This window comes from Streptomyces cyaneofuscatus (genome assembly GCF_033109485.1).
GTDB classification, from domain to species: Bacteria; Actinomycetota; Actinomycetes; order Streptomycetales; family Streptomycetaceae; genus Streptomyces; species Streptomyces cyaneofuscatus.
On the sequence record NZ_CP137002.1, the window covers coordinates 7,320,715 to 7,550,273 of the forward strand.

The 229,559-nt window shown below is 71.4% G+C and carries 200 protein-coding genes and 4 pseudogenes (2 of these 204 only partly in view); 115 read left to right on the plus strand and 89 right to left on the minus strand.

What is annotated here, in order from left to right; translation table 11 throughout:
- A protein-coding gene (def, locus tag R2B67_RS32415; RefSeq protein WP_317823093.1) for a peptide deformylase crosses the window boundary here: on the plus strand, positions 1–506 show its 3' portion. 46 nt of this gene lie to the left of the window's left edge; the window shows 506 of its 552 coding nt (coding positions 47–552); the start codon falls outside the window, past its left edge; it ends in the stop codon at positions 504–506.
- Here def and R2B67_RS32420 read toward each other — a convergent pair.
- Entirely contained in the window at positions 503–1,177 is a 675-nt protein-coding gene (locus R2B67_RS32420; protein ID WP_109976828.1) for a TetR/AcrR family transcriptional regulator, read from the minus strand. The two genes, def and R2B67_RS32420, sit on opposite strands and share 4 nt — an antisense overlap.
- A gap of 186 nt (positions 1,178–1,363) precedes the next feature.
- Here R2B67_RS32420 and R2B67_RS32425 point away from each other — a divergent pair, with 186 nt between their 5' ends.
- Positions 1,364–2,590: an acyl-CoA dehydrogenase family protein gene (locus R2B67_RS32425; RefSeq protein WP_030567493.1), complete on the plus strand. Its 1,227-nt coding sequence runs from the start codon at positions 1,364–1,366 to the stop codon at positions 2,588–2,590.
- A 54-nt stretch (positions 2,591–2,644) separates the two neighbouring features.
- Here R2B67_RS32425 and R2B67_RS32430 read toward each other — a convergent pair whose 3' ends face one another.
- The 3 genes from R2B67_RS32430 to R2B67_RS32440 form a co-directional block, all read right to left on the minus strand.
- On the minus strand, positions 2,645–3,133 hold the full coding sequence (locus R2B67_RS32430; protein ID WP_317823095.1) for a glutathione peroxidase: 489 nt from the start codon (positions 3,131–3,133) through the stop codon (positions 2,645–2,647).
- 51 nt (positions 3,134–3,184) lie between these two features.
- Complete coding sequence (locus R2B67_RS32435; protein ID WP_317823097.1) at positions 3,185–3,709, minus strand: GNAT family N-acetyltransferase; 525 nt, start codon at positions 3,707–3,709, stop codon at positions 3,185–3,187.
- A gap of 145 nt (positions 3,710–3,854) precedes the next feature.
- Entirely contained in the window at positions 3,855–4,820 is a 966-nt protein-coding gene (locus tag R2B67_RS32440) for a DUF389 domain-containing protein (RefSeq protein WP_317823099.1), read from the minus strand.
- A gap of 201 nt (positions 4,821–5,021) precedes the next feature.
- Between R2B67_RS32440 and R2B67_RS32445 the strand changes: the two genes are divergently transcribed.
- Positions 5,022–5,270: a DUF6011 domain-containing protein gene (locus R2B67_RS32445; protein WP_018516047.1), complete on the plus strand. Its 249-nt coding sequence runs from the start codon at positions 5,022–5,024 to the stop codon at positions 5,268–5,270.
- Between the two features lie 11 nt (positions 5,271–5,281).
- Here R2B67_RS32445 and R2B67_RS32450 read toward each other — a convergent pair whose 3' ends face one another.
- Both R2B67_RS32450 and R2B67_RS32455 read right to left on the minus strand, forming a co-directional pair.
- Entirely contained in the window at positions 5,282–6,148 is an 867-nt protein-coding gene (locus R2B67_RS32450) for an acyl-CoA thioesterase (protein ID WP_317823101.1), read from the minus strand.
- 46 nt (positions 6,149–6,194) lie between these two features.
- Entirely contained in the window at positions 6,195–8,768 is a 2,574-nt protein-coding gene (locus R2B67_RS32455; protein WP_317823102.1) for a DEAD/DEAH box helicase, read from the minus strand.
- A 77-nt stretch (positions 8,769–8,845) separates the two neighbouring features.
- On the opposite strand from R2B67_RS32455, the gene R2B67_RS32460 reads away from it, so the two are divergent.
- Positions 8,846–9,637, plus strand: coding sequence for a metal-dependent hydrolase (locus R2B67_RS32460; protein ID WP_317823106.1), 792 nt, complete (start codon positions 8,846–8,848; stop codon positions 9,635–9,637).
- 56 nt (positions 9,638–9,693) lie between these two features.
- Positions 9,694–11,229 carry an ATP-dependent DNA ligase gene (locus R2B67_RS32465; protein ID WP_317823117.1) on the plus strand — a complete coding sequence of 512 codons (1,536 nt, stop codon included), beginning with the start codon at positions 9,694–9,696 and terminating at the stop codon, positions 11,227–11,229.
- A 43-nt stretch (positions 11,230–11,272) separates the two neighbouring features.
- On the opposite strand, the gene R2B67_RS32470 is transcribed toward R2B67_RS32465, so the two are convergent.
- Positions 11,273–12,634, minus strand: coding sequence for an NAD(P)/FAD-dependent oxidoreductase (locus tag R2B67_RS32470; protein WP_317823118.1), 1,362 nt, complete (start codon positions 12,632–12,634; stop codon positions 11,273–11,275).
- A gap of 219 nt (positions 12,635–12,853) precedes the next feature.
- Here R2B67_RS32470 and R2B67_RS32475 point away from each other — a divergent pair, with 219 nt between their 5' ends.
- The 4 genes from R2B67_RS32475 (at position 12,854) to R2B67_RS32490 (ending at position 15,678) form a co-directional block, all read left to right on the plus strand.
- On the plus strand, positions 12,854–13,558 hold the full coding sequence (locus tag R2B67_RS32475; RefSeq protein WP_317823122.1) for a hypothetical protein: 705 nt from the start codon (positions 12,854–12,856) through the stop codon (positions 13,556–13,558).
- An 81-nt stretch (positions 13,559–13,639) separates the two neighbouring features.
- Complete coding sequence (locus R2B67_RS32480; RefSeq protein ID WP_317823123.1) at positions 13,640–14,302, plus strand: DsbA family protein; 663 nt, start codon at positions 13,640–13,642, stop codon at positions 14,300–14,302.
- Between the two features lie 108 nt (positions 14,303–14,410).
- Complete coding sequence (locus R2B67_RS32485) at positions 14,411–14,779, plus strand: BlaI/MecI/CopY family transcriptional regulator (RefSeq protein WP_109976820.1); 369 nt, start codon at positions 14,411–14,413, stop codon at positions 14,777–14,779.
- Positions 14,776–15,678 carry a M56 family metallopeptidase gene (locus R2B67_RS32490; protein ID WP_317823124.1) on the plus strand — a complete coding sequence of 301 codons (903 nt, stop codon included), beginning with the start codon at positions 14,776–14,778 and terminating at the stop codon, positions 15,676–15,678. Before R2B67_RS32485 ends, R2B67_RS32490 begins: the two co-directional genes overlap by 4 nt.
- 12 nt (positions 15,679–15,690) lie before the next feature.
- On the opposite strand, the gene R2B67_RS32495 is transcribed toward R2B67_RS32490, so the two are convergent.
- Complete coding sequence (locus R2B67_RS32495) at positions 15,691–16,728, minus strand: C40 family peptidase (protein WP_317823126.1); 1,038 nt, start codon at positions 16,726–16,728, stop codon at positions 15,691–15,693.
- Positions 16,729–16,868: 140 nt separating this feature from the next.
- Between R2B67_RS32495 and R2B67_RS32500 the strand changes: the two genes are divergently transcribed.
- Positions 16,869–18,407 carry a fused MFS/spermidine synthase gene (locus tag R2B67_RS32500; RefSeq protein ID WP_317823127.1) on the plus strand — a complete coding sequence of 513 codons (1,539 nt, stop codon included), beginning with the start codon at positions 16,869–16,871 and terminating at the stop codon, positions 18,405–18,407.
- A gap of 16 nt (positions 18,408–18,423) precedes the next feature.
- On the opposite strand, the gene R2B67_RS32505 is transcribed toward R2B67_RS32500, so the two are convergent.
- The 5 genes from R2B67_RS32505 to R2B67_RS32525 form a co-directional block, all read right to left on the minus strand.
- Entirely contained in the window at positions 18,424–20,205 is a 1,782-nt protein-coding gene (locus tag R2B67_RS32505) for an ABC transporter ATP-binding protein (protein ID WP_317823129.1), read from the minus strand.
- Positions 20,202–22,058, minus strand: coding sequence for an ABC transporter transmembrane domain-containing protein (locus tag R2B67_RS32510; RefSeq protein WP_317823130.1), 1,857 nt, complete (start codon positions 22,056–22,058; stop codon positions 20,202–20,204). Before R2B67_RS32510 ends, R2B67_RS32505 begins: the two co-directional genes overlap by 4 nt.
- Positions 22,059–22,224: 166 nt before the next feature.
- Positions 22,225–23,724, minus strand: coding sequence for a Gfo/Idh/MocA family protein (locus R2B67_RS32515; RefSeq protein WP_317823132.1), 1,500 nt, complete (start codon positions 23,722–23,724; stop codon positions 22,225–22,227).
- A 245-nt stretch (positions 23,725–23,969) separates the two neighbouring features.
- A complete protein-coding gene (locus tag R2B67_RS32520; RefSeq protein WP_317823136.1) occupies positions 23,970–26,930 on the minus strand; it encodes an FAD-binding and (Fe-S)-binding domain-containing protein in 2,961 nt (986 codons plus the stop codon).
- A 12-nt stretch (positions 26,931–26,942) separates the two neighbouring features.
- Positions 26,943–27,470, minus strand: a complete 528-nt coding sequence (locus R2B67_RS32525; protein WP_317823141.1) for a MarR family winged helix-turn-helix transcriptional regulator — start codon at positions 27,468–27,470, stop codon at positions 26,943–26,945.
- A 105-nt stretch (positions 27,471–27,575) separates the two neighbouring features.
- Here R2B67_RS32525 and R2B67_RS32530 point away from each other — a divergent pair, with 105 nt between their 5' ends.
- The 3 genes from R2B67_RS32530 to mltG all read left to right on the plus strand — a co-directional run bounded on the left by R2B67_RS32530 (position 27,576) and on the right by mltG (position 31,347).
- Positions 27,576–29,399: an ABC transporter ATP-binding protein gene (locus R2B67_RS32530; protein WP_317823148.1), complete on the plus strand. Its 1,824-nt coding sequence runs from the start codon at positions 27,576–27,578 to the stop codon at positions 29,397–29,399.
- 68 nt (positions 29,400–29,467) lie between these two features.
- The gene (locus R2B67_RS32535) at positions 29,468–30,079 is read left to right on the plus strand and encodes a hypothetical protein (RefSeq protein WP_317823150.1); all 612 of its coding nucleotides are present in this window, start codon (positions 29,468–29,470) and stop codon (positions 30,077–30,079) included.
- A 410-nt stretch (positions 30,080–30,489) separates the two neighbouring features.
- Positions 30,490–31,347 (plus strand): endolytic transglycosylase MltG, encoded by an 858-nt coding sequence (gene mltG, locus R2B67_RS32540; protein ID WP_317823153.1) that lies wholly within the window; start codon positions 30,490–30,492, stop codon positions 31,345–31,347.
- A 12-nt stretch (positions 31,348–31,359) separates the two neighbouring features.
- Here mltG and R2B67_RS32545 read toward each other — a convergent pair whose 3' ends face one another.
- The 6 genes from R2B67_RS32545 to R2B67_RS36095 form a co-directional block, all read right to left on the minus strand.
- On the minus strand, positions 31,360–32,454 hold the full coding sequence (locus tag R2B67_RS32545) for an NAD(P)-binding domain-containing protein (RefSeq protein WP_381075292.1): 1,095 nt from the start codon (positions 32,452–32,454) through the stop codon (positions 31,360–31,362).
- A gap of 67 nt (positions 32,455–32,521) precedes the next feature.
- On the minus strand, positions 32,522–33,733 hold the full coding sequence (locus R2B67_RS32550) for an LLM class flavin-dependent oxidoreductase (protein ID WP_317823157.1): 1,212 nt from the start codon (positions 33,731–33,733) through the stop codon (positions 32,522–32,524).
- On the minus strand, positions 33,730–34,764 hold the full coding sequence (locus tag R2B67_RS32555; protein ID WP_317823159.1) for an ABC transporter substrate-binding protein: 1,035 nt from the start codon (positions 34,762–34,764) through the stop codon (positions 33,730–33,732). The genes R2B67_RS32550 and R2B67_RS32555 overlap by 4 nt, the downstream gene beginning before the upstream one ends.
- Before the next feature lie 95 nt (positions 34,765–34,859).
- Positions 34,860–35,681, minus strand: a complete 822-nt coding sequence (locus tag R2B67_RS32560) for an ABC transporter ATP-binding protein (RefSeq protein WP_317823161.1) — start codon at positions 35,679–35,681, stop codon at positions 34,860–34,862.
- Positions 35,654–36,541 carry an ABC transporter permease gene (locus R2B67_RS32565; protein WP_317823162.1) on the minus strand — a complete coding sequence of 296 codons (888 nt, stop codon included), beginning with the start codon at positions 36,539–36,541 and terminating at the stop codon, positions 35,654–35,656. Before R2B67_RS32565 ends, R2B67_RS32560 begins: the two co-directional genes overlap by 28 nt.
- A gap of 283 nt (positions 36,542–36,824) precedes the next feature.
- Positions 36,825–36,926: a putative leader peptide gene (locus tag R2B67_RS36095; RefSeq protein ID WP_350676471.1), complete on the minus strand. Its 102-nt coding sequence runs from the start codon at positions 36,924–36,926 to the stop codon at positions 36,825–36,827.
- A gap of 74 nt (positions 36,927–37,000) precedes the next feature.
- Here R2B67_RS36095 and R2B67_RS32570 point away from each other — a divergent pair, with 74 nt between their 5' ends.
- The 3 genes and pseudogenes from R2B67_RS32570 (at position 37,001) to R2B67_RS32580 (ending at position 38,606) form a co-directional block, all read left to right on the plus strand.
- The gene (locus R2B67_RS32570) at positions 37,001–37,423 is read left to right on the plus strand and encodes a secondary thiamine-phosphate synthase enzyme YjbQ (RefSeq protein WP_317823164.1); all 423 of its coding nucleotides are present in this window, start codon (positions 37,001–37,003) and stop codon (positions 37,421–37,423) included.
- 98 nt (positions 37,424–37,521) lie between these two features.
- A pseudogene (locus R2B67_RS32575) lies at positions 37,522–37,830 on the plus strand (transposase); the annotation flags it as partial.
- 209 nt (positions 37,831–38,039) lie between these two features.
- Positions 38,040–38,606 carry a hypothetical protein gene (locus R2B67_RS32580; RefSeq protein ID WP_317823166.1) on the plus strand — a complete coding sequence of 189 codons (567 nt, stop codon included), beginning with the start codon at positions 38,040–38,042 and terminating at the stop codon, positions 38,604–38,606.
- 714 nt (positions 38,607–39,320) lie between these two features.
- Here R2B67_RS32580 and R2B67_RS32585 read toward each other — a convergent pair.
- Positions 39,321–39,905, minus strand: coding sequence for a sigma-70 family RNA polymerase sigma factor (locus tag R2B67_RS32585; protein ID WP_317823168.1), 585 nt, complete (start codon positions 39,903–39,905; stop codon positions 39,321–39,323).
- Between the two features lie 140 nt (positions 39,906–40,045).
- Positions 40,046–40,753, minus strand: coding sequence for a hypothetical protein (locus R2B67_RS32590; RefSeq protein WP_317823169.1), 708 nt, complete (start codon positions 40,751–40,753; stop codon positions 40,046–40,048).
- A gap of 383 nt (positions 40,754–41,136) precedes the next feature.
- Between R2B67_RS32590 and R2B67_RS32595 the strand changes: the two genes are divergently transcribed.
- A complete protein-coding gene (locus R2B67_RS32595) occupies positions 41,137–41,346 on the plus strand; it encodes a hypothetical protein (RefSeq protein WP_084990543.1) in 210 nt (69 codons plus the stop codon).
- A gap of 98 nt (positions 41,347–41,444) precedes the next feature.
- Here the strand turns inward: R2B67_RS32595 and R2B67_RS32600 are convergent, their stop codons facing one another.
- Complete coding sequence (locus R2B67_RS32600; protein WP_317823171.1) at positions 41,445–41,660, minus strand: heavy-metal-associated domain-containing protein; 216 nt, start codon at positions 41,658–41,660, stop codon at positions 41,445–41,447.
- Between the two features lie 260 nt (positions 41,661–41,920).
- On the opposite strand from R2B67_RS32600, the gene R2B67_RS32605 reads away from it, so the two are divergent.
- The 9 genes from R2B67_RS32605 to R2B67_RS32650 all read left to right on the plus strand — a co-directional run bounded on the left by R2B67_RS32605 (position 41,921) and on the right by R2B67_RS32650 (position 52,960).
- Entirely contained in the window at positions 41,921–42,145 is a 225-nt protein-coding gene (locus R2B67_RS32605; RefSeq protein ID WP_317823172.1) for a hypothetical protein, read from the plus strand.
- On the plus strand, positions 42,145–44,439 hold the full coding sequence (locus R2B67_RS32610) for a heavy metal translocating P-type ATPase (RefSeq protein ID WP_317823173.1): 2,295 nt from the start codon (positions 42,145–42,147) through the stop codon (positions 44,437–44,439). The genes R2B67_RS32605 and R2B67_RS32610 overlap by 1 nt, the downstream gene beginning before the upstream one ends.
- Before the next feature lie 70 nt (positions 44,440–44,509).
- Complete coding sequence (locus tag R2B67_RS32615) at positions 44,510–45,031, plus strand: copper chaperone PCu(A)C (protein ID WP_317823174.1); 522 nt, start codon at positions 44,510–44,512, stop codon at positions 45,029–45,031.
- 264 nt (positions 45,032–45,295) lie between these two features.
- The gene (locus R2B67_RS32620) at positions 45,296–45,943 is read left to right on the plus strand and encodes a DJ-1/PfpI family protein (protein WP_317823175.1); all 648 of its coding nucleotides are present in this window, start codon (positions 45,296–45,298) and stop codon (positions 45,941–45,943) included.
- 297 nt (positions 45,944–46,240) lie between these two features.
- On the plus strand, positions 46,241–47,800 hold the full coding sequence (locus R2B67_RS32630; RefSeq protein ID WP_317823176.1) for an ABC transporter substrate-binding protein: 1,560 nt from the start codon (positions 46,241–46,243) through the stop codon (positions 47,798–47,800).
- Entirely contained in the window at positions 47,797–48,873 is a 1,077-nt protein-coding gene (locus R2B67_RS32635) for an ABC transporter permease (RefSeq protein WP_317823186.1), read from the plus strand. The genes R2B67_RS32630 and R2B67_RS32635 overlap by 4 nt, the downstream gene beginning before the upstream one ends.
- On the plus strand, positions 48,870–50,855 hold the full coding sequence (locus R2B67_RS32640) for a dipeptide/oligopeptide/nickel ABC transporter permease/ATP-binding protein (RefSeq protein ID WP_317823188.1): 1,986 nt from the start codon (positions 48,870–48,872) through the stop codon (positions 50,853–50,855). Before R2B67_RS32635 ends, R2B67_RS32640 begins: the two co-directional genes overlap by 4 nt.
- Positions 50,849–51,637, plus strand: coding sequence for an ABC transporter ATP-binding protein (locus tag R2B67_RS32645; protein ID WP_317823191.1), 789 nt, complete (start codon positions 50,849–50,851; stop codon positions 51,635–51,637). The genes R2B67_RS32640 and R2B67_RS32645 overlap by 7 nt, the downstream gene beginning before the upstream one ends.
- 99 nt (positions 51,638–51,736) lie before the next feature.
- Positions 51,737–52,960: an ATP-grasp domain-containing protein gene (locus tag R2B67_RS32650; protein ID WP_317823192.1), complete on the plus strand. Its 1,224-nt coding sequence runs from the start codon at positions 51,737–51,739 to the stop codon at positions 52,958–52,960.
- Here R2B67_RS32650 and R2B67_RS32655 read toward each other — a convergent pair.
- Positions 52,957–53,706, minus strand: coding sequence for a class I SAM-dependent methyltransferase (locus tag R2B67_RS32655; protein WP_317823193.1), 750 nt, complete (start codon positions 53,704–53,706; stop codon positions 52,957–52,959). The genes R2B67_RS32650 and R2B67_RS32655 overlap by 4 nt on opposite strands.
- 100 nt (positions 53,707–53,806) lie before the next feature.
- Between R2B67_RS32655 and R2B67_RS32660 the strand changes: the two genes are divergently transcribed.
- The 6 genes from R2B67_RS32660 (at position 53,807) to R2B67_RS32685 (ending at position 59,919) form a co-directional block, all read left to right on the plus strand.
- The gene (locus R2B67_RS32660) at positions 53,807–54,841 is read left to right on the plus strand and encodes an enolase C-terminal domain-like protein (protein ID WP_317823194.1); all 1,035 of its coding nucleotides are present in this window, start codon (positions 53,807–53,809) and stop codon (positions 54,839–54,841) included.
- 87 nt (positions 54,842–54,928) lie between these two features.
- Positions 54,929–55,675, plus strand: a complete 747-nt coding sequence (locus R2B67_RS32665; protein WP_317823197.1) for a class I SAM-dependent methyltransferase — start codon at positions 54,929–54,931, stop codon at positions 55,673–55,675.
- A complete protein-coding gene (locus R2B67_RS32670; RefSeq protein WP_317823203.1) occupies positions 55,672–56,889 on the plus strand; it encodes an MFS transporter in 1,218 nt (405 codons plus the stop codon). Before R2B67_RS32665 ends, R2B67_RS32670 begins: the two co-directional genes overlap by 4 nt.
- Positions 56,889–58,046, plus strand: coding sequence for an acyl-CoA dehydrogenase family protein (locus R2B67_RS32675; protein ID WP_317823209.1), 1,158 nt, complete (start codon positions 56,889–56,891; stop codon positions 58,044–58,046). Before R2B67_RS32670 ends, R2B67_RS32675 begins: the two co-directional genes overlap by 1 nt.
- Before the next feature lie 399 nt (positions 58,047–58,445).
- Positions 58,446–59,138: a hypothetical protein gene (locus R2B67_RS32680; protein ID WP_317823216.1), complete on the plus strand. Its 693-nt coding sequence runs from the start codon at positions 58,446–58,448 to the stop codon at positions 59,136–59,138.
- Positions 59,139–59,241: 103 nt separating this feature from the next.
- Entirely contained in the window at positions 59,242–59,919 is a 678-nt protein-coding gene (locus tag R2B67_RS32685) for a transposase family protein (RefSeq protein ID WP_317823219.1), read from the plus strand.
- A 197-nt stretch (positions 59,920–60,116) separates the two neighbouring features.
- Here R2B67_RS32685 and R2B67_RS32690 read toward each other — a convergent pair whose 3' ends face one another.
- Positions 60,117–61,997, minus strand: coding sequence for an APC family permease (locus R2B67_RS32690; RefSeq protein ID WP_317823222.1), 1,881 nt, complete (start codon positions 61,995–61,997; stop codon positions 60,117–60,119).
- 251 nt (positions 61,998–62,248) lie between these two features.
- On the opposite strand from R2B67_RS32690, the gene kdpF (R2B67_RS32695) reads away from it, so the two are divergent.
- The 12 genes from kdpF (R2B67_RS32695) (at position 62,249) to R2B67_RS32750 (ending at position 73,954) form a co-directional block, all read left to right on the plus strand.
- Positions 62,249–62,338, plus strand: a complete 90-nt coding sequence (gene kdpF, locus R2B67_RS32695; RefSeq protein ID WP_010056767.1) for a K(+)-transporting ATPase subunit F — start codon at positions 62,249–62,251, stop codon at positions 62,336–62,338.
- A 182-nt stretch (positions 62,339–62,520) separates the two neighbouring features.
- Entirely contained in the window at positions 62,521–62,661 is a 141-nt protein-coding gene (locus R2B67_RS32700; RefSeq protein WP_317823231.1) for a hypothetical protein, read from the plus strand.
- Positions 62,658–62,747 (plus strand): K(+)-transporting ATPase subunit F, encoded by a 90-nt coding sequence (kdpF, locus tag R2B67_RS32705; RefSeq protein ID WP_317823237.1) that lies wholly within the window; start codon positions 62,658–62,660, stop codon positions 62,745–62,747. The genes R2B67_RS32700 and kdpF (R2B67_RS32705) overlap by 4 nt, the downstream gene beginning before the upstream one ends.
- An 8-nt stretch (positions 62,748–62,755) precedes the next feature.
- Complete coding sequence (gene kdpA / locus R2B67_RS32710) at positions 62,756–64,420, plus strand: potassium-transporting ATPase subunit KdpA (protein ID WP_317823239.1); 1,665 nt, start codon at positions 62,756–62,758, stop codon at positions 64,418–64,420.
- Positions 64,417–66,516 (plus strand): potassium-transporting ATPase subunit KdpB, encoded by a 2,100-nt coding sequence (kdpB, locus tag R2B67_RS32715; protein WP_317823245.1) that lies wholly within the window; start codon positions 64,417–64,419, stop codon positions 66,514–66,516. Before kdpA ends, kdpB begins: the two co-directional genes overlap by 4 nt.
- A 6-nt stretch (positions 66,517–66,522) precedes the next feature.
- The gene (locus R2B67_RS32720) at positions 66,523–67,194 is read left to right on the plus strand and encodes a potassium-transporting ATPase subunit C (protein ID WP_317823247.1); all 672 of its coding nucleotides are present in this window, start codon (positions 66,523–66,525) and stop codon (positions 67,192–67,194) included.
- Between the two features lie 98 nt (positions 67,195–67,292).
- Positions 67,293–67,976, plus strand: a complete 684-nt coding sequence (locus R2B67_RS32725) for a response regulator (RefSeq protein ID WP_317823248.1) — start codon at positions 67,293–67,295, stop codon at positions 67,974–67,976.
- Between the two features lie 34 nt (positions 67,977–68,010).
- Complete coding sequence (locus tag R2B67_RS32730; RefSeq protein ID WP_317823252.1) at positions 68,011–70,548, plus strand: DUF4118 domain-containing protein; 2,538 nt, start codon at positions 68,011–68,013, stop codon at positions 70,546–70,548.
- A gap of 292 nt (positions 70,549–70,840) precedes the next feature.
- On the plus strand, positions 70,841–71,647 hold the full coding sequence (locus R2B67_RS32735; protein WP_317823255.1) for an SDR family NAD(P)-dependent oxidoreductase: 807 nt from the start codon (positions 70,841–70,843) through the stop codon (positions 71,645–71,647).
- A 155-nt stretch (positions 71,648–71,802) separates the two neighbouring features.
- Complete coding sequence (locus tag R2B67_RS32740) at positions 71,803–72,579, plus strand: GNAT family N-acetyltransferase (RefSeq protein ID WP_317823258.1); 777 nt, start codon at positions 71,803–71,805, stop codon at positions 72,577–72,579.
- Positions 72,580–72,640: 61 nt separating this feature from the next.
- A complete protein-coding gene (locus R2B67_RS32745; RefSeq protein ID WP_317823265.1) occupies positions 72,641–73,171 on the plus strand; it encodes a hypothetical protein in 531 nt (176 codons plus the stop codon).
- 609 nt (positions 73,172–73,780) lie between these two features.
- Complete coding sequence (locus tag R2B67_RS32750) at positions 73,781–73,954, plus strand: hypothetical protein (RefSeq protein ID WP_317823268.1); 174 nt, start codon at positions 73,781–73,783, stop codon at positions 73,952–73,954.
- 399 nt (positions 73,955–74,353) lie between these two features.
- On the opposite strand, the gene R2B67_RS32755 is transcribed toward R2B67_RS32750, so the two are convergent.
- A complete protein-coding gene (locus tag R2B67_RS32755; protein WP_317823271.1) occupies positions 74,354–74,866 on the minus strand; it encodes a universal stress protein in 513 nt (170 codons plus the stop codon).
- 199 nt (positions 74,867–75,065) lie between these two features.
- Between R2B67_RS32755 and R2B67_RS32760 the strand changes: the two genes are divergently transcribed.
- A complete protein-coding gene (locus R2B67_RS32760) occupies positions 75,066–75,401 on the plus strand; it encodes an SAV_915 family protein (protein ID WP_317823285.1) in 336 nt (111 codons plus the stop codon).
- 38 nt (positions 75,402–75,439) lie between these two features.
- Positions 75,440–76,774 carry a diaminopimelate decarboxylase gene (lysA, locus tag R2B67_RS32765; protein WP_317823287.1) on the plus strand — a complete coding sequence of 445 codons (1,335 nt, stop codon included), beginning with the start codon at positions 75,440–75,442 and terminating at the stop codon, positions 76,772–76,774.
- Between the two features lie 68 nt (positions 76,775–76,842).
- Here the strand turns inward: lysA and R2B67_RS36100 are convergent, their stop codons facing one another.
- Positions 76,843–76,986 (minus strand): hypothetical protein, encoded by a 144-nt coding sequence (locus tag R2B67_RS36100; protein WP_381074857.1) that lies wholly within the window; start codon positions 76,984–76,986, stop codon positions 76,843–76,845.
- Between R2B67_RS36100 and R2B67_RS36105 the strand changes: the two genes are divergently transcribed.
- The gene (locus R2B67_RS36105; RefSeq protein WP_381074859.1) at positions 76,985–77,422 is read left to right on the plus strand and encodes a hypothetical protein; all 438 of its coding nucleotides are present in this window, start codon (positions 76,985–76,987) and stop codon (positions 77,420–77,422) included. The genes R2B67_RS36100 and R2B67_RS36105 overlap by 2 nt on opposite strands.
- Before the next feature lie 34 nt (positions 77,423–77,456).
- On the opposite strand, the gene R2B67_RS32775 is transcribed toward R2B67_RS36105, so the two are convergent.
- Positions 77,457–78,191 (minus strand): MerR family transcriptional regulator, encoded by a 735-nt coding sequence (locus tag R2B67_RS32775; RefSeq protein WP_317823306.1) that lies wholly within the window; start codon positions 78,189–78,191, stop codon positions 77,457–77,459.
- Between the two features lie 54 nt (positions 78,192–78,245).
- Between R2B67_RS32775 and R2B67_RS32780 the strand changes: the two genes are divergently transcribed.
- Positions 78,246–78,533, plus strand: a complete 288-nt coding sequence (locus R2B67_RS32780; protein ID WP_317823310.1) for a hypothetical protein — start codon at positions 78,246–78,248, stop codon at positions 78,531–78,533.
- A gap of 21 nt (positions 78,534–78,554) precedes the next feature.
- Here R2B67_RS32780 and R2B67_RS32785 read toward each other — a convergent pair whose 3' ends face one another.
- The gene (locus R2B67_RS32785; RefSeq protein ID WP_317823313.1) at positions 78,555–79,238 is read right to left on the minus strand and encodes a hypothetical protein; all 684 of its coding nucleotides are present in this window, start codon (positions 79,236–79,238) and stop codon (positions 78,555–78,557) included.
- Positions 79,239–79,394: 156 nt separating this feature from the next.
- On the opposite strand from R2B67_RS32785, the gene R2B67_RS32790 reads away from it, so the two are divergent.
- The 5 genes from R2B67_RS32790 to R2B67_RS32810 all read left to right on the plus strand — a co-directional run bounded on the left by R2B67_RS32790 (position 79,395) and on the right by R2B67_RS32810 (position 82,343).
- Positions 79,395–79,721 (plus strand): PadR family transcriptional regulator, encoded by a 327-nt coding sequence (locus tag R2B67_RS32790; RefSeq protein ID WP_215101287.1) that lies wholly within the window; start codon positions 79,395–79,397, stop codon positions 79,719–79,721.
- On the plus strand, positions 79,718–80,074 hold the full coding sequence (locus R2B67_RS32795; protein ID WP_317823316.1) for a DUF1048 domain-containing protein: 357 nt from the start codon (positions 79,718–79,720) through the stop codon (positions 80,072–80,074). Before R2B67_RS32790 ends, R2B67_RS32795 begins: the two co-directional genes overlap by 4 nt.
- A 1-nt stretch (position 80,075) precedes the next feature.
- A complete protein-coding gene (locus R2B67_RS32800; protein WP_317823318.1) occupies positions 80,076–80,402 on the plus strand; it encodes a DUF1048 domain-containing protein in 327 nt (108 codons plus the stop codon).
- Positions 80,403–80,562: 160 nt separating this feature from the next.
- Positions 80,563–81,555 (plus strand): ATP-binding cassette domain-containing protein, encoded by a 993-nt coding sequence (locus R2B67_RS32805; protein WP_317823319.1) that lies wholly within the window; start codon positions 80,563–80,565, stop codon positions 81,553–81,555.
- Positions 81,552–82,343: an ABC transporter permease gene (locus R2B67_RS32810; protein WP_317823321.1), complete on the plus strand. Its 792-nt coding sequence runs from the start codon at positions 81,552–81,554 to the stop codon at positions 82,341–82,343. The genes R2B67_RS32805 and R2B67_RS32810 overlap by 4 nt, the downstream gene beginning before the upstream one ends.
- Positions 82,344–82,419: 76 nt before the next feature.
- Here R2B67_RS32810 and R2B67_RS32815 read toward each other — a convergent pair whose 3' ends face one another.
- Positions 82,420–83,283, minus strand: coding sequence for a helix-turn-helix transcriptional regulator (locus R2B67_RS32815; protein WP_317823323.1), 864 nt, complete (start codon positions 83,281–83,283; stop codon positions 82,420–82,422).
- Between the two features lie 253 nt (positions 83,284–83,536).
- On the opposite strand from R2B67_RS32815, the gene R2B67_RS32820 reads away from it, so the two are divergent.
- Both R2B67_RS32820 and R2B67_RS32825 read left to right on the plus strand, forming a co-directional pair.
- On the plus strand, positions 83,537–84,052 hold the full coding sequence (locus tag R2B67_RS32820) for a hypothetical protein (RefSeq protein WP_317823326.1): 516 nt from the start codon (positions 83,537–83,539) through the stop codon (positions 84,050–84,052).
- A gap of 56 nt (positions 84,053–84,108) precedes the next feature.
- The gene (locus R2B67_RS32825) at positions 84,109–85,362 is read left to right on the plus strand and encodes a serine hydrolase domain-containing protein (RefSeq protein WP_381074863.1); all 1,254 of its coding nucleotides are present in this window, start codon (positions 84,109–84,111) and stop codon (positions 85,360–85,362) included.
- 107 nt (positions 85,363–85,469) lie between these two features.
- Here R2B67_RS32825 and R2B67_RS32830 read toward each other — a convergent pair whose 3' ends face one another.
- Together R2B67_RS32830 and R2B67_RS32835 are read right to left on the minus strand one after the other, a co-directional pair.
- Positions 85,470–86,624: an agmatine deiminase family protein gene (locus R2B67_RS32830; RefSeq protein ID WP_317823339.1), complete on the minus strand. Its 1,155-nt coding sequence runs from the start codon at positions 86,622–86,624 to the stop codon at positions 85,470–85,472.
- Between the two features lie 131 nt (positions 86,625–86,755).
- Entirely contained in the window at positions 86,756–87,460 is a 705-nt protein-coding gene (locus R2B67_RS32835) for a TetR/AcrR family transcriptional regulator (RefSeq protein WP_317823343.1), read from the minus strand.
- A 198-nt stretch (positions 87,461–87,658) separates the two neighbouring features.
- Between R2B67_RS32835 and R2B67_RS32840 the strand changes: the two genes are divergently transcribed.
- From R2B67_RS32840 to R2B67_RS32905, 14 genes are all read left to right on the plus strand, one after another.
- Positions 87,659–89,374 (plus strand): serine/threonine-protein kinase, encoded by a 1,716-nt coding sequence (locus tag R2B67_RS32840; RefSeq protein ID WP_317823346.1) that lies wholly within the window; start codon positions 87,659–87,661, stop codon positions 89,372–89,374.
- A 144-nt stretch (positions 89,375–89,518) separates the two neighbouring features.
- Positions 89,519–90,100: a TetR/AcrR family transcriptional regulator gene (locus tag R2B67_RS32845; protein ID WP_317823349.1), complete on the plus strand. Its 582-nt coding sequence runs from the start codon at positions 89,519–89,521 to the stop codon at positions 90,098–90,100.
- 206 nt (positions 90,101–90,306) lie between these two features.
- A complete protein-coding gene (gene ureA, locus R2B67_RS32850; protein WP_317823351.1) occupies positions 90,307–91,017 on the plus strand; it encodes an urease subunit gamma in 711 nt (236 codons plus the stop codon).
- Positions 91,014–92,762 (plus strand): urease subunit alpha, encoded by a 1,749-nt coding sequence (locus R2B67_RS32855; protein ID WP_317823353.1) that lies wholly within the window; start codon positions 91,014–91,016, stop codon positions 92,760–92,762. Before ureA ends, R2B67_RS32855 begins: the two co-directional genes overlap by 4 nt.
- A 111-nt stretch (positions 92,763–92,873) precedes the next feature.
- Entirely contained in the window at positions 92,874–93,890 is a 1,017-nt protein-coding gene (locus tag R2B67_RS32860) for an agmatine deiminase family protein (protein ID WP_317823355.1), read from the plus strand.
- Between the two features lie 70 nt (positions 93,891–93,960).
- The gene (locus tag R2B67_RS32865) at positions 93,961–95,628 is read left to right on the plus strand and encodes an ABC transporter substrate-binding protein (protein ID WP_317823357.1); all 1,668 of its coding nucleotides are present in this window, start codon (positions 93,961–93,963) and stop codon (positions 95,626–95,628) included.
- The gene (locus tag R2B67_RS32870; protein ID WP_317823359.1) at positions 95,625–96,584 is read left to right on the plus strand and encodes an ABC transporter permease; all 960 of its coding nucleotides are present in this window, start codon (positions 95,625–95,627) and stop codon (positions 96,582–96,584) included. Before R2B67_RS32865 ends, R2B67_RS32870 begins: the two co-directional genes overlap by 4 nt.
- A complete protein-coding gene (locus R2B67_RS32875; protein WP_317823361.1) occupies positions 96,581–97,441 on the plus strand; it encodes an ABC transporter permease in 861 nt (286 codons plus the stop codon). The genes R2B67_RS32870 and R2B67_RS32875 overlap by 4 nt, the downstream gene beginning before the upstream one ends.
- Positions 97,438–98,424, plus strand: coding sequence for an ABC transporter ATP-binding protein (locus tag R2B67_RS32880; RefSeq protein WP_317823362.1), 987 nt, complete (start codon positions 97,438–97,440; stop codon positions 98,422–98,424). Before R2B67_RS32875 ends, R2B67_RS32880 begins: the two co-directional genes overlap by 4 nt.
- A complete protein-coding gene (locus tag R2B67_RS32885; RefSeq protein ID WP_317823363.1) occupies positions 98,417–99,214 on the plus strand; it encodes an ABC transporter ATP-binding protein in 798 nt (265 codons plus the stop codon). Before R2B67_RS32880 ends, R2B67_RS32885 begins: the two co-directional genes overlap by 8 nt.
- Positions 99,215–99,281: 67 nt before the next feature.
- The gene (locus R2B67_RS32890) at positions 99,282–100,439 is read left to right on the plus strand and encodes an agmatine deiminase family protein (protein WP_317823365.1); all 1,158 of its coding nucleotides are present in this window, start codon (positions 99,282–99,284) and stop codon (positions 100,437–100,439) included.
- A 122-nt stretch (positions 100,440–100,561) separates the two neighbouring features.
- Positions 100,562–100,966 carry an FKBP-type peptidyl-prolyl cis-trans isomerase gene (locus tag R2B67_RS32895; RefSeq protein WP_018515985.1) on the plus strand — a complete coding sequence of 135 codons (405 nt, stop codon included), beginning with the start codon at positions 100,562–100,564 and terminating at the stop codon, positions 100,964–100,966.
- A 107-nt stretch (positions 100,967–101,073) separates the two neighbouring features.
- On the plus strand, positions 101,074–101,475 hold the full coding sequence (locus R2B67_RS32900; protein WP_018515984.1) for a hypothetical protein: 402 nt from the start codon (positions 101,074–101,076) through the stop codon (positions 101,473–101,475).
- A 139-nt stretch (positions 101,476–101,614) separates the two neighbouring features.
- Entirely contained in the window at positions 101,615–102,880 is a 1,266-nt protein-coding gene (locus R2B67_RS32905; protein WP_317823367.1) for a hypothetical protein, read from the plus strand.
- 70 nt (positions 102,881–102,950) lie between these two features.
- On the opposite strand, the gene katG is transcribed toward R2B67_RS32905, so the two are convergent.
- Entirely contained in the window at positions 102,951–105,206 is a 2,256-nt protein-coding gene (gene katG, locus R2B67_RS32910; RefSeq protein WP_317823368.1) for a catalase/peroxidase HPI, read from the minus strand.
- A gap of 383 nt (positions 105,207–105,589) precedes the next feature.
- Here katG and R2B67_RS32915 point away from each other — a divergent pair, with 383 nt between their 5' ends.
- On the plus strand, positions 105,590–106,000 hold the full coding sequence (locus tag R2B67_RS32915) for a Fur family transcriptional regulator (RefSeq protein ID WP_237324689.1): 411 nt from the start codon (positions 105,590–105,592) through the stop codon (positions 105,998–106,000).
- Positions 106,001–106,113: 113 nt separating this feature from the next.
- A complete protein-coding gene (locus tag R2B67_RS32920; RefSeq protein ID WP_317823370.1) occupies positions 106,114–106,740 on the plus strand; it encodes a TetR/AcrR family transcriptional regulator in 627 nt (208 codons plus the stop codon).
- A 101-nt stretch (positions 106,741–106,841) separates the two neighbouring features.
- Here R2B67_RS32920 and R2B67_RS32925 read toward each other — a convergent pair whose 3' ends face one another.
- Both R2B67_RS32925 and R2B67_RS32930 read right to left on the minus strand, forming a co-directional pair.
- Complete coding sequence (locus R2B67_RS32925; RefSeq protein ID WP_317823371.1) at positions 106,842–108,587, minus strand: ABC transporter ATP-binding protein; 1,746 nt, start codon at positions 108,585–108,587, stop codon at positions 106,842–106,844.
- A complete protein-coding gene (locus R2B67_RS32930; RefSeq protein ID WP_317823373.1) occupies positions 108,584–110,287 on the minus strand; it encodes an ABC transporter ATP-binding protein in 1,704 nt (567 codons plus the stop codon). Before R2B67_RS32930 ends, R2B67_RS32925 begins: the two co-directional genes overlap by 4 nt.
- A 152-nt stretch (positions 110,288–110,439) precedes the next feature.
- Between R2B67_RS32930 and R2B67_RS32935 the strand changes: the two genes are divergently transcribed.
- From R2B67_RS32935 to R2B67_RS32965, 7 genes are all read left to right on the plus strand, one after another.
- Positions 110,440–111,495, plus strand: coding sequence for an ABC transporter substrate-binding protein (locus R2B67_RS32935; RefSeq protein WP_317823381.1), 1,056 nt, complete (start codon positions 110,440–110,442; stop codon positions 111,493–111,495).
- Positions 111,496–111,503: 8 nt separating this feature from the next.
- Positions 111,504–112,607: a FecCD family ABC transporter permease gene (locus R2B67_RS32940; protein ID WP_317823390.1), complete on the plus strand. Its 1,104-nt coding sequence runs from the start codon at positions 111,504–111,506 to the stop codon at positions 112,605–112,607.
- Positions 112,604–113,410, plus strand: coding sequence for an ABC transporter ATP-binding protein (locus R2B67_RS32945; RefSeq protein WP_317823399.1), 807 nt, complete (start codon positions 112,604–112,606; stop codon positions 113,408–113,410). Before R2B67_RS32940 ends, R2B67_RS32945 begins: the two co-directional genes overlap by 4 nt.
- A gap of 116 nt (positions 113,411–113,526) precedes the next feature.
- Positions 113,527–114,795, plus strand: a complete 1,269-nt coding sequence (locus tag R2B67_RS32950; RefSeq protein WP_317823402.1) for a pyroglutamyl-peptidase I — start codon at positions 113,527–113,529, stop codon at positions 114,793–114,795.
- Between the two features lie 137 nt (positions 114,796–114,932).
- The gene (locus R2B67_RS32955; protein ID WP_317823407.1) at positions 114,933–115,559 is read left to right on the plus strand and encodes a class I SAM-dependent methyltransferase; all 627 of its coding nucleotides are present in this window, start codon (positions 114,933–114,935) and stop codon (positions 115,557–115,559) included.
- A gap of 30 nt (positions 115,560–115,589) precedes the next feature.
- Positions 115,590–116,462 (plus strand): alpha/beta fold hydrolase, encoded by an 873-nt coding sequence (locus R2B67_RS32960; RefSeq protein ID WP_317823413.1) that lies wholly within the window; start codon positions 115,590–115,592, stop codon positions 116,460–116,462.
- A gap of 40 nt (positions 116,463–116,502) precedes the next feature.
- The gene (locus R2B67_RS32965) at positions 116,503–118,464 is read left to right on the plus strand and encodes an acyl-CoA dehydrogenase family protein (protein WP_317823418.1); all 1,962 of its coding nucleotides are present in this window, start codon (positions 116,503–116,505) and stop codon (positions 118,462–118,464) included.
- A gap of 47 nt (positions 118,465–118,511) precedes the next feature.
- On the opposite strand, the gene R2B67_RS32970 is transcribed toward R2B67_RS32965, so the two are convergent.
- The 3 genes from R2B67_RS32970 to R2B67_RS32980 form a co-directional block, all read right to left on the minus strand.
- Positions 118,512–118,655: an MFS transporter small subunit gene (locus R2B67_RS32970; RefSeq protein ID WP_317823422.1), complete on the minus strand. Its 144-nt coding sequence runs from the start codon at positions 118,653–118,655 to the stop codon at positions 118,512–118,514.
- Positions 118,624–119,970 (minus strand): OFA family MFS transporter, encoded by a 1,347-nt coding sequence (locus tag R2B67_RS32975; protein WP_317823430.1) that lies wholly within the window; start codon positions 119,968–119,970, stop codon positions 118,624–118,626. The genes R2B67_RS32970 and R2B67_RS32975 overlap by 32 nt, the downstream gene beginning before the upstream one ends.
- 90 nt (positions 119,971–120,060) lie before the next feature.
- Complete coding sequence (locus R2B67_RS32980) at positions 120,061–120,675, minus strand: TetR/AcrR family transcriptional regulator (protein WP_164236560.1); 615 nt, start codon at positions 120,673–120,675, stop codon at positions 120,061–120,063.
- A 92-nt stretch (positions 120,676–120,767) separates the two neighbouring features.
- Between R2B67_RS32980 and R2B67_RS32985 the strand changes: the two genes are divergently transcribed.
- On the plus strand, positions 120,768–121,778 hold the full coding sequence (locus R2B67_RS32985) for an oxygenase MpaB family protein (protein ID WP_317825006.1): 1,011 nt from the start codon (positions 120,768–120,770) through the stop codon (positions 121,776–121,778).
- A 42-nt stretch (positions 121,779–121,820) separates the two neighbouring features.
- Here the strand turns inward: R2B67_RS32985 and R2B67_RS32990 are convergent, their stop codons facing one another.
- Both R2B67_RS32990 and R2B67_RS32995 read right to left on the minus strand, forming a co-directional pair.
- Complete coding sequence (locus tag R2B67_RS32990) at positions 121,821–123,620, minus strand: siderophore-interacting protein (RefSeq protein ID WP_317823434.1); 1,800 nt, start codon at positions 123,618–123,620, stop codon at positions 121,821–121,823.
- Complete coding sequence (locus tag R2B67_RS32995; protein ID WP_317823436.1) at positions 123,620–124,609, minus strand: ABC transporter substrate-binding protein; 990 nt, start codon at positions 124,607–124,609, stop codon at positions 123,620–123,622. The genes R2B67_RS32990 and R2B67_RS32995 overlap by 1 nt, the downstream gene beginning before the upstream one ends.
- A 139-nt stretch (positions 124,610–124,748) precedes the next feature.
- Here R2B67_RS32995 and R2B67_RS33000 point away from each other — a divergent pair, with 139 nt between their 5' ends.
- The 3 genes from R2B67_RS33000 (at position 124,749) to R2B67_RS33010 (ending at position 127,705) form a co-directional block, all read left to right on the plus strand.
- Positions 124,749–125,489, plus strand: a complete 741-nt coding sequence (locus R2B67_RS33000; protein WP_317823437.1) for a helix-turn-helix domain-containing protein — start codon at positions 124,749–124,751, stop codon at positions 125,487–125,489.
- Positions 125,490–125,600: 111 nt separating this feature from the next.
- Positions 125,601–126,674, plus strand: a complete 1,074-nt coding sequence (locus tag R2B67_RS33005) for an iron chelate uptake ABC transporter family permease subunit (RefSeq protein ID WP_317823439.1) — start codon at positions 125,601–125,603, stop codon at positions 126,672–126,674.
- Positions 126,671–127,705 (plus strand): FecCD family ABC transporter permease, encoded by a 1,035-nt coding sequence (locus tag R2B67_RS33010; RefSeq protein WP_317823441.1) that lies wholly within the window; start codon positions 126,671–126,673, stop codon positions 127,703–127,705. Before R2B67_RS33005 ends, R2B67_RS33010 begins: the two co-directional genes overlap by 4 nt.
- 19 nt (positions 127,706–127,724) lie before the next feature.
- On the opposite strand, the gene R2B67_RS33015 is transcribed toward R2B67_RS33010, so the two are convergent.
- On the minus strand, positions 127,725–128,075 hold the full coding sequence (locus tag R2B67_RS33015) for a hypothetical protein (RefSeq protein ID WP_317823443.1): 351 nt from the start codon (positions 128,073–128,075) through the stop codon (positions 127,725–127,727).
- Positions 128,076–128,481: 406 nt separating this feature from the next.
- On the opposite strand from R2B67_RS33015, the gene R2B67_RS33020 reads away from it, so the two are divergent.
- A complete protein-coding gene (locus tag R2B67_RS33020) occupies positions 128,482–130,971 on the plus strand; it encodes an ATP-dependent Clp protease ATP-binding subunit (protein WP_317823444.1) in 2,490 nt (829 codons plus the stop codon).
- 3 nt (positions 130,972–130,974) lie between these two features.
- On the plus strand, positions 130,975–131,142 hold the full coding sequence (locus R2B67_RS33025; protein WP_018515962.1) for a hypothetical protein: 168 nt from the start codon (positions 130,975–130,977) through the stop codon (positions 131,140–131,142).
- An 18-nt stretch (positions 131,143–131,160) separates the two neighbouring features.
- Here R2B67_RS33025 and R2B67_RS33030 read toward each other — a convergent pair whose 3' ends face one another.
- On the minus strand, positions 131,161–132,273 hold the full coding sequence (locus R2B67_RS33030; RefSeq protein ID WP_317823445.1) for an FAD-dependent oxidoreductase: 1,113 nt from the start codon (positions 132,271–132,273) through the stop codon (positions 131,161–131,163).
- Between the two features lie 38 nt (positions 132,274–132,311).
- Positions 132,312–135,821 carry a DNRLRE domain-containing protein gene (locus tag R2B67_RS33035; protein ID WP_317823447.1) on the minus strand — a complete coding sequence of 1,170 codons (3,510 nt, stop codon included), beginning with the start codon at positions 135,819–135,821 and terminating at the stop codon, positions 132,312–132,314.
- A 419-nt stretch (positions 135,822–136,240) separates the two neighbouring features.
- Between R2B67_RS33035 and R2B67_RS33040 the strand changes: the two genes are divergently transcribed.
- Positions 136,241–143,122 carry an RHS repeat domain-containing protein gene (locus R2B67_RS33040; RefSeq protein ID WP_381074875.1) on the plus strand — a complete coding sequence of 2,294 codons (6,882 nt, stop codon included), beginning with the start codon at positions 136,241–136,243 and terminating at the stop codon, positions 143,120–143,122.
- Positions 143,123–143,191: 69 nt separating this feature from the next.
- Here R2B67_RS33040 and R2B67_RS33045 read toward each other — a convergent pair whose 3' ends face one another.
- From R2B67_RS33045 to R2B67_RS33065, 5 genes and pseudogenes are all read right to left on the minus strand, one after another.
- Complete coding sequence (locus R2B67_RS33045) at positions 143,192–143,758, minus strand: hypothetical protein (RefSeq protein ID WP_317823462.1); 567 nt, start codon at positions 143,756–143,758, stop codon at positions 143,192–143,194.
- Positions 143,759–143,827: 69 nt separating this feature from the next.
- The gene (locus R2B67_RS33050; protein ID WP_317823466.1) at positions 143,828–144,094 is read right to left on the minus strand and encodes a DUF4235 domain-containing protein; all 267 of its coding nucleotides are present in this window, start codon (positions 144,092–144,094) and stop codon (positions 143,828–143,830) included.
- Positions 144,091–144,624: a DUF3618 domain-containing protein gene (locus R2B67_RS33055; RefSeq protein ID WP_317823470.1), complete on the minus strand. Its 534-nt coding sequence runs from the start codon at positions 144,622–144,624 to the stop codon at positions 144,091–144,093. Before R2B67_RS33055 ends, R2B67_RS33050 begins: the two co-directional genes overlap by 4 nt.
- On the minus strand, positions 144,621–145,034 hold the full coding sequence (locus tag R2B67_RS33060; protein WP_317823473.1) for a phage holin family protein: 414 nt from the start codon (positions 145,032–145,034) through the stop codon (positions 144,621–144,623). Before R2B67_RS33060 ends, R2B67_RS33055 begins: the two co-directional genes overlap by 4 nt.
- Positions 145,035–145,185: 151 nt before the next feature.
- Positions 145,186–146,032: pseudogene (locus tag R2B67_RS33065) on the minus strand (YihY/virulence factor BrkB family protein).
- A 165-nt stretch (positions 146,033–146,197) separates the two neighbouring features.
- Here R2B67_RS33065 and R2B67_RS33070 point away from each other — a divergent pair.
- On the plus strand, positions 146,198–147,073 hold the full coding sequence (locus R2B67_RS33070; RefSeq protein ID WP_381049925.1) for an RNA polymerase sigma factor SigF: 876 nt from the start codon (positions 146,198–146,200) through the stop codon (positions 147,071–147,073).
- Positions 147,074–147,176: 103 nt separating this feature from the next.
- Here the strand turns inward: R2B67_RS33070 and R2B67_RS33075 are convergent, their stop codons facing one another.
- Complete coding sequence (locus tag R2B67_RS33075; protein WP_317823475.1) at positions 147,177–147,656, minus strand: ATP-binding protein; 480 nt, start codon at positions 147,654–147,656, stop codon at positions 147,177–147,179.
- Between the two features lie 279 nt (positions 147,657–147,935).
- Between R2B67_RS33075 and R2B67_RS33080 the strand changes: the two genes are divergently transcribed.
- The 3 genes from R2B67_RS33080 to R2B67_RS33090 all read left to right on the plus strand — a co-directional run bounded on the left by R2B67_RS33080 (position 147,936) and on the right by R2B67_RS33090 (position 151,579).
- A complete protein-coding gene (locus R2B67_RS33080; RefSeq protein WP_317823477.1) occupies positions 147,936–148,805 on the plus strand; it encodes a universal stress protein in 870 nt (289 codons plus the stop codon).
- Positions 148,806–149,056: 251 nt separating this feature from the next.
- Positions 149,057–150,790, plus strand: a complete 1,734-nt coding sequence (locus R2B67_RS33085) for a sensor histidine kinase (protein WP_381074878.1) — start codon at positions 149,057–149,059, stop codon at positions 150,788–150,790.
- A gap of 108 nt (positions 150,791–150,898) precedes the next feature.
- Positions 150,899–151,579 carry a response regulator gene (locus R2B67_RS33090; protein WP_317825009.1) on the plus strand — a complete coding sequence of 227 codons (681 nt, stop codon included), beginning with the start codon at positions 150,899–150,901 and terminating at the stop codon, positions 151,577–151,579.
- A 20-nt stretch (positions 151,580–151,599) separates the two neighbouring features.
- On the opposite strand, the gene R2B67_RS33095 is transcribed toward R2B67_RS33090, so the two are convergent.
- Both R2B67_RS33095 and R2B67_RS33100 read right to left on the minus strand, forming a co-directional pair.
- Positions 151,600–153,222, minus strand: coding sequence for a phytoene desaturase family protein (locus R2B67_RS33095; RefSeq protein ID WP_317823478.1), 1,623 nt, complete (start codon positions 153,220–153,222; stop codon positions 151,600–151,602).
- Between the two features lie 48 nt (positions 153,223–153,270).
- A complete protein-coding gene (locus tag R2B67_RS33100; protein WP_317823479.1) occupies positions 153,271–153,750 on the minus strand; it encodes an SRPBCC family protein in 480 nt (159 codons plus the stop codon).
- 331 nt (positions 153,751–154,081) lie between these two features.
- On the opposite strand from R2B67_RS33100, the gene R2B67_RS33105 reads away from it, so the two are divergent.
- A complete protein-coding gene (locus tag R2B67_RS33105; protein ID WP_317823481.1) occupies positions 154,082–154,873 on the plus strand; it encodes a SigB/SigF/SigG family RNA polymerase sigma factor in 792 nt (263 codons plus the stop codon).
- A gap of 62 nt (positions 154,874–154,935) precedes the next feature.
- On the opposite strand, the gene R2B67_RS33110 is transcribed toward R2B67_RS33105, so the two are convergent.
- Positions 154,936–155,472 (minus strand): cysteine hydrolase family protein, encoded by a 537-nt coding sequence (locus R2B67_RS33110; protein WP_317823482.1) that lies wholly within the window; start codon positions 155,470–155,472, stop codon positions 154,936–154,938.
- A gap of 130 nt (positions 155,473–155,602) precedes the next feature.
- Between R2B67_RS33110 and R2B67_RS33115 the strand changes: the two genes are divergently transcribed.
- On the plus strand, positions 155,603–156,793 hold the full coding sequence (locus R2B67_RS33115) for a zinc-dependent alcohol dehydrogenase (protein WP_317823483.1): 1,191 nt from the start codon (positions 155,603–155,605) through the stop codon (positions 156,791–156,793).
- 66 nt (positions 156,794–156,859) lie between these two features.
- Complete coding sequence (locus R2B67_RS33120; protein WP_317823485.1) at positions 156,860–157,906, plus strand: SDR family oxidoreductase; 1,047 nt, start codon at positions 156,860–156,862, stop codon at positions 157,904–157,906.
- Positions 157,907–157,925: 19 nt separating this feature from the next.
- On the opposite strand, the gene R2B67_RS33125 is transcribed toward R2B67_RS33120, so the two are convergent.
- On the minus strand, positions 157,926–158,723 hold the full coding sequence (locus R2B67_RS33125) for an RNA polymerase sigma factor SigF (protein WP_237324658.1): 798 nt from the start codon (positions 158,721–158,723) through the stop codon (positions 157,926–157,928).
- A 236-nt stretch (positions 158,724–158,959) separates the two neighbouring features.
- On the opposite strand from R2B67_RS33125, the gene R2B67_RS33130 reads away from it, so the two are divergent.
- On the plus strand, positions 158,960–159,769 hold the full coding sequence (locus R2B67_RS33130; RefSeq protein WP_317823488.1) for a VOC family protein: 810 nt from the start codon (positions 158,960–158,962) through the stop codon (positions 159,767–159,769).
- A gap of 22 nt (positions 159,770–159,791) precedes the next feature.
- Here the strand turns inward: R2B67_RS33130 and R2B67_RS33135 are convergent, their stop codons facing one another.
- From R2B67_RS33135 to R2B67_RS33145, 3 genes are all read right to left on the minus strand, one after another.
- Complete coding sequence (locus R2B67_RS33135) at positions 159,792–160,463, minus strand: HAD family hydrolase (protein WP_317823489.1); 672 nt, start codon at positions 160,461–160,463, stop codon at positions 159,792–159,794.
- Between the two features lie 72 nt (positions 160,464–160,535).
- Positions 160,536–161,009 (minus strand): DUF5709 domain-containing protein, encoded by a 474-nt coding sequence (locus tag R2B67_RS33140; RefSeq protein WP_317823491.1) that lies wholly within the window; start codon positions 161,007–161,009, stop codon positions 160,536–160,538.
- 40 nt (positions 161,010–161,049) lie between these two features.
- Positions 161,050–161,376: a hypothetical protein gene (locus tag R2B67_RS33145; RefSeq protein WP_026242204.1), complete on the minus strand. Its 327-nt coding sequence runs from the start codon at positions 161,374–161,376 to the stop codon at positions 161,050–161,052.
- A gap of 576 nt (positions 161,377–161,952) precedes the next feature.
- Between R2B67_RS33145 and R2B67_RS33150 the strand changes: the two genes are divergently transcribed.
- Positions 161,953–162,192 (plus strand): DUF5133 domain-containing protein, encoded by a 240-nt coding sequence (locus R2B67_RS33150; RefSeq protein WP_317823493.1) that lies wholly within the window; start codon positions 161,953–161,955, stop codon positions 162,190–162,192.
- Positions 162,193–162,233: 41 nt separating this feature from the next.
- On the opposite strand, the gene R2B67_RS33155 is transcribed toward R2B67_RS33150, so the two are convergent.
- Positions 162,234–162,965: a GAF and ANTAR domain-containing protein gene (locus R2B67_RS33155; protein ID WP_317823495.1), complete on the minus strand. Its 732-nt coding sequence runs from the start codon at positions 162,963–162,965 to the stop codon at positions 162,234–162,236.
- Positions 162,966–163,167: 202 nt separating this feature from the next.
- Here R2B67_RS33155 and R2B67_RS33160 point away from each other — a divergent pair, with 202 nt between their 5' ends.
- Entirely contained in the window at positions 163,168–163,656 is a 489-nt protein-coding gene (locus tag R2B67_RS33160) for an STAS domain-containing protein (protein WP_317823497.1), read from the plus strand.
- A 513-nt stretch (positions 163,657–164,169) separates the two neighbouring features.
- A complete protein-coding gene (locus R2B67_RS33165; protein ID WP_381074883.1) occupies positions 164,170–164,898 on the plus strand; it encodes a GAF and ANTAR domain-containing protein in 729 nt (242 codons plus the stop codon).
- A gap of 42 nt (positions 164,899–164,940) precedes the next feature.
- Here R2B67_RS33165 and R2B67_RS33170 read toward each other — a convergent pair whose 3' ends face one another.
- A complete protein-coding gene (locus R2B67_RS33170) occupies positions 164,941–165,540 on the minus strand; it encodes a flavodoxin family protein (protein ID WP_317823500.1) in 600 nt (199 codons plus the stop codon).
- Positions 165,541–165,756: 216 nt separating this feature from the next.
- On the opposite strand from R2B67_RS33170, the gene R2B67_RS33175 reads away from it, so the two are divergent.
- The 3 genes from R2B67_RS33175 (at position 165,757) to R2B67_RS33185 (ending at position 170,546) form a co-directional block, all read left to right on the plus strand.
- The gene (locus tag R2B67_RS33175) at positions 165,757–167,073 is read left to right on the plus strand and encodes an ATP-grasp domain-containing protein (protein ID WP_317823505.1); all 1,317 of its coding nucleotides are present in this window, start codon (positions 165,757–165,759) and stop codon (positions 167,071–167,073) included.
- 56 nt (positions 167,074–167,129) lie between these two features.
- On the plus strand, positions 167,130–169,163 hold the full coding sequence (locus R2B67_RS33180) for a CocE/NonD family hydrolase (RefSeq protein WP_317823509.1): 2,034 nt from the start codon (positions 167,130–167,132) through the stop codon (positions 169,161–169,163).
- A 96-nt stretch (positions 169,164–169,259) separates the two neighbouring features.
- Positions 169,260–170,546 (plus strand): cation:proton antiporter, encoded by a 1,287-nt coding sequence (locus R2B67_RS33185; RefSeq protein WP_317823514.1) that lies wholly within the window; start codon positions 169,260–169,262, stop codon positions 170,544–170,546.
- Here the strand turns inward: R2B67_RS33185 and R2B67_RS33190 are convergent.
- The gene (locus R2B67_RS33190) at positions 170,543–171,430 is read right to left on the minus strand and encodes an SDR family oxidoreductase (RefSeq protein WP_317823518.1); all 888 of its coding nucleotides are present in this window, start codon (positions 171,428–171,430) and stop codon (positions 170,543–170,545) included. The genes R2B67_RS33185 and R2B67_RS33190 overlap by 4 nt on opposite strands.
- Positions 171,431–171,501: 71 nt before the next feature.
- Positions 171,502–172,338 (minus strand): pentapeptide repeat-containing protein, encoded by an 837-nt coding sequence (locus tag R2B67_RS33195; RefSeq protein ID WP_317823522.1) that lies wholly within the window; start codon positions 172,336–172,338, stop codon positions 171,502–171,504.
- 157 nt (positions 172,339–172,495) lie between these two features.
- Between R2B67_RS33195 and R2B67_RS33200 the strand changes: the two genes are divergently transcribed.
- A complete protein-coding gene (locus R2B67_RS33200) occupies positions 172,496–173,068 on the plus strand; it encodes a PadR family transcriptional regulator (protein ID WP_317823524.1) in 573 nt (190 codons plus the stop codon).
- 78 nt (positions 173,069–173,146) lie between these two features.
- Entirely contained in the window at positions 173,147–174,871 is a 1,725-nt protein-coding gene (locus tag R2B67_RS33205) for an acyl-CoA dehydrogenase family protein (protein WP_317823526.1), read from the plus strand.
- 13 nt (positions 174,872–174,884) lie between these two features.
- Here the strand turns inward: R2B67_RS33205 and R2B67_RS33210 are convergent, their stop codons facing one another.
- The 3 genes and pseudogenes from R2B67_RS33210 to R2B67_RS33220 form a co-directional block, all read right to left on the minus strand.
- Positions 174,885–175,643, minus strand: coding sequence for an IclR family transcriptional regulator (locus R2B67_RS33210; protein ID WP_317823527.1), 759 nt, complete (start codon positions 175,641–175,643; stop codon positions 174,885–174,887).
- 137 nt (positions 175,644–175,780) lie between these two features.
- Positions 175,781–177,844, minus strand: a complete 2,064-nt coding sequence (locus R2B67_RS33215; protein ID WP_317823528.1) for a neutral/alkaline ceramidase — start codon at positions 177,842–177,844, stop codon at positions 175,781–175,783.
- 204 nt (positions 177,845–178,048) lie between these two features.
- A pseudogene (locus tag R2B67_RS33220) lies at positions 178,049–180,444 on the minus strand (FdhF/YdeP family oxidoreductase).
- Between the two features lie 153 nt (positions 180,445–180,597).
- On the opposite strand from R2B67_RS33220, the gene R2B67_RS33225 reads away from it, so the two are divergent.
- Entirely contained in the window at positions 180,598–181,242 is a 645-nt protein-coding gene (locus R2B67_RS33225; protein WP_317823530.1) for a DUF1345 domain-containing protein, read from the plus strand.
- Positions 181,243–181,284: 42 nt separating this feature from the next.
- Here R2B67_RS33225 and R2B67_RS33230 read toward each other — a convergent pair whose 3' ends face one another.
- The 4 genes from R2B67_RS33230 to R2B67_RS33245 form a co-directional block, all read right to left on the minus strand.
- Positions 181,285–183,000 carry an alpha/beta hydrolase gene (locus tag R2B67_RS33230; protein WP_317823531.1) on the minus strand — a complete coding sequence of 572 codons (1,716 nt, stop codon included), beginning with the start codon at positions 182,998–183,000 and terminating at the stop codon, positions 181,285–181,287.
- A gap of 84 nt (positions 183,001–183,084) precedes the next feature.
- Entirely contained in the window at positions 183,085–184,446 is a 1,362-nt protein-coding gene (locus R2B67_RS33235) for a sensor histidine kinase (protein WP_317823533.1), read from the minus strand.
- Positions 184,443–185,108, minus strand: a complete 666-nt coding sequence (locus R2B67_RS33240) for a winged helix-turn-helix domain-containing protein (protein WP_237329360.1) — start codon at positions 185,106–185,108, stop codon at positions 184,443–184,445. The genes R2B67_RS33235 and R2B67_RS33240 overlap by 4 nt, the downstream gene beginning before the upstream one ends.
- Before the next feature lie 49 nt (positions 185,109–185,157).
- On the minus strand, positions 185,158–185,304 hold the full coding sequence (locus tag R2B67_RS33245) for a hypothetical protein (protein ID WP_317823535.1): 147 nt from the start codon (positions 185,302–185,304) through the stop codon (positions 185,158–185,160).
- Between the two features lie 347 nt (positions 185,305–185,651).
- Here R2B67_RS33245 and rph point away from each other — a divergent pair, with 347 nt between their 5' ends.
- Positions 185,652–188,273, plus strand: a complete 2,622-nt coding sequence (gene rph, locus R2B67_RS33250) for a rifamycin-inactivating phosphotransferase (RefSeq protein WP_317823537.1) — start codon at positions 185,652–185,654, stop codon at positions 188,271–188,273.
- Positions 188,274–188,313: 40 nt separating this feature from the next.
- Here the strand turns inward: rph and R2B67_RS33255 are convergent, their stop codons facing one another.
- The 10 genes and pseudogenes from R2B67_RS33255 to R2B67_RS33300 form a co-directional block, all read right to left on the minus strand.
- Positions 188,314–188,670, minus strand: a complete 357-nt coding sequence (locus tag R2B67_RS33255; RefSeq protein WP_317823538.1) for a PRC-barrel domain-containing protein — start codon at positions 188,668–188,670, stop codon at positions 188,314–188,316.
- A gap of 147 nt (positions 188,671–188,817) precedes the next feature.
- On the minus strand, positions 188,818–189,597 hold the full coding sequence (locus R2B67_RS33260; RefSeq protein WP_317823540.1) for an FkbM family methyltransferase: 780 nt from the start codon (positions 189,595–189,597) through the stop codon (positions 188,818–188,820).
- Positions 189,594–189,812 (minus strand): Trm112 family protein, encoded by a 219-nt coding sequence (locus tag R2B67_RS33265; RefSeq protein ID WP_026242196.1) that lies wholly within the window; start codon positions 189,810–189,812, stop codon positions 189,594–189,596. The genes R2B67_RS33260 and R2B67_RS33265 overlap by 4 nt, the downstream gene beginning before the upstream one ends.
- Before the next feature lie 89 nt (positions 189,813–189,901).
- Positions 189,902–190,798, minus strand: a pseudogene (locus tag R2B67_RS33270) (hypothetical protein).
- Between the two features lie 4 nt (positions 190,799–190,802).
- Entirely contained in the window at positions 190,803–191,564 is a 762-nt protein-coding gene (locus R2B67_RS33275) for a class I SAM-dependent methyltransferase (RefSeq protein WP_317823542.1), read from the minus strand.
- On the minus strand, positions 191,561–192,862 hold the full coding sequence (locus tag R2B67_RS33280) for a condensation protein (protein WP_317823544.1): 1,302 nt from the start codon (positions 192,860–192,862) through the stop codon (positions 191,561–191,563). Before R2B67_RS33280 ends, R2B67_RS33275 begins: the two co-directional genes overlap by 4 nt.
- On the minus strand, positions 192,859–197,211 hold the full coding sequence (locus tag R2B67_RS33285) for an alpha-(1->3)-arabinofuranosyltransferase (protein ID WP_317823545.1): 4,353 nt from the start codon (positions 197,209–197,211) through the stop codon (positions 192,859–192,861). The genes R2B67_RS33280 and R2B67_RS33285 overlap by 4 nt, the downstream gene beginning before the upstream one ends.
- On the minus strand, positions 197,208–197,936 hold the full coding sequence (locus R2B67_RS33290) for a class I SAM-dependent methyltransferase (RefSeq protein WP_317823546.1): 729 nt from the start codon (positions 197,934–197,936) through the stop codon (positions 197,208–197,210). The genes R2B67_RS33285 and R2B67_RS33290 overlap by 4 nt, the downstream gene beginning before the upstream one ends.
- Entirely contained in the window at positions 197,933–199,102 is a 1,170-nt protein-coding gene (locus tag R2B67_RS33295) for a glycosyltransferase family 4 protein (RefSeq protein WP_317823548.1), read from the minus strand. The genes R2B67_RS33290 and R2B67_RS33295 overlap by 4 nt, the downstream gene beginning before the upstream one ends.
- Before the next feature lie 289 nt (positions 199,103–199,391).
- Entirely contained in the window at positions 199,392–200,375 is a 984-nt protein-coding gene (locus tag R2B67_RS33300; protein WP_018515909.1) for a cell envelope lipid trafficking protein PgfA, read from the minus strand.
- Between the two features lie 187 nt (positions 200,376–200,562).
- Here R2B67_RS33300 and R2B67_RS33305 point away from each other — a divergent pair, with 187 nt between their 5' ends.
- Both R2B67_RS33305 and R2B67_RS33310 read left to right on the plus strand, forming a co-directional pair.
- Positions 200,563–200,715, plus strand: coding sequence for a hypothetical protein (locus R2B67_RS33305; protein WP_204164077.1), 153 nt, complete (start codon positions 200,563–200,565; stop codon positions 200,713–200,715).
- Entirely contained in the window at positions 200,712–201,920 is a 1,209-nt protein-coding gene (locus R2B67_RS33310; protein WP_317823552.1) for a PucR family transcriptional regulator, read from the plus strand. The genes R2B67_RS33305 and R2B67_RS33310 overlap by 4 nt, the downstream gene beginning before the upstream one ends.
- Positions 201,921–201,942: 22 nt before the next feature.
- On the opposite strand, the gene R2B67_RS33315 is transcribed toward R2B67_RS33310, so the two are convergent.
- From R2B67_RS33315 to R2B67_RS33325, 3 genes are read right to left on the minus strand one after another with little or no spacing between them, the layout of a single operon-like run.
- Entirely contained in the window at positions 201,943–202,728 is a 786-nt protein-coding gene (locus tag R2B67_RS33315) for a 3-oxoacyl-ACP reductase (protein ID WP_317823554.1), read from the minus strand.
- Between the two features lie 5 nt (positions 202,729–202,733).
- Positions 202,734–204,128, minus strand: coding sequence for an aldehyde dehydrogenase family protein (locus R2B67_RS33320; protein ID WP_317823556.1), 1,395 nt, complete (start codon positions 204,126–204,128; stop codon positions 202,734–202,736).
- Between the two features lie 48 nt (positions 204,129–204,176).
- Complete coding sequence (locus R2B67_RS33325; protein ID WP_317823558.1) at positions 204,177–205,541, minus strand: glutamine synthetase family protein; 1,365 nt, start codon at positions 205,539–205,541, stop codon at positions 204,177–204,179.
- 73 nt (positions 205,542–205,614) lie between these two features.
- On the opposite strand from R2B67_RS33325, the gene R2B67_RS33330 reads away from it, so the two are divergent.
- The 3 genes from R2B67_RS33330 (at position 205,615) to R2B67_RS33340 (ending at position 208,847) form a co-directional block, all read left to right on the plus strand.
- On the plus strand, positions 205,615–206,427 hold the full coding sequence (locus tag R2B67_RS33330) for a FadR/GntR family transcriptional regulator (RefSeq protein ID WP_381074889.1): 813 nt from the start codon (positions 205,615–205,617) through the stop codon (positions 206,425–206,427).
- Between the two features lie 166 nt (positions 206,428–206,593).
- Positions 206,594–208,063 (plus strand): ethanolamine permease, encoded by a 1,470-nt coding sequence (gene eat, locus R2B67_RS33335; RefSeq protein ID WP_317823560.1) that lies wholly within the window; start codon positions 206,594–206,596, stop codon positions 208,061–208,063.
- 58 nt (positions 208,064–208,121) lie between these two features.
- Complete coding sequence (locus tag R2B67_RS33340; RefSeq protein WP_317823562.1) at positions 208,122–208,847, plus strand: gamma-glutamyl-gamma-aminobutyrate hydrolase family protein; 726 nt, start codon at positions 208,122–208,124, stop codon at positions 208,845–208,847.
- On the opposite strand, the gene R2B67_RS33345 is transcribed toward R2B67_RS33340, so the two are convergent.
- The 3 genes from R2B67_RS33345 to R2B67_RS33355 form a co-directional block, all read right to left on the minus strand.
- Positions 208,818–209,645 (minus strand): hypothetical protein, encoded by an 828-nt coding sequence (locus R2B67_RS33345; RefSeq protein ID WP_317823564.1) that lies wholly within the window; start codon positions 209,643–209,645, stop codon positions 208,818–208,820. The two genes, R2B67_RS33340 and R2B67_RS33345, sit on opposite strands and share 30 nt — an antisense overlap.
- Positions 209,646–209,729: 84 nt before the next feature.
- Positions 209,730–210,311 carry a TerD family protein gene (locus R2B67_RS33350; protein WP_026242192.1) on the minus strand — a complete coding sequence of 194 codons (582 nt, stop codon included), beginning with the start codon at positions 210,309–210,311 and terminating at the stop codon, positions 209,730–209,732.
- A gap of 70 nt (positions 210,312–210,381) precedes the next feature.
- A complete protein-coding gene (locus R2B67_RS33355; protein WP_043186628.1) occupies positions 210,382–210,957 on the minus strand; it encodes a TerD family protein in 576 nt (191 codons plus the stop codon).
- Between the two features lie 205 nt (positions 210,958–211,162).
- On the opposite strand from R2B67_RS33355, the gene R2B67_RS33360 reads away from it, so the two are divergent.
- Together R2B67_RS33360 and R2B67_RS33365 are read left to right on the plus strand one after the other, a co-directional pair.
- Positions 211,163–211,648 carry a BlaI/MecI/CopY family transcriptional regulator gene (locus tag R2B67_RS33360; protein WP_317823567.1) on the plus strand — a complete coding sequence of 162 codons (486 nt, stop codon included), beginning with the start codon at positions 211,163–211,165 and terminating at the stop codon, positions 211,646–211,648.
- Positions 211,649–211,650: 2 nt separating this feature from the next.
- A complete protein-coding gene (locus R2B67_RS33365) occupies positions 211,651–212,589 on the plus strand; it encodes a M56 family metallopeptidase (RefSeq protein ID WP_109976730.1) in 939 nt (312 codons plus the stop codon).
- Between the two features lie 19 nt (positions 212,590–212,608).
- Here R2B67_RS33365 and R2B67_RS33370 read toward each other — a convergent pair whose 3' ends face one another.
- The 3 genes from R2B67_RS33370 to R2B67_RS33380 form a co-directional block, all read right to left on the minus strand.
- Positions 212,609–212,839: a twin-arginine translocase TatA/TatE family subunit gene (locus R2B67_RS33370; protein WP_317823569.1), complete on the minus strand. Its 231-nt coding sequence runs from the start codon at positions 212,837–212,839 to the stop codon at positions 212,609–212,611.
- Between the two features lie 139 nt (positions 212,840–212,978).
- Positions 212,979–214,133, minus strand: coding sequence for a winged helix DNA-binding domain-containing protein (locus R2B67_RS33375; protein WP_317823571.1), 1,155 nt, complete (start codon positions 214,131–214,133; stop codon positions 212,979–212,981).
- The gene (locus tag R2B67_RS33380) at positions 214,130–215,482 is read right to left on the minus strand and encodes a geranylgeranyl reductase family protein (RefSeq protein ID WP_317823573.1); all 1,353 of its coding nucleotides are present in this window, start codon (positions 215,480–215,482) and stop codon (positions 214,130–214,132) included. The genes R2B67_RS33375 and R2B67_RS33380 overlap by 4 nt, the downstream gene beginning before the upstream one ends.
- Positions 215,483–215,660: 178 nt before the next feature.
- Here R2B67_RS33380 and R2B67_RS33385 point away from each other — a divergent pair, with 178 nt between their 5' ends.
- Positions 215,661–220,493 (plus strand): HEAT repeat domain-containing protein, encoded by a 4,833-nt coding sequence (locus R2B67_RS33385; RefSeq protein ID WP_317823574.1) that lies wholly within the window; start codon positions 215,661–215,663, stop codon positions 220,491–220,493.
- Positions 220,494–220,675: 182 nt separating this feature from the next.
- Here the strand turns inward: R2B67_RS33385 and R2B67_RS33390 are convergent, their stop codons facing one another.
- Positions 220,676–221,263, minus strand: a complete 588-nt coding sequence (locus tag R2B67_RS33390; RefSeq protein ID WP_109976726.1) for a DNA polymerase ligase N-terminal domain-containing protein — start codon at positions 221,261–221,263, stop codon at positions 220,676–220,678.
- Between the two features lie 305 nt (positions 221,264–221,568).
- On the opposite strand from R2B67_RS33390, the gene R2B67_RS33395 reads away from it, so the two are divergent.
- The 3 genes from R2B67_RS33395 (at position 221,569) to R2B67_RS33405 (ending at position 225,167) form a co-directional block, all read left to right on the plus strand.
- Positions 221,569–222,468 (plus strand): glycoside hydrolase family 16 protein, encoded by a 900-nt coding sequence (locus tag R2B67_RS33395; RefSeq protein ID WP_317823581.1) that lies wholly within the window; start codon positions 221,569–221,571, stop codon positions 222,466–222,468.
- A 168-nt stretch (positions 222,469–222,636) separates the two neighbouring features.
- On the plus strand, positions 222,637–224,064 hold the full coding sequence (locus R2B67_RS33400; RefSeq protein ID WP_317823585.1) for a ricin-type beta-trefoil lectin domain protein: 1,428 nt from the start codon (positions 222,637–222,639) through the stop codon (positions 224,062–224,064).
- A gap of 110 nt (positions 224,065–224,174) precedes the next feature.
- Complete coding sequence (locus R2B67_RS33405; protein WP_317823589.1) at positions 224,175–225,167, plus strand: aldo/keto reductase; 993 nt, start codon at positions 224,175–224,177, stop codon at positions 225,165–225,167.
- Positions 225,168–225,189: 22 nt separating this feature from the next.
- On the opposite strand, the gene R2B67_RS33410 is transcribed toward R2B67_RS33405, so the two are convergent.
- The 3 genes from R2B67_RS33410 to R2B67_RS33420 form a co-directional block, all read right to left on the minus strand.
- The gene (locus tag R2B67_RS33410) at positions 225,190–226,380 is read right to left on the minus strand and encodes a serine/threonine-protein kinase (RefSeq protein WP_317825011.1); all 1,191 of its coding nucleotides are present in this window, start codon (positions 226,378–226,380) and stop codon (positions 225,190–225,192) included.
- 224 nt (positions 226,381–226,604) lie between these two features.
- Positions 226,605–227,321, minus strand: a complete 717-nt coding sequence (locus tag R2B67_RS33415) for an HAD family hydrolase (protein WP_317823591.1) — start codon at positions 227,319–227,321, stop codon at positions 226,605–226,607.
- 67 nt (positions 227,322–227,388) lie between these two features.
- Positions 227,389–227,874, minus strand: a complete 486-nt coding sequence (locus tag R2B67_RS33420; protein WP_018515885.1) for an Lrp/AsnC family transcriptional regulator — start codon at positions 227,872–227,874, stop codon at positions 227,389–227,391.
- Between the two features lie 217 nt (positions 227,875–228,091).
- On the opposite strand from R2B67_RS33420, the gene R2B67_RS33425 reads away from it, so the two are divergent.
- Positions 228,092–229,559, plus strand: partial view of an FUSC family protein gene (locus R2B67_RS33425; RefSeq protein ID WP_317823603.1) — the 5' portion only. It continues 41 nt past the right edge of the window; 1,468 of the gene's 1,509 nt are visible here — the first part of the coding sequence; it begins with the start codon at positions 228,092–228,094; the stop codon falls past the right edge of the window.

Consider the following 229,559-nt stretch of genomic DNA (forward strand, 5'->3'; position numbering starts at 1 on the left):
TGAGTCTGCTCGGCGACCCGTTGCTCCACCGTGCCTGTGAGGACGTGACGGAGTTCGGACCTTCGCTCGCGAGGCTGGTCGAGGACATGTTCGCCACGATGTACGCCGCGCAGGGTGTCGGGCTCGCCGCCAACCAGATCGGCGTCCCGCTCAAAGTGTTCGTCTACGACTGCCCGGACGACGACGACGTCCGTCATCTGGGACACGTCGTCAACCCCGAACTGGTCGAGGCGGACGGACTCACCGTACGCGGACCGGAGGGCTGTCTGTCACTTCCGGGTCTGGAAGCGGGCACGGAACGCTTCGACCACGCGGTGGTCGAGGGCTTCACGATGACGGGTGAGCCGGTGCGGATCGTGGGGACGGGGTGGTTCGCCCGGTGCCTCCAGCACGAGTGCGACCACCTGGAGGGCCGGGTCTACACCGACCGGCTGACCGGGCTGCGGAGGTCCCGGGCGCTGCGGGCGGCGCGCCGGGCGCCGTGGGCCCGTAAAAACGCCCTCTAGAACCCCGGGCCGCCCTTCACGTCGCGGTCGCCCGCCTCCGCCAGTCGCCCCCACAGCAGGTCCGCGAGGCTGCGCACCAGCCGCTCGCGGGAGCAGGGCCGGTCGGCGAGCCACCAGTCGCCCGCCGCGTGCATCATGCCGACGATGCCGTGGCCCCAGATGCGCGCCATCTGCTCGCCGTCCGGGCCCAGGTCCACCCGCTCGACGATCACCTGGCCCAGCTCCTCGCCGAGGCGGCGCAGCAGCGGGGCGGAGTGGCGGCCGACGTCGAAGCCCTGCTCGGGGGAGAGGGCGGCCTCCGCGGAGGTGGCGGAGTCATCGGAGGGGTGCATCAGGAAGCGGTAGACCTGCGGGCGGGCCTCGATCGCGGCGAGATAGGTGTCGAGGGTGGCCTCGACCCGGGCGCGGCGCTCAGCGGGGGCGTCCAGGGCCGCGCGCAGGGCGCTGAGGAGGGCGTCGGTGTGGCGTTTGGCCAGCGCGCGGTAGAGGCCGCCCTTGTCCCCGAAGTGGCGGTAGAGGATGGGTTTGGTGATCCCGGCCTCGGCGGCGATCGCGTTCATCGACGCCTGCGGGCCGTCCCTGAGCACCACCCGGTCCGCTGCTTCGAGCAGTTCGCGGCGGCGGGCCTCGGCCGCGGTCCGCTGTCGCTCGGCGCCGCGTGTGGTCTCCATGTCGTCTCTCCCACCCCTGGCCCTGCAATTTCTTCACGTCTGCTTCTTCGCGCCTGCGCAACGTAACACCACGCCCGGCGCCCTTGTCGATCAGCTCCGGGACGGTTGACATTGCCTACTGTCCGGTAACAGACTGCGGTTACCGCAAGTAACGCATGCTTTTCACGGCAGTGCATGGAGGGGAACATGGCCGAGTTCACACTCGATCTCAACGACGACCAGAAGCAGGTCCGTGACTGGCTTCACGGCTTCGCGGCGGATGTGATCCGCCCCGCGGCCTCGGAGTGGGACGAGCGTGAGGAAACGCCCTGGCCCGTCATCCAGGAGGCGGCCAAGGTCGGCATCTACTCCCTCGACTTCTACGCCCAGCAGTTCTTCGACCCTACGGGGCTCGGCATCCCCATGGCCATGGAAGAGCTGTTCTGGGGCGACGCGGGTATCGCCCTCTCCATCGTCGGTACGGGCCTGGCGGCCGTCGGCGTCCTCGCCAACGGCACCGAGGAGCAGATCGGCACCTGGATCCCGCAGATGTACGGCGACGCGAACGACGTGAAGGTCGCCGCCTTCTGCTCCTCCGAACCCGACGCCGGATCCGACGTCGCCGCGATGCGCACGCGTGCCGTCTACGACGAGGCCAAGGACGAGTGGGTCCTCAACGGGACCAAGACCTGGGCGACCAACGGCGGCATAGCCAACGTCCACGTGGTGGTCGCCGTCGTCGACGCGGACCTCGGCTCCAAGGGCCACGCCTCCTTCATCGTGCCGCCCGCCACCCCCGGCCTCTCCCAGGGCCAGAAGTTCAAGAAGCACGGCATCCGGGCCTCGCACACCGCCGAGGTGGTCCTGGAGGACGTCCGCGTCCCCGGCCACTGCCTGCTCGGCGGCAAGGAGAAGCTCGACGAGCGCCTCGCCCGCGCCCGGGAGCGCGCCAAGTCCGGCGGCGAGCGGGTCAAGAACGCGGCGATGGCCACCTTCGAGGCCTCCCGCCCGGCCGTCGGCGCCATGGCCGTGGGCACCGCCCGAGCGGCGTACGAGGTGGCCCTGGACTACGCCAAGACGCGCAGCCAGTTCGGCCGCCCGATCATCGACAACCAGGGCATCGCCTTCCAGCTCGCCGACATGCGCACCCAGATCGACGCGGCCCGGCTGCTGGTCTGGCGCGCCTCCTGGATGGCGACCACCGGCAAGCCGTTCACCTCGGCGGAGGGCTCCATGTCGAAGCTCTACGCCAGCGAGACCGCCAAGAAGGTCACCGCGCAGGCCATCCAGATCCTCGGCGGCAACGGCTTCACCCGCGAGTACCCGGTGGAGCGGATGCACCGGGACGCCGCGATCTACACCATCTTCGAGGGCACCAGCGAGATCCAGCGCCTGGTGATCGCCCGCACGCTGTCGGGCATGCCGATCCGCTGACGGACACGCGAAAAAGGGGGGCCGTCCGAGGACGGCCCCCCTTCACACCATCACTCAGCCGGGCAGCTGCGCCTCGATCGCCGCCACGACCTCCGTCGACTCCGGCTCGCTGCGCGGGCGGATCCGGGCCACCGGCTCACCGGTCGGCGAGATCACGAACTTCTCGAAGTTCCACTGGACGTCCCCGGCCTCGCCGTCCGCGTCCGCCAGCTTCGTCAGCTCCGCGTACAGCGGGTGCCGGCCGGCCCCGTTGACCTCGATCTTCTCCAGGAGCGGGAAGGTGACGCCGTACGTCGTCGAGCAGAAGGTCTCGATCTCCTCGGCGCTCCCCGGCTCCTGCCCGGCGAACTGGTTGCACGGCACACCGAGCACGGTCAGCCCCCGGTCCCCGTACGCCTGCTGCAGCCGCTCCAGGCCCTCGTACTGCGGGGTGAGCCCGCACTTGGACGCCACGTTCACCAGCAGGACGGTCCGGCCGCTCCAGGCGCCCAGGGTGGTCGGCTCACCGGCGAGGGTGTGCAGCGGAATGTCGTGCAGCGTCATGAAGCTCTCCCTGATCATCGCGTGCGTGGTGCCCATTGTGCCGCCCGCCGCTCATCGGGCGGCGAGCTCCTTGTAGTAGAAGGTGGTCGGCTTCAGGCTGCCCGCCGGGTCGGCCGCGTATCCCGGCACGGACCCCACTTCCGTCCAGCCCGCCTTGCAGTAGACCTGCTCGGCCAGGCTGCCGCTCTCGGTGTCCAGGATCAGCAGGGTGATGCCCTCGACCTGCGCGTACGTCTCCACGGCGTCCAGCAGCGCCCGCCCGATTCCCTGGCCGCGCGCGGCGGGGCGGACCATCAGCTTGGCGACCTCGGCGCGGTGCCGGGCGTTCGGCAGCGGCGCCCGGACCAGGGCGATGGTCCCGGCGACCCGGCAGCCCTCCCGGGCGATCCAGATGGAGACCTCCCCGGACTCCACGGCGCCCGCGCGCTCCCGCCACCAGACGGCGGCCTTCTCCCGGTCCAGCGGAGCCAGGAAGCCCACCGAGGAGCCCTCCTCGACGGTCTCCACGAGCAGCTCGGCCATCTCATCGGCGTACGTGACCAGCTCGGGGCCGGACACGTGGACGATCTCGGTCATGCGCAAGAGTCCTTTCACAGCGGAACAGTCGGGAGGGGTACGGGACTCGGGGCCGGACGCCGACGTGATCCGGCTCCTCCGCCGTATCCCTCCTATCCGCATGGTGTCCCCGATATGCGGGAGGCGTCGACAGGGGAGAGCGCGTTCAGGCCTCCCTCTCGCCGCCGGTGCCGTGGGCGCGCCGGAGGCCCACCCGCCGCCAGACCGCCCGCTGGATCTTGAGCACGGCGGCGCCCACCACGATCAGCACCACGATGTTCACCACGAGCTGGACGAGCGAACCCCAGGCGTCGGGCCAGCTGGTGAACGCGGTGGAGACCGCGATGTCCGCGGCGGCGGGGATCGTCGTGACGGAGATGAACACGCCGAGCAGCGCGCTCGTCCTGGCCTCGGTCAGCGACACGATCCCGACGATCCCGGCCAGGGTGGCGACGGCGATGGAGAAGAAGTTGGGTGTGTTGATCAGGTTGGAGACGGGGCGCAGCCCCCGGTCGAACGCGTCCGACTCCAGGCCGAAGCCACGGATGAGGAGACTGAAGAGGAAGGTGACGACGATCGTCAGAAGGAAACCCGTCCCCAGCGCGAAGAGGCCGCGCCGCACCATGGCCCCGTGTTTCTGGTCGATCCCGAGCGCCACGGCGACGATCGCCCCGTACTCGGGCCCGACGACCATGGCCGCCACGATCAGGATCTGTGAATTGGTGACAATGCCGACCGAACCGATCATTCCCGCGATGACGAGATAGAGGTAGAAGCTCGGCCGGTACCGGCCCTCCGCCCGGATGCGTGCCTCGACCTGCTCCCAGACCGGCGCCCCTCGCAGCGGTCCGAGCGCCCGCCGCCCGTCTTCCGCGGCCGCGCTGGCGAAGGCCATGTCCACCGGTTCGATGACCAGCGAGCCCCGCTGGTCGACCCGCAGGGTCCGCAGCCGGTGCAGGACCTCGTTGGCCGCCCCGGTCAGGACGTCGCAGGCGATGGAGTCGCCGTCGGGATGGCGGGCGGCGTCCCGCCGCACGATCAGGTTGAGCACACACGGATCGTCCGCGAGCAGGCCGACGGCCTCGTCGGTGAGGTCGGGCGGGCTCACCGCGCGGATGTGGATCATGTCCATACCGCTACCTCCGCGGCTCCGGCTGCGGCTTCAGCTCCGGCTCCGGATCCGGCTCCGTGGGACGGAACTCCGCCCGGCCGGCGGCACGGGGGTCACTCCAGTAACGCGGCCCCGGCCCCGTTCGGCAAACCGGTACCGGCCGACCGTGGAGCCCGCCGCCCCCTCGGGCGGCCACGCGGCCGTGCTGGGAGGATCGGGGGCGTGGACACTCCCGATGCCTTCCCCGAACCGCTGCCCGGGGCCGACGGGGCCGTAGCACCGGACCCGGCGGCCGAGGACGCCCCGCCGCGCCGCCTGATCCGCTGCCGCCTCTGCGGCCGCCCCCTCACCGGCGCGGACTCCCGCCGCACCGGCCTCGGCCCGTCCTGCGACGCCAAACTGCACCCCGCGCCGCCGGACATCCGCACCCGCCGCCACGAGGTCGAGCAGGACCCGCTGCCGGGCACGTGAGACGGGCCGAACTACAGCCGCCGGAACAGCCCCTCCTGCACCACCGACACGAGCAGCTGCCCCGACCGGTCGTAGATCCGGCCCCGGGCCAGACCGCGCCCGCCCGTCGCGATCGGCGACTCCTGGTCGTACAGGAACCACTCGTCCGCCCGGAACGGCCGGTGGAACCACATCGCGTGGTCCAGCGACGCCATGTCGAAGCCGCGCGGACCCCACAGCGGCTCCACCGGGATGCGCACCGCGTCCAGCAGGGTCATATCGCTCGCGTACGTCAGCGCGCAGGTGTGCACCAGCGGGTCGTCACCCAGCGGGCCGACCGCCCGCATCCACACCGCGCTGCGCGGATCGGCGTCCTTGATCTCGTCCTGCGTCCAGCGCAGCCGGTCGACGTACCGGATGTCGAAGGGCTGGCGCCGGGCCATCCGCTCGAACGCCTCCGGCAGTCCGCCCAAGTGCTCGCGCACCTCGTCCGCGACCGTCGGCAGCTCCTCCGGGTCCGGGACGATCCGGGCCGGCGGCAGCTGGTGCTCGAAGCCCGCCTCCTCGGGGCGGTGGAAGGAGGCCGTCAGGTTGAAGATCGTCCGGCCCTCCTGGACGGCCGTGACCCGCCGGGTGGTGAAGGACCTGCCGTCCCGGACCCGCTCCACCTGGTAGACGATCGGCACGCCGGGGCGGCCCGGCCGCAGGAAGTAGGCGTGCAGCGAGTGCACCGGCCGCTCCCCGTCGGTCGTGCGGCCCGCCGCCACCAGTGCCTGGCCCGCGACCTGCCCGCCGAAGACCCGTTGCAGGGACTCCTCGGGGCTGCGGCCGCGGAAGATGTTGACCTCGATCCGCTCCAGGTCGAGAAGGTCGACCAGGCGCTCGGCCGGATTCGTCATGCCGTACCTCTCCGCTTCCGCGTCCACTCACTCACCAGGGGGTCTCTCACAGCTGGCCGACCTTCGTGACCCGGACGACCGCCCGGCCCTCCTCGTCCGACGCGGCCAGGTCCACCTCGGCCTGGATGCCCCAGTCGTGGTCGCCCGCCGGGTCCGCGAACGCCTGCCAGACCCGCCACAGCCCGTGCGCCGGGTCCTCCTCGATCTTCAGCAGCTTCGGGCCGCGCGCGTCCGGACCGGTGCCGATCTCCTCGTGCGCGTCCCAGTACGCGTCCAGCGCCTCGCCCCACGCGTCCTCGTCCCACCCGGAGTCGCCGTCCAGCTCGCCCAGGTCCCGCGCCCGGTCCAGCGCGGCCAGCTCCACCCGCCGGAACATCGCGTTGCGCACCAGCACCCGGAAGGCGCGCGGGTTCGCCGTGACCGGCTTGACCTCGTCCGCCTTCTCCTGCGCCTGCTCGGCCGTCTCCACCTCGGGGTTGGCCAGCTGCTCCCACTCGTCCAGCAGGCTGGAGTCCACCTGGCGCACCATCTCGCCGAGCCAGGAGATCAGGTCCTGGAGGTCCTCGGACTTCACGTCGTCCGGGATCGTGTGCTCCAGCGCCTTGTACGCGCTCGCCAGATACCGCAGCACGATGCCCTCGGTCCGGGCCAGCTCGTAGTGCGAGGTGAACTCGGTGAAGGTCATGGCCCGCTCGAACATGTCCCGGATCACCGACTTCGGCGACACCGGGTGGTCGTTCACCCACGGGTGGCTCGTGCGGTACACGTCGTAGGCGTGCCACAGCAGCTCGCTCAGCGGCTTGGGGTACGTGACCTCCTGGAGCAGCTCCATCCGCTCCTCGTACTCGATCCCGTCGGCCTTCATCTGCCCCACGGCCTCGCCGCGCGCCTTGTTCTGCTGCGCCGCGAGGATCTGCCGGGGATCGTCCAGCGTCGACTCGACGACCGAGACCATGTCCAGGGCGTACGACGGGGATTCGGCGTCCAGCAGGTCGAACGCGGCCAGCGCGAACGTGGAGAGCGGCTGGTTCAGCGCGAAGTCCTGCTGGAGGTCGACCGTGAGGCGCACGATCCGCCCCTCGGCGTCCGGCGTCTCCAACTGCTCCACCACCCCGCCGTCCAGCAGCGAGCGGTAGATGGCGATGGCCCGCCGGATGTGCCGCAGCTGCGCCCGGCGCGGCTCGTGGTTGTCCTCCAGCAGATGCCGCATCGCCTCGAAGGCGTTGCCGGGACGGGCGATGACCGCGAGCAGCATCGTGTGCGTGACCCGGAAGCGGGAGCTCAGCGGCTCCGGCTCGGACTGGATCAGCTTGTCGAACGTGGTCTCCGACCAGGCGACGAACCCCTCGGGCGCCTTCTTGCGGACCACCTTGCGCTTCTTCTTCGGGTCGTCGCCCGCCTTCTTGACGGCCTTCTCGTTCTCGATGACGTGCTCGGGGGCCTGCGCCACCACGAACCCGGCCGTGTCGAACCCGGCCCGCCCGGCGCGCCCCGCGATCTGGTGGAACTCCCGCGCGCGCAGCGTCCGCACCCGGGTCCCGTCGTACTTGGTGAGCGCCGTGAACAGCACCGTACGAATGGGTACGTTGACGCCGACGCCGAGCGTGTCCGTACCGCAGATCACCTTCAGCAGACCGGCCTGGGCCAGCTTCTCCACCAGGCGGCGGTACTTGGGCAGCATGCCCGCGTGGTGCACGCCGATGCCGTGGCGCACGTAACGGGAGAGGTTCTGGCCGAACTTGGTGGTGAAGCGGAAGCTGCCGATCAGATCGGCGATCTTCTCCTTCTCCTCCTTCGTGCACATGTTGATGCTCATCAGCGACTGCGCCCGCTCCACCGCCGCGGCCTGGGTGAAGTGCACGATGTAGACCGGCGACTGCCGGGTGTCCAGCAGCTCGGTCAGCGTCTCGGTGATCGGCGTGAAGCGGTACTCGTAGCTCAGCGGCACCGGACGGGTCGCCGAGCGCACCACGGAGGTGGGCCGGCCGGTGCGCCGGGTCAGGTCCTTCTCGAACATCGAGACGTCGCCGAGCGTCGCCGACATCAGGATGAACTGCGCCTGCGGCAGCTCCAGCAGCGGGATCTGCCAGGCCCAGCCCCGGTCCGGCTCGGCGTAGAAGTGGAACTCGTCCATCACGACCTGGCCGATGTCGGCGTACTTCCCGTCGCGCAGCGCGATGGAGGCCAGCACCTCGGCCGTACAGCAGATCACCGGGGCGTCCGCGTTGACCGAGGCGTCACCGGTCAGCATCCCGACGTTCTCGGTGCCGAAGAGCTTGCACAGGTCGAAGAACTTCTCCGAGACCAGCGCCTTGATCGGCGCGGTGTAGAAGGTGACCTTGTCCTGGGCCAGCGCGGTGAAGTGCGCGGCCGCCGCCACCAGGCTCTTGCCCGAGCCGGTCGGGGTGGAAAGGATCACGTTCGCCCCGGACACCACCTCGATCAGCGCCTCCTCCTGAGCCGGATACAGCGTGATGCCCTGGCTCTCGGTCCATGACGAGAAGGCCTCGAAGAGGGCGTCGGGGTCGGCGGTCTGGGGAAGCTGGTCGATGAGGGTCACGCCCCCATCTTGCCTGTCTTCGGACCGGATGAGGGAACCGGCGGGCACCACCAAGATCATGGGCGATACGCTGCGCACTCAACCAGCCCGCGCCGTACCGGTGATGGGCACACCACGCTCTGGGGGCGGAACAAGCCATGATGGGACCGGCGCACTCTCTGTCAGGGGCAGCGGCCTGGCTGGGGGTGGGCGCGGCGGCCGCCGCCACGGGCCACACGATGCCCTGGCCCGTCCTGGTCGTCGGGGCGCTGATCTGCGCGGGAGCCGCGCTCGCCCCCGACCTCGACCACAAGTCCGCGACCATCTCGCGCGCCTTCGGCCCACTGTCGAAGGGGCTCTGCGAGGTCACCGACAAGATCTCCTACGCCGTCTACAAGGTCACCAAGAGCAAGGCCGACCCCCGCCGCACCGGCGGCCACCGGACCCTGACCCACACCTGGTTCTTCGCCGTCCTGATGGGCGCCGGCTGTTCCTTCGCCGCCATCACCGGCGGGCGCTGGGCGGTCCTCGCGATCCTCTTCGTCCACCTGGTGCTCGCCGTCGAGGGCCTGCTCTGGCGGGCCGCCCGGGTCTCCAGCGACGTCCTCGTCTGGCTGCTCGGCGCCACCAGCGCCTGGATCCTCGCCGGGGTCCTGGACCAGCCCGGCAACGGCGCCGGCTGGCTCTTCGACGCCCCCGGACAGGAGTACATGTGGCTCGGCCTGCCCATCGTGCTGGGCGCCCTGGTCCACGACATCGGAGACGCGCTGACCGTCTCGGGCTGCCCGATCCTGTGGCCGCTGCCGATCGGCGGCAAGCGCTGGTACCCGCTCGGCCCTCCGAAGTTCATGCGGTTCCGGGCCGGCAGCTGGGTGGAGATCAAGGTGCTGATGCCCGCGTTCATGGTGCTCGGGGGAGTGGGCGCGGCCGCCGCCCTCAACTTCATATGACCCGGCGGCCGTGTTGCGGGCGGGCGGTCCGCCCGGCCCCGTAGCACCATGGCCGCATGCTGCTCGCCGAGCTCGCCCAGGTCTCCCTGGAGGTCGCCGCCACCTCCGCCCGGTCCAGGAAGGTGGCGCTCCTCGCCACGCTCTTCCGGGACGCCGGACCCGAGGACGTCCCCGTCGTCATCCCGTACCTCGCCGGACGGCTGCCCCAGGGCCGGATCGGCGTCGGCTGGCGCTCCCTCGGCGACCCCGTCGAACCCGCCGCCGAGCCCACGCTCACCGTCACCGGGGTCGACGCCGAGCTGACCGCCCTGGCCGCGATCTCCGGCACCGGCTCCCAGGCGCTGCGCCGGGAGCGGCTGCGCGCCCTGTTCGCCGCCGCCACCGCCGATGAGCAGCACTTCCTGCGGGCCCTGCTCACCGGGGAGGTCCGCCAGGGCGCCCTGGACGCCGTCGCCGCCGACGCGCTGGCCAAGGCCGCCGAGGCCCCGCCCGCCGACGTCCGCCGGGCCGTGATGCTCGCCGGGTCGCTCCAGGAGGTGGCCCGCGCGCTCCTCGCGGACGGCCCCGGCGCGCTCGCGGGCTTCCGCCTCACCGTGGGGCGGCCCGTCCAGCCGATGCTGGCCCACACCGCCGCCTCCGTCACCGAGGCCGTGGACAAGCTGGGCCCCTGCGCCGTGGAGGAGAAGCTCGACGGCATCCGCGTGCAGGTGCACCGGGACGGCGACCGGGTCCGTGCCTACACCCGGACCCTGGACGACATCACCGACCGGCTCCCCGAACTCGTCACCGCCGTGGCCGCGCTGGAGACCGGGCGCTTCATCCTGGACGGCGAGGTGATCGCGCTGGGGGATGACGGCAGGCCGCGCCCCTTCCAGGAGACCGCCGCCCGGGTGGGCTCGCGGCGTGACGTGGCCGCCGCTGCCGCCGGCGTACCTGTCGTGCCCGTCTTCTTCGACGCCCTGTCGGCCGACGGCGTGGACCTGCTCGACCTGCCCTTCGCCGAGCGCCACGCGGCCCTGGCGCGGCTGGTCCCCGAGGCTCTGCGGGTGCGGCGCGCGCTGGTTCCGGACCCTGAGGACGCGGAGGCGCGCCGGGCCGCCGAGGCGTTCCTCGCCGAGACCCTGGAGCGCGGCCACGAGGGGGTCGTCGTCAAGGACCTGGCCGCCGCCTACAGCGCGGGCCGCCGGGGCGCCTCCTGGCTCAAGGTCAAGCCGGTGCACACCCTGGACCTGGTGGTGCTGGCCGCCGAATGGGGGAGCGGACGGCGTACGGGGAAGCTCTCCAACCTCCATCTGGGCGCCCGCCGCCCCGACGGCACGTTCGCGATGCTCGGCAAGACCTTCAAGGGGCTCACCGACGCCCTGCTGGAGTGGCAGACGGAGAAGCTGCGCGAACTGGCGACCGGCGAGGACGGACACATCGTGACCGTACGTCCGGAACTCGTCGTGGAGATCGCCTACGACGGGCTCCAGCGCTCCACCCGCTACCCGGCGGGCGTCACCCTCCGGTTCGCCCGGGTCCTGCGCTACCGCGAGGACAAGACGGCGCAGGAGGCGGACACGGTGGAGACGGTCCTCTCACGGCAGCGCTGAGCCGCGCCCCGGGACAGCGGAGGCGCGGCTCGGACGCCGGTGCTCAGTGCTTGATGACCGACGACTGCGTGTGCTCCTTGATCTGCTCGGGCGTCAGATAGGCGCCCGTGTACTCGAAGTCCCGCAGCGTCGCCGGTTTGCGCGCCTGGAACCCCGTCCGTACGAAGTCGTCACCGGCGACCGCGTTGAGCAGCCAGTTCGTCATGACCCGGGTCTTGGCGACGTTCGTCCGCAGCGCCGACCAGTGGTAGCCGCGCGCCACGGCCTGTGCGGGCAGCCCGTGCAGCTCGATGCCCAGCGGCTTGGACACCGCGTCCTTGCCGCCGAGGTCCACGACGAGCCCCAGGTCCTTGTGGACGTAGTCCTTGAGCGGCTGGTTGCGCAGCGAGGCGATCAGGTTGTCCGCCATCACCTTGCCCTGGCGCATCGCGTGCTGCGCGGTCGGCGGGCAGACCGCCCCGTCGCCCTTGGCCAGGTCGGGCACGGCCGCCGCGTCGCCGAGCGAGAACACCCCGTCCGAGCCCGGCAGCTTCAGCTGCGGTGTCACGGCCAGCCGGCCGCGTACGGTCTCCGCGCCCAGGGTGGCGATCAGCGGACTGGCGGCCACCCCGGCGGTCCAGATCAGCGTCCGGCAGGGCAGCACCCGGCCGTCGGTGAACGTCACCTCCTCGGCGGTGGCCTTGGCGATGGAGACCCCGAGCGACACCTCGATGTTCCGCTTGCGGAGGATCTCCAGGGCGGCCTTCCCCAGCTTGTCGCCCAGCTCCGGCATCAGCTTGGGCGCGATGTCGATCAGATGCCACTTGATCAGCTTCGGATCGAGCCGGGGGTAGTGCCGGATCGCGTTCGTGGTGAGCCGTTGCAGGCAGGCGGCCGTCTCCGTGCCCGCGTAACCGCCGCCGACCACCACGAACTGGAGCCGCGAGGCCCGCTCGGCCTCGTCCTGGCTGGCGTCGGCCAGGTCGAGCTGGGCGATGACGTGGTCGCGTACGTATGCCGCCTCCGCCAGCGTCTTCATCCCGCGGGCGTGGTCCAGCAGTCCGGGGATGTCGAACGTCCGGGTCACACTCCCGGCGGCCAGCACGATGTAGTCGTACGGCTCGTTGACGACCTCGTCCGTGATCTTCCGGATGACGCAGACCTTGGCCTCGGTGTCCACGCCGATCGCCCCGCCGGGGATGATCCGGGTGCGGTGGCGTCGGCTGCGGCGCAGGGAGACCGCGACCGACTGGGGGGTGAGCACGCCGGAGGCCACCTGGGGCAGCAGCGGCAGGTAGAGCTGGTAGGAGAACGGCGTGACGAGCGCGATCTCGGCCTCGCCCGGAGCGAGCCTGCGCTCCAGCCGTTGTACACATTCGACACCTGCGAAGCCGGCGCCGACGACGAGAATCCTGGGTGGTGCCACGGTCTGCGTCCCTTCTCGGGCTTGCGTGGTTCTGCGCTCGCCTGCCCCGTATACCGGCCGATGCACTCCTCATCCTCACCGGATGCACCCCGGACCGCCTCCCGGCGGGGGTGAACGGGCCGCCGCACGGTGGACCGGCGGGGTGCCGCGGTCCCACCGGCTCGGTCGCCCTCATCCCGTCGAAGGGCGCCCGGGGCGCGGCGAGTACGCTGCGGGTGCGTGCGCGGCCGTGCGGCGCAGGCCCTCCGCAGCCGCCCCGACTCCTCGAAAGCCCCCGGTATGCCGTCGCTCCGCGCCTCGCGCCCCGCCTCCCCGGCGGCCGGGATGGTGCGCGGGCTGCGGGCGGGGTCGCTCGCCGTGCTGTGCGTGTCGCTGCCGCTCGCCGCTCATCTCCTCGCCCGCTGCCAGGCACCGGTCTGGGCCGTCGTCGCCGCGGTCGCGGTGGTCGTGGTCCCGGCGGCGGTGGCGCTGACACGGCGGCGCCTCTCGGACAACCAGGTCGTCGGTGTCCTCGCCGTCTCGCAGCTGGCGTACCAGCTGGCGTACGCGCTGCCCGGCGTCTGCCGCGCGGTGGGCGCGGACGGCGTGCCGCTCTGGACCGAGCACGCGGCGAGCACGCATGTGCCCTCAGGCGTGCTGCTCTCCGGTCAGCTGGTCGCTCTGCTCGTCGCGGCCCGCGCACTGGGCCTCACGGAGCTGCTGCTCGGGCGCGGTCGGCCCTTGCTGGCGGCGGTCGGCCGCCTCCTGTCCTTCGTACGGCCGTCGGCCTGCGAACCTCGCGCCCACGGGCCGCGGCGCGGGCACCGGGAGCGTACGCGGCGGCTCAGGTCCGCCGTCCTCGCGCGGCTGCGGTCGGGGCGGGCCCCTCCGTTCGGGCCGCCGCTCGTCCGGCCGAGGCCGGCCGGCGGCCCCTGCCTGCCCTGACGGGCCCCGCCACGCCCGTCCTGCCCCGCCGGGCACACGGCCATCGGCGTGTCCGGCCACATCCATGAGGACGCACGACCCATGAAGAAGCATCTGATCGTCGCCGCAGTGATCCTGGCGGCCTTCGCCGCCGGCCTCGGCTCCTTCCTGCTGCTGGCACCCGAGGACCGCGACCGGGGGATGACGGACATCGAAGCCGCCGCCCAGGCTCAGCCCGTACGGGAGTCCAGCCACCGGCTCACCTCACCGGAGCGGAGCGAGCTGACGGTGGTGGAGTTCCTGGACTTCGAGTGCGAGGCGTGCGGAGCGGTGTACCCGGCCGTGGAGAAGCTGCGCGAGGAGTACGGGGACCGGGTCACCTTCATCGCCCGCTACTTCCCGATGCCGGGACACAAGAACGCCCAGCTCGCCGCCCGTACGGTGGAGGCCGCCGCACAGCAGGGCAAGTTCGAGGAGATGTACGGCAAGCTCTTCACCACCCAGGCGCAGTGGGGCGAGGCCGACGAGTCCAAGGAAGCCCTCTTCCGCACGTACGCCGGGGAACTCGGCCTCGACATGGCGAAGTTCACCGCCGCGCTGAACGACCCGGCGACCACCGAGCGGATCGAGGCCGACCAGCGCGACGGCCTCGGCCTCGGCGTCCAGGGCACACCGACGTTCTTCGTCGACGGGCTCAGGATTCCCAACCCCGGCTCGTACGAGGAGTTCCGCGCGCTCATCGAGAAGCGGCTCGCGCGCAAGTGAAGCAGCGGCTTCGGGAGCACGTACGGTCCGTGCTCCTGAAGCCGCCGCGCGACCTAGTATGGGAACGCGGGCGCATGAAGAGGGCGCGGGACGGAAGAGGGACGGGGCATGCGACGGCTCGGAGAGCTTGAGGCCGAGATCATGGACCGTCTGTGGACCTGGGACAGACCGGCGACGGTCCGCGAGATCGTGGACGACATCAACCTCCGCCGCCCCGCCGCCTACACGACGGTGATGACCGTGGCCACGATCCTCTACGACAAGGGCTGGCTCACCCGGCGGAAGCAGGGGCAGGCGTGGCTCTACACACCGGTCCGCAGCCGTGAGGCGTACTCCGCCGCTCTCATGGAGGACGCCCTGGGGGCGAGCCGGGACCGCTCGGCCGCCCTCGTCCACTTCGTCGAGCGGATGACCGACGAGGAGGTCGCCGCGTTGCGCGAGGCGCTGCGGGCGACGGGCCGGGGCGGCGAGTTGTGAACGCCGCCCCCGCCTTCCTCGGCTACGCGGCCGCCGTCGGCGTGGTGACCCCGCGCCTGCTGCTCCGCAGCAGTTGGCCGCAGCGCGCGCCGCTGCTGGCGGTCGCCGTCTGGTTCGCCCTCGCGGCATCCTTCTCGGTCTGCGTCCAGCTCGCCGCCGCGCACCTCGCCACGCCGGGGGCGCATCTCCACGGCATCCTGTACTCCTGCCGCGCGGCCCTGGGGCTCGGCGGCGAACCCGACGCAGCCACCGGCCCGTCCTGGGGCCTCGTGGCGCTCACCGTGCTGCTCGCCGTGCATCTGTCCGGCTTCGCCTTCCACGCCGTACGGGCGTACGCCGCACGCGCCCGGCACCGCGATGTCCTGGACAAGGTGGGCCGGCCCTCGGCGCTCCTGCGGGCCACGGTGGTGGAGCACGCCGAGCCCGCCGCGTACTGCCTGCCGGGCCGCCGACCGCGGGTGGTCGTCAGCAGCGGCGCGGTCGACGCCCTCTCGCACGACGAACTGGGCGCCGTCGTCGAACACGAGCGGGCCCACATCCACGGCCGCCACCACCTCGTCCTCGCGGCCGCCCACGCCTTCGCCTGGATCTTCCCCGGGCTGCCTCTGGCCCGGCACCTGCGGGAGCAGATCCCGCTGCTGCTGGAGATGGCCGCCGACGACCGCGCCCTGCGCCGCAGTCCGCAGAACGCACTGGCCACAGCGATGTTCACGCTGGCCTCCGGCCGGGCGCCGCGCGGGGCGCTGGCGGTCGGCGGCGAGACGGTGCTGATCCGCCTGAAGCGCGTTCTGGTGCCGCCGCGCAGCGCGCATCCCGCGCTGCGCTGCACGGTCGGCACCGGCGCCCTCATGGCCCCGCTGCTCCCCGTCCTGCTGACCTGCCACGCCGGACTCGGCTGACAGGCGCCCGCGTCAGATCCGTACGCCCCACATGAACGGCATCCCGCTGCGGGCCATCGACTCGTAGCGCACCTGGGCCCCCGGCTTCGGCGAGTGGAGGATCTGGCCGTTCCCGGCGTAGAAGCCGACATGGCTCAGGTCGGTGCGCATGATGACGAGGTCGCCGGGCTTGAGCGCGCTCAGGGAGCTGATCCGGGTCCCGGCGTTGGCCTGCGCCTGGGAGGTGCGCGGCAGGTTCACCCCCGCCTGGCGGAACGCCCAGGAGGTCAGACCGGAGCAGTCGAACGACCCCGGACCGGTTGCGCCCCACACGTACGGCATGCCGACCCGGGTCTTGGCCGCCGCGAAGGCCGCGGCGGTGATGCCCGAGGCACTGGCCTCGTTGCCGAGCTCGACCCGCGCGCTGGAGCGGTTGGCGCGCTCCTCCTTGGCGGCGATCGCGGCCCGCTCCTTGGCCGTCAGCGTGTTGAGGAGCCGCTGCGCCTCGGCCAGCTTGCCCTGGATCTCCTTCTTCCGGCTCCCCAGCTCCTTCCGGGTGTCCTGGAGGTCGGTGAGCTTGGCGCCGGCCTGGGTGCGCTGCTGCTGGAGGGCGCGCTGCTCGGAAAGGAAGCGGTCGAGCGCCTGCGACTGCCGTGCGCCCAGCCGGTCCAGGACCGCCGCCTCGTCCAGATAGGCGTCCGGGTCGGAGGAGAGCAGCAGCCGCACCGACGGGTCGATCCCGCCGCTGCGGTACTGGGCGGCGGCCGCCGAACCGAGCCCGCGGCGCAGCTCGTTGAGGTCTTCCTGCTTGCGGGCCACGGCCTCCTGGAGGTTGTCCGCCTCCTTGCGGAGCTTCTCCGCGTTCTCCTTCGCCCCGTTGTACTTCTCCGTGGCCTGGGTCGCCTCCTCGTGGAGGCGGTCTATCTGCGCCTGCACGCCCTTCTTGTTCGGATCGGGCAGCGGGTCGGCGGAGGCCGGAGAGGCGGAGAGCGCCACGCTCACCGCGGCGGTCGCCGTGAGCACGGACGCGTACCCGCTGGTGGGCTGCTTGGGACGACGGTGGGAGGCCACGGGAACGGGCTCCTTCTTCCTCGGCCGCCGACCGAGGGGCCGTGCGGAGGCTGAGCCCGCATACTAATCAACTTAGTGGCTGGGTTCCAAGCGCCTCCCGGTCGGCCGGAGTTCCCCCGCCCGCATGCGAGGATGCTGCGGTGACCACACCGACCTCCCCGCCCGTGGCCGACGACCCGCCCCTCGACCAGGGGCTCGGGCAACGCGCCGCAGCGGTTCTCGTGTTCGGATCCTCGGCCGCGGTCCTGGTCGTCGAGATCGTCGCCCTGCGGCTGCTGGCCCCCTACCTCGGCCTCACCCTCGAAACCAGCACCCTGGTGATCGGCATCGCCCTCACCGCGATCGCGCTGGGCTCCTGGCTGGGCGGGCGCGTCGCCGACCAGGTCGACCCGCACCGGCTCATCGGGCCCGCGCTCGGGGTTTCGGGCGTCGTCGTCGCGCTCACCCCGCTCCTCCTGCGCACCACCGCGGAGTGGGCGGCTCCGGCGCTCCTGCTGGTCGCGGCGGGGACCCTCCTCGTCCCCGGCGCGCTGCTCTCCGCGGTGACCCCGCTCGTGACGAAGCTGCGGCTCACCAGCCTCGCCGAGACCGGGACGGTCGTGGGGCGGCTCTCCGGCGTCGGCACCTTCGGCGCCATCGTCGGGACCGTCCTCACCGGCTTCGTCCTCATCTCGCGGCTGCCTGTCAGCTCCATCCTGATCGGCCTGGGCGCCCTGCTGGTGATCGGCTCCGTGCTGGTCGGCTGGCGGGCACGCCGCTGGCGCCGGGCCTCGGCCGTGGCGCTGGCCGCCGTCGTCGCGGGCTCGCTGGCCACCGCGTTCGCCCCGGGCGGCTGTGACGCGGAGACCCGCTACCACTGCGCCCGGATCGTCGCGGACCCCGAGCGGGCCACCGGCCGCACCCTGGTCCTGGACGGCCTGCGCCACTCGTACGTGGACGTCGAGGACCCGACGTACCTCCGGTTCGGTTACGTACGCGCCTTCGCGGCCGTCGTCGACACCGCGTTCCCCGCAGGCGACCCCCTCGCCGCCCACCACATCGGGGGCGGCGGCCTCACCTTCCCGCGCTACCTCGCCGCCGCACGCCCCGGAACCCGCAGCCTCGTCTCCGAGATCGACGGCGGCGTCGTCCGCATCGACCGCGAACAGCTCAACCTGGGGGCCTCCAGCGGCATCGACGTCCGCGTGGAGGACGCCCGGCTCGGCCTGAAGCGGCTGGAGACCGACAGCCGGGACCTCGTCGTCGGCGACGCGTTCGGGGGTGTCAGCGTGCCGTGGCACCTCACGACCACCGAGGCGCTGCGGGACGTCCACCGCGCGCTCAAGAAGGACGGGCTGTACGCGGCCAACGTCATCGACCACGGCCGCCTCGCCTTCGCCCGCGCCCAGGTCGCCACGCTCGCCGAGGTCTTCGAGCATGTCGCCGTCATCGGCGCGCCCGTGGACATCGGCCTCGACCCGGACGCGACCCCACTGGGCGGCAACATGGTGGTGCTCGCCTCCGACCGGCCGTTCGACGCGCCCGCGATCCAGGAGGCCCTGGACACGCGGGAGACCGACTGGAGGATCGCCACCGGGGACGCGGTCACCGCCTGGACCGGCGACGTCCCGGTCCTCACCGACGACCACGCACCCGTCGACCAGCTCCTCCAGCCGCACCCCGTCCGAACGGCCCGCTGAAAACCCTGAGAGCCCCTCACCCGTGCCAGGACCGCCACAGCGCTGCGTACGCCCCGTCCGCCGCCACCAGCTCGTCGTGGCTGCCCAGTTCGCTGATCCGGCCGTCCTCCACCACCGCGATGACGTCCGCGTCGTGCGCGGTGTGCAGGCGGTGCGCGATCGCCACCACCGTACGGCCCTCCAGCACCCGGGCCAGTGAACGCTCCAGATGGCGGGCCGCCCGCGGGTCCAGCAGCGACGTCGCCTCGTCCAGCACCAGCGTGTGCGGGTCGGCCAGCACGAGACGGGCCAGCGCGATCTGCTGCGCCTGCGCCGGGGTCAGCGCGAACCCGCCCGAACCGACCTCGGTGTCCAGCCCCTTGTCCAGGCCCTTCGCCCAGCCCTCCGCGTCGACCGCGGCCAGCGAGGCCCACAGCTCGGCATCCTGCGCACCGTCCCGGGCCAGCAGCAGGTTGTCCCGCAGCGAGCCGACGAAGACATGGTGCTCCTGGTTGACCAGGGCCACATGCTCCCGGACCCGCTCCGCCGTCATCCGCGACAGCTCGGCCCCGCCGAGGGTCACCTCGCCGGTGCGCGGGGCGTAGATCCCGGCCAGCAGGCGGCCCAGCGTCGACTTGCCCGCGCCCGAGGGCCCGACCAGGGCGAGCCGGGTGCCCGGAGCCACGTCCAGCGACACCTGGTGCAGGACGTCGACGCCCTCCCGGTACCCGAACCGCACCTCGTCCGCCCGTACGTCCCGGCCCTCAGGCCCGACCTCGGCGTCACCGGCGTCCGGCTCGATCTCCCGTACGCCGACCAGCCGCGCCAACGACACCTGGGCGACCTGGAGTTCGTCGTACCAGCGCAGGATGAGGCCGATCGGGTCGACCATCATCTGCGCCAGCAGCGCACCCGTGGTCAGCTGTCCGACCGTCAGCCACCCCTCCAGCACGAACCAGCCGCCGAGCAGCAGGACCGCGCCGAGGATGGTCACGTACGTCGCGTTGATGACGGGGAAGAGGACCGAGCGCAGGAACAGCGTGTACCGCTCCCACGCCGTCCACTCGGTGATCCGCCGGTCCGACAGCGCGACGCGGCGGACGCCGAGGCGGTGCGCCTCCACGGTCCGCCCGGCGTCCACGGTCTCGGCGAGCATGGCGGCGACGGCCGCGTAACCGGCGGCCTCCGAGCGGTACGCCGAGGGCGCGCGCCGGAAGTACCAGCGGCAGCCGATGATCAGCACCGGCAGCGCGATGAGCACGGCCAGCGCCAGCGGGGGAGCGGTCACGGTGAGCGCGCCGAGCAGCAGCCCGGCCCAGACGACGCCGATCGCCAGCTGCGGCACGGCCTCGCGCATCGCGTTGGCCAGCCGGTCGATGTCCGTGGTGATCCGGGAGAGCAGATCGCCGGTCCCGGCCCGCTCCAGGACTCCGGGCGGCAGCCCCACCGACCGTACGAGGAAGTCCTCGCGCAGATCGGCGAGCATCTCCTCGCCCAGCATCGCCCCGCGAAGCCGCATGGACCGGGTGAACACCGTCTGGATCACCAGCGCGAGCGCGAAGATGGCCGCCGTGCGCTCCAGATGGAGGTCGGCGACCCCGTTCGAGAGGTCCTCGACCAGACCGCCGAGCAGATACGGTCCGGCGATCGACGCGATGACCGCCACCGCGTTGGCGCCGATCAGGAGGGCGAAGGCCTTGCGGTGACGCCGCAGCAGATCCCGTACGTAACTCCGTACGGTCGTGGGGGTGCCCACGGGCAGGGTGGTGGCCGACTCCGGGGCGGCCGGGTCGTACGCCGGTGGTGCGACGCCGATCATGCCCTCTCCTCGATTTCCTGAGTGCTGTTGTCCATGGCGGGGACGGTCACGTTGCTCGCCGCCGCCTCGTCGTCGGTCTCGCGGGTGACGACGGCCCGGTAGCGCGGTTCGGAGCGCAGCAGCTCGCGGTGAGTGCCCGCGGCGACCACGCTGCCCTCGTGGACCAGAACGACCCGGTCGGCGACGTCCAGCAGCAGCGGGGAGGAAGCGAACGCGACCGTCGTACGGCCCCGGCGCAGCCCCGCGACTCCGGCGGCGACGCGCGCCTCGGTGTGCGAGTCGACGGCGGAGGTCGGCTCGTCCAGAACCAGCGCCTCCGGGTCGGTGATCAGCGACCGGGCCAGCGCGAGCCGCTGGCGCTGACCGCCGGAGAGCGACCTGCCCCGCTCGGTGATCCGGGTCCGCATCGGGTCCCCGTCGTTGTCCGGGGAGGCCTGGGCCAGGGCCGCGAGCACATCGCCGCACTGCGCCGCCTCCAGCGCCTCCTCGGCGGTGACCAGCCCCGAGGACGGGACGTCCAGCAGCTCCTGGAGCGTGCCGGAGAGCAGTACCGGGTCCTTGTCCTGGACCAGGACGGCGGTCCGGGCGGTGTCCAGCGGGAGTTCGTCCAGCGCGACGGCGCCGAGCAGGACGGAGGGGGCCTCCTTCGCCTCCTCCCTCTCCTCCCTCTCCTTCTTCTCCTCCTCGGTGTCCTGGTCGCCGGTCTGCGCATGGCCGCCCAGCCGTTCGGCCAGCCGTCCCGCCTCGTCCGGGTCGCCGCAGACGACCGCGGTGAACTGGCCCCGGTGGGCCATCAGCCCGGTGGCGGGGTCGTACAGGTCGCCCGACGGAACGCCCGCCTCCGTGGCCGTCCGGTCGCTGCGACGCAGCGACAGCACGCGTACGGCGCGCTGTGCGGACGGCCGCGAGAAGGAGTAGGCCATCGCGATCTCTTCGAAGTGACGCAAGGGGAACAGCATCAGGGTGGCCGCGCTGTAGACCGTGACCAGCTGGCCCACGTCGATGCGGCCCTCCCGTGCCAGCGTCGCTCCGTACCAGACCAGGGAGATCAGCAGGATGCCCGGCAGGAGGACCTGCACCGCCGAGATCAGCGCCCACATCCTCGCGGAGCGCACGGCGGCCTTGCGGACCTCCTGGGAGGCGCGGCGGTAGCGGCCGAGGAACAGCTCCTCGCCGCCGATGCCGCGCAGCACCCGCAGTCCGGCCACGGTGTCCGAGGCCAGCTCGGTCGCCTTGCCCGCCTTCTCGCGCTGCTCGTCGGCGCGCCGGGTGGCGCGGGGGAGCAGCGGCAGCACGGCCAGGGCCAGCACCGGCATGGCGACGGCCACCAGGACGCCGAGGGTCGGCAGGTAGATGACCAGCCCCACGCAGACCACGACGAGCGCGATTGCGGCGGCCAGGAAGCGCGAGAGCGCCTCGACGAACCAGCCGATCTTCTCCACGTCGCCCGTGGAGACGGCGACGACCTCACCGGCGGCGACCCGCCGGGTCAGGGCGGCGCCCAGCTCGGCGGTCTTGCGCGCCAGGAGCTGCTGCACCCGGGCGGCGGCGGTGATCCAGTTGGTCACGGCGGTCCGGTGGAGCATGGTGTCGCCCACCGCGATCAGGACGCCCAGGGCCACGATCAGACCGCCGGCCAGCGCCAGGCGGGTGCCGGAGCGTTCGATGACGGCCTGGACGGCGACGCCGACGGTGACCGGGAGCCCGGCGATGCTCAGCTGGTGGAGGAGTCCCCAGCCGAGCGACTTGAGCTGTCCGCCGAGCTGATTGCGCCCGAGCCAGTACAGGAAGCGTGGGCCCGACCGTACATCGGGGTCGCCGGGATCCGAATACGGAAGATCGCGAATCTGCATGACGTCCCAGGGCTCGGTATGCGCGGGGCCCGTGCGGGCCTCGGAGTTACGGGGTGACCAAACCGTGCAAGGTTCGCTTCCCGCCCCCCTCCGGGGCAACCGGTTTTCTCCGCGCCGGCGGCCGCCCCCGGGGTCCCGTGCCGAGCCGCACGGGACCCCGCCGCCGTCACGCGGCCGGCTTCTCCGAGTCCATCCCGGACCTGGCCTTCTTCCACGCTCCCCGGGTGAAGTCCGGTATGGGGAGCGGGGCGCCCTTGGCCTTGATCGAGAGGTGGCTCAGCGGCACGGGGGCCGTCCAGACGGCCGCGTCGTACACGTCGAAGTCCGGGACGAGGCCGAGCCGCATGCACTGCATCAGCCGGAAGATCATGATGTAGTCCATCCCGCCATGGCCGCCCGGCGGATTGGCGTGTTCCTTCCAGAGCCAGTGGTCCCACTCGGCGTACTTCTTGAAGTCGTCCCACTGGTGGTTGGTGTTCGTGGGCTCCAGGTAGATCCGCTCCGGGTAGTCCTCGAAGACGCCCCGGGTGCCGCCGAGGCTGTTGATACGGGAGTACGGGTGCGGCGACGACACATCGTGCTCCAGCCGGATCACCCGGCCCTTGGCCGTCTGGATCAGGCTGATCGTCCGGTCGGCGCCGATGTACGACTCCTTCCAGCTGGGGTCGCCCGCCGGCATGTGCTCCTTGCGGTACGCGGCGAGGCCGAGGGCGGGGGTGCCGATGCTGGTGATGGAGACGGCCCGGTCACCCCGGTTGACGTCCATGTAGTTGGCGACCGGACCGAACCCGTGGTTGGGGTAGAGGTCGCCGCGCAGCCTGGTGTGCCAGAGCCGCCGCCAGGGACCCTCGTAGTAGTCGGGGTCGAACATCAGCTCGCGCAGGTCGTGGTTGTACGCCCCCGCGCCGTGCAGCAGATCCCCGAAGAGGCCCGCGTGCGCCATCCGGAGGACCCGCATCTCGTTCTTGCCGTAACAACAGTTCTCCAGCTGCATGCAGTGGCGCCGGGTGCGCTCGGAGAGGTCGACGAGCTGCCAGAGCTCCTCCAGGCGCATCGCGATCGGACACTCCACGCCGACGTGCTTCCCGTTCAGCATCGCCGCCTTGGCCATCGGGAAGTGCGTCTCCCAGGGGGTGGCCACGTAGACGAAGTCGATGTCCCCGCGCCGGCAGAGGTTGACGTAGTCGTCCTCGCCCTTGGCATAGACGGCGGGGGCGGGCTGCCCGGCGGCCGTCACCTTGGCGGCGGCCTTCTCCGTCTTGTCCCGGACCGGGTCGCAGACCGCCACGACCCGGACGCCGGGGACGGCGAGGAAGAGGTCGATCATGCTGTCGCCCCGGTTGCCGAGGCCCACGATGCCGACCCGGACGGTCGAGCGCCGCTCGAAGGGGACGTCGGCCATGGTGCGGCCCTGGCGGGCGGGGACGGCTGTCGCGGCCGCCACCGCGTCTGCTGCTCCCGCTGCTTCCGGCGTGGCGGCTGCGGCGGCCGACGCGGTGCCTCCCGTGAGGGCGCTCAGGCCGAGTCCGGCGCCGGCCACGCCCGCCGTGGTCCACAGGACCGAACGGCGGCTGGGATCCTGCCGGTCCGGCCGGCCGGTGTCGTCGCCGGAGTGGTGCGGGGGGAGATCCTGCGGTGCCTGTCCGGGCCGGGCGTCGTCGTTCATCGAGCCTCCAGGTGGGGTGTGGGGGTTCTGGACGTGCGCGAGCGGGGCCCGGGTCCCGTACGGGTGTGAACGGACCCCGGGACCGGGCCTCGGTAGGACCCTGGACGGTGAGGCTGATGGTGCGCAAGAGAGCCAATTGGACTCTCGTCCTCAAACCATGGACTTTTCTTCACGGCATGCGAAGGCCCCAACTGGTTCAACCAGTTGGGGCCTCTGACCTGGGCTCGGACGGGTCCTGCGGAGGCTCAGCGGCCCGGCGGCCGGGTGGCGCGCTCCAGCTCGATCAGGGCCGAGCGGTAGGGGTGTCCGGTGGCCCGCTCCATGCCGATCTCGCACATGCGGTTGGCCGACAGATAGGCGTCATACGTACGGGAGTTGACCTCGGCCGCCTCCTTCGCCGTGGCCGTATCGGTCAACTCCTTGTGCAGCATGCCCCGGTCGCCCGCGAACGCGCAGCATCCGGCGTCGTCCGGCACGGTCACCTCGTCGGCGCAGGCCTCGGCAAGCACCCGCAACTGCTCGGTGTCGCCCAGGTGTTCCATGGAGCACGTCGGATGGACGACGGCCGATCCGGTCCTCCGGGACACCGTCAGCTCCGGGAGCAGCTCGTCGGCCGCCCACACCAGCGAGTCCACGACGGTGAGTTCGCGGTGCAGGGCCCTGTTGTCCTCGGTGAGGTAGGGCACGACCTCTTCGGCGATGCCGAGCGTGCAGGAGGACGCGTCGACGACCAGCGGCAGGGTCCCGCCCGCCGTCCAGCCCCAGGCCGCCTCCACGATGCGGTTCGCCATGATCCTGTTGCCCGCGTCGTACCCCTTGGAGTGCCAGATCGTCGCGCAGCACGTCCCGGCGACGTCCTCGGGGATCCACACCGGCTTTCCGGCCCGCTCGGAGACGGCTACGAGGGCCTCGGCCAGAGAGGTTCCGGGCGGGCCTGCCGCAGGTCCCGCCTCCGGGCCGGCGAAGATGCGGTTCACGCAGGCCGGGTAGTACACCGCGCTCGCCCCCACCCGTGCGGTACGGGGCAGCTCGCGGGCGGCGCGACCGGGGAGCTGGGGCAGCCACTCCGGTACGAGATCGGGGCGTACGGCCCTGCGGGCGAGCCGGGTCACCGACTCCAGCAGCCGGTCGCCGCCCCGCTCCCCGATGGCGTTCCCCGCCGCCACGGCGAGCCGCGCCGAGGCCTCCACCACCCGGAAGTTCTTCGCGGTGAGCGCGGCGATCCGCTCCTCGCGCGGGGTGTGCCGCAGGTGCCGGAACCCCTTCATCATCGCCCCGGTGTCGATGCCGACCGGGCAGGCGAGCTTGCAGGTGGAGTCCCCGGCGCAGGTGTCCACCGCGTCGTACCCGTAGGCGTCGAGGAGTCCGGCCTCCACCGGGGAGCCGTCCGCCTGGCGCATCATCTCGCGGCGCAGCACGATCCGCTGGCGCGGCGTGGTCGTCAGATCCTCGCTGGGGCAGGTGGGTTCGCAGAAGCCGCACTCGATGCACGGGTCGGCGACCGCCTCCACCTTCGGAATGGTCTTCAGTCCGCGCAGATGGGCCCGCGGATCCCGGTCGAGGACGATGCGCGGAGCGAGCACCCCCTCGGGGTCGATGACCTGCTTCGTCCGCCACATCAGCTCAGTCGCCCGAGGACCCCACTCGCGCTCCAGGAATGGCGCGATATTGCGGCCGGTGGCGTGCTCGGCCTTGAGGGACCCGTCGAAACGGTCCACGACCAGCGCGCAGAACTCCTGCATGAACGCGTCGTACCGCTCGACGTCGTCGGGGCGCGCCGCGTCGAAGGCGAGCAGGAAGTGCAGGTTGCCGTGGGCCGCGTGACCGGCGACCGCCGCGTCGAAGCCGTGGCGGGACTGGAGCTCCAGCAGCGCCTCGCAGGCATCGGCCAGCCGGTCCGGCGGGACGGCGAAGTCCTCGGTGATCAGCGTCGTACCCGAGGGGCGGGAGCCGCCGACCGCCGTCACGAACGCCTTGCGGGCCTTCCAGTACCCGGCGATCGTCCCCGCGTCCCGGGTAAACGTGTTGGTGACGGAGGCGGCGGGAACCACCAGATCCAGTCCCCGCATCACCTCGGTGGCGGCCTCCTCGAACGCCTCCTGCCCGGCCTCGTCCGGTGCGCGGAACTCGACCAGCAGCGCGGCCGTCTCCCGGGGCAGCGCCGCCCAGTCCGCCGGGACGCCCTTCACACTGACCGAAGCACGCAGGGTGTTGCCGTCCATCAGCTCCACCGCGATGGCCCCGGCTTCGTTGAACCGGGGGACGGCGGCCGCGGCGGCGGTGAGGGAGGGGAAGAAGAGGAGGGCGCTGGTGATCCGCCGGTCCAGCGGCAGGGTGTCGAAGACGGTCTCGGCGATGAAGCCGAACGTCCCCTCGGAGCCCACCATGAGACCGCGCAGGATCTGTACGGGCGTCGCGCCGTCGAGGAAGGCGTCGAGGCGGTAGCCGTTGGTGTTCTTGATCGCGTACTTGGTTCGGATGCGGGCCGTCAGCTCCTCGTCCGCCTCGATCTCCGCCTTGAGCTCCAGCAGCCCGGCGCACAGCTGCGGCTCCGCGTGGGCCAGCTCCTCGTCGGCGGCGGGGTCGGCGGTGTCGACGACGGTGCCGCTCGGCAGGACGAAGGTGAGGGAGGCCAGCGTGCGGTAGGAGTTGCGGGTGGTGCCCGCCGTCATCCCCGAGGCGTTGTTGGCGACGACCCCGCCGATGGTGCAGGCGATGGCGCTCGCCGGGTCGGGGCCCAGCAGCCTGCCGTACCGGGCGAGCGTGGCGTTGGCCCGCAGGATGGTGGTGCCGGGCCGGATGCGGGCACGCGCCCCGTCGTCCAGCACCTCGACACCGGTCCAGTGACGGCGGACGTCGACGAGGATGTCCTCGCCCTGCGCCTGGCCGTTGAGGCTGGTGCCCGCCGCCCGGAAGACGACCTCGCGGCCCTTGCCGTGGGCGTACGACAGGATCGCGGAGACGTCGTCGAGATCCTCGGGGACCAGCACGACCCGGGGGAGGAAGCGGTACGGGCTGGCGTCGGAGGCGTACCGCACGAGGTCGGAGATCTTCCAGAGCACCTTGTCCGCGCCGAGCAGGGCGGTCAGCTCGGAGCGCAGGGGCTCCGGGGTCCCGGCCGCGCTCCCGTCGGTGACCCGGTCGGGGGCGGGTGCGCGTGCCGTACCGGGGCGGAGGGCTTCCGGGTCGGGCTCCAGCAGCGGCATGTCGGCGTCCTCTCAGCAGCGGCGCTCCGGCATCCCGTCGACCAGAGCGGAGAGCAGCTCACCCAGCACCTCGCGCTGGCCGGCGGTCAGTGGGGCCAGGATCTCCTCCGCGGCCGCCCGGCGCGCGTTGCGCAGGGAGCGCAGCGTGGCGCGCCCCTCGTCGGTGATCTCGATGCGGACCACCCGGCGGCTGTCCGGATCCGGGGCGCGGCGGACCCGCCCGCTCGCCTCCAGGGCGTCGACCAGCGTCGTCACGGCGCGCGGGACTACATCCAGGCGATGGGCGAGATCGGCCATCCGGGGGGCCGCGTCGTAACTCGCGACGGTCCGCAGCAGCCGGAACTGGGCCGGGGTGATGCCGATCGGCTCCAGCTGACGGCTCTGGATGCGGTGCAGCCGGCGGGTCAGCCGCAGCAGTTGCTCGGCGAGCATGCCGTCGGAGTCGCGGTCATGATCCCGGTCCCGGTGATGGTCGGGGGAGCGCTGGGGGGCGGCTGCCGCATCCGTGGCATCGGCGTCGGAGGAATCTGAGGCGTCCATACGGGAACAATATCAGGACCCCGTTCATTGTGAGTATAGGTAACAATGAGCTAAGCTCTGAACGTCGGACACGTCCGGCGTTCCTCACGCCCCACGAAGGAGCCCATGAAACCCGACGCACTCACGTGGACGCCCCCTCCCGATGCCCGCGCCGCCTCCGACCGGCCGCCCGGCGAGGTGCGGCGCATCCTCCGTCTCTTCCATCCCTACCGCGGCCGGCTCGCCGTGGTCGGCCTGCTGGTCGGCGCCTCCTCCCTGGTGTCGGTCGCCTCCCCGTTCCTGCTGCGCGAGATCCTGGACACCGCGATCCCCCAGGGACGCACCGGACTGCTGACGCTGCTCGCCCTCGGCATGATCCTCACCGCCGTGATGAACAGCGTCTTCGGCGTCCTGCAGACCCTGATCTCGACGACCGTCGGCCAGCGCGTCATGCACGACCTGCGCACCGCCGTGTACACCCAGCTCCAGCGGATGCCGCTCGCCTTCTTCACCCGGACCCGCACGGGCGAGGTGCAGTCCCGCATCGCCAACGACATCGGAGGGATGCAGGCGACGGTCACCTCCACCGCCACCTCGCTCGTCTCCAACCTCACGGCCGTCATCGCCACCGTCGTCGCCATGCTCGCGCTCGACTGGCGCCTCACCGTCGTCTCGCTGCTCCTGCTGCCGGTGTTCGTCGCGATCAGCCGCCGCGTCGGCCGGGAGCGGAAGAGGATCACCACCCAGCGCCAGAAGCAGATGGCCGCCATGGCCGCCACGGTGACCGAGTCCCTCTCGGTCAGCGGCATCCTCCTCGGCCGCACGATGGGCCGCTCCGACTCCCTCACCCAGGGGTTCACCGAGGAGTCCGAGCGCCTGGTCGACCTGGAAGTGCGCTCCAGCATGGCGGGCCGCTGGCGGATGTCCATCATCGGCATCGTGATGGCCGCCATGCCCGCCGTCATCTACTGGGTGGCCGGCCTCACCGTCCAGCCCGGGGGCACCGCCGTCTCCATCGGCACGCTCGTCGCCTTCGTCACCCTCCAGCAGGGCCTCTTCCGCCCGGCGGTCAGTCTGCTCTCCACCGGCGTGCAGATGCAGACCTCCCTCGCCCTCTTCCAGCGGATCTTCGAGTACCTCGACCTCACGGTGGACATCACCGAGCCGGAGAAGCCCGTCCGGCTGGAGAAGATCCGCGGCGAGATCGCCTTCGAGAACGTCGACTTCAGTTACGACGCCGACGGCGCCCCCACACTGTGCGCCATCGACGTGACCGTCCCCGCGGGCACCAGCCTGGCGGTCGTCGGCTCCACCGGCTCCGGCAAGTCCACGCTCAGCTATCTCGTGCCCCGGCTCTACGACGTCACCGGCGGCCGGGTCACGCTCGACGGGACCGACGTCCGCGACCTGGACTTCGACACCCTGGCCCGGGCGGTCGGCGTGGTCTCCCAGGAGACCTACCTCTTCCATGCCTCCGTCGCCGACAACCTGCGCTTCGCCAAGCCGGAGGCCACCGACGAGGAGATCGAGGCCGCGGCCCGCGCCGCCCAGATCCACGACCACATCGCCTCCCTGCCCGACGGGTACGACACCCTCGTCGGCGAGCGCGGCTACCGCTTCTCGGGCGGCGAGAAGCAGCGCCTGGCCATCGCCCGCACCATCCTCCGCGACCCGCCGGTGCTGATCCTCGACGAGGCGACCAGCGCCCTCGACACCCGTACGGAACACGCCGTGCAGGAAGCGATCGACGCACTTTCCGCCGGCCGCACCACCGTCACCATCGCGCACCGCCTCTCCACCGTCCGCGACGCGGACCAGATCGTCGTCCTGGACGGCGGCCGCATAGCCGAGCGCGGTACGCACCAGGAGCTGCTCGACCGGGACGGCCGGTACGCCGCCCTGATCCGCCGCGACTCCAACCCGGCCCCCGCCCCGGTCCCGGCCCCCTGACCGCGCACCGCGTGCGGCCGGGACCCCGGCACCACCCGCACACGGCCCGTACGGCATGATCGCCGCGCATGAAAGCTCTCCTCGGGGTCGAACTCCCCGGCTACCGGCCCGTCGACACCGACGCCTGGCTGAACGACCACGGCGATGTGCTGTCGCTGCACTTCTTCGACCTGGTGCCGGATCTGCCGGCCGCCCTGGACGACGGCCCGGCCCTGCGCCACGGCCTGACCCACTTCACGGCGCGAGCGGGCGGCGGCCTCATCGAGGCGTCGGTGAAGCGGCTCGGCGAGCTGCCCGCCCTGCGCCAGATACTCAAACTGCCGCTCCCCGGGCAGCCCAGCGGCCAGGCGTTCATCGGCAGCTTCACCGTGCCGCGCGCCACGTGCAGCACCGTGGTGAAGATCCAGGCGGCCGAGCGCGGCATGACCGGCATGCGGGAGGCCGTGGTGATGGCCAAGCTCGGCCCCGAGAGCTACTTCCGGCCGCATCCTTACGCCCCCGAGGTCCAGGGCGGGCTGCCCTTCCACGCGGCGGACCACGACCGGTGGGACGCGGAGTTCCCGGACCACCCGCTCACCCGGGTCCGCCGGACGCTCGACGTGCTCGCGGAGGCGGTGACGGTCGACCCCGCCTTCACCGCACTCCCGCCCTTCGCCGGACCGGGCGCGGCACGGGGCTGACGCCGTACGCGGGCGGTACGGCGCCCCCGCTCCGTACACGCAGCGGCGCCGCCGCTCCCGTGGGACGGGGAGCGACGGCGCCGGGCGGAGCGATGGTCAGACGAGCCAACCCACGAAGTGGACGATGCCGGCCAGCAGGTTGGTCAGGAAGTTCATCTGGTCTTTCTCCTTGTGCGTGATGCATGTGTGGGACGTGCGCGGTAGCGGTCTGCAGCCCGTTGACTGCGCTCTGCAATCATCACGTCCGGCGGAGGAGATCAGCAACGAATCCCCATACGATCACGCGTTCCAGCGAACACCCGATCCCTTGTTCGTGTGTTCTGGTCGTGCGGTACGGCGTTCGTGTCGCCGGAGCCGACGCCGCCGCCGGGCTACCGGCCCGGGGGAGCGGACCGGGTTAACGTGCCCGCATGGTGAACGAGTCCCCGGACGCCCGTCCCCGTCGCAGACTCCGCCCGACCCGCCGCGGAAAGATCGTCCTGGTCGTCGCCGCGCTGCTCGTCGTGTCGGCCGCCGTACTGATCCCGCTCTCCGTGTTCGGATCGGACGAGCAGAAGGAGAAGAAGCAGCGCCCGCAGAGCACGCTGGTGATCCCGGAGGGCTGGCGCGCCTCGCAGGTGTACACCGCCGTCGACCGGGCGCTCGGCCTGAAGTCCGGCACCACGCAGAAGACCGCGGGGACGGTCGATCTGGAGCTGCCCGAACAGGCCGAGGGCAACCCCGAGGGGTACTTCTTCCCGGCCACCTATCCGATCGACTCCGCGACCAAGCCGGCCGGCCTGCTGCGCTACATGGCGGACACCGCCCGCAAACGGTTCGGGGCGGACCACATCACCGCCGGGGCGCAGCGCAACAACGTCACGGTCTACGAGACGGCCACGATCGCCAGCATCGTCCAGGCCGAGGCGGACACCGCCTCCGACATGGGCAAGGTCGCCCGGGTCGTCTACAACCGGCTGCTCAAGGACATGCCGTTGCAGATGGACTCCACCATCAACTACGCCCTCAAGCGCTCCACCCTGGACACCACGACCACCGACACCCAGCTGGACAGCCCGTACAACAGCTATGTACGCAAGGGCCTGCCGCCGACGCCCATCGGCAACCCGGGGGAGGAGGCGCTGCGCGCCGCGATCAGCCCGACGCCCGGCCCCTGGCTGTACTTCGTCACGGTCGCGCCCGGGGACACCCGGTTCACCGACAGCTACGACGAACAGCAAAAAAATGTCGAGGAGTTCAACAGCAACCGCCGTGCGGCCACGGGCTGACCGGAGCAGCCGTCACACGGCCGCTGCCGCCTCTGGCGTACGGTCCGGGCCACCGGTCTCCTCCAGCAGCCGCAGCACCGACCGCACGGCGGTGCGCCCCGCCCGGTTGGCGCCGATGGTGCTGGCGGACGGGCCGTACCCGACGAGGTGGACGCGCCGGTCCCGTACCGCACGGGTGTTCTCCGCCCGGATGCCGCCGCCCGGCTCGCGCAGCTTCAGCGGCGCCAGGTGGTCCACGGCGGGCCGGAAGCCGGTCGCCCAGAGGATCACGTCCGCCTCGGCGCTCCGGCCGTCGTCCCAGGCCACCCCGGTCGGGGTGATCCGGTCGAACATCGGCAGCCGGTCCAGCACCCCCTGCTCCCGGGCGCGCCGCACCGCGTCGGTGACGGGCAGCCCGGTCACGGACACCACGCTCTGCGGCGGCAGCCCGTTGCGTACCCGCTCCTCCACCATCGCCACCGCCGCCCGCCCCCACTCCTCGGTGAACGGCTCGTCGCGGAAGACCGGCTCGCTCCGGGTCACCCAGAAGGTCTCGGCGGCGTACGGGGCGATCTCCATCAGGTGCTGCGTACCGGAGGCGCCGCCCCCGACCACGATGACGCGCCGTCCCGCGAACTCCTCGGGCCCCGGGTAGTTCGCCGTGTGCAGCTGCCGCCCCCGGAACGTCTCCTGCCCGGGGTAGCGCGGCCAGAACGGCCGGTCCCAGGTGCCGGTCGCGTTGATCAGCGCCCGCGCGGCGTACGTCCCCTCGGACGTCTCCACGAGCAGCCGCCCGCCGCTTCCCTCACGTACGGCGCTCACCTCGACGGGCCGGTGGACCCGCAGCTCGAAGCGCTCCTCGTACGCCGTGAAGTACGCGCCGATCACCTCGGACGAGGGCCGGTCGGGGTCGGCGCCGGTCAGTTCCATGCCCGGCAGCGCGTGCATCCCGTGGACCTTGCCGTACGTGAGCGAGGGCCAGCGGAACTGCCAGGCGCCGCCCGGCCGGGGCGCGTGGTCCAGGACCACGAAATCGCGGTCCGGCTCCAGACCGACGCGGCGCAGGTGGTGGGCGGCGGACAGCCCCGCCTGCCCGGCGCCGATCACGACCACGTCCAGCTCGCGCACCCCAGTAATGTTCACGCTTCTACTAACTCGTGGGGCGCCCGGGATCTTCCCGGGCGCCCCACAGGGTTCAGCGCCCTCCGGCGACCAGCAGCGGCGCCGCACCATGCACCGGCGCCGCACCCCGGGTCTCGGCTCCGGGCGTGCCCAGCAGCGGAGACGCGGGAACGGTCGAGAGCAGCCCGCGTCGGGCCAGCTCGGGCGTCACGCCCTCACCGAACCAGTACGCCTCCTCCAGATGCGGATAGCCCGAGAGCACGAAGTGCTCCACACCCAGCGCGTGGTACTCCTCGATCCGGTCGGCGACCTCCGCGTGGCTGCCCACCAGCGCGGTCCCGGCCCCACCGCGCACCAGGCCGACACCGGCCCACAGGTTCGGCGCGATCTCCAGCTTGTCCCGCGAGCCGCCGTGCAGCGCCAGCATCCGCTGCTGCCCGACCGACTCGCTCTTCCCGAGCGCCTGCTGCGCCGCCGCGATCGTGTCCGCGTCCAGATCGTCCAGCAGCCGGTCGGCCGTCGCCCACGCCTCGCGCGACGAGTCACGCGAAATGGTGTGCAGCCGGATCCCGAACCGGACCGTACGCCCCTGCTCCTCGGCCAGCCCGCGAATCCAGTCGATCTTCTCCTTCACCTGGGCCGGCGGCTCACCCCAGGTCAGATAGACATCGGCATGGGCGGCGGCCACCGGACCGGCGGCCGCCGAGGACCCGCCGAAGAAGATCTCCGGCAGCGGGTCCGGCGGCAGCGCGGTCAGCCCGCCCTCCACCTGGTAGTGCTCGCCGTCGAAGTCGTACGGCTGCCCGCTCCAGGCACCCCGTACCACCGACAGGAACTCCGCCGTCCGCGCGTAACGCCGGTCGTGGTCCAAGTGGTCCCCGAACCGCCGCTGTTCGGTCGAGTCGCCACCGGTCACCACGTTGAGCAGCAGCCGCCCCCGGGTGATCCGCTGGTAGGTCGCGGCCATCTGGGCGGCGAGCACGGGCGAGATGACGCCCGGGCGGAAGGCGACCAGGAACTTCAGCCGCTCGGTGTGCTGCGCGAGCGCCACCGTGGTCAGCCAGGCGTCCTCGCACCACGTACCTGTCGGCGTCAACACCGCCTCGAAGCCCAGCTGTTCGGCCGCCTTGGCGATCTGCGCCAGATACTCGATGTCCGGCGCGCGGACCCCGCTCACCGGGGTGATCCGGTCGCGCTTGATCCCGCCGTCGGTGTACGCGTGCCGGTCCACGAGCGTCCGGCCGTCACCTCCGGTGGGCAGGAACCAGTGCAGATGTACGTTCACGAGGAGGCCTTTCCGTACGAGCGGGGTGCGGTGGAGGAGGCGGGGAGGTTCCGGTTGAAGCGGGTGTCGACGTAGTCCTTGAAGTCGAACCGCCGCGGAATCAGCTTGAGTTCGGCGAAGGTGTCGGCGATCTCCTGCTCGGAGGCGATGGCGGCCTCGTCGATCGCCACGGGCACGCGGGTGCCGTAGGTGAGCTTCACGGCGTCCAGCGCCACCTCGTAGGGCAGCCCGGTCTCCTTCGCCCACACCTTCGCCCACTCCTCCGGGTGCTCGAAGACCCAGTTCTGCGCCCGCTCCAGCCGGACCAGCAGATCACCGAGGGCCTTCGACTTCTGCTTGTCCTTGAGCGAGGCGGGCGAAGCCACCTGGAAACCGAGGCCGTTGACGACGCCCTCACCGGTCGTCAGTACCCGGGCGTTCCCGGCCCGCAGGATCTGCGAGGTGTACGGGTCCCAGATCGCCCAGGCGTCGACCTTCCCCCGGCTGAACGCGGCGAGCGCGTCAGCGGGCTGGAGGTAGTTGAGCTTCACATCCTTGATGGAGAGGCCCGCCTTCTTGAGCGAGGCGACCAGCTGGAAGTGGGCCGAACTGCCCTGCGCCACGGCGACGGACTTCCCCTTGAGCTGCTCGGGCTTCTTGAGCGGCGAGTCCTTCGGGACGACGATGGCCTCACCTGCCGACGATCCGTGGCTGGCACCCACGACGACGATGTTCGAGTCGGACCCGGCGGCGAAGACGGGCGGGGTGTTGCCGACCCCGCCGATGTCCACGGCCCCGGCGCTCACGGCCTCCAGCAGGGGTGGACCGGAGGTGAAGGTGGACCATTTGATGCGGTAGTCGAGATCGTCGAGCTCTCCGGAGGCCCGCAGGATGGCTTCGTAACCACCCTTCTGGTCACCGACGTTGAGCGTCACGCTGCCCTTGCCGTCGGTGCTGCCTCCCCCCGACCCCGTGGACGAAGCGCCGCCACCGCAGGCGGCGAGGAGCAGGGCGAGGGGAAGGAGCAGGGCGGGCAGGGCGCGGCGTTTCATGGTGGTTCTCCGTGTTGCTCGGGAAGGGGAAGGGGAGGGGGGAAGAGGCGGGGTGAAGAGGTGGGGGGGTAAGAGGTGGGTGGTGGTCCGGGAGGTCATACGTCGGAGTGCGCGGCGGCAGCCACTTCCTGCTGCTGGTGGTCGGCCCCGGCGTCCGCCCCGCCGCCGTCCTCGACGCCGAGCTCGCTCAGCAGCCGCGAACGCAGGCCCGCGAAACCGGGGGCGCCGACACCGCGCGGGCGGTCCAGCCCGACGGCGGTGTCGTACGCGATGCCGCCCTCCCGCATCACCAGCACCCGGTCGGCCAGCAGCAGGGCCTCGTCCACGTCGTGGGTGACCAGCAGGACCGCGCAGCCACGCCGCTGCCAGAGCTCCGCCACGAGCTGCTGTGCCTTGATCCGGGTCAGGGCGTCCAGCGCGCCGAACGGCTCGTCGAGCAGGAGCAGATCGGGCTCGCGCACCAACGCGCGTGCCAGGGAGGCACGTTGGGCCTCGCCGCCGGACAGCGTCTTGGGCCAGGCACCGGACCGGTCGGTCAGCCCGACCTCTGCCAACGCCTTTTCAGCCAGGGCCCGTTCGGGCTTGCCCGGCAGCCCCAGCAGCACATTGCGCCAGACCCGTTTCCAGGGCATGAGGCGCGGCGCCTGAAAGGCCACGGCACGGCGGCGCGGCACCAGAACCGTCCCCGCTATCTCGCGGTCGAGCCCGGCCAGCACCCGTAGCAGGGTCGACTTGCCGCATCCGCTGCGCCCCAGCAGGGCGGTGAACTCCCCTGCTTTCAGGGTGAGATCGAGACCGTCGATGACAGCACGCCCGTCGAAGGAACGGGTGAGCCCTTCGACCCGAACGGCGGCCTCGGGCTCCCCGGTGGGGGAGGGGGCCGGGGTGGTCACTGGCCGGTGAAGGTCGGTCGCCATTGCAGCAGCAGCCTTTCGAGGGTCCGGACGATGACATCGGCGGTGAGGCCGAGGAAGGCGTAGACGACGAGGCAGACGACGATCACGTCCGTCCGGAAGAACTCCCGGGCCTGGTTCATCAGGAACCCGATCCCGGCATCGGCGTTGATGGACTCGCCGAAGACGAGCGCGAGCCAGGCGGTGGCCAGCGAGTACCGCAGCCCGGTCATAGCCCCGGGCAACGCCCCCGGCAACACCACATGGCGCACGAGCCCCCACCGGTTCAGCCCCAACGACTCACCGGCCTCGATGAGTTGGGCGTCCACGCCACGGATCCCCGCATACACGTTCAGGTACAGATGAAAGGCGACCCCGAGCGCGATGAGCGCCACTTTCGGCGCCTCGCCGATACCGAGCCAGATGATGAACAGCGGGATCAGCCCCACCCAGGGCACGGTGCGCAGCATCTGTACGGTCGCGTCGACGAGGTCCTCGCCGAGCCGCGAGAGCCCCGAGACCAGCGCGAGCACCGTCCCGACGACCCCGCCGAGCACGAGCCCCACCGCCACCCGCTGGAGCGACACGCCCATAGCGGCCGGCAGGGTCCCGTCGGCGATCAGATCGCCGCCCGCCCGGGCGATGGTCCCCGGCGAGGCGAGCACGTCCGGGTGCAGAACCCCCGTGGCGCTGAACACCTGCCAGAGCGCGAGCAGCAGCAACGGCCCCACGGTCCGCCGCAACCACCGGGGCACGGACCGCAGCCGCGCCCGGCGCACGGACGCCGGGACGATCGGCTCCAGATCGGGTGACGTACGACTGCCGGGGGCCGGGGTCTTCTCCAGGCCGGCGGCCAGATCGGGCGGTGCGTGGCTGATGGTCATGGGGGCTCCACGGGAGGTCGTACGGAGGGGGATCGGGAACGGAGACACGCTGACGCGCCCCCGGGCCAGGGCACTGCGGCTGACCCGAACACGTCAGGAAGGCCGCAAGGCCGGAGGGCGCGTCAAGAAGGCCGCAGGGCCGGAGGATCAGGGGCGGCGAGCCCGGCCGGCGGCAGATCGAAGCAGCCCGCACGGGTACGTCGAGGGGGAGGGGCAGCAACCGGGGCGGAACGGGCGCGAAGGAGGCCCGGTCAGAAGCGGCCGGAAAGGCGCTGAGAGAACGTCAGCAGCCGCGACAACACGCGGCGGATGCCACCCGCAGCAGGTCGATGTGACCGCGCGAGGTGAGCAGAGCTGATCGGAACATGGCGATGAACGTAGCCATCCGGTCAGGAGGCGGTCAATGGTGTCTCGGAGCGTGGACGTGTGATCTCGCCCTCCGGAAGGGAAGATGGGGGCATGTCCGATTCCTTCACCACCACGGTTCTGCACATCACCACGGGTACGGCCGAACGCGTCATGGACCTGACCCGGGAGTGCGAGGAGTTCCTCGCCCGGTCGGCGTCCGGCCGGGACGGCCTCCTGAACATCTTCGTCCCCCACGCCACGGCGGGCATCGCGATCCTGGAGACGGGCGCGGGCAGCGACGACGACCTCCTGACCGCCCTCCACCACCTGCTCCCGGCGGACGACCGCTGGCAACACCGCCACGGCAGCCCGGGCCACGGCCGCGACCACGTACTCCCCGCCCTCGTCCCGCCCCACGCCACGCTGCCGGTGATCGGGGGGTCGCTGGAGCTGGGGACGTGGCAGTCGGTGTGCCTGGTCGATACCAATGTGGATAATCCCAACCGTGAAGTGAGGTTGAGCTTCATGGGCTGATCGCAAGGCCCGTGAGGCGGTGCCGTGAAATCTCCGCACCATGCGCGGTCCAACGGAGAGGCACTGCGCGGTACGGACGATCGAGCGGCGCTCAGCGGATCAGGGGTCTGCGGGGGCGTCCCCCCGCCGCAAACCCCGGCGGCTGTATGCCGACCGGGGCTACGACTTCGACAAGTACCGCCGCCTGCTGTGGAAACGCGGCATCAGGCCGATGGTCGCCCGACGCGGCGTCGCTCACGGCTCCGGACTGGGCAAGGTGCGCCGGGCCGTCGAGCGGGCCCTTCGCCTGGCTGCACCAGTTCGAACGGCCCGGTACCCGCTACGAGCGACGCGCCGATGTCCACCAGGGCCTGCTCGAACTGGCCTGCAGCCTCACATGCCTGCGCCGCCTGTGCACCTCGTCCTGAAGCGGTCAGCTGGCGACACTGAACCACCTCGGTCAGAAGCGGTTGAAGGGACCGCACCGCGGTCCGCAGGTCCCGATCCGCGATGTCAAGAGGCTCAGCCCGTACCAGCGCAGCCGCCCGCCCGCGCCGCACGGCCCGTCCCTGTGTCACGGACCGCCGTGCGATCATCACGCGTAGAGGGCGCGGTCGCCCGGAAGAGGGGGAACAGGGTGAGCGTGGACGGCCCGAAGAGCTGGTCCGGCTGGGCAGGCCGGACAATAGAGATTCCCGCCGACAGCGCGGGCAAGCCGACCCTGCTGGAGGTGCGGGGCGGCCTCACGTCGAGCTTCCGTTTCCACCGCGCGGTCGGCGGTCGTTCCACCGGCGAAAACCTTGTGACCACCTCCCGCGGACGGCGGATGCGTATCGTCCTTCCCGCCGATTCATCGGGCTTCACCGTGGACCGGATCACGGTGAGCGACGGAGCGAGCGGCTTTCACCGCTGGCACGCCCGGATCGTCGGCGCCGAGGCACTGCCTCCGCTCACCAAGGAGGAGCGTGAGGGGAAGTACACCGAAACGTTCGGCTACTTCCAGCCCAAGCGCTACTACGAGGAAAGACACGTCCTTCGCTGGGAGTTCAAGAGTCACGGCAGCGTGACCTACCACCTCGCGACCGGCGGCAGGCGGGTGGAGATCCCCGACTTTCCGTCCCGGTCCAAGGGAACATTCCCCCTGACTCACCACGGATACGTCACCATCTCCAGTCCGGACAAGTGGCGAGTTTCCTTGACCTGAACGAGAAGAGGTTCCACAGCGCGACCGTGGCAGACCTGGTGACGTATCAGGGACGCCCCGGGAACCATCGGGCACCAGGGCATGGGACCGGTGAGGTGGCATGTCCCTACGGCCGGGCACCCTGTTCGGCTGGAAGGCGAAACTCCGCTCCGATCCGGCCGTTGAGACGTGCAAAAGGTGTTCGGGGACGGAACGTGCTGCCGGAAGTGAGGAAGGAGCTCGATCGGCTGCTCGCCTTTGCCCCCGCCACCCGATCCGCGACCACGCTGACTTACCGTCAGATGGCGGGTGCCGACGGCCGGAGCAACGATGTGGCCAAACCCGCCCCGCCTCGTTGTGCGACCCCGCCGGCGACAGCACCGGCTGTCGCGTCGCCGCTCGTCATCGACGGATCCAACCGTGCGAGGAACGGGCGGCTTCCGCGCACAGCGGGCGGCAAGCCGAGTTTCGTGGCACTGCAAGCCGCCATGCGGTCGCTGCGGCGGCCACCCTCGTGGTTGCCTTGACGGAGTTCGGTGGATACGAACCGGGACAACCCGGACCGTCAGGTGCGGCTGAGCTTCCTCGGCTGACCAGGATTGTTCAGCGGGTACGTACCGCCGGACGCCACCATTTCCCAAGCTGTGACGGGTCATTGGGGGACAACCCGTAGTCTCGCGGTTGTTCGGGACGGGCTCGCCCCGAACAACCGCGATGACGGATTCTTCCCCTAGCTCAGCAGGCCAGAGCCGGCGTCCTGTCGTCGAGCATCGCGCAGAGCGTTGTGCGTGCTCGCGACACCCGGGATCTGATGGTGCCCACGGGGCACGCGCTGGTGCGGGCCGCATCGTCGTAGGGCATGTCCAGGAGCTGGGTCAGGACGAACGCCTCGCGGCGGTCGTCCGGCAGAGCCTCGACGAGGGACATCAGGGCGATGCCTTCGTCGAAGCCGGGCAGGTCGCGCGGCTGGCTGCACTCCGCGACGAACTGCCAGTCCGGGGTGTCGGCCAGGCGGGGGCGGGCAGCGGCGCGTCGCAGGCTGTCGACGACCGCTCGTCGGGCGATGGTCAGCAGCCAGGCACGTGCCGAGCCGCGCCCCTGGAAGAGGTGGACGGTGGACACGGCACGCAGGAACGTCTCCTGTACCAGGTCCTCGGCCACCTGTGAGTCGTCGGCCAGGGCCGTGACGTAGCGGCGGACGTCGTGGTGGAGGGCTCGGAAGACATGCTCGAAGGCGTCGGCGTCGCCCGCTGCGGCGCCGAGAGCCCAGGCAGTTACTTCGTCCTCCGTCGCCCCGGTGTGTCTTTGGGCAGGAAGCATGGGATTGCGGTTCCTTCCGGGTGTCCGGACAGGGCGCGGCCTGTTGGCGTGTCCCGGTCCGGAGAATGAGAGATCGCACCCGCGCAGGAGAAACGCGGGTGCACGTCGGCGGCGTTCGAGCGGCCGACGTGAGCCGGCTGTCAGTGGACAGCGATCCCTCGGGGCGGTCCCCGGGTGACGAGGGTGTCGGAGAGCAGGCGCGACTGCGGGCGCGTGATGGAGCGGTCGTAGGCGGAGGCCGGTGGCGCGGACGGCAGAGGGCGGAGCGCGTCGAGCAGGAAGAAGGGAAGGGCGACGCGTTCCGCGAGGGCGCTGAGGATTCGGAAGGCGGCACGCTCGCCGCGCGCCAGCCACAGTCCGCACAGCAGTGCCGCCACGACGTGTCCCAGGAGCATGCCCCAGGAGGCGGTCCCGGTCATCGCGGTCATGTCGTGTGCGGACTGGGCTGCGTGGGCTCCGTGGCCGGCATGGGCTCCGTGGGAGGCGTGCCCCATGGCCGCTATGGCGGAGGAGCCGCCCTCCAGATTGGGCAGCGGCATGCTTTCCGTCAGCCCGGCCTGGGCGGCGACGTCGTAGGCGCGGGCCGCGGCGGCGGTGTTGCTGTGGGGGCCGCACAGCAAGGCGTCCGCCCATCTGGCTGCGAGGGCGGACTCGCCGTCGGCCCCCACGGCTGTCTGCTGCATGGTCTGGGCGAGCGTGAAGGCCGCGTGCAGGGCCGCCTGCACCGCGACGGTGAACGCGATGACGCCGGCCTGGCCTCGCTCCCTTCCCGCGACGAGCCAGGTCAGCGTGCCCACTCCGGCGAGGCTCAGCCCCAGAGACCACCACGGGAGCGGGGCGTCGGACATGAGGGCGTGACCGAGGGCAGCCAGCGAAACGCACACGACCGCGAAGAGCGCGGACCGTGTGGCGCGAAACCGCCATCCCACCGACATGTTTCCCGATCCTGGCACTGCCCCGCCCACACCTCCATACCGGGTCCGCTTCGGCGTGTTCCGTGCTTTGCCCTGCTGCCCGAAAGCCCACCTCGCCGACATCCGAATGGTCGTACGGCACCGTCTTCCAGTTCCCGGCCTTCTGAGAGTTCCGGATGTATCGGGGGCATGCGACCGATGCACTGTGCCTCCACGCTCGGCATCGACCGAGCTTGTTGCCCGGAGGTGCTGGGCATCACCTCGGTACTCGGGCTCCTGGCTCTGCCCGGGGTCCGATGGATGTGGAGGAGTCGATGATGACCGGATCACCCGAACCGCTGGCCACCTTCTGCGGCAACTGCAACTGCGGCTGTCCGGAACTGTTCGTCGACGAGACCGCTGCGCCCGAGCGCCGGATCGTGATCACCGACGACTTCGGGCAGCGGGTGCAGATGAGCGCGGACCAGTTCGGGTCCCTGATCGAGGAGGCCAAGGCCGGCCGCCTCGACGCAGCCGTCAGCGCATGACGGCCACGCGGGTCCGGGGAGTGGGGCTTCCCGGACCCGCGCCCAACCTCGGTCCGGGGCGGTGCGGAGATCGCCGCTCCGCACCGCGAACCGTGGTGTCAGACCGCTACCGGCTCGGTGACGGTGTATCCGGCCTCGGTGATGGCCAGGCGGATCCGGTTGTCGTCGAGGTCTTGGCCGCGGACCAGGACCGTCCCGTCGGGAAGGTCGACCTCGACCGCGTCGACGCCCGGTACCTCGGCGACTTCCTCGGTGACACTTGCCACGCAGTGGCCGCACGTCATTCCGGCGACGCGGTAGCGGTTCTCGTTCATGCTCTGCTCCTTGTGTGGTTCCCCCTGCCTATACGGACAGGGGAGGGGCGGCGTTCACCGGCCACTCGGGCGGAAGCCTCGGTGAGCCGGTCACCACAGGGGTCGTTCGCAGACCCGGGCCTGCTCCCTCCTTCACCCCTACGGGTGCTGTGACGCTCTTCACCTGTATGCCCAGGAACTTTCGCCGGTCCCTCTTCGACTTCTGGAATACCGCGAGCCGTTGTGTGTCGGTTCGTGTCCCGATCGGCGAGGAGCGACCTGTGGAGCAGAAGGCAGACTCCGGGCCTGGGGCGAAGGCCGCCCGGTGGTTCCCGCCACCGGCGCTGTGGGCGTTCCTCCTGCTGCTGGGTGTGGTGTTCGCGGGGGCCTACGCGGTGGGCCGGGCCGTGGGGCCGGTCGCGCCGGGGATGCACGGCCCCGGGGTGACGAGCGACGCGCCCTCACGGGACGCGGATATGCCGATGGAGCACGGGGGCGGTCACTGATGGCCGCTGACGTGGTGCCTGTCGTCGTCGCCACGGACCTCACGGTCGGGGGGATGACGTGTGCGGCCTGTGTCCGGAGAGTCGAGCGCAAGCTGGGCAAGCTGGACGGTGTCACGGCGGAGGTGAACCTCGCCACCGGTCGCGCCCGGGTCAGCCATCCGCCGGAGGTGACGACCGAGGAACTGATCTCCGCCGTTGTCGCGGCCGGTTACACCGTTGAGTTGGTGAAGCCGCGAGAGGAGGAACGGCCCGCCGAGACCGATGAGGCGTCCGGCGAAGAGGCGCGGCGGGAGAGGGAGCGTCTGCTCGTCACCACCGTTCTGTCGGTCCCCGTGCTCGTGCTGTCGATGGTTCCGGCCCTGCAGTTCGACAACTGGCAGTGGCTGTGTTTCGTCCTCACCGCCCCTGTTGCGACGGCCAGCGCCTGGCCCTTCCACCGTCGGGCGCTGAGCGGGCTGCGGCACGCGACGGCGACCATGGACACGCTGGTCTCGCTCGGCGTCGTCGCGTCGTTCGGCTGGTCCGCGTACGCGCTGTTCCTGGGCGGTGCCGGTATGCCCGACATGCGCATGGGGCTCAGCCTGGTCCCCTCGGCCTCCGACGGCATGGCGCACGTCTACCTGGAGGCGGCGGTGGGCGTACCGCTGTTCGTCCTGCTTGGCCGGTTCCTTGAAGGTCGGGCCCGGCGGGGGACCGGGGCGGCGTTGCGGTCGCTCGCCCGCCTCGCGGCGAAGGAGGTCACCGTACGCCGGGGCGGCACGGACGCACTCCTGCCGATCGAGCGGCTGCGGACCGGCGACACCTTCGTAGTACGTCCGGGGGAGCGGGTCGCCACCGACGGCCAGGTGACGGAGGGCAGTTCGGCCGTCGACCTGTCCCTGGTCACCGGGGAGTCCGAACCCGTCGAGGTGGGGCCGGGGGCCTCGGTCACCGGCGGTTCCGTGAACATGGGCGGCCTGCTGCTGGTGCGGGCGACCGCCGTCGGCGCGGACACCCAACTGGCCCGCATCACCCAGCTGGTCACCGACGCCCAGGTCGGCAAGGCCCGCGCCCAGCGGCTCGCCGACACCGTCGCCGGAGTCTTCGTCCCCGTCGTCCTCGCGCTCGCGGCCACGACGCTCGGCTTCTGGCTCGGCGCCGGCGCCGACCCCCAGGCCGCGATCACCGCCGCCGTCGCGGTTCTCGTCGTCGCCTGCCCGTGCGCGCTGGGGCTCGCGACCCCGACGGCACTCATGGCAGCCACCGGACGCGGGGCGAGGCTGGGCGTTCTGGTGAGCGGACCGCAGGCACTCGAAGGGCTCCAGCACGTCGACACCGTCGTGCTCGACAAGACGGGAACCCTGACCTCCGGACACATGAGCGTCGGCCGGGTCACCGCCGCGCCCGACGGCCCGGGCACGGACGCGACCGTACGGCTGGCGGGTGCGCTGGAGCAGGGCTCGGAGCACCCGCTGGGCCACGCGATCACCGCCTTCGCCCGGCGCGCCGCCGGAGACGACGACCTGCCCGCGGTGACCGGCTTCCGCGCCACCGCGGGCCGGGGGGTGAGCGGAACGGTGGAGGGGCGCGAGATCGAGGTGCTGACACCGGACGGCACCGAGCTGCCCGCCCCACTGGCCGCCGCATGTGAGCAGGCCGATGAGTCCGCCCGTACGGCGGTGCTGGTACGCGTGGACGGTGCCCCCGCAGCGATCGTGGAGGTCACCGATCTCGTACGACCCGGCAGCTATCGCGCCGTGGACCGGCTGCGCAGGCTCGGTGTCCGGCCGGTGCTCGCCACGGGTGATCGGGCCCCCGTCGCACGGGCGGTCGCCGAGGAACTCGGCATCGCGGAAGTCCACGCCAGGTGCACTCCCCAGGAGAAGGCCGAACTGGTGCGCCGACTGCGGGCCGAGGGGCGCCGGGTCGCTGTTGTCGGTGACGGAGTGAACGACGCCGCCGCACTCGCCGGGGCCGACCTGGGCATCGCCATGGGCACTGGAACGGATGTAGCCATCGGCGCCGCCGATGTCACCCTCGTACGCGGCGACATCGAGGCACTCGCGGACGCCGTCCGGCTCGCTCGGCACACCCTGGGCACCATCCGCACCAATCTGGTGTGGGCCTTCGGCTACAACGCCGTGACCATGCCCCTGGCCATGGTCGGCCTGCTCAACCCCATGGTCGCGGCCGTCGCGATGTCCCTCAGCTCGGTCCTCGTCGTGGCCAACAGCCTGCGGCTGCGCACCTGGCAGCCCTCACCGGCCGGTAAATCCCGTCCCCGCCCCCGTACCGCCGCACGGAGCACGGTGTGACGCGCACTGATCCCACCCACGACGCTCCACCGCAGCTCATATCCGTCTCTCGCCGAGGAACCGCGCGTACATGAACTCCTCACCTTCCTCTTCCTCCCGTCTGCGCCGTGCACGCGAGGCGACCGGCACCGGCCTGGTCGTAGCCCTGGTCTCGCTCGCCGCCATCGGCTGCCTCTCCGCCTGGGCAGGCGCCGGCCATGCGGGCAGCCCCGCGAAGATCGAGGTCAGGGAAGCCCGGGTCCTGCTGCCGGTGATACCGGGCCGGAACACCAACGCCTACTTCCGCATCGTCAACACCGGCGGTGCCCCTGACCGGCTCCTCTCGGTCACCTCTTCGAGGGCCTCGGCCGCCGAGCTGACCGTGCACCGCATGAACGAGGAGAACGGGGCCTACCGTGAGAGCTCCGGGAGCATGGAGATCCCCGCGGAGGGGGAGGTGGAGATGTCCCCGCACGGCTCGGCGGTGACCGTCCGCTCCGACCCTTCGTGGCGGACGGGGGAGCGCGTTGCGTTCACTCTCGCATTCCATCGGTCCGGGACGATCACGGTGGAAGCCGACGTCCGGCCGGTCACCCTGGGGTCCGCATCCTGAAGGCGAGGCGAGTGAACGTCCTTCGTGGCCTTTCGCGATCCCGGCGAAGAATTCCGTCGAGCCCGGGAACCCTGAAGCTCTTGCGCCCGACTCATTGGACAGCGCGGTAGCTGATCCGACGGGACGTCGTCGCTTTCCCTCGAGTCCGCTTCCGGGCGGTGAGGGCGAGCAGGCCAAGCGAAGATCACGACGGTCTTTTCCGTCGGCTTAATTGCCACGCGTTTCCACGCATGTGCCATGGCCGATTCACCAGAGGGGATTTCCGTGCAGGTCGTGATCGTTTTCTACCCCGCATTCACCGCGCTGGACGTCATCGGCCCCTATGAAGTCCTGGGGCGCCTGCCAGGGGTCCGGACCGTCTTCGTCGCCGAGAACCCCGGGCTCGTGACCAACGACCTGGGCAGTCTGTCGATCGACGTAGTGAAGCGCTTGGACGAGGTGCCTGCCCCTGATGTGGTGCTGATCGGCGGTGGTCCCGGGCAGGCCGAGCAGATGACGGACGGCGCCCTGCACGCCTGGCTGCGTGATGCCGACCGTTCGGCGACCTGGATGACCTCGGTCTGCACGGGCTCGCTGGTGCTGGCTGCCGCCGGGGTCCTGGCCGGTCGGCGTGCCACGACCCACTGGGGAGCACTGAACCAGCTCACCGAATTCGGCGTGACGCCCACGCCCGAACGCGTCGTCATCGACGGTCACTACGCGACCGGTGCCGGCGTGTCGGCCGGTATCGACATGGCCCTGACGCTGACCGGTCAGATCTCCGGCGACGACGTGGCCCAGGCCGTGCAACTTCTCATCGAGTACGCGCCGCAGCCGCCGTACAACGCGGGAAGCAGGGAGACGGCCTCGGACGAGGTCGTCCAGACTCTTTTCACCGTCTTCGGCTCCGACGCGCCGGAAGAGAGCGGCTGAGACACGCTGTTCCTTCTCCGGTCGCCGCCGGCCCGGTGCTCGACGTCCTCACCCCCGGTGTGATGCGCGAGGTGTTCGGTGTCGAAGCCATCACCACGCGGCACGACGACGGGATCGTGCGGATCGCGTACGGAGCGCATCCGCTGGCAGAGAAGAGGGAGGCCGGTCAGGCACGGACGTCACTATGACCACGCAAGCATCTGGTGTTCGGCGGGAACTATCCGCACCGGCCCACCGACTACTCCCGCGGTGGGCGATCACCCACCGTGCCATGGCTACCGTCCGCCAGGAGTGTCCGTGCTACGACCCCGCGCCACCCTCGTCGTCCTCGCCGCCTCGACCGTGCTGATCGGCGGGTGCTCCGCCGGCCCCGGCACATCGGGCTCCACCAGCACGGTGCTGCGCGTCGGCCTGAGCGAGGAGTCCGGCGCCCTGGACCCCCATGCGTTCACCGGCAACTTCGTCCTGCTCGACGCGGTTTACGAGCCCCTCGTCACCTACGCGGAGGGTGGGAAGCTGAAGCCGGGACTCGCGGAGTCGTGGAGCGTCGCCGAGGACGGCAGAAGCGTCAGCTTCGACCTGCGGGACGGCGTCACCTTCACCGACGGGACCCCACTCGACTCCGCCGCCGTGAAGTGGAACTTCGACCGCTGGGTGGGCAACAAGAAGTTCACCTTCTTCCGGGCCTCCCAGGTCATCTCGGCTGTGGAGACCCCGGACAAGGACACCGTCAGGCTGACTCTCTCGGAGCCGTACGAGCCGCTGCTGCAGGAACTGTCGATCATCCGGCCGGTACGACTGCTCAGTCCGAAGGCGGCGAAAGCCGACGGCACGTTCCAGAAGGCTGTCGGAACCGGGGCGTGGAAGCTGGAGTCCAACTCCGCGACAGGGGCCAAGCTGGTACGCAACGACGACTACTGGGGAACCCGGCCGAAGCTGGAGCGGGTCGAGTTCAAGGTCATACCGGACTCCCAGGCCCGGCTCGACGCACTGAGCAACCGGGAGATCGACCTCATCGGCGGCGCCTACCAGGCCCCGATCACACCGGTCGAGGCCAAGACACTGAGCGGGCGCGGAGACATCACGTCGCTCGTCGGCGATCCGGACGTCTCGATCATGCTCGGGTTCAACGCCGACGGCCCGGCCGGAGACCGAGCGGTGCGCGAGGCGGTACGCCAGGCCATCGACACCACTGCCCTCACCAAGGCCCTGTTCCAGGGCTACGGCAAGCCCGCACGGCGGGTGTTCCCCCCGAACGTGCCCGACTCGGGCACCGACCTGCCGGACTACTTCGACCAGGCAGCGGCCCGCAGCACACTGGACGCCGCCGGGTACACCCTCGACGGCGGAAACCGGGTCAAGGACGGAAAGCGCCTCTCCCTCAAACTGCTCATCCCCGCCACCCCCGCCCAGGGACAGCTCGACCCCCGCTCCATGGCCGAGGCCATCGCCGGATCCCTCAAGGAGGTCGGCATCGCCGTCGACATCTCCCCGGTCGACGCCGCCGCGTACTACGACGAGCGGGCGGAAGGAACCTACGACATCACCTTCTTCGAGGGACTCGGCGCGCCCTACGACCCCTCGGGTTCGATCGTCTCCATGTTCACCTCCGGAGCCCGCGGCCCGCTCTGGGTGACCAAGGCCACCGAGGACCTGGTCGACAAGGCGGTGTTCGCGGACGATCCCACCGCACGCGCCGCCGCGTACCAGAAGCTCTACGACGAGGTCGCAGCCGACGCCGGATTCGTCCCCCTGGTCTACCGGCCGCGAATCTACGCGACCCGGGACACGGTGAAGGGATTCGCCGTCCCGCCCACGGACGTGGACCTGGAGCTCACCGGGGTGACGGTCGGGTGAGACCCTTGGGCCGGCTGGCGACCGCCGGCGGTCACATCGCGCGATGGACCGTGGACACCGTCGGCGTGCTGCTGGCGATGTCGGTGGGGACCTTCGCCCTCGTCCTGCTCGCGCGGGGCGACCCCGCGGCGGTGCTGGCGGCGACCCGGGCCGGCCGCCCCGCCACGCCGGAGCAGATCGAGGCCGTCCGCGGGGAACTCGGGCTCGACGACCCGGCACCCGTGCGCTACGTACGGTGGCTCGCCGACGCCTGCACCGGCGATTTCGGGCGCTCGTTGCGTACGGACGCCGCGATCGGCCCCGAAGTCGCGGACCGGCTGGGTGTCACGCTGGCCCTGGTGGGCGGATCCGCCCTGATCGCCGTTGTGTTCGGGGTGGGCGTCGGCGTCGCCGGTGCGGTACTCCGACGCGGAGTGCTGCGCGGGGCGCTGCGCACCGGCGCGCTGCTGGTCAGCTCGATCCCTTCGTTCTGGCTGAGCTACCTCCTCGTCCTGTATCTGGCGATCCGCCTCGGGCTGCTCCCGACATCAGGGATGGCGGGCCCCTCGACGTGGCTGATGCCCATGGCAGTACTGGGCCTGCCCGTTGCCGGTGCCCTCAGCCGGGTGGTCGCCGTCACGCTGCGCGATGCCCTCGACCGGCCTTACGTACGCGCGGCACAGGCACGGGGCAGCGGAACGCTGTCGATCGTGGTCCGGGACGGACTGCCCAACGCCGCCGGACCGATCCTCTCCGTCGCCGCGTTCGGCATCGGCAGCCTTCTCGTGGCCACCGTCGTGGTGGAACAGATCTTCGGCTGGCCCGGCATGGGCGCCTACTTCGTCCAGGCAGCCGGTTCCCGGGACGTCCCGGCGCTCCAGGCGGCCACCCTCGTCATGGGAGGCGGCTTCATCCTCGCCAACCGCTGTGCCGATGTGCTCCAGGGGCTCATAGATCCCCGCTCCCGGCGGGGCGGAGACGCCCGTTCCCGCCGTCGTCCCACGCTCCCGTGGAGCAAGACCGCGGGCACGGACGCGGCGCTCCGCGAACCGGTCGGAGTTCCGGGCGCCCGAACCCGGAAGGGGATGCCATGACCGGTGAGGTACGGAGTCCGGGGCGCCGCGCGTGGATCGGCACGGTGCTGCTGGCACTGCCCCTGATCCTCTTCGCGGTCGTCGGGGTACTGGCCCCGGTCCTCTCCCCGGCCGATCCGACCGCCAACGACCTCACGGCCGGGCTGCTGCCGCCGTCCTCGGAGTACCCGCTCGGTACCGATCAGCTCGGCCGGGACCAGCTCAGCCGGATCCTGCACGGTGCTCGGATCTCCCTTTCGGTCACCGCCGCCGTGCTGGCGGTCGCCCTGGCGGCCGGTACCGTCATCGGGGCCGCCGCAGGCTACCTCGGCGGACGGGTCGACCGCGCCGTCTCCCGGGTGATCGACGTGGTGGTCTCGCTGCCCGGCATGCTGGTGACCCTCGCGGTCATCGGCGTACGGGGTCCCGGCGTGGAGAACCTGATCCTGGCGCTGTCCCTCTGGTCGTGGGCGCCGTACGCGCGGATCGCGCGCGCCCGCGTCGCCGACCTGCGCAAGAGCCCCCATCTGGACGCACTGCGCCTGCTGGGTGCGGGCCGTGCGCGCATCCTCGGCCGGCACCTGCTTCCGCCGGCACTGGCGCCTTGCCTCGTCTACGCCAGTACCGATGTCGGCACCATCGTCCTCGGCGTGGCCACGCTGAGCTTCCTCGGCCTGGGTGTCGCGCCGCCGAACGCCGAGTGGGGACAGATGCTCGTCGAGGGCAGGGCGTTCATGGACTCCGCGTGGTGGCTCGCCTATCCGCCCGGCGTCGCCATCACGGCAGTGGTGTTCGCCAGCAACCTGCTCGGTGAGCGGCTGGCGGCCGGCGAGGAACGGCCCTCCGTCCTCCGCCTGGTCCGCCCGACACGAACCGGGCGGGCGTGGCCGGCCCGCCGGAAGGCTGCACCGTCCGCGCCCCGCGCCTTCGAACGCACGACATCCTCCCCGCCGGAGACGGTGCCAGGACGCTCCGGAGAGACCCCGGTCCTCCGTGTGCGGGGCCTCACCGTCACCTACCCGCGGGACGGCGAGCGCCGCCGCGTCGTCGCGGAGATGTCGTACGAGGTCCGCCGGGGCGAAGTCCTCGCCCTTGTCGGCGAGACCGGCAGCGGCAAGACCACGGCCGCACTGGCCCCGTTCGGCCTGCTGGACCCGTACGCGGTGGTCACCGGCTCCGCCGCGCTCGCGGACGGCGCCGGAACGTGCGAGATGGTCGGGCTCACCCCGGCGGAGCGCCGCCGGATCAACGGCCACAGAGTAGGGGTGGTCTTCCAGGACAGCGGCGCCGTTCTCAACCCGCTCAGGACGATCGGCGCGCACGTCGACGAGGCCGTCCGCAACGCGGGCCGCGGAGGGCGGCGCCCCGCGACCCGCCGGGTCACCGAGGAACTTCTGCGCCTGGCCGGCCTACCTGACCCCACCACGGTCGCACGCGAATTCCCCCACCAGCTGTCCGGCGGAATGCGTCAGCGGGCGCAGATCGCCATGGCTCTGGCCTGTGAGCCGGAGCTGCTGATCGCCGACGAGCCCACATCCGCCCTCGACGTCACCGTGCAGGCCCAACTGCTCGACCTGCTGGCGCGCCTGCGCCAGGAGCTGGCGATGTCCATGGTCGTCGTCAGCCACGACCTCGGAGTGGTGACCCGGCTGGCCGACAGAGTCGCCGTCGTGTACTCCGGCCGGATCGTGGAGACGGGGCCCCTCGCCGCCGTGCTCACCCGGCCCGACCACCCGTACACGCGGGGGCTGCTGGACGCGGTCCCGCGCCCGGGTACGGCACCCGGTACCCGATTCCGTACCATGCCGGGCCAGGGAGGCACCGGCCCGGACGACACCATCGGTTGCGGGTTTGCCCCTCGCTGCCCGCTTGCCGTGGCCTCCTGCGTGGACGCGGCACCTCCTCTGGAAGCACTGGCAGGAGCGGCCACGCACCGGTCGGCCTGCCTTCGGCACCCCGGTGGGCCGACGGTCGCCGTGGGGAAGGGAGACGCCACGTGCTAGAGATCGTGGAAGTGAGCGCTCGGCACGGCGGCCCGAACGCCGCGGCGGTGGTCAAGGACGTCACGATGAGTGTCGCGGCCGGTGAGATCGTGGGGCTGGTGGGCGAGTCGGGCTGCGGCAAGACGACCCTGGCGCGTGTCGTGACCGGGCTGCACCGCCCCGACACAGGAGTGGTGCGCGTGGGAGAGGTGGACGTGCACCGGATCCGGGGGCGGCGCGCTCTTCGCACGCACCGGAGGCAGGTCCAGATGGTGTTCCAGGACCCTTCCCTGACGCTCAGCCCGCGCCAGACGGTACGGCAGGCCATCGAAGAACCCCTGCGCATCCACCGGCTGGGCGACGCACGGTTCCGGTCGGCGCGCGTCGGTGAACTCCTCGACCTCGTCGGGCTGAACCCGGAAGTGGGGGACCGCCGCCCCCGGCAGTTGTCCGGAGGACAGCAGCAACGTGTGGCGATCGCCCGGGCGCTGGCTCTGGAGCCACGGCTGCTCATCTGCGACGAACCGGTCACGGCACTGGACGTATCTGTCCAGGCGAAGGTCCTCAACCTCCTGTGCGATCTGCGGGAGCGACTCGACCTCGGTTGCCTGTTCATCACCCATGACCTGGCCGTCGTTTCGCAGTTGGCGGACCGGATCGCCGTCATGCAGGACGGCCGTATCGTCGAGCAGGGCCGTACCGAGGACCTCACCACGCGCCCCCGCCACGACTACACCCGCAGTCTCCTCGCGGCCATCCCCACCCTGGAGATACGAGCGGCCGAGGACGCCGTCCGGAGCTGATCACGGACGATTCCGGGCAGCCCGGTTCACACGGGCGGGAACTGCCTTCGGATCCGCTTATAGCGGGAACTTTCCGGGACATGGGACCGACATGTAGGTATGACCATCGCCTGTCTTGAGATGCTCTCCTTCGGCCTCGCCCACCTCGCCCGCGCCGCACACGAGTCGGGCGAGCGACTGGTGCTGCTGACCGGTGTGGAGCCGCTGTACCTGCACGAACTCGCCACCCTGCCCGCTGGATCCGTCGAAGTCGTCGCGGTCGACACCAGTGACCGAAAGGCGGTTGCCAAGGCTCTCGCATCGATCGAGGACCTTCGCGGGCTCATCAGCTCGACGGATACCTGGGGCGTGGCCGGCGCCGAACTCGCCGCCGAATTCGGCCTGCCCGGCATCGACCCGGCCGTTATCCGGCTGGCACGCGACAAGGCCCGCGTCCGCGACCTCCTGCACGGCAAGGGACTCAGCCCGTTCGGAGCCATGCCGGTGGAGGAGTCGGCCGCGGTGGATCTGGAACGGCTTGCCGCGACCGTCGGGCTGCCCGCCATCGTCAAGGACACGGCAGGCACCAGCAGCCAGAACGTGTGGCTCGTCCGCGACGCCCAGGACCTCTCGCGCTTCCACCGGGAGGCCGAGGGCGCCTCCCTTTTCGGAGGACTGTTCGCCGAGCCGTTCCTCGCCGGACCGGTCTACAGCGCGGAGACGGTGACCTGGGCGGGGGAGACGAGGCTGCTGGGCCTTTCCAGCCGCCTCATGTCCGCGCAGCCCTTCTTCCGGGAGGACGTGACGGCGTTTCCCGTGGCGCTGCCGCCGACGGAGCTGGGGGAGATCGAAGCGTGGCTCGGAGAGGTTCTCGCGGCTCTCGGATACACCGACCGTTTCGCCCATATCGAACTGTCGATGACGGCCGACGGGCCACGGCTGATCGAGGTGAATCCCCGCATCGGCGGGGCGCTGGTCGGGGAATCCATGTGCCGCGCGCTCGACGTGAACGTGTACGGCGGCCTGGTCGATCTCGCACTCGGCGTCCGGCCACGGCTGCTCGACGCCCCTTTGTCCGGAGGCCCGGCTGTCGCGTTCGTCCTCGCCTACCCGACACAGGCGGGCGAACTCGTCGCCGTGCACGGCCTTCAAGACATCGCCCGCTACCCGGGGAAGCCCACGTGGTATCCCACGAAGGCGATCGGGACGAACATCGACCAACTGACCGACGGGCGGGGCTATGTGGGCATCGTGCTCGCCGAGGGCCCCACCGCGGAGATCGCCACGCACCGTGCGGTCACCGCGGCGGGAGCCGTGCACGCCGAGACGCGCCTGCGGTGCTAGGCGGCTTCCGACCCGCGACTGCCTCGCACGATCAGCCGTCGGGCGTGGTTGTCGAAGGGCTCGGCATCGAAGCCACCGAAGCACTCGACGTCGGTGAACCCCGCCTCGACGAGCATCGTCTTCAGCTCGAACGCGCTGTAGAGGGTGTGCTCGACGAACGCCGTCCGGGCCCGCTCGCCCTGGACCAGGATGAAGTCGTCCCGGAACCGTTCCCAGTCACCGATGATCGTGCCACGGACGATCATCGTGCCGCCCTCGACATCCAAGATGTGCGGCAGACCGCCGTCACGAGCCAGGATTTCCTTCCCGTACAGGTCGATCAGGAAGTGACCTCCCGGCTTGAGACTCGCCCGCACGTTCCGCAGGACCCGCATGTTCTCGTCGTGATCGGCGAAGAGGCCGAAAGAGGTGTACATGCTGATGGCCAGGTCGAACCGGTCAGGCTCGATGAACTCGCGCATGTCCGCCCGGACGAGCCGCAGTTCCACGCCGGCTTCCGACGCCCTCGCCTTCGCGCGTTGGAGCAGTGCCGCACTGAGGTCCACACCGGTGACCGCGGCCCCGCTCCCGGCCAGCGGAATCGCGTACGCCCCCGGCCCGCAACCGAGATCGAGCACCGCGGCACCGGCAGGCAGCCGCAGCAGCGGGGACGAGCCGACCCGGGCCCGAGCCTCCTCGGCACGTCCGGCGGAGAACAACACATCCGAGAAATCGACCCACAACGTCTCGTCCTCGAACCATTCCATGGCCGTCTCCTTCACTCGTCACGCGTATCCCTTGTGAAACAAGTCGGCACAGAGACCCGCCAAGTTCCAGAAGACCTGAACGACCGAGAGAGGCTCACTCATGGATCATGATTCCAGCAGAATCGCACTCGCTGTGCGCCGCCAGTCCTTGCGGCTCATCGAGACGGTGAAGAGCTCCCGTGGCGAGATCAACTCCGTCGACACCTGCATGGTCGCCCTCACGTACGACGGGATAACCGCCTTCGGCGAGGGCACACCGACCGAGTACAGCGGAGTGACCGCCGACGACGTCGTGGACGCGGTGGAAGCCGAGGGCTTGCAGATCCTCGGGCCGAACCTGAACAACCCGCAGCTCGCCCTCGATCGCATCGAGAAGTGGGACGCGCCGGCCGGCGCACGGATGGCTCTGGACGGCGCGGTGCACGACTGGATCGGCAAGGCCGCGGGCCGGCCGACCTGGGAGCTGTTCAAGATGTCCAGAACCCTGGGCCCGACGGTTTACACCATCAGCATGGCGAGCCCGGACGAAGCCGTGAGCGCGGTCCGCAAAGCACCGGATGTGGGTGCGCTCAAGGTGAAGGTCGGCGGGCCGGACGACCTGGAAGCGCTGGAGGCGATTCGGGCAGTGACGGCGCTGCCCGTCCGTATCGACGCGAACGAGGCGTGGGACCTCGACACCGCACGCGCCCTCACACCGCGCCTGCGCCAACTGGGCATCCAGCTCATCGAGCAGCCGTTCCCCACCACGGCCGTCGACGACTACCACCGCTACCGGGAGCTCCCGGACAGGCTGCCGGTCTTCCTCGACGAAGGGTGCACCGACGTCGCCAGTGTCCTCGCCGCACGCTCGTACGCCGACGGCATTGTCGTCAAGCTGTGCAAGGCCGGCGGAATCCGGGGGGCCCGTAGGGTGATGGAGGCCGGTAGGGAAGCCGGGCTCCGGACCATGCTCAGCTGCATGTGCGAGTCCGAGCTCGCCATCAGCCAGGCCGCGCAGCTCGCTCCGCTCGCCGACCACATCGATATGGACGGACACCTCTACCTCAGCGACCCCCCGTTCCGAGGACTCCGCCTCCATGACCGCAGTATCGTCCTGGGCGATGAACCGGGCCTGGGCGTCCGCCCGTCACGCTGACCGCCGCACGGGCAGCGGGAACTTCTCCCGCTCCCGGCACGACATGTAGAAGGGACGCGCGTTGCGTCGCACGACGGGAGGGGAACGATGGACTGGTACGAGGACCTGAACCTGTGGTCCGGCTTCTCTGCGGTGCTCTTCTCGCCCGAGAGGGAGCGGCAGGCCGCCGAGGTGGTGACCACGTCCCCGCTACTGGCTTTTACGGCGGGCAGTCGCGTGCTCGACCAGTGCTGCGGCGTCGGGGTGTACACCGTGCCCCTGGCCGCTCAGGGCTACCGGACCACTGGTGTGGATCTCCACAGCGAACTGCTCGAACGAGCTGCCGCCGTCTGCGCGGACGCCAAGGTCGAAGCCGCACTCGTTGAGGCGGACGTGCGCGAGTACGTGGCACCGGGCGCATTCGACGTCGTGCTGAACATGTACACCTCCTTCGGCTACTTCGAGGACCCTGAGGAGAACCTCCAAGTCCTGCGCAACGCCTACGAGTCACTGGCACCGGACGGACAGCTGATCGTGGACCTGCTCAGCAAGGAGACGTACGCGTCCTGGGTCGGCCCTCCGAAGATCGTCGACATACCAGGCGGCATGGTCGTCATGCGCGACACCATCCTGGACGACTGGACCCGGTACCGGACCGACTGGACGATGGTGCGGGGCAACACGGCCGAGCACTCCTCCCTCACCTGCTACGTCTACAGCGCCAGGGAACTGCGGGATATGTTCCACCAGGCCGGCTTCGAGGAGATCGAGTGCTTCGGTGACTGGGATGGCCGACCGTACGACGGCGGAGCCACGCGCCTGATCATGCGAGGGAAGAAGGCACGGACGGCGTGACGTTCACTCGACGTGAGACGCCGGGCGGTTCCGTACTGTCCGGCGTCCGCTCGTTCACCGGCACGCAGCGAGCGCTGCTCGGCAGCGGCTTCCTCGTCAACCTGATCAGCTTCTCCGTCTACCCGTATCTGGCCATCCTCCTGCGTGACCGCATGTCACTCAGCATGGGCCAGGTGGGAGTCGTCCTCGGACTGGCCACCTTCGTGCAGTTCGCCGGCGGTGTGCCGGGCGCTGCCCTCGCCGAGCGCATCGGGTTCCAGCGCTGCCTTCTGATCTCGATGGCCCTGCAGACATTGGGATCGCTCGGATTCGTCGTCGGCGGCGCATGGCCGGCGGTGACCATCGCCGCGCTGTTCCTGCGATCGGCTGCCACGGCTCTCTACTCGCCGAGCGTCAGAGGCTATACCGTCCACGGCGCCAGCGAGACCGAACGGCCACGCCTGGTGGCCGCGAGCTACGCCACGGGCAACGTCGGCGTCGCGCTCGGCCCGGTGATCGGTTCCCTGTTCATCCACGAACCCGGCGGGATGTTCGTCGTCGCCACCCTGCTGCACGCGCTCATGATGGTCGGCCACGTGTTCCTGCCCCGGGAGAGCAGGGACGAGCACGAAGTGGTCGAGCCGCTGCGCCGGGCCCTCCGGGGGCTCGCCGTCCTGCCCTTTGCCGTAACGGCTCTGACGCTCTACCTGCACATGCACTTCTACCAGTACCTGTCGTCCTACGCCGAGGACCGGGTCCCTACCGTGTTCTACGGCGCGGCCATGATGGGCTACTCGCTGGTGCTGGCCGTGCTGCAGCCCCTGATCGCCGACCGTGTCGAGCAGATGCGCTACACCAGAGCGATGGCGCTCGGCTTCGGGGGCCTGGCAGTCGGAATGATCGCGTTCACCGGTGGCAACGGGGTGGCGTTCGCCGTCGGCATCCTCGCCATCGGCGCCGGAAACTCCGTACTGCTTCTGAAGAACGTCCTCGAAGCACTCGCCCGCTCGAAACGCTCCCCAGCCGTGGTCTTCAGCCACCAGCGGCTGGCCGAAGGCGTTGGCGCCTTCCTCAGCGGGCTGGTCGGCGGCGGGCTCTACTACCAGTTCGAGACCGCCGGACAACTGCCCGGATTCTGGGTGGTCGTCGCCGCCCAGTGCGTGCTGATCCCCCCGGCCCTGCTTCTCATGTACCGCCGGTTCCGGCGCCCCCAGCGTGAAAGGACAGGCTCGTGATGAACCCCGCAGACGCCGTCACCACCGCCCGCGCCGTCGCCGAGCGGCTGCGAAAGGACGCGGTCGAGAGGCAGCACGCCAACCAGACGCCGCTGGCCGAGATCCAGATGCTGCGCGAAAGCGGGCTGCTCGCCGTCGACCCCGACGACCACCGCACGACGCACGCCGTCACCCGGCTCGTGTCCGCCGGCGACGCCTCGATCGGACACCTCCTCGGCTATCACTACCTGCACCTGTGGCGTGCCTCGCTCTACGACAACGGCGAACTGGCCCGCTCACTGCGGCAGGATGTCGCGGCCGACCAGTTGTTCGTGGCCGCCGTGAGCAACCCGCGCGACACGATCGTCGCCACCGAGACCGGCGACGCGCTCTCGATCTCCGGCCGAGGCGCGTTCGCCACCGGCTGCGCCGTCGCCGACCGCCTCTTCGTCAGCACGACCCGCGCCGATCGCGCGGCGCGGCTCGTGGTCGTAGCCCGACGCGGAGCAGGCGGCATCTCACACCCGTCGGACTGGGACAACCTGGGCCAGCGTCTGACCGCGAGCGGGAGCATCGCCTTCGAGGACGTCCGGGCCGACCCCGGTGACGTGCTGGGCACGTTCCCGGCCGACGAGGACGATTCGAGTCCGCGCTGGCTTCGCCTGTCACTCGTCTCCCTGGCCTTCCAGGCGGTGCTCACGCAGGTCCTCGTCGGCATCAGCGAGGGCGCCCTCGCCGAAGCCGCCCAGTACACGCGCGAGTTGTCACGTCCTTGGCCGGCAAGTGGCCTGGAAAGTGCCATTGAGGACCCACACATCCTTGCCGCTTACGGTGACCTGGACGCCAACCTCCGTGCGGCACGCCTCCTGGCCGACGAGGCGACCCACGCCTTCGCGCAGGCAGACACAGCCGGTTTCGCCTTGACCCCGGCCGAACGCGGCCAGGCCGCACTGGCGGTCTCCGCTGCCAAGGTTGTGTCCTCCCGCACGGCGACGGAGGCGACCAGCCGCATCTTCGAACTCACCGGAGCTCGGGCGACGGCACGCTCATCGGGCCTCGACCGGTTCTGGCGCGACGCCCGAACGCTCACCCTGCACGATCCCCTCGTGTACAAGGCTCAGGAACTTGGTACGTCCTTTCTCACCGGCAAGGTCCCGCCGATTACGGCGTACAGCTGAGGACACTCGGTTCGCCCGTGATGAAGTCCGCCCCGCTCCCGGACAGTCCTCGTCCTCGCTGCGTTGGCCAACCCGCCGCCCTGCGCTTACCTCACGGCCAGATGGCTAGCGGCGCCGGACAGCACCCGTCAGGCAGGCCGACCCGACATCACTCGTCCGGAATCAGTAGTGCGTCTCACGGGTGGACAGTGAGCCCTTCTCGGTAACGTCTCGTGACGGTTCGTGATCTTCGGCCAGGTGGTGCGGCCGTGCTCCGTCTGGAGCAGGACGAGGGCGGGCTTGTTGAACGTCTGCTGTTCGGGGGCGAGTTGGCTGCCTTGCGGCGCGAGTCGACTCTTCCGCTTCGAGATGAGTACGTGTACTCATGGCGGTGCCAGCGCGCGACTCTAAGTTGACGTCATGTCCCGAATAGCACACACCGCAACCGCCCTCGCTCTGGGCGCGTTCGCCCTCACCGCCTGCTCCAGCACTCCCTCGGCCGCAACCATTGAGACGGACAAGGTCGTCTCCGTACCCGAGGGCGGGGACGCCGGCGATCCGCAGCTTGACTTCATGAAGCTGTCCCTCGAGATCATCGACGGCTGCCCGCCGCTGGACGGCACCAAGACCGGCAAGCCCCTCGGCCCCAGCGACATTCCCACCGTCGCCCAAGACCCCTCCGTCAAGCCCGCCGGCAAGCCCGGCGACCGCCTTCCCCTGCCTGCCGATCCGCCCCCCACCGATGAACCCGTACCGGCCGTGCCCGACGGGAACCTCCTGGATCCGGTTCCGCTCACCAAGCCCGAGGTCTGCTACGCGGACAAGTTCGCCGCGCACATCACCACGGCCCTCAAGGGCACGGGCGAGAGCGCCGCCGAAGTGCGAGCCGCACTCAAGCGGGCCGGATACTTCGACGAGCAGATCGTGGATATGAAGCCCGAAAGCGGGTCCCCCCGCGTGCGGATCGACCTGCGCGAATGGGACACCCGCGTCGCCCTCCAGGTCGTGCACGTCGGCACCAGCGGCACCGTCGTGGAAAAGTTCGGCGCACAGCCCACAGCGCCTCTCAAGGACGTCCGGTACATCCCGGAGCCAACCGAACCCCTGAGCTGAGCCCCCGTGAACGAACTGATCGTCGGAGACGGATCGGAATCGGCGAAGTGACGTGCACAGCCAGGACCTAGATCATGTTCAGGACACCAACAGGCTCCACACGTTGACCATCACCTACACCGCTGTGCTCGATGTCCGCCGGGGGACCGCTGAGACCCTGGCCCGACTCCTGCGAGCACATCGCAACCGGCTCGGCACCCGCAAGAACACCCGCGCCCTGGGCGCCTTCAAGCAGGCGGTGCTGGTGCTGCGGTGGTTCGTCGACGGGACCCAGCTGGCCCAACTCGCCCGCGACAACGGTATCTCGGTCCCCACCGCCTACCGCTACCTGCACGAAGGGCAGACCGCCGGAAAGCACAAGCACCACGGCAGGAACGTACACGTCGTCCCCGCCCCCGACGGTTGGCCGTTGTGGGTCTCTCCGGCCCGCCCTGGCCGTGAGCACGACACCACCTGCGCCCGCACCCACGGCCTGAACGCCACCCTCGATCGACTCTCGACCACCTTGGGCGTGCCCACCCTGACGGACCTGGGCTATGAAGACGCCGGGGGGGGGCTTCCGTCACCCGGTCAAGAAGCCGCACGGCGGCCAGCTCTCCACCGAGCAGAGACGTTCAACAAGGTGATCCGTGGCATCCACGGTGTCTCCGAGCGGGCCAACGCCCTGCTCAAGGTCACCTTCAAGGCCCTGCGCCGGGTCAGCCTCGACCCCGGCAGCATCACCCGGATCGCCCGAGCCGCCCTCGTCCTGCTCCAGCTGGAGCACGGCCGCACCACTTAACCCAAGATCACGAACCGTCACGAAACGTTACCGAAAGGGCTCAGTGGGCGAAGTGCCCTTCGCGGAGAATGCTCCGGGTCACCGGCGGCCGAAGAAAACCTATCGCCTCCGCCCAGGCAATTGCATGGCCGCGACGGGGAATTGGCGCTCCTCTGACGGCTGGACGGGAATGACGTAAGGATGCCGTCAGGAATACGTCAGGGCGATTCGGTGGTGACCCGGAAACGCAATCGGCAGATGACCGCCGCCGTGTCCCGGCGAACGGCGTGGGCGATGACGGATCCTCGCTGATTCTGCAGCAGCCGCTGCCAGACGTGGGCCGGTTCTGTTTCCGGAATGAGCACGGTGACGTGGAATCCCGGATGCGAATCGCCCAGCGTTCGTATGTACGCGGAGAAGGGGCTGCCCAGCTCCCGGCGTTCGGAGTGGACTTCGACCAGTTCCACCCCGGGTTTCCACAGTTCCCAGTCGCGCCGCAGGGTCTCCGCCGACCGACGGTCCTCGTCGCCCGGGTGGGTGACGGTGACCGCGAGGACGCTGTCGCCCAAGGACCGGGCAGCGGTGAGCGCCTGGCAGGTGAGCTTCGACAGGCCGGAGACGGGGACCACGACCAGTGACGGGGACCGGTGCGGAGGCTCGGGTATCCGGCCCAGTTCCAGACGGGCGCCGATCCGTTCGTAGGCGCGGTGGATCCTGCCGAAGGTGAGCACCAGCAGAGGCAGAGCCAGGACGATCAGCCAGGCGCCCTCGGTGAACTTCACGGCGGTGACCACGACGGCGGAGACACCGGTGAGCGATGCCCCGAAGGCGTTGAGGGCGGCCTTGACCCGCCAGCCGCCGGGCCGCAGCACGTACCAGTGGCGCACCATGCCGGCCTGGCAGATGGTGAAGCCGACGAACACCCCGATGGCGAAGAGCGGAACAAGGGTGTTCGTGTCCCCTCCGGAGAGGACCAGCAGAACACCGGAGACGGCGGCGAGCCACATCACGCCGTGCCGGTGCACCTGCCGATCGGCCTTCAGCGCGAAGACGTGCGGCAGGTAGTTGTCGCGGGCGAGCAGGCTCATGAGCACCGGCAGTCCGCCGAACGAGGTGTTCGCGGCCAGCGCCAGCAACACCATGGTGGCGAACTGGACCACGTAGAAGGCCGCGTTGTGCCCGAAGGAGGCGTCCGCCAGCTGGGCCAGCACGGTGACGCCCTCGACCGGCTGGAGGTGGAAGCGGCCGATCAGCACGGACAGCCCGATGAGCATCACCCCGAGCAGAGCGCCGAGCGCGACCTCGGTGTGCTGGGCCCGTCGTGCCGCCGGGGCGCGGAACGAGGGGACGGCGTTGGCCACGGCCTCGACGCCGGTGAGGGCCGAGCAGCCGGCCGCGAAGGCCTTGAGCAGCAGCAGGGCACCGACCGTGGTGGCGCCCTCCCCGAGTGCCGAGGCGTGACCCGCGGCGGATGCGGTGCTCGCCGGACCGTCCCGGAAGAGACCGACCGCGATCATCACCAGGATCGAGCCGACGAAAACGGCGGTCGGCACGATGAACGCCCTCGCGGAGCTCACCACCCCGAACAGATTGACCGCCGTGACGAGCACCAGGACACCGAGGCAGATCCACGTCCGCTCCCCGTACAGCTGAGGGAACGCCGACGTCAGAGCGGCCACACCGGCCGTGACGGAAACGGCCACGTTCAGCACGTAGTCCAGGATCAGCGAGGCCGCCGCCACCAGACCGGTCCGGCGGCCCAGGTGCCTTTTGGCGACCGCGTAGGAGCCGCCACCGTCCGGGAACGCGGCGATCACCTGCCGGTAGGAGGCGACGAGCACGGCGAGCAGGACCGCGATCGCGAGGGTGACGGGAAGGGTGAAGCCCAGTCCGTACGCGCCGGCCGCGGCCAGGACGAGCACGATCGACTCGGGGCCGTAGGCGACCGACGCCATCGCGTCCAGCGACAGGGCGGACAGCCCTTGGAGAGCCGTCAGCCGGTGACGTTCGCCGGCTGCCCCGTGGCGGGTGTCGGGCGGCTTGTTCGAGCTGGGCGTCGGCCGGACGGCCGCTATCGGGTCACTTGGATGTACGGACATGGCAGTGCCTTCTGACGAGAGACGGGTGAGGATGAGGAAAGCGTCGGACCTCTCCGCGCCACCGTCGACGGGGCTTGGCGCGATCCGTACGCGCGGCCCGGCTGCTTTTCACGCTTTCGATACGCCGCTCCTGCGCGACCGGCGCTAGGGCTGCGCCAATGAGCCGGTACGCGGAGCGCGCACGGCCCGGTGGCGGGTAACGATGGGCCTGTGGATCCCGCCGGGCCCATACATGACGAAAGGGAACGCTCATGGATGCGGAGAACGTGGTCGGGCTGATCGTCGCCCTGTGCCTGCTCGGGTATCTCGTCGTGGCGCTGGTGAAGCCGGACAGGTTCTGAGCCGGAGAGGCTCCTATCGCGGGGAGCGGCCCCGTCGCACGCTGCTGCAGGGCGCCCCTCTGTCACCGATGGGCACGCTCCGTAACCGGTCTCTGCTCAAGGTTGTCAGATTGGCGTCAAAGGATGACCGGTGTTCGTATGAAGCCCGTAAAAATGGCGCATCGATGAGCTGAAGTCGAGGTTTGCTCGTATCCGGCCAGACGGCCGGTTTCCATTCCCACGTCAATCAGGAGCTCGCGATGGCCGATCTGGCCTTCGTCGTCACCATAGTCGCGGTGTTCGCGCTGGTGGCTTTCGTCGCCCGGGGGGTGACCAAGCTGTGAGTATCGAGAATGTCGTCGGCCTCGTCGTGGCCGTCTCCCTGGTCGGGTACTTGGTGCTGGCTCTCCTTTACCCGGAGAGGTTCTGAGTTCTGATATGAGTTCCCAGATCGCTGGTGTGCTCCAGCTCACCGTTCTTATCGCTGCCCTTGGACTGGCCTACCGTCCGCTGGGCGACTACATGGCCAAGGTCTACTCCTCCGAGAAGCACTACAAGCCGGAGAAGTGGATATACAAGGCCATCGGCGCCAATCCGGCCGCCGAAATGCGCTGGCCCGCCTATCTGCGCGGGGTGCTCGCGTTCTCGGCGGTGAGCGTCCTGTTCCTGTACCTGATGCAACGGGTGCAGGGATCGCTGCCCGGTTCGCTCGGCTTTTCCTCGATCGACCCGGACCAGGCGTTCAACACCGCCGCTTCCTTCGTCGCCAATACCAACTGGCAGTCGTACTACGGCGAGCAGGCCATGGGCCACGTCGTGCAGACCGGTGGCCTGGCGGTGCAGAACTTCGTGTCCGCCGCGGTCGGCATGGCCGTGGCGGTGGCGCTCGTGCGGGGTTTCGCCCGGTCCCGTTCCGGCGAGCTCGGCAACTTCTGGGCCGACCTGGTGCGCGGCACGGTCCGCATCCTGCTTCCGATCTCCGTGATCGGTGCGATCGTCCTGGTCGCCTGCGGGGCGATCCAGAACTTCTCGGGCATCCACCAGGTCGGCCAGTTCATGGGCGGTACGCAGGAGTGGAACGGCGGGGCGGTCGCCTCGCAGGAGGCCATCAAGGAGCTGGGTACGAACGGTGGCGGTTACTTCAACGCCAACTCCGCCCACCCCTTCGAGAACCCGAACCCCCTCTCCAACCTGTTCGAGATCTTCCTCATCCTGCTGATCCCGTTCGCGCTGACGCGGACCTTCGGCCGGATGGTCGGTTCGCTGAAGCAGGGGTACGCCATCCTCGGCACGATGGCGGTGATCTGGGTCGGTTTCGTCGCGCTGATGATGTGGACGGAGTTCGCGCACCGCGGGCCCGCCTTCGAGATCGCGGGCGGGGCCATGGAGGGCAAGGAGACCCGCTTCGGGATCGCCGGCTCGTCGTTGTTCGCGGTGAGTACGACGCTGACGTCGACGGGTGCCGTGAACTCGTTCCACTCGTCGTACACCGGGTTCGGCGGCGGCATCACGATGCTGGGCATGCAGCTCGGCGAGATCGCTCCCGGCGGCGTCGGCTCCGGCCTCTACGGCATGCTGATCATGGCGATCATCGCCGTGTTCATCGCCGGTCTCATGGTCGGACGCACACCCGAATACCTCGGCAAGAAGATCGGCACCCGGCAGATCAAGTTCGCCGCCTGCTACATCCTCGTCACCCCGGCGCTCGTACTCGGCTTCACCGCCGTCGCGATGGCCCTGCCCACGCCCGGCAACTCGATGACCAACACGGGCGCGCACGGCTTCTCCGAGATCCTGTACGCCTACACCTCCGGCGCCAACAACAACGGCTCCGCCTTCGCCGGGCTCAACGCCGACACCCAGTGGTTCAACACGACCATCGGCATCGCGATGCTGCTCGGCCGGTTCCTGCCGATCGTGTTCGTCCTGGCCCTGGCCGGTTCGCTCGCCGAGCAGAAGCCGGTGCCCGAGACCGCGGGCACCTTGCGCACCGACAAGCCGCTCTACGTGGGGCTGTTGGTCGGCACGATCCTCATCATCACCGGACTCACCTACTTCCCCGCCCTCGCGCTGGGCCCGCTCGCCGAAGGGCTCGCCTCATGAGCACCGTCACTCCCACTCCCACCCGAGCTCCGCACGGAGACCTGTCGCCTTCCGGGGGCGGTGTCGGCGGGGGACTGTTCGACCCGAAGCAGTTGCTGAAGTCGTTCCCGGACGCGCTGCGCAAGCTCGACCCACGCGTGATGATCAAGTCGCCGGTGATGTTCGTCGTACTGGTCGGCTCGGTCGTCACCACCGTGCTCGCGCTCACCGATCCGACCGACTGGTTCGGCTGGGCGATCACCGCCTGGCTCTGGCTGACCACGATCTTCGCCAACCTCGCCGAGGCGGTCGCCGAGGGCCGGGGCAAGGCGCAGGCCGACACGTTGCGCAAGGCCAAGACCGACACCGTCGCCCGCCGGCTGGCCGGTGCGGACGAGGAGCAGGTCCCGGGGGCCGATCTGCGGATCGGGGACCTGGTGGTCTGCGAGGCCGGAGACGTCATCCCCGGCGACGGGGACGTGGTCGAGGGGGTCGCCTCCGTCGACGAGTCCGCGATCACCGGTGAGTCGGCGCCGGTCATCCGGGAGTCCGGCGGTGACCGCAGTGCGGTGACCGGCGGTACGAAGGTGCTGTCCGACCGCGTCGTCATCAGGATCACCACCAAGCCGGGCGAGACCTTCATCGACCGGATGATCAACCTGGTCGAGGGCGCCGCCCGGCAGAAGACGCCCAACGAGATCGCCCTGAACATCCTGCTGGCGTCCCTCACGATCGTCTTTCTGCTCGCCGTGGTCACCCTGAAGCCGTTCGCGATCTACGCGGGCGCCGACGACCAGACCTCACTCATCGTGCTCGCGGCGCTGCTCGTCTGCCTGATCCCCACCACCATCGGGGCCCTGCTGTCCGCGATCGGCATCGCCGGCATGGACCGCCTCGTCCAGCGCAACGTCCTGGCCATGTCCGGGCGCGCGGTCGAAGCAGCCGGCGACGTGTCGACCCTGCTCCTCGACAAGACCGGCACCATCACCCTGGGCAACCGTCAGGCGGCCGAGTTCGTCCCGGTCCAGGGCGTGGAGGAGACGGAACTCGCGGATGCCGCGCAGCTCTCCTCCCTGGCCGACGAGACGCCCGAAGGCCGGTCGATCGTCGTGCTGGCCAAGGAGAAGCACGGGCTGCGCGGGCGGGACCAGGGGGAACTGACCGACGCCGAGTGGATCGCGTTCACTGCGCAGACCCGGATGTCGGGCGTCGACCTGGCCGAGGTCAAGGTCCGCAAGGGCGCGACCGGCTCGGTCGCGGCCTGGGTCAAGGAGCGGGGAGGGAGCGAATCCGAGGACGCGCAGGCCATCACCGAACAGATCTCCCAGGCCGGTGGCACGCCGCTGCTGGTGGCGACGGAGGACGCCCGCGGGGCACGCGTGCTCGGGGTGATCCATCTCAAGGACGTGGTGAAGGAGGGCATGCGGGAGCGGTTCGACGAGCTGCGTCGGATGGGGATCAAGACGGTCATGATCACGGGTGACAACCCGCTGACCGCGAAGGCGATCGCCGAGGAGGCGGGGGTCGACGACTTCCTGGCCGAGGCCACGCCTGAGGACAAGATGGCCCTCATCAAGCGCGAGCAGGCCGGCGGCAAGCTCGTCGCGATGACCGGCGACGGTACCAACGACGCCCCCGCCCTGGCCCAGGCCGACGTCGGCGTCGCGATGAACACCGGAACCTCGGCCGCCAAGGAGGCCGGGAACATGGTGGACCTCGACTCCAACCCCACCAAACTCATCGAGATCGTCGAGATCGGCAAACAACTCCTCATCACCCGAGGAGCCCTCACCACCTTCTCGATCGCCAACGATGTCGCGAAGTACTTCGCGATCATCCCGGCCATGTTCGCCGTGGCGTACCCGTCGCTGGACAAGCTCAACATCATGGGACTCGCCTCGCCGGAGTCCGCGATCCTGTCCGCGGTCATCTTCAACGCCCTGGTCATCGTCGCGCTGGTGCCGCTCGCCCTCAAGGGTGTCCGTTACCGGCCCGCCAGTGCGGACAAGATGCTGCGCCGCAACCTCGCCCTGTACGGACTCGGCGGCCTGATCGCCCCGTTCATCGGCATCAAGATCATCGACCTGCTCCTCTCCCTCATCCCCGGAATCGGCTGATCCGCCATGACCAACAACGCCGTCAGCAGCACCGCGCGCGTACTCGGTGCGGGGCTCCGCGCCCTGCTCGTCCTGACCCTCGTCTGCGGGGTGATCTACCCGCTCGCCGTGACCGGCGTGGCCCAGGCCCTGTTCAACGACAAGGCCAACGGTTCCGAGATCAAGGACAAGGAAGGGCAGGTCGTCGGCTCGTCCCTCATCGGCCAGCGCTACGACCTCCCGCTGAAGGAGGGGGAGGAGTCACCCGCCCCGGACCTGAAGTGGTTCCAGCCCCGCCCGTCCAACGGCCTCGGCACCAACAGCGTCAACACCCAGTACTCCCTGATCCTCTCCGGCGCCACCAACCGCGCCGGAGACAACGAGGAGCTCATCCAGTGGGTGAAGGACGCCAAGGCAGCCGTGGTGAAGGACAACTCCACCCCCACCTACAAGGTGAAGCCCGCCGATGTCCCGGCCGACGCCGTCACGTCCTCCGGCTCTGGCCTGGACCCGGACATCTCACCGGCGTACGCGAAGCTCCAGGTCCACCGGGTCGCCGAGAAGAACGGCCTCGACGTCAAGAAGGTCGAGGACCTCGTCCAGGACCACACGACCGGCCGGCTCCTCGGCTTCATGGGCGAGCCCCGGGTGAACGTCCTTGAGCTGAACACCGCGCTCCGAGATCTCGCCCAGGACTGATGGAACCGAGCCGACAGAACGTGAGCCGGTGGGATACGGAGAGTCCGCATCCCACCGGCTCCTTAGCTGTCCACAACCAAGGGGAAAGTGCACAGCCCATGTCCCGGGTGCTCGTGGTGGAGGACGACGTACAACTGGTGCGCGCCCTCAGGATCAACCTCCAGGCACGTGCGTACGAGGTCGAGGAGGCCCTCGACGGCGATGCGGCGCTGCGGCTGACCGCATCCCTCATGCCCGACGCCATCCTGATGGACCTCGGGCTGCCGGACATGGACGGTGTCGAGGTCATCAAGGCCATCCGGGTGTGGAGCCAGGTACCCATCCTGGTCCTGTCCGCCCGGCATCTGTCCGAGGACAAGGTCCGTGCGCTGGACGCGGGCGCCGACGACTACGTGACCAAGCCGTTCAGCATGGACGAGCTGCTGGCGCGGCTGCGAGCGGCCACCCGGCGACGCCGGACGGGAACCGGGACGGAAACCTCGCCCGTCGTCACGACGGACGGCTTCACCATCGACCTGGTGTCGAAGAAGGTCTACCGGGACGGCGTCAACGTCCGGCTGACTCCGACCGAGTGGCACATCCTCGAAATGCTGGTCGTCAGTCCTGGCCGTCTGGTCTCCCAGCGCGCCCTCCTGCGGGAGGTCTGGGGACCCGCTCATGCGGAGAACACCAACTATCTGCGGGTCTACATGGCCCAGCTGCGACGCAAGCTCGAAGCAGACCCGGCCCATCCCCGCTATCTGATCACCGAACCCGGTATGGGCTACCGGTTCGAGCTCTGACGGCCCATCCACCACGGAAGAACGAGAAGTCATCATGGGACGCGGAAAGCTGCGCATCTACCTCGGGGCCGCACCGGGTGTCGGCAAGACGTACGCGATGCTGTCCGAGGCGCACCGCAGGGTCGAGCGCGGGACCGACGCGGTCATCGCCTTTGTGGAGCACCACAGCAGGCCGCGCACCGAGGTGATGCTCCACGGACTGGAACTCCTCCCGCGCCAGGAGCTGGAGTACCGGGGCAGCACGTTCACCGAGATGGACGTCGACGCGGTCCTTCAGCGGGCCCCGGCCGTGGCGCTGGTGGACGAGCTGGCCCACACCAATGTCCCGGGTTCCCGCAACGCCAAGCGCTGGCAGGACGTCGAGGAGCTGCTCAAGGCCGGGATCGACGTCATATCCACGGTCAACATCCAGCACCTGGAGTCCCTCGGCGACGTCGTCGAGTCCATCACCGGAGTCCGGCAGCGCGAGACCGTCCCCGACGAGGTGGTGCGCCGGGCCGACCAGATCGAGCTGGTCGACATGTCGCCCCAGGCGCTGCGCCGCCGGATGGCGCACGGCAACATCTACCAGCCCGACAAGATGGACGCCGCCCTCTCGAACTACTTCCGCCCCGGCAACCTCACCGCCCTGCGCGAGCTGGCCCTGCTCTGGGTCGCCGACCGGGTCGACGAGTACCTCCAGCAGTACCGGGGCGAGCACAACATCCGCACCACCTGGCAGGCCCGCGAACGCATCGTCGTCGGGCTGACCGGCGGGCCCGAGGGCCGCACCCTCATCCGCCGGGCGGCCCGCCTCGCCGAAAAGGGCGCCGGCGGCGAGGTGCTGGCCGTCTACATCGCGGCCAGCGACGGACTCAAGGCGGTTTCCCCCAAGGAGCTGGCCCTTCAGCGGACCCTGGTCGAGGACCTCGGCGGCACCTTCCACCATGTCATCGGCGACGACGTGTCCGCAGCCCTGCTGGAGTTCGCCCGGGGCGTCAACGCCACCCAGATCGTCCTCGGCGTCAGCCGTCGCAGGACCTGGCAGTACATGCTCGGCCCCGGCGTCAGCGCCACCGTGGCCCGGGAGTCCGGCCCCGACCTCGACGTACACATCGTCACGCACGACTCCGTCGCCAAGGGCCGCGGTCTGCCCATCGCCCGAGGCGCCAGGCTGGGGAAGGCCCGGATCATCTGGGGCTGGCTGGCCGGGGTCGCCGGTCCCGCCCTCCTCACCCTGCTGCTCAGCACCGTCGTGCCCGACATCGGGCTCGCCAACGACATGCTGCTGTTCCTCACCGCCACCGTCGCGGCCGCCCTCCTCGGCGGAATGCTCCCGGCCCTCGCGTCAGCCGCGTTCGGGTCTCTGCTGCTGAACTACTTCTTCACCACCCCGCTGCACCGGTTCACCGTCTCCGACCCCAAGAACATCGTCGCCATCGTCATCTTCGTCGCGGTGGCCGTCTCCGTCGCCTCGGTCGTCGACCTCGCGGCCCGCCGTACCCACCAGGCCGCCCGGCTGCGCGCCGAGTCGGAGATCCTCTCCTTCCTCGCCGGCAGCATCCTGCGGGGTGAGAACTCCCTCGACGCCTTGCTGGAACGACTCCGGGAAACCTTCGCCATGGACTCCGTCGCCCTCCTGGAACGGACCAGCGAGGTCGAGCCGTGGACGTGCACGGCGGCTGTCGGCGCGCCTCCGGTCGACCGCCCGGAGGCCGCCGACGTCGACATACCGGTGGGGGAGAACCTGGCCCTGGTCCTGAGCGGCCGGGCTCTTCCGGCCGAGGACCGCAGGGTCCTGGGTGCCTTCGCCGCCCAGGCAGCGGTGGCACTGGACCGCCAACGACTGGTCGGACAGGCCGAGGAGGCGCGCAAACTCGCCGAGAGCGACCGCTTCCGCACCGCACTGCTCGCGGCCGTCAGCCACGATCTCCGCACCCCCCTCGCCGGCATCAAGGCCTCGGTCACCTCACTGCGCTCCGACGACGTCGACTGGTCGGAGACCGATCGCGAGGCGCTCCTCGAAGGCATCGAGGACGGAGCCGACCGCCTCTCGGCGCTCATCGGCAACCTCCTGGACATGTCCCGCCTCAACACCGGCACCGTCGTCCCGCTGATCCGGGAGACGGACCTCGACGAGGTCGTACCCATGGCGCTGCGCGGCGTCCCCGACGGCAGTGTGGAACTGGACATCCCGGAAACCCTCCCGATGGTCGCCGTCGACCGCGGCCTGCTGGAACGCATCGTCGCCAACATCGTCGAGAACGCCGTCAAGTACAGCCCGGAAGACCGGCGCGTACTCGTCTCCGCCAGCAGTCTGCGCGACCGCGTCGAACTCCGCGTCGTCGACCGCGGGCCCGGCGTCCCCGACACGGCCAAGGAGCACATCTTCGAACCCTTCCAGCGACTCGGCGACGCCCCGCGGGGTGCGGGCGTCGGGCTCGGCCTGGCCGTCGCACGAGGCTTCACCGAAGCCATCCAGGCCACCCTCACTGCCGAAGACACCCCGGGCGGCGGGCTGACCATGGTCCTGACGCTGCCCCGCGGAAACACCTCGAGGCCGGGCGACGACCGTCACGCCGGTCACTCCTGAGAGCGTGGTGAGCCGGCCGCGGTCCGCGCTCCCGGCCCACACCGTCAGAGGGGCGTAAGAGGAGTGCTGCCGTGCTTGTCTCCGGCAGCGGCAAGGGATTCCATGGAGGGGTGAACAGCACCTGGCTCCTGCTCGACCGGCCGCCTCATCAGGCGCCGTCCGGCCGCGCGGCCTGCTGTTCGGAAAGTGAGCGTGTCGAGGGCTGACGCCCCGCCACCCGACCTTCCGGCCCCGCGAGCATCGTGCCGCGGGGCCTCTTCGTTCTCATCGTTCCCAGAACCTTGGATGACGCATGTCTTCTTCACTGTCCGGACGCACCGTCCTCGTCACCGGAGCCACGACCGGTATCGGCCATCAGACCGCTCGGCTGCTCGCCGAACGCGGAGCGACGGTGCTCCTGCACGGGCGGACCGCCGAGGAGGCGCACGCCGCCGCCGACCGGCTGATCACCCTCTCCGACGTGCCCGCCGAGCGACTCTGCGCCCATGGGGCCGACTTCGCCCGACTGGAAGAGGTCGAGCAGCTGGCTCAGCAGATCCTCGCGAAGCACCCGCGCCTGGACGTGCTCGTCAACAATGCCGGAATGGCCGCCCCCGAGCGGCACACGACCACCGGGGACGGGCACGAGATCGCGTTCCAGGTGAACTTCCTCGCCCACTACCTCCTGACACACCTCCTGGAACCGGCCCTCACGGCCGACCCCGGGGGCCGCGTCGTGAACGTGTCCTCCTCGCTCCACCGCACGGGTTCCATCCAGTGGAACGACGTCAACAGGACCAAGCGCTACTCCCGGCTCGCGGCCTACGCCCAGTCCCAGCTGGCACTGACCGTCTTCGCCGCGGACCCCCGGGTCACCGCGGTCTCCGTACACCCCGGGGTCTGCGTCACCAGCCTGCTGCCGCTCTACGCCCACGAGGGCGGAGCGCCGGCCGAAGGAGCGGCCCATGTCGTCCGGCTCTGCGACCCGGCGGTGGAGATCGTCAACGGTGCCTACTACGACCGCGATCAGCGTGTCCCCCCGGCCGCCGTCGCCGAGGAGCCCCGCTCGGTCAAGCGCCTCACCAAACTCGCCGACTCACTGGTCGGCCAGACCGTCTGAAAGGCGGCCCCACCATGTCCCGACGCGCCCGTAAGAAAGAGGGCGCGCAGGAAGAAGGAGGCGAACCACGGCCGGAAGGCCGGTCAGCGCTGACACCAGGTGCGGCCCCCTCCCCGGGGCCGCACCTGCTTCACCCGCACATCCCCGGAGTTCGCATGACCTCGCGCACAGTCCCGCTCGCCCCAGCCCGTCAACCGCTGCTCCTGCCCGGCGCCCCAGGGCCCGCCACGCTGGTGGAGCACGTCTTCGCCGCACGAACCGGGTGGTCGTGGGGCGACCACCCGACCCGGCCTCGTGCCATCGCCGCCGCCTGCGGCGGGCGTGCCACCCTGGCGGGTGACCCCGGGGCACTTCCCCCTGCGGAACTGGCCCCACTCGCGAACCACCGCGTCGAAGCCCCGGAACGCTTTCTGCCTTTGCTGGCCGAGGCGTTCGACGACGTGTGCGCCGACGAGAGAATGCTCTACCTCCAGGCCGCGCCGCAGGCCGGAGCTCCCCACGTACCGCACGGAATCGAGGTCCGGCGCCTCACCGCCGCCGATGCCTCCCAGCTCGACGCATGCGGGCCGGACGGCGCGACCGCTGACGGACCGTGGGAGGGCGCGCACGCCCTCGCCGCATCCGGGCTCGGCTGGGGCGCGTTCCGGCACGGACGCGTCCAGGCTCTCGTCGGCACCGGCTTCCTCGGACGCCGCTACGAGGACCTGATCGTCACGCCCCTCCGCGACGAGCGGCTCTGGCGTCTGACCCTCGCGTGTCTCATCGCCCACACGGCTGATGTCAGCGCCCGCGGGCACCGAGCCATCCTGTCCTGTGCGTCGCACGACCGCCCAGGACGCCTGCTGGCATGGAACGCGGGACTCCGCCTGGAGCGTGAATTCGTCGAGTACGGCGTGGGCCGGCCATCAGGCATGCGTCAGAACCCGGCGTGAGCGCGTATGACTTGCGTATGGGGGTGCCGCGCCCATCCCGGTGCCCCCTAACGTGACCGGGATGCACGATCCAACTCCCGCGCCCGCAGGGGCCGACGGGCACGAGGACGTTCTGTGGCGTCCGGAAGCGCGCGCGGCCGTCGTCATCGGGACGGCGTTCTTCGTGGCCGCGCTGCTCGTCGACGCGGTCGGCCCCGGTGTGACCATGGCCCGTACGGCGGGCTGGGGCTGTCTGGCGGCGGTGCTGCTCCTGGTTCTCCTCCCGCCGAGGATCAGTCTGACTCCCGGACGACTGGTCGTCCGGGACCTGTTCACCACGAGAGTCGTCCTCACGGACCAGCTGTCCGCTCTCCAATGGCCTGCCGACGTGTCCGAGCGCGTGGTCCTGACCGATGTCCGCGGCACCCGGGCCCAACTGGACTTCTGCCTGCTGCGCGCCAACCCGTCCCTCTGGCTCCATCTGGAGGCCGATGCCCGCGAGTCACGCCGGTGTGGCAGCCTCGTGCGGGGTACGGCCTGTCTGGACCGGCTCGCACGCCGGATGGACGAGGAAGCGGCGCGGTCGGTCTTCCGGTCGTCCGGGATCGACTAGGGGGCTCACAGTGGCTGTACGAGGCGACGGCACGGCTGCGGATTTTCCGACGGAAGTCATCAGGACCGCATCGGGTTCCTTGGGATACCGGTGGGAGCCGCGCGATGGTCCGGTGATCGTCGTGCTGGCCGGTGGCCATATGCGGGCCGGGCTGTCACTGGGGGAGAGGTCTACCGTGCGGCGGGATACTCGCTGCTGGTTCCCTTGCGGCCCGGCTACGGCGCCACGGACCTGTCGGTCGGGGCGGCTTCCGAGGGCTTCGCCGACGCCTCGGCCGTCCTCTGCGGGCTTCTGGGGATCGACCAGGTCGAGGCCTGCGCCGGGGTGTCGGCGGGGGGTCCGACCGCCGTGGCCCTGGCTGCCCGGCATCCCGACCTGGTCCGCCGGCTGGTGCTGGAATCGCTGTCGGACCGCTCTCCTGGCCGGGAGCGGGAACGAGAAGGCTCGGACGTGTCGTGTTCTCGCCCCGGTCCGAAGGCGCGGTCTGGCGGCTGACCCGGTGGTTGCTCGAACGGCGCCCGGAGGCAGCGCTGCGCATGCTGCTCGCGGAGCTGACCGTGATGCGCGTGCTCCGTGGCATTTGCCGGGGGCGCCCGACAAGCTGGTCACATGAGGGATACCTGGGGTCCGGATCGCGGCGTTCTTGCAGCCGTACGGGTGTCGGGTCTCGTCGGCCTGGCAGCCATCACAGCCGGTGCGCTGTCGAGCACCATGTGGATTGTCGGTGTCGGGGTCTGGGCCATGATCGTCGCGTTCCTGACCGAGCTCGTCTACCGGCCTTGAGGCCTGGACCGCGGCTCCGGTTCGCTCGGCGAAGGAGAATCAGCGCCAGCCTGGGGGGCGTGCGACCTCGTTTCCGGCACAGGCCGGGATTTCTGTGTCCGGAGGGCTGAGTCACGGTCTCGATACGAGCGGATGGGCCGCGTTCGGTCGAGTGATGACTCGTCGGCCAGGTGTGGGGCGATCGCTTCCCGCGTTCTGTCGCTCAGCCAGGACCCCAGAGCGGGGGCGAATGCAGCAGGATCAGACCCAGTGCGGTCCAGAGCAGTACTCGGGCAAGCTCGCTTGGCCTGCGGCGGCGTCGATTCCCACCAAGAGCATCGAGAACGGTGTGGTGATGCCCCTGCAGAGCGGACTTCGCTCGGTCACTCCCCGCCTCGGCGCCCCGATGCCGTGCGATGCTCACCGCTTGCGTGCCCTGGGCAGGTGCGACAAGGACCAGGGGGTGTTGTGCAGTGCGGCGAGTTCGGCTTCGAGGGGGTTCGGGGGGACCGCGAGGACGGGGCAGCGGGCGTGGGCCAGGCAGTAGCGGGTCACCGAAGGCCTCAGCCGGGGGAGCCGTCTGCCCCGCGGGCCCGAGCCGACGACCAGGAGGTCGTCGGCCGAGCCGGCCGCCTCGACCAGCACCGCCCCGGGTTCGCCGCGCACGGTCAGCCCGGACAGGGGGACGCCCGGCCGCTCCACGGCGAACGCGCAGTCGAGGATGGCGCGGAGGTCGTCGGCGGCGGCCTCCCGGCACTCCCGGAGCACGGCGGGACCGTAGGTGGTCCGGCCGCCCAGTCCGCCGCCGGGCAGCTGCCAGGCCAGCACGACGTGCAGGTCCGCATGGCGTTCCCGCGCCTCGGCGGCGGCCCGGTGCAGAGCTGCCAGGCTCCCCGGGGAGCCGTCCACGCCGACCACGATTCTCTGCCGCACTCTCCCCGCCCCCGTCTCATCGTGTTCCACAGTTCCATTGAAGGGCGAGCCGGGGGCCGGGAGCATCAGCGATCCGTATGAATCGGCCGGTGTCCGTCAGGGTCGCGTCAGGCGGCAGGGCTGGGCGGTCCGGGGCGGGCATAGCTTCGACGTCACGCGGCCCGGCGAGGGCCGGCCGCGACCGACCCGGAGGAATCCCATGTGCCTCTTCTCGTACGCCGAGGACCCCGACCCCGATGAACAGGCCCCGGCCGGGCTGCTGTTCGTGCCCGTCCGGACCCAAGCGGCGGGCCCCGTGCTGCGGGTGTTCCGTACGCCGCTGGGGGAGCGCACCGCCGTCGGCTTCAGCCGCCGGGACCTGGTGACCGCGACGCTGGGCGCCGGTCAGCCCGCGATCCCGCTCGCCGAACCGGCTCTGCGCGCGCTCACCGAACCCCTCGGCATCGACCGGCTCGTCGTCGACCCGGTCCTGACGGCCCCGGCCGTCGCCACCGGGCCGGTGAACGCGGCCGACGCGCCCGCCCGCGCGCTGTGACCGCGCTCCTTGCCCACGCCTCCCGAGGAGACACCCCCATGCCCGCATCCCTGCTCACCGCCCTGTCCGCCGGCCCGGACGACCTGACAGTCTGGCCGGCTTCCACCGCCCGTCTGCCGCAGGGGCATCTGAGCGTCGGCGGGGTCTCCCTCGCCGAGCTGGCCGACCGCTTCGGCACCCCCGCCTACGTCCTGGACGAGGACGAGATACGCGCCCGGTGCCGGACGTACCGGGCGGCCTTCCCGCAGGCCGACGTGGTCTACGCGGCCAAGGCGTTCCTGTCCCGGGCGATGGTGCGGTGGATCGAGGAGGAGGGGCTCGGGCTGGACGTCTGCTCCGCCGGGGAACTCGAACTCGCCCACGCCGCCGGGTTCCCGCCGGAGCGCATGGTGCTGCACGGCAACGCGAAGTCCCCGCGCGACATCGAACTGGCCCTGCTGGTCGGGGTCGGGCGGATCGTCGTCGACAGCCCCTCGGAGATCGCCCGGATCGCCGCGCTCACCGGCCCCGCCGGGCGGCAGAAGGTCATGGTGCGGGTCGTGCCCGGGGTGTCGGCCGGGGGCCACGCGAAGATCCGTACCGGTACGGACGGCCAGAAGTTCGGCCTGTCCCTCACCGACGGGTCCGCCCAGCACGCCATCGCGCGGGTGCTCGGCCAGCCGCAGCTCGAACTGACCGGGCTGCACTGCCACATCGGCTCCCAGATCACCGACGTCAAGCCGTACCTGGTGGCGGTGCGCCGCATGGTCGGACTGATGGCCCGGATCAAGGAGAGCCACGGCGTCACCCTCCCCGAACTCGACCTCGGCGGTGGGCACGCGGTCGCCTACCGGCCGGGAGAACGCGCACTCGACCCGACGGCCCTCGCCCGCCGCCTGTACGCGGAACTCGCCGCGAGCTGTGCGGCGGCGGGTCTGCCCGTCCCGAGGCTGCTCATCGAACCGGGCCGGGCGATCGCGGCCCCGGCCGGAGTGGCGCTGTACCGCGTGCTTGCCGTCAAGCACACCGGCCCGACGCTGTTCGTCGCCGTCGACGGCGGCATGAGCGACAATCCCCGGCCCGCCCTGTACGGCGCCCGCTACGCGCCCCGCCCAATCGGCCGCGCCACCACGGCCGGACCGGTCCCGGCCACGGTGGTGGGCCGGCACTGCGAGGCCGGAGACGTCATCGCGAGCGATGTCCCGCTGCCCGCCGACGTACGCCCCGGCGACCTCATCGCGGTGCCGGTGGCGGGCGCCTACCAGGCGTCCATGGCCTCCGCCTACAACCTCGTCGGCAGGCCGCCGGTCGTCGCGGTGCACCGCGGCACGGCACGGCTGCTGATCCGGCGCGAGACGCATGAGGACCTCAGCCGGCGGGACGTGGGCGCGTAGGGGGCTCCGGGGCCCCAGGGCCCCAGGGCCCCAGGGCCCCGGAGCCCCGGGCCCGGGGCCGGACCGCGTCACGCGACCCTGGGTCCGCAGCGCATACCGATGTAGACGCACCCCGTGCCTTCCTCCAGGCGGGAGAAGACCACCGGCATGTAGTCTTCGCTGAACGCCGCGCCGACTCCCGTACCGGCGAAGACCGCGGACCTGCGCGCCATGGTCCCGCGCCACCCCTGGATCTCCCCCGAGCTGAGCCAGGTCGGCCTCGTCCACATCGGGCCGAACGCCCTGCGGATGGCGTCGGGGCTGCTCGCCCGGTTCGAGGCCGCGGGCTTCCCGGCGGACGAGACGGAACGGGCTCTGGGGACACTCATGGCTTACGTCGTCGGGCGACCTCCGAGGCCGCGTACCTCTCACTCATCGCCCGCAGCGGCAGAACCGAGCAGGAGTGGGTGGCGGAGGTGCGCCCGGCTTTCGACGAGGCCGCGCGGACTCACCCCCCCCCGCTGCGGGAAGCGAGCTCCTCCCGACAGGACTCGCACCCGCGGCAGATCCGCGACGCCGACTTCGCGTACGGGGTCAAACGGGTCCTCGACGGACTGGCGGCCCGGCTCGAAGCCTGACCGGATCTCGACGCCGTCCGGGCGTCGTTAGGTGTCCCGTACTCCGTCCGCGGCCCCGAGCCGAGTCATCGGCCCAGCCTTGCCCGGATGAGCGAGTCGAGCCGCCGCCATGCCGGGGACGAAGCGTTGACCGTGCCCTGGATGAGGGCGGGGATCTCGGAGGTCCCGTCGTCCAGCTCGGGCAGCCGGCCGGGCCCGTAGCGTTCCAGGGTCGCCTCGATGATGCGGTCGGCGAGGTCGTCGACGCGGGGGTTGTCGGCGTCGAGGTCGCGCACCTGGTCGTAGGCGAGGAAGAGCTGCCGCAGCGCGGGGAACGCCAGCATCTCGGCCTGGTCGCGGAACAGTGTGATCGCATGGTCCGGGTGGGTGGCGAACGCGAGAATCCACAAGTCGCGTTGCAGCTCCACCCAGTCCGGGGTGAACCCCCACCGGGCCAATCGCTCCAGGTATCCGCCGACATCCTCCGGCAGCGGTGCCAGACGTCCGTCGGCGAGCCGGCGCAGACGGTCCTGCGTGGCCCGCAGGTCACGGATGCGGTCGGTGAGCTCGTCGTCGATCTGCCCGAGAGCCTGCTGGAAGGACGCGTCGTCCGCTGCTCGCAGGTCCCGGATGCGGGCCAGTGGGACACCTGCCTCGGCGAGCGTACGGATCTTGATCAGGTCGATGGCGTCGTCCGCGCCGTACCGCCTGTAGCCGGACGCGTCGCGCTCCGGCTCGGGGAGCAGTCCCTTGTCGTGATAGACGCGGACGGTCTTCACCGACACCCCGACGGACCTGGCCAGCTGTCCAATGGTGATCACCAGGCCATCGTCCCACTTGACCCTTCCCCTGGGGCAGGGGTGCAGCATGGCGTCATGCCGAACACGAACTTCGACCGGGACACCCTGCGCGAGCTGGCCGACGAGGGCAACGAAACCGCCCTGGACCGTCTGGCCGACCTCGCCGACGCAGCCGACGAGCTCGATGAGCTGAGCGAACTCCTGGACGAGGGGTCCCCGCGCGCCGGTCTCCTGCTCACCCGACGCGCGGTGGCCGGCGGTGATCTGCGCGAACTGCAGCGGATCTCGGACGCCGGTTACGACGGGGCCGGGCAGGAGCTGGACCGGCTGCTGAAGGCGCCCGCGGACCTCCCGGACCTCTAGGATCTGCCGTCGCAGCGTTTCTCATTCCGCCCGCTCGCATGCGAAGGGCCTGCCTTGTCCCTCGCTGTTCGCGACGGGGGACTCCTCGGCGGGGAAAGGGGCCGGGCTGATCAGATAGCGGCTGCGCTCGGGCGAGGGCTCGTTGGTGATCCGGCGCACCAAGACGTCACGCATCTCGCCGATCAACGACGTGAGTTCGTCCCGGCTGAGCCACATCGGGTGCCGGCGACAGCCCACCAGACCGGCGTCCGGATCGGCACCAGGTCGGTCGAGGTGGGCAATGAACTCGGCCAGCAGGGTCGCCATCGCCACGGCGAACACCTGCCGGTGCCCTTCGGCCGGAACCGGGGCAGCTGTGGCGGCGCCGGTCACGGCCCGCTCGCGCCGCAGCCGACAGAGCCGCTCAACAGCCTCCCGGCACCCGCTGCTCGCCTTCGACCTCCAGCGCGCTGCCGTCGGCCAGTAGCCCCATGTACCGGTACACGGTGGCCTTTGACACGTCGGGTCCAATCGAACTGGATGTTTGGGCGCTGCTGCCGGATTCGTCGGCGACGAACCGGATGGTGCGGTTGGCGGTGTCACGGAGGAACCGTCGCGCAATTTCTCCACTTCGGTATCGGTGACGCGATGTTCGAAGTCCCGGGCGAGGCGGGGCAGCGGCGACAGGCCCATGACGCCCGCGATGAAGCAGGCGTCGATCTTCACGGCGTCGGCCCGGTCCTGCCCGCGCGCCGTCCCCGCCCGATTGGCCCCCGGGAGTACCCCTGATGCAGACGAGTCCTTCGTGTCACCGGTACTCGGTGATACTGTGTAGTGGTACTCGGTACTACGGAGTACCGGGCGAGTGAGGAGGGCTCCGCCATGGACGGCCTGACGGAGATGCTGAAGGGCACGCTCGAAGGATGCGTGCTCGAAATCATCGACCGCGAGGAAACCTACGGGTACGCCATCACTCGCCAGCTGAACGACCTCGGCTTCGGTGACGTCATCGAGGGGACGGTGTACACCATCCTGCTGCGGCTGGAGAGGAACAAGCTCGTCCAGGTGACGAAACGGCCGTCCGGGGTCGGTCCGCCGCGCAAGTTCTACGCGCTCAACGACGCCGGTCGCGAGGAACTCGCGACGTTCTGGGCGAAGTGGCAGTACGTCTCAACACGCATCGACAAGCTCAAGGAGGGCGGGAGATGAACTTCTGGGAGACCATCACCGGCAGCGATCTCACGAGGGAGTGGAAGTCGTTCGAAGTCAGGGCTGCGGCTCTGCCGGACGACCACCGGGAGGCGTGGGGGCAGATCAAGGTCCACCTCTTGCCCCACGGTAACTTCACCGGCCGCAATGTCATGCCGATCCTGGATTCCGCGCTGGGGCTTCTCGAAGAAGCAGCGGCGGACGGGCAGGGCGCCAAGGAAGTGCTCGGCGACGATATCCAGAGCTTCTGCGCGGCGCTGGCCGGCGGTGAAGGCGCGCGAACCTACCGCGACCGGTGGCGTGAGCAGTTGAACCGGAACGTCGCAAGGAAACTGAACCGGCTGGGAGGCTGACGTGGGCATCCAGGACATCATCGAAGGCAAGAAGCAGTGGCGCGCGCACACGGCTCGCGTCAAGGCGCTCCCGCCCGACTACCGGATCGTCTACCAGGAAATGCAGAAGTACTTCTTCAAAGTCGGACCGGTCGACCTGCCCGACGGACCCCTGCTCCCCGGGATCGTCGATTTCTTCGAGGAGGGCGTCGCCGCGGGCAAGGGGGTCCTGGAACTGATCGGCACGGATGTCGCCGCCTTCTGTGACGGCCTGATCAAGGACTCGCGTACCTACGCGGACATCTATCAGGAGTCCGCCAGTAGGGCATCCGGCACCACTGAGAAGTAGGCCCCGCCTCGCTCCGGCGGGCCTGCCCCGCACGTGATTCCTCAGCCTCGGAACAACGCGATCAGACACGGTCCGAGCCCCACCACGTGGTGCCGCAATCCTGCGCGCCGACGTAGCCGATTCTCCTGACCGATCAGGAAACCACATGCCTTCATCTGTCATGCCCACATCCAGAAAGGGCGACGGTCACCCGTCGCCGGCCGCCCTCTCCGCCGTCGGGCTCCGGAAGTCCTACGGCGACAAGGCCGTCCTGGACGGTATCGACCTGACCGTCCCGGCAGGCACGGTCTTCGCGCTGCTGGGCCCGAACGGCGCGGGCAAGACCACCGCCGTCAAGATCCTCTCCACCCTCATCACCGCCGACGCCGGTGAACTGAGCGTCGGCGGCCACGATCTGGCCGCCGATCCGCAGGCCGTGCGCGCGGCGATCGGTGTCACCGGGCAGTTCTCCGCCGTCGACGGGCTGATCACCGGCGAGGAGAACATGCTCCTCATGGCCGACCTGCACCACCTGCCGAAGCGTGAGGGGCGACGCGTCACCGCCGAACTGCTGGAGCGTTTCGACCTGGTGGACGCCGCCAAGAAGCCCGCCGCGGGCTACTCCGGTGGCATGAAACGCCGCCTCGACATCGCCATGACCCTGGTCGGCGGGCCCCGCATCATCTTCCTCGACGAGCCGACCACCGGACTCGACCCCCGCTCCCGCCACACCATGTGGGGCATCATCCGCGAGCTGGTCGCCGACGGTGTGACGGTCTTCCTCACGACCCAGTACCTGGAAGAGGCCGACGAACTCGCCGACCGTATCGCCGTCCTCAACAACGGGAAGATCGCCGCCGAGGGCACCGCCGAAGAACTCAAGCGGATCGTCCCCGGCGGACACGTCAAGCTCCGCTTCACCGACCCGGACGCCTACCGCTCCGCCGCCTCCGCCCTGCGCGAGGCCGTCCGCGACGACGAGGCGCTGGCGCTGCAGATCCCCAGCGACGGCAGCCAGCGCGAACTGCGCTCCGTCCTCGACTGGCTGGACTCGGCCGGTGTCGAAGCCGACGAACTCACCGTCCACACCCCCGACCTCGACGACGTGTTCTTCGCCCTCACCGCCTCCACCGTCCCGGCCCAGCACAACCAGCCCAAGGAGAACGCCCGATGAGCAGCCTCTACCTTGCTGCACGCGACTCGAGAACGATGCTGCGCCGCAATCTCCTGCACGCCTGGCGCTACCCGTCCGGGACCCTGAACCTGCTGCTCACGCCCATCATGATGCTGCTGCTCTTCGTCTACATCTTCGGCGACGTGATGAGCGCGGGCATCGGTGGCGGTGGCGCGGACCGCTCCGACTACATTGCTTATATCGTCCCCGGTCTGCTGTTGATGACCGTGGGCAGCACCGTGATCGGAGCAGCGGTGTCCGTCTGCTCGGACATGACCGAGGGCCTCACCGCCCGCTTCCGTACGATGTCGATCTATCGGGGCTCTCTGCTGGTGGGGCATGTCGTCGGCGGCGTGTTGCAGTGCGTGATGAGCGTGGTCCTGGTCGGCGCGGTCGGGGTGGCGATCGGTTTCCGCACCACGGACGCCACCGCACTGGAGTGGGCCGCGGCACTCGGGCTGGTAACGCTGTTCGCCCTGGCACTGACCTGGATCGCGGTCGGGATGGGCGCGGCGAGCCCCAACCCCGAGGCGGCCGGAAACATGGCCATGCCCCTGATCCTCCTGCCCCTCATCTCCAGCGCCTTCATCCCCGCGGCGACCATGCCGGGATGGTTCCAGCCGATCGCCGAGTACCAGCCGTTCACGCCCGCCATCGAAACCCTCCGCGGTCTCCTCCTCGGCACCGAGATCGGCAACAACGGCTGGCTCACGATCGCCTGGTGCGCCGGCCTGACCGCACTCGGGTACCGCTGGTCGACAGCACAGTTCAACCGCGACCCGAAGTAGCCGGGCCCGGTGACTGGATCTATCCTCGGGTTGCCTAACGGAGTTTCGCGGACACGAATGTCGACAACGCGGAACGTCAGGTGCGGCTGAGCTTCCTGGGCTGAGGGGGATGCGGCAGGTTCCCGCCCGCCGGAGAAGGGTGCGCGCCGGTCGGCTCGGCCGACCCGGGAAGCAGGCCCGCGCCCTGGGCGCGCAGCACCGCGCTCAGCCGGTCCGCGGCCCCGAGCTTTCGGTACAGCGCGTTCAGGTGCTTGTGGACGGTGCGCGGCGAAATGCCCAGCCTGCGTCCGATCCCCTCGGCGGTCAGCCCCGTCGCCAGCAGGTGCAGTACGTTCGTCTCGCGCGGGGTCAGCGGCGCCGCCAAGGCCTGGTTGGCCTGCCGCCTGCGCGCGCTGCCGGATGACGCGCGCAGCGCCATCAGGAGGGACCGGTGGGCCGTCGCGGCCTTGAGCAGTGGCTGCACGCGTGCCGCGTAGCGCTCGTCGTGCCGGGAGAAGTCGCCCCCGGACCGGTGCACCAGGAACCCGCTGACGTGCGGTCCCCTCTCCGGCAGCGGCAGGCCGAACACGTGCCGTGTCCCGAACGCCTGACGGAGTGCGTCGGCGGTCGGACTGTTCCGCCAGGTCCGCGCCCCCACCACCTGTGCGGCGCTCTGCGGCGTCCAGTCGGATGTGGCCCCGTAGCGGTCGATGAAGGGGTACCCCGAACGGATGTAGGCCTGCACCGATCCGTCACCGCCGCCGACTTCCGGCAGGGGTTCCGGGGACCGGATCACCACGCTGCCCTGATCACGGGTCCAGGGCACCTCCTTGACCACGATCAGCTCCCCGTCGAGCGCCGTGAGCAGCTCCGCGGTGAGCAGGGGCCAGACCAACTCAGGGGCCTCGGCGCCCATCACCTCGACCGCCAGGTCCAGCATGCGTGCGTACCGATCCGGCATGACGACTTCCCCCGAGGTCCCCGTGACTGTGCCTCTTCACCGTAACCCGCCGCTGTCCATACGCACTTCTCCCCATAGCCCGGCACAGCGTGCTCCCGCCACGATCGGTTCCGGGCGGACCACGGGGCCCGTCCGCACCCACGGGGTGACCACACATGTACGCAAAACGTCCGCGGCAACGGCTCGTTGACGTACATGAAGGTCCGGCGAGGCTGACGTCGCGACCCCCAGCCACCGAAAGGACATCTGCGACATGAGTTCACCGCGTTCCGTGCTCACCTCCCTCACTGCGGTGTGCGCCCTCGCGGCCGGCCTGGCCGTCACGGGGCCGGTCGCCCCGGCGCAGGCCGCCGCCTCGGACTGTACGGGCGGCGCCCGGGGCTTCCGCGACCACCCGGACAACGCCTCCGGCGACACCGACAAGCCTCGGCGCCTGGACCTCGGCGGAGGCGTCGTCATCACCCTGGAGAAGGGGGTGTACGGGGGCCAGCAGATCGGTTTCGGGAAGATCAGCGGCCCCACCCGTCCGGGCGACAAGGTGTGGATGGACTGGCGGGCCAACGGGTGGGACGACGGAGGCAGGCCCGAATGGCCGATCCGCCCCTGGCTCCAGTGCGGACCGTTCACCGTGCAGAGCCATGGCCAGAGCCTGACCACTCCCTTCAAGCGCACCAGCACCGACCCCGACTACCAGTTCCGGGTCTGCGGTTCGCTCGCCACCAACGGCGTGGTCCGCTGTGCCACCAAGAACGGCGTCGACTGGTGGTGACCTGCCGGTACCCCTGGGACCCTGCCCTCTCCGAGAAGAAGAACCGAGGACTACCGTTGCCCCTGTTTTCACACCGGCGTCTGGCCGTGAGCACAGCCCTGATCGCCGCTCTCGCCGGTGCTCTCGCTCCCGCCACCAGCGCGTCCGCAGCCCCCGCCACCATCCGAACCCAGACACCCGCACCCGACATGGCCGGCATCGTCGCCGCACTCGAATCCGCGTTGGCCAACGGGGCGCCGGGAGCGATGGCCCGCTACTCCGGCCCGGACGGGGTCAGGACAAGAGCCGTCGGCGTACGAGACCGGGAAACGGGCGCGGCCATGGACACCCGGGCACGGTTCCGGGTCGGCAGCGTCAGCAAGACGTTCTCCGGTGTCGTGCTGCTCCAACTGGTGGAGGAGCGCAGGCTGAAGCTGGACGCGCCCGTCAACACGTATCTCGAAGGGCTGTTGCCCGACGACCGGATCACGGTCCGGCATCTCCTCAGCCATCGCAGCGGCCTGGCCGACTACACCGACGCCATGTTCAACGAGACCGTGCCGGGCTTCGAGGCCGTGCGCAACCGGGTGTTCAGCTACCGAGAGCTGCTCGACCTCTCCCTTGCCGAACCCCGGACCACCGAGCCCGGTGGAGCGTACGCGTACTCGAACACCAACTTCGTCGTCGTCGGCATGCTCATCGAGAAGCTGACGGGACGCCCGGTGGCCGACGCCTACCAGCGGCGCATCATCAAGCCGCTGGGGCTGCGCCAGACCGCGTACGTCCACCCCGACACACGCATCAAGGGCACGCATGTACGCGGCTATCTGCACTCTGACGAGGCCGGGGCGCCGCTCGTCGACTCCACCGAGCAGACCGTGTCCTGGGCGCAGTCCGCGGGCGCCGTCATCTCCAGCCCCGCCGACCTCAACACCTTCACCAGCGCCCTGATGCGCGGCCGGCTGCTCTCCCCGGCGACGCTGGAGGCGATGACCACGCTCACGCCGACGGACGGCACCAACACCCGGTTCTACGGGCTCGGTCTGCGCCGCTACGACCTGTCCTGCGGCACCCGGGTGTACGGGCACACAGGCACCGTCCAGGGCTACTACACCTACGCCTTCTCCACCCGCGACGGCCGCCGCAGCCTTTCGGCCCTGGCCAACACCTCCAACCGCGGCGCCGCGAACACCGCGCTGGGCGGCACTCTGGAGGCGGCCTTCTGCGGGAAGCCGTCGGTACCTGCCCCGACCGCGCGCTCCACGACACCCTCCGGCCTCTCCGCCCACGCACCACGGCCCGCCGAGCGCGACCTGCCGGAGCGCTACTGAGGTCCGACCCGACGGGGTGACCGGCCGGCCCGCCGAAGCGGGTCGGCCGCGCGCGGGGGACAGGCGTGCCCGTCGTGGTCACGACCGTTCCGTGCGGTGGACGGGGATCAGCTGACCGGCTTGCCGGGCTGGTCGTGCGTGGCGCAGTGGATGCCGCCGCCTCCGGAGGCGACGGTGTCGATCACGACCGGCACGATGTCGCGGTCCGGGAACTGTTCCTGGAGGATTCCCCGGGCCCGGTCGTCGGCCTTGCGGTCGCCGAACCGGGGCATGAAGACCGAGTCGTTGGCCACGTAGAAGTTGGCGTAGGTCGACACGAAGTCGTCGCCCTCGCCGGTGATCCTGTCGAGGTCGGGCTGCGGGAGGTCGATCACCTCGAAGCGCCGGCCCCGGGCATCGGTCGCCTTGCTCAGCACCTCTCTGGCCTGGTCGGCGGCGCGCGACCAGGAGTCCGGGGGCGTACCGGGGAACGCCTGGTCGAGCAGGACCACGCCCGGCGCCGTGAAGCGGACGAGGCTGTCCACGTGGGCGTCGGTGATGTCCTGGCCGCGCACCCCCTTCAGCCACACCACCTTGTCGACCCCCAGGGTCTCGATGAGGTCGGCCTCGATGTCGTCCCGGCTCAGGCCCGGGTTGCGGTTCTCGTTGACGATCGAGCTCTCGGTGATCAGCAGGGTGCCCTCGCCGTCGGTCTCGAAGGAGCCGCCTTCGGCGACGAGGGGGGCTTCGACACGCGGGATCCCGTACTTGGTGAGCAGCGTGCGGCCGACGCGGGCGTCGTTCGTGTGCTCCTGCTTGTCGCCCCAGCCGTTGAAGTTGAAGTCGACCCCGATGACCTCGCCCCCCTCTTCGACGAAGACCGGGACCGTGTCGCGGGCCCACATGTCGTCCACGGCGAGAGGGATGACCTCGACCTGTGATCCGCAGGCGCGCTGGGCGGCCTTCTGCTGGTCGGGCCTGGCCATCATGACGACGTACTCGTACTCCGCGATGGCGCGGGCGATGCGGGCGATGTCCTCGCGGACGTACGGGAGGTCCTCCGCCCAGACCGACTCCAGCGCGGGCCAGGACATGAAGGTGCGTGCGTGGCTGTCCCACTCCGCGCCGAACCGCCGTTCCCCCTCGGGCGCGCGGTCCGAGCCGGTGCCGACGGCGCCGGATGCGTAGTCGTCCGGACCGCAGGCCGCGGCCCCGAAGGCGAGTGCGCCGAGTCCGCCGAGGGTGCGGAGGACCGTACGACGCGTGGGGGGACGGTAGGACACGATGTGCTCCGATCGTGGTCGTTCACAGGCTATCCGGGGGCGCGGGGCACGGCGCGGTGGACCGCGTTGGTCCGCAGCCCCGGCGCGAGCGCCGGGTCGGCACTGACGGCACTGTGGCATTGACTGAAATTTCAGTCAAGTTTGTTCGAGCTCGTCGGCGTGCCGTCGGCCGACCGGTCGGCCGTGTGCCCGGCCAGGTGGGCCACCTCCACCCCGATCGCCTCGCGCATCCGGGTGCGGGCGTCCGTCAGGGGCAGAATGCCGCTGAGCCACCGGGCGCTGAGGCCCTCGAGCAGGGCGGTCAGGCGTTCGGCGGAGGCGACGAGTGCGGATTCCGGCGCCGTCGGCCGGACCTCGCCCAGCTGGTCGGCCACCTCCCGGACCCAGATCACGCTTGCGAGGGCCAGCTCGCCCCGCAGCTCGGGGTCGAACACGGCGCTCGCGCGGAGCTCGCCCCAGGCGGTGCTGTTCTCCCGTACGTGGGGGAGGTCCTGGAGCTCCAGCAGGAGCGCCTGCTCCAGCCGGCGGAGCGGCCCGGAGGCCGGGGCGGCACCGGTCGCCGCGTCGGGGCCGTCTGCGGCGTCGGGCCAGGCCGTGGCGTCGGGGCCGGTCGCCGCGTCGACGGCCGACTGCTCGGCGGTGTACCGCTCGGCGCGGTTGTTGACGAAGGCCAGCGTCCTCCGGAGCAGGCCGGTGCGGTCCTCGAAGTGGTAGTAGATCAGGGCCTTGGAGACGCCGGCCTCGACCGCCAGCTCCTCCACCCGCAGTCCCCGTACGCCGCGCCGTGCGATGACGGTGGCCGCTGCTTCCAGGATGGCCGTTCTGCGGTCGCTCATCGCGTGCTCCTCCTCATGGGGTGTCCTCCCGGGACACCTGGTCGATGCCGATGGCTATGCCGATGGCGTGTTGACTGAAACTTTAGTCAAGTGCACGATCATCCGACCGGCCAGGTGTGCTCAGGTTCCCGACGGACGCCTCCGGCCCGCCCCGCCGTCCGCCCCCCGCCCGTTCCGCATCGCCGAAAGAGCCAGCGCATGTCCACTCCGTCCCCCGGGACACCCCCCGTCCGCCCGGCACTGTCAGCCGATGATCCCCAGGAGATCGGGGGCTACCGCCTCCACGCCCGGCTGGGCTCCGGGGGCATGGGCGTGGTGTACCTCGCCCACACCCGGGGCGGGCGGCCCATCGCCCTCAAGGTGGTGAGGGAGGACTTGGCGGCGGACCCCGGATTCCGTCTGCGGTTCGCCGACGAGGTCGCCAGCGCTCGGCGTATCCACGGTCTGTTCACCGCCCAGGTGATCGATTCCGGGGTGGACGATCCGGTTCCCTGGCTCGCCACCGCCTACGTTCCCGGCCCCTCCCTCGCCCAGGCGGTCCAGCGCCACGGTCCGCTGCCACCGCGCACGGTGCTGCTGCTCGTCGCCGGAATCGCCGAGGCGCTGCAGGCCATCCACGGCGCGGGGGTCGTCCACCGGGACCTCAAGCCCGCCAACGTCCTGATCGCCGGGGACGGCCCGCGCGTCATCGACTTCGGCATCGCCCGCGCGGCCGACGCCACCGGCCTCACCGGTACCGGTCTGCGTATCGGCACCGCCGCGTACATGGCACCCGAGCAGGCCATGGGTCTGCCTGTGACCCCCGCCGCCGACGTCTTCGCGCTCGGCGCGCTCGCCGTGTACGTGGCCGGTGGTACGCCGCCCTTCGGGCCCGGGCCCGAGTCGGCCACCTTGTACCGGGTGGTGCACGAGCCGCCCGCCCTGTCGCGGGTGCCCTACGACCTGCGCGATCTGTTCGGGAGCTGCCTGGCCAAGGAGCCGGGGCTCCGCCCGGCGCCCGACGAGATCATCGCGGCCGTGCACGCTCACGCGCGCGTCGCCCCCTCGCTCGAATTCACCCACGGCTGGCTTCCGCCCGGCCTGCGCGGCGAGATCGGACCGGGTGGCGAGATCGGGCCGGGCGGCGAGATCGGGCCCGGTGGTGAGCACGGTCCGCCCTCCCCGCTGCACATGGCGCCCACGCAGGACGGGCCGACGCCCACCCGGGCGCAGCCCGGCCCGGAGGCGGACAGGGGGCGGACCCCGGGCTTCCCGGACTTCCCGGGCGGCACCGGAGGCGCCGCCGGACCGGGGGAGCGGGACCAGGGTGCCGGCGCCTCCAGAAACCGGCGGCGTCCTGGCGGGAGGCGGTGGACGCGGGGTGTCCTCGTAGGGGCGGCTGTCGCCGTCGTCCTGGTGGCGGCCGCCGGCGCACTGCACCTCTCGGACCGTCCGGGCCGGGCCGGGGCGCACACCCCGGACGCTCCACGGCGACCGGCCCCGCAGACCCCCGTACCGGATCCGCCCACGTCCTCCGCCGCACCGCCGCCGCCCTCCGCCCGCTATGCGCCGGCCTACGCGGACGCCGAGCTGACCGCACCGGACGAGAGTTACGAGTTCGATCTCCAGGCCGGGGAAGTGGTCCCCGCCGAGACCTCGTCCTGGTATCTGGCGCGGAGCGGGGACGAGTTCGTGCCGCCGGAGGACACCGACGCCTTCGTCGCGGCCGGGTACGTCCTCAGCCCGGCGGACTGCGAGAAGGGCCTCGCGACGGAGCCGGTGACCGGCCTGTGGTTCGACGATCTCGCCGACGAGCGCCCGTTCTGCGTCCGCCGCTCCGACGGGAGGGAGATCGTGATCGTCCGGCTCGTCCACGCGGAGGCGGAGGACGGGCCGGTCACGGTGGTCCTGAGCCGCTACACGAAGGCGGGATGACCCGGCTGTCCGGCTCTCCTTCCGCCCGTAGGGACCCGTGTCCGTACGGTGGTGGCCCGGGCCGGCCGCCCGGGGCCGGACCCCCCCTCGGGGCGGCGGCGGCCGGGTGCCGGCGGCGGGGGCCGGACCGGTAGGTTGGTCGCCATGGCGTCCCGTAATACCCGGATTCTCGAAGCGGCCGCACGGGTGATCGCCCGGCGCGGTGTCCGCGGCCTGCGCGTGGAGGAACTCGCCGCAGAGGCGGGTGTGTCCACCGGATTGATCTACTACCACTTCAAGGACCGCACCGGGATCCTCCGCCACACGCTGGAGTTCATCAACGACCGGGCGGAGCGCTACACAACGGTCCGCGACCCGGACGCACCGCCTCTCGGCCCGCGCGAGGAACTCGAACAGATTCTTCTGCTGGAACTGCAGGACACCGCGGAGGTCCGGGAGAACAGCGCGGCGTGGGGGGAGCTGCGGGCGAGTGCCGTCTTCGACCCGGCTCTCCGTGAGGATCTCGCCCGGGCGACCCTGGTGTGGGTGCAGGAGGTGGCGGCCCTGCTGGGCCAGGTGCGGCCCATGGCGCCTGCCGCGAAGCTCGCAGCCGCGGCCGAAAGGCTCACGGCGTTGCTGGAGGGGCTGAGCATGCGCTGGCTCAGTGGCGGGCTCGGTATCGACCATGCCAGGACCCTCCTGCGGGGCGGTATCGAGGCGGAGCTGTCCGGCCTGGAACCGGGGTAGCGGACCTGTTCTTCCTCAGCCGTTCACCGGCACATTGTTTGCGCGCCATCACTATTGACTGAATTTTCAGGCAGTGCCACAGTGATGCCCCTGAGGGTCCGACGGGTCTCCTCCCCTCAGCCACCTCGAACGACGTTTCGGAGGAAGAGCGTGCTTCTCATAGCTGTGATCCGGGTGCGGGCCCACGCCGCCCGTCAGGGGCTGTCATGCCGCTGACACCCACCGAGCGGGACCGGTTGCTGATGTTCACCGCGGCGGAACTGGCCCGCGCCCGCCGGGCGCGAGGGCTCCGCCTCAATGTCCCCGAGGCGACCGCGCTGATCGCCGACACGGTGTGCGAGGCAGCCCGTGACGGGCACCGGCTGGCCGTGGCGGTCGAGTCCGGCCGGTCCGTCCTGACCCCCGACGACCTGCTGCCCGGGGTCGCGGACGTGGTCACCGAGATCCATGTCGAAGCCGTCTTCGAGGACGGCTCCCGGCTGGCCGTCGTCAGCGATCCGTTCGGCGGGGGCCATCTGGGGGACCTGGCCCCGGGAGCCCTGCTGCCCGGTCCGGCCGAGGCCGCCTGCGAGCCGGGCCTGCTGCTCACCGTACGGAACACCGCGCCGGTGCCGATCAGCGTCACGTCCCACTTCCACTTCTTCGAGGCGAACCCGCGGCTCAGCTTCGACCGGGCCGCCGCCTACGGCATGCGGCTGGCCGCTCCGGCCGGCGCCTCGACCCGGTTCGACCCGGGGTGCGCCGCCGAGGTCGGCCTCGTCCCGATCGGCGGCGCGCGGACGGCCATCGGCTTCGCCGGCCTGGTCGACGGGCTCCTCGACGCCCCCGGCGCCAAGGAGGAGGCCCTGCGCCGCGCCGCCGCCCGCGGATATCTCGGCGCGTCCGTACCTGGTGGCCCGTCAGGAGCGACCGGATGAGCAGGCCTTCCCGGCACAGCGAACACTGTGCGCCGGCCAGCCGGCATATCGATCCGCAGGAGTACGCGGCCGTACACGGCCCCCGGGCCGGCGACCGGGTGCGGCTCGGCGACTCCGGGCTCGTGGTGCGGGTCGAGTCCGACAGCCAGAAGCCGGGTGACGAGTTCCTCGCCGGATTCGGGAAGACCGCGCGCGACGGACTGCACCTCAAGGCCGCCTCCGTTTCCGAGACCTGCGACGTGGTGATCAGCAATGTCCTGGTCATCGATGCCGTACAAGGCATACGCAAGGTGTCCATCGGCATCCGCCGGGGCCGTATCCACGCGATCGGCCGCGCCGGGAACCCGGACACGCTCGACGGCGTGGACATCGTCGTCGGCACCGGCACGACGATCGTCCCGGGGGAGGGGCTGATCGCCACCGCCGGCGCCGTCGACACCCACGTGCATCTGCTCTCGCCGCGGATCATGGAGGCGTCCCTTGCGTCCGGCGTGACGACGATCATCGGCCAGGAGATCGGGCCCGCCTGGGGCGTCGGGGTCAACTCGCCCTGGGCGCTGGGGCACGCCTTCAACGCCTTCGACGCCTGGCCGGTCAACATCGGCTTCCTGGCGCGGGGTTCGTCCTCCGACCCCGCCCCCCTGGTGGAGGCGCTGGCCGAAGGCGGAGCGTGCGGCTTCAAGGTCCACGAGGACATGGGCGCCCACACCCGGGCCCTGGACACGGCCCTGCGCGTCGCCGACGAGCACGATGTCCAGGTCGCCCTGCACAGCGACGGCCTCAACGAGTGCCTCACCGTCGAGGACACCCTCAGCGTGCTGGACGGCCGGACGATCCACGCCTTCCACATCGAGGGCTGCGGCGGTGGACACGTACCGAACGTCCTCAAGATGGCCGGCGTGCCGAACGTCATCGGCTCCTCGACCAACCCGACGCTGCCGTTCGGGCGGGACGCGATCGACGAGCACTACGGCATGATCGTCTCCGTCCACGCGCTGAAGACGGATCTCCCCGGGGACGCGGCCCTGGCCCGTGACCGGATCCGGGCCGGGACCATGGGTGCGGAGGACGTCCTGCACGACCTCGGCGCGATCGCCATCACCTCCTCCGACGCGCAGGGCATGGGCCGGGCCGGTGAGACCATCCGGCGCACCTTCGCCATGGCGGGCAAGATGAAGGCCGAACTGGGCCCCATGGACGGCGACGGCCCCCACGACGACAACGCCCGGGTGCTCCGCTACATCGCCAAGCTGACCATCAACCCGGCCATCGCCCACGGGCTCGCCCACGAGATCGGCTCCATCGAGGTCGGCAAGATGGCCGACATCGTGCTCTGGCGCCCGCCGTTCTTCGGCGCGAAACCGCAGATGGTCCTGAAGAACGGCTTCCCCGCCTACGGCGTCACCGGCGACCCCAACGCCGCCACCGACGGCTGCGAACCGCTCGTACTCGGGCCGCTGTTCGGCGGGCACGGGGCCGCGCCGGCGGATCTCTCGGTGGCGTTCGTGAGCCGTGCCGCAGCCGAGGCGGAATCGTTCGGCGGGCCTCGCGACGCACTGGTGACGCGCCGTCGGCGGGTTGCCGTGCGCGGTACGCGCGGGATCGGCCCGGCGGACATGATCGCCAACCGGCGTACGGGGAAGGTCGAGGTCGACGCGCGCGACGGACTGGTCAGCCTGGACGGGGAGCCCCTGCGCTCGGAACCGGCCGAGAGCGTCTCCCTCAACCGCCTCTATTTCCTCTGATCTTCCTTCGGTCCTTTCCCACCTGCCTCACCCCCGCACACCCCTGCCTCCGTGCCTGACTGAATCTTCAGTTAATGCCTCGATGTTGATCACCACAGAAATGAGTCCGCCATGACCGCACCGTTCCGTATGCCCGCCGAGTGGTCCGAGCACGAGGGGTGCCTGATGGCCTGGCCCACACGCACCGACCTGTGGGGCGACGTCCTCACCACCGTGAAGGGCGAGTACGCGGCAGTCGCCCGGGCGGTCGCCGCATTCGAGCCCGTCACCATGGTCGCGCCCCCGGGCTGCGGTGACGACGCCCGTACGTGGTGCGGAGACGGCGTCACCGTCATCGAACTGCCCGTCGACGACTCGTGGTTCCGCGACAGCGCCCCGCTGTTCGTCCTCGACGGCAGCGGCCGCCGGGCGGGCGTCGACTTCCGGTTCAACGCCTGGGGAGGGAAGCACGCACCCTTCGACGCCGACGACCGCATCAGCGCCCTGCTGCTCGACCACCTGGCGGTCGAGCGCATCCACTCCGACATGATCCTCGAAGGCGGAGCGATCACCGTGGACGGTGAGGGGACGCTGATCACCACCGAACAGTGCCTGCTCCACCCGAACCGGAACCCCGGGATGAGCCGGGCGGAGATCGAGGCCGAGCTGAAGGCCCGGCTCGGCGTCACCAAGGTGATCTGGCTTCCGTACGGAGGACTCCTCGACACCGAGACCGACGGTCATGTCGACGGCGTCTGTGCCTTCGCGGCCCCCGGCACCGTCGTCGTCTCGCTTCCCGAGGACCCCGCCCACCCCGACTACGCCCGGATGCGGGCCAACCGGGCCGTACTGGAGGCCACGACCGACGCCCAGGGCCGGCCGCTGACGATCATCGACATCCCGCAGACCGCGGGTGCCGACATCGCCGGAGTCGAGGTCGAGGTGTCGTACCTGAACTTCTACCTCGCCAACGGTGGTGTGGTCGTCCCGGTGGCCGGCGACGCGCAGGACGAGGCCGCCCTCCAGGTGATCGCCGGGGCGTATCCCGGCCGCAAGGTCGTCGGAGTGACGGCGCCCGCGATCGCGTACGGCGGCGGCGGTGTCCACTGCATCACCCAGCAGATCCCCGCAGCCGGCCCCACGGCGTGAACCCCTCCACCGTCCGGCCGCCGGGCCGGCCGTCCCACCCCTCCCTGCGCCGCGCGGAAAGAGTGCCACGATGACGCATCCACCCCGGCTCCGCGCCGGCGGACACCGCCGAGGCCGGTACGGCCGGCTCACCGCGGTGACCGGCGCCCTGTCCGCTCTCGCCGTACTGGCGGCCTGTTCCGGGCCCCCGAACGGCCCGTCGGACGCCTCCGGCAGCTTCTTCGCCCTGTCGCCCGGCACGCCCGGGGCCGCCGGCCCGATCGACTCGTTCAGCTGGGCCGTGTACGCCGAACCGCCCACGTTGGACTACACCGTGGCCTTCGACTACCCGCAGAACACGATCCTGTCCAACGTCTGCGAGAGCCTGATGCGCTGGACCCCGGGCCTCACGGTCGAGCCGGGCCTGGCCCGTAAGGAGTCGCACCCCGACCCGACCACCTGGGTCTACGACCTCCGCGAAGGCGTGCGCTTCCATGACGGCCGGACGATGTCGGCCGACGACGTGGTCCACAGCCTCGGGCGTCAACGCGACCCGGACAACGCCGCCGCCTGGGCCCAGGTGTTCCAGAACGTCACCGCCGTCACCAAAACCGGCCCGCTCCAGGTCACGGTGAAGCTGAGGAAGCCCGACTCCCAGTTCCCGCAGTACATGGCGACGGCGGCGGGCGTCGTCGCCTCGAAGGCAGGCGTGGAGAAGGCGGGCAGGGACTACGGAACCACCGGCGGCCTCGCCTGCTCCGGGCCGTTCGAACTCGGCACCTGGCACAAGGGCCAGTCGATCGAACTCGACCGGTTCGACGCCTACTGGGGTGCCAAGGCGAAGGCGCGCACCGTGGAATTCCGCTTCCTGACCGATCCGTCCGCCCGGACCAACGCCCTGCTCAGCGGAGAGGTCGACGGCGGATACCTGATCCCCACCGAGAGCTACGCCCGCCTCAGCAGGAGCGCCACGGGCACCCTCTCCTTCGGCGAGGGCCTGAGCACGGTCAACGTCAGCATCACCAACCTGAAAGGTCCGCTCGGCGACGTCCGCGTACGCCGGGCGCTCTCCCTCGCGCTGGACCGGTCCGGGTTCGTCAAGGCCGGCCTGGGAGGGGGCGGCAGTGCCACCACCTCGCTCACCACGCGCGCCGCCTGGGCCCGCGCGGCGGACGGCACGCGGAAGGCGGCGTTCGACGGACTGGCGCCGACGGAGCCGGACCTCGACCGGGCCAGGGCGCTGATCAAGGAGGCCGGTGCCTCCGGCGCGACCCTGACCGTGGCGACCAGCTCCATCGGCCAGGACGTCTCCCTCCTGGCGACCGCCGTCCAGGCGGCGGGCACGCAGATCGGTCTCGACATCCGGCTCAGGTCCATCGCCCCCAACGCCTTCACCGCCCTGTTCACCGACCCGGGCGCACGCGAGGGCATCGACATGTTCCCGCTCACCTACTACCAGTCCATCACCGACCCGCTGGACCTGCTGGCCAACTTCAGGACCGGTGCCTACCTCAACTTCGCCGGATACAGCGACAAGGGCTACGACGAACTCGTCGACCGGGCCACCGCCGCCCAGGACCCCGAGCGGCGCAGGGAGATCGAGACGAAGCTGCAGCACCACGCCGCCGACCGCCTGCTGTGGATCCCGGTCGCCGAGTGGCCCACCTCCGTCTTCCTCAACCGGCGGATCACCGGCGCCCCCACCACCATCGCGTACCTGTACCACCCGTGGGCCGCCGATGTGGGGGCCGCGCCATGAACCTCCTGAGATTCGCCGTACGACGGGTGGCGGAAATGGCCGCCACCCTCCTCGCCGCCTCGTTCGTCGTGTTCGGTGCGATGTACCTGGCCCCCGGGAGCCCGGCGAGCTTCCTGCTCACGGGCAGGTCGGCCTCGCCCGAAGCCGTCGCCGCGATCAACGCGCAGTACCACCTGAACGACCCCTTCGCCGTGCGCTACCTCCGATGGCTCGGCGACATGCTGCAGGGCGACTTCGGTCGCTCCCTCACGTACCGCACCGACGTCTCCCGCCTGATCGTCGACCGCCTCCCCACCACCTTGCTGCTGATCGCCATGGCACTGACCGTGGTCGTCGGCGTCGGCCTGTTCCTCGGCCGGATCGCCGCCGTACGCGGCGGCGCCACCGACACGACCGTCCTGATCAGCACCGCCATCGCCGTCGGCACACCGTCGTTCGTGGCCGCCGTTCTGCTGCAGGGCTTGTTCTCCGTCAAGCTGGGCTGGTTCCCCAGCAGCGGAGCCGGCGACGGCTTCCTCGACACGCTGTGGCATCTCACCCTCCCGGCAGTGGCCCTCGCCCTCTACCTGATCGGCATGCTGGCCCGGGTCACCCGCTCCGCCATGGTCGAAGCCCTCGGCGCCGAGCACGTCACCGTCGCCCGCAGCCGCGGGGTCCCCGAACGGCACGTGATCCGCCGCCATGTGCTGCGCAACGCCCTCGGCACCGTGCTCACCACCGGCGGCCTGATCGTCTCGACCCTGCTCGTCTGCACGATCCTCGTGGAAACCGCGTTCAGCATCGGCGGCATCGGCCAGCTGCTCGAACTCGCCACCAGCACGAAGGACTTCCCCACCGTGCAGGCCATCTCCCTGATCATCGTGGCGCTGTTCATGACGGTGAACCTCGTCGTCGACCTGCTGCTCCCGGTGGTCGACCCGAGGATCACCCTCGGCGCGAGGGGAGCATCGGCATGACCGCCACCCTCACGCGCAGACCCGGAATGGCCAAGGTCCGCTCCGGCTCCGCCCGTTCACCGCTCCACGCGCTCTGTCTGGGCGTGGTCGCCCTCGTCGTCCTCGCCGCCCTGTTCGCCCCCTGGCTGGCCCCCTACGACCCCAACGCGGTCGACCTCGGCGACGCCCTCGCCGGCACCGGCTCCGACCACCTCCTGGGCGCCGACACCGCGGGCCGCGACACCCTGTCCCGCCTCCTCATCGGCGCCCGCGCCTCGCTGCTGGGCCCGCTCGGTGTCGTCGTGTTCTCCACCGTCCTCGGTGTCGCGGTCGGCATGGCCGCGGCCTGGCGAGGCGGCTGGCTCGACTCCGTCCTCTCCCGCAGTACGGAACTCGTCTTCGCCTTCCCCGGACTGCTGCTGGCGATCCTCATCGTCTCCGTGTACGGGGAGGGCCTGCTCGCCCCCGTCATCGCCCTGGCCGTGGCCTACCTGCCCTACGTCAGCCGGCTCACCCGCTCCCTCGTCCTCGCCGAACGGACGCGCCCCTACGTCAGCGCCTACCAGGTCCAGGGCCACGCCCCGCTCTCCATCTGCGTGCGCCACATCCTGCCCAACATCGCCCCGGTCGTCCTCGCCCAGGCCACCATCAACTTCGGCTACGCGCTGATGGACCTCGCCGGTCTCTCCTTCCTCGGACTCGGCGTGCCTCCGCTCACGCCCGACTGGGGCCGCATGGTCTTCGACGGGCAGACGGCCATCCAGCACGGGTACCCCCTGTCCGCCGTCCTGCCGTGCGTCCTGATCGTGCTGACCGTCGTCGCGTTCAACGTGGTCGGCGAGCACTGGGCCGACCGTGTCGCCAGGAGAACCGCATGACAACGACGTACGCACTCGACATCCAAGGGCTGCGCATCACCCTCCCCGGCACCGCACGGCCCGTGCTCGACGGCGTGGACCTGACCGTCGCGGCGGGCGAGACCGTGGCCCTCGTCGGCGAGTCCGGCTCCGGGAAGACCCTCACCTCCCGCAGCGCCCTGCGCCTGCTCCCGCCCGGCGCGCTCGTGCGGGGCACGGTCGCGGTCGCCGGCGACGACGTCCTCGCCATGAAGGCCGAGCGGGTGACCGCCCTGCGCACGGGAGAGGCCGCCATGATCTTCCAGGACCCGCGAGCGGCCATCAACCCGCTCCGTCGCATCGGCGACTTCCTCACTGAAGGCGTCGTCCTGCCCAAGGTCATGAGCCGGGCCGACGCGATCGCCCGGGCGACCGAACTCCTCCGTGCCGTGGGCGTCGACAACGCCGTCCTGGACAAGTACCCGGGCCAGGTGTCCGGCGGCATGCTCCAGCGCGTCATGATCGCCGCGGCCCTCATGGGCGACCCCTCGCTGCTGCTCGCGGACGAGCCGACCACGGCGCTCGACGTCACCACCCAGGCCGAGGTCGTCGCCCTCCTCGCCCGACTCCAGCAGCGATTCGGGACGGGGCTGCTGTTCGTCACCCACGACCTCGACCTGGCCGCCACCCTCAGCGACCGCGTCTACGTCATGTACGCCGGACGGATCGTCGAGAGCGGCCCCGCACACGGGCTGTTCACCCACCCCCGCCACCCCTACACGGCGGCGCTGCTCGCCTCCACACCCCGCCTCGACGCGCCCGCCGGCCGGCTCGCCGCCATCGACGGCCTCCCGCCCGATCTGCGGACGGCCCTGACCGGCTGTCCCTTCGCCCCGCGCTGCCGGCTGGCCACCGAAGCCTGCGACCGGGAGGAGCCGGATCTCCGGTCGGCCCCGGACCGGCCCGGACACCGGGCCGCCTGCCACCACAGCGACCACCTCGAAGGGAGCGCCGCCGATGTCTGAGCCCGCGCTCCAGGCGGTGAACCTCACCCGCGCCTACGGAGCCGTACGCGCCGTGGACGGCGTGTCCTTCGCCCTGCCCAGGGGCGGGTCCCTCGGCATCGTGGGCGAGTCCGGCTCCGGCAAGACCACCACCGCACGGATCGTCGTGGGCCTCGAACAGGCCGACTCCGGCGAGGTCGTGGTGGGCGGAAGGCGCCGCCCGACAGCGGTCCGCGGACGGGCCGGACGACTGGCCCGCGCCCGCGAGGTACAGATGGTCTTCCAGGACCCCTACCTCTCCCTCGACCCGCGAACCTCCGTCGAATCGGTCCTGCGCGAGACCCTGCGCCTGCACTTCCCCGACCGGAACCCCGCGCCCCGCGTACGCGAACTCCTCGACCACGTCGGCCTGCCCGCGCTGGCGGCCGACGCGCGGCCCGGCCAGCTGTCCGGCGGTCAGCGCCAACGGGTCGCCATCGCACGCGCCCTCGCGGTGGAGCCCGCCGTCCTGGTCCTGGACGAGGCCGTCGCCGCCCTCGACGTGTCCGTGCAGGCGCAGATCCTCAACCTCCTCGCCGACATCCGCGAACAGACCGGTGTCAGCTACCTCTTCATCACCCATGACCTGGGGGTGGTCCGCTGCGTCACCGACGACGTCATCGTGATGCGCCACGGCCGGATCATCGAGGCGGGCGCCACCGCCGACGTGCTCACCGCGCCCCGACACCCCTACACACGACTGCTCCTGGACTCCGTGCCGCACCCCGGCTGGGATCCGGAACAGATCGCCGCTGCCCGAAAGGCTCTGTGACAGCCGGTCACCGAGCTTTCCCCGTAACGGCCCGCGTTCTTAGCGGGCCGACCACAGGAGGCATCACGTGAGCACCAACTCCCCCCGCACGCCCTCGACACCCGGGCCGAACCGGCGCAGATTCCTGACGGCCGCCGGGCTGACCGCCGCGGGCGCGGCCCTGGCCGCCGTCCAGAGCCGGGCAGGCGCGGAACCGGCGCCCCGGCCCGCCGCCGGCGCCTTCCGCGTCCCCGTCGAGGACGTCCGCCACACCCGTACGTGGATGGCCTGGCCCGACAGCACCGCGATCTGGGGCCGGGGAGCACTCGCCGGCATCCAGGCCGACATCGCGCTGATCGCCCGTACGATCGCCCGGTACGAGCCGGTCATCATGCTGGCCAACTCCGCGAGCGCGGCCAAGGCACGCTCCCAGTGCGGCACATCGGTCACCGTCATCACCTCCATCCCCGTCGACGACTGCTGGATGCGGGACACCGGCCCGGTCTTCCGCACCGACGGAGCCGGCGGCCTCGACGCGGTGGGCCTCAACTTCAACGGCTGGGGCAGGAAGCAGGCCCACGCCAAGGACGCCCTGGTCGCCGAACGGATCGCCGCGTACACCGGGGTGCCGTTCACCTACGCCGAGTTCGTCGGCGAGGGAGGCGCCATCGAACAGGACGGCGCGGGCACCCTGATGGCGACCCGCAGCAGCCTGCTCAACCGCAACCGCAACCCCGGTATGTCCGAGCGGACGCTGACGGCCGAGATGTGCGAGGCGTACGGCGCCTCCAAGGTCATCTGGTTCGACGGGGTCTACGGGCAGGACATCACCGACAACCACGTCGACGCCACATCACGCTTCCTCGCCCCCGGCGAGGCCCTCGTCCAGATGCCCCGCGCGACGGACAACGACGCCTACGCCAAGGACGCCCGACAGCAGCACCGCATCCTCACCGGCTCGACGACCGCCGACGGCGGCCCGATGGACGTGACGCAGCTCCAGGGACCGGACTACGACAGGATCCGCTCCCGCAACCCCGACTTCCTCGCCTCGTACGCCAACTACTACCTGTGCAACGGCGCCGTCATCTGCGCCCACTTCGGCGACTCCCGCGCGGACACGGCGGCGAAGACCACGCTGGCCCGGCTCTACCCCGACCGCACCATCGAACAGCTGGACATCGACCGGCTCGGCACGGGAGGCGGCGGCATCCACTGCGTCACCCAGCAGCAGCCCGTGTCGTAGCAACGGCCGGCAGGAAACAATGGTGCGGTGGCCCGCCGGTCCGGCGGCGGACCACCGCACCGGCTGTGACACGGTGACCAGGAGTACGTGATGACGCCCCCGAACAAAGGGATGGGAAGTCGATGAGCGAACGGACGAAGCCCGTGATCGAGGTTCCGGAGGGCGACGCGCCCACCGAGCTGACGATCCGGGACCTCGTGGTGGGGGACGGACCCGAGGCGCAGCCGGGCAGGGTCGTCCAGCTCCACTACGTAGGGGTGACGTTCGCGTCCGGGAGGGAGTTCGACTCCTCCTGGGAGCAGGACCGGCCGTTCAAGTTCGCCCTGGGCGGCGGCCGGGCCATCAAGGGCTGGGACCGGGGAGTGAGGGGCATGAAGGCCGGCGGCCGACGTGAGATCATCGTTCCCCCGCGGCTCGGCTACGGCAAGCAGTCACCTTCTCCGCTGATCCCGGCGGGCTCGACGCTGATCTTCGTCGTGGACCTGCTCACGGTGGTGGGCGGCCCGCCGGAGCGGGGCCGGACCTGAAGGGCACGGCCCGAGCTGATCGAAGCCGCCCCCGACACCTGCTGGACACCGCCCAGCCGCTCAGGCACCGGTGCGGATGTCCCGCCTCACCGAAGGACCCTCATCCCATGAGCACCCCCGACACTGTCCCCCCGCGTTGGCCCGTACCTCCCGCCCCGCCCGCCCATGACCCCGTCCTGTTCGCACGGGCGATGCGGGACATGCGCCTGACGTGGCGTGCCCGCGGGATCCTGGCCGAACTCGCCGCCGGCTACGCCCCCGGGGAGGCGCCCGCGATCGGTGACCTGGTCGCCCTCACCCGAGACGAGCGCCTGGCCGCCGAGGGCCGCGAGGCCTTCCGTAAGGCGGCCGGTGAGCTGCGGAGCCTCGGCTACCTGACTCCGGACGCCACCACGGCCTCGGCCTCGGGTGTAGGCGCGCGTCTGGTCGTGGACCTGACCCCGGCCGAGGACGCCTGGCTGATCCCGCGGCCTTACGGCTACGACCACCTGGTCGTGGACGGGGGCTGACCGTCCGTCTGCCCTGACCCCGCCCGGCCTCGGAGATCCTCGGATGTCCGAGGCCTGCGATCCGATCCCGAAGAACGGGAACCGACTGCTCCCCTCGCCCGCCGGCCGTAGGCTGTGCCGGGAAAATCAAGGGGAGACGATGATCGACTACCGCAAGGCGACCGTTCCGGTGTGGACGCTCGCGACGGGTGATGTCCGGGTGCCGTCGGTGGCGGGGGACGGGCCGATGACGGCCGAGCGCCTGGGTGAACTGCGCGGCGTGCTGGCCGCCTTGGCCGACGCGCCGATCGCCACGCTGGAAGCACACCCGCTGCCCGACAAGCTCGACCGCAGCCGGGGCATCCCGCTCGATGCCGCGAGCCCTTTGGCGCAACACCTGTCGCAGCTCATCACGGATACGGCCCGGAATTCCTCTACGGCGGCCAAGGCGACCGCTGCCGGCGAGAACCTGTACCGGATAGTGGTCCCGGCGAAGTTCGCCGCTCAGGTCGACCAGGGCATCATCTGCTCGATGGGAGCCAGGGGTGTGCCCGGTGGCATCCGTGGCCCGCTCGTGGGCCCCAACGGCAAGATCGTCGGAGGCGCGACGTTCGTGCCGGTCGGTAAAGCGGCAGCAGGCAGCGCCGCGCTCACCGTGGCCGCGCCCCTCGTGCTCATGGCCGTGGCGGTGGGGGTGAGCGCGCACGCCGACCAGAAGCGCCAGCAAGCCATCGAACACATAACGGAGCTGCTGGAGCAGCTGCACGAAGACAAGCTCGATGACGAGCACAGCGCACTCGACGGTTGCCGCGATGCCATCGACAAGGCCACGGCCATCCTCCTCGACCAGGGCAAGCTCGGCATCTCGCTCGGGCTGGACTCGGCGGTGCACTCCATCAACACGGCACTGGGCGCCGCGGACCGCCGCCTCGCCCGGTGGCAGAGCGCACTGGACAAGCTTCCCGCCGGCGAGGGCGTCGAGATCGCCACGCTGACCAAGTCGTTCCCCGGCATCGACGAGGACGGCGGCCGGTTCCGGGCGCACCTCGAACTCGCCACCCTCGCGACCGCGTTGAAGCGGCGGGTCAACGTCCTCCAGGCTGTCGAGCACGCCCAGAGCAACCCTGACAACCTGTTCGAGAGCTTCACCCGAGCTCTCAAGCGCGATCAGCAGCGCCTCGACGAACTGGAGTCGGGTATCGCCGGGGTCCTGATGCGCCTGTCGGTGCTGGAGCTGGCCCGGCCGGGCGGTCTGCGGCCGCCCGTGTTCACACCGGGTGAAGTCGATCGCCTGATGCGGGCCATGCACCGGATCCACCGGCTGGGCGACGACGTCACGGCCGGGGGCCGTGCCACCGACGTGGCGATCGAGATGGCCCGTGACCGGGACGGCTCGCTGGTCGTGTTCCCGGCGGTACCGGCGTAGGCGCTCGAACGCCCCGACAACGGGCCGCGGGGGCCGGTGCGCGTACGCACCGGCCCCGCGGTCGCTGTGATCAGACCAGGTCGAAGCGGTCCAGGTTCGTGACCTTGGTCCAGGCGGCCACGAAGTCCGTCACGAACTTCTGCCGGGCGTCGTCGCTCGCGTAGACCTCGGCGAGGGCGCGGAGCTCGGAGTTGGAGCCGAAGACCAGGTCGGCGCGGGTGCCGGTCCACTTGACCTTGCCGGACGCGTCGCGGGCCTCGAACTCGTCCTGCGCCGACGACGTCGACTTCCAGGTGGTGCCCAGGTCGAGCAGGTTCACGAAGAAGTCGTTGGTCAGCGTGCCCGGGCGGTCGGTGAGGACGCCGTGGGTCGAGCCGCCGGAGTTGGCGCCCAGCACGCGCAGACCGCCCACCAGGACGGTGGCCTCGGGAGCGCTCAGCGTCAGCAGGTTGGCCCGGTCGAGGAGCAGGTACTCGGCCGGCAGGCGGGTGCCCTTGCCGACGTAGTTGCGGAAGCCGTCGTACGCGGGCTCCAGGGCGGCGAAGGACTCGACGTCCGTCTGGTCCTGCGTGGCGTCGACCCGGCCGCCGGTGAACGGCACCTCGACCTCGACGCCGGCGTCCTTGGCCGCCTGCTCGACGGCCGCGTTGCCCGCGAGGATGATCAGGTCGGCCAGCGAGACCTGCTTGCCGCCATTGGCGTCGAAGGACTCCTTGATGCTTTCCAGGGCACGCAGGACCTGGGCGAGCTCGTCCGGGTCGTTCGCCTCCCAGCCGCGCTGCGGCTCCAGGCGGACCCGGGCGCCGTTGGCGCCGCCGCGCTTGTCGCTGCCGCGGAAGGACGCGGCCGAGGCCCAGGCGGCCGAGACCAGCTGCGCCACCGTCAGGTCCGTTGCGAGCACCTGCTCCTTGAGCGCGGCGATCTCCGCGGCGTCCAGCGGCTCACCCGTGCGCGCGGGCAGCGGGTCCTGCCACAGCAGCACCTCGGAGGGGACCTCGGGGCCCAGGTAGCGCTGGATCGGGCCCATGTCACGGTGCGTCAGCTTGTACCAGGCGCGGGCGAAGGCGTCCGCGAACTCTTCCGGGTTCTCGTGGAAGCGGCGCGAGATCTGCTCGTACGCCGGGTCGAAGCGCAGCGACAGGTCGGTGGTGAGCATCTGCGGCTTCTGCTTCTTCGACGCGTCGTGCGCGTCCGGGATGGTCGCCTCCGCGTCCTTGGCGATCCACTGGTGCGCGCCGGCCGGGGACTTGGTCAGCTCGTACTCGTACGCGAAGAGGTTGTGGAAGAACTCGTTGCCCCACTGCGTCGGCGTGCTGGTCCAGGTCACCTCCAGACCGCTGGTGATGGCGTCGCCGCCCTTGCCCGACTTGTACGAGCTGCGCCAGCCGAGGCCCTGCTCCTCCAGCGGGGCGCCCTCGGGGTCCGCGCCGACGCTCTCGGCCGGGCCCGCGCCGTGGGTCTTGCCGAAGGTGTGGCCACCGGCGATGAGGGCGACGGTCTCCTCGTCGTTCATCGCCATCCGGCGGAAGGTCTCACGGATGTCGCGGGCGGCCGCGATCGGGTCCGGGTTGCCGTTGGGGCCCTCGGGGTTGACGTAGATCAGGCCCATCTGGACCGCGCCGAGCGGGTTCTCCAGCTCACGGTCGCCCGTGTAGCGCTCGTCGTCCAGCCAGGTGGTCTCCGGGCCCCAGTAGACGTCCTCCTCCGACTCCCAGACGTCCTCGCGGCCGCCGGCGAAGCCGAAGGTCTTGAAGCCCATGGTCTCCAGGGCGACGTTGCCGGTGAGGATCAGCAGGTCGGCCCAGGAGAGCGCCTGGCCGTACTTCTTCTTGACCGGCCACAGCAGACGGCGGGCCTTGTCCAGGTTGCCGTTGTCCGGCCAGCTGTTCAGCGGGGCGAAGCGCTGCTGACCGGCGCCCGCGCCACCGCGGCCGTCGCTGATGCGGTACGTGCCCGCGCTGTGCCAGGCCATCCGGATCATCAGCGGCCCGTAGTTGCCGAAGTCGGCCGGCCACCAGTCCTGCGAGGTGGTGAGCACCTCGGCGATGTCCCGTTTCACCGCGGGCAGGTCGAGGGCCTGGAACGCGGCCGCGTAGTCGAATTCCTCGCCGAGCGGGTTCGCCACCGCGGGGTTCTTGGCGAGGATCTTCAGGTTGAGGCGGTCCGGCCACCACTGGCGGTTCCCGCCGCCCTGGGTGGGGTGCGGCGCGCGGCCGTGGGCCACCGGGCAGCCGCTCGCCTGCGCCTCGGGTACCTCGGGAATGGCCGTCTCAGGCGAATCCGGGACGACGGGGTCGAAGACGTGCGACTCGTTGTTCTCGGTCATGGGTGATCCTTCCGGCCCCGGCGGGTCGTGGGGGCGCTGTACGGGGGAGGAGGATTCGGGCCGTGCAGAAGGGGCACCTGTGTAGCCACGGGGTCGTCGCGGGTGGCCCGAACGTCGTGCGGACCACCCGGCCGGACGGTCCCGGGCGGTGCGACGAGGACGGTGCTCGGACGGCGGGCGGCGATGCGCTCTCGACCGGCGGTGTCCCGTCACGTGTCTCTGCTGCCGTACCGGAGTCTTCCTGTCTCTTGGATGTCGCCTGGTTCGATCCTACGATGGACTTCGTCCAAGTCAAGAAGTGCGCTAAAACGATAACGGTGAAAGCGCGGCGTGTCGGCCTCCGGGGGTCGCACGCCGCGGCGGACCGGAACAGGTGGGACGGGATGAGCGACCTCCTCCAGCGGCTGCGGAGCCGTGGCTGGCGCTTGACCTCGCAGCGGCGTGTCGTCGCAGAGGTCCTCGACGGCGACCATGTGCACCTGACGGCGGACGAGGTGCATCTGCGGGCCGCCGCGCGACTGCCCGAGATATCCCGCGCGACCGTGTACAACACGCTGGGGGAACTCGTCGCGATCGGCGAGGTGCTGGAGGTCTCCACCGTGGGGCGGGCCAAGCGCTACGACCCGAACGCGCGCCGCCCTCATCAGCACCTGGTGTGCTCCGGCTGCGGAACGATCCGCGACGTCCACCCGGTCGGCGACGCGCTGGGTGATCTGCCCGACTCCGAGCGGTTCGGGTTCGCCGTCGGGTCGGTGGAGATCACCTATCGGGGTTTGTGTCCGGCCTGCGCCTGACTCCTGGCCGCGGTGGGAGCCACGCCCCGCCTGCCGGAACGCGGTCGCGCACCGGCGGCACCGGCGACCACCCGCCCGTACATCACCCCTGACCAGCACCTAGAATCCGTGGAATGAGTGTGCGCCGATCCACCCCTGGCCGCCCGCGGACCAAACCCGCCGAGGAGCGGCGCGCCGACCTCATGGACGCGGCCGAGAGGGTGTTCGTCGAGCGCGGGATCGACGCCGCTCGGATCGATGAGATCACGGAGCGCGCGGGCGTCGCGATCGGCACCTTCTATCTCCATTTCGGCTCCAAGCGGGACCTCATGCTCGCGGTACAGGCCCGCTTCATCGACCGGCTGGTCGAGCGGCAGCAGGCGGCGGTGGAGCGCCTGCCCGCCGATGACTGGACCGGACGCCTGGACGCCTGGCTCAGCGACGCGGTCCGCGCCTATGTGGACCATGCCGAACTGCACGATGTGCTGTACGGCCACACGCCGATCAACGCCACGACGGAGATTCAGGTCAGCCCCGAGAACGCGCACGTCGAGGCGTTCCGGCGACTCATCACCGAGCGTCCGAACCCGCCGGCGGACGCCCCGAACCCGGCCATGGCGGCGAATCTGATCTACAGCGCCTGGTACGGCGCCACCCACGCGCTGCTGCATCACGAAGCCGAGGACATCGACCGACTGGCCGATGAGCTCATCGCCGACATCACCGACCTCGCACACCGCTATCTGCGCGCCGAAGCCTGAGCCGGGCTGAGCCTGAGCGGGGCTGAGCCTGAGCCGGGCTGCCGACGACCCCTGGGTGCGGATCGCCGGCAGCGGAACGGTTCCGGGCCACGTGTCGCCGGTCAGCGACTCACATCGGCGATGCGCCAGTGACGTGCCCGCTCGTACTGTGAGCTCAGACGCGCGAACGTCCCACCCGTGAGCAGCAGTTCCGCCGGTGTGCCGGTCTCCACGACCCGGCCGCCGTCGAGCGAGACCACGTGGTCCGCGGCGGCCAGGGTGGCGGGGCGATGGGCGATCACGATCACCGTGCGGCCGGGGTCGGCGCCGAGGTTGGCGATGGCGCCGGTGATCGCCGCCTCGTTCTCGGGGTCGAGAGCGGACGTGGCCTCGTCGACGAGGACGATGCGCGCCCGCTTGAGCATCGCCCGGGCGATCGCGACGCGCTGACGTTCGCCGCCCGACAGCTGCGCGCCGCCCTCACCCACCCGGGTCCGCCAGCCGGCGGGCAGACGGTCGACCACTTCGTCGAGCCGTGCCGCGGTGGCCGCCTCCCTCAACTCGTCCCAGCTCGCCCCGGGGCGCGCCAGTCGCAGATTGTCCTCGATGGTGTCATCGAACAGATAGACGTCCTGGAAGACGATGGCGATTTCGTCGAGCAAGGTGCTCGGGTCGAGTTCGCGCACATTGACGCCACCGACGCGCAGTTCTCCCGAGTCGATGTCGAAGAATCGGGCGATGAGCCGGGTCACCGTCGTCTTCCCGGATCCCGACGGTCCGACCAGGGCGGTGGTCGTGCCCGGCCGGCAGCGCAGGGATACGTCCTTGAGAGCAGGTGTGTCGCCGCCCGGATAGGTGAAGGTGACGTTCGAGAACTCGACCTCGGCCTCGGCGATCTCGCGCACCGGCTCGTCCGGAACCGGCAGCGGGGGAGTGGACAGCAGTTCCTCGATGCGTCCGATCTGGTTCCGCAACGCACGCAGGGCACCGATGAGTTCGATGAGGTTGCCGAGCGGTTCCAGGAAACGAGCGGCCAGCACGAGGAGCACGATCGCCTCGGCGACTTCGACGCGTCCGCTGAGCATGAGCTCGGCGGCCAGGGCGAGGACCGCGATGAATCCGGCCATGATCACACCGGTGTAGACGAAGAACGGCTGCCGCGCGCGGCGCATGCCCTCCCGATAGGCCTCACGGTGGTCCTCGAGCGCGGCGCGCATCTGCGGCGTCCCCTCGGCATGGCCGGCGGCACGCAGGACCGGCTGGGCCTGGCCGAACTCGATCGCCCGACCGGCGACCCCGGCCGCCGCCCGCTCCAGCTCGGTCTCGGAGGCCTCGGCGATCCGCGCGGCACGGCGCAGGGCCAGGTAGGCGACCAGGGCGATGGCGCACAACAGCAGCGCCATCCGCCAGTCGACCGTGAACGTCACGACGACGACCGTCGCGGGCAGCAGGGTCGAGGTGACCACGGGCCCGCCGATCGTCACGGCGAGGTGGGCGGCGCTGCCGACATCCGCGGTCACCGCCCGCGCGAGCCGGGCCTTGTGCTCGGCGGTGAACCAGCCCAGCGTCAGCGTGCTCACATGGTGCATCAACCGCCGGCGCAGCTGCGCCGCGAGCGTGCCCGCCGCCGTGAAGCCCACCGGGGTGGCGACGATGCTCAGCACCGCGTACAGCACCGCGCCGACCGCGCCGAGCACGAGCCAGGGTGTGACTGCGCCGATGTCCGGTTCGGGTCGCACGACGGCATTCAGGATCGGGATGAGCAGAGCGAGCAGCAGACCCTGCAGGACCGCCTGCGCCGCTGTGAGCAGCCACAGTCGGGCCAGCAGTCGCGGATTCGGCCAGAGTCGGTACAAGCGGCGGATCACGCGAGCACGCCTTCCTGTGCGGCCCACATCCGGGCGTACAGCCCGTCGCGCGCGAGCAGTTCTTCGTGGTTGCCTTGCTCGACCAGCCGTCCCTTGTCGAGTACGAGGATCTGGGCGGCGCCCGCGATGGTGTGCAGCCGGTGGGCGATCACGATCACCGTCTTGCCCACGGCCAGGTTGGCCAGTGCCTCCTGAACCGCCGACTCGCTGTCGGCGTCCAGTGCGGCCGTCGCCTCGTCCAGGACGACGATCGGCGCCCCGGAGAGGATCGCCCGCGCGATCGTCAGCCGTTGCCGTTCACCGCCGGACAGACTGCCGCCGCCCGCGTCGAGCAGTGTGCCGTACCCGTCGGGCATGCTCTCGATCACGTCGTGGATGTGCGCGGCGGCGGCCGCCTCGTGGACCTCGGCGTCGCTCGCGCCGGGCCGGCCGATGCGGATGTTCTCCGCCACGCTGTCGCGCAGCAGGACGACGTCCTGGAAGACCAGGGACATCGATGCCAGCAGTTTCGCGGACGGGATCGAGCGCACATCGACCCCGCCGATCCTGAGCGACCCCTCCGAAACCTCGTGGAAGCGCGGCAGCAGGCCGGCGAGGGTCGTCTTGCCGGCGCCCGACGGACCGACGATCGCGGTCACCCGGCCCGGCGGACAGACGGCGCTGATCTCCTCGACCGCGTTGGTCACACCGTCGTAGGAGAAGGAGACCCGGTCGAACTCGACGCCGTGGTCACCGGGCGTCTGCGGGTCGGCGGGCTCGGGCAGAGGTGGACGGGACAGCAGCCGCTCGATGTTGGCCGCACCCATCCGGCCCTTGCGCACCCCCTGGGCGGCGGTCACGGCGGGGAGGACGGAGTTGGGCAGCCCGATGGCGACGACCAGGAACGCCACCAGGTCCGCGACGGCGAGCGAGCCGCGGTCGACGAAGGCCAGCCCGGCGGCCGCCACGGCGGTGAGGACGGCCATCTCCGAGCCGAACAGCCGCGAGGCCGCGGAGCTGTGGCGCACCTCGGCGACCCAGACGGCGAAGGCCTCGGTGTGCTCGTCCACGGCGTCGTCGAAGCGGCTCAGGACGCGGCCTCCGGTGCCGAACGTCTTGACCACCTGGATCCCGTCGGCGTACTCGACGCCGGCGGCGCTGATACGGGCGTCGGCGGCGACCAGCCGGTCCATATGGGTCGTCATGGACCGCATCGAGACGCGGAAGAAGATCCCCATCAGGAGAAGGACGCCCAGCACCACGAACGCCATGCGGACATCGACGAGGAACAGATAGCCCGTGGCGACGACCATCACGGTGGCCGCCCCGGTCAACTGCCCCAGGGCGTGTGCGATGACCTCGTGCATCTCCTCCAGGTCACCCGTCATCGCCCGCTTGACCTTGCCCGAGCCCGTGGCGCGGAACCAGCCGAGCGGCAGCTTGCCGAGGTGGGTCACGATCCGTACGCGCACGTCGTGCAGGATCGCCGCGTCGGCGTAGTGCCCCACACGGGAGGACTGCACGAACAGGACGAGCCAGACACCCGCGCCGGCGGCCCCGATGCCGACCCAGGTCCAGATGGCGGTGTGCGACTCCGCGGGGTTGTCGAGCATGAGCCGCGCGATCTCGGCCACGGCGATGTAGGGCACGATGCCCGCCGCCGCACTCAGGCACGACAGGGCCGCGCAGAGGGCGAGAGAGGTCCGGATCGGAGTGAGCAAGCGCAGTAAGGCGCCGGGTCCGGCCAGCCTCGGAGACTGCGGTGTCGGTGATTTCATTAGGGTACCCTAACAGGACGACTGAACCTCATTCAATAATGTGCGCACCGCCCTCGCGACACCTTCCGGGCCGCTACCGAAGGGAACGTCTCCCCATGTCCCAGCCGAACCTCGACCACCCGTCACCGAGCCGCGGATTACGTACTGCTCCGTACCGGACCCGTCTCGCCGCACTCGGCGCCCTCCTCGCGCTCACGGCCGTCGGAGCGACCGGGTGCGCAGGCGCCGACACCGGCTCGCGCCAGGAAGGCCGAGCGAGCGGAACGACCTTCGAATCCTGCGGTCGTACCGTCGAGCTCGACCGGGCCCCGAAGCGGGTGGCGATCACCACGGACGCCATCGCCGACACCCTGTTCGCGCTCGGCGTCGGCGACCGGATCGTCGCCAAGACACGCGGCGAGTCCGCTCCCGCGCCCGAGTTGAAGGAGCGCCTGGCGGCTCTGCCCGGTCTCGGGACGCGCAACCCGAACACCGAGGCGCTGATCGCCGCCAGGCCCGATCTCCTGATCACCGATCAGGTCGAGAAGGTCTCCGGCAAGGGGGGAAGCCCGAGCGTCGCCGAACTGAAGCGGCTGGGCGTCGCCACCTATGTGGTCGGTGGCGGGTGCGCGGCGGACCTGAGCGCGGACACCTCAGGTCTCGAAGCGCTGGACGCCGACCTCCGCCAACTCGGCGCGATCTTCGGTGTGGAGACACGTGCCCGGGCGCTGGCCGGCACGCTGCGCGGCAGCCTCGACGAGGTACGCCGGCGGATCGCCCGGGAGCCCGGACGCGAGGTCGCCGAGATCTCCCAGGTCGCCGGCCAGCTCTATGTGACCACCGGCGGTCTCGCCGACGACGTGCTCGAACGGGCGGGCGGGAAGAACGTCTTCGCCGACCTGCCGGGTCAGTTCGCCCCGGTCAGCGCCGAGCAGATCGTCGCACGCAACCCCCAGGCCATCATCGTCGACGACTTCACGGCGACGACGAAAGGCCGGAAGGACGCGATCGCGTTCCTGAAGCGGACGTTCCCCACCGTGGACGCGGTCAAGAAGGGACGATTCCTCGTCATCGACGCGGCCAAGACCGGGGCGCGCGGCAGCACCAGGCCGGTGGAGGGCGTCACCGAGATAGCGCGCTTCCTGCACCCCAGCACCTCCGGTACCCGGTAGGGCTCGCGATGCACCAGCAGACACCCACCCCCCTCGCCACCGCTGCCGAAGAGCGCTCGCAAGGCGGCCGACGGCCGACCCTGAGCCGCGGTGGCCGGCCGGCGCCCCTCGCCGTCGCCGTGCCGCTGCTGTTCGTCCTCCTCCTCGGCACGGTCTGCGTGGCCGTGTCGGTGGGATCCGTCGGTGTGCGGCTGGGGACCGTCACCCAGGTCATCGCCGATCACCTGTTCGGCACCGGGACGTCCGCCGGGGTCATGGGCGACCAGATCGTGTGGCACCTGAGGCTGCCTCGGGTCCTGCTGGCCGCCGTCGTCGGCGCGGGGCTCGCCGCCGTCGGTGTCACGTTGCAGGCGACCGTCCGCAATCCGCTCGCCGACCCCTACGTGCTCGGTGTCTCCGCCGGCGCCGGACTGACGGCCTCCGTCGCGATCACCCTCGGGTCGGTGGCGGTCGCCGGCCTGTCGACCTCGGCCGCGGCCTTCGTCGGAGCGCTCGTCGCGATGATCGCGGTCCTCGGACTGTCGCGCCGCGCCGGCCGGGTCGTCCCGAGCCGCCTGATCCTCGCCGGGGTGACGCTCTCCTACCTGTTCAGCGGAGCCACCAGCTTCGTCATCTTCCGCAGCGGCAACGCGGACGCGGCGCATTCGGTGCTGTTCTGGCTGCTGGGCTCCCTGTCGGAGTCGTCGTGGTCGAACCTGGCGCTGCCTACGGCTGCCGTGCTGGTCGTCGGCGCCTGTCTGACGCTGCGGACCCGGACGCTCAACGCACTGGCGGCCGGTGACGACGCGGCTCTCTCGCTCGGCGTCTCCGTGCACCGCGTCCGCATCCGCCTCCTGGTCCTCGCCTCCCTCCTGACCGGCGTGCTCGTCGCCGTGTCCGGCGGGATCGGCTTCGTGGGACTCATCGTTCCCCATCTCGTGCGCCTGGTCGTGGGCCCGGACCACCGCCGACTCCTCCCCGTCGCCATGCTCGTCGGCGCGATCTACCTCGTCGTCGTCGATGTGCTCTGCCGTGTGCTCGTCCGCCCCGAGGAACTCCCCATCGGGATCGTCACCGCCGTGCTCGGCGCGCCGGTCTTCCTGTGGCTGCTGCGACGCTCGGAGGTGTCATGAGACTCCATCTGTCCGGCGTGAGCGTCCGGATCGGTTCCTCCCCGGTCCTCGCGGGGTGCGACCTCACCGTCGAGGACGGCGAACGCGTCGGCCTCGTCGGCCCCAACGGCAGCGGAAAGACCTCGCTGCTGCGTACGGTCTACCGCGCGCTCGACCCCTTCGCCGGCAGGGTCGCGCTGTCCGGGGACGACGTACGTACGCTCGGTCAGCGCGAGGTCGCACGGCGTGCCGCGCTGGTGGCCCAGGACAGCACGCCGGACTTCGACTTCACCGTGGAGGACGTCGTGGCCATGGGGCGCGGCCCGTGGCTCGGGACCTTCGAGTCGCTCACCGGCCCCGGGGACGCGCCGATCGCCGCCGCACTGGAGCGGGTCCGGCTGGCGGACCACCGCACCCGCAGGCTCTCCACCCTGTCCGGGGGCGAGCGGCAGCGCGTCCTGGTGGCTCGCGCGCTGGCTCAGGGCAGCCCGCTGCTTCTGCTGGACGAACCGACCAACCATCTCGACGTGTACGCGGCCCTCGAACTTCTGGAGCTCGTACGTGATCTGGGGCGAGCGACGCTGTGTGTGCTGCACGACCTCAATCTCGCGGCCACCTACTGCGACCGGATCTACGTCCTGCACGGCGGGCGGATCGTCGCGGACGGCCCGCCCGCGGACGTGCTCCACCCCGAGCTCGTCCGGACCGTCTTCGGGGTCACCTGCACCCGCCTGACCCATCCGGTCACCGGCGGCCTCCTCCTCGCGTTCTCCCCGCAGCAGGTCGCCCCGGTCACCGGACTCGGCGGAGGGGCGAGCCCATGAGCGGCATGCCGGCAGGGTCGATGCCCGATGGCGTCACCTCCCGCAGTGCCGCGATACTGCGACCGATCGTTCCGTCGTAACCGTTCTGTCGAAGCCGTTCCGTCGAAAGGGCCCTCGTGACGCACCAGTTCCCCGCAATGACCCGGCTCGGCCTGGGTGGGGTCGCGCTCCTGCTCGTCCTGGCGGGCTCCGCCCTGCCTGCCGTGGCGTCGCCTGCCGATACCGCCCGCAGTACCGCGCCGCCCACCGCCGAGGAGCAGCGCCTGGACCGGGCCGTCCCGCGGGAGATCCTGCGGCGCAGCGGGTTCGACGCCCTCGCCCCGGGCTTCGCCCACGCCCTGGAGGGCGCCCGCGGCTATGCGCAGGCGGAGCGGGTGGTGAACCGCCACGGCTCGGCGCTGTGGCGGCGCGCCGTGGACCGCGCCCAGGGCCGTGGCCCCGCCACGGGCGACCTGAGCCGCGGCGACGACCGTCCGCTGTACTGGGCCCGGCTCGCACTCAGCCGTGAACTACGGGCGTGGACACCTCGGTTCGCGCTGGACGACCAGCGACGCAAGGCTCTGCACACCGCTCTGGAGACCTCCTCGCGCGGCCAGCAGGACATCCGCCACCCGGGCCGTCAGGTGAAGCGCGTCCTCGTCACCGGCTTCGATCCGTTCACCCTGGACCGGGACGCCCGGATCGGCAACCCCTCGGGCGCGAGCGCGCTCGCCCTGGACGGCACCCTGGTGCGCACCGCCCAGGGGCCCGCCCGAATAGAGGCGGTCGTCTTCCCCGTGCGGTGGACGGACTTCGCCGAAGGGGCCGTCGAGCGGGCCCTCGCCCGGCAGCTGCCGCACCTGGACCTGTTCACCACCATAAGCCAGGGCCGCCAGGGCCGCTTCGACGTGGAGCGCACCAACGGCGCCTGGCGCGGCGGCTTCCCCGACAACGAGAACCTCGCCCGCACCGGGACCGTCCCCGTCACCGACCCCGCGTCGCAGCCGCAGTGGACCTCCACGACCCTCCCGTACCGTCAGCTCACCGAAGCGGAGACGGGTCCCTTCCCCGTGTACGACAACACCCAGGTCACCGAGATCCCGGCGGGTGCCACCCAGCCCGTGACCAGGCCCGACGGGCCGACCCCGGGCTCCACCGCGCGGGCCGGGGGCGGCGGCGACTACCTCTCCAACGAGATCGCCTACCGGGCCACCCTGCTCCGCGACCGGATGGGGCTGTCGACGCTGCCGGGCGGCCATCTGCACACGCCGGTCCTGCAGTTCGGCGCGGGGAACGAGAACCCGGCGACGGGGGAGATCACCGACCCCGGCTTCGAGCGCAACCGCTCGGACATCGTGCGCCAGGTACGGGCGCTGGTGCAGACGGCGGTGAGTGCGGCCCGGTGAGTACGCCCCGGTGAGCCCCGCGGCGTCGGCGGTGCCCACGCCTGCGACGATACGGGGGCACCGCATCGCCCTCGAAGACGTCCCCCGGTGGGGCTAATCCACGGGCACGCCGACAGGACCGGAAGAGGCACGCTGACATGACCCAGAAACGCGATCGCTGGGCGGAACTCACCGGCGGACAGGCCGGAGAGGAGTACGCCCGGCGTTTCGCGCGGCTCGCCGAGTCGGGCCACGACGTCCACGGCGAGGCCACGTTCTGCGCCGCGTTGGTGGAGCCCGCCGCCCGGGTGCTCGACGCCGGCTGCGGCACCGGGCGGATCGCCGTCCGCCTCGCCGAACTGGGGCATCGCTGCACCGGGGTGGACGTCGACGCCTCGATGCTCGCCGTGGCCCGCCGCCAGGCCCCCGGACAGGAGTGGCTCCTCGGGGATCTGGCCCGTACGGACACCCTCGGCCTGCGACCCGATTTCGACCTGGTCCTGGCCGCCGGAAACGTCATCCCCCTCCTGGCCCCGGGCACCGAAGCGGCCGTCATCGGGCAGCTGGCCGCCGTGCTGCGGCCCGGCGGCCTGCTGGTCACGGGGATGGGGCTGGACGCCGCACACCTGCCGCTGCCCGAAGCGCCCTTCGGCCTCGCGGACTTCGACGCGTGGTGCGACCGGGCCGGACTGACCCTGCGGCAGCGCTACGCCACCTGGAGCGGCGACCCCTACGTCCCGGGCTGCGGCTACGCCGTCAGCGTGCATGTCCGCCCGGACCGATGACTTTCCCGGGCGGGGACGGTCTGCCCAGGTATGAAGAAGACGCACACGCTCAAGACCGCCGACGCCGACCTCGTTTACGACGTGCACGGGCCGCTGCCCACCGCTGACGGCCGCCCGCCGCTGTTCATGATCGGGCAGCCCATGGACGCCACCGGGTTCGCCGCGCTCGCGGCCCGTTCCGCCGAGCGCACGGTGGTCACCTATGACCCGCGCGGACTCGGCCGCAGCGTCCGCAGGGACGGGCGGGACGACCACACCCCCGAGACCCAGGCCGACGACGTGCACGCCCTGATCCAGGAGCTCGGCGCCGGTCCGGTCGAGATGTTCGCCAGCAGCGGGGGAGCGGTCACCGCGCTCGCCGTCGTAGCCCGCCACCCCGGCGATGTGACCGTCCTGGTCGCCCACGAGCCGCCGCTCATCACCCTCACCCCGGACGGCCCGGCGGCCGTGCGGGCCCGTGCCGCCGTCCGGGAGGCGTACCAGAAGCGGGGGTGGGGGGCCGGAATGGCCGCCTTCGTGGCCATGACCTCCTGGGAGGGCGAGTTCACCGAGGCGTACTTCGCACAGCCGGAGCCCGATCCCGCAGCGTTCGGGATGCCCACCGAGGACGACGGATCACGGGACGATCCGCTGCTGTCCGACCGGTCCTGGGCGATCAGCGGCCACCGGCCGGACGTCGACGCGATCACCGGCGCGCCCACCCGCGTCGTGATCGCCGTGGGGGAGGAGTCGGAGGCCGTCCTCACCGGGCGCACCTCCGCCGCGACCGCCGAGCTGCTCGGGCTGCCGGTCACCGTGTTCCCGAGCCATCACGGCGGATTCCTCGACGGCGAGTTCGGCTACCCGGGGAAGCCGGACGAGTTCGCCCGCCGTCTGCGTGAGGTACTCGACGGCGCCGCGTGAGGTCCAGCGTGATCGCTGCCGGTCGGGGTAGCGAAAGGCTATGAGCACTGACAGAACACCCACCGCTCCCGCCGGATATGTGCAGCCGGAACTCGACGTCCGGGCCCTCACCGAGGTCCTGGACGGCGAGTACGCCGAGATCCGCGACCTGGTCCGCACCAACCTGGTGACGTACGCCTCGGTCCTTGAGGAGGCCGAGGAGCTCGGCTTCGACGCGTACCGCGAGCGGGTGCGCGACATCGTGGTCGAGATGGCGGCGACGGGCCAGACCGGCATGGGCTTTCCGAAGCGGTACGGCGGGGGCGGTGACGTCGGGGCCTCGATCGCCGCGTTCGAGACGGCCGCCTTCGGTGATCTGTCGGTGCTGGTGAAGACCGGCGTGCAGTTCGGGCTCTTCGGCGGCGCGATCCTCCACCTGGGCACCGAACGCCACCACGACGCCTACCTGCCGGACCTGATCACCGGGAAGCTGATGGGCTGCTTCGCGATGACCGAGACCGGGCACGGCTCCAACGTGCAGGCGCTCGGCACGATCGCGCGGTACGACGCCGCCGCCCAGGAATTCGTCATCACCACCGAGGGCGACCAGGCCCGCAAGGACTACATCGGCAACGCGGCCCGCCACGGCGAGCTGGCCGTCGTCTTCGCCCAGCTGGAGGTGGGCGGCGAATCCGAGGGCGTGCACGCGTTCGTCGTACCGATCCGGTCCGGCGGCGAGGCGGTGCCCGGCGTCGACATCGAGGACGACGGCCGCAAGATGGGCCTCAACGGCGTGGACAACGGCCGCATCCGGTTCGACGGCGTGCGGGTTCCCCGCGAGGCGCTGCTCAACCGGTTCGCCGACGTCACCCCCGAAGGCGTCTACAAGAGCACGATCGACAACCCCGACCGCCGCTTCTTCACCATGCTCGGCACCCTGGTCCAGGGCCGGGTCAGCGTCGGCGGCGCCGGGGTCAACACCGCCAAGGTGGCCCTCGCCATCGCGACGAAGTACGCCCTGCGGCGGCGGCAGTTCGCGGCGGGCTCCCAGGAGGAGGAGCAGCTCCTCCTCGACTACGGCCTGCACCAGCGCCGTCTGCTGCCGCTCATCGCGCAGACGTACGCGCTGCACTTCGCCCAGGACGTCCTGCGTGCGCAGCTGCACAACGTCTTCTCCGGCCTGGAGGACGACCCGCAGGCCCGCCGCCGGCTGGAGGCCCGGGCCGCCGGAACCAAGGCGCTCGGCACCTGGCACGCCACCCGGGTGATCCAGGAGTGCCGTGAGGCGTGCGGCGGCGCCGGCTATCTCGCCGTCAACCGGTTCGCCGCCCTCAAGGCCGACAGCGACATCTTCACCACCTTCGAGGGCGACAACCACGTCCTGCTGCAACTCGTCGCCAAGGGCCTGCTCACCGACTACGCCAGCGAGTTCGAGGACCTTGACCAGCTCGGCATGGTCCGCTACGTCACCGGCCTCGCCGTCGAGACGGTCATCGAGAAGACCTCGGCCCACAAGCTGCTCGAACGCGTACGTGACCTGCTGCCGGGCGGCGACGAGTGGGACCAGGAAGCAGGGCTGCTGGACTCCGAGTACCAGCTCGCCATGCTCCGCTACCGCGAGGAGCACATGCTCGCCGGAGTGGCCCGCAGGCTCAAGGCCGGGGTCGACCGCAAGCGCGACCCGGGCGCCGTCTTCTCGGAGGTGCAGGACCACGTCATCGCCGTCGCCCACGCCCACGTCGAGAGGCTGGTGCTGGAGGCGTTCGTCGAGAAGATGCGTACGCTGCCCGAGGACGGCAACAAGGTCGCACTGGGCCTGCTCTGCGACCTGTACGCCCTGTCGACGATCGAGGCGGACCGGGCGTGGTTCATGGAGCACGGCCGGCTGACCGTCCAGCGCTCCAAGGCGATCACCCGCGAGGTGACCGACCTCTGCCGCAAGGTCCGGCCGCTCGCGGGCGGTCTCGTGGACGCGTGGGGCGTCCCGGCCGCCATGCTGCGCGCCCCGGACCTGGTGGGCTGATCCGACGGCGCCCGCCCCTGAGCCCAGGGACGGGCGCCGGTCCCGGGTCAGCCGGTGAACAGCTGGGTGGCCTTGCGGAACAGCTCGTACAGCCCGTACGCGAGCGGGGTGCCCACCCACAGCCAGGTGAAGACGATCAGCGGCCGCCGGTCCCTCACCTCAGGCGGATTCGGACTGCTGCTGCCGGACATCGGACGCTCCCTTCTGCGCCGGTACGGCGTCGAGGTGGTGGGACGGGTGGACCGGCCGGACCAGTTCATTGGCCACGAAGCCGATCGCGAGCAGGGCCATCATGATGAGCAGCGACGTCCCGTACAGCTCCGCGCCGTGCTTCCCGGCCTCCTCCTGCCGGTCGGCGATCCAGTTCACGATCAGCGGCCCCAGGACCCCGGCGGCGGACCAGGCGGTGAGCAGCCGTCCGTGGATCGCCCCGACCTGGTAGGTGCCGAACAGGTCCTTCAGGTAGGCGGGGATCGTGGCGAAGCCGCCTCCGTAGAAGGAGAGGATGACCAGCGCGCACAGGACGAACAGCGGCTTGGAGGAGCTTCCGACCAGGGCGATGAGCGCGTACATGAGCACGCCCGCGCCGAGGTAGACGCGGTAGATGTTCTTCCGTCCGATGAGGTCGGAGGTGGAGGACCAGCCGATGCGGCCGGCCATGTTGGCCGCCGAGAGCAGCGCCACGAAACCGGCGGCGGCGGTCGCCGACACGGGCGCGGAGGTGTCCGCGAAGAAGTCCGAGATCATCGGCGCGGCCTTCTCCAGGATCCCGATACCGGCCGTCACATTCGTGCAGAGCACCACCCACAACAGCCAGAACTGCGGCGTACGCAGCGCCTGGCGCGCCGAGACCCGGGGGCCGTCCACGGCCGTGGTGCGACCGGCCGTCCGTTCCTCGGCGCGCGGGCGCGGCACCCGTACCAGCAGGACGCCGAGCAGCATGAAGACGGCGTAGGACAGGCCGTGGACGAGGAAGGCCAGCGCGATGCCGGAGCTGTCGCTGCCGAAGGACTCCAGCATCTGGGCCGACCAGGGCGAGGCGATCAGCGCGCCGCCGCCGAAGCCCATGATGGCGATGCCCGTGGCCATGCCGGGACGGTCGGGGAACCACTTGATCAGCGTCGAGACGGGCGAGATGTAGCCGATCCCGAGGCCGATGCCGCCGACGAAGCCGTACCCGAACACGATCAGCCAGAACTGTTCGGTCGCGGCGCCGAGCGCGGAGAGCAGGAAGCCGGAGGAGAAGCAGACGAGGGCGACCGTCATGGCCCAGCGCGGACCTCGGCGCTCCACCAGGGTGCCGCCGAAGGCGGCGGAGAGGCCGAGCATGACGATGCCGAGCTGGAAGGGCAGCGCGCTCTGTGTTCCGCTGAGGCCGAGCGCGTCCTCCAGCGGTGGTTTGAACACGGACCAGGCGTAGGCCTGGCCGATGGAGAGGTGGATCGCGAGGGCGGCGGGGGGCACCAGCCAGCGACTCCAGCCCACGGGGGCGATGGGGGGACTCATGGGTCCCCAACCGTACTGAGTGGGAAAGTGGTTGAGAAGGTTGTTGAACGTTCTTTCACTCTGTTCGTTTTCTGTGACGGTGAGGCGCCCTTACCGCCGGCCCTGGCCCTGGGACGACGTCGCCGCGAGCACCAGCTCCACGCAATGCGCCTCCAGCCGCTCGCGTGGCACGTCGAGCGTGCCGTGCAGCCACCCCGCGAAGAGGCTCGCCAGACCGCCGACCAGCGCGTGCGCGGCCATCCGGCGGTCGACGGCGTCCCCCGTGGCGGCGAGCTGGCCGCCGACGAGGTCGGTGAACACCGGCATGAGCCGGTGGCTGTGCGCGCCGAGCACCGGGTCCGCGAAGGGCTCCAGGAGCAGCAGACGGCCCTTGTGCGGCGCGTCCAGGACCAGGGCGACGAAGGCGGCGACAGCGGCCCGGGCCCGGACCTCGGGCTGAGGGTCGCTGAGCGCCACGGCCTGCTCCAGAGCCCTCCTGGCCTCGTCCGCGACCCGCTCGAAGGCGGCGAGGAGGAGGTCGTCGCGGCCGGCGAAACTCTCGTAGAAGTAGCGGTCGGTGAGGCGCGCCTGCCGGCAGACGGACCGGACCGTGACGGCCGCGCACCCCTCCTCGCCGGCCAGGCGCTCGGCGGTGTCCAGCAGGATCGTCCGGCGGGCCGCGCGACGATCGGCGAGTTTGGTCCCGCCCCAGCTCCGCTCGGCCAACTCGCCTTCCCCTCCGCTCTGTTGCCCTACGGCCCATTGACGACAGCCGTCCTCACATTTTACCTTTCGATGTGATGACAGGTGTCCTCAGAATGGAGGCGCACATGGAACCATCAGCTCATGACCCGTCCCCTAGCGGCCCGTACCCGAGCAGTCGGGGCCCGAGAGGCCGGGGCCCGACCGGCCCGAGAACCGTCGAACCCGTCGAACCCCTCGGCCCCGACTCCCTCACCTGGCGCTGGTTCGGCGACTGGAGGGGCCTCCTCCTCGCCCCCTGGGCCGGGTCGATGCAGAACATGCACCCCGAGCTGGGTGCGGGCGTCGCCGAGCACTCCCGCTTCTTCGAGGAGCGCTGGGAGCGCCTCTTCCGCTCGCTGTACCCGATCGGGGGAGTGGTGTACGACGGCCCGCTCGCCGCCCGTACGGCCCGCGAAGTGCGCGGCTACCACGCCTCGATCAGCGGGGTCGACGAGCGCGGCCGCCCGTACCACGCGCTCAACCCGGGCACGTTCTACTGGGCGCACGCCACGTTCTTCATGCTCACCGTGCAGGTCGCCGAGCGCTTCGGCGGCGGCCTCACCGAAGCCCAGCGGCACACGCTCTTCGACGAGCACGTCCGCTGGTACGCGCTGTACGGCCTGTCCATGAAGCCCGTTCCCCGCAGTTGGGAGGAGTTCCAGCGGTACTGGGACCACATGTGCGCCGACGTCCTGGAGGACAACCGGCCGACCCGGGACGTGCTGAACATGCGGCGGATCGCCAAACCGCCTCTCCTGCGGCTGCTGCCCGCACCGCTGTGGGCCGTCGCCCGCATCCCGCTCGTCCGGCTGACCCTGTGGATGACGATCGGCCTGTATCCGCAGGCCGTACGCGAACGCCTCGGACTGCGCTGGACGCCCCACGACGAACGGCTGCTGCGCCTGCTGGGACGACTGGTCCACCACGCCTGGCAGTGCGTCCCCGAGCGTCACCGCTTCCACCCGCGCGCCCGTGCGGGCTGGGACCGTGAGCGGGGCCGGCCGGCGGCGGGCCCGGTGGAGACGCCCGCCAGGAACCTGCCGCCGGAGGAGCAGCGCGGGCTTCCGCAGCACTACGTGCCGTAGAAGCCTGTTCAGGTCGGGCCCGCCCAGCTCAGGCCGTCCCGCTCAGGCCCGGCGCAGAACCGTGGCCTCCGTGCCCCAGCCGAGCGCGATGGTCCGCTCGACCTCCCACCCCGACCGGTGTGCCAGGGCCGCGATGGCGGCCGAGTCGCGCAGGGGGCTTCCGGTGGCGGCGTACGCGTGGAGCGCCGCCTCGGCCGCGTGCGGGCTCAGGCCGTCGGGGCGGGAGGCCTCGACGAGGACCGCCGTCCTGGTCCATCCGGCGAGCCGGGTGAGGAGCACGGCGGCCTCCTCGTCGGTGCGGTGGGCGAGGGCCTTCGCGGCGACGGCGACATCGGCGGGGCCGGCCGTCCAGTCGATCCGGTCCGGCGCGGGAACGTACCCGCGCAGGACCGTGACCGGTACGGCGTCCTCCGCGACGCGCAGTCGCGGCCGCCGCCCGGCGTCGTCGAGCGCGGCGGCCACCGACGCACTGCCGGGCCCGGTCAGGAGGCAGGTCCCGATGGACTCCCAGAGGGGATCGGCCGTCAGACCGCCCAGCAGGAAGACCAACTGCTCGCACTCCTCGACCAGTTCGCCGTAGCGCTCCGAGTCCTGGGCCACCGTCTCGTGCAGGGTGCCACCGGAGGCGAGCCGCCAGGGGGACCCGCCGTCCCGGAGCGCTGGAGCGAGGTGGGTGAGGGCGAGCAGCAGCTCGGCTTCGTGCCCGGTGTACTCCTCGCGCTCGTGCTCGTCCAGCAGCTCCTCGCCCGCCGGCCCGAGACGCAGTCCGGTCCCGAGCCGCAGCCCGGACGCGCCGTCACCGGCGGCGACGACCACGCCGTACGTGGCGAGCAGCGGCAGCAGTACGCCGATCCCCGGCCCGCTCACGCCCAGTCGGGTCGCGAGTGCCTCGGCCGACAGCCCCGGCGCGTCGGCCACCGCGTCCACGACACCGAGCCGCAACGCGGCCCGGGCGACCAGCCACGGCAGCGGCGACGGGATCCGGGCGGGGCCCGGGGCGGCGACGGTGCCGGCCGAGGCCTCCGCCTCCGGTGCGGACGCGGGTGCCTCCTCGCGGTGCCAGTACCCCGTGACGTTCAGGCGGTCCTTCGGCAGCTTCCGTTCCCGCTGGAGATACCGGCGTACGGGAAGCAGCGCCCGGCTCTCCGCCGCCGCCCAGACGTACCCCTCACCCGCCTCCACCGGCAGCGCGCGCACGGCGGCCTCCAGTGCGGCCGCGTCACCCGGCTCCGCGACCACCCAGGTGACCGTGTCGCCCTCGCGCAGGGCCAGTTCCTGGCGGGCCGACTCGTCCGAGACGGTCACCAGGACGTGCGCCGGCGCGTCGAGCGGGCGCTCGTCCAGGAAGCGGCCGATCGCGGGCAGGGCCGTCTCGTCGCCGACGAGCTGGATCCAGTCCAGCCGTTCCGGCAGCCGGAGCGACGACTTGGGTCCGACGAACCACAGCTCGTCGCCCTCCCGGGCCGCCGCGGACCAGGCCTCCGCAGGTCCGTCGCCGTGTACGACGAAGTCGAGGTGGAGCTCTCCGGCCTGCGCGTCCACCCGCCGGGGCGTGTAGTCGCGGGTCAGCCGGTGCTCGGCCGGGGTCCACTCGATGCCGTGCGGCAACTGGGCGGGCAGCGCCGCGTGGACGTCGCCGTCCGCGGCCAGGATCAGCTTGATGTGGTCGTCGAACCCGGGTGCGGCGAAGGCGGGATGGCCGGTTCCGTCACGGGTGAACGCGGCGAGCTCCTCGCCGCCGAGGACGACCCGCCGCATCTTGGGGGTCACCTGGTGGACGCCGCGCACGGTGACCCGGCGCAGGACGAGCGGGTGCGTCGTGTAGGCGCGCTGGGCCGCCATCAGGAGAACTGCTTCTCGATGATGTCGAGCAGGGCCATCGACTCGTCGTAGTCACCGCGCAGCACCCAGTACGGCAGGTCATAGGCGTGGTTCGCCTTGAAGGCGGGCAGCGCGCCGTAGACGGGGTTCTTCTTCAGGGTGGCGACGTCGGTCGTGTCGGCGTTGAAGCCCATGACGAAGACGGACGGCTGGGTGATCGTCTGGCCCACCTTCTCGGTCGACAGCTCGAACATGTCACCGCCCTGTCCGTACACCTTGAAGCCGCCGTCCGCGAAGACCGGCGCCGGTTCGATCCCGACCTTCTCCAGCTCGGTGGGCAGGCCCACGCTCTCCACCAGGCCGTAGGCGGTGCCGTCGCCGGTGAGCGCGAGGAACGACACGGGGCCGGGCGGCGGCTTGATGGCGCCCTTCACCTCATTGATGCGCTTGTCGTACGCGGCCACGTGCTGCTTGTACACGCCGGGCTTGCCGAACACGTCGTCGGCCAGGAAGGAGAACTGGCTCCGCCAGTCGCCCAGCTTCTTGCCGACGAGCACGGTGGGAGCGATGCCGGAGAGCTCGTCGTACACCTTCTCCGCCTGGAACAGCGGGAAGCCGATGCCGCCGCCGACGATGAGGTCGGGGTCGAGGGCGAGGATCGCCTCCAGGTCGAAGCCGTCGACGCTCCACGGCAGGAACGTCGTGCCGTCCTCCTTGGCCTCCTTCTCCCAGTACGGGGAGAACTCGCCCTTGCCGTCGGCGTCCTCGGGGATCGTGGCGTGCACCGGTACGTCGAGGTCGTAGAGGTACCCGGCGAGGGCGTGGTTCAGGACGACGACGCGCTTGGGCTCGGTCGGCACCTCGACCTTGCCGTAGTCGGTCGTGACGGTACGGGTCTTCGCGGCGGTCGCCTTGTCCCCGTCGACCGACGACGAGGAGGAGGCCGAGCAGCCGGTGAGGGCCAGCGCGGCGACGAGCGCGCAGGCGAGCAGGCGGGCGGGAGCAGACATGGGACCTCATGTGACTGGGCAGGCTCGAACGTTCGAGCCGTTGGTAAGGTGAGGCTAACCTCGCTGGTTCCGCTGCGCCGATCCGCGTACGACATCGCTGGTGACGGACACGACGCATCGCACACAACGGGAGGCACGCTTGCCGGTGACATCCCTCGGCACCGTGGTCGCCGAGAACGCCATCCGCTTCCTCGGCCACGACACGCACGAGCACGACGAGCCGCACCTCGTCTACGTGGTCAGCGGCAGCGCCCTGCTGACCGCCGACGGCGAGGAGTGGCGGCTCGGCCGTAACGAGGCCCTCTGGCTCGCCTCCCGAGTCCCGCACGCGCTGCGGATCGAGCCGGGAGGCATGGCACTCGGACCCTTCCTCAACCCCTCCGACCAGCCACGATGCCGTGTCCAGCCGCTCGGGGTGGTCCCCGCGATCGTCGAGGTCATGACCACCACACTCGGCGCGGCACCGACCACGGCGGAGCAGGTCCAGCCGTTCCGGCAGGCGCTGGGGCGGGTGCTGAGCGGCATCTCCCGGCCGTACTTTCCCGTCGTGCTGCCCACCCATCCGGCGGTGCGCGCCCTCGCCCGCGAGGCGCTGCGCACCCCCGCCGCGACGCTGGAGCAGCTCGCCGAACGGCACCGGATGAGCGCTCGCCAGGTGCAGCGCGTCGTCCTCGACGAGACCGGACTGCCCTTCACACGGTGGCGCAACCGGGCCAGGATGAACGCCGCCGTCGAACACCTCCGCGGCGGGGGTGAGCTGACGGCGGCGGCCAGGGCGGCCGGCTACGCGACCCGGGCTGGACTGCTGCGCGCGCTGAGCCGCGAGTCCGGGGTGCCGGTGAGCGCGCTCACGGCGGACGCGGTGGGGGCGCTCGGGTAGTCCAGGCGGTTCAAGCAGTTCATGCAGTTCACGTAGCTCAAGCAGTACACGTACGTCGGTCATGCACGGCACTTCGGGCTCCCCGGGTAGCTGGTCGCTCAGGGAGGTTCGATGCCACAGGTGTTCGCGAAGACGACCGAGCCACCACCAACCGAGCCACCCCCGGCCGCGCCGTCGCGGTCCTCGCGCCGCAGGACACGCCGGCTCCTCGGCCTGGCCGCCGCCGTCGCCACGCTGCTCGTGGCGGTGCTGCTCAGCGTCGCGATCGGCTCGGCGATGCTCCCCCTCGACGTGGTGTGGCAGGCGCTGACCGCTCCCGACGGCTCCGCCTCGCACGCCACGGTCAGCGGCGCCCGCGTGGACCGTACGCTGCTCGGCATCGTCGTCGGCATGTCCCTGGGCGTCGCGGGGGCGCTCATGCAGGCCCTCACCCGCAATCCGCTCGCCGATCCGGGGGTCCTCGGCGTCAACGCCGGCGCGGGTTTCGCCGTCACTCTCGGCGTGGCCGTCTTCGGCGTCACGCGCATCGAGCAGTACCTGCCCTTCGCCTTCGTCGGTGCCGTCGCCGGGGCGGCGGTGGTCTACCTCGCCGCGAGCGGCGGCCGGGCCGGGCCCTCGCCGCTCAGGCTCACCCTCGTCGGGGTCGCCTTCACGGCGGTGCTGAACGGCATCTCCCAGACCCTGGCGCTGATCGACACGGAGACCTTCGACCGCATGAGGTTCTGGGGAGCGGGCACCGTCACCGACCGCCCGACGGGCACCGCCGGTGACATCGTGCCGTTCGTCCTGGCCGGTCTGGTGGTCGCCGTCTGCTGTGCGCGCCCGCTCAACGCGATCGCCCTCGGCGACGACGCGGGACGGGCGGTCGGTCTGCGGGTCGGCGCGACCCGGGGCGGTGTGGTGGTCGCGGTGGCCCTGCTGTGCGGTGCGGCGACGGCCGCGGCGGGCCCGCTGATGTTCGTCGGCCTCATGGTGCCGCACGCCGTGCGATGGCTCACCGGGCCCGACTGGCGCTGGATCCTCGCCTACTCCGCCGTCCTCGCCCCGGCGATCGTGCTGGTCGCCGACGTCCTGGGCCGGCTGATCGTGATCCCGGCCGAGCTGCCGGTCGGCGTCATGATGCCGGTCATCGGCGCGCCCGTCCTGATCCTGCTCGTCCGCGGAAGCCGGGTGAGGGAGCTGTGAACGGGGTGTTCGTCCTCAGGGCGGGGTCCCTGAGCCTGAGAGCGGCGCGCCGCTCGGTCGTCGTGTGCGCGCTGCTGGGGGCGGCGCTGGTCGCGCTGGCCCTGTGGGCCTTCACCCTCGGCAGCTACCCGCTGAGCCTCGGCGACCTGGCCGCGGTCATGTCGGGCACGGCGGGGAACGGGGTCCGCACCGTGGTCCTGGAGTGGCGGGCGCCGCGCATCGTCGCCGCCGTCCTGTTCGGGGCCGCGCTCGCCGTGGGCGGCGCGATCTTCCAGTCGCTGACCCGCAACCCGCTCGGCAGCCCCGACGTCATCGGCTTCACCACCGGCTCCTACACCGGCGTCGTCCTCACGCTGCTGGCGGGCGCGAGCAGTTACTCGGTCCTCGCGGCGGGTGCGCTCGGCGGCGGGCTCATCACCGCGTTCGCCGTGTACCTGCTGGCGTTCCGGCGGGGCGTGCGGGGCTTCCGGCTCATCATCGTCGGCATCGCGGTCGGCGCGCTGCTGTCCTCGGTCAACACGTGGTTCCTGGTGAAGGCCGATGTGGACACCGCGCTGCGGGCGGCGGTGTGGGGCGCCGGTTCGCTGAGCGCCATCGGCTGGCCCGCCGTCACGATGGCCGCCGTCCTGACGGCGGTGGTCGCGACGGCGGCCCCGGTGGCGCAGCGCCGGATGCGGTGGCTCGAACTGGGCGACGACACGGCGGCGATGCTGGGGGTGCCCGTCGAGCGTACGAAGCTGCTGCTGGTCGTCCTCGGCGTGGCCGCGACCGCCGCGGTGACCGCCGCGGCGGGCCCCATCGCCTTCGTCGCGCTGGCGGCGCCGCAGATCGCCCGCCGCCTCACCGGACGCGGAACGGTCGACCTCACCGGTGCCGCGCTCGTCGGCGCGCTCCTGCTGCTCGGCGCCGACCTCGTGGCGCAGCACGCGATACCGGGTGTGTCGCTGCCGACGGGCGCGGTCACCGTGTGCGTGGGCGGGGCGTATCTGCTGGTGCTGCTGGTGCGGGAGTCGCGGCGGGGGGCGAGATGAACGTTTCTTCCGGGGGTGGTCAGTCGGCGGGAGCGCCCCAGGCGTGAGGGGAGGAACGTCTCTGCGGGCTGCTCGGGCTGCTCGGGCTGCTCGGGCTGCTCGGGCTGCTGGGACTGCTGGGACTGCCGGGACTGCCCGGGCGGTCGTCCGACGGCTTGCGGGAGGCGGTCCAGATGGCCTCGATGCCGAGCGGACGGTAGCCGTCGTCCGGTGTCCGTGGCGAGGAGCTGGAACGTTCCTGCGAATGAACATGCGTCAAGGGCGTCGGCAGCGCCTTGCGTTCGATGCCTCCCAGGCGTCGTTCGAAGTCGGCCTGGAGCCGGTTCATGGTGTCGAGGAAGTCCTCGAGCGGAATGCTTCCTTCGTACATCTGCTCCTCTTTTCCCGCGTCGTCTGTTCCTGCGTCGTCCCGCGCGGTACGGCCTCGAAAGTCGTCAAAATCGAAACGGAATAGGCTTTCCGTCGTTGCACCCCGCACAACGATCTCTTCCTGCGGGGGGAATGCTGCATTCGGGTGAACCGCGGGCCTGACGGGGCGCGGTCGCTCGGTGGCGCCGCCGGGACCGGGAGGGTCATGGTGTCCGTGCGCCCGCCGTGCCGGCCGGCCGGTGCGACACTGCACCACGACGCCCTTGCGGAGCGCGTACGCGGCCACCAGCACTCCGCCGGGCGGGTGGCCAGGGTGCCGCCCGGGCCTGCCCCGCCGTACCGTTTGCGGACCCGGGGACATCAGGTTTGAGTGGATGGGACCCCCCATCCGCTCATCTGGAGCTGGCATGTCGATGGCATTCGGTTCTCCCTCCGGTTCGCCGGACCCCTTCAGTGACCTGCTGAATCGTTTCTTCGGGATGTCGCCGGCATCGTCGCCCCCGGCTGTGCAGCGCGTCCCCATCGGCCGCCTCCTCACGGAGTCCTCGCGCGAGCTCCTGGACGCGGCGGCCCGCAGAGCGGTCCAGGACGGCACGTCCGACCTCGACACGGAGCACCTGCTGTGGGCCGCCACCCAGGTCGAGCCCACCCGGAGGCTGCTCGCCCAGGCCGGGGTCGACCCCGGGCGGCTCGGCGACCGGATCGCCGAGGTGCTGCCCCGGGAGTCCCAGGAACCGTCCTCCGAGCCCGGCCTCACCCCGGCCGCCAAGCGGACCCTCGCCCTCGCCCACGCCAGGTCGCAGGCGGCGGAGGTCTCGTACATCGGGCCCGAGCACATCCTCGGCGCGCTCCTCGCCGACGCCGACTCCGGCGCCTCCCGGTTCCTGCGCGCCGAGGACCTGGACGTAGGGGAGCTGCGCGGAGCGACGAGCCGGGCGTCCGGCGCGAACGGGGCCCCGGCCGGTGGCGGGCAGCCGTCCGAGACGCTGGACGAGTTCGGCAGGGACCTGACGGAGGAGGCCAGGGCGGGCAGGCTCGACCCGGTGGTGGGCAGGGCCGAGGAGATCGAGCAGACCATCGAGATCCTGTCGCGGCGCTCCAAGAACAACCCCGTGCTCATCGGTGAGCCGGGCGTCGGCAAGACCGCCATCGTGGAGGGGCTCGCCCAGCGCATCGTCGCGGGCGAGGTCCCCGACACCCTCAAGGACAAGCGGGTCGTCTCGCTGGACCTGTCCGGCATGGTGGCCGGAGCCCAGTACCGCGGCCAGTTCGAGGAGCGGCTGAAGAAGGTCATCGAGGACGTGCAGAAGGCGGAAGGGGAGATCATCCTCTTCATCGACGAACTCCACACCGTCGTCGGAGCGGGCGCGACGGGCGAGGGTTCGATGGACGCGGGCAACATGCTCAAGCCCGCCCTCGCCCGTGGCGAGCTCCATGTGGTCGGCGCGACGACGATCGACGAGTACCGCAAGCACATCGAGAAGGACGCCGCCCTGGAGCGCCGCTTCCAGCCCGTCCTGATCCCGGAGCCCACCGTCGAGGAGACCGTACAGATCCTCGAAGGGCTGCGGGACGCCTACGAGGCCCACCATCAGGTCCGCTTCGCCGACGGGGCGCTGACGGCGGCCGCCGAGCTGTCGGACCGCTACATCAGCGACCGCTTCCTCCCCGACAAGGCCATCGACCTGATGGACCAGGCCGGTGCCCGCGTACGGCTGCGCAGCGCGAACCGCTCCACCGAGGTCGTCAGCCGGGAGGACCGCCTCGCGAAGCTGCGCCGGGAGAAGGACCAGGCCGTGGCGGCGGAGGAGTTCGAGCGGGCCAAGGAGCTGAAGGAGCAGATCGCCGAGGTGGAGGGCGAGCTCGCGGGCATCGAGGAGCGGAGGGAGGGCGTCGTCTCCGTGACGGCCTCCGACATCGCCGACATCGTCTCCCGCCGTACCGGAATTCCGGTCTCCCAGCTCACCGCGGGCGAGAAGGAGAAGCTCCTCAGGCTGGAGGAGGAGATGCACGCCCGGATCGTCGGCCAGGACGAGGCGGTCACCGCGGTCTCCCAGGCTGTACGCCGTAACCGGGCGGGCATGGGCGACCCCAACCGGCCCGTCGGCTCGTTCCTCTTCCTCGGTCCCACCGGCGTCGGCAAGACCGAGCTGGCCAAGACGCTGGCCGAGCTGCTGTTCGGCGCCGACGACCGCATGATCCGGTTCGACATGAGCGAGTTCCAGGAGAAGCACACGGTCGCCCGGCTCGTCGGAGCGCCTCCCGGATACGTCGGCTACGACGAGGCCGGCCAGCTCACCGAGAAGGTGCGGCGCAATCCGTACAGCGTGGTGCTGTTCGACGAGGTCGAGAAGGCGCACCCCGATGTCTTCAACACGCTGCTCCAGATCCTCGACGACGGCCGGCTGACGGACGGCCAGGGCCGCACGGTCGACTTCCGCCACTGCGTCGTCATCATGACGTCCAACATCGGCGCCCACCGCATCCTCGCCCATCAGGGCGATGCCGCCGAGCTCAAGGACGAGCTGATGGAGGATCTGCGCGGCCGGTTCCTGCCCGAGTTCCTCAACCGCATCGACGACATCATCGTCTTCCACAGCCTCACGGAGGACGACCTGTCCGAGATCGTCGAGCACCTGCTGGACCGCAGCAAGCACCGCGTCCACGCGCAGGGCCTGACGCTGGACGTCACCGAGGCGGCGAAGAAGCTCCTCGTTGCCCACGGCTACCAGCCGGAGTTCGGCGCCCGCCCGCTGCGCCGCACGATCCAGACCGAACTCGACAACCGCATCGCCTCCTTGCTCCTCGGCGGCGAGGCCGAACCGGGCGACACGATCGTCGCCGATGTGAAGGACGACTCCCTCCACTGCACGATCCGTAGCGACGACAAGGAGTGACCGATGGCTCACCACCACCACAAGTCGAACGAAGAGGTCGAGGGCGACCCCGACACCGGCCACAGCCGTGGCATGCCCCGCCGACCGGACGAGAAGAAACTCGACGAGCGCCTGGAGAAGGACCGCGAGGAGGTACGCCGTCCTCCGGAGGAGGACGGCCGGGCCGACTAGCGGGCACTGGGAGCGGCTTCAGCGCCCCCGTGCCGTCCGGCCGAGGGCGAACCGGGCGATGCCCGGCCGCCCTTCGACCAGGTCGGCGGCGAGTTCGCCGATGGCGGGTCCGAACTTGAAGCCGTGCCCGGAGAAGCCGGCCAGCACGGTGACCGGGCCCTGCCGGTCGATGACGAAGTCCTCGTCGGGCGTCGTGGTGTAGAGGCAGGTGAGGGGGGCCGGCTCGGTGCCGGCCACGCCGGGCAGCCACTCCTCGGCGTAGGCGCGGAGGCGTTCCACCGCCGCCGGGTCCGGCGTACGGTCGCGGTGGTCGGGGTCCACGACCGGTCCGACGCCGTGCAGCCCGATCTTGACGCCGTCCACGCTGCCGAGCCCGTACAGCCCGCCCGGCACGTGCCACCCGGCCCCCGGGTGGTGGATGAACGACGGCCACTCCAGCGCGTCCGGGACCGGGAAGTGCACCGGCTGCTCCTGGGTGACCCGCATCGGCGGCAGGCCATTCACCAGGTCCGGCAGGAAACCCGGCGCCCAGCCGCCCACGGCGACCACGACCGCGTCCGCCGTCAGCGCCTCGTCGGCGTCCGTGACGACGGTGACGCCGCCCCCGGTACGCCCGGTGTCCCGGATCTCCGTGACGCGCACCCCGTGCCGCACCTCGGCGCCGCGCTGCCCGGCCGCCTTGAGCAGTGCGGCTACGGCGTCGTCGGCGTGCACCCGCCCGGCGTCCGGGTGGAACAGCGCGGTGGTGTCGGCCCGCAGCCCCGGCCACCGGTCGGCCACCTCCCCGGGGGACAGACGCTGCGCGGTCCGCCCCGCCCCGGCGAGCACGCCGGCCAGCCGCTCCACCGCCTCGGGCAGACCGTGGTCGACGGCCCCGGTGAGCGTCAGCACCGACTGCCGGCTCTCCTCCTCCAGCCGCCGCCACAGGGGCAGCGCCCGCAGTGCCAGCTCCGTGTACGAGGGCTCCGCGTACGCCAGCCGGAAGATCCGGGAGGTGCCGTACGAGCTGCCGCGGTCATGGCCCGGGCCGAAACGTTCCAGCACGGTGACCTGGTGGCCGCGTACCGAGAGGCGCCAGGCGGCGGCCGCCCCCATCAGCCCGCCACCGACGACGAGAACCCGTAGAGCCATGATCCTGTGTCCTTTCCTGTGCTGAGGGTGGCCACCGCTCAGCCGATGGCGATCCGCGTCTTCCAGTAGCTCGCCGTTCCGATGACCTCCGTACCCGAACCTGAGAGGGCTGTGCGACTACCGGGGTAGAACCGTACGGTGCCGTTGGTCCGGACGGTCCAGATGTCCGGGATGGCGTCGCTGTTGGCGTCCGGCGTGCCGATGAGCAGGTAGATGCTGCTGCTGCCCCAGCCCGAGGCGCCGTAGACGGTGTCCTCACCTCCTGCGGAGTTCGCGGCGGAGGCCAGGGATGTCAGATCGACGCCGCCGCTGCTCGCCTTGATGCCCTTGCGCAGGAGGAGCCGACCGGAGACATCGGTGCGGTACACCAGGTCCGTCACGCCGTCGCCGCTGATATCCGCCACTGTGACGATGTCCCGATCGGTCCAGGCGGTGGAGGAGAGCCGGATCGCCTGGTCGATCGTGGCGCCGTGGTAACCCGTGAAGGCCCACAGCGCGTCGCCCACGGTGGCGAAGAAGTCCGTGCGGCCGTCCCCCGTGGCGTCGCCTGCCGAGACGATCTGGGTGATGGAGGCGGGGTTGGGCGCGTTGGACGGGAGGAGGATCTCGACACGGCGGTCGATGTCGAGCGCACCGTAGCCGTCACCCGGGTACACCCACAGCTTCTCGCCGAGCCGGACGACCAGGTCCTGAAGGCCGTCACCGCCGTAGATGTCACCGTTGTGCGTGATCAGCGCCCCCTTGAAGTGGCCGGACGGCGCTCCGACGAAAGGCGGCAGGTCGTCGCCGTTCGGGTCCTTGGCGGGGTTCGCCCGGTAGGCGCCGGACATCGAGTAGTCCAGGTCGCCCGTGCCCTTGGTGAGATCGGTGGTGGCCTGGGAGGGGTACATGGCCAAGTTGCCCGCCTCCGTGACCACCATCAGGTCGGGCAGCTTGTCGCCGGTGAAGTCGCCGGGGGCATCGGCCTGGTCGCGCGGGGTGACGTAGAAGAAGTACTTCGTCGGCTGCGAGGGGTTGCCCGCAGCGTCCACGGCTCGCACGTACAGCACATTGGGTCCCGCCGTGGGCGGCTTCGTGTTCGCGAGAGTGGCACTCACGCTCGTGGCCGTACCCGAGGTCCGGCTCAGGGAGAAGGGGTAGCTCGCCGAATTGAAGCCGTACTCGTAGCGGACGACATCCGTGCTGAGCGCGCGCACGGTGAAGGAGCCGGGCGTGCCGAACTTCTTCGTGGACCAGTTGGCGTCCTCGGCGTCGTTGCCGAAGCCGTTGTCGGCGCCGTCGGCGTTCGGGAAGTCGGTGCTGCTCACCTTCGGGGGCTTGGGCGCGGTGGTGTCGAGGACGAACCGGCACGGAGTCTTGGCCGGCGTGTACGCGGAGCTGGCGTTCGCGTCGTCCACGGCGCGTACCCGCCAGGAGTACAGGGTGCCGTTGGTGAGCTTGCTCGTGGGAAAGCCGCTGGTGGTGCGCAGGGCGGTGGTCTTGTCGCCGCCCACCGAGACCTTGCCCGTGGAGCCCAGCAGGTCACCTGTGGTGTCCCACTTGCCGTGCGGCCACAGGTCGAAGTCGAGATGGTCGAGGTTCTTGTCCTTGTCGGCACCTCGCGCGGTGAACGTCAGGTTCCCCGAGCCCATCCGGACGTAGGGCTCGGTGGTGGTGCACTTGGCGTCCGGGCCCAGGTCGAGCGACTTGGAGTCGATGGTCGGCTTGCGGTTGTAGACCAGCTCCAGAACCGGGGCGCTGTCGCCGTTCGCCCGGAACTTCTTCCACGCGTACTGCGAGTCCTCGTCGGCGGCCCGCAGACCGAAGGTGATGGAATCCCTGCCCTCGTCGGCCCGCTTCTGAGCGGCCTTGCGGACATCGAAGGTCTCGTACGCGTCCCGGCACCCGGACTTGTAGCCGTGCGCGAAGCTCCGGGACGCGAACTTGTTGCCGTCGTGCAGTTTGGGTGCGTTCTTCCAGTTGGTGTGCCCGTTGACCGCCCCCGTGAGATGCACACTCATCGACCGGGCGCTGCACGACCAGGCGTACGTCTCCAGCAGGCGCAGCTTCGCGCTCGTGATGCTGGTGCCCTTGAGGTCCTTGTCGAAAGCGATGTTGAAGTACGAGCGCGACGTGCCCCAGGTGTCCGACTCGAAGCCGACCCGTGCCTCATGGGTGCCACCCTTGTTGAATCCCTTGCCGTTGTAGAACGTGGCGTTGGGATGACGGCTGTACGCGGTGGTCCAGCTCTGGGTGTGCTTCTTCACCGACGGGTCGATGAACACCGGGTACTTGGTGGCCGGGTCGGAGAGGAAGTCCAGGGCGGGGGAGAGCACCCAGTTCGCGCCGGACAGATCGACCTCGACGAGCTCGCCGCGCGATTCCGGCGAGGGCCCGTCGAGTCCGGGCAGGCCGAGCGTGGCGGAGGAATCGGTCTGCGAGGGGGCGGGTGTCGGTTCCGGGGGCACGGTCGGCAGCGGGGGCTCCACCACCGGTGGCGGCGTGCCGTCGGTGGCCTCCGGCAGGGCCTCGGGGGCGGTGTCCCCCTGCTCATCGGTCTCGATCGACTCCTCGGACGGACTCGGGCCGGCCGTCGGCTCATCGGTGGCCGGTGCGCTGGGCTGCGGGCTCTCCTCGGCGGTCGGCTGAGCCGTGGCTCCCACACTCCCGTCGGTGACCGCCGGTGAGCCGGAGCTGTCCCACATCAGCGGGGTCGGCGAGACGGCGACCTCGTTCCCGTAGGCGTTCTGCGCGCTGAGCACGCTGGTCACCGGGTCGAGCCGGAACGTCAGGTCGGGGGAGGCGAGTCCGTACGACAACTGCTGGGCCCGCGGGTCGGAGGCGGCCGCGCGGTTCTTGAGCACGAGCAGTTGGGCGAAGCCGTCGTCGTCGGCGGTCAGGACGAGGTCGGCACCGGGGAAGACCTCCGGATACAGCGCGCGCGAGCCGTCGATGACCGGGGTGGGTACCGGGCCCGGCCAGGACAGCTGGATGGTGTAGCCGCCGACGGTGAGGGTGACCAGAGGGGTCTCGGTCCCTGCGGCGGAACGGACGCCCTTGACCAGGGAGATCCGGCGGACGTCGGAGCGTGAGGCGCGGCCTTCAGGACTGCCGTCGGCTGTCGTGCCAGCGGCTTTGCCACTGCCGCTGCCCGCCGCCGAGCCTGCCGAGAACACCATCCGGGTGTTCGTCGCCTTCGGCTCCCAGCCCGCTTCCGTGCGCCGGAGGTCGTAGTCGATGGGCTTCCACTCGCCATCCACCTTGGCCTGGACCGGTGAGGAGTAGAGCCTCTTCGCCAGGAACCCGTCGGGCCGCGCCCAGGTGGTCGACCTGGCGGTGCGCATGCCGGTGACTTCGACGGCTTCGCCCGTCCTCGCCGCTCGAGTCAGGGCCGTGGCCTCGGTGACCGGACCGGGTGTCCGGGCGCCGCCCGGAGCGTTGCCCGCACCGGAGTCGTCCAGGCCGAAGCCGATGAAGGTGAGACCGGTGGCGGCGACTGCCGCGGTCAGTACGGCGGCGGCTGTCCGTCTTGCGGGCACGCCAAGCCGGTTGCGCTCCTTGCGCGTCATCGGGCGAGTTTCCCTTCCCCCTGAGAACCGGCGCAGGTCAGGCCTCGGCCGGGCGTGCCGATGATGACCTATGAGCGGGCTGCCGTCACGCTTCGCTTCCTGGCGAGAGAGGCAGCGGTTCGGCCGGGCGGCGGGCGGGAGCGGTGAAGGTGAGCAGTCGCCCACATCATCGCGGGACGGTCGCCTGCCGGGCAAAAGCTGTATAGAGCCCCAAACTTCCCCTTCTCATCGGGTGTTTACGGAAGAAATTCCAGAAGTACGCGGTAAGCGATGATCATGTCCATGCCTGCCTGTAGGCCGTATATGTCGCCCTTGTTGCTCATCACCTGACATGTCCCACTAAGGGCCGTGGTGATGATCACAACGGCCCTGTCGATCTAGCGGAACTTCACGAAGTACCCACAGAATCACCGCATCTGATGTGCCATCACGCGTGGTCCTTTCCTGGTCCCGCCTCAAGTGGTCCGGGGGACCCCGTCGTGTTCGGTCGCTCTTCGCATGCCCGTCGTCGCCGTGTGCGCCGCCTACGCGCGGTCGCTGTACCCGCCCTCGGCGCTGCCCTGCTCGTCACCCTCCTGCCGTCCCCGTCACTGGCCCTGCCCCCCGATCCCTCGGTGGCCGAGAAGGGGCGCGAAACTCTCGTCCTGGAGTCGCTCGGACAGGAGAGGACCATCACGGGCGAGACCTTCGAGCGTGACCTGGAATCACTGAAGGCAAAGGTCCCCGCCGACCTGGAGCAGGCCCCGACCGGTACGGCCACGGCACCGGCACCCGACACCGGCACGGTGACCTTCGGTTCGAGGACAACCGCGGCGCGGACTGTCTCCTCGGTCCGCCAGACCGGCCTCACCCCCGTCGACAACCTCCCCGTCAGCCTCGGACAGGCCCCCGACCAGGCCGCGCCCACCGGCACCTGGAACGTGCAGCTCTACGCCCGCGGCGCCTCCGTCTCCCAGGGCGTCGACGGCGCCGTGGTCAGGGTCCAGGCGCCGGCCGCCGGTTCCGTGCCGGTCTCCGTCGAGCTCGACTACACCGGATTCAAGAACCTCTACGGCGCGGACTGGGCCTCCCGGCTGCGCTTCGTACAGTTCCCCGAGTGCTACTTGACGACGCCGGAGGTCGAGGCGTGCCAGGAGTACGAGGAGCTGGAGACCCGTAACGACACCAGGACGCAGTCGATCACGGCGACGGTGGACACGGCGGCCGACGGGACGGTCACCCAGACTTCGGCCACGGAGGAGGCCGCCTCCCACGGTCCATCGACCGTCCAGGCCGCCTACCGCACGTCGAGGAGCACGTCGGCCGTCCCCGCGGCGGCGAGCGGCGACTCCGCCGTGATCGGCGCGGTCGACTCCGGTGGGGGCGTGGGCGGGACCTTCAAGGCCACACCCCTGGCATCCAACGGGAAGTGGCAGGCGGGCGGCTCCTCGGGCGCCTTCATGTGGTCCTATCCACTGGCGATACCAGCCGCGCCCGCAGGGCCCGTGCCCGGTGTCTCCTTCACCTACAACTCCCAGAGCGTGGACGGCCGTACCGCGATCGCCTCACCGCAGTCCTCCTGGATCGGTGAAGGCTGGGAGTACGACCCCGGCCACATCGAACGCCGCTACCGGACCTGCAAGGACGATCGCAAACCGCTGAAGTCCGGCACGCCCAACAACACCGCCAAGAAGGACAAGACGTCCGACCTGTGCTGGACCTCCTACAACGCGGTGATGTCCTTGGCGGGCAAGACCACGGAACTGGTACGGGACGCGGCTGCCGGCAGCGATCCCGAGAAGGACACCGAGGTCTACCGCCCCCAGCAGGACGACGGCACCCGCGTCGAGCACCGGACCGGCGGCAGCAACGGTGACAACAACGGTGAGTACTGGGTCGTCACCACCGTGGACGGCACCACCTACTACTACGGCCTCAACCAGGTCGGCGGGGGTCACGCCGACACCCGGTCGGTCTCCACCGTCCCCGTCTTCGGCAACCACCCGAGCGAGCCCTGCCACGCCACGGCGTTCGCCGACTCCCGTTGCGGGGCCGGCAAGAAGCAGGCATGGCGCTGGGGCCTGGACAAGGTCGTCGACGTTCACGGCAATGTGATGGTCATCAACTGGAAGCAGGAGACGAACCACTACTCGGTCAAGAAGAAGTTCAAGTCTCCCGAACAGTACGACCGCTTCGCCTACCCGACGTCGATCGAGTACGGCATGCGCTCGGACCTCACCAAGCCTTCGGCGACCGTCGAGTTCGGGGTGAAGCAGCGCTGCCTGAAGTCGGAGGCGGCCTGTGACCCGGCGAACTTCGCCAAGACCGACGACCCCGGCGCGTACCGCCCCTGGTGGGACACCCCCGGCAACCTCAACTGCAAGTCGGGATCGAAGCTCTGCCCGCCCTTCCCGTCCTTCTGGACGCAGATGCGTCTGGACACGGTCACGACGAAGGGCGCCCGGCCCGGCCAGACCGGCCTAGGCAAGGTGGACACGTACCAACTCCACCAGTCCTTCCCCGAGGACTGGTACGACACCTCCCCGGGCCTCTGGCTCAACTCGATCACGCGCCGCGGGTTCGCCCCCGGCGACACCACCGGAATCCTCCAGCACAAGGACGGTGTCAGCTTCTCGGAATACTCCGTCGGCCCCACGTCACCGCTGCGCGCCCGCCTGCTGGACCGTCAGCTCGCCAACCTGGTCCCGAAGGGCGGGAACGACCAGCGCCCCGGCTTCACCCGGCCCCGCATCGGCACCGTCGCCACCGAGTACGGAGGCGACATCGAGGTCGAGTACAAGGGCGGCTGCACCAGCGAACCGGCCGAGGACAAGGGCAGGAACAACAGCACGTGCTTCCCCGTGCGCTGGTCCCCCGACGATGACGAGAGGACGCCCGCGAAGTCCTGGTTCAACAAGTACGTCGTCCACTCGGTGACCGAGACCGACAAGGTCACCTCCCACGGCAAGCCCATCCACACGACGTACGCCTACACCGGACCCGCCTGGGCCAAGAGCGTCGACGAGTTCACCCGGCCCGCCCTTCAGACCTACAGCGACTGGCGCGGCTTCCGTCAGGTGGCTGTCACCAAGGGGAGCAAATCCAGCTCGCAACAGGGTGATCCGCAGTCCCAGTCGTACTCCGTGACACGCTACTTCCAAGGGGTCGGCGGTACGGTCCAGGACTCCACCGGCGCCTACACGCTGGTGGAGGAGGACGCGCCGCAGTACGCGGGCCTGACTGCGGAGAGCATCACCTACCTCAACTCCGACAAACGGGTCCAGAAGCGCACACTGAACCACCCCTGGTCGAAGGAGACGGCCTCCCGCGCCCGTGAGGCGGAGACCGGCGCGGATCTGGAGCCGCTCCTCGCCCATCGCGCCGCGATCAGACGTACCGACGAGATACAGACGGCCGACACGAGCTGGCGCTCGGTACGCACACTGACCTCCTTCGAGGGCACCTACGGCCTCCCGTACCAGATCGAGACGGCAGTGGTGAGGCCCGGCGGCACAGGGGGCGAGACCCTCTCCAACCAGAGCTGCACCAGGACGTCCTACCTTCACAACACCTCGGCGTGGCTGATCGGCCTGACCAAGGAGCAGCGCACCACAGCCACCTCCTGCGCAAACCACGACACCGCCGACCCGGCCAAGCTGCTCAAGTCCGCGGTGCGCTACACCTACGACAAGCAGGCGTACGGGGTGGCTCCGACCCGCGGTGAGATCACCACCAGGGCCGAGACCGACGGCGCGGGCACCTCGTACGCGAGGGTCACCGAGATGACCTACGACACGCTGGGCCGCAAGCGCACCGTCACCGAGCCCGGCAAGGGAACGACCGAGACGCAGTACACGCCGCCGGAGGGCGGCCCGGTCACCTCGATCAAGGCGATCAACGCCAAGGGCCACGCCAGCGTCACGACCTTCGACCCGGGACGCAGCCTGGCTCTCACCGTCACCGACCCCAACGGACGGATGACGAGGACCGAGTACGACGCCCTCGGGCGCTCGGTCAAGGGCTGGTCGGCGTCCCGCTCCTCCGGCGGCAATTCCGCGGACGTCCTGATCGAGTACCAGAGCGCCATCGCAACCTCCGTGACGACGCGCCCCGCCGCGGTCACCGTCAGGACTCTCAAGGACGACGGCACCTACGGCAGACACGTCACGGTCTACGACGGCCTGACGCGCAAGGTCCAGACCCAGGAGGACGCCCACGGCCCCGGCCGGATCGTCACGGACACCTCGTACGACGACCACGGGCTGGTCGACGAGCAGACCGCCGGCTACCTGGCCAAGGGCGACCCCGCTCCCGCACTGTTCGTCCCGAAGTCGACCCGGTCGATCCCGAGCTGGACCAAGAACCGCTACGACGGACTGGAGCGGCCGGTCCGCCAGTCGGCCTACTTCGACGGTGACTACCGGTACGCGACGTACACCTACTACAGCGACACCAGCACCTACGTGGACCCCGCGGGCGGAACCGCACCCCGGACCCGGACCCACACCGACGCCCTGGGCCGGGTCACCTCGGTGCTCCACCACAGCCGCACGGCCTCCTCCGACGCCGGACGCTCGACCACGTACGAGTACGACGCCCGCGGCAACCGCACCAAGGTCATCGACCCCGCCGGCAACAGCTGGTCGTACACCTACGACGCACGCGGCCGGGTGACCTCCGCGACGGACCCGGACACCGGCACGACCGAGACCTGGTACGACGCCGCTGACCGCCCCAACAAGGTGACCGACTCCAAGGGGAGGACGACCTACACCGAGTACGACGTACTGGGCCGGGTCACCAAGATCCGTGAGGGGTCCGAGACCGCCACCCCCGTCAAGGAGTTCACCTACGACACGCTCCCTGGCGGCCTCGGCAAGCCGGTGTCATCCGCCCGGAACACCACGACCGGCAACTACGTCAACCGGGTCACGGGCTACGACACCGAGTACCGGCCCACAGGCCGCGAGACGGTCATCCCGTCCAACGCCATGACGAAGGGGGTCGCCGGCACCTACGCCTACGCGTTCACCTACACACCGGTCAGCGGAAAGCCGCAGTCGGCCACCATGCCCGCCGTGGGCGGCCTGGCCGCCGAGAAGGTCATCACGCGCTACAACAGCGACGATCTGGCCGAGTCCACCTCCGGAAGCGCCTGGTACACCTCCGGCGTCACGTACTCGCCGTTCGGTGAGCCCCTTCGCACGGTCTCCGGCTCCCAGCCGGCCCGCGTGTGGACGACCAACTTCATGGATCCGCACACCGGCCGCCTCCAGCGCACCGTCGCCGACCGTGAGACCGCTGGCCCGCACCGCATCGCCGACAACTACTACGCGTACGACGCCTCCGGCACCATCACCTCCAACGCACGCAGCCTTTCCGGAGCATCAGGCACGACCTGGGACACCCAGTGCTTCACCTACGACGCCATGGGCGAGCTCGTGAACGCCTGGACGTCCAGCATCGTCCCGAACGGCAAGGGCACCGGCTGCAAGGCGTCGAACGGCGCGGCCTGGGGCCCCCGCACCGACTACGAGGCCTCGACCGGGCCGGTGGCGGACGCTCCCGACGCGGCGACGGACACGTCCGCCCCCGACGCCTCACTGACGTCGACCCTGGCCGCCGCCGCACCTGATACAGCATCGGTCGCGACGGGGGCCACCGCCTACCGCCAGTCCTTCACCTTCGACTGGCTCGGCAACCGCGCCTCGCTGAAGGAGCACGACCCGGCCGACGCCACGAAGAGCGTCACCTACGGCTACGGCTACGACACCAAGCAGCCCCACGCCGTCGACTGGATCAGCTCCAGCCCGTCCGGCAGGGGAAGCTCCTACACCTACGACCTGGCCGGCAACACCGAGGTCCGCGACCTGTTCGACACCACGCAGGGTCTGACCTGGACCCAGGAGAACCGCCTCGACACGATCACGGCCGACGGCAGCAGCACGTCGTACGTGTACGACGCCGAGGGCAACCGCCTGCTGGAGAAGTCCGAGGCGGGTTCGACCCTGTATCTGGGCGAGACCGAGGTGACGACCAACGCGAGCGGGACCATCATCAAGGCCGCTCGGGCCTACGCCCAGCAAGGTGCCCCGACCGTCATCCGCACCACGGCCAACGGCGCGACCACCGGCCACAAGATCAACGTTCTGCTCGCCGACCACCTCGGCACCTCCAACACCGCGGTCGAGCTGTCCGGTACCCAGCCGGTGACACGTCGCGCCTACAAGCCGTACGGCGAGTTGCGTGGCACCAAGCCCTCCAGCTGGCCCAACAGGCGCGGATACCTCGGTGTGGGCATCGACGACGCGGAGACAGGCCTGACGCACATCGGTGCCCGCGAGTACGACCAGACGTCCGGCCGGTTCCTCTCGGCCGATCCGCTGATCGACATCGCGGACCCGCTCCAGATGAACGGGTACGCCTACAGCAACAACAGCCCGATCAGCAAGAGCGACCCGAGCGGGCTGATGCTCATCCTGATCCCCGGCATGGTCCTGGGCGGCGCCGGCGGAGGCGGCGGCACCCCGCCCGCTCCCAAGCTCACGGACACCAAAACGCCCGACGGCCGCAGGGCGATCTACGACGAGTACGGGATCGGACACGTTGTCGGCGGCTCACCCGACAACGAGGCGTCGAGGCGAGCCATCGACGTCCTGAACGAGGATCTCAGGGCGGCGGGGCTCTACACCGACGGCTCCAACAAGGGGACCGGTGAGATCTACCTGCCGCAGGACGACACCAAGCCCCTGGTGGGCAAGGGCTCGTTCACCGACAAGGACGGAAAGACCAGGCTGAACGGCACCACGTCCGACTTCATCAAGGTCTCCTATCAGGACGGGAAGATCGTCGATGTGATCGACTTCGACGCGACGGGTACCAAGAACGCGGACAAGGCCCTCGGTCTCATCCGGGGTGACATCAACGGGAAGATGGATCCCAACGGCAAGAAGCGGCAGGCGAACAACGTGGTGTACGTCGCCGCGACCGCCGGACAGGCCAGTGAGGTGGCCAACAGCTACAGCGGCGACTCCCGGGTCCGCGTGATCCACCCCGACTCGGGGTTCGACTCGGCCAGAGTCTTCAACGGAGCGACCGGAAAGGTGAACTCCACACGCGTCAGCCCCAGAATCCGCGGCCGAGTCCTGGGCGTCGCGGGATCATTGATGCCGCTCGCCCAGTCCAACAGCTATGTACGCAGCTTCGGACTCTGGGGCGGCATCCAGGAGATGGGCAAGGACTTCTTCGATCCGTTCGGTTTCCACGAGGCCGTGGAGACACCGGACTACAACGGTTCCTGCGATCCGAGCCTGTGCGCCTGAGTTGACGGCATCGCACCATCCGTTCGGCTCCGGTCTCCAAGACCCACGCGGGTCTTGGAGACCGGTCCCTCAGTTCGGAGCCATCACCAGATCGCCGATCACCTGCCGGCCGACCTGCTCGGCCAGCCACGGTGCGCGCTCGGCCTCGACCTGCTTCACATGGACGAAGACGGTGTGGTCGGCCGCGGGCTCCTCCAGTTCGAGGTCGCGGACGTTGACGCACAGCGTCACGAACGCCCCCCTGGCCCCACCGACACCCAAGCCGATTTCGGGGGCCTCGGGCCAGCCCATGAAGTCCCACCGTACGGTGGCCGGGCTGCCGTCCAGCGCGTCGAGAAACGGCCCGACGGGCTCCGGGGAAGCGGCCCAGCCCCTCAGCCGGAGGGGCAGGTGCGTCAACGGGTCGTCGCCCTCGGCCGATGAGGCGTTCCCGCCTCCTTCGCCCCACCACTCCGCCTTCGGGAACAATGTCAGCAGAGGTGTCAGGACATGCGCCGAGGAGATGATCGCCTCGAAATCGACTTCCAGGTCCCGGAGATCGGCGATCCCCAGCAACCGTTCGACCACTCGCAAACCCTCTGAGAGGTCGGCCGTCCTCAGGATGGGCTGCGCATATGAGTTGGACATGGCGGCCATTCTGCCACCGGTACGCCACCGGCCGACGGGGCCCCGGCCCTCTCGTCCGAGGGCCGGCACCGCGGCGGGTCAGGCCGGCCAGGTGCCCGTGACGCGGCGGGTCGCCTGGGCGCCCGAGCGTTCGACCGCGGCCTTGACCACGGCGAAGATCGCGCCCTGTACGGCGGCGGCGAGGAGGATCTGCCCCCACGGGCGCTCCTCGTCCAGGGCGTCGGGGGCGTCGCCCTCACCCTCTATGAGCTTCCACGCCTGCTTGAACGCGGCGCCCGCGATCATGCCGCTGACCGCGCCCAGGGCGAGACCGACCGGCTTGTAGGCGATCTTGGACGCCTTCATCGGTTACGTCCCCGGCTGCGGCGGATCAGCAGGAAGGCGACCACCAGCGCACCGCCCGCGATGAGCGGGGTGCGGTTGGCGCGGGCGGCCGTCGCGGCCCGGTCCGCCTTCTCCAGCAGCGGGTCGGGGGTCTTCTCCGCCGCGTACCGCTTGGCCTGGGCCGCGCTCTCACGCACCTGCGCGGCGGCCTGTGCCGTCTTCTCCAGCACGGCGTCCGGCGTCTGGTCCTTCACCAACTGCGCGGCCTGCTCCGTCTTCTCCCGGATCTGGCCGGAGGCCGCAGCCGCCTTCTCCGCGGCCTGCTCCCTGACCACGGCGGTCTTCTCGGCGGCCTGTTCCTTGACCACCGCGGCCTTCTCCGCGGCCTGTTCCTTCACGGCCGCCGTCTTCTCCTTCGCCTGCGCCTTGATGTCGGCCTTGGCCGCCAGCGCCTCGACGGTCTGCCCGAGTTCGTCGCGCGTCCGCTCGACCTGCTCGCGCAGCTCCTCGGGGGTGGGGGTGCCCATCTTGTTCTGTGATTCGTCGTTCATCGGTGAGCCTTCTCCTTGACCTCGGCCAGATCGGCCTTGACGCTGTCGATGGTCTGTTCGGGTGCGGGGGTGCCTGCCCGGGCGATCTGCTTCTTCCCGGCCAGGGCGGCCACGCCGGCCACCGCCGCCAGCACCGCCGTGACGATGAGCGCCGCCGCCCACACCGGCAGTGCCAGTGCGAGTGCGGCGATGCAGGTCACCACCAGTGCTTGGGCCGCCAGGATGCCGACGAGACCCGCGGCGCCGAAAAGACCGCCGCCCTTCCCGAACCGCTTGCCCTTCTGCGTCATCTCCGAACGTGCCAGCTGCATTTCCTCGCGGACCAGCTCCGAGATCTGCCGCGAGGCACGCGAGACCAGCACACCCACCTGGTCGCCATCGGAGTCGGCCTGCCGCTCTGCTGTGCTCATGATGGGGTCACCTTGCTCTCCTCGATCGGTCGGAATCGTCACGGGGACGGGGGTGGTTGGATCGGAACGCCCCCGTCCGGATGTGTACGCCCTCGTCGTCCGGCTACCCGGCAACGGCGGCGGCACCCGTCCCGCATCACGCGGACTCCGCTCACTGCTCCATACGTCGGCGGTCCCCGTCGCTCCAGGCCCGGGTGTCACGGGGTTCCACGTACGGCTCCTCGTCCTTCGGGTGGCCTCCGGCGATCGCACGCTGGCGGACCATCTCCGCGTCGAACTCCAGCCCCAGGAGGATGGCCAGGTTGGTGATCCACAGCCACACCAGGAAGACGACCACGCCGGCGAGGGCGCCGTAGGTCTTGTTGTACGAGGCGAAGTTCGCGACGTAGAACGCGAAGCCGACCGACGCGGCCAGCCAGATCACCAGGGCCAGGAAGCTGCCCGGCGTCACCCACGTGAAGCCGCGGCCCTTGGCGTTCGGCGCGGCCCAGTAGAGGATCGCGATCATGACGGTGACGAGCAGGACCAGGACCGGCCACTTCGCGATCGACCAGATGGCCAGGGGAGTGTCCCCGATCCCCAGCGCGGCACCGGCCTGCCGTGCCAGACCGCCGGAGAAGACCACGATGAGCGCGCTGGCACACGCCAGGATCATCAACGTCACCGTCAGGGCGAGGCGCAGCGGCAGGACCTTCCACACCGGCCGACCCTCGGGCATGTCATAGATCGAGGCCCAGCAGGGACACCAGCACCAGCAGGGCGGGGAACAGCGCCAGCACCCCGTAGTACGTCAGAGCAGCGGCCCGGTCCGCGAGTTCGTCGTCCTTGAACTCCTTCAGGGTGCCGCGCAGCACCGCCGTCCAGGAGCGCCGGGGCAGCTCGGTCGGACGGTCCGGTGCCCGCTCCTCCACCTGTTCATCAGGTCCCGCTCGGCCGTCACGGCGTACGTTCCCGCCCGCGTGTTCATCGCCGGGTGCCGGCTTCGGTGTGTCTGTCATCCCCAGCGGGTGTCCACCACGGCGGTGCTTCATGTCCCTGAGACGCCGGCCCCGGCGGACTTCCGATTACCTCCGCTCCGTACGCGTGTTCCGCACCGTCCCGGGTACACGCAGCCACATGCAGGCGGGATTCCGCGGCAGCGTCCGGCACAGGGAAGGTCCGTAATGTCGATATCCATGGAGGCCACGACCGGGGTCGCCGCGTCGGCGGCACTCGCGCCTGCGGTACTCCCGCAGATCGACGATCCGCAGAAGATCGCCCCGAAGGACGCCCGGTCGCTGAGCGCGCTCTTCTTCCAGCAGTTGCAGGTCCTCGAAGAAGGCACGCACGAGTACCAGTACGCGCGCAACACCCTCATCGAGATGAACCTGTCGTTGGTCCAGTTCGCCGCGAAGAGGTACCGCAACCGCGGCGACGGCCAGATGGAAGACATCATCCAGGTCGGCACCATCGGCCTGATCAAGGCGATCGACCGCTTCGAGCTGTCGCGCGAGGTCGAGTTCACCTCCTTCGCGATCCCCTACATCGTCGGTGAGATCAAGCGCTTCTTCCGCGACTCCACGTGGTCCGTCCACGTCCCCCGGCGCCTGCAGGAGCTGCGGGTCACCCTGGCCAAGGCCAAGGAGGAGCTCACCTCCACCCTGGGGCACGACCCCGGCGTCGCGGAGCTCGCCGCGCACCTGGACATCTCCGAGGAGGAGGTCATCGACGGCCTCATCGCCTCCAACGGCTACACCGCGGGCTCCATCGACCTCCCGCTCGGCGGGACCGAGCAGGGCGCCTCCGACAGCGGCACCAGCTACGCCGACATCACCGGCGACTGCGACCCGGGCATGGAACTGGTCGAGAACCTCCACGCACTGGCCCCGCTCCTGGAGACGCTGGAGCCCCGCGACCGCGAGATCGTCCGGATGCGCTTCGGCCAGGAGATGACCCAGGCCCAGATCGGCGAACATCTGGGCATCTCCCAGATGCATGTCTCCCGGCTGCTCTCGCGGCTCCTCGCCACGTTGCGGGAAGGCATGCTCACCCAGAACTGAGCCGGAACCCGGTCGAAGGTCGAAGAAGGAACCCCCACAGCGGCCCGCTGTGGGGGTTCTGTCCATACCAGCCATACCAGGACCAGGCCGGCTGTCGGTAGCCCTACCAGGCCGCGAGCCCCGCCGGATCACCCTGCGGGCCGTCGAGCAGCGAGATCTCCACGCGGACGCGCTTCCCCACGGGCTCGCGGCGCACCTCGAAGCTCTCGCAGACCGCGAGAACGATCTCCAGCCCGTGCTGCCCCATGCGCGTCGGGTCGGCCTCCCGGCTGGTGGGCAGCACCGAACCCGTGTCCCACATCGTGATGCTCAACATGCCGTCGCCCGCTTCGAGGTCGAGGAGACACGGGCCGGGCGCGTACTTGCAGACGTTCGTGGCCAGCTCGCTCACCACCAGCTGCGTGACATCCATCGCCCGCTCCGACACGGGCATGCCGTGCAGCGCCTGCGCATCCGTCAGGAAATCCCGGACGAAGGCCCGGGCCCGGGCGATCTCTCCCGAATCCATGTCGTACGCGGCACTGCCCAGCACGGTGCCCGTACCCGCCGCCTGCCCGTCCTGTCCGGTCTCTCGGTCCGTCATCAGCAGTTCCACGTCGTGTCCCCCGTCGGCCAGCTGCACCACACAGCTCTCAAAGCTCTCAAACGCAACCCGCCTACCCGCCGCCACACGTTTCAGTCCCGGGTCAGTCCCAGGGAATTGTCAGCTTCGGGCCACCGGTACGCCGCCTGCCGCATTCCGGTGCCCAACGGGCCCGCGAGCAGGGCCGATCGGCCCTCCCCCCGGACCAGCCCCGCCCGTGATGCTGGTTCCAGCGGCCGGCCGAGGGGCCGGATCGCACGGACGTACGGAGGCAGACTCGTGAAGAAGGCCGTGGTCGTAGGGGTGGACGGTTCGCCGGAGAGTCTGGCGGCGGCCGACTGGGCGGCGCGCGAGGCGTCCCTGCGCGGCCTGCCGCTGCGCATCGTGCACGCCTGGCTCTGGCAGCCGCTGGACATCCCCCTCGTACAGAACCGGGAGACGGAGGCCCAGGCCGCCCGTGCGGTGCTGCGGGAGGCCGAGGACCAGGTGGCCGGGCGGTACCCCGAACTGTCCGTCTCCAGCCGGGTGCTGCCCGAGACGGCGGTCGTGGCGCTGCTGGCCGAGGCCGAGCGGTCCGCGCTGCTCTGCCTGGGGACCCGGGGACACGGGGCCCTGCTCGGCTTCCTCCTCGGCTCCTACGGGCAGCAGGTGATCGCCGGGGCGAACGGTCCGGTCGTCTCCGTACGCGCCTACGACGGTGAGTACCCGGTCCGCGAGAACGGCGAGGTCGTCGTCGGCCAGCAGGGCACCCCCGACGACAGCGCGGACGTGCTCGGCTTCGCCTTCGAGGCCGCTTCCGTACGGGGAGTCCCGCTGCGCGCGGTCCGCGCCTGGAGCCTGCCGCCCGTCTACACCTGGAGCGCCTCCCTGGCCCTCGCCGACGCCTCGGGAGGGCTGGAGCCCTTCGAGCGCAAGGCGCTCCAGGAGGCCCTGGCCCCGTGGCGCGAGAAGTACCCCGAGGTCCAGGTCACGGAGCACGTCGAGATGGGCAGCGCCGGGCAGGTGCTGGTGGAGGAGTCCGCCGAGGCGCAGCTGATGGTGGTCGGGCGGCGCGCCCGCCGGGCACCGATCGGCACCCGGATCGGCTCGGCCGCCCACGCGGTCCTGCACCACGCCCGCTGCCCCGTCGCCGTGGTCCCGCACGCCTGACGCCTCCCCCGGGCCCGCACGCCTGACGCCGGTCCGTCCCGCACGCCTGACGCCTCCCCCGGGCCCGCACGCCTGACGCCGGTCCGTCCCGCACGCCTCACGCCCCCCGGTCGTCCCGCACGCCCGACCACCCCCGTCCCCGCGCGACGAGCCCGCCCTGCCTCCCCGCGGGGCGGGCTCCGACGCTGACGGCCGGGGCGGCCCTCTAGAGTGGCGAGGTAGACGGACGGGGCGGAGGGGAAGAGGGCGCTGTGGGGGATGAGCAGCCGCTGTCGCGGATGCCTCAGATGCGGCTGGACGAGCTGCTGGAGGAGTTGCAGGCGAGGATCAACGCCGCCCGGGGGACCCGCGACCGGGTGCACAGCCTGCTGGAGGCCGTCGTCTCCGTGGGCCGCGAACTGGACCTCTCCCAGGTGCTCCGCCGCATCGTCGAGGCCGGCGCGCACCTCGTGGACGCGCAGTACGGGGCGCTCGGCGTGATCGGACCCGATGGGCGGAGCCTGTCCCAGTTCCTCACCTCGGGGATGACGGCGGAGCAGCGGCGGCGGATCGGACCGCTTCCGGCCGGGCACGGCCTCCTCGGTGAGCTGATCCGGCACCCGGAACCCCTGCGGCTGAGCGAACTGGGCACGCACGAGGCCTCGTTCGGCTTTCCCGAACACCATCCGCCGATGCGTACGTTCCTCGGCGTGCCGATCCGGGTACGCGACGAGGTCTTCGGGAACCTCTACCTCACCGACAAGCGCGACGGCCTTGACTTCGACGCGGAGGACGAGTCCGTGATCACCACCCTGGCGGTGGCGGCCGGGGTGGCGATCGACAACGCCCGCCTGTACGAGAGCGCGCAGCGCCGGCACCGCTGGCTGCGGGCCGGCGCCGAGGTCACCAACCACCTGCTGTCGGGCGACGCCCGCCAGGACGTGCTGGAACTGATCGCGCGACGGGCCGGGGAGATCACCGGCGCCCGCCTGGCGGAGGTGTCCTCGCCCGTCCCCGGCACCGGCGACCTGATCGTGGAGCTGTCCGTCGCGCTGTCAGACGTCGAGGACGGGGGAGACGGCGAGGGCAACGACGGCCTTCAGGGCCGCGTCCTACCGGTCGACGGCACGCTGGCCGGTGCCGCCTCGGCGGAGGGCGCCCAGGTGGTCTCCGCCTGCCTGGGAAAGGACCCCCGCTTCCTCGCCGACCCCCACCTGGCCGCAGGCCCGGGTCCCGCGGTCGCCGTTCCGCTGGGGGCGGCCGGAGCGGATGTCCTGCTGCTGGTCCGCGCGGTCGGCGAACCCGTCTTCACGGAGGCGGACCTGGAGCCGCTGCTGGCCTTCGCGGGGCAGGCGGCGCTCGCCCTGGAACTGGCCGTACGCAGACGGGACGCCGAGCACGTCGCGCTCCTGGAGGACCGGGACCGCATCGCCCGCGACCTCCACGACCTGGCGATCCAGCGCCTCTTCGCGACCGGGATGACGCTCCAGAGCACCGCCCGGCTGATCGAGCACACCGGAGCGGCCGAGCGGGTGGCCCGGGCCGTCGACGATCTGGACGAGACCATCAAGATCATCCGGTCCACCATCTTCGGCCTGCGGGCCCGCGACGACGGCCCCGCCGCCAGCCTGCGCGCCCGGGCCTCGCGCACGGTGGGGGACGCCGTCACCTCACTCGGGTTCCCGCCCCGGCTCAGCATGGAGGGCCTCCTCGACACCGACGTACCCCTCGATGTGGCCGAGCACGTGGTGGCGGCGCTCGGCGAACTCCTCAGCAACACGGCCCGCCACGCGCACGCCAGCCGGGTCGAGGTCAGCCTGAAGGCGACGGCGGACGAGGTGCGCCTGACGGTCTCCGACAACGGCACGGGCATCCCGGAACAGAGCCGCCGCAGCGGCCTGGACAACCTCGCCGAGCGCGCCCGCCAGGCGGGCGGGGCCCTGGAGCTGTCGACGCCCGACGGCGGCGGCAGCCGGCTGGTCTGGCGCGCCCCGCTGAGCCGTTAGGCCGGCGGCGGATGAGGGCCGACCGGCCCTGTTCGCGGGCATCGGCGGTAGGGCACGATCGTCACAGCCCGCCGCGGTGGGCACGGACGAGAGATGACGGAGCGTGTGATGACGGACAGCGGTACGGGCGCCGACGGGAAGGCGCCGGTGACGGTCTTCCTCCTCGACGACCACGAAGTGGTGCGCCGGGGCGTGCACGACCTGCTGGACGCCGAACCCGACCTGACCGTCGTCGGCGAGGCGGGCACCGCCGCCCAGGCCCTCGCCCGCATCCCGGCCCTGCGCCCCCAGGTCGCGGTCCTGGACATCCGCCTGCCCGACGGGGACGGCGTCAGCGTCTGCCGCGAACTGCGCTCCCGGATGCCCGGCCTGGCCTGCCTGATGCTGACGTCCTTCGACGACGAGGAGGCGCTGCTCGACGCCATCGTGGCGGGCGCCTCCGGCTACGTACTGAAGCAGATCACCGGCACCGACCTCGTCCAGGCCGTACGGACGGTCGCCTCCGGCCGGTCGATGCTCGACCCGGGGGCCACCGCACGCGTGATGGCCCGCCTCCGCGACGACGCCGCCCAGGACGACCGGCCCTCGGGGGTGGCGGCGCTGACCGCCCGGGAGCAGGACATCCTCGCGCTCATCGGCGAAGGACTCACCAACCGCGAGATCGGCCTGCGGCTCCACCTCGCCGAGAAGACGGTCAAGAACAACATCTCCCGCATCCTGGCCAAGCTCGGCGTCGAACGCCGCGTCCAGGCCGCGGTCCTCGCCACGGAGGCCCGCCGGCTCGGCTGACCTTCCGACCCGCCCTCACCTCAGGTCTCCCCGCCCCGCCCGCGCCGGCTCATCATCCGCTGTGCGGTGCTCAGTACGGTGGCGGTCGCGCGGGTCGAACGCAGGGCGGCCCGGGCCGCGTTGGCGCCCGGGGCGCCGTGGACGCCGCCGCCCGGGTGGGCGGCGGCCGAGGCCAGGTACAGCCCCTTCACCGGGGTCTCGGGACGGCCCGTGCCCGGCACCGGGCGGAACACCAGCTGCTGGTGCATCGCCGCCGTGCCCCCGTTGATCGCGCCGTGGTGGAGGTTGCGGTCGGCCGCCTGAAGTGTGGGTGGTGCCAGGATCCGCCGGGCCAGGACGCGGCCGCGGAAGCCGGGAGCGTACCGCTCCACCTGCTCCTCCACCCGGTCCGCCATCCTCTGCTGCTCCGCCCGGTCCCACGTGCCGGACAGGCCGTCCGCCCCGGCGTCCGCCTTCACGCTGTGGGGGACATGGGTGTAGGCCCAGGCCGACTCGGTGCCCCGGGGCGAACGGGTCGCGTCCGCCGTGGTCATCTGCCCGAAGAGGAGGAAGGGGCGGTCCGGGATGAGTCCGCGCGCGATCTGGGAGGCCCACCGGCTGAGTTCGTCGACGCCCTCCGCCAGGTGCACGGTCCCCGCCGTGGCCGCTGCCGGGCTGTCCCACGGGACGGGGGCGTTCAGCGCCCAGTCCACCTTGAACGTGGCGAAGTCCCACTGGAACCGCCGCATGTCGTCGAGGAGCCGGTCCGGCAGATGCTCCGCGGCGACCAGCGACCCGTACAGACTGGGGGCGGACACATCGGCGAGCACCGCCCGGCGGGCCGGGAGCGCGTCCCCGGACGCGGTACGGATCCCCACGGCCCGGCCCTGCCGTACGACGACCTCGCTCACCCGCTGTCCGCACCTCACCTTTCCCCCGCGTGCCTCCAACCGCCTGACCAGGGCCGCGGTGAGGGCACCGGCGCCCCCGACCGGGACCGGAAAGCCGTGGACCTGCCCCAGCATGGACATCAGCCAGCCGAAGCCGCCGCTGCCCGCCGCCTCGGGAGCCAGATCCGCGTGCAGCGCGTTGCCGGCGAGCAGCAGCCGGCCGCCCTCGCCGGTGAACTCCTCCTCGCCGAGCCTCCGTACGGGAAGGAGAAGGCTGCGGGCCAGCCGCAGCCCGCCCGCCGCCCGCAGCCGGGCGAGCAGCTTCCCGCCGGCGAGGACCGGCGGGAACGGGGAGAAGAGCGAGGCGACGATGTCGTCGCCCAGCCGGTCCCAGACAGCGCACAGGTCCAGCCAGCCCTGCCCGTCGCCGGGGGCGAAGCCGTCGAGGGCCTCGGCGGTGGCCGCCCGGTCGCGGTCCAGGACGGCACACCTGCCGTCCAGGAGAGGGTGGGCGAGCACCCGGGGAGCACGGCTCCAGCGGAGTCCCTCCCGGTCGAGGTCCAGCGCCGCCAGCACGGGGGAGACCGCCGCCAGCGGGTAGAACGAGCTGAACAGGTCGTTGACATAGGCGGGGTGCACCCCTTGGTCGCTGCGGACCGCGCCCCCCGGCTCGTCCTGCTCCTCCAGGACCTCCACGGACCAGCCCGCGTCGGCCAGCACATTGGCCGCCACCAGTCCGTTGGGCCCGCTACCGATCACCACCGCGTCGACCATGGCACCGCCTTTCGCCCAGGAGCACGCGCACGGGACGGAGGCCCCGGATCAGCCGGCCGGTGCGGTGGCACGCCCGCCCCCGTGCGGCTCCGGGGCCGTCATCCGTTCCACCAGCCGGGCGAGGCGCGCCAGCATGGTGCGGTGGCGGAGCTGGAGCAAGGTGTCCAGCAGGGGGTTGTGCAGCGTGCCGCCGAGGCCGCGCAGCGGATGCTCGTCGACGATCACGAGGGTCTGCTCGCCCCACGGCCGGATGTCGAAGGCGATCCTGGCCGTACCCCAGGGGCCGCCCTCAGCCTCCAGCTCCAGCCTGCCCGGCCGGTCGATGCACCGGACGACGGTGCGCCCGGCGAACCGCTTGGGCCCCACGTGGACGTGGTAGGTGATGGAGGCGCCGCTCTCGGGCCAACGGCCGTTCTCAGGGCGGGAATCGGAGGTGCCGACCACCCACTCCCCGTACAAGGTCTCGTCCTCCAGGACCGACCAGACCGCGGCCGGCGGCCGGCCGATGAGGTGGTGCCGTACGGCCATGATCTTCCTCGCTTCGCACAGCGGACGCTTCGCGCGGGGGACGATCTCTTCTCGCGTGCCATTCTGCCCCGGGCCGGGCGATCCCGCCGCTCGGCGAGCGCGCACCGGGCAGGGGCGGGGACGCCGAGCGGCGGACGGCCGCTCGGGTGAATGCACCGGCCCCCGGTTTTCGCGGCCGTCCCGGCGTGGCAAGGCCACGAGGTGCTTCGGAGGTGAGGTACGCCCCGGCGACGGATGCCGTGCGGGCCGCTCTCGTCGACGTACGACCCGCTCCGGCAGATCTCACTTCCGGTTACAGCGATCTTGTACGGCGAGGAGTTGAGCCACCCCCATGGCCGAGGACAGCCGGTACGCCGACGACCCCGACACGGCGGCGGACTTCCGGCGCCTCCTGGAGCTGCCGGACGGGGCCACGAGGGAGCGGCTGCGCGGGGAGATCATCTGTGCCTGGCTGCCCATGACCCACCGGCTGGCCGCCCGCTACCGCAACCGCGGCGAGACACTGGAGGATCTGCGGCAGGTCGCTGCGATCGGCCTCGTCAACGCCGTCGACCGCTACGACCCCGAGATCGGCCGCGCCTTCGCGCCCTTCGCCGTCCCCACCATCACGGGGGAGATCAAACGGCACTTCCGGGACCGCATGTGGTCGGTGCACGTGCCCCGCCGGATCCAGAACCTCCGCAACGTCGTCCGCCTCGCCCACGCCGAACTGGCTGCTTCGGGCGCCTCGCCCTCGTCCGCCCGGATCGCCGAGCACACCGGGCTGAGTGAGGAGGACGTACGGCAGGGGAGCGAGGCGCTGCACGGCTTCAGCGCCCTGTCCATCGATGCCGAGACCGCGCCCGACTGCGGTGAGCTGCTCCTCGGTGACCGCTTGGGGGCGCTGGACGAGGCGTACGACCGGGTGCTGGACCGCGAGGCGGCGAAACCGGGCATCCGCCGGCTCGCCGAGCGCGAGAAACGGGTGCTCTACCTGCGCTTCTTCGCCGGGATGACCCAGAGCGCCATCGCCGCCGAACTGGGCCTCTCGCAGATGCACGTCTCCCGGCTGATCACCGAGTCCTGCCGCCGTATCCGCGAGAGCGCTCACGAGCACGCAACGGAGCGGCGCACCATCGTCTGACAGCGACCGTCAGGAGCGGGTGGACGGGCCGTCCGGCGCCCGTACGGACATGCGCACGACCGTCAGAACGCGACGGTGTCCGCCGTCCGGATCGCGGCGCTCATGTTCCGCTCCATCATGCGCAGCGCGGCCTCGGCGAGATCCTCGTGGATATGGGCTACCGCGTCCTGCGGCACGGTGACGCGCAACTGCCGGATATGTGCGTCCAGCGCCGAATACAGGACGCACTGCTCGGTCACCTGACCGCAGAGCACCACATGGTCCACCCCCAGCTGCGCCAGCAGATAGCTGAGCGGTGTCTCGTAGAAGATGGAGTGCCGCGCCTTCACGACGAAAAGCGAGTCGTCGTCCGGCAGCACCGGTTCGACCAGTTCCGCGTTCTTCCCGGCGAGCGTCGTCTCAATGATCTCTCCGTGGTGCGAACGCCATTCACCGAAATTGTCGTTCGCGTAGATGACCGGAACACCTTCGCCGCGAGCCTGGTCGATCAGCCGGGTGAGCTGCGGAAGAGCTGAGCGGACGGAGGGGACGAGCAGTGCGGCGTCGGGATGGTCGTAGGCATTGATCATGTCGATGACGATGAGAGCGCTCTTTCCCATGACGCCATCCTCGCATTACGTGCGCGGTGTCACACGGCTGTGTTTCACCAGGAGCCCCGTGGGAACTCGGCACTCGTTCACCGACCGGGGGAAAGGCCGTGAAATCCGACGCGAATCAGGGAGTGGCATCGTGCGCGCACTGACCTACCAGGGAAAGCGGGACGTCCGGGTGGAGACCGTTCCGGACCCGCGGATCCAGGACCCCACGGACATCATCGTCAAGATCACCTCCACCGGGATCTGCGGCTCCGATCTGCATCTCTACGAGGTGCTGGGCCCCTATCTCGACCCGGGAGACATCCTCGGCCACGAACCGATGGGCATCGTGGAGGAGGTGGGCCCCGAGGTGCACTCCGTCGCGCCGGGGGACCGGGTGGTCATCCCGTTCAACGTGTCCTGCGGCCACTGCTACATGTGCGGCTCCGGGCTGCACTCGCAGTGTGAGACCACCCAGGTGCGCGAGCGCGGCTCGGGCGCCGCCCTCTTCGGATACACCAAGCTCTACGGGCAGGTGCCCGGCGGCCAGGCCGAGTACCTGCGAGTGCCCTTCGGAAACGACCTGCCCATCAAGGTCCCGCACGGACCCTCGGACGACCGGTTCGTCTATCTGTCGGACGTCCTGCCGACCGCCTGGCAGGCCGTGGAGTACGCGGACATCCCGCCCGGTGGCAGTGTCACCGTCCTCGGCCTCGGTCCCATCGGCGCGATGGCCGCCCGCATCGCCCTCCACCGCGGCGCCGGCCTCGTCATCGGCGTGGACCGCGTCCCCGAACGCCTCGACCGGGTCAGCGCGTACGGGGCCACCTGCCTCGACCTGCGCCGGTACGCCAAGGGCAAGGACCTCGGCGACGCCGTCCGGGATCTCACCGACGGGCGCGGCACCGACGCGGTGATCGATGCCGTCGGCATGGAGGCCCATGGCGCGCCCGTCGCCAAGGCCGCGCACGCGGCGGTCGGCCTGCTCCCCGACACGGTCGCACAGCGCCTCATGGAGACGGCGGGCATCGACCGCCTCACCGCTCTCCACACCGCGATCGACCTGGTACGCAGGGGCGGGACGATCTCCGTCTCCGGGGTCTACGGCGGCTCCGCCGACCCGATGCCGCTGCTCACCATGTTTGACAAGCAGATCCAGCTCCGCATGGGCCAGGCCAACGTCAAGCGCTGGGTCGACGACCTGCTGCCGCTCCTGGTCGACGGGGACCCGCTGGGCGTGGACTCCTTCGCCACCCACCACCTGCCGCTGGAGGAGGGGCCCCAGGCGTACGAGACGTTCCAGAAGAAGGCCGACGGGATGATCAAGACCCTGCTCGTCCCCTGACCTCCAGATCTCCTGACCTCCAGACCTCGACGTCCAGACCTCGATTCACTACGGAAGGAAGCTTTCATGGAGACCACCGGACGGTCCGGCGGCAAGCGGGTCGTGGTCACCGGCGCCACCGGCAACGTGGGGACGAGCGTGGTCCGCGCGCTGGCCCAGGACCCTGAGGTCGGCTCGGTCCTCGGCCTGGCCCGCAGGCGGCCCACCCTGGACATTCCGGGGGTGGAGTGGGACACCGTCGACCTCTCGCGCGACGACAGCGAGGAGCGGCTCACCGGCCTGCTGCGCGGCGCGTACGCCGTCGTCCACCTGGCGTGGCGCTTCCAGCCCACCCACGACCCGGTCACCACCTGGCGGAGCAACGTGCTCGGCTCCCAGCGGGTCTTCCGCGCGGTGGAGCGGAGCGGGACGCCCGCCCTGGTGCACGCCTCGTCGGTCGGCGCCTACTCCCCGGGCCCCAAGGACGAGCCCGGCGTGGACGAGGAGTGGCCGACCCATGGCTGGCCGGACGCGGCGTACTGCCGGGAGAAGGCCTACCTGGAACGCGTTCTCGACACCTTCGAGCTGCGGCACCCGCAGATCCGGGTGGTCCGGATGCGCCCCGGCTTCCTCTTCAAGGAGACGGCCGCGCCCGAACAGCGGCGCATCTTCGCCGGCCGTCACGTCCCGGGCAATCTCCTCCGCCCCGACCTGCTGCCCTTCGTACCCGACCTGGAGGGGCTGCGGTTCCAGGTGCTGCACACCGACGACGCCGCCGAGGCGTACCGGCTGGCCGTGCTCAAGGACGTGACCGGCCCCTTCAACCTGGCGGCGGACCCGGTGATCGACGCCCGCGCGCTGGCGGAGCTCCTCGACGCCCGCGTCGTACGGATTCCCCGGGCACTGGTGCGTACGGCGCTCGCGGGCGCCTGGCGGGCCCACGCCGTACCGGCCTCGCCGCACCTCTTCGACGCGGTGCTGCGGCTGCCCGTGCTGGACTCCACCAGGGCCCACGAGGTGCTCGGCTGGCAGCCCACTCGTACGGCGCAGGAGGCGCTGACCGCCTTTCTGCGCGGGGTACGGGAGGGCCGGGGCGAGGGCACCGCGCCGCTGGCCGGCCGGAAGATCGGCTGACGGCCGGCGGCGGAGGTGCTCAGCCGACTCCCTTGAGAGCCCCGGCCCGCACGCGCTCGCAGGACCGGCTGATCAGACGGGAGACGTGCATCTGGGAGATGCCGAGGCGCTCCGCGATCCCGAGCTGGGTCATGTCGCGGAAATACCGCAGGTAGAGGATGGTCCGCTCGCGCTCCGGCAGCCGGCGCAGCTCCGGCTTGACGGCCTCGCGGTCCACGGCGACGTCCAGAGCGTGATCGCTGGAGCCCAGCCGGTCGGCCAAGGTGGCCCCACTGCCCTCGCCGCCCGCCGGTTCGGCGTCCAGGGACAGCGCGCTGTAACTCTCCAGCGCCTCCAGGCCGAGCAGCACGTCCTCCTCGGCGAGCCCTGACTCCGCCGCTATCTCGGCGCAGGTGGGCGCGCGTCCGCCGAGCCGCTGAGCGAGGTCGCGCCGCGCGGTGCGGACCCGGTTACGGAGGTCCTGGACCCGGCGGGGCACGTGGACGTCCCACGTGTGGTCGCGGAAGTGCCGCTTGATCTCGCCGGTCACCGTCGGAACGGCGTACGTCTCGAAGGCCTTGCCGCGCGCCGGGTCGTAGCGGTCGACCGCCTTCACGAGCCCCATCGCGGCCACCTGGCGCAGATCGTCCATCGACTCACCCCGGCCGCGGAACCGGGCGGCCAGCCGGTACGCCATCGGCAGCCAGGTGCAGATCGTCTCGTCCCGCAGGGCCTCCCGCTCGGGACCCGGCGGAAGGGCGCTCAGCCTCTCGAACGCCCCGTCGGTCGACGGAACGCCCGCATCCGAAGGGAATCCGGGGGTAGGTGCAGCCTGCATGGTGGTCACTCCTCGACGGCGATGTCCGGTGGCCGCGGGAGCACACGCATACGGACGCCGAGGCCGCCCGGTCACTCCCACGGGCGCCTCATGTCCGAAGCACGAAGGTTTCATACCCGCATCAAACGTGACCAAACGTGTGAAAAACACTGAAAGGTCGGAGCGGCTGCGGCATGCGCGGCGTTTCTCGCGTATGGGCCCGGCCGAGAGGGGTACCCACCTCGGTCGAGGAGAGGATGACCATGCCGATCACGACCGTGGCCCCGCCGGTGCGCGGTGCACCCTGCTGGGTCAATCTGCTGGTGCGCGACCTGTCCGCCGCCCAGGCCTTCTACTCCGCCGTGCTCGGCTGGACGTTCGACAGCTCCGGAATGCTGGGGGAGGGCTTCTCGATCGCGCTCGCGGACGGACGGCCGGTCGCTGGTATCGGAGCCCGATCCCCGTTCCTGGCCGCGCCGACGGTGTGGATGCCGTACTTCGCGTCCGCCGATGTGAACGCGTCCGCCGACCGGATCCGCGAACGTGGCGCGACGGTCGCGGTCGGCCCGCTCGCGGTGGGGGAGGGCCGGGCGGCGATCGCCTCCGACCGGGACGGTGCCGTCTTCGGGATCTGGGAGGGCGCCGCGCCCGTCTGGTCGCCCGGCACGGCCGGCGCCACGCCGTGGCTGGAGCTGTGGACCCGGGACGCCTTCGAGGCCGCCCTCTTCTACGGCGAGGTCTTCTCCTGGCCGCGCCCCGGACCGGACGCCATCGATGTCGCGTACGAGGAGGAGCAGGTCGTCGCCCGGGTGGCCGGCCATCCCATGGCCGTACTTTCCGGCGGCGCCGTCGGCAGCGCCCCGGACCCGAGGATCCGGCCGCGCTGGATCGTCCACTTCCCGGTGGACGACGCCGCCCGGGCGGCCGCGCAGGCGGACCGGGCGGGCGGAGAGACCTTTCCGGCGCCTGGTGTACGAAGCTCCGAGTACGTCGTCCAGGACCCCGAAGGAGCCCTGTTCACGGTGGCGGAGGAGCCCGGCGGCGTGGCGGAGGAGACCGGCGCCTGACCTCGTCCCGTTCGTTCGAGCCTCAGTCCCGCTCAGGCGCGAACGGGCTGTCGTCCAGGTGGGCGAGCAGGTCGGCGACGTCCCGGAAGACCGCGTCCGCTCCCGCCGCCTCCAGGTCCGCCCGCGGAATGCCACCCGACAGCAGCGCCACCGCGCGCACCCCGGCCCGGCTCGCCGCCTCCATGTCCCACACCGTGTCCCCCACGAACACCCCCTGCCCGGCGTCGGTCCCGGCCAGCTCCAGGGCCAGTTCCACGGGCTCCGGCGAAGGCTTGCCCTCGTCCACGTCGTCCGAGCTCGCCGTATCCCGGATGGCCTCGTCCGCGTCCACCGCCCGCCGCAGGGCCGCCAGCTCCGGCCCGCTGGCCGAGGTGGCCAGGACGACCCGCCAGCCGCGCCCGGCCAGGGCGCGCAGCAGATCGCCCGCGCCCGCGAAGGCCGGGAGCCGGTCGACGTACGTCCCGTAGAGCACCTTGTGCGCCGAGCTGATGGCGGAGTCCTGGTCGCGGTCCCGGTCCGGGCCGAGCAGCCGCTCGATCAGGTCGTCCGAGCCGAGGCCGACCGCCCGGTGGATGTCCGGCATCGGCACGGTGTGCCCCGCCTGCCGGAACGCCTCCCACCAGGCCACCACGTGCAGATGGTTGGTGTCGGTGAGCGTGCCGTCCACGTCGAAGATCGCCGCGCCTGGTGCCATGTCCGCCTGCCCCTGTTCCTTCGCTGCCGGTCCCGTACGGGCGGTCCGCCGCCGTGTCCCCGTAGGGGCGGGTCAGGCCTCCCGCCCTCCGCCGTCCTCCTCGTCCGCCACGTGCACGGCCGCTTCCTCGGCCGACGCGGCCCCGCCGTCGATGCCGACGTCCTCGGCGAAGACATCGGTGTTCCGGCCGGTCGCGTCGTCCGCCGCGGTGAGCCGTCCGGCCCGGGCGTCACCGTCGATCCGCTCCTCGGGCTCCCCCTCGCCCTCCGCCACATCGCCGATGCCGTCACCGTCGGGCGGCTGGACGTCCGGTACCTCCTGGGCGAGCCGCTGGTCGAGCGATTCGCCCTCCTGCTCCTCCTCGCCCGTGGTGCCGAACTTGTCCACGCCCAGCGGACGTTCGGGCGGGGAGTAGCCCTCTTCCATCTGGTCGTCCAGATCGCGTTCGCCGAGCGTGTTCTCCAGGTCCAGCTCGTCGTTGGGCGGGTCCTGGCCGTCGTCGTTCTGCGGCTGGTACACATCGTCGCCGCGTGCTTCATCGCTCATGCGTCCTCCTTGGCGTAGGGCTCACCGGCTGCACGGAAGGTCAGCGTCCGAGGGCCTTCCGCAGCTCCGCCTTGTTCATCGAGGAGCGCCCGTCGATGTTCTTCTTCTTCGCCTCGGCGTAGAGCTGGTCCTTGGTCGGACCCTGCGCGCCCTGGTGGGAGCGTTCACCACCGCGCTCGTAGGCGGACTTCTTGTCCTTCGTCGACGTCCTGCTCGCCGTCCGCGACTCGCCGGACCGGGCCCGCTCCTTGTTCACCGTCCTGGCGGCGATCTCCTTGGCGCGCTTCTCGGAGCTGCCACGCTCCTCCTGACTCTCCTTGATGTGCTCGTACTGGCGTTCACGCTTCGCATTGGATCCAGCAGGCATGAAGTACTCCTCATCCATCTGATTTCCCCGAGGGACGCCCACCCGCGTTTCCCGTACGAGCCCCAATAAACAACGCGGGAGAGCGGGAGGCACTCCCGCCCCAGGGTTCAGCGTCCAATGGAGTGACGGCGGTTCGTCGAAGAAGAGGCATCGGCTGAGGGGCAGACGCCGTTGCCCCGAACGGCGCCGAGGGCTGTTTTCCCAACCCGTCGGCGCCTCAGTTCCGCGTACGCCGGATACCTTCTAGGAGGAGTACCCATGGCCCGGAAGGTAAACATGAGTGCCGACACAGCCCTCACGCTTGCATGAATCGCGTGCGGAGGGGCACAGTTATAGGACAGAGGTCAGCAAGCGGCCGGCTCTCATCCGTCCGCGTTCCTCCAAGTGAACCGTGCTGTTACCGGGTCACCCGCCACCTCTCTCTTCTGTATCCGTATTCGGCATTACCCCGGGCCTGCGCGATGCGCCGCTGACGGCGTCCTGTCGTAGGTCCTCGCTGGTCCGCCCCAGGAATGTTTTTCCGCGCCCGTTCGACCCCCACGGGTGCCCTTGGTAGGGAGAGAAAGGCAGAGCGCGATGCTGATGGCACACCCCGCGGTACTCGAGGAACTCCTGCGCCGCTACGAGGAGCTCCGGGCACAGCACGGACAGGGCGTCGACGGGGTGGCCCGAAGGCTGGAGGACGTGAGCTACACGCTCTGCGTCTCCACCGGCACCCGCGAGATCGCCGCCGCGCTCGTCGCCGCCCGCGAGCAGCTGAGACGCTCGGCCCCCACACGGGAGACCCCCGTCGCCCCCACCTCGGTGCCGGTCTGAGACCCCCGTGCGGGAGAGGCGGCACATGGGCGGGGAAGCGTTCAGGGGCGCGGACGCACCCGCGGTCCGCCCGGCGGCATGCTCCCCGAGATCGATCCGACGAGCTGCGCGCAGAGGTCGCGCAGCTTGACGTTGCGGTGCTGCGACGCTCTGCGCAGAGTCGCCAGCGCCTCCTCGGCGCTGCAGCGGCGCTGGTTCATGACGATGCCCGCCGCCTGGTCGATCACCGTGCGTGACTTCAGGGCGGCCTGGAGGTCCGCGGTGAAGGTCTGCGTGTCGGAGAGCCGTTGAGCCAGGGCGATCGCACCGGTCGCCTGGGCGGCCAGGTCGCGCAGCGCTCCGACATCGGCCTGCTCGAAGCCGTCCACCTTGGGCGAATACAGGTTGAGCGCGCCGGCGGTGTGGGAGTGCGCGGCGATCGGCAGCGAGAAGGACGACCTCGTCCCGGCGGCGACGGCGAAGGCCGGATAACCGTTCCACCGGCTCTCCAGCTGCATCTCACCCACGCTGACCTCGTGTCCCTCGCGCAGGGCTTCGAGGCAGGGGCCGTCGTCCTGTGCGTACTGCGCCTCGTCCAGCGGCGGCGCGCTGATCCCCGCGCTGACCACGGTCAGGGGCCGGTGCTGCCGCTCCAGGGTGATGCCGCAGCCATCGGCCCCCGGCGCCTGGGCGAGGGCGCTCTCCGCAAGCGCCTGGAGGAACTCGTCCAGTGTGTCGCTGTCCAGAAGGAGGGAGACGAGGTCGGGCGTCCCGGGCGTGAGGCCGTCGGTCATGGTGCTCCCTTCCGGGCCGGAGCCCTTGCAGCCAGCATGGCACGATACGGGAAGAGGCGTCCCGGCCCACCGGAGAGGTGCCCGGCCCCGTGCGCGACGAAGAACCGGGTACCCAGGGGTGTCGAAGGCGCGAGCCGGGGCAGGCGCAGAACCATGGGTCAGGAAGCGGCCTCCTTTTTGGCCTGCCGCCACGGAGTACACGATGCCTTTGCTGAGCTACCGCCTGGACGAGTCCCACCTCGTGGTCGAGTTGTGCGATGTCGTCGACCCCGACAACGAGGCCGCGATCGAACAGGAACTGCTGACGCTCCTGCCCTGCTGCGGTCCGAGCACGGTCATCGTGGACGTCGCCACCCCGCTGCTCACGCCGCGCGCCCTCGGTGTGCTGCTCCGCGTGCGCGGCGACGCCGAGCAGCGCGGCGTGTCGATCGCGGTGGTCGCCCGATACGAGACGACGCGCGAGGTTCTGAGCGCGGCCTCGCTCAACCGGGTCCTGCGCGTGGCGTACAGCCTCCAAGGCGCCGAGCTCCGCAGCCGTGGATGCCGGCCGGGCGCCGAGGCGCCCCGTAAGGAAGGGCTGCGGGAGCGGCTGGAGCGGCGCATCATTCCGTCGGACTCGGCCCCGCCCATGGCCCGCGCGGTCGGACCGTACGCCGACACCTCCGTCCCACGCTTCCCCGGCAGCCGCTGACGGCAGGCGGCACCCACGGCACACTGCGTCGGCCCCCGGGCGCCCGGCGGCACTTTCCGGCCGCGTCGGGCCGGGTGCCGCCACCACCGAGCCGACCGTGGTGGCCGAGAGGGCATAATGAAGGGCTGGAGGTCAGGAAGCGGCCCTTGAGATTTCTTCCTGCCTCCGTGGAGTTTCCGTGAACCGCTCTCTCCGTCGTAGCCCTGCCGCCGTGGCCCCCGCCGCCGGTGCTCTCCGCACCGCGCGTACGCCCGCCCCGGACGCCGCCCCAAGTCGCCCACCCGCGATCCGGCGCCGCAGAACCATCAGCAGTCCCGTGACAGCGGCCGGTGGCGCGCCCGCCCTCGTAGGGCCTTCTCTCACCCACGTCTGACAACCCGCCGCACGCCCGGAGCCTGTCCCAGGTGCTGGTGCGTCGGTGGAGGTTGTCCTGTCCCAGCGGCCCCGGACTGCGCCGCGCCAGCTCTGCCCCGCCCTTTCGGGAAGCGGGTCACCGCCCAGAACGAGATGATCATGACTGACAGGCCCGTGGCCGCGGCGCCGGACACGACGGCGCTGCTCCTGGAGACAAAATCGCTGGACGAGTTCCTCCACGCACTCGCCCGCAGCGCCCTGGACCTGGTGCAGGCGGCCGACGGATGCGGCGTCACGTTGGAGCGGCAGGGGCGGCCGGTCACCGTCTCCAGCGTGGGAGCCTCCGCCACCAAGCTGGACGAGGCCCAGTACGGGCAGGACGACGGCCCGTGCCTCCAGGCGATGCGCACCGGCCTGGAGGTCAGCGTGCCCGACACGCTCCGGGAGAGCCGCTGGGCCGACTACCCCGCCTACGCCGCGGTCTGCGGCGCCCGGTCCTCACTGTCGCTGCCCATCGCCCCGCACAGCCACACCGCCGGCGCCCTCAACCTCTACGCGCCGCTCCCCCATGCCTTCGACGACGCCGACCTGACGGCCCTGCGGCTGCTCACCGCCCAGGCCACCGGGGCCATCGCCCTGGCCCAGCGCATCGCCGACACCGAGGAGTTCGCCGCCGACCTGGAGGCCGCCCTCCAGTCGCGTACGGTCATCGACCAGGCGATCGGCGTGGTCGTCGGCCAGCAGCGCTGCACCCCGGAGAAGGCCTTCGACGTCCTGCGTACGGCGTCCCAGCACCGCAACATCAAGCTCCGGGCGCTCTGCGCCGAGCTGATCGCCAGCATCACGGGCGAGACGCCCCCCGAGGCCAGGATCCAGCCCCGGGGGTGAGGGTGCCCTCGGCCGACGGCACACCGGGTCACAGGCGCCTGGTCAGGACGCCGGGTAGGGGGCGTCGGCGAGCAGCCGGGCCAGGTGCACGGCGTTGGCGGCGAGCGTACGGGTCGTCGACGCGACGGTCTCGGGCGTCTCGTCCAGATCCTGGTAGTCGGTGCCCTGCATGGCTTCGCCGACCCAGTACGTGACCGCCCCGGGCGCCAGGGAGAAGCCGACGTCGTCGAGTCCCTGGAAGAGGTCGGCGCTCACCTTGTGGGCCCCGTCCTCGTTGCCCACGACCGCCACGGTCGCGACCTTGCCGTAGACGAGGGGGCGGCCCTGGTCGTCGGACTCCGACAGCTCCCCGTCCAGCCGCTCCAGGATGCGCTGGCAGAGGCTGGAGGGGTGGCCCAGCCAGATGGGTGTGGCGATCAGCAGGATGTCGGCGGCCAGCATCTTCTCCCGGATGGCGGGCCAGGCGTCGCCGTCGCCCATGTCCACCTCGACCCCCGCGCGGACGTCGTGGTCGGCGATCCGGACGGTCTCGCCCCGCACCCCGTGGCGCTCGAACTCCCTCATGACCTGTTCGGCGAGGTGCTGGCTGCTGGAGCGGGCCGGCGAGGGGTTCAACGTACAGACCAGGGCGAGTGCGCGCATGACGGGGTGTCTCCTTCGGAGTGACGGGGGGGAGGGGCGCCGCGCGGTGGGCACGGCGACACTGGTGCCCCGTCAGCCCCCGCCGTACGCACGGGAGGCGGCAAATGCCCCGAACGGAAGTGACGGGGCATTCCGGGACGTGGGACCTTTCCCGTTTGAAGCTCCGTGCACGGGTAGACGGCGCAGAACCCTGCCCCCTCCCTGAGAGGAATTCCTGTGTCCCGGGACCAGTGCAAGAACGTTTTCATCATCGGAATGGACGAGGCCAACCTGCGCACGCTCCAAGCCGTGCCGGACGCGGAAAACCTGTGCCTCCACCCGCTCCTCACCGTCAAGGAGTTGCAGGAGGACGCCACCACCGTCGACGAGCTGCTGGCCAGGGCACGCGCCGTGCTCGACGCGCACGACGGCTCCATCGACGCGATCGTCGGCTACTGGGACTTCCCGGTGAGCACCCTCGTCCCCCTCCTCAGCAAGGAGTACGGGACGGTCAGCACCAGCCTCGAATCCGTCGTCAAGTGCGAGCACAAGTACTGGAGCCGGCTGGAGCAGCAGAAGGTGAGCGACGCCCATCCGCGCTTCGGCATCGTCGACCTGGACAGCGACGATCCCCGGCCGCCGGAGGGCATGAACTTCCCCCTGTGGGTGAAGCCCGCCCTGGCCTACTCCTCCGAGCTGGCCTTCGGCGTGGCGGACATGGACGAATTCCGCACCGCCGTCGCGGAGATACGCGGAGGCATGGCCCGGGTCGGAAAGCCTTTCGAGGCGATACTCGATCTCCTCGAACTCCCGCCGGAGATGGCGGGCGTGGGCGGCCAGGTCTGTCTCGCCGAAGAGGCCATGACCGGAATCCAGGTTGCCGTCGAAGGATATGCGCACAACGGCGAGGTCACCGTCTACGGCGTGCTCGACTCGATCAACTACCCCGACTCCTCGTCCTTCCTGCGCCACCAGTACCCGAGCGCCCTCCCGGCCCCGGTGATCCGGCAGCTGCACGAGGTCAGCGAACGCACCATGCGGCAGATCGGCATGGACAACGCCACCTTCAGCATCGAGTACTTCTACGACCCGAAGACCGGCGACGTCAGTCTGCTGGAGATCAACCCCCGGCACTCCCAGTCGCACGCGGAGATGTTCCACTTCGTCGACGGCGTGCCCAACCACCACCGCATGTTCCGCCTCGCCCTGGGCGGCGACCCGGCCCTGCCGGCCGGCGGTGGCCGGTACAAGGTGGCCGCCAAGTGGTACTACCGCTGGTTCGGTGAGGGCCGCGTCCACCAGGTGCCGACCGCCGAGGACATCGCCGCCATCGAGCGGGACATCCCCGGGGTCCACATCGACATGGTCCCCGACGAGGGCCAGAAGCTCTCCACCGTCCACGGTCAGGACAGCTACAGCTACGAAGTCGCCCACATCTTCACCGGCGGGGACGACGAGGACGACATGCGCCGCAAGTTCGACGCCTGCGTCGCCGCCCTCGGTCTGAGCTTCGACGAGACCGAACCGGGCGGGCGGGGCCGGAATTCTTCGTGATGTCCCGGGTACCCGCCCCCACCGGACCCGACGTCAGGAAGGACCCTGTCACCCGTATGCGATTCGTCGAACAGCTCCCGTACGCGATCGAGGTCGAGGACCACGTCACCATCCCCATGGCGGACGGGGTACGCCTCTCGGCCAGGATCTGGCGGCCCGCCTCCTCCGGCACGGAGCCGGTCCCGGCGGTCGTCGAGACCATCCCGTACCGCAAGAACGACCTCACCTCCACCCGGGACGCCATCCACCACCCGTACATCGCGGGCCACGGCTACGCCTGTGTACGGGTGGACCTGCGCGGGACCGGGGAGTCGGAGGGCGTCCTCCTGGACGAGTACCTGGAGCAGGAGCAGCGCGACGCCGAAGAGGTGCTGGCCTGGGTCGCCGCCCAGCCCTGGTGCGACGGGAACACCGGCATGATGGGCATCTCCTGGGGCGCCTTCGCCGCGCTCCAGACGGCGGCGCGCCGGCCGGAGAGCCTCAAGGCCATCGTCATCGCCTCGTTCACCGACAACCGGTACGCGGACGACATGCACTACCTCGGCGGTGCCATGCTCTCCGACAACCTCGCCGAGGCCGGCACGATGTTCGCGTACGCCACCTGCCCGCCCGACCCGGAAGTGGTGGGGGAGCGGTGGCGGGACATGTGGCGGGAGCGGCTGGAGGCCGCCCGCCCCTGGGTCCTGGAGTGGCTGCGCCATCCGCACCGCGACGCGTACTGGCAGCACGCCTCGCTCAGCGAGGACTACGGACAGCTCCAGACCCCCGTCCTCGCCTCCAGCGGCTGGGCGGACGGCTACTCCAACGCGGTCACCCGCCTTCTCGCCGGCGTCGACGTGCCCCGCAAGGGCCTGATCGGCCCCTGGTCGCACAAGTTGCCGCACCTCGGCGAGCCCGGCCCCGCCATCGGCTACCTCCAGGAGGTCGTCAAGTGGTGGGACCACTGGCTCAAGGGCGTCGACAACGGCGTCATGGACGGGCCGATGCTCCGCACCTGGATGCAGGAGAGCGTCCCGCCCTCCACCTCGTACGAGGAGCGCCCCGGCCGCTGGGTCGCGGAACCCTCCTGGCCGTCACCGCACGTCAAGGAGGTCGTGCACCCGCTGCGCGGCGCCACCATCGTGACGGCGGACGAGGAGGAGGGTCTCCCGCGCGGCCGTACGCGTACGGTCCAGTCACCGCTCTCCGTCGGCCAGTTCGCGGGCAAGTGGGCCTCCTACAACGCCCCGCCCGACCTGCCCTACGACCAGCGCGAGGAGGACGGCGGCTCCCTGGTCTTCGAGACCGAACCGCTGACCGAGCGGATGGAGATCCTCGGCTCGCCCTCCGTGGACCTGGAGGTCTCCGCCTCTGCCCCGGTCGCCCAGGTCACCGCCAGGATCTCCGACGTGGCCCCGGACGGCCGCGCCACCCGGGTCACGTACGGTGTGCTGAACCTGACCCACCGGGAGAGCGACGAGCACCCCGAGCCGCTGGAGCCCGGCCACCGCTACCGCGCCCGGGTCACGCTGAACGGGGTCGCGCAGGCGTTCCCGCCCGGGCACCGCATCCGGCTCTCCCTCTCCACCTCGTACTGGCCCCTGGTCTGGCCGGCCCCGGAGCCGGTCCTGCTCACCGTCCATGAGGACGGCGCCGCCCTGACCCTGCCGGTACGCCCCACCGAGGAGCCGGACGGCATGCCCCAGGCGTCCTTCGGCGAGCCGGAGGGCTGCCGACCGCCCCCGGTCACCCGGCTCACCGAGCCCGAGCAGGCCTGGAACGTGTCCAGGAGCCTGGTGGACTACCACTCCGCCCTCGACATCGTGAAGGACCGGGGCCGCCAGCGGTACGAGGAGAACGGCATCGAGGTCGGGCTGCGTGCCTGCGAGAGGTACGCCTCCGTGGCCGACGACTTCGCTTCCCTGAGCGGTCGTGCGGCGTGGACGATGACCTTCTCCCGGCCCGGCTGGGACGTACGGGTCGAGACGAGCACCGTTCTCACGTCCAACGCGGACACGTTCACCGTCGACGCGACGCTGGACGGTTACGAGGACGGCCGCCGGGTCTTCTCCCGGACCTGGAACGAGACCGTGCCGCGGAATCTGGCCTGACCCGGAAGCCGCCCCCGCGGACGGCCGCACGGGCCCGCCCCCGGACCGGACCGCACCGGCGGTCCGGCCGGACATGAAGAGAAGTTGAGGCCTTACGTGTCGATCACCACCGTCGGTGCGGTGTACGGGTGCCTCGGCATAGGAGCCTTCCTCGCCGCCGCCCTGCCCCGGTTGCTCTCCCGCCTGCCGGTCTCCGTCCCGATGGTGTTCCTCGCCGCCGGCGCACTCCTCTACCTCACGCCGCTGCCGCTTCCCGAGGCCGACCCGGTCGCCGACCGTGTCTGGACGCAGCACCTCACCGAGCTCTGCGTGATCACCTCGCTGATGGGGGCGGGCCTCGCCATCAACCGCCCCTTCGGGTGGCGGTCCTGGGCCGCCACCTGGAGGCTGCTCGGGGTGGCGATGCCGCTGACGATCGGGGCGACGGCACTCGCCGCCTGGTGGCTGCTGGGCTGGCCGGTCTCCGCCGCGCTCCTGGTGGCCGCGGCCCTCGCACCGACGGACCCCGTCCTCGCCTCCGAGGTGCGGGTGGGGGAGCCGTCCGACGACGAGGACGACGAGGACGAGGTCCGCTTCGCGCTGACCAGCGAGGCCGGCCTCAACGACGGACTGGCCTTCCCCTTCGTCCTCGCGGCGGTCGCTCTCGCGGCCGCCGGGGAGAGCTGGACCGGCGGCTGGCTGACGCACTGGGCGTGGAGTGACGTGCTCGTCCGGATCGGGGTGGGGGTGGCGGCGGGCGTCGCCATCGGGCTCCTCCTGGGCCGGGTGCTCTTCCGGGCCCGGGCGACGTCCCTGCGGCTCGCCGAACACGGCGAGGGGTTCGTCGCGCTGGCCGCGATGTTCCTGTCGTACGGCGTCACCGAGGCCCTGCACGGATACGGCTTCCTCGCGGTCTTCGCCACCGCGTGCGCCCTGCGCAGGTCCGAGCGCGACCACGGCTACAACAAGGTGATGCACGGCTTCGTCGAGCAGGTCGAACGCTTGCTGATGGCCCTGCTCCTCTTCGCCGTGGGCGCGTTCGTCGCCTCGGGCGGCCTGGCCGCACTCACCTGGCGGGGCGTGGCCATAGGCGTACTCCTGCATGTCCTCATCCGCCCGGCCATCGGCTGGCTCGCCCAGCTGCGGGGCCCCGGGCTTCCGACCGAGCGGGCGGCCACCGCCTTCTTCGGGATTCGGGGCATCGGCTCGTTCTTCTACCTCGCCTACGCCTTGGGGGAGGGCGGCTTCGGGCGGTACGAACGGGAGATGTGGGCGGTGGTGGTCTTCGCCGTCCTGATCTCCGTGGTCGTCCACGGGGTGGCGGCGACCCCGGTGACCGCGTACCTCGACCGGCGCGCGGCCAAGGCCGCGGCCGGGAAAGAGGCCGGGGAGGAGGCCTCCTAGGGAAGCGGTGTGCCGCCGGTGGCGTTCATGATCTCGCCCGTGATGAACGAGGCGTTCGCGGAGGCGAGGAAGACGTAGGCGGGCGCCATCTCGGCGGGCTGCGCGGGGCGGCCCAGCGGGCTCTGCTTGCCGAACTCCGTGGTGTCCGGCAGGGTCGCCGGGATGAGCGGTGTCCAGACGGGGCCCGGGGCCACCGCGTTGACGCGGATCCCGTCGGAGGCCAGCATCTGCGCGAGCCCCTGCGTGAACGTGACGATCGCGCCCTTGGTCATGGCGTAGTCCAGCAGGTGGGGGCTGGGCTTGTACGCCTGCACCGAGGTGGTGTTGATGATGGAGCCGCCCGCGGGGATGTGCGGCAGGGCGGACTTGCACAGCCAGAACAACCCGTACAGGTTGGTCCGCATCACCCGGTCGAACTGCTCGGTCGAGATCGCGGAGATGCCGTCGGGCTGGGACATCTGGTACGCCGCGTTGTTGACCAGCACATCGATGCGGCCGAAGTCGGAGACGGCCCGCTCGACGAGGGCACGGCACTGCTTCTCGTCCCGGATGTCACAGATGACGGTCACGGCCGTCCGCCCCGCCGCTTCCACCAGGCGGGCGGTCTCCCGGGCTTCCTCCTCCTCTTCGGGGAGGTGGGTGAGCAGCACGTCCGCGCCCTCGCGCGCGAAGGCCAGGGCGACCGCGCGGCCGATACCGGAGTCGCCCCCGGTGACCACCGTCTTCCGGTCGGTGAGGAGGCCCGAGCCCCGGTAGGAGTCCTCGCCGTGATCGGGCGGCGGATCCATGGGGCCGGTCCAGCCGGGGTGTTCCTGGTCCTGCTGCGGGAAGTCGGGGCGGGGGTGGAGACGGGTGGGGTCCTGCGGCTGTTCGCTGCTTGTCATGGCAGCTGGGTGCCCCGCCGTTCAGGGGCGAAACGCCCCCTTTTTCCTGGGTGGCCGGGTGGTGCCGTCGCTCAGGAACCCCAGTGCCCCGGCCGCCGCAGGGCGCCCGGGATCCTGGTCGCCGCGTCGCCCCGGGCCGCGTTCAGCTGCGGCTGGGTGAGGAAGAGGGCGCCGGTCAGGTCGGCGCCGGACAAATTCGCGTCGCGCATGTCCGCGCCGATCAGGTCGGCGTCGCGCAGGTCGGCACCGGAGAGGTCTGCGGCGATCAGGCATGCGCCGCGCAGGGTGGCCCCGCGCAGCTTCGCGCCGCGCAGCCGGGCGCCGAAGAGGTCGGCGCCGCGGTGGTTCTTCTTCCTGCCGGGGACGGTGGCGCGGGCCAGCTCACTGGCGCGCAGGAGATGGGTGTTCACCTCGGCGCGGAGGGCCGGTACGTCGACGGCGAGGAGCGTGTCGGCGGTGTCCCGGGTCAGCGCGTCGAGCCGGTCGTAGGCGCCGCGCAGGTCGCGGTGGGCCGGCCCGGCGCCCGCCAGGTCCAGGGCCTCGGCCGTGTACCGCAGCAGCTCGTGCAGCTGCCGCACCACGGGGAAGACCTCGTACATCGTGCGGGCGGAGTCCGGCTCCGCACGCCAGCTGCGGCCGCCGAAGGTGACCTGGGAGACCTTCTGGCCCGCCCCGAAGCAGTCGAACACCGTGCAGCCCTGGTAGCCGCTCCCGCGCAGCCGCTCGTGGATCCCGCAGCCGAAGTCCTCCTGGAGGTTGCCGCAGGGGGTCCCGGCGGCCTTGTCCGCGGCGAAGTCCGCCGAGCGGGCGAAGGGCAGCGCCACGCAGCACAGACCGAAGCAGTTCCCGCAGTCGGCCTGGAGGTCGGGGTGGTCGGCGTGGGCGGTGGGCGCGGTGGGCTGGGACAAGGCGGTGGTTCTCCTGGTGCGGCAGGTGGGTGGTGGGCGCGCGACCCATTGTTCCAGGGGGCTCCAGGGGCCCGAGCGCGGCGGAGCCCGGGTGAGCCGTGTCTCACCAGGCCCCGGCGACTTGTCTATGCAACGAGTTGCATAGAAGGATCGCGGTATGGCGCTCGAACACGCGATTCTCGTCTCCCTGCTGGAGAAACCCGGCTCCGGCTATGAGCTGGCCCGCCGGTTCGAGCGGTCCATCGGCCACTTCTGGACCGCCAGCCACCAGCAGATCTACCGCGTGCTGAGCCGTATGGAGGCCGACGGCCGGCTCGTCGTCCGCGAGGTCGAGCAGCAGGGCCGGCCGGACAAGAAGGAGTACTCCGTCGCCGGCCCGGGCCGCGCCGCCCTCGCCGAGTGGCTGCACAAGCCGATCGAGCCCGAGAGCCTCCGCCACGACCTCGCCGTCAAGATCCGGGGCGCCGCCTTCGACGACCCGGCCGCCCTGGTCCGCGAGGTCGAGCGCCACCGCCAGGTCCACCGGGACCGCCTCGCCCACTATCGGGCGGGGGAGGCGCGGGACTTCACCGGGCCCGAGGCGCCCGCGCCACTCGACCCGGGCCAGGAGCTCCAGCACGTCGTGCTGCGCGGCGGGATCGCGTACGAGCGCATGACGATCGCCTGGCTCGACGACGTACTCGACACCCTCCACCGGCTGGCCGGCCCACCGACGGGCCCCGACGCCTGACGGCCCCGGCCGCCACCTCCGTAACCACCGCCTGAGCACCACCGAACACACCCTCGACCCTCCCGGAAGGCAACCTCCATGGCTGAGTCCGCGTCCCTGCTCTTCAACCCGCGCACCTACGACCCCCAGCACTTCGACCCGGAGACCCGCAGGCTGCTGCGCGCCACCGTCGACTGGTTCGAGGAGCGCGGCAAGCGCCGGCTGATCGAGGACTACCGCTCGCGCGCCTGGCTGGGCGACTTCCTCGCCTTCTCGGCGAAGGAGGGGCTCTTCGCCACGTTCCTCACCCCGGCCTCCGCCGCCGGGAACGAGGACCAGCGCTGGGACACCGCCCGGATCGCCGCGCTCAACGAGATCTTCGGGTTCTACGGGCTCGACTACTGGTACGCCTGGCAGGTGACCATCCTCGGCCTCGGCCCGGTCTGGCAGAGCGAGAACGCCGACGCCCGCGCGCGGGCCGCCGAACTCCTCTCCCAGGGTGAGGTGTTCGCGTTCGGACTCTCCGAGAAGACGCACGGCGCCGACATCTACTCCACCGACATGCTGCTGGAGCCCTCCGGCGACGGCGGCTTCCTGGCCTCCGGCTCCAAGTACTACATCGGCAACGGCAACGCCGCCGGTCTCGTCTCCGTCTTCGGCCGCCGCACCGATGTCGAGGGCCCCGACGGCTATGTCTTCTTCGCCGCCGACAGCCGCCACGAGGCGTATCAGCTCGTCAAGAACGTCGTCGACTCCTCCAAGTTCGTCAGCGAATTCCGCCTGGAGGACTACCCGGTGGCGGCCGCCGACATCCTGCACACCGGCCGCGCCGCCTTCGACGCCGCGCTCAACACCGTCAACGTCGGCAAGTTCAACCTCTGCACCGCCTCGATCGGCATCTGCGAGCACGCGATGTACGAGGCCGTCACCCACGCCAGCAACCGCATCCTCTACGGCCGCCCCGTCACCGCCTTCCCGCACGTGCGCCGCGAGCTGACCGACGCGTACGTCCGGCTCGTCGGGATGAAGCTGTTCAGCGACCGCGCCGTCGACTACTTCCGCTCGGCCGGACCCGACGACCGCCGCTACCTCCTCTTCAACCCGATGACGAAGATGAAGGTCACCACGGAGGGCGAGAAGGTCATCGACCTGATGTGGGACGTCATCGCCGCCAAGGGCTTCGAGAAGGACAACTACTTCGCCCAGGCCGCCATCGAGATCCGGGGCCTGCCGAAGCTGGAGGGCACGGTCCACGTCAACCTCGCCCTGATCCTGAAGTTCATGCGGAACCACCTGCTGAACCCGGCGGAGTACCCGGCCGTTCCGTCCCGCCTCGACGCGGCCGACGACGACTTCCTCTTCCGGCAGGGACCGGCGCGCGGTCTCGGCGCCGTACGGTTCCACGACTGGCGCCCGGCCTTCGACGCGTACGCCGAGGTGGCGAACGTCGCCCGCTTCCGCGAGCAGGCCGACGCGCTGTGCACGTTCGTCGAGACCGCCGCCCCCGACGAGGAGCAGAGCCGCGACCTCGACCTCCTCCTCGCCGTCGGCCAGCTCTTCGCCCTCGTCGTCCACGGCCAGCTGATCCTGGAGCAGGCCCGGCTGACCGGCCTGGACGAGGACCTGCTGGACGAGCTGTTCGCCGTCCTCGTCCGCGACTTCTCCGCGCACGCCGTCGAACTCCACGGCAAGGACTCCGCCACCGAGGCGCAGCAGGAGTGGGCGCTCGGGGCCGTACGGCGTCCGGTCGTGGACGCCGAGCGCTCGGCGCGGATCTGGGAGCGCGTGGCAGAGCTGTCGGGGGCGTACGAGATGGCCGAGTAGGAGCCGGCCCGGGTCACTCCGGGAGCGTCAGTCTGCGGGTGACGCGCAGCGCCGAGGAGAGCAGCTGGGCCTTGACCTCGCTGGTCCGGTACATCCGGTCCGAGCGGAAGGAGATGCCGAGCGAGCCGACCTGGTTGCCGCTGTACACCCGTACGGCGACGCACGTCGTGCCGCGCCGGTACTCCTCCCGGTCCAGGGAGAGCGGTGCCATCGGCGACGCGTCGAGCTCCCGGAACAGCTCCTCGCGGCGCGTGATGGTGTGGGACGTCAGGTCGGCCAGGGGGTGGCGGGAGAGGTAGTTGGCGCGGGCCTCCTCGTCGAGCCCGCCCAGCACGCTCTTGCCCAGCGCGGTGGCGTGCCCGGCGTCCTCGAAGCCCACCCAGAGGTCGACGCGGGGGGCCCGGGGGCTGTCGACGATCTGGAGGACCCGGATCTCCCCCTCGTCGTACAGCGTCAGGTAGGCGGCGGCGGAGAGGCCGTCGCGCAGGGAGGTCAGGAGCGGGCGGATGCTCTGGGTCCACGTCCCGTCACCGAATCCGGCGCCCGGCGACGGGCCCCGGTCGGCGAGGGTGAAGGCGCCGTCGTCCAGCTCGTCGAGGTAGCCGTCCTCGGCCAGGGCGTGCAGATGGTCCTCGGCCACGGCTTCGGGCAGCTCGGCCTCCCGGGCCAGCTGCTCGGCGGGGGCGCCCGTCGGATGCGCCCCGGCGGCCTCCAGCAACCGGAGGTCCCGCTGGACGGACTCGGTGGGCTCGGGGCCGGCCTGGTCACCCATGCCACCAGCATGGACCTGGGGCGGGGGCCCGGCATCTCGTGTACGGAAACCCGTGGTGGGAGGGGCCCAGAGGCCCCCTTGTGGCCGGGCCCAGGGCCCCTCCCACCCGTCGGTCGGCTGGTCAGCCGGTCAGCCGGTCAGCCGTTTACGGTGAACGTCGGGGACGTGCCCGTGAACGGGGTGATCTTCCCCAGCAGGTTCTTCGCGTCCCCGTGGTGCACGATCCGGTACGTGCCGGGGGCGGTGTCCGGCCCGATGTCCCAGGTGACCGTGGCCTTCGACGTACCGGTCAGACCGTTGATCCGGGTCCAGCGGTACGTGGTCTCCCAGTCACCGTCGTCCAGCACCCGCACCCACTTCCCGGCCTCCAGCCGCTGGACCTCCAGGAAGGTTCCGCCCCGGCGCACATTGTTCTTCGGGTGTCCGGTGGCGAACTCGACGGTCGCCGTGGAGCCGCGTCCGTACGAGGAGGCCGGTGCGGTCAGGACCGAGCCGAAAGACCTGCCGAGCGGCGGGTTGTCGTACACCACGCCCGTCTGGAAGGTGAACTGCCGGGCCGACTCGTCCGGCGGTGCCGTGCCCCGGCCGATCGGGGTGCCCTGGCGCAGGGAGGCCGCGACCTTGGCGTACTCCTGCTGGTAGGCGGGGAGCGTGTTGCGGCCGTAGAGCGTGGAGCCGCCCTCGTAGTTCTGCGTGTCGTACTCCTCCGGTGTCGTCACGTACTGGCTGTACGCGTTGGCGTACCCCTGGAGCAGCACCCGCTCCAGCGGGACCCCGAGCTCCTGGGCCACGGTCCGGCGGACCCGGAGCCCGGCCGTGATCGTGAACTCGCCCGGGCCCGCCACCAGGTACAGCTCCCCGATCCGCATGATCTGGAGCGGGAGGATCTTCGGGGTCACCGGGTGGACGTTGCTCAGCAGGCCCGTGGGGACCAGGCTCGCCTTCGGGTACTGGCAGGTCGCGAGCCAGGACGGGGTGTCGATCCGCAGCGCGTCGATGATGGAGGCGACCGGGGTGCGCATGCCCTCCTCGAAGCCGGGGATCGCCGGGCCGTCCTCCACACTGCCCGCCAGGGTGGAGGCGCCCACGACGGCGGGACAGGTCCGCTGCTCCTTCCCGTCCGTCGTGTACTCCCCGCGTACGGTGACGTTCTCCATGTCCACGTAGGTGAGGCGGGCGTCCACCCCGCCCGTCACCGGCCGCGCACCGGCGTAGACCTCGCGGGCCTTGTCGAGCTGGCGCTCACCGATGATGCGGGTGTTCTCGAACTCGTCCTCCGTGGGCCCCGATCCGGGCTTCAGGTTGAGGTTCGGGGACATGTCGCCCGCGTTGGTGTTCGGGAACGCGGCGACGAATCCCGGGGTGTTGTCGAGATAGCGCACACCCTCGTGGTCGTGCTCCCAGGCGTAGGCGGCATAGCCCTTGTTGTCGGGGCTGATGAGGGTGTTCTTGTTGGTGATCGAGGTGTTGTGGGTGGCGAACCAGCTGATCGCGCCCGCGTCCCTGTCGCCCTGCCAGAACCGCAGCACGGTCATCGCCGGGTCGATCCCGTCGGGGAAGGCCGCCTTGTCGGCCGCCGGATTGCGGTCGAAGGCCGCGCGGGAGCGGTTGACGCTGGCGTTGGTGAGGGTGCCGGTGCCCAGGCTGATCGTGCCGGGCTTCAGGTCGTCGTGGGCCTTGGCGACGGACTCGGCGATGCCGTCGACGATCGCCCGGTAGGTGCCGTTCTGGAAGCCGAGCACGGAGAGGTTGTACGCCACGTGGTGCGAGTAGCCGCCGGGGCCCGAGTGGGTGTGGGTGGCGGAGAGGAGGACGTTCTCCTCGCCGTACAGGCTGCCGTACTTCTCCTGGAGGCGGGCGAGGACGCCCTGCCGTACGGACTGGAAGATCATCGCGAGGTCCGCGTTGACGTAGACCACGCGCTTGCCGGTCGCCCGGTCGGCCACGACGTACGCGCGTGACCGCTGCCGCTGGTGGATGCCGGAGGTCTTCTGGTCGAAGCTGGAGTAGCCCATCATCCCGGTCTCGGCGGCCTCCCCGGTGACGTCGGCGATGCCGCGCCCGATCAGGTAGTCCGGTTCGGCTGCGGCGGCCGGCGCGGCCGATGCGGGGGAGGGGGCGCCGAGAGCCACGGCTCCCAGGGCGGCGGCGAGGGCGAGGGCGGAGAGCTTGCGGGGGGAGAGGCTGGGGGGTAGGTGCATCGGACCTCCTGGGGCGGGAGACGTGCGGGACCCCGGGGCCCGGTCGGCAGCTCACCGACATCGGCGGGACCCGGAGCGCTGCCCCGACGGTAGAGGCGGGCGACCTGCGTCGCCTAGATCTCTACCCACCGGTAAATGAGGATTCCTCAGAAACCGTGCCCGGACTGGTGTGTTGTGCCCCTGAAGGCCGGGAATGCGCGTCGCTCAGGCCGCAGGCGCGATCGTCACCTTGACGTGCTTCATGATCGGCTGGTCGCTCTGCGTGCTGTAGTCGCCGAGCGCGCACAGCACGTTCATCTCGGGCATGTACCCGGCCGCGCAGCCGCGCGCTCGGGCATGTACCCGGCCGCGCAGCCGCGCGGAATGTCGTACGGGATGGCCAGATAGCCGTTCAGGTGGCGTCGGCTGCCGTCCTTCGCCGTGCTCGTGATGTCGACCGGGCCGAGGTCGGCGATCCCGCGGTCGCGCATGTCGGCCCGGTTCATGAAGACGAGCGTGCGCAGGTTCTTGATGCCCCGGTAGCGGTCGTTGTCCGAGTAGATGGTGGTGTTCCACTGGTCGTGCGAGCGCATCGTGCCCAGCGCCAGCGTGCCGGCGGCGGGCACCACGTCCGGCAGGGCGGCGGTGGAGAACTCGGCGCGCCCGGACGGGGTGAGGAACACCAGCTCACGGGCGGGCTGGCGGATGCGGAAGCCGAGCGGCAGGCGCACCCGGCGGTTGAAGTCCTCGAAGCCGTCCAGGGCCTTGGCCATGGTGTCGCGGATGCGGTCGTAGTCCTCGATGTACCAGTGCCAGGGCGTCGCGCTGTCCGGCAGGGCGGCACGGGCCATCCCGGCGACGATGGCCGGCTCCGAGAGCAGGCGCGGCGACGCCGGGCGCTTCATGCCGATCGACAGGTGGACCATGCTCATCGAGTCCTCGACGGAGGTGGACTGCACGCCCTTGCGCTGATGGTCCTTCTCGGTCCGGCCGAGACACGGCAGGATCAGGGCCCGGCCGCCGTGGACGAGGTGGCTCCGGTTCAGTTTCGTGCTCACCTGGACGGTGAGGTCGCAGGAGCGCAGCGCCGCGAAGGTGGCCGGGGTGTCGGGCGCCGCCATGGCGAAGTTGCCGCCCATCGCCACGAACACCTTGATCTCGCCGCGTTGCATCGCCTTGATCGTGCCGACGGTGTCCAGCCCGTGCGCGCGGGGCGGGTCGATTCCGCAGGCCTCGGCGAGCCGGTCCAGGAACGCGTCGGTGGGGCGGTGGTCGATGCCGCAGGTCCGGTTCCCCTGGACGTTGCTGTGTCCGCGTACGGGGGAGGGGCCGGCGCCCTCGCGGCCGAGGTTGCCGCGGAGCAGCAGCAGATTGACGATCTCCCGTACGGTGTCGACGCCGTGCTCGTGCTGGGTGAGGCCCAGGCACCAGCTCACGATGGAGCGGTCCGCCTCGCCGTACACCCGTGCCGCCTTGAGGACGTCGGCGCGGCTCAGCCCCGACTGGGTCTCGATCTCCTCCCACGGCGTCGCCTCGCACAGCGCCCGGTACTCCGCGAAGCCCGTGGTGTACCGGTCGATGAACTCCTGGTCCAGGGCCCTGGGATCGGACGCCGACTGCTCCAGGACCGCCTTCGCCATGCCCCGCAGCAGCGCCATGTCCCCGCCGATGCGCGGCTGGAGATTGAGCGTGCTGGTCGGCGTCGACTTGAAGAGCGCCATGTCCGTGAAGTCGTGCGGGACGATGGTGCGGGTGGCGGCCGCCTCCACGAGCGGGTTGATGTGCACGATCTGCGCGCCCCGCCGGTGGGCCTCCGAGAGGGCGGTGAGCATCCGAGGCGCGTTGGAGGCCGCGTTGACCCCGAGGATGAACAGCGCGTCGGCGCTCTCCCAGTCCTTGAGGTCGACCGTCCCCTTTCCCGTACCGAGGGAGGCGGTGAGTGCCCGGCCGCTGGCCTCGTGGCACATGTTGGAGCAGTCCGGCAGGTTGTTTGTGCCCAGTTCGCGGGCCATCAGCTGGTAGAGGAACGTGGCCTCGTTGCCGAGCCGGCCGGAGGTGTAGAACGCCGCCTGGTTCGGGTCGTCCAAGCCGCGCAGGGCGGAGCCGACGACCTCGAACGCGTCCTTCCAGCTGATCGGTACGTAGTGGTCGGACGCGGGATCGTAGACCATCGGCTCGGTGAGGCGGCCCTGGTTCTCCAGGTCGTAGTCGCTCCACCCGGACAGCTCGGTCACCGAGTGCGCGGCGAAGAACTCCCGCCCGACCCGCTTGCGGGTCATCTCCCAGGTGACGTGCTTGATCCCGTTCTCACAGATGTCCAGGTGCAGGCCCTTGAGGTCGTCCGGCCAGGCGCACCCGGGGCAGTCGAAGCCGCCGTCCTCGTGGTTCATCTTCAGGATGGCCCGCGGACCGTCCACCGGGGAGCGCTCGCGCGCCAGGAACCGGGTCACACTCTCCGCCGCGCCCCAGCCGGCGGCCGGGTGGTGATAGGGGCGGAACCGCGGATCGCCCTCGGGGACGGGGCCGACACTGTGCCCCAGGGCGTCTTCCTGCTCGTCGCGGGGGTTCGGGCGGTCCTGCTCGTGGTGGTGGGTGCTCACGGTTCTCGGCCCTTCGACCATGCGGTGCACAGGGTGACAAAACGGACTCCCGGCAGGCTATGCAGAGGTGCCTCCGTACGCCACTCGGACCGTGGCGGGTGCGGCCAGCGGCCCGGCGGCGTGGGATGACGCTCGTACGGGAGTCGAACCACCGATCCGCCGAGGTGATCCCGCTTGAGCCCCCTGCCCCACCGCCCCGCGCTCTCCGCCGTCCCCCGGCTCGTCGTCGCGGCGGTCCTCGGGGTCGTCGCCGGCGTGATCACCGGTCTGCTGACCCACGCGCCGCTCGGAGTGCTCGCCGGGATCGCCGCCGCCGAGACGATCTTCGTCGTGGCCGGGTGGATCGCTCTCTGGCCCATGGACGCGGCCACCACCCACCACAACGTCCGCCGCGAGGAGTTCCGGCCCGTCCTTGAAGAGCTGGTCGTCGTCTCGGCCGCCGTCTGCGGGCTCGTCGGCATTGTCGTCCTGCTCCTGACCAGCGACTCCGACCTCAGCCACGCCGCCGCGGCCATCGCGCTGGGCGGCGTCTTCACCGCCTGGGCCTCGCTCCACCTGATGTACGCCACCCGGTACGCGTACCTCTACTACCTGCCCACCGAGGGCGGCATCGACTTCAACTCCCAGGACAGCCCGAAGTACGTCGACTTCCTCTACTTCAGCTACAACCTCGGCATGACCTACCAGGTCTCCGACACCAACGTCTCCACCACCGAGATCCGCGCGGTCACCCTCCGGCACTGCCTGCTGTCGTACGTGTTCGGCGCCAGCATCCTCGCCACCACCATCAACCTCGTCACCGGGATCGTCACGGGCTGACCGGCGCCCCGCCGCCAGGACCAGGACCGGGTCAGGACCGGGTCAGCAGGTGGCCCCGGGGCGGACCCGTTCCCGCTTCACCAGATAGGCGTCGACCTTCGCGGTGACGCAGGTGCCGCCCCGCCCGTACGCGGTGTGGCCGAGCCCCTCGTACGTCAGCAGCATCCCTTGCGGGAACTGCTCCGCGAGGCTCACCGCCTCCGCGTACGGCGTGGACGGGTCGCCCGTCGTGCCCACGACCAGGACCGGCGGTACGCCCTCCGCGTCCACCCGGTGCGGGCTCCGGCCGCCGGACGGCCAGTCGCGGCAGGTGAGTTCGGCGGTCACCCCGGCGGTGCCGTAGACCCCGGCGGCCTGGTCGGCGGGGGCCAGGGCGTCCCAGTAGGGGCGCAGGGAGCGGGGGTGGGGGACGTCGAGGCAGTTGACGGCGGTGAGCGCGGCGCCGCTGTTGTCGGCGGGGGGCTCGGGGGCTTCGTCCTCCTCCTGCTCCTTCTGCTCCTCCTGCTCCTCCTCAGCGGTGCCGGGGTCCTCGGTTCCCTCCTCGGTCTCCTCTTCGGTCTCCTCTTCGTCGTCCAGCGCGCCCAGCTTCGTCGCGTCCCCCTGGTCCGCCTCCCGCAGCGCCTCCGACAGCGGCTCCCACTGGTCCTCCGGCGTGTACATCGCCATGGAGACCGCGTCGAGGACGGCGGTCGCGTCCATGCCGCCGTACTCCGCGTACGTACTGTCCTCCGCGACCGGCAGCGGCTCACGCTCCGCCCGCTGGAAGAGGCGCTCGATCAGCGCCCGTATCTCCTGCGGGCTCGCGCCGGGGCAGCTGTCCCCGGCGATCTCCGCGCACTGCTCGGCGTAGTCGTCCACACTCCGGCGGAAGCCGGCCGACTGGCTGATCACCCGCTGCCGCCAGTCCAGCGACGGATCGATCGCACCGTCCAGAACCATGGCGCGGACCCGGCGCGGGAACTGCTCGGCGTACGAGGTGCCCAGGCTCGTCCCGTACGACCAGCCGAGGTAGGTGAGTTCACGTTCGCCGAGGGCCGCGCGCAGGACGTCCAGGTCGCGGGCCGCGTCCTCGGTGCCGACGTGCCGGAGGATCGGGCCGCTGTGCTCCTCGCAGTCCTCGGCGGCGGTGCGGGCGCCCGAGGCGGCGGCCGAGCGGTCGGCCTCCGTGCGGGGGTACAGGGGCGCGACGGCGTCGGAGGCTTCTTCCGAGATCTCCTCCGCCTCCGCCTCGGCCTCCTCCGCCTCGGCCTCCTCCGCCTCGGCCTCCTCCGCCTCCGCTTCAGCCGGTTCGCAGGTGAGGGCCGGGACGCTGCCCCCGACCCCGCGCGGGTCGAAGCTGACGATGTCGAAGCGGGCCCGCACCGCCGCGCCGAACGACTCGTCCATCCCCTCCTCCAGCGAGCTGGCCCCGCCCGCGCCGGGCCCGCCCGGGTTGTAGACGAGCGAGCCGATGCGCCGCGCCGGGCCCGTCGTGGCCGCGCGCGCCACCGGGAGCACGAACGTCCTGCCGTTCCCGGGGCGGGCGTAGTCCCGGGGGACCGTCAGCCGCGCGCACTCGTACCCGTCCGTCACGCAGTCCGTCCACTGGAGCCGCTGGCCGTAGAACGGTTTCAGGTCGGGGCGGGAGGCCGGGTCGGCGGCCCGCGCCTTGCCCGTGGCGGGGACCGGGCCGCCCGTGCAGGCGGTGAGGGAGAGGGCGCAGAGGAGGGCCAGGGCGGTGGTGGCGAGGGCGGGGCGGCGACGGACGGCGCGGTTCAACGGAGTGCTCCCTGGAGGGGGTGGTGGGGTTCCGACCCGAAGCATTCCTGGGCGATGCTGAGGTTTTGATGAGGCGCCGTACGGTCAGCCCTCGGTGGCCGGGCCCCCGGCGGGCAGGCGCAGCACGAACCGGGCCCCGCCGCGCCGCCCGGCCTCCGCCCTGAGGCTGCCGCCGTGGGCGTGGGCGACCCAGGAGGCGATCGACAGGCCCAGCCCGGTCGACCCCGAACCGCTGCGGAACCGGTCGAAGAGCGCGCCCGCGACCTCGGGCGGCAGCCCCGGCCCCGCGTCCTCCACCGTGACGGCCGTGGTGGCCCCCTCGCCGTCGACGGTCACCTCCACCTCGGCCGGCTCACCCGGCAGGTGGCCGTGGACGAGCGCGTTGCCGACCAGATTGACCACCGCACGGCGTACGAGATCGGGGTCGGCGACCACCACCACGGCCTGCTCCGCCCGCACCGCCACCCGCTGCCCCTCGCCCGCCGCGTCTTCCACGACGGCCTCCACCAACTGGTCCAGCCGCAACGGCTCCACCGCGAGCACGGCCGTCCCCGCCATCAGCCGGGCCCGGGTGAGCAGCCCGTCGACCAGCGTGCCCATGCCCTCCGCGAGCCGCAGCGTGCGCCGGTGCACATCGGTGCTGTCCGTCTCACCGCGCAGCGCGGTCTCGGCGAGCGTCCGCAGCGAGGCCGCCGGCGTACGCAGGTCGTGCGCGGCGTCCGCCAGGAACGACTCCTGCCGGTCCAGCGCCTCCAGCGCCGGCCGGACCGCCCGCCCCGAGAGCAGGTGCCCGACCCCGGCCGACAGGAGGACCAGCAGGGCGCACCCGCCGCTCACCACCCAGGTCAGCCGCCGGTGGTCGGCCCGCTGGGCCGACGCGTCCGCCACGGTGACCAGAGCCCCCTGAGGCGCCGCGTCCTCCTCCGCGTCCGGCGGATAGAAGGGCAGGGCGAACATCCGCACCGGCTCGCCGTCCGCCGTCCGCGCGTCCCGGGACCGGGGCTCGTCGGCCCGTACGGCGGTGGCGGCGGCCTGCCGTACAGCTCCGGCGGGCAGGGTGAGACAGGGGCGGCGAGGGGCGTGCTCGAGGACCAGCTCCTCGGGAGCAGGCGTGGCGGACGGCTCCCCGGACGCCGCCGGTACCGAGAGCAGGAAGAGCGGCGGGCACGCGGTCCCCGCGTTGTCGAGCAGCACCTCGGTGTCCAGCCGGCCGTCCTCGTCGGTCTCCAGCAGCCCCAGCGCCCAGTTGGTGTCGGCGCTCATGCCCTGGTCCAGCTGTTCGCGCCAGCGCACGCCGTCGCCGCGCACCGCCAGGACGGCCATCGCGACCAGTCCCGCCGCACTGGTCAGCGCGAACAGCACGGTGATGCGCCGGCGCAGTCTCCGTACGCGCGCCGTCGGCGTCAGCGCGCGGGCGGAGCGGAACGGACGGCGTACGGGCCTCACCGGGTGGACTCGTCGGCCAGGCGGTAGCCGACGCCGCGCACGGTGTGGACGAGCGGGGGGCCGCCGAGCTTCCGCCGCAGCTGCGAGATCAGCACCTCAAGCACGTTGGACTGCGGCTCCGCCATCTCGTCCCAGCAGCTCTCGATCAGCTCCGCCCGTCCCACGGCCTGGTCGGCGCGTGTGGCCAGCACCTCCAGGACCGCGAACTCCCGGCGGGTGAAGGTCAGCAGGACGCCCGCCCGGCGCACCTGGCGTCGCGCGGTGTCGATCTCCACGTCCCCGACCCGCAGCACCGGCGGGCTCACCGCCGGAGCGCGGCGGCACAGGCTGCGCACCCGGGCGACCAGCTCCGGCACGGCGAACGGCTTGACCAGATAGTCGTCACCGCCCCGGGCGAACCCCTCCACCCGGTCGGCGACGGTGTCCCGTGCGGTGAGGAACAGCACCGGAACGGCCCGTCCGCCCCGCCGGAGCTCCTCCACATAGTCGGCGGCGTCCCCCGAGGGCAGCATCCGGTCGAAGACCGCGCAGTCGTACGCGGTGACGAACAGGGCCTCGTCCGCCTGCGGCAGATCGACCGCCTCGTCGACGGCGAGACCGGCGGCCCGTAGCGCGGCGGCCACCCCGAACCGGAGGTTGGCGTCGTCCTCGACCAGCAGCACTCTCACGTCGACACCCTAGGACCTGCACACCGACGTCGCGCCGGGGGCCTCACACGGAGAACTCCTCGCCCGGGCCGGCGTCGTCGTCCGCGTCGGCCTTCACAGCGTTGTCGGCATGGACCGTACAGATCGTGCCGCCGATCAGCATCAGCAGCATCGCCAGTCCGCCGAGCACGAATGCCGTGCTGAATTCCATGGAGCGCACCTTCGGAGCAGCGCGGCCAAGGATTCGCCATCGCGCCATCGGCCGGGAATTGCCAGGGCGTGCAGAACACCACCTGGTCGTATCATCCGCACGCCGCAACACGCTGCTCGCCCGCACACGACCCGAACGCGCCGTCCGACAGCCCGCCGTACGGAGTCGGGGGGGGCGTACAACGTGGCAACAAAGGGCGTGGCGGAAAAGGGCGTGGCACAAAAGGAAAGGCAAGGAGAGCCCTCTCCTTGCCGTGTTCAACATATAGCGCACCGGGGGGCTTGCCACAAGGCCCGGGTCAGCGCGCAGAATCGTCCGCCGTGCCCCGAACCACGAAGGAAACAGGAATGACGATGCGCAGGACCGACCTACTGGACCTCCATGAGGCCGACGCGACGCAGCTCGCCCTCGTCGGCGGCAAGGGAGCCCAGCTGGGCGCGCTGTCCCGGATCGACGGCATCCGTGTGCCGGACGGCTTCTGCGTGACGACGGACGCCTTCCGGCGGGTGGTGGCGCGGGTACCGTCCTTCGACGACCGGCTCGAGAGGCTGTCGCGCTCGCACCCCGACGACCGGGAGGCGCTCCGCACGCTCAGCGCGGACATCCGCCGGACCATTGAGGAGACCGCGATCCCCGGCGACCTCGCGGCGGAGATCACCGGCGCGCTCGCCCGGCTCGGTGCGGGGACCGCCGTTGCCGTCCGGTCCAGCGCGACGGCGGAGGACCTGCCGACGGCCTCCTTCGCCGGCCAGCAGGACACCTATCTGAACGTCGTCGGGCCGGCCGAGGTCCTCCGGCACGTCAGCCGGTGCTGGGCCTCGCTGTTCACCGAGCGGGCCGTCGCCTACCGTCGGCGGAACGGCATCGACCACCGCACGGTCCAGATGTCCGTGGTCGTCCAGCGGATGGTCTTCCCCGAAGCGGCCGGCGTCCTGTTCACGGCCGACCCCCTCACGGGCAACCGGCGGACCGCCACCGTGGACGCCGGCTTCGGCCTCGGTGAGGCCCTGGTCTCCGGGCTGGTGAACCCGGACGTGTACACCGTGCGGGACGGCGCGGTCGTCGCCCGGGCGATCGCCGCCAAACAGCGCGCCGTGCACGCCCTGCCGGGCGGCGGTACGCGGGAGGTGGAGGTCGACCCGCAGCGGCAGGGGCGCCCGGCGCTGACGGAGGCGCAGGTGCTCCGGCTCGTGGAGCTCGGGCGGCGGATCGAGGCGCACTTCGGCCGTCCGCAGGACATCGAATGGTGCCTGGCCGACGACGGCTTCCGGATCGTCCAGAGCCGCCCGATCACGACCGTCTATCCCATCCCCGACGCCGATGACCAGGAGCGTCACATCTATGTGTCCGTCGGCCATCAGCAGATGATGACCGACGCCATGAAGCCACTGGGTCTCTCCCTGTGGCAGCGGACGGCCATGGTGCCGATGCACGAGGCCGGCGGACGGCTGTTCGTCGACGTCACGCTCCGACTGGCATCGCCCGCCTCCCGGGCCGCACTTCTGGACCTGGTGGGAAGAGGCGATCCGCTGGTCAGGGACGCTCTGGAGACCGTCCTCGACCGGGACGATCCCGTCCTCCCGCTCCCGGACACGGGCGGCCCCGGTGGGCCCCCGGCCGGGGGTGCGTCCGCGCCGCCGGCCGAGGCCGATCCGGCGATCGTCCCGGAGCTGGTCGAGCGCAGCCGTGCGTCCGTCGCCGCCTTGGAGCGCGACCTCCGGGCGAAGCGCGGACCGGCGCTGTTCGACTTCCTCCTCGAAGCCTTCGAGGAGCACAAGCGGGTCCTCGGCGATCCGCTGAGCATGCGGGCGATCACGGCGGGCATGGAGGCCACCTGGTGGCTCAACGACCAGCTGGGGGAGTGGCTGGGCGAGAAGAACGCGGCCGACACGCTCACGCTCTCCGCCCCCGGCAACATCACGTCGGAGATGGGACTGGACCTGCTCGACGTGGCGGACGTGATCCGCCCGCACCCCGAGGTGGTGGCGTTCCTCAAGGGCGTCGAGATGGGCGCGGAGGACGAGGGCTTCCTGGACGAACTGACGAAGCTGCCCGGCGGCGCCGAGGCGCGCGAGGCGATCGACGCCTACCTCGACCGGTACGGCATGCGCTGTGTGGGCGAGATCGACATCACCAGGCCGCGCTGGCGCGAACGCCCCACCACGCTCGTCCCCCTGATCCTCGACAACGTCAGGAACTTCGGGCCGGGCGCCGCCGCGCACCGCTTCGCGCAGGGCCGGGCGAAGGCACGGCAGAAGGAGCAGGACGTACTGTCGCGCCTGCGCGCCCTGCCGGACGGGGACCGCAGGGCCGAGCAGACCAAGCGGATGATCGACCAGGTCAGGGCCTTCGCCGGATACCGGGAGTACCCGAAGTACGGCATCGTCAGCCGCTCCTCCCTCTACAAGCGGGCCCTCCTGGCGGAGGCCGGGCGGCTCGTCCAGGCCGATGTGCTGTCCGAGAAGGAGGACATCTTCTACCTCACGTTCGACGAGCTCCACGACGTCGTGCGCTCGCAGCAGGCGGACGACCGGCTGATCCGGCAGCGTAAGGAGGCGTTCCGGTCGTACGAGACGCTCACCCCGCCCCGGGTGCTCACATCGGACGGCGAGGCCCTCACCGGGGCCTACCGGCGGGAGGACGTACCGGCCGGGGCCCTGGCCGGGCTGGCCGTCTCCACCGGGACCGTCGAGGGAAGGGCCCGCGTCGTCCTGGACCTGGCGGACGCCGACCTCGGAGCGGGCGACATCCTGGTCACGCGGTTCACCGATCCCAGCTGGTCGCCGCTGTTCGTCGGCGTCGCGGGCCTGGTCACCGAGGTGGGCGGCCTGATGACCCATGGCGCGGTGATCGCCCGGGAGTACGGACTGCCCGCCGTCGTCGGCGTGGAGGGGGCCACCCGGCTGATCCGGGACGGGCAGCGGATCCGCGTGCACGGGACGGACGGGTACGTCGAGCTCCTGCCCTGACCGCACACCTGACCCCACCCACGACCGGCCGGTCAGGTCGTCAGCGGCGGGCCAGGACCCGTACGCCGTCGGCCGGCGGCAGGTACTCCAGACCGAAGTACGCGAAGAGCGCCGGCTCGTCCTCGGCCGGCAGCACGTCGTCCGTCCCGATCGACGGGCCGTCCTTCACCTTCGCCTTGGCATGGGCGACCCGCACGTAGTCCGGGCCGACGACGGTCCCCGCCAGCGGCACGAAGACCAGCCGGTGACGGGTCGGCAGGCCCACGGTCACGGTGGCGAACGCCGGCTGGTCCGTCGCCGTGTCGACGTAGACGGACTCCAGGGACCCGATCCTGCGCCCGTCGGGGTCGACGACGTCACGCGTACGCCACTCACGGATGTCTGCGCTCTCGATCACGGTGGAACTCCTCGGGGTCGGCCAGGTCGTACGCGGCGGTCTCGGCGGGTCGGACGGGTGGCCGCCCCCGCGAGGACGGCCACCTGTTCTCCCCTCCACCTGCCCAGCAATGCCCCCGTCAGCGCGGCCCGCCCCGGTGGATCGGGCTCAGGCCGCCGAGGCGCCCGGCACCCGTCCCTCGGGAAGGAACAGGACCGAGTTGATGTACCGGGTGCGGTGCGGCACGAACGCCCTGCGCAGCAGCCCCTGATGGACGAGGTGTTCCGTCCGCGCCTGGTGGGCCGGCAGGTCGAAGCCGGCCAGCGGCATCCAGCGCCGTCCGGTCAGGATCCACCCCGCGTACCCCTGGCCGGTGAGCAGGTCGACCGCCGGAGCGATCGGGCCGAGCCGGCTCTCCAGCTCGACGAGGAGCGCCGGACGGTCCCGCCGCAGCAGCTCCGCCGCACCCCGCAGGGCGGCCACCTCCGCACCGTCGACGTCCATCTTGACGAAGCCGACGCCTTCCAGGCCCAGGCCGTCGATGGTGAGAGACTCCACCTCGACGCAGTGCGCGTGGATGTCACGGCGCTCCAGCGAGGAGACCCCGCGGTCGCCGTCGTCGCCCTCCGGCAGCCAGAGCCGGACCGTGGAGCCGTCGCGGTCCGTCGCCGCGCCCTGCACCACCCGGACGTTCGACGGCAGCGTACGGCGCAGATGCGCGGCGAGATGCGGTACGGGCTCGATGGTGACGACCTGGTCGCAGCGCCGGGCGAGCCGCCGCGACCAGGGCCCGTACCAGCCGCCGATGTCCACGGCGGTGGAGCCTGGCGGGCAGAAGTCGGCGAGCCGGCGCAGCTCCGGTTCGAAGCGCGGGTAGAGGGCGACGGCGGCGGAGCCGACCAGGCCGGTGGGCAGCCGGGACGCCACCGCCGCCGCCAACGTGGTCATGCGGCCGAGGCTTTCAGGTGCGCCAGGTATCTCTCATGGGCGTCCGCGTCGACCTTGCGGCCCGAGGAGGGCAGCAGTTGCGGGATGCCGTCCAGGATGGGGTAACTCAGGCGCAGCCGGGGGTTGTAGAGCGCCTCCTCATCGGTCAGCAGGGCCAGGCGGCCCTTGTCGAGCGGGCAGACCAGGATGGCGAGCAGCGGATCGTCGGGGTTCATGGAGACTCCCTCGGTGGTGGGGAGGTTCATGGGGACTCCCTCGGTGGTGGGGACGGGACGGGAGGGCACAGGGCCGGTGGTGGTCGGGGTCAGGACGGGGCCGCCGCGGCAGGAGGGTCATGGCGGGGCATGGCCAGCAGGACGGTGAGGGCCAGCGCGGTGCCGGCCAGCCGCAGGGTCAGCAGCAGCGGATCGTCGGGGAGGGACTCCCCGAACGCGATGCTCCCGAGGACCGCGGTGAACACGCAGGTCACCGTGGTGCACACGGGCACGATGAGGGAGGCCCGGCAGCGCTGGAGCGCCGTCTGGGACATGATGAGCCCGGCCACGGCGGTGAAGAGCAGCAGATACGGGTAGGGCGAGCCGAACAGCGAACGGGCGGCCTCCCCGATGTCGGTGGTGGTCAGCCGGCTGGAGGTGCCCTTCACGGCCAGGGAGCTGACGCCGTACAGCAGCCCGACCGCCACCCCGTAGCCGATGCCGCTGGTCGGGACCCGGTGGCGCTTGGTCGCCAGGCTCTCCACCCGTACGTAGAGCCAGACGCCCGCCGCCAGCGCCGGGACGCAGACCAGCAGCACCAGCATCTACGGGGCACCGGAACTCACCACGTCCTCGCCCTCGCGCACCGAGGCGACGACCATCAGCAGCGCCACCAGGACACCGCCGAGGGCGTACCGTTCGCGCCCGGTCGACTCCTCGCCGAGGACGGCCGAGGAGAGCAGGAGCAGCAGCACCAGACCGGAGACGAAGATGCCCTGCGCCGCCGCGATCGGCAGCGCCCGGTAGACGATCAGCTGGGCCGCGAAACCGGCCCCCAGCGACAGCGCGCCCAGCATCCACAGCGGGCTGGTGAGCAGGACGAGGACCAGGCGCAGCGGTTTGCCCGCGGAGAGCGCGGGCAGGTTGCCCAGGGCCCGCTTCTCCACCACGAACCCCACGCTGTACAGCAGGTTGGCCACCAGCGCGGCCCCCACACCCCACCACATCGCGCTATCGCCGCCGCGCGTGGGCCAGCAGGATGGACGCCGCCCCCGGCACCGCGCACGCGGCCCGGTCCACCAGCCGCAGCGGACGCGGCACCCCGTGGAAGGGGGCGCCCGTGATCTTCACGTCCTCGAAGCCGGAGGCCGTCAGGAAGGAGCGCAGCGCCCGGGCGGTGTAGAGCCGCAGATGGCCCACCACCTCCGAGCCGGGGCGGCCGTGGATCCCGCGCAGACTGACCTCGGAGAACACCGGCTGCACCCCGGCCAGCAGCAGCGCCCGGTTGTACCAGGCGGCCAGGTTCGGGGTGGACAGCATCAGGTGGCCGCCCGGCTTCAGGATGCGCCGCAGCTCGTCCAGCGCCTGGTCCGGGTCGACGAGGTGCTCCAGGATCTCGCTGAACAGCACCGCGTCCGCGCACCCGTCGGCGAGCGGCAGCCCGCCGTGCTCCAGCTCGCCCCGGACCACCGAACCCATCCGGGGACGGGCCCGGCGCAGCGCGTCCTGCGACCAGTCGACGCCGATCAGCCGGTGGCCGGTGAGGATAGGCGCGGCGGTGGCGGCGGCCGTCCCGTCACCGCATCCGACGTCCACGATGACCTGGCCGGTCCGCCCGCGCAGGGCGTCGGCCAGCAGCCGCGCCTGGCGCCGGCTGCGCCCGTCGCCGGACGCCACGGGGACGGCGGGGTTCTCGTAGAAGTCCCGCAGCCCGGGCGGGGGAGCGGAGACAGGGTCGTCGGCCCCCAGCGGGAGGGGGGCGGTGCCGGTCACGGAGCCTCCGAGGATGTCGCGGCCAGATGGCGGGTGAACAGGGCGAGCAGCGCCTCGCCGTCCTCGTCCCCCAGCAGGGTCCGCGACCAGCGCAGGGCCAGGTGCAGCCGGCCGTTCGTGGACGCGGTGGTGAACGTCAGCCCCCTGGGCATCCGGGCGGGCGCGGAGATCCACAGGGCCTGGGAGCTCCCCGCGTCGCCGAAGTCCAACGGGTACGGGATCCGGCCGACGTTGCTGAGCAGCGTCGTCGAGGTCCACGGCCCCGCCAGCACCCGCAGCCCCCGGGTGTACGCGGCCCGCACGGCGACCGGCAGCAGCGGGGTGGTCAACAGCGAGGTCGAGCGGCCCAGTTGCGGACGCGGCTGCCCCTTGAGGGCGCGGGTCCGCTCGGCGGTCAGGCGCAGCAGCCCGGCGATGTCCCGGTCGGCCGCCACCTCCGCCGCGTCGAAGCCGACCTCGACCAGCCGGGTGCCGTTGCCGATCGGCATCTCCGGACCCCGGGTGCGGTCGTCGACCGGCATGGTGATCCGCAGCGGCCGCTCGGTGGCCCCCTGCCGCCGGTTCCACTCGGCCACCGTCAGGGCGGTGGCCACCATCAGCTGGTCGTTCACCGTGTAGGGCGCGCCCCGCTCCCGCCGGGGCACCGGCAGTTCGGCCAGCAGCTGCCCGTTGCCGGGCACTGCCCCCGGGCTGCCCGCCGCCACCCGGGCGGGCCGGGTGAGGGCGGAAGGACCGGAGTGCCGGGGCAGTGGCTCGGCGGCCGGGCGGGCCGGGGCGGACGGCGCGGTAAGGGACCGTCCGCTGTAGATCTCGGCGGCCGTCGCCGCCAGCCGCAGACAGGCGGGCCCGTCCAGCGCGGTGTGGTGCACGGTGAACACCAGCACACACCCCTCCCGGTCCGGCTCCTCGACCACCTCGACCCGCAGCGGAGGCGAGAGGGTGAGCGGCGGGGCGACGGCGAGGGACGCCGCCCGCGCCCGGTCGAGCGCCCCGGGCGCGTGCGGCAGGAAGGTGACCGGGTCCCGGTCGGGACCGTCCGTCAGCTCCCACTCGTACCGCCGCGCGAGCGGGCCGCGCGGCCGCTCCCGCATCAGCGCCCGCGGGAACCGCGCCAGCGACGCGGTGAACGCGGTGCGCAGCCGGTCCTCGTCCAGACGGCCGGGCAGATGGACCTCGATGTGGATCGTGCTCGGCTCGGCGTCCTGCGCGCAGTGCCGGTCCACCTCGTCGACGACGGGGAAAGGTACCCGGGGCAGCCGCCCGGCCGCGTACGGCCGGGCGGGATGCGTGGCGGTCATCCGGTGGGTCCTCCGCTGCCGGGCGGAGCGGCCGGGCCGCCCGGACCGCTGGCGCGCGGGTCGGTGTGCGGCCGCTTGGCGTCGGCGGAGAGGGTCCGGCCGGACGGCGGCCCCACCTGCTGCTGCGGGATCGTCGCGTCCCCGTCGCCCCCGTCGGCCGTGACGGCCGAGGGTTCCGTGGACCGGCCGGCCCGTCGCCTGCCCCGGCTCGGGGCGGACCCGACCGTGACCAGTGCGGCGAACAGTGCGATCAGCGCGAGGAGTTGAGGCGTCGCCCCGAAGGCGCCCTCGCCGACGGAGGTGTACTCCCCGGTGCTGAGGGCCACGATCACCCCGGCCGCGGCCATCGCCGCGAAGGCGATCGGCGACAGCAACGACGGGCGGAAGTGGGCGAGTACGGCGAGCACGGGCACCACCAGGGCGACCGGTCCCGCGATGACGATGCCCACCAGGGTCAGCGCCACGGTGCCCAGGATCAGCCCGGGAGCCGGCGGAAGTGCCTGCTCCTCACGCTCGTACGCCTCCTCCGCCGGGCCGGAGCCCTTCCGCCGGAAGACGGCAAGACCCACCAGGACCAGGAACAGCACCCCGGCCCCGATCAGCCCGGCCCGGTAGATCAGCGAGGGCTCGTACTCCAGGGTGACCGTGCCGCCCTCGCCCTCGGGGACCAGCCACGCCTGCTGCCAGCCGTCGATCCGCAGCGGCGTCAGCTCCTTGCCGTCCAGCGTGGCCTTCCAGCCCTTGTTGTGGTTCTCGTGGAGCTGGAGGTACGAGGCCTCGCCGGCGCCGACCGTCAGCGTGCGGCGGTCGCCCTCGCCCGTCTTGACGTCGACGGTCCGTGCGGTGGCCGCCGGAGCCTTTGTCTCGCCCGTGGAGAGCGTGACGTCGGTGATGGCGAGCGGACCGGCGTCGCCGGCCTCCACGGTGTGGGTCGACGCGCCCAGCTCCACCTCGGACCGCTCGGAGCAGAGCGAGACGGCGATGGGACGGCGCTGGGTGAGGTCCCTGACCCGGCCCTCGGCCTTGGTCTCCATCAGCGTGCCGCCGATGGAGAGGACCGGCCCCTGACCGCAGGGCAGGCTGAACTTCTTCTCCGGTGCGGGCTGCGGCGAGCGGAACTTGTCCAGCGCCGGGATGTAGACCTCGCTCAGTCCGACCGGCAGCTGCAACTGGCCGCCGGCGAACGGGTTGTGCACGGTGAGCGGTGCCTGACGGGAGATGGTGATGTCCATCTTGTCGGTGGTGATGGGCGAGAAGCGGGCCATGCCGTTCTCGTCCACCGCCGCCACCGCCGTGCCGTCCGGCGAGCTGATCTGGACCTGCTCGGGCCGGGTGGAGATGCCGCCGGCCGCCGCGAACACGATCTCGCCGATCTGGGTCTTCTCCGGCCAGGAAAGCCGCAGTACGGGACGGTCGCCCGCGATCCACGCGGTGGTGAGGTCGCCGTCCGTCAGGTTGCGCGCGCTGAGGTTGGTGCCGAGACGGGCCGTCGAGTCGGCGCTGACCAGGATCTTGTCGCGCTTCCCCGTCAGGTCGAACAGCAGCTTGTCCAGCGCCTCGCCCGGCACGGGCACCGCGCTCGCGGCCACCTTGTACGAACCGGCCTGGCCGGCCGTGAACTGGCGGTGCAGCCCGGTCTCCGCGGCCACGGCGGAGAGCCCGCCCGGGTCGCTGCCGCGCTTCAGCGAGAAGACCGTCGCGTCGGCGCCCTCACGCGGTGCGTCGGAGGGCAGCTCCAGCATCCGGGTCACCTGCACCCCGGGGATGGCGATGTCGGTGAACCCGGCGCCGGTGAGACCGGGGTTCCCCTGCTGGGACTTGAGGATCGTCACCTTCAGCCACGCGGCCGGCCCGGCGGGCGCGGCCACCTCCTGCGGGGAGCCGTCGGGGCGGATCGGGCTGTCCTTGAAGCCGCGGTCCGTCTCGACGCGCACCTCGGTCGCCGCGGCCCGCACCCCGTTGCTGGGCAGCGGGGTGAGCTGCAACGAGCCCGGGATCTCCTGCGTACCGGAGAAGTCGATCCGTACCCACTCGTCCTTGGGGGAGGCGGCGGAGCCCTCCGCCCAGGCGGTGTCCGGGTTGCCGTCGAAGGCGTTGACCGGGTCGTACTGCGGCAGGTGGAACAGCCAGTTGCCGATGGACGACGCGCTCACCGACTTGGCGCCGCGCAGCACCGCCGTGGTCTGGTGCTCCTTGCCCTCGGTCGGCAGGATCTGGCGCGGAGCCGCGCCCGGGTCCTGCTCCGACTCCGGCGCGTTGCGCTCGTCGGCCGTGTAGGTGTGGGACGTGTTGGTGTTGACCAGCCCGAACCGGGTGTCGGCGCGGCGCAGTCCGTCGCCCGCCGCGTAGAGCGACGGCTTGCCCACGCCCGGGTGGGCGTCACCGGCGAGCACGGTAGGCCGGCCGTCCAGGGCGCCGTTCGCGGAGAGCGGCAGCAGGGACTCCGGTCCGCCGCTGACGACGGCGGTCGAGGAGACGGGGGCGATGCTCGCCCGGCCGGGACGCTCGGTGCCGGTCGGCGGCTCGTAGATCTCCACCGCCTCCTGGCGCGGGTAGAGGCCCTCGATCTGCACCGGGGTGTCGTTGGCTATGCGGCCACCGGTCATGACGGGGCCGAAGCCGGTGACCCGCTTGTAGCCGGACGCCTCCAGCGTGCGCTTGACCGTGGTGGTGGGGACGTACCCCAGCTGGTCCGGGTCCAGGTCGTTGCGGACCACGACGTAGTGCAGCCCCGCCCGGTTGAGGTACTCGCTCAGCCCGGGCACCTGCCCCCCGGACGTCAGCGCCTGCTCGACGGCGTCCATCGCCCGCCGGTTGCCCGGCGTGCCGAAGGGGACGTAGTCGCGCTGGGCGTACGGCGTGTCGGCCAGCACGTCGAGCGGCTGGTCGATGGTGGAGCCCCAGGTGTAGATGCCGTGCGCGGTGGCGGGGACGACCAGGGCCCGGTCGTTCGCCGAGTTCTCCTTCAGCCAGCCCGCGGCCTTCGACCAGTGGTCCGGGATCTCCTTGAACGAACCCGGCTGCAGGATCGACCCGTTGACGTACGGCCAGGCCAGACCCGGCACCACGAGCACCGCGGCGATCACCGGAGCCAGCCGGCGCGCCCGCACCGGCACCCGCTCGTCGCGCTCCGCCCGCAGCGAGGCGACGGCGGCGATGTGCGCCACACCGAGCGCCAGGGCGAGGCCCAGACCCGTCTGGAACTTGTAGATGTTCCGGAACGGCACCAGCCAGGTGTCCAGCCACTCCTGCACGGTCCCGTGGAAGAGACCGCCCAGCGCACCGCCGTACCCGGCGAGCGTGATCAGCGCGACGGACAGCACCGTCAGCACCAGCCAGCGGCGCTCCGGCAGATCGCGCCGGGCCAGACCGGCCAGACCCAGGGCGGCGGCCAGCGCCGAGCCCAGGATGGTGACGGCCGCCGTGGCGACGGTCCACCCGGCGGGCAGCCACGGCTCGCCGAAGTTCAGATAGCCGACCCAGTTGCCCGCGCCGCGCAGCACCTCGGTCGCCGACATGGTCGTCGTCGTGGTGTACGACGACTCCACGTACGGCATGAAGTTCTCACCGAAGGTGCCCAGCAGCAGCAGCGGAACGATCCACCAGGCGGTCGCGAGGATCACGCCCGGGATCCACCAGAGCAGCAGCGCCCGCTTGCGGGGGCCGCCCGGCCGGGACAGCAGATAGAGGCCGACCGGCAGCAGCGACGCCAGCGTGGACGCCGCGTTCACCCCGCCCATCAGCGGGATCAGCAGCGCGGAACGGGCGGCGGCGATCCGCGGCGCGAGGCGCGGGTTCGTCAGCGGCAGCACCACCCACGGCAGCAGCGCGCCCGGCAGGGCGGCGGCCGAGGTCGAGCCGACGACGATGGTGTACGTCGGCCACAGCGCGTACACGAGAGCGCCGAGCAGCCGGGTGGCCGAGGAGCCCACCCGCAGCCGCTCCGCCAGCCGCAGCGCACCCCAGAAGGCGGCCGCCACGATCAGCGAGAGCCAGAGCCGCTCCGCGAGCCACGTCGGCACCCGCAGCAGGTCGGCCAGGCCGTAGTACGGCAGCATCGGCACGAGGTAGCCGATGTACTGGTCGGTGATCCCGCCGAAGCCGGACCGGCTGTGCCACAGCTCGCCCAGGTCGCCGAGGAACCGCCCGGGATCCACGACGACCCCGAGCTTGGTGTCGAACGTCATGCGTCCCGGCGACACCGCCAGGAACGCCACGAACACCGTGGCCCAGAACCCCAGCAGCCAGCGCCGTGAACGGGGCGCCGCCGGTTCGTCGACCGGTCTGCCGGGCAGCGGGTCGCCGCCGTCCGGGGACTGGTGGGGTGGGAGGTGGACTGCGCTGGTCATGAACACCGCCGGAGAATGAGAAGGAGGTTCCAGGTGGCGAATTCCCGCAGTCCGGGCACCCGGGTAACAAGTTCGGGCAGGACCGGCCAGTACCGCGACCGCGCGGACACGAGGTCCACGTCGGTGCGGCCCCGCACATGGCGCAGTGTCGGGCCGACATCGATCCTGAAGAGGTTCTCGCCGAGGCGGTGCTTGGCCGGGTGGCCCGTGCGCCGCTCGTAGCGGGCGCGGGCGCGCTCGGCGCCGGCGTAGTGCCAGGGGGCCCACTCGTGGCCGCCCCACGGCGAGTACCAGTTGGTGAACGAGACGTAGATCAGCCCGCCGGGGCGGGTGACGCGCGCCATCTCGCTGATGAAGGTGTGCGGGTCCGCGACGTGCTCCAGCACGTTGGAGGAGAAGGCGACATCGGCCGCCCCGTCCGCCAGGGGCAGCAGATAGCCGTCGGCGACGACCGTGTCCCGCGGCCCCTGTTCGGGCCTGGTGCGCAGCGCACCGCGGTCCGGCTCGAAGAGATAGCTCTGCGCGCCGCGCCGCCGGAACTCACGGGTGAAGTAGCCGTCGCCGCCACCGACGTCGACGACGACCTTCCCGTCGAGCGGTACGTACCGCTCGACCTGGTCCGCCGCGTCCCTGGCCAGCAGGGTGTAGACGGTGGCCGGGTCCTCCTCCTCGCGCATGAAGGCGCGGAAGAGGGTGAGGGAGCGGCGGAAGGACGGGTCTTTCACGAGCGGGCACCCGCCGGCCAGGACCGCGTACCGCTGATCGCCTCGGCGGCCACGGCCTCCAGCTGGGTCACGCTGCTGCTCCACCGGTAGGCGGCGGCCCGCTCGCGCGCGGCCTTGCCCATCGCCTCGCGGCGCTCCTCGTCGAGCGCCAGCGCGCACCAGGCCGCGGCGAAGGACGACTCGCCCCGGGCGAGGATGCCCGTGACGCCGTCCTCGACGGAGTCGCGCAGTCCGGGGACGTCGAAGCCGAGCGTCGGGGTCGACCGGGTCCCGGCCTCCGTGACGACCAGCCCCCACCCCTCCACGGCCGCCGGGTGCAGCAGCATCCAGGACGCGCAGAGCAGCCGGTGCTTCTCCGCCTCGGACACATGCCCGGCGAACTCCACATCGGGGCCGGCGAGCTTCTCCAGCTTCTCCCGCTCGGGACCGTCACCGACGATCACGAGCCGGCCGCCGGTGACGGGCCGTACCCGCTCCCAGAGCTGGAGCAGCAGATCGATGCGCTTGTAGTCGACCAGCCGGCCGAGCGCCAGGAAGAGCGGGGTCGCGGACCGTTCGCTCTGCGGCAGCGGATCCTGGACGCCGTTGTTCACCAGCCGGATGCGGTCGTCCGGAACACCCAGCTCACGCAGGGCGCCCGCGGTGGACGGCGATACGGCGATCATCAGATGGTCCCGGTAGGCCCGGGACAGGGCCCAGTGTTCGAGCTGACGCCCGGCGCGGGCCACCGGCGCCGGGAACCGCATCTCCCACAGATCGGTGTGGACGTGGTTGACCAGGCACACGGTCGGACCGCGGTGCCACAGGGGCGCCAGGTACGGCATGCCGTTGCACACCTCGATCAGCAGGTCGCAGCTGCCGACCTGCCGGGCGAACGCGGAACGCGCGCCGAGGTAGTGCCCCAGCTGCGAACCGGCGGAGACGACCCGGTAGGGCCGGCGCGCGGCCTGTCCGCCGCAGAGGAGGGTGACGTCGTGGCCCCGTTCGGTGAGGCCAAGGGCGAGCTGGTCGATGAGCAGCTCGGAGCCGCCCGCGGCCGGGTTGCCCAGGTCGCGGTGGGCGAGGAAGACGATGCGTCTCGGGGAGGCGGAAACCCTGGGGGAGACCTGGCCCTGACCCTGCGGCGCGGCTGCGGAAAGCAGCGGGGGAGGTACGTGCTGGGGCATCGGTGCTCCAACTCGGCTCGGGGAGCGGGGGACTAGGGGCGGGGCTTGAAGAACACGGAGAAGGGAGGGAGAGGGACGGAGGAAGCGTGGAGAAGGGATGGAAGAAAACGGGAGGGGCTGGGGCACTACGGGAGCGGGACGAGCGGATTCGGGTACGGAAACGGAGAACGCGGCTGTGGGGCGCGCGAACAAGGGATGAGAGACCGGGGGCCGTGCTGTGGTGGGGATAGACAGTTTTCGGTACGGCTACGCCCCCGGCTACTCACCGATGCGACAACTTGCCGGTAACTCAGGTGGGCGAGTTCGTCATCATGTGAGTATTCGGGGCTTCCGGCTCCGTTCTGCGGCCCCGAATGACGAGCACGATGCCCACGGTCGCGAGCACGAGCCCCAGTCCGACCGCTCCGGCCGGCGCGGTCCCGGAGAGCAGGGCCAGCCGGTCGCTGTCCGCGGAAGCCAGCTCGACCTGCTTGAGCTGGGTCTCCTTGGTGAACTCGACGCGCTTGCTCTCCAGCAGGGTGACGGCGTCCTTCTTCGAGCCCGGTGCGCGCAGCGTCTTCTTCGGGCCGATCGCCGCGTTCATGATGCGGCCGGTGCGCCGGTCCACGACGAGCTCGATGCCGCTGTTGGAGTACCACTCCTCGGCGAGGATCTGCGGCGTACGGGGCCTGCCCACGAGCACGCCGGGCACCTGGCGCACGCCGGTGCGGGTCGGCTCGACCGTGCCCTTGAACAGGTACCCCTCGTACCCCTGGACCTTCTTCTTGCCGGCGTAGTCGAGCCGGACGACGCCGCCGAGGGTGCCGTCCCACCAGCGGTAAGCACGTCTTTCGACATCGAAGGGGAACTTCAGATACGCCTCCCCGTCGAAGGTCGGCTTCTCCTCGCAGCAGTGGACCGGCTCATTGGTGGTCCGGTCGGTCACCCAGCGCTCCATGGTCCACTGGAGGGCGTCGCGCGGGTCGGAGGCGGGCAGGGTGCCCTCGTGGTCGACAGAGGTGGAGACGTCCCACACGGCGTTGCCGCTCTTGACGCTGTCGGCCACGTCCCCGCGCACCTGGCGGGTGATCGTGATCTCCTTGCCCTCGACCGTCTCGACCTTCGAGGTGTCGAAGTAGCTGCCGGTCCCGGTGAAGACCGTGGTCGTATCGATATCTATGGGGGTGCGCTTCGCCTGCGGCTGGACATACCAGACAAGCAGCGGCGCGAGAACGAGCAGAAAGACCCCTGCACCCAGTAGAAATAGTGACAGAGGTGAAGCATTGCGGCGCATCCGGGCACTCCTGGGTCGAATCTCTTCGCGGGAGGTGCACGGGCCCCGGGCCGGTCAGCCCTTGATTGGCGTGAACAGTAAGCAAGGCCTTGACGGCATGTCAATGGACTGTCGACACTGTGTGCCAGCCGGAGGGGCCCGGCCATCACGGAGTAGGGATCGACTCCAGCAAGGAGCTGACCCGATCATGCGCAGACTCATCGCCGCCGCCGCCACCAGCCTGGTGGCCGCAGCGCTCGCCTTCGGTGCCGCCTTCGGCATCGTGGCCCTGCTCGGCGCCACACCCGAGCAGCCGAACACACCCTTGATCAGTTACGACACCGCACCGGCGGGCTCGTGAAGTCTCACGCCTGGCAGGAGGTGCCCCGGTCGAAGGTCGAGCGGTTCGCCTCCATCGCCCTGGCCGAAGCGCCGGAGATCGCCCAGAAGATCCTCACCGAGATCCGGCAGGACTACCCCTACCTCCAGCTCGTCGAGGACGAGTCCGGTGAGCCGATGGCCCTGGTCGGCATCCGCCGCGCCATCGAGGGCTTCGTCCGCCACCTCGCCTCCGGCGCCGCCGACCCCCGGGTGCCGCCGGAGGTGTTCCAGGAGTTCGGCCGGGGCGAGGGGCTGCACGGCCGCAGCCTCGACTCGCTCCAGGCCGTCTACCGGCTCGGGGTCCGCCTCACCTGGCGCCGGTTCGCCGAGATCGGCCAGCAGGTCGACATCGCCGCGCCCGCCATGTACGAGCTGGCCGAATCGGGTTTCGAGTATCTGGACGGCCTCGTGGAACAGTCGGTTCTGGGCTACGCCGAGGCGGCGGCCCGCCGCGCCAGTGAGCGGCTCCGCCTCCAGCGTCAGCTCATCGACCTGCTCCTGATGGAGCCCCGCGGCGATTCGGCCAGGACGCTCGCCGAGCGGGCCGCCCGGGTCGGCTGGGAGCTGCCGGAGACCATCGCGGTGGGCGTGCTGATGCGCCCCGCCCGGGAGGCCGTGGCCCCGGCGGTGGGCCAGGGGATCCTGCTGGAGATGGAGAGCGAGCAGCCGCGCATCGTCATCCCCGACCCGGAGACGGCGGGCCGGGCGGACACCCTGCGCCGGGCCACCGCCGGCTGGTCCGGCGCGATCGGCCCGTCGGTGCCGCTGGCCGCGGCGGCGACCTCCCTGCGCTGGGCGGAGACCGCGGTCCAGCTGATCAAGAAGAACCTGCTGCCGCAGGGCGAGGTGCTGCACTGCACCGAGCGCACGGAGGAGTTGGTGCTCCTGCCGTCCCGGGAGCTGATCGACGCGGCCGCCCGCCGCTGCCTCGCCCCGCTGGACGGCCTCGGCCAGACCGCGGCGAAGCGGCTGGCCGAGACCCTGCTCGCCTGGATCGAGACGCCCGGCGGCGCGCCCGAGGTGGCCCAGCGGCTCGGCATCCACCCGCAGACGGCGCGCTACCGGCTGCGCCAGATCCGCGAGCTGTGGGGCGACGCGATCGACGACCCCGACCAGCGCTTCGAGATGCTCCTCGTCCTCCGCTCGCAGCGGCTGCGGGGAGCACCGGCGCAGGGGGCGGAGTAGCGCGCCCCCTGCGCGTACGGGCTCAGACCGGGGTGACGTACGCCCCGGCGATCCCGCCGTCCACCAGGAAGTCCGTCGCGTTGACGAACGAGGAGTCGTCGCTCGCCAGGAACGCCACGGCGGCGGCGATCTCGGTCGGCTCGGCGAACCGGCCGACCGGGATGTGCACAAGACGCCGCGCCGCCCGCTCCGGGTCCTTGGCGAACAGCTCCTGGAGCAGCGGGGTGTTGACCGGCCCCGGGCAGAGCGCGTTGACGCGGATGCCGTCGCGCGCGAACTGCACCCCCAGCTCACGCGACATCGCCAGCACCCCGCCCTTGGACGCGGTGTACGAGATCTGCGAGGTCGCCGCCCCCATCCGGGCCACGAACGACGCCGTGTTGATGATGGAGCCCCGGCCCTGGGCGCGCATGTACGGGATGGCGGCCTTGCAGCACAGGAAGACCGACGTCAGGTTGACCTCCTGCACCCGTCGCCAGGCCTCCAGGCCGGTGTCCAGGATCGAGTCGTCGTCGGGCGGCGAGATCCCCGCGTTGTTGAACGCGATGTCGACCGAACCGTAGGTGTCGATCGCCGCCTTGAAGAGCGCCTCGACCTCCTCGGCGTCGGTGACGTCGGTACGGACGAAGAGCCCGCCCGCCTCCTCGGCGGCGGCCTTGCCGCTCACCTCGTCCACATCGGCGCAGACGACATGGGCGCCCTCGGCGGCCAGCCGCCGTACGGTGGCCAGTCCGATGCCGCTGCCGGCTCCGGTGACGACGGCGGTGCGGCCGACCAGGCGGCGGCAGACAGGGGAAGTGTCGGTCATGGTGCTCAGGCCTCCGTGCTGATGAAGATGTTCTTGGTTTCGGTGAAGGCGGCCAGGGCGTCGGGCCCGAGCTCACGGCCCAGACCCGACTGCTTGTAGCCGCCGAAGGGCGTCGAATAGCGCACGCTGGAGTGCGAGTTGACGGAGAGGTTGCCCGCGCGCAGGCCTTGGCCGACGCGGAGGGCGCGCCCGATGTCCCGGGACCAGACGGACCCCGCCAGCCCGTAGTCGGTGGCGTTCGCCAGGCGCAGGGCACCCTCCTCGCCGTCGAACGGCAGGACCACCGCTACTGGCCCGAAGACCTCCTCGACGGCCACCGGAGCGTCGGCCGCCACCCCGGCGAGCACGGTCGGCGGATACCAGAACCCGGGCCCCTCCGGGGAGTTGCCGAGCATGGCCCGTACGCCGTCGGCTTCCCGTACACCGTCGGCGAAGCCCCGCACCCGGTCCAGCTGGGCGGCCGAGATCAGCGGGCCCATCTGTGTCTTCTCGTCGGCCGGGTCGCCCACCACCACGGCGGCGACCGCCGGGACGAGCAGGTCGAGGAACCGGTCGTACACGGACCGTTCCACCAGGATCCGGGTCCGGGCGCAGCAGTCCTGGCCCGCGTTGTCGAGGAACGACATCGGGGTGGCCGCCGCCGCTGCCTCCACGTCGGCGTCGGCGAAGACGATGTTCGGGCTCTTGCCGCCGAGTTCGAGGGTGAGGCGCTTCACGCGCTCCGCGCACCGGGTCATGATGTGCTTCCCGGTCCGGGTGGAGCCGGTGAACACGATCTTCGCGACGCCCGGGTGCTCCACCAGGGCGCTCCCGGCCACCGGGCCCTCGCCGGGCAGCACCTGGAACAGCCCCTCGGGAAGGCCTGCCTCCAGGGCGAGTTCGGCCAGCCGCAGAGCGGTCAGCGGGGTGGTCTCGGCCGGCTTGAGGAGGACGGCGTTGCCCGCGGCGAGCGCGGGGGCCAGACCCCAGGCGGCGATGGGCATCGGGAAGTTCCAGGGCGCGATGACCCCGATGACGCCGAGCGGCTCCAGGATCGTGAAGTCGATGCCGCCCGCCACCGGGATCTGCCGGCCGAGCAGCCGCTCCGCGCCGCCCGCGCTGTAGTCGAGGAGGTCGCGGACGTTGCCCGCCTCCCAGCGGGCGTTGCCGATGGTGTGCCCGGCCTCCCGGACCTCCAACTGGGCCAGTTCCTCGATGTGTTCGTCGACCACGGCGGCGAAGCGGCGCAGCAGCCTGGCCCGGTCGGCGGGCGCGGCGGCGGCCCAGGGGCGCTGCGCGGCGGCGGCGCGGTGGACAGCCGCGTCCACGTCGGCGACGGAGGCGGCGGGCACGGTGGCGATGACCTCGGCGGTCGCCGGGTTCAGGACGTCCAGGGCGGACGCTGCGGTGTGCTGTGACACGTACGGACCTCGATCAGGGAAGCAGGAAGCAGGGGATGGTCGGAGGCGTCAGAGGCGTTCGAAGGAGCGGCGCAGCTCCCAGTCCGTCACCGCGGAGTCGTAGGCGGCCAGTTCGACCTTCGCCATGTTCAGGTAGTGCGCCACGACCTCCTCGCCGAACGCCTCCTTCGCGATGGGGCTGGCCTCCCACAGCTCGGCCGCCTCGCGCAGGGTCGTCGGCACCTGGTCGTACGCGGAGGTGTAGGCGTTGCCCGTACACGCCTCGGGCAACGGGAGTTGGTGCTCGACCCCGTACAGGCCGGCCGCGACCAGTCCGGCGACGGCGAGGTGAGGGTTGACGTCGCCGCCGGGGAGCCGGTTCTCGAAGCGCATCGAGCGGCCGTGGCCGACGACCCGCAGGGCGCAGGTGCGGTTGTCGACGCCCCAGGCGACGGCGGTGGGCGCGAAGGAGCCCGGCTGGAAGCGCTTGTAGGAGTTGATGTTCGGCGCGTAGAGGAGGGAGAAGTCGCGCAGGGCGGCGAGCTGGCCGGCCAGGAAGTGGCGCATCAGCTCGGACATGCCGTCCGGCCCGTCGCCGGCCATCACGTTCTCGCCGTTCTCGTCGGTGAGCGAGAGGTGGATGTGGCAGGAGTTGCCTTCGTTCTGGTCGTACTTGGCCATGAAGGTCAGCGAGACACCCTCCTGGGCCGCGATCTCCTTGGCGCCCGTCTTGTAGACGGCGTGCTGGTCGCAGGTGGTCAGCGCCTCGTCGTAACGGAAGACGATCTCGTGCTGCCCGGGATTGCACTCGCCCTTGGCGGACTCGACGGTCAGCCCGGCCTGCTGCATCTCGTTGCGGACGCGGCGCAGCAGCGGTTCGATGCGGCCGGTGCCGAGGATGGAGTAGTCGATGTTGTACTGGTTGGCCGGGGTCAGCCCGCGGTAGTCGCGGTCCCAGGCCTCCTCGTAACTGTCCCGGAAGACGATGAACTCCAGCTCCGTGCCGACCTGCGCCGTGTAACCGAGCGCGGCCAGCCGGTCCAGCTGGCGGCGGAGGATCTGGCGCGGCGCGGCCACGACCGGGCTGCCGTCGTGCCAGGCGAGGTCGGCGATCAGGAGCGCGGTGCCCTCGTGCCAGGGGACCGGGCGGAGCGTGGCGGGGTCGGGGACCATGCCGAAGTCGCCGTAGCCGTTCTCCCACGACGACATCGCGTAACCGTCGACGGTCCGCATCTCGGTGTCCACGGCCAGCAGGTAGTTGCAGCCCTCGGTACCGTGCTCCAGCACCTCGTCGAGGAAGAAACCGGCTGCGAACCGCTTCCCCTGGAGCCGGCCCTGCATATCGGGGAAGGCCAGCACCACGGTGTCTATCGACCCGTCCGCGACGCGTGAGCGGAGCTCGTCGACGGTGAGCGGGGGTGTGCGGTCTGCCACGGGATTCCTCCTTGGGTGAACCGGGAGGCTTAAGGTATGACAGAGAACCATTGATTGGGAAGGGAATCCGCGAGTGGTCACCAAAAGGAGAACCGACGGCACCCGTCCGGTGGCGGCGGACGGTGCCCCGGACGTCGCCCGCGAAGATGCGACGGGCGGGGAGGCCCCCGAGTCCGCCTCCGCGCCGCCGGTCTCCGTCCTGCGCCCCGTCCGCGCGGGCAACGGCTTCGAGGAGACCCTGGAGCAGGTCCTGCAACTGCTCCGCCTCGGCCTGGTCCCGCCCGGCGACCGGCTGCCCGCCGAGCGTGAACTCGCCCAGCACCTGGGCGTCAGCCGGGTGGCTCTGCGCGAGGTGCTCAAGGTCCTCCAGGACCAGGGCATGGTGGAGAGCCGGCGCGGCCGCTACGGCGGAACGTTCGTCCTGCCGCGCGCCGCCGCCGCCGACGGCAGTGACGAGCTGCGGCGCCGGGTGGCGGCCGTCGACGTGGAGGACACCCTGCGCTTCCGCGAGGTGCTGGAGACCGGGGCCGCCGGGCTCTGCGCCGACGGGCTCGCGGACGGCGGTGCGGCCCGGCTGCGGGCGGCCCTCGAAGCCACCCAGGGCGCCCGCCTGGAGGACTACCGCCGCCAGGACACCCTGCTCCACCTCACCCTCGCCGAACTCTCCGGCTCCCGCTCGCTCGCGGCGCAGTACGCCTCCGTACGGGCCACCCTCAACGAACTCCTGGACTGCATCCCGCTGCTGGTGCGCAACCTGGAGCACTCCCAGCAGCAGCACGCGGCCGTCGTCGAGGCCGTGCTCGACCGGGACGCGGAGGCGGCGCGCGAGATGATGCGCGAACACTGCGCCGGTACGGCGGCGCTGCTGCGGGGCTTCCTGGCCTGAGGTCTGCCGGCCGGCCCGAGCGGTCCCGCAGCGCATCCGTTAACCACTCTTTAACGCAGGCCCCTTGCCTTTCGCGCCGACGTTCCACAAAGGTGTGCCGACGAACCTTTGATCGAAGCATCGCAGCAGTTCCATCGACGACGTCGACAGACATCTGGAGCGCCTCATGGCTCAGGGAACCGAAACACCCGCCGGACCATCCGATTCCACGAGCCCGGGGGCGACCGGCTCGGCCGCGTACCTGCGCCGCCGGACCCTGAGGCGCGGCAGCGCGGGCTGGCTGCTGCTGACCGGACTCGGCGTCGCCTACGTCGTCTCCGGCGACTTCTCGGGCTGGAACATCGGCCTCTCCAAGGGCGGCTTCGGCGGACTCGCCGTGGCCATGGTCCTGATGGGCGTCATGTACGCCTGTCTGGTCTTCGCACTGGCCGAACTCTCCGCCATCCTGCCGACCGCGGGCGGCGGTTACGGCTTCGCCCGGCGCGCGCTCGGCACCTGGGGCGGCTTTCTCACCGGCACGGCCATCCTCATCGAGTACATCCTCGCCCCCGCCGCCATCTCCCTCTTCATCGGCGACTACGTCGAATCGCTCGGCCTGTTCGGGCTGACCTCCGGCTGGCCGGTCTACCTCGCCTGCTTCGCGATCTTCATCGGCATCCACCTCTGGGGCGTCGGCGAGGCCCTCCGCTTCAGCCTGGTCGTGACGGCGATCGCGGTCGCCGCCCTGCTGATCTTCGCCGTCGGCGCGTTCACCGAGTTCGACGCGGGCCGCCTCAACGACATCCCGGCCGACCCCAGCGCCTTCGGCTCCAACTCCTGGCTGCCGTACGGGCTCCTCGGCATCTGGGCGGCGTTCCCGTTCGGCATGTGGTTCTTCCTCGGGGTGGAGGGCGTACCGCTCGCCGCCGAGGAGGCCAAGGACCCGGTCCGCTCGATGCCGAAGGCGCTGGCCATCTCGCTCGCCGTGCTGGTCTTCCTGGCGCTCATCACCTTCGTCTCCGCCACCGGGGCCCAGGGCGCCAACGCCATCAAGGAGGCCGGGAACCCGCTCGTGGTCGCCCTCCAGGGCACCGGCGAGCCGACCGCCCTGAGCCGCTTCGTCAACTACGCGGGCCTCGCGGGCTTGGTGGCCTCCTTCTTCTCGCTCATCTTCGCCGGCTCCCGCCAGCTGTTCGCCCTCTCCCGGGCGGGCTATCTGCCGCGCTTCCTCTCCCTCACCAACCGCCGCAAGTCCCCCTACCTCGGCCTGCTGATCCCCGGCGTCATCGGCTTCACCCTGGCCGCCTGGAGCGGCAACGGCGGCCGGATGCTCAACGTCGCCGTCTTCGGGGCCACCATCAGCTACGCCCTGATGGCCCTGTCCCACATCGTGCTGCGCCGCCGCGAGCCGGACCTGCCCCGGCCCTACCGCACCCCCGGCGGCGCGGGCACCTCGGGTGTCGCTTTCGTTCTGGCATGCTCGGCGCTGGTGGCGACCTTCCTGGTGGACCGGGACGCGGCGTTCATCGCGCTCGGTGTGTACGCGGTGGCGCTCGCCTATTTCGCCTTCTACAGCCGCCACCGGCTGGTCGCGGCGGCCCCGGAGGAGGAGTTCGCCGCACTGGCCGCGGCGGAGGCGGAGCTCAAGCGCGACTGACCGGCGTACACGTCCCCGTCCCGCGACTCGTCAACGAGACAACCGAAGGAGCCGTTCCATGTCCCGGCCCGTCATCGGCATCAGCACCTACCAGGACCCGGCCCGTTGGGGTGTCTGGGAGATGCCCGCGGTGCTCCTGCCCGCCGCCTACCCCCGCCTGGTCCGGGCGGCGGGCGGACTGGCGGTGCTGCTGCCGCCGGACGAGGCCGCGGACGCGGCCCGGGAGACCGTGGCCGCCCTGGACGGGGTGGTGATCGCCGGGGGAGCGGACGTCGAGCCGTCCCGCTACGGCGCCGCTCCCGACCCCCGTACGGGGCCTCCGGCCCGCGAGCGGGACGCCTGGGAACTCGCCCTGATCGAGGCGGCGATCGAGCTGCGCGTCCCCCTGCTGGGCATCTGCCGGGGCATGCAGCTGCTGAACGTCGCCCTCGGCGGCACCCTGCACCAGCACCTGGACGGCCACACCGGCGGCCACGCCGTCTTCGGCGGCCACCCGGTGGACCCCGTGCCCGGTACGGCGTACGCGGCGGCCGTCCCCGAGCAGACCACGGTGCCCGCCTACCACCACCAGGCCGTCGACCGCCTGGGCACCGGCCTGATCGCCTCCGCCCACGCCCCCGACGGAACGGTGGAGGCGCTGGAACTCCCCGACCACGAGAGCCTGGTGCTCGGGGTCCAGTGGCACCCGGAGATGGGCGACGACCCCCGCGTCATGGCCGCCCTGGTCGACGCGGCCCGCCACCGCTCGCGCGTATCAGCGCCGGGTGTCGGGCAGCTGGGGTGATCCGGTGCCGGGACTCCCGTGACCGGGTCCGGAGAAACCCGGGCCGGTGAAGTCGGGGCGGGTGAAGTCAGGGCCGGCGAAGTCGGGCCTGGTGGTGTAGTCAGGCCGGGTGTAGTCAGGGCCCGCGAAGGCCGGCGGGGTGAAGCGCGGGCCGCCGGGTGCCGCCGCCGCCCGTCCCGCCTCGGCGAGTTCGCCGAGCAGGAACGGGCGGATCGCCTTGTCCCGCAGGGCGGTGCGCCAGGTCTCCCGGGCGCGGTCCAGATCGGCCGAACGGTCCACCCCCTGGGGTGAGCCGGGCGCCGGTCGGCGGGCGGCGGTGCGGTAGACGGCGACGAGGCTGATCAGGGAGGTGGCGGCCGCGATGGCCACACTGATCCAGCCGACCCGGACGAGGGTGTCGGCCAGGGCCGCCATGCTGTCGGTCAGGCGGAGCCCGTACCCCAGCAGGAGGAAGGTCGCCCCCGCGACGGCGGCCAGGATCGGGGTCAGCACCCCGAGGACCGCCAGGGCACCTGCGCCCGGCCGCTCCTGGTGCCCCGGCCCCGACAGGGGAGCAGCGGGGCCGCCGTCGCCGCGCCGGCCGTGCGCCGCGCGCCGCAGGGCTGCGTACGCCCGGTACTCCGCAGCGGCGGCCGGAGCCGTACGCCCCACCGCGGCCAGGGCCCGGATCCGCAACCGGCCGCCGCTGACGCCGGATTCCTCCAGCAGCCGCTGGAACTCCGCCGAGGCGAGCACCTCGTCGACCACCTCCGCGTAGACGGATCTGTCCTCGTCCCCCAGCGGGGAAGGCCTGCCCATACTGTCCCTCTGTCGATATGTCGCTGTTTCGCTGCGGAGGCCGCAGGTAGCCGTGGGCTTCCTGCGGCCCCGGATCCGTCGTGGCTACAGGTGCTGGGCGACGGCGGGCATGAGGTCCTGGAACGTACGCCCGTCGGCCGCGGCGCCGATCGCGGTCATCTGCCACCCCGAACCGGCCCGCTGGACCTTGGCCATGATCTGCGCGGTGTGCCGCCCGCCGCCGGTCAGCGTGTACCGCGCGAGCTCCTGGCCGGTGCTCTCGTCGACCAGACGGCAGAAGGCGGCCTCGACCTCCTCGAAGGTCTGGCCGGTGAACGAGTTGACCGTGAAGATGATCTGGTCGACGTGGACGGGCACCCGCCGCAGGTCGACGACGATCGACTCGTCGTCGCCGCCCTCACCCGCACCGCCGACCCGGTTGTCACCGGTGTGCTGGACCGAACCGTCGTCGCTGGTGAGGTGCTGGAAGAAGACCACGTCCTGCGGGTCCTTGCCCGCGAAGAGCACGGCCGAGGCGTCCAGGTCGATGTCACGGGCGGTCAGCCGGGCCAGGAAACCCTTGCGGGGCGCGGACTTCCAGCCCAGCCCCATCCGTACGACGCCGAGTTCGCCGCCGCCGGACTTGGTGAGGCTGACCTGCTGGCCCTTGGAGAGGTTGATCGTCATGGCTTCCGCCTTCGCTGTTGCGGTGAGGTGAGGTCGGGTGAGATGAGTGTGTCCGGGCGGCGGGGCGGGGTCAGAGACCCACGCCGAAGTCGGCGACGATGCCGCTCAGCCCCGATGCGTAACCCTGCCCGACCGCACGGAACTTCCACTCGGCGCCGTGCCGGTACAGCTCGCCGAAGACCATCGCCGTCTCGGTGGAGGCGTCCTCGCTGAGGTCGTAACGGGCGATCTCCGCGCCGCCCGCCTGGTTGACCACACGGATGTAGGCGTTGCGGACCTGGCCGAAGCTCTGACCGCGCCCCTCCGCCTCGTGGATCGAGACGGGGAACACGATCTTGGCGACGGTGCCGGGCACGGCGGAGAGGTCGACCTTGACGATCTCGTCGTCCCCCTCGCCCTCACCGGTCAGGTTGTCGCCGGTGTGCTCGACCGAACCGTCCGGGCTCTTGAGGTTGTTGTAGAAGACGAAGTGGTCGTTGGAGAGGACCTTGCCCGACTCGTCGCAGAGCAGTGCGCTCGCGTCGAGGTCGTAGTCGGCGCCGGTGGTCGTACGGACGTCCCAGCCGAGGCCGACGAGGATCGCGGTCAGCCCCGGAGCCTCCTTGGTCAGCGAGACATTTCCGCCCTTGGCCAGACTCACGCCCATGGTGTTCTCCCTCTGTGTGGTGACGGTGCGGACACTCTGCGGCACCGCTGTAAATCTACAACACTGTAGATTTTATAGGTCGGGTGGGAAGCGGCCGGAGGTGTCGTCGGAGGGCCGGTGGCTGGATACGATTCCCCGGTCGCCCGGCAGATGAACGGCAGGGACCGGGCGGCTGAGCGAAGCAGGACGAGAGGGGGGCCGGACGGTGGACAACGAAGGAGCCGGTGGCGAGCGGGAAGCGCCCGCCCGCAGGCGGGGCCAGGGCGAGCTGGAGGCCCAGGTGCTGTCCGTGCTGGGCGAGGCGACCGAACCGGTGACCGCCGCGTGGGTGCTGGAACGGCTCGGCAGCGGCCTGTCGTACAGCACCGTCATCACGATCCTCACCCGCCTGCACGCCAAGCAGGCCGTCACCCGGACCGGGCGGGGGCGCCCGGTCCTGTGGCAGCCCGTGGCGAACGAAGCCGGCCTCGCCGCGCTGCGGATGCGCAGCCTTCTCGACAAGCAGAGGGACCGTGACGCGGTGCTCGCCGGCTTCGTCTCCGTCCTGTCGGCGGACGACGAGGAGCTGCTGCGCTCGCTGCTCGCGGAGAGCGAGCCCGGGGGCGGCGGCGCGCCGGAAAGCGGCCCCGGCCCTGGACCCGATGGGCCTGGTGGACCTGGCGCAGCGCCCACGGACCGGCCGGAGGGCTGACGATGGGCGTCTTCGTGTATCTGCCCCTGGTCCTGCCCCTCACCGCGCTGCCGATCGCGCGGCTGGCCGAGCAGCACCTGCATCCACGGAGAGCCGCACGCCTGCTGACCACCGTCGCCGTGATCCTCGCCTCCTGCAGCCTGGTCTGTCTCGGTCTGCTGGTGGTGGTCGGCACCGCGCAGCTGCCCGGCAACCCGCTGCCCGACGGCTGGTCCGACGAGGAGGTACGGGAGGCCGTCCCGCACGACGCCTTCGCCGGCAAGGCGTCCATCCTGGCGCTCGTCGCGGTCACGATGGCCTGCGGGTTCACCGTCCACCGCCACTACCGCTTCCGTGCCCGCGCCCACCGCACCCTCGCCGGTCTGCCGGGCGGCGGCGACCTCGCCGTACTCCCCGACGAGGTGCCGTACGCCTACGCGCTGCCTGGTTCGCCGGGCCGGGTGATGGTCTCCACCGCCATGCTCGCCGCCCTGGACCCGGCGGAGCGCCGGGCGCTGCTCGCCCACGAACGGGCCCATCTGGACGGCCGCCATCACCGGCTGCTGCTCGCGACCCGGCTGGCCGGGTGCGTCAACCCGCTGCTGCGGCCCCTCCAGGCGGCCCTCGTCTACTCCACCGAGCGCTGGGCGGACGAGGAGGCGGCCCGGGTCACGGGCGACCGCCGGCTGACGGCCCGTGCGGTCGGCAAGGCGGCGCTGATCTCCGCTCCGGGCCCCCGGGCCGCCGCCGTGGCGGGCTTCGCCGCCGCGGGGCCGGTGCCGCGCCGGGTGGCCGCGCTGCTGGGCCCGGTGCCACCGGACCGGGGCTGGCCGCCGGCGCTCACCCCGGCCGGCGCCGCCGCGTTCGTCGCCGCCGCCGGGACGACCGTCTCCGCGCTCTCCGCGCTCAACGCGGCCGTCGCGCTCTTCCTCGTACTGGAGGCGGCGACGACGCCGCTGTAGACCTGGGCGGAGGGGAGCCTCAGGGAGTGGTGTCCCGCTCGGTCGTCTCCCCGCGGATCACGCGGGGAGCGGGCTGGGACGGGCCGCCGCCCTCACTCTCGCTCTTGCCCTCGTCCTTGAGCGCCTGCTTCTCGCTCTTGAGGATGCGCGCGGCCTTCCCTGCTGACCGCACGAGATCGGGGAGCCGTTTCACGGCCAGCACCGCCACGATGACCAGGAGAAGGATGGTGAGCTCGCCGATCCCGAACATGGCTGCTGCTTTCTCTGGGGCGGACGTGACGAGAAGTCATCCGGACCCCTGACGGGCGGCCGGCAGAGTGCAATCTACAGGGCTGTAGAGCACTCGTTCCCCGGGTTCCCGAATCAGCCGGCTTCTCCGGGTTCCCGAATCAGCCGGCCCCGGGCAACACCCGCACGGTGGCGTCCGGGAGGCGGTTCCACCAGTGGCCGTAGCGCCGGTAGACCTCCGGTTCACGGCCGGCGAGGAACCCCACCAGCGACCGGGCCTCGGTCGCGAGCCCCTCCCAGACCTCCTCGGCCAGGGGGTGGAACGCGGTTGCCTCGATGCCCCCGGCGACCGGGCGCCAGACCCCGGCCACGTACCCGTCGACCAGCAGCGTCGGCAGCACATCGCCGTTCGCGCGGATCACGGTCCTGCGGTACGCCTCCGGGAGGACCCGGCCGCGGTTCGCGTACGCCAGCAGGACGCTGTCCCACATCGCCATCAGCCGGGGCGGCGCCGGCTCGGCCCCGTCCGGCCGCAGCGCCCCCGGCAGGTCGAACAACTCCACGCCCTCCGGCCCCTCCAGCCGCTCCAGCCCCTCGGCGAGGTCCACCAGCGCCGCCCGCGCCCGGGCCCGCGTGACCATGGCGAACTGCGCCACGTCCGCGACCGAGGCGGGCCCGAACCCCGAGAGGTAGCGCAGGACCAGCGTGCGCAGGGACGCGGCCGACGCCTCCGGATCGGTCCGTACGGGACCGGTGCGGGGCGCGATGTAGGAGGGGCGGTGGCCGAACGACCAGGGCGGGGCGGTGGGTGCGTGGAGCAGCGGCGTGTACTGCCGCAGCCCCCACCACGCCCCGTCCTGCGGCGGCGCCCCCAGCTGCTCGCCCAGCCAGGCCTCGCACTCGGCGGTGGTCCGGGGCCGGTCCGCGAACTCCAGCAGCCGGGGGACCAGCGCGTCGGCGTCCGCCGCCGTCAGCCCGGACGCGGTGAAGCGGCTCCCCAGCCGGGAGGTGCGCACCACCGGGTGCACGGCCTCCCGGAAGGCAGGGTGGTCGTCGGCGTGCACGGCGTGGAGAGTGAGCCGCATCAGGGTCGCCTTGACCACGCGGTGGTCCGTGAACGCGGTGTCGAGTCCTGCCGGGTCGAAGGCGGTGAGCCGGTTCCACAGCGCGACGTACGGCGAGGCCGGCTGCTGGGCCTGGAGCGCGACCACACGACGTACGCCCTCGGCGGCGTCCAGCGGCTCGCGCCGCAGCAGCAACTGCCGGGCCAGCGTGGCGCGGTTGAGTCCCCGCGCGGTGATCCTGGCGCGCGTCATCGGTGCGTTCCTCTCCTGAGCCGCCCGGGGGCGCGTCCCGGCCGGGGCGCCGGGACGATGCGGAATGCCGTGTTGAGGACATGGTCGATCACATCGCGCGAGGGCTTGTCCGTGAGGTCGGTGAGCAGCCGGGCCAGGGTGTTCAGGAGGAACGGCGAGTTCATGACGTACCGGTTGAGCACGGGCTGGAATCCCGAGCGGCTGAAGACCACGTCGGCGGCCGCGTTGCCCAGGCGGTAGTGACGGCCCCAGCGGCGGTTCATCTCCACCGGGTAGCCGCGCAGCACCTGTTCGCGGCGAGCGCCCTCGGGGTGGGCCAGGGCGAGTGCGGCCGTCTCCGCGGCGACCTCGCCCGCCTCCAGGGCCTGGCCGATGCCCTCGCCGTTCCACGGGCTGACCATGCCGCCGGAGTCGCCGACCAGCAGAAGCCCCCGGGCGTACAGCGGATGGCGGTTGAAGCCGAGGGGCAGTGCGGCGCTGCGGACCGGGCCCTCGGCGTTCTCCTCGCGCAGCCCCCACTCCTCCGGCGTCCGGGCCAGCCACTGGTCCAGGGTGGCCCGCAGGTCCGCCTTGCCGTGCCGGCGGTGGGGGAGCGCCCCGAGCCCTACGTTGACCCGGCCGTCGCCCATCGGGAAGATCCAGCCGTACCCGGGGAGGTACGGTCCCCCGTCGGGGAAGCGGAGGTCGGCCCAGAGCTCCAGGTACTCCTCCCGCGAGCGCTCCGGGCTGCGGTAGTAGCGGCGGGCCGCCGTGGCGATCTGCCGACCGGGGTCCCGCTCCAGACCGAGCGCCAGGGCGAGCCGGGCCGAGGCCCCGTCGGCGGCGACGACGACCGGCGCGCGGAAATCCACCGGCCCCGGGGCGTCGGGCGCGTCCGAGGTCGCGCTGACCCCAGAGACCCGGCCCGCCCGGTCCGTCAGCGGCCCCTCCGCCTTCCAGCCGCTGTACAGCCGCGCCCCGGCCGCCACCGCGTGGTGCGCCAGGATGTCGTCGAAGTCGTGGCGGCTGCGGGAGAGCCCGAAGTCCGGGTAGCGGCCCAGCGCGGGCCAGTCGATGTGCACCCGGTGCTTCCCGGCCACCCAGCGCATCCCACGCGAACGCGTCCACCCCGGCGCGGAGATGTCGACGCCCATCCGGATCAGCTGGTGCACCGCGCGCGGGGTGAGGCCGTCGCCGCACACCTTCTCCCGGGGGAAGCGGGCCTTCTCCAGCAGGATCACGTCCACACCCGCCCGGGCCAGGTGGTACGCGGCCGACGAGCCGGCCGGTCCCGCCCCCACCACGATCACCTGGGCGTCCTCGCCCGCGCGCCCGTCCGCCGCCGTCGGATCCGCTGACATCTCCCGCATCACAACCCTTCTTCCCTTCTCGCCTGTTCACGGACGGCCGGTGCTCCGCCGTGGATGGTGGCCCCGGTGGACGAACATCATCGGCCAGGAGGAGCCGCGGCGGAACCAGGCCTCGGACCTGCCCGGGCTGCCTGACCTGCCCGGGCCGCCCGACCTGCCCTGTGTCTACGATCCCCGGGTGACCACACCTCCGCAGGAGCTCATCGAGGCCGCCCTCGCCCGCGCCGACGTCGGACTCCTCGCCCGGCACCTCGACGCCCGGACCTGCGCCCCGGAGCTGCTCGGCCGGCTGGTCCGCCACCCCGACCCCCGCGTACGCCATCTCGGCCTCGCCCTCCTCACCGAGCGCACGAGCGCCCCGGCCGACGCCGGTTCCGACTCCGGCGCCTGTTCCCGCTTTGGCTTCGGTTCTGGTCAACAGGAGCTGCTCGTCGGCCTGTTGCCCGACTCCTCGGGGGCGACGCCTGAGGAGTCCCTCGCTCTGGCGGAGCTCCACGGGCGGCTGCGGCCCGAGCCGGACCGGCCCCGCCGGGCGCTGCCCGACTGGCGTGCGGCCGGGTGGCCCGCTCGCGTAAAAATCGACTGGCTGCGGGCCGAACTGCTCGCCGATCCCGCCGTCGTCGCCACAGAACCGGCCGGAGAGCTCCTCTACCAGGCCGTCCGTGCCACCGCGGTCCTGGACGCGCACCACCCCGAGCGGCTCGTCGCCGGGCTCGCCGCCACCGGGGACCCCGTCCTCCAGGACGAGGCGCTGCGCCTGGCCCGTGCCGGACTGCACGCCGGCCTCCTCGCCCCGGCTGTCGTGCGCGGGCTGCTGGTCCGGCTGCTCGGCGCCCCCGACGCCGGGGTGGTGGGGGCCGCGCTGCGCGAGCTGGCCGAGCCCTGGGCGGTGGTGGTTCCGCTGGACGCGTCGGTGATGGGTGAGCACCTCTCCGGTGGAGAGTACGGTGACGCGCCGTCCGAGTTCGCCGCCTCCCTCTCCGGAGCCGCCCTCACCACCGCAGCCCGGCACGGCCACCGCGACCTGCTCCTGCGCACCGCCGAGGACGAGGCGGCCGACCCCGACCTGCGGCGGCGGGCCGTGGAACTCCTCGGCGGTCTCGCGGAACGTACCGACATCGGCCGCCTCCTGGCCCTGGCCGCCCGCGACCCGCTGCTGTTCGCCGGGCCCGTCCTCACCTGCCTGGGCGGTCTGCACCGGCGCGGCCACTTCCCGTCGGCGCCGGACGTCGTACCGGTCCTCGGCCTCGCCTTGGCCGACCACACACAGCCCGCAGAGAACGTCGCCACCATCCTCCACACCTGCCGCCGCCCGTTCTTCGACGCCCTCCTCGACGCACCGCTCACCGCTCCCGACTGGCCGCGCCGCCTGGACCTCCTGGTCGCGCTGGCCGGTCAGGGCGCGGCCGACATCCCGGTCGGCGAGGCCGTGGCCCGGCTCCTGCCGGCCGCTCCCACCCCGGGCCCGTTCCTCGACGCGATCCGGGTCCTGCGCCCCGTGGACGCCGAGGAAGCGGTGCTGGCCCTGCTGCCCACGGCCCCCGTCGAGGCACTGGCCGCGCTGGAGGCGATCGGCGGCGAGCGTACGGAGGCGGCGCTCGCCCTGGGGCTCGGCACGGGCGTGGGGGAGTACGGGAGCGACGTGACCCGGTACGCCCCCTGGGCGGCGGAGGGTGGGCCGGGAGCCGCGCCGACCTCCGCGATGGCTGTACCCGGCGCGGGCATCGCGCCCGCCCTGCGTGCCGCACGCGGCCGGGCGCTGGAACTCCTGTGGCACCTCACCACCCACCCCGACCTGCGCCGGCGCCTCCTCGCCCGGCTCGACCCCACCGACCTGCCGCCCCGCATCGCGGCCGACCTCGGCGCCCCCGACGAACAGGAGCTCGCCGTCCTGCGCTCCCGCCCGGACGAGGCCGACCCCGTGGCCGCGCTCCGCCGGATCACCGAACACGCGGGCGCGGGCGCGTCGCCCCTCGTCGCCGACCTCCTCCTGCGCGTCGTGCGCGACCTCGCCGCGGACCGGGAACCCGCTCCCGCCCCGGACCGGCGCCACAGGTCACGCGAGGACGGACCGCGCCCCGACGGGGAGCCGGAGCTTCCCGACGCCGTACTGGACGCGGTCCAGGACCTCGGACGCCGCCTGTACGCGCGCCGGCGGATCCGGCCCGTCTGCCTGCTGGACGCCCCGGACGCCCCCGGCGCGGGCCACGCGCTCCTCGCCACGACGCTGCTCGACCTGCTGGACCGGCCAGGAACGACCGGCGCCGAACAGTCCGTGCTGCTCAAGGCGTTGCTCCGGATCCCCGCCACCGCGCACACCCGGCCCCGCGTGCACCGCCTGCTGCGCAGCCGCGACCCGCAGGTACGCAAGCACGTCATCGCCCTGCTGGCCCACGACACCTCGGGGACCGACGCACGGGCCCTGTCGGCGACGCTGCTCCCGCTCACCGCGTCGCCGGACATCCGGACCGTACGGCAGGCGCTCCTGGCGCTCGGGGCGGCACGGGCCGACTGGGCGGCCGGGCCGGTCGCCGCCTGCCTCGCCCACCCGAACATGAACATCCGGAAGACCGCCGCCGAGGCCCTGGCCCACGCGGGCGGACCGGAGGCCGTGCCGCACCTCCTGCGGCGGCTCGGCCGCGACGACAACCCGGGCCTGCGGGACGCGCTGACGCGGGCGCTGCGGGCCGTGCTCGGGGAGGCGTACGCGGCCACCCTCCTCGCGGCCGCCGAGGAGAGCCGGGACGAGCGGGCCCGCCGGCTGCTGCTGGCGGGCCTCGACGGCATACCGTCGGCGCGTTCGGTGCTCGCCCTGCACACCCAGGGATCACCGGTCGCGCCCGCTCTGCTGACGCTCGTCGCCGACGGCCGTGTCCGCCTCTCCTCGGGCTCCGTCCAGGACCTGGCGGAACCGCTGGCCGGGCTGGGACTCCCGGTTCTGCCGCACACCCCGGCCGGGCGGCCGGACGCGGCCGACCGGGAGGTGGAGGCGCTGGAGCGCGGCGGCTGGGATCCGTCGCTCGCCCTGCGCATCGCACGCCGCCCCGAGCCGCCGGACCCCGCCCTGGCCCGCGAACTCACCTCGCTCCGCATCCAGTTGGACCGCTGGCTCGCCCTCGCCGACAGCTCCGGACCGGCAGCGCTCCGGGCCCGCCTGCTGTGGTGCGCGCTGCGGCTGTGCCCGGCGCCGTGGTCGGCGGACGAGGTGGCGGTGTTCGGCCGGTACACGGGGGCGGTGACCGACGCGTTCGAGGAGGCCGCGAGCGGGGGAGGGCCGGCGGAGCTCGCGGGGGAGCTGCTGGACGTCCTGGACGCGGTGGTCCCGGCGCTGTCCGCCGTGCGGCGCTTCACCGTCGTGGAGCAACTGCGCGCGCTCCGGCGGGTGTTCCCTGCCTCCCCGGCCCTGACGCTCTCCCTGCTCCGGCGCTGCGGGGCCGTGCTGGTCCTCACCGACGTCGACCGGGCGCTCGCCGCCGCCCACCTGGGCCCCGACCCCTGGCGGACCGCACCGGACGTCCTGCGCGAGGCCTTCGGTGTACGGGACGGGGAGACGCTCGACGTATCCGCCGACGTGCGTGACGTGTTGAGGGAGGCGGTACGGACTCCCGCCGCGCTGGCGGAGTTCCGGCGCGGCGGCATCGACGGGGCCTTCAAGAATGCCCCCGGCGCTCCCCGCTCCCGGCAGCTGCTGCACGCGGTCATCGACGCCTACCCGGCAGCCGGACCCGACGTACGCGCTCCGCTCCTCGACTGGATGACCGCGCTCCAGCCGCTCGGCGCACCGCCGTGGACCGTCGCCGAGACCCGGTCGGCCTCAACTCCCCGCACACAGGACCGGGTTCGGCCCGCCCATCCGGACGGGCCGCACTCCGCCGCTTGGCAGGCCCGGCTCCTGGCCCTGCTGGAGGCCGACGACCCGGACGACCGGAACGCCGCCGCCCGGGCGCTCGGCGGACGGCCCGAGCCGGAGGTGGCGCTCGCCGTCGTCCGGGCGTACCTGCGCGGCCGCGTCGACCAGCTGCCCGACGCCGGGGTCGACCGCCTCGCCCGTACGCCGGCGGGCCTCGGAGCGGCGGAGCTGGACGCCCAAGGGGTGCTGCCGGAAAGGGCGTTGCGCTGTGCGGAGCGCCTGCGCCCCTGGGACCTGCCGCCCCTCGTCCCGATGCTGCTCGACCGCTGGCAGCACGGCCCGCCCGCCGTGCACGCGGCCGCCCGTACGGTGCTGGACCGGGTCCCCGCCGACGTACTGGCGCACCTGCTGGGCCCGCGCGTCGAGGCGGGCGCCCACGGTCTGCTGGAGCTGCTGACGGGCCGCCCCCTGCTCCGTACGCCCGAACTGGACCGCGTACGGCGCCGGTTGCGCGACGAGGGCCGCGACGCCCTGGCCGACCGCCTCGTCCTCGTGGCAGGCCCCCTGCGCGGCCCGGACGCCGAGGCCGAGGACGCCGCCGCGCTGGACGCCCTGCGCGCCCCCGCCCCGGGCGTTCCGGCGGCACGGGCCCACCTCCCGGCCCTGCCGGAGCTGCTGGACCTGGCCCGCAAGGGGACGCCGGAACAGACCCGCCGCGCCCTCGGCCGCCTCGTCGAGGAGCACACGCCGACACCCGGCGGCGAGCCGGACCCGGCCCTCCACGCCGTGATCGAGGAGCTGCTGCGCCATCCGCGAGCCGGGGTGCGCCTGCACGCCCACCGGGCCTCGCGCGCCCTCTTCGACCGGGCCGGCCACGCCCGGTCCACGGTGATCCTGCTCTCCGACCCGCTGCCGGACGTGGTGCGGATGGCGGTGCGGACCCTCGGCCGGGCCTCGTGGGAGCCCGCCCTGCCGGAGCTCGTCCGCCTCCTCCAGCACCCGAAGCCCGTCGTCCGCCGCGCCGCGCGGGAGGCGGTCACCGGCTTCGGCCCGGCGGCCGCCCCGGCACTGCGCCGGGCGGCGGCCCACGCGCGCCCCGACCGGCGGTCGCTCTACACGGACCTCCTCGCCCAGGTGGCGGAGACCGGCAGGAGCACCTAGGGCCTGTCGTCAAACTGCCGCCTGCCGGGCGACGCCTGGCACGCCCGCTCGCGGCGTTGCCGCAATGCCCTGGTAGCTCCGCTACAAGACCATTCCGGCGCCTTGCGATCGCACGCACCAGACGCCGCCCGGCCGCCCTCCGGGCGACGACGGCAGTTTGACGACAGGCCCTAGGGGGTGGTTCAGTCCCCGTCCTCCCGGGCCGCCGCCACCGCGACCTGGTGCAGTGTCCGTCCGGTACGGGCGGAGCGGGCGTGGTACGGGTCCGGCGAGCCGGGCCGGTCGCGCACGGCGAGGCGGTCGTTGGCCTTGATCAGCAGCCACGCCTCCTGGCCGCCGCTCTCCGGCTCGTCGCCCACCCGGAAGCGGGTGAGCGCGAACTCGCCGTGCAGCTTGGACCCGTGGAGCCAGAACGTGGCATGGCCGAGAGCGAGCGACTCCGCGAAGGGCACCGCGTCGCCCTCCCCGTCGTGGCCGAGCGGCTCGTACGTGCCCTGGTCCCAGACGATCACCGTGCCGCTGCCGGACTCGCCCTGCGGGATGACCCCCTCGAACTCGCGGTACTCCAGCGGGTGGTCCTCCGTCTCGACGGCCAGGCGCCGGTCGCTCGGGTTCTCAGAGGGGCCGCGGGGGACCGCCCAGGACTTGAGTACGCCGTCGACCTCCAGGCGGAAGTCGAAGTGCATGCGCCGCGCGTCATGGATCTGCACGACGAAATGAGGCCGCGGTACGCCGTCGAAACGGGGCCGCGGTACGCCGTCGTTCCGCATGCCGTGCTCCCTCCGCCCGCACCGCCCGGTCCCGCCGCGCTGTCCGGTGCAGCTCGGCCGCGCCGCCGGGTCGGTCACTCCTACTCTGCCGCTGCTTGGAGGGAACCGCACGGCGGGCCTCGCCGCGTTCAGTCGCATATGCCTGCGGCATGGTCCGTTCGCTCTCCGGTCTGGACCAGGTTATTGACGGCTCCTGCGGCACTCCCTTAAATCAAGAATTGAAATATGCACCCGAGGTGATCGCCCCCACCGTTCACCTCTCGGTGTCAATCTGTCATGCACATGTCCCCCCACGAAGCGAAGTGATGACCGTGCACCTCCCGCACAACGCCGTACCCACCCGCTCCCGGCGCCGCCGCACCGCGCTCTACGCGGCCTCCCTGCTCTGCTGCTCCGCCCTCCTCGCCACCCTGCCCGGCGGAGCCTCCGCGGCCCCCGGATCCGCCCCCGCCCCCGGCCCGGCGGCCGTCTCCTTCGAGGACAACTTCGACGGCCCGGCCGGCGCGGCGGTCGACGGCTCCAAGTGGCAGCTGGAGACCGGCGACAACGTCAACAACCACGAGCGGCAGTTCTACACCGGGGGCAACGGCAACGCCGCCCTCGACGGCCAGGGCAACCTGGTGATCACCGCCCGCAAGGAGAACCCCGGCAACTACCAGTGCTGGTACGGAACCTGCGAGTACACCTCGGCCCGGCTCAACACGGCCGGCAAGTTCGCCGCCGCCTACGGACACGTCGAGGCCCGCGTCAAGGTCCCGCGCGGCCAGGGCATGTGGCCCGCGTTCTGGATGCTGGGCGACGACTTCGGCAACGTCGGCTGGCCGCAGAGCGGCGAGATCGACGTGATGGAGAACGTCGGCTTCGAACCGGGCACCGTCCACGGCACCCTGCACGGCCCCGGCTACTCCGGCGCCGACGGCATCGGCGCCGGCTACACGCTGCCGAACGGGGCCGCGTTCGCCGACGACTTCCACACCTTCGCCGTCGACTGGGCGCCGGACTCCATCACCTGGTCCGTCGACGGCAACGTCTTCCAGCGGCGCACCCCCGCCGACCTGGGCGGCAAGGAGTGGGTGTTCAACAAGCCCTTCTTCCTCATCCTCAATCTCGCGGTCGGCGGCTACTGGCCCGGCGACCCCGACGGCTCCACACCCTTCCCGTCGCAGCTCGTCGTCGACTACGTCCGCGTGACCACCAACGACTGACCGCCGGACGACTGTTGGCGGTCTTCACGGACGAGGGACGCGATCCGCCGGCCGCGGTGAACGCTGCGCTGAACCAGGTGAATCAGCAGCCCCGGTGCCTGTGCGCGGGGTCCTCCACGCACAGGCGCCGGCCCCCACCCCGCTCGACCCCGACCGGACGGAGACCCCATGACCGACACCCCGCCCCCGAGACCCGGAATCCTCGGGCGGCTCCACAGGCTCCACAGGCTCCGTCGGCTCGCCCTGCCGGGCCTGTCGCTCATCGCCATGGCCGCGTTCCTGAGCCCGGGCGCACCCGCGAACGCCGTCGAGATCGCCGCGGTCGGGCAGATCACCGGCGTCGGCGGCAAGTGCGTCGACGTGGCGGGCGCCTCCTCGGCCAACGGCACCGCCGTGCAGCTCTACGACTGCAACGGGACGGGCGCCCAGCAGTGGGACGTACGCTCCGACGGCACCGTCCGCGCCCTCGGCAAGTGCCTGGACGCCAAGGACGGGGCCACCGCCAACGGCACGGTCGCCCAGCTCTGGGACTGCAACGGCACCGCCGCCCAGCGATGGGGCATCTCCGCCGCCCGCGACATCGTCTCCGTCCCGGCCGACAAGTGCCTCGACGCCACCGGCAACAGCTCCGCCAACGGCACCCGCCTCCAGCTGTGGACCTGCACCGGCGCCGCCAACCAGAAGTGGACCGCCCCCGCGGGCGGCTCCGACCCCGACCCGGGCGGCCCCTCGATGGCCGTCGCGCCCTACCTCTACAACGGCTGGGGCAGCCCGCCCTCCCCGACGACCGTCATGAACGCGACCGGCGTCAAGTGGTTCACCCTCGCCTTCGTCCTCAGCAACGGCTACTGCAACCCCCAGTGGGACGGCGGCCGCCCGCTCACCGGCGGCGTCGACCAGCAGACGATCAACACCGTACGGGCCGCCGGCGGTGACGTGATCCCGTCGTTCGGCGGCTGGAGCGGCAACAAGCTGGAGAGCTCCTGCGGCAGCGCCGGCGAACTCGCCGCCGCCTACCAGAAGGTGATCAACGCGTACGGGCTCAAGGCCATCGACATCGACATCGAGGCGGCCGCGTACGACTCCCCGACCGTCCAGCAGCGCACGGTCGACGCCCTGCGGACCATCCGCGCCGACAACCCGGGCATCAAGCTCTACATCACCTTCGGTACCGGCCAGAACGGCCCCGACACCAGCCTCATCAACCGCGCCGCCCGGGCCGGACTCACCATCGACAGCTGGACGATCATGCCGTTCAACTTCGGCGGCAACGGCCAGAACATGGGCATGCTCAGCGTCCGCGCCGCCGAAGGCCTCAAGACGGCCGTCAGAGACGCCTACGGCTACAGCGACGACCAGGCCTACCGGCACACCGGCATCTCCTCGATGAACGGCACCACCGACGTCGGCGAGACCATCACCGTCACCGACTTCCGCACGATCCTCGCCTACGCCCAGCAGCGGCACCTGGCCCGGCTGACTTTCTGGTCCGTCAACCGCGACCGTCCCTGCACCGGGGGCGGCGCCGACACCTGCTCCGGTGTCGGCCAGCAGCCGTGGGACTTCACCAGAGTCCTCGCGCAGTACCGGGGCTGACCCCGGCCCGCCCGTCGGAGGGCGGCCCAGAACGGTGGACGGCGGCAGAGGTGCTCCTGCCGCCGCCCACCCACCCTGTCCGATCCTTTCGACGGGAGAAGCGGAATAGCATGATCCTCATGGAACAGCGCACACTCGGCAGGACCGGCCGTGACGTCTCGGTCGTCGGACAGGGCACCTGGCAGCTCGGCGGTGACTGGGGAGAGGTTGAGGAGAGCGACGCCTTCGACGTCCTCGACGCGGCCGTCGACTCCGGCGTCACCTTCTTCGACACCGCGGACGTGTACGGCGACGGCCGCAGCGAACAGCTCATCGGCCGCTACCTCAAGAACCGCCCCGACGCGGACATCTTCGTCGCCACCAAGATGGGCCGCCGCGCGGACCAGCTGCCGGAGAACTACACCCTGGACAACTTCCGTACCTGGAACGACCGTTCCCGCGTCAACCTCGGCACCGACACCCTCGACCTCGTACAACTGCACTGCCCGCCCACCAGCGTCTACTCCTCCGACGCCGTCTACGACGCCCTGGACACCCTGGTCGACGAGCAGCGGATCGCGGCCTATGCGGTGAGCGTCGAGACCTGTGCCGAGGCGCTGACCGCCATCGCCCGCCCGGGCGTCGCGAGCGTGCAGATCATCCTCAACCCGTTCCGCCTCAAGCCCCTGGACGAGGTCCTTCCGGCGGCGGCAGCGGCGGGCGTCGGCATCATCGCGCGCGTCCCGCTCGCCTCCGGGCTGCTCGCCGGCAAGTACACCAAGGACACGGTCTTCGGCCCCGACGACCACCGTACGTACAACCGGCACGGCGAGGCGTTCGACCAGGGCGAGACGTTCTCCGGCATCGACTACACGACCGGGATCGAGGCCGCCGCCGAGTTCGCCGAACTGGCCCCCGAGGGCGCCACCCCCGCGCAGACCGCGCTGCGCTGGATCATCCAGCAGCCGGGCGTGACCAGCGTGATCCCCGGCGCACGCTCGGTGGAACAGGCCCGCGCCAACGCGGCCGCCGCCGCCCTGCCGCCGCTGCCCCAGTCCACGCTGGACGCCGTACGGGAGCTGTACGACCGCTCCATCCGCGCGGAGGTCCACGGCCGCTGGTGACCGGTGGTCAGGCGAGCGGGACTCAGTCGTCCTGCTCGTCGTCCTCTTCCTGATTCTGCTGCTGCCCCTGCCCCTGCTGCTGCCCCTGTTCCCCCGGCTGCCCTCCGCCGTCCTGGACCTCCTGCGAGGCCGGGCCGGAGGAGGGGCCGGGGGCCGGGGTGTCGGCCGAGCTGGAGTCCGGCGAGAACAGGATCATCCCCAGATAGACGGCTGCCAGGAACGTCGCCGTCCCCGCGATGGCGCTCGCCACCCTCGGACGCCGGCGGATCGCCTCCCGCGTACTGCGGCGGCGGGCCGGGACCGCCCGGGACGTGGTGGAGCGTCTTCGCCCCGTGGGCTGCGGCAGCCGGTACGTCGCAGGGCCCGCGGGAGCGGCCGGGGCCGACGGCGAAGGGGCGGGGGAGGGGGCGGCCCGGCGCGACGCGGGCTTCGGCATAGGGAGCGGCTCCGGACGGCCGCGCCAGGCGTCGGTGCGGAACCAGTCGGAGACCTGCTGCGCCGTGGGCCGCTCCTCGGGCTTCTTGGCCAGCAGGCCCAGGAGGTACGAGTCGAACGCGGCCGAGATGTCCACACCGCGCTGCCGCAGCGGGACCGGCGGGGTGTCGACATGCTGGTACAGCGTGGCGGTCGCGGTGTCGGACTTGAACGGCGGCTGTCCGAGCAGCAGTTGGTAGACGACGCAGCCCAGTGAGTACATGTCGGACGCGGAGTCCGCCGTACGCCCCAGAGCCCGCTCGGGCGCCAGATACAGGCTGGTGCCCACGATGTGACCGGCCGTCGTCAGCGCCGTCGAGGGGTCGTCGACGAACTGGGCGATGCCGAAGTCGCCGATCTTCACCGAACCGTCCGCGTCCAGCATGAGGTTGCCCGGCTTGATGTCCCGGTGGACGATGCCCTGGCGGTGCGCGGCGGCGAGACCGGCCGCCGCCTCCCCGGCGATCCGCGCGACCTGCTCGGGACGGACGCGCTCCTGGGCGGCGAGCAGATCACCGAGGCTCTGCCCCTCGACCAGCTCCATCACCAGGAAGAAGCGGTCCTCCCAGGCCCCGAAGTCGAAGACGGCCACCAGGTGCGGGTGGCTCAGCCGGGCGGCGGTCTGGGCCTCCAGCCGGAACCGGGCGGTCGACGAGGCGTCCGCCTGGTCCCCCAGCAGCAGCTTCACGGCCACGGCACGGCCCAGCACCTCGTCCGCGGCGCGCCACACCTCGCCCATACCGCCACGGCCGATGGGGGATATCAACCGGTACCGACCAGCTACCAGCACCTGTTCACCTAACTCGAATCGTGGCCCGCTCCGACTGCCGGTCCACCGCGCGGCGGCCTGCCCCCTGAGGGACCCTGCACGGCGGAGTGAACGACATGATCAGGATATCGGTCCGCGGAGCCGCCGATGTCCCGACGGCCCTCCGCCGAGGCGCGGCTGACGGCCCGGCACCTTCAGGAACGGCCGCCCGGCCGGGCCTCGCCCCGCAGCCAGCCGTACGCGGCCGCCGCCGTAAAAGCCGACTGCCCGCCCGCGAACAGCAGATCGGCGGCCTTGAACGCCGGGTCGGAGGCGGTCGCGGGCACATAGGGGACGGCGATGCACCGCATCCCCGCCGCGTGCGCGGCCGCGGCCCCCGGCGGCGCGTCCTCCAGCACCACACAGTCGGCCGGCTCCGCCCCCATCCGCCGGGCCGTCTCCAGGAAGACGTCGGGCTCCGGCTTCCCGTGCGCGACCTCCTCGGCGGAGACGTACAGCGGGATGTACGCCTCCAGCCCCGTGACCGCGAGCACCGCCCCGATCGCGGCCCGGGAGGAGCCGGAGGCCACCGCCATCGGCACCCCGGCGGCGTGCAGGAGCTCCACGAAGGCCCGCATCTGCCCGAACACCTCGGTGGAGGCCCCCGCCAGCTCCAGGTAGAGCGCGTTCTTCCCGGCGAGCAGCTCGTCGACCGGGGCGTCGATCCCGTACTCGCCCCTCAGGGCGGTCAGGGTCTCCCGGGTGCCGATCCCGATGAAGCGGGTGTGGTCCTCCCAGCTGAAGTCGCTCACCCCGTACCGGGCGAGGAGCCGGCGCCCCGCCTCGTAGTAGTTCGGTTCGCTGTCCACCAGCGTGCCGTCGAGGTCGAAGATCACATGGAGGCCGGGTCGCGGAATCATGGCCTCCAGCATGCCGCAACGGACCCGGCCTCCAGCGTGCCGCAACGGCCCCGCTCCGGGCCCGGGCGCCCCGGCCGCCTCAGCCGGTCTGGCCGGCCGCCGCCCGCCCCACGGACTCGACCAGCGGCAGCACCCGGTGCGCCACCCGCTCGCGCAGCGCCACGTCCGTCCGGGTCCTGACCACGCCCGGCAGCTGGATCAGCCGCTGGATCACGTCCTCCAGGTGCCCGTTGTCCCGGGCCACGACCCGGGTCAGCAGATCCCCGCCCCCCGTGGTCGAGAACGCCTCGATGATCTCGGGAACGGCCGCCAGCGCGTCACCGACCTCGACCAGATGCCCCTGGGTGACCTCCAGGTGGACGAAGGCGAGGACGGGGTGGCCGAGGGCGGCGGGGGAGAGGGCCGGCCCGGTACCGGTGATGACCCCGTCCCGCTCCAGCCGGTCCAGCCGGGCCTGGAGGGTGCCGCGGGCCACCCCGAGGATGCGCGCGTACTCCCGCACGCTGGTGCGCGGCTGCTCGATCAGCAGGCGCAGGATCCGGGTGTCGAGAGCGTCCACGGCCATGGTCCGCCGACCTCCTTCTGGTGCGGTGGTCCGTTGGCCTCCTCCTGGCCCACGGATCCGGTCCGTAACTATGCCATTGGTCCAGGAGATTCGCCGTCGTTTGATCCATAGGCCCCCAGGATGCTCTGATGGTGCTGTCGATGGCGCCGCGGACTTCCGTGGCGCCTTTTTCATGCCGAGCGCGCGGGGCCCACGGGAGACGCGGAAGGGGAGCAGTGTGCTGAAGAGGGTGTTCGTGGCACCGGACCCGGGGAGGGTGCGGCTGCGGTTCGCGAGCCGGGCCGTCATCGGGATCGGGCTCGCGGTCGCGCTGTGCGGGCTCGTCGGGCACTCGCTCGTCGCCGCTATCACCGGCGGTCTCGCGGCGCTGCTGGCCCTCTTCACGGTCATGGACGCCACGGTGCGGCAGCAGGCCGTCACGACCGCGCTGCTTCCCGTCGCCGGGCTCCCGGTCCTCGCCGTCGCCGCCGTGCTGCACGACCAGCCCGTCGCCCGCGACCTCACCTTCCTCGCTGTCATGGGCGCGGGCGTCTACGCCCGGCGCTGGGGGCCGCGCGGGCACTCGCTGGGCGTCTTCGCCTTCATGACCTTCTTCGCCGCCCAGTTCCTGCACACGGAGGTGAGCCAGCTGCCCGAGCTGTACGCCGCCGTCCTGCTGTCCCTCGCCGTCTCCTCCACCGTCCGCTTCGGCTTCTGGTGCTACGAGCGACGACTGCCCGCCGTGGCCGTGCCCGTCCCTCCGGAGGGGCACGGACTGGCCCGCATCACCACCCGGCAGGCGGTCCAGGCCACCCTGGGCGGCGCCTTCGCGCTGGGCCTCGGGCAGGTCCTCTCCGACCAGCGCTGGTACTGGGCGGTCGGCGCCACCTGGTGGGTATTCGTCAACACCACCTCGCGCGGCGAGACCCTCGTACGCGGCTTCCGCCGGGTCCTGGGAACCGTGATCGGTATCGCCGCCGGCTTCTTCGTCGCCATCCCGCTGGAGGGCGCCGGGGCGCCGACCGCCGCCATCGTCGCGGTCTGCGTCTTCGGGATCTTCTACACCGCGGCGGTCTCGTACAGCTGGATGATGTTCTTCGTCACCGTCATGGTCGGCGTGCTCTACGGGGTCCTGGGCGTCCTGGACGCCTTTCTGCTCTGGCTGCGGGTCGCGGAGACGGCCGTCGGCGCGCTCGGCGCGGTGCTCGCCGTGCTGGTGGTCCTGCCCGTCACGACCCACGCCATCACCGACGCGTGGATCCGCAAGGCCCTGCGGTGCGTCCACGCCTGCGCCGCCGAGGCCGCCGAGCGCCTCGCCGGCTCCCCGAGCGCCGACCCCGGCCCCCGGGTCGCCGAGCTGGAGGTGCTGCTCGGCCGGGTCCGGCTCTCGCTCGCCCCGCTGGTGCACCCCCTGAGCCCGCTGAAGGCCCGCAAGGTGCGGGCGCGCCAGGTGCTGGCCCTGCTGGACGACTGCGTACGGGAGGTGCGCGGCCTGGCCTCCATCGCCGCGGACCCGGCCGCCTCGCACGACGCCCGGCTCTCGGCCGCCTGCTCCCGGGTGGAGGAGGCGGTGGAGGAGCTGCTGCGCCAGGAGAGCCGGGAGGAGCGGGGAGCCGTGCGCGCGGGCGTGCAGTCCGGCGCCGCTGTGGATCACCCCGCCCTGGCCCATCTGCACGGCCTGGAGCGGGCACTGGCCGACCTCGCCA

Coding starts and splice junctions, on each gene's coding strand:
- R2B67_RS32420 (WP_109976828.1), bottom strand. CDS start 1,177: ATGGAGACCACACGCGGCGCCGAGCGACAGCGGACCGCGGCCGAGGCC.
- R2B67_RS32425 (WP_030567493.1), top strand. CDS start 1,364: ATGGCCGAGTTCACACTCGATCTCAACGACGACCAGAAGCAGGTCCGT.
- R2B67_RS32430 (WP_317823095.1), bottom strand. CDS start 3,133: ATGACGCTGCACGACATTCCGCTGCACACCCTCGCCGGTGAGCCGACC.
- R2B67_RS32435 (WP_317823097.1), bottom strand. CDS start 3,709: ATGACCGAGATCGTCCACGTGTCCGGCCCCGAGCTGGTCACGTACGCC.
- R2B67_RS32440 (WP_317823099.1), bottom strand. CDS start 4,820: ATGGACATGATCCACATCCGCGCGGTGAGCCCGCCCGACCTCACCGAC.
- R2B67_RS32450 (WP_317823101.1), bottom strand. CDS start 6,148: ATGACGAATCCGGCCGAGCGCCTGGTCGACCTTCTCGACCTGGAGCGG.
- R2B67_RS32455 (WP_317823102.1), bottom strand. CDS start 8,768: ATGATCTTGGTGGTGCCCGCCGGTTCCCTCATCCGGTCCGAAGACAGG.
- R2B67_RS32460 (WP_317823106.1), top strand. CDS start 8,846: ATGATGGGACCGGCGCACTCTCTGTCAGGGGCAGCGGCCTGGCTGGGG.
- R2B67_RS32465 (WP_317823117.1), top strand. CDS start 9,694: ATGCTGCTCGCCGAGCTCGCCCAGGTCTCCCTGGAGGTCGCCGCCACC.
- R2B67_RS32480 (WP_317823123.1), top strand. CDS start 13,640: ATGAAGAAGCATCTGATCGTCGCCGCAGTGATCCTGGCGGCCTTCGCC.
- R2B67_RS32485 (WP_109976820.1), top strand. CDS start 14,411: ATGCGACGGCTCGGAGAGCTTGAGGCCGAGATCATGGACCGTCTGTGG.
- R2B67_RS32505 (WP_317823129.1), bottom strand. CDS start 20,205: ATGATCGGCGTCGCACCACCGGCGTACGACCCGGCCGCCCCGGAGTCG.
- R2B67_RS32510 (WP_317823130.1), bottom strand. CDS start 22,058: ATGCAGATTCGCGATCTTCCGTATTCGGATCCCGGCGACCCCGATGTA.
- R2B67_RS32515 (WP_317823132.1), bottom strand. CDS start 23,724: ATGAACGACGACGCCCGGCCCGGACAGGCACCGCAGGATCTCCCCCCG.
- R2B67_RS32520 (WP_317823136.1), bottom strand. CDS start 26,930: ATGCCGCTGCTGGAGCCCGACCCGGAAGCCCTCCGCCCCGGTACGGCA.
- R2B67_RS32525 (WP_317823141.1), bottom strand. CDS start 27,470: ATGGACGCCTCAGATTCCTCCGACGCCGATGCCACGGATGCGGCAGCC.
- R2B67_RS32530 (WP_317823148.1), top strand. CDS start 27,576: ATGAAACCCGACGCACTCACGTGGACGCCCCCTCCCGATGCCCGCGCC.
- R2B67_RS32535 (WP_317823150.1), top strand. CDS start 29,468: ATGAAAGCTCTCCTCGGGGTCGAACTCCCCGGCTACCGGCCCGTCGAC.
- mltG (WP_317823153.1), top strand. CDS start 30,490: ATGGTGAACGAGTCCCCGGACGCCCGTCCCCGTCGCAGACTCCGCCCG.
- R2B67_RS32555 (WP_317823159.1), bottom strand. CDS start 34,764: ATGAAACGCCGCGCCCTGCCCGCCCTGCTCCTTCCCCTCGCCCTGCTC.
- R2B67_RS32560 (WP_317823161.1), bottom strand. CDS start 35,681: ATGGCGACCGACCTTCACCGGCCAGTGACCACCCCGGCCCCCTCCCCC.
- R2B67_RS32565 (WP_317823162.1), bottom strand. CDS start 36,541: ATGACCATCAGCCACGCACCGCCCGATCTGGCCGCCGGCCTGGAGAAG.
- R2B67_RS36095 (WP_350676471.1), bottom strand. CDS start 36,926: ATGGCTACGTTCATCGCCATGTTCCGATCAGCTCTGCTCACCTCGCGC.
- R2B67_RS32570 (WP_317823164.1), top strand. CDS start 37,001: ATGTCCGATTCCTTCACCACCACGGTTCTGCACATCACCACGGGTACG.
- R2B67_RS32585 (WP_317823168.1), bottom strand. CDS start 39,905: ATGCTTCCTGCCCAAAGACACACCGGGGCGACGGAGGACGAAGTAACT.
- R2B67_RS32590 (WP_317823169.1), bottom strand. CDS start 40,753: ATGTCCGACGCCCCGCTCCCGTGGTGGTCTCTGGGGCTGAGCCTCGCC.
- R2B67_RS32595 (WP_084990543.1), top strand. CDS start 41,137: ATGACCGGATCACCCGAACCGCTGGCCACCTTCTGCGGCAACTGCAAC.
- R2B67_RS32600 (WP_317823171.1), bottom strand. CDS start 41,660: ATGAACGAGAACCGCTACCGCGTCGCCGGAATGACGTGCGGCCACTGC.
- R2B67_RS32610 (WP_317823173.1), top strand. CDS start 42,145: ATGGCCGCTGACGTGGTGCCTGTCGTCGTCGCCACGGACCTCACGGTC.
- R2B67_RS32615 (WP_317823174.1), top strand. CDS start 44,510: ATGAACTCCTCACCTTCCTCTTCCTCCCGTCTGCGCCGTGCACGCGAG.
- R2B67_RS32640 (WP_317823188.1), top strand. CDS start 48,870: ATGACCGGTGAGGTACGGAGTCCGGGGCGCCGCGCGTGGATCGGCACG.
- R2B67_RS32650 (WP_317823192.1), top strand. CDS start 51,737: ATGACCATCGCCTGTCTTGAGATGCTCTCCTTCGGCCTCGCCCACCTC.
- R2B67_RS32655 (WP_317823193.1), bottom strand. CDS start 53,706: ATGGAATGGTTCGAGGACGAGACGTTGTGGGTCGATTTCTCGGATGTG.
- R2B67_RS32660 (WP_317823194.1), top strand. CDS start 53,807: ATGGATCATGATTCCAGCAGAATCGCACTCGCTGTGCGCCGCCAGTCC.
- R2B67_RS32665 (WP_317823197.1), top strand. CDS start 54,929: ATGGACTGGTACGAGGACCTGAACCTGTGGTCCGGCTTCTCTGCGGTG.
- R2B67_RS32675 (WP_317823209.1), top strand. CDS start 56,889: ATGAACCCCGCAGACGCCGTCACCACCGCCCGCGCCGTCGCCGAGCGG.
- R2B67_RS32680 (WP_317823216.1), top strand. CDS start 58,446: ATGTCCCGAATAGCACACACCGCAACCGCCCTCGCTCTGGGCGCGTTC.
- R2B67_RS32690 (WP_317823222.1), bottom strand. CDS start 61,997: ATGTCCGTACATCCAAGTGACCCGATAGCGGCCGTCCGGCCGACGCCC.
- kdpF (WP_010056767.1), top strand. CDS start 62,249: ATGGATGCGGAGAACGTGGTCGGGCTGATCGTCGCCCTGTGCCTGCTC.
- kdpA (WP_317823239.1), top strand. CDS start 62,756: ATGAGTTCCCAGATCGCTGGTGTGCTCCAGCTCACCGTTCTTATCGCT.
- kdpB (WP_317823245.1), top strand. CDS start 64,417: ATGAGCACCGTCACTCCCACTCCCACCCGAGCTCCGCACGGAGACCTG.
- R2B67_RS32720 (WP_317823247.1), top strand. CDS start 66,523: ATGACCAACAACGCCGTCAGCAGCACCGCGCGCGTACTCGGTGCGGGG.
- R2B67_RS32725 (WP_317823248.1), top strand. CDS start 67,293: ATGTCCCGGGTGCTCGTGGTGGAGGACGACGTACAACTGGTGCGCGCC.
- R2B67_RS32730 (WP_317823252.1), top strand. CDS start 68,011: ATGGGACGCGGAAAGCTGCGCATCTACCTCGGGGCCGCACCGGGTGTC.
- R2B67_RS32735 (WP_317823255.1), top strand. CDS start 70,841: ATGTCTTCTTCACTGTCCGGACGCACCGTCCTCGTCACCGGAGCCACG.
- R2B67_RS32740 (WP_317823258.1), top strand. CDS start 71,803: ATGACCTCGCGCACAGTCCCGCTCGCCCCAGCCCGTCAACCGCTGCTC.
- R2B67_RS32745 (WP_317823265.1), top strand. CDS start 72,641: ATGCACGATCCAACTCCCGCGCCCGCAGGGGCCGACGGGCACGAGGAC.
- R2B67_RS32750 (WP_317823268.1), top strand. CDS start 73,781: ATGAGGGATACCTGGGGTCCGGATCGCGGCGTTCTTGCAGCCGTACGG.
- R2B67_RS32760 (WP_317823285.1), top strand. CDS start 75,066: ATGTGCCTCTTCTCGTACGCCGAGGACCCCGACCCCGATGAACAGGCC.
- lysA (WP_317823287.1), top strand. CDS start 75,440: ATGCCCGCATCCCTGCTCACCGCCCTGTCCGCCGGCCCGGACGACCTG.
- R2B67_RS36105 (WP_381074859.1), top strand. CDS start 76,985: ATGGTCCCGCGCCACCCCTGGATCTCCCCCGAGCTGAGCCAGGTCGGC.
- R2B67_RS36100 (WP_381074857.1), bottom strand. CDS start 76,986: ATGGCGCGCAGGTCCGCGGTCTTCGCCGGTACGGGAGTCGGCGCGGCG.
- R2B67_RS32780 (WP_317823310.1), top strand. CDS start 78,246: ATGCCGAACACGAACTTCGACCGGGACACCCTGCGCGAGCTGGCCGAC.
- R2B67_RS32790 (WP_215101287.1), top strand. CDS start 79,395: ATGGACGGCCTGACGGAGATGCTGAAGGGCACGCTCGAAGGATGCGTG.
- R2B67_RS32795 (WP_317823316.1), top strand. CDS start 79,718: ATGAACTTCTGGGAGACCATCACCGGCAGCGATCTCACGAGGGAGTGG.
- R2B67_RS32805 (WP_317823319.1), top strand. CDS start 80,563: ATGCCCACATCCAGAAAGGGCGACGGTCACCCGTCGCCGGCCGCCCTC.
- R2B67_RS32810 (WP_317823321.1), top strand. CDS start 81,552: ATGAGCAGCCTCTACCTTGCTGCACGCGACTCGAGAACGATGCTGCGC.
- R2B67_RS32815 (WP_317823323.1), bottom strand. CDS start 83,283: ATGCCGGATCGGTACGCACGCATGCTGGACCTGGCGGTCGAGGTGATG.
- R2B67_RS32820 (WP_317823326.1), top strand. CDS start 83,537: ATGAGTTCACCGCGTTCCGTGCTCACCTCCCTCACTGCGGTGTGCGCC.
- R2B67_RS32835 (WP_317823343.1), bottom strand. CDS start 87,460: ATGAGCGACCGCAGAACGGCCATCCTGGAAGCAGCGGCCACCGTCATC.
- R2B67_RS32840 (WP_317823346.1), top strand. CDS start 87,659: ATGTCCACTCCGTCCCCCGGGACACCCCCCGTCCGCCCGGCACTGTCA.
- R2B67_RS32845 (WP_317823349.1), top strand. CDS start 89,519: ATGGCGTCCCGTAATACCCGGATTCTCGAAGCGGCCGCACGGGTGATC.
- ureA (WP_317823351.1), top strand. CDS start 90,307: ATGCCGCTGACACCCACCGAGCGGGACCGGTTGCTGATGTTCACCGCG.
- R2B67_RS32855 (WP_317823353.1), top strand. CDS start 91,014: ATGAGCAGGCCTTCCCGGCACAGCGAACACTGTGCGCCGGCCAGCCGG.
- R2B67_RS32860 (WP_317823355.1), top strand. CDS start 92,874: ATGACCGCACCGTTCCGTATGCCCGCCGAGTGGTCCGAGCACGAGGGG.
- R2B67_RS32865 (WP_317823357.1), top strand. CDS start 93,961: ATGACGCATCCACCCCGGCTCCGCGCCGGCGGACACCGCCGAGGCCGG.
- R2B67_RS32870 (WP_317823359.1), top strand. CDS start 95,625: ATGAACCTCCTGAGATTCGCCGTACGACGGGTGGCGGAAATGGCCGCC.
- R2B67_RS32875 (WP_317823361.1), top strand. CDS start 96,581: ATGACCGCCACCCTCACGCGCAGACCCGGAATGGCCAAGGTCCGCTCC.
- R2B67_RS32880 (WP_317823362.1), top strand. CDS start 97,438: ATGACAACGACGTACGCACTCGACATCCAAGGGCTGCGCATCACCCTC.
- R2B67_RS32885 (WP_317823363.1), top strand. CDS start 98,417: ATGTCTGAGCCCGCGCTCCAGGCGGTGAACCTCACCCGCGCCTACGGA.
- R2B67_RS32895 (WP_018515985.1), top strand. CDS start 100,562: ATGAGCGAACGGACGAAGCCCGTGATCGAGGTTCCGGAGGGCGACGCG.
- R2B67_RS32900 (WP_018515984.1), top strand. CDS start 101,074: ATGAGCACCCCCGACACTGTCCCCCCGCGTTGGCCCGTACCTCCCGCC.
- R2B67_RS32905 (WP_317823367.1), top strand. CDS start 101,615: ATGATCGACTACCGCAAGGCGACCGTTCCGGTGTGGACGCTCGCGACG.
- katG (WP_317823368.1), bottom strand. CDS start 105,206: ATGACCGAGAACAACGAGTCGCACGTCTTCGACCCCGTCGTCCCGGAT.
- R2B67_RS32915 (WP_237324689.1), top strand. CDS start 105,590: ATGAGCGACCTCCTCCAGCGGCTGCGGAGCCGTGGCTGGCGCTTGACC.
- R2B67_RS32920 (WP_317823370.1), top strand. CDS start 106,114: ATGAGTGTGCGCCGATCCACCCCTGGCCGCCCGCGGACCAAACCCGCC.
- R2B67_RS32935 (WP_317823381.1), top strand. CDS start 110,440: ATGTCCCAGCCGAACCTCGACCACCCGTCACCGAGCCGCGGATTACGT.
- R2B67_RS32940 (WP_317823390.1), top strand. CDS start 111,504: ATGCACCAGCAGACACCCACCCCCCTCGCCACCGCTGCCGAAGAGCGC.
- R2B67_RS32945 (WP_317823399.1), top strand. CDS start 112,604: ATGAGACTCCATCTGTCCGGCGTGAGCGTCCGGATCGGTTCCTCCCCG.
- R2B67_RS32955 (WP_317823407.1), top strand. CDS start 114,933: ATGACCCAGAAACGCGATCGCTGGGCGGAACTCACCGGCGGACAGGCC.
- R2B67_RS32960 (WP_317823413.1), top strand. CDS start 115,590: ATGAAGAAGACGCACACGCTCAAGACCGCCGACGCCGACCTCGTTTAC.
- R2B67_RS32965 (WP_317823418.1), top strand. CDS start 116,503: ATGAGCACTGACAGAACACCCACCGCTCCCGCCGGATATGTGCAGCCG.
- R2B67_RS32970 (WP_317823422.1), bottom strand. CDS start 118,655: ATGTCCGGCAGCAGCAGTCCGAATCCGCCTGAGGTGAGGGACCGGCGG.
- R2B67_RS32975 (WP_317823430.1), bottom strand. CDS start 119,970: ATGAGTCCCCCCATCGCCCCCGTGGGCTGGAGTCGCTGGCTGGTGCCC.
- R2B67_RS32985 (WP_317825006.1), top strand. CDS start 120,768: ATGGAGGCGCACATGGAACCATCAGCTCATGACCCGTCCCCTAGCGGC.
- R2B67_RS32990 (WP_317823434.1), bottom strand. CDS start 123,620: ATGGCGGCCCAGCGCGCCTACACGACGCACCCGCTCGTCCTGCGCCGG.
- R2B67_RS32995 (WP_317823436.1), bottom strand. CDS start 124,609: ATGTCTGCTCCCGCCCGCCTGCTCGCCTGCGCGCTCGTCGCCGCGCTG.
- R2B67_RS33005 (WP_317823439.1), top strand. CDS start 125,601: ATGCCACAGGTGTTCGCGAAGACGACCGAGCCACCACCAACCGAGCCA.
- R2B67_RS33015 (WP_317823443.1), bottom strand. CDS start 128,075: ATGTACGAAGGAAGCATTCCGCTCGAGGACTTCCTCGACACCATGAAC.
- R2B67_RS33020 (WP_317823444.1), top strand. CDS start 128,482: ATGTCGATGGCATTCGGTTCTCCCTCCGGTTCGCCGGACCCCTTCAGT.
- R2B67_RS33025 (WP_018515962.1), top strand. CDS start 130,975: ATGGCTCACCACCACCACAAGTCGAACGAAGAGGTCGAGGGCGACCCC.
- R2B67_RS33030 (WP_317823445.1), bottom strand. CDS start 132,273: ATGGCTCTACGGGTTCTCGTCGTCGGTGGCGGGCTGATGGGGGCGGCC.
- R2B67_RS33035 (WP_317823447.1), bottom strand. CDS start 135,821: ATGACGCGCAAGGAGCGCAACCGGCTTGGCGTGCCCGCAAGACGGACA.
- R2B67_RS33040 (WP_381074875.1), top strand. CDS start 136,241: ATGTGCCATCACGCGTGGTCCTTTCCTGGTCCCGCCTCAAGTGGTCCG.
- R2B67_RS33045 (WP_317823462.1), bottom strand. CDS start 143,758: ATGGCCGCCATGTCCAACTCATATGCGCAGCCCATCCTGAGGACGGCC.
- R2B67_RS33050 (WP_317823466.1), bottom strand. CDS start 144,094: ATGAAGGCGTCCAAGATCGCCTACAAGCCGGTCGGTCTCGCCCTGGGC.
- R2B67_RS33055 (WP_317823470.1), bottom strand. CDS start 144,624: ATGAACGACGAATCACAGAACAAGATGGGCACCCCCACCCCCGAGGAG.
- R2B67_RS33060 (WP_317823473.1), bottom strand. CDS start 145,034: ATGAGCACAGCAGAGCGGCAGGCCGACTCCGATGGCGACCAGGTGGGT.
- R2B67_RS33070 (WP_381049925.1), top strand. CDS start 146,198: ATGTCGATATCCATGGAGGCCACGACCGGGGTCGCCGCGTCGGCGGCA.
- R2B67_RS33075 (WP_317823475.1), bottom strand. CDS start 147,656: ATGACGGACCGAGAGACCGGACAGGACGGGCAGGCGGCGGGTACGGGC.
- R2B67_RS33090 (WP_317825009.1), top strand. CDS start 150,899: ATGACGGACAGCGGTACGGGCGCCGACGGGAAGGCGCCGGTGACGGTC.
- R2B67_RS33095 (WP_317823478.1), bottom strand. CDS start 153,222: ATGGTCGACGCGGTGGTGATCGGTAGCGGGCCCAACGGACTGGTGGCG.
- R2B67_RS33100 (WP_317823479.1), bottom strand. CDS start 153,750: ATGGCCGTACGGCACCACCTCATCGGCCGGCCGCCGGCCGCGGTCTGG.
- R2B67_RS33105 (WP_317823481.1), top strand. CDS start 154,082: ATGGCCGAGGACAGCCGGTACGCCGACGACCCCGACACGGCGGCGGAC.
- R2B67_RS33110 (WP_317823482.1), bottom strand. CDS start 155,472: ATGGGAAAGAGCGCTCTCATCGTCATCGACATGATCAATGCCTACGAC.
- R2B67_RS33120 (WP_317823485.1), top strand. CDS start 156,860: ATGGAGACCACCGGACGGTCCGGCGGCAAGCGGGTCGTGGTCACCGGC.
- R2B67_RS33125 (WP_237324658.1), bottom strand. CDS start 158,723: ATGCAGGCTGCACCTACCCCCGGATTCCCTTCGGATGCGGGCGTTCCG.
- R2B67_RS33130 (WP_317823488.1), top strand. CDS start 158,960: ATGACCATGCCGATCACGACCGTGGCCCCGCCGGTGCGCGGTGCACCC.
- R2B67_RS33135 (WP_317823489.1), bottom strand. CDS start 160,463: ATGGCACCAGGCGCGGCGATCTTCGACGTGGACGGCACGCTCACCGAC.
- R2B67_RS33140 (WP_317823491.1), bottom strand. CDS start 161,009: ATGAGCGATGAAGCACGCGGCGACGATGTGTACCAGCCGCAGAACGAC.
- R2B67_RS33145 (WP_026242204.1), bottom strand. CDS start 161,376: ATGCCTGCTGGATCCAATGCGAAGCGTGAACGCCAGTACGAGCACATC.
- R2B67_RS33150 (WP_317823493.1), top strand. CDS start 161,953: ATGCTGATGGCACACCCCGCGGTACTCGAGGAACTCCTGCGCCGCTAC.
- R2B67_RS33155 (WP_317823495.1), bottom strand. CDS start 162,965: ATGACCGACGGCCTCACGCCCGGGACGCCCGACCTCGTCTCCCTCCTT.
- R2B67_RS33160 (WP_317823497.1), top strand. CDS start 163,168: ATGCCTTTGCTGAGCTACCGCCTGGACGAGTCCCACCTCGTGGTCGAG.
- R2B67_RS33165 (WP_381074883.1), top strand. CDS start 164,170: ATGACTGACAGGCCCGTGGCCGCGGCGCCGGACACGACGGCGCTGCTC.
- R2B67_RS33170 (WP_317823500.1), bottom strand. CDS start 165,540: ATGCGCGCACTCGCCCTGGTCTGTACGTTGAACCCCTCGCCGGCCCGC.
- R2B67_RS33180 (WP_317823509.1), top strand. CDS start 167,130: ATGCGATTCGTCGAACAGCTCCCGTACGCGATCGAGGTCGAGGACCAC.
- R2B67_RS33190 (WP_317823518.1), bottom strand. CDS start 171,430: ATGACAAGCAGCGAACAGCCGCAGGACCCCACCCGTCTCCACCCCCGC.
- R2B67_RS33200 (WP_317823524.1), top strand. CDS start 172,496: ATGGCGCTCGAACACGCGATTCTCGTCTCCCTGCTGGAGAAACCCGGC.
- R2B67_RS33205 (WP_317823526.1), top strand. CDS start 173,147: ATGGCTGAGTCCGCGTCCCTGCTCTTCAACCCGCGCACCTACGACCCC.
- R2B67_RS33210 (WP_317823527.1), bottom strand. CDS start 175,643: ATGGGTGACCAGGCCGGCCCCGAGCCCACCGAGTCCGTCCAGCGGGAC.
- R2B67_RS33215 (WP_317823528.1), bottom strand. CDS start 177,844: ATGCACCTACCCCCCAGCCTCTCCCCCCGCAAGCTCTCCGCCCTCGCC.
- R2B67_RS33245 (WP_317823535.1), bottom strand. CDS start 185,304: ATGGAATTCAGCACGGCATTCGTGCTCGGCGGACTGGCGATGCTGCTG.
- rph (WP_317823537.1), top strand. CDS start 185,652: ATGACGATGCGCAGGACCGACCTACTGGACCTCCATGAGGCCGACGCG.
- R2B67_RS33260 (WP_317823540.1), bottom strand. CDS start 189,597: ATGACCACGTTGGCGGCGGCGGTGGCGTCCCGGCTGCCCACCGGCCTG.
- R2B67_RS33265 (WP_026242196.1), bottom strand. CDS start 189,812: ATGAACCCCGACGATCCGCTGCTCGCCATCCTGGTCTGCCCGCTCGAC.
- R2B67_RS33280 (WP_317823544.1), bottom strand. CDS start 192,862: ATGACCGCCACGCATCCCGCCCGGCCGTACGCGGCCGGGCGGCTGCCC.
- R2B67_RS33285 (WP_317823545.1), bottom strand. CDS start 197,211: ATGACCAGCGCAGTCCACCTCCCACCCCACCAGTCCCCGGACGGCGGC.
- R2B67_RS33295 (WP_317823548.1), bottom strand. CDS start 199,102: ATGCCCCAGCACGTACCTCCCCCGCTGCTTTCCGCAGCCGCGCCGCAG.
- R2B67_RS33300 (WP_018515909.1), bottom strand. CDS start 200,375: ATGCGCCGCAATGCTTCACCTCTGTCACTATTTCTACTGGGTGCAGGG.
- R2B67_RS33305 (WP_204164077.1), top strand. CDS start 200,563: ATGCGCAGACTCATCGCCGCCGCCGCCACCAGCCTGGTGGCCGCAGCG.
- R2B67_RS33315 (WP_317823554.1), bottom strand. CDS start 202,728: ATGACCGACACTTCCCCTGTCTGCCGCCGCCTGGTCGGCCGCACCGCC.
- eat (WP_317823560.1), top strand. CDS start 206,594: ATGGCTCAGGGAACCGAAACACCCGCCGGACCATCCGATTCCACGAGC.
- R2B67_RS33340 (WP_317823562.1), top strand. CDS start 208,122: ATGTCCCGGCCCGTCATCGGCATCAGCACCTACCAGGACCCGGCCCGT.
- R2B67_RS33345 (WP_317823564.1), bottom strand. CDS start 209,645: ATGGGCAGGCCTTCCCCGCTGGGGGACGAGGACAGATCCGTCTACGCG.
- R2B67_RS33350 (WP_026242192.1), bottom strand. CDS start 210,311: ATGACGATCAACCTCTCCAAGGGCCAGCAGGTCAGCCTCACCAAGTCC.
- R2B67_RS33355 (WP_043186628.1), bottom strand. CDS start 210,957: ATGGGCGTGAGTCTGGCCAAGGGCGGAAATGTCTCGCTGACCAAGGAG.
- R2B67_RS33365 (WP_109976730.1), top strand. CDS start 211,651: ATGGGCGTCTTCGTGTATCTGCCCCTGGTCCTGCCCCTCACCGCGCTG.
- R2B67_RS33370 (WP_317823569.1), bottom strand. CDS start 212,839: ATGTTCGGGATCGGCGAGCTCACCATCCTTCTCCTGGTCATCGTGGCG.
- R2B67_RS33375 (WP_317823571.1), bottom strand. CDS start 214,133: ATGACGCGCGCCAGGATCACCGCGCGGGGACTCAACCGCGCCACGCTG.
- R2B67_RS33380 (WP_317823573.1), bottom strand. CDS start 215,482: ATGCGGGAGATGTCAGCGGATCCGACGGCGGCGGACGGGCGCGCGGGC.
- R2B67_RS33390 (WP_109976726.1), bottom strand. CDS start 221,263: ATGCGGAACGACGGCGTACCGCGGCCCCGTTTCGACGGCGTACCGCGG.
- R2B67_RS33395 (WP_317823581.1), top strand. CDS start 221,569: ATGACCGTGCACCTCCCGCACAACGCCGTACCCACCCGCTCCCGGCGC.
- R2B67_RS33400 (WP_317823585.1), top strand. CDS start 222,637: ATGACCGACACCCCGCCCCCGAGACCCGGAATCCTCGGGCGGCTCCAC.
- R2B67_RS33405 (WP_317823589.1), top strand. CDS start 224,175: ATGATCCTCATGGAACAGCGCACACTCGGCAGGACCGGCCGTGACGTC.
- R2B67_RS33410 (WP_317825011.1), bottom strand. CDS start 226,380: ATGGGCGAGGTGTGGCGCGCCGCGGACGAGGTGCTGGGCCGTGCCGTG.
- R2B67_RS33415 (WP_317823591.1), bottom strand. CDS start 227,321: ATGCTGGAGGCCATGATTCCGCGACCCGGCCTCCATGTGATCTTCGAC.
- R2B67_RS33420 (WP_018515885.1), bottom strand. CDS start 227,874: ATGGCCGTGGACGCTCTCGACACCCGGATCCTGCGCCTGCTGATCGAG.